The sequence below is a fragment of the Pseudomonas helvetica genome, from assembly GCF_039908645.1.
In the GTDB taxonomy this organism is placed as follows: domain Bacteria; phylum Pseudomonadota; class Gammaproteobacteria; order Pseudomonadales; family Pseudomonadaceae; genus Aquipseudomonas; species Aquipseudomonas helvetica.
The window spans coordinates 4618657-4849342 of record NZ_CP150917.1; the positions used below are offsets into that span (position 1 = coordinate 4618657).

Here is a 230686-nt window from a genome sequence, read left to right on the forward strand (position 1 = left end):
TGGGGACGACCCCGTCAATCGATGGAGGTCTGCATGCCTTGGATCATTCTGTTTTTCGCAGGTTTGTTTGAAGTCGGCTGGGCCGTTGGCCTGAAATACACCGACGGCTTCAGCCGCCCTCTTCCCACCGTCCTGACCGTCGGCGCCATGGTAATCAGCCTGGGTCTGCTGGGTCTGGCCATGAAGGATCTGCCGTTGGGCACGGCCTACGCCATCTGGACTGGCGTCGGCGCCGTGGGCACGGTTATCGCCGGGATCATCCTGTTTGGTGAATCCATGGCGCTGTTCCGCCTGGCCAGCGTCGCGCTGATCATCGTCGGGTTGGTCGGGCTCAAAGTCAGCGCCCAGGCCTAGATCGCCATCGCGGGCAAGCCTCGCTCCTACAGATATCTCGTACCTCTGTAGGAGCAAGGCTTGCCCGCGATGAGGCCAGCCAAAACACCCACTATCTAACGGTGCCACGCAATTCGCCGACCAGCGCTTGCAACTGCGCTGGCTGCGCGACTTCAACCGCCACCGCCGGCCCGGCCACCAGGGTCACCCGTGACCAGAGACGGTGGAACAAACCCTTGTTCGGATCGCGGCTGAAAAAGCTGCCCCACAACCCTTGCAAGGCCAAAGGAATCACTGGCACCGGTGTCTCTTCCAGTATCCGCGTCAGCCCGCCCTTGAACTCATTGATCTCACCATCAACGGTCAGCTTGCCTTCCGGGAAGATGCACACCAGCTCACCATCCTTCAGGTACTGGGCGATTCGCTTGAAGGCCTTTTCGTAAATCTGACTGTCCTCCTGGCGCCCGGCAATCGGAATGGTCCCCGCCGTACGGAAGATAAAGTTCAGCACCGGCAAGTTATAGATCTTGTAATACATCACAAAGCGAATCGGCCGACGCACTGCGCCACCAATCAGCAAAGCATCGACGAACGACACGTGGTTGCAGACCAGCAACGCCGCGCCCTCATCGGGAATCAGCTCAAGGTTGCGATGCTGCACGCGGTACATGGAATGGCTGAGCAGCCAGATCATGAAGCGCATGCTGAATTCGGGAACGATGCTGAAGATGTAGACGTTTACACCGATGTTCAGCAGCGACACCACCAGGAACAGCTGGGGAATCGACAGCTTGACGATGCTCAGCAGCACAATCGAGACAATCGCCGAAACCACCATGAACAGTGCATTGAGGATGTTGTTGGCCGCGATCACCCGCGCCCGCTCGTTTTCGGCAGTGCGCGACTGAATCAACGCGTACAGCGGCACGATGTAGAAACCGCCGAAAATCCCCAGCCCGAGAATATCGAACAGCACCCACCACGTCTGACCGAAGCCAAGCACTTCGATCCAGCCATGACCTTGAAGGCTTTGCGGGATGCCCCCGGAGCTCCACCACAGCAGCAAGCCAAACACTGTCAGCCCAAAGGAGCCAAACGGCACCAGACCGATCTCGACTTTGCGTCCGGAGAGTTTCTCGCAGAGCATCGAACCCAGCGCGATACCGACCGAGAACACCGTCAGAATCAGCGTCACCACCGTCTCGTCACCGTGCATCCACTCTTTGGCGTAGGCCGGGATTTGCGTCAGGTAAATCGCCCCGACAAACCAGAACCACGAGTTGCCGACAATCGAGCGCGACACCGCAGGCGTTTGCCCCAGCCCCAGACGCAGAGTCGCCCAGGACTGGCTGAAGATATTCCAGTTCAACCGTAGCTCAGGGGTCGACGCTGCAGCGCGCGGAATGCCGCGACTGGCCAGATAGCCCAGCACCGCGACACCGATGATCGCCGTGGAGACGATCGGTGCGTAATGACTGGACGACATCATGATCCCGGCGCCGATGGTCCCGGCCAGAATCGCCAGGAAGGTACCCATTTCCACCAGCCCGTTACCGCCCACCAGCTCTTCTTCATGCAGGGCCTGCGGCAGGATCGAATACTTAACCGGGCCAAACAACGCCGAGTGGGTACCCATGGCGAACAGCGCCACCAGCATCAGCGACAGGTGATCGAACAGGAAGCCGACTGCGCCGACCGCCATGATCGCGATTTCGCCGAGCTTGATCAGACGAATCAGCGCGTCCTTGGCGAACTTTTCGCCGAACTGTCCGGCCAGCGCCGAGAACAGAAAAAACGGCAGGATAAACAGCAGCGCACACAGGTTGACCCAGATCGAACGGTCACCCTCGATGGTCAGCTTGTACAAAATCGCGAGGATCAACGATTGCTTGAAGATGTTGTCGTTGAACGCCCCGAGGGACTGCGTAACAAAAAACGGCAGAAACCGCCGCTTGCGAAGCAAGGTGAACTGCGAAGGGTGGCTCATCTTCCATGTCCCTGTGTGGCTTGGATGCTCTTATTGGAATGTCGTACCGCGATCCAGGCCACAACCTTACCTAAACTTTGCGAATTATTTCGCTAATCCGGCAATGCACGGTGAAACAAACAACTCACCGCGCCAGGCGCCTTGAACGGTGCGCTTGGAAACGATCAGCCACATGATCGCCAACGCGACCACCAAGACACTGCCAAAGAAGCTGAAAAAAGCCAGGTTCAAGGTGCTTGCCAGCTTCAGCGTGGCCAGCGAGTAAACGCCCAGCGGGAAGGTAAAACCCCACCAGCCGAGGTTGAAGGGAATCCCGCCACGCAGGTAACGCAAGGTGATCAGTACCGCTATCAACATCCACCACAAGCCGAAGCCCCATAATGTAATCCCGGCGACCAGGCCCAGCCCGGCGGCAATTTCACCGATTCCCGGCAAGCCGTTGGCGGCGAAAATCGCCGGTGCATCGCTGCCCAGCAACAACATGCCCAACGCCCCGGTGCCGATCGGCCCCAGCGCCAGCCAGCTCGACGCGGCCATGTTTTCGTGCGGCAGTTTGTGCAGGGCCATACGCAGCAGCAGGATGGTCAGGATGCTGAACGCCACCGGCAGCGAGAACGCCCACAGCACGTAGCTGGTCACCAGTACCACCAGTTGCGAGTGAGCGTCTGCCAGGTGCGGCGCAAGCAAACCACCGCTGGCCGCCGCGACTTCCGCAGCCACCACCGGCAGCAGCCAGACAGCGGTCATCTGGTCGATGCTGTGTTCCTGGCGGGTGAACATCATGTACGGGATCAACACGCCGCAGGCCAGCGACATGGCGACATCCAGCCACCACAACACCTCGGCCAGGTGCACAACGCCCTCCCCCCAGCGCGGCAGACCGAACAGCAGGAAGCCATTGATGATGGTCGCCAGGCCCATGGGAATGGTGCCGAAAAACATCGAAACCGTGGAGTGGCCGAAAATCCGTCGCGCTTCATCGAAGAAAAACGCCCAGCGCGCGGCATACAACCCACTGAACAGCAGGAACAGGAAAATATTGAACATCCACAGGCCTTCGGCGAAGGCATGCAGGCCAGGGAAAGACACCGGCAATTGGGCGAGCGCCAGGGCCAGGACCCCAGTGCCCATGGTCGCGGCGAACCAGTTCGGGGTGAACTGCCGAATCGCTTCGCGAGGGTGCTGTAAATGGCTCAAAGGCCGGTTAGCGGTTTTGTTGCTGTTGGGGCATTGCATCGTGAACTCCTGTCCTCGGGTGAGGGAGAGCTCATGGTAGAACTGAATCGAATATCTATATAACGGGTAATTTCTCTAACTGTTATCTGCTTTACAGATATAGATATTAAACACTGCTGCTCGTATCACTCCGCCTGGGAACACCTCTGTCGCGTTAAGGATTATCCGCTACCCCACAGAACTTGGCCGGCCGCTGACGCATCAACCCCAGCAACGCCCCCAACGACAGCACGATCAATACCGCGCCATAGCCATCGGTGGTGGCGACCAGGCCAAAGGTCCGGGTCAGGTTGCCTGCCAACAGCGACGGCAGGCAGAACGCCAGGTAACTCAGCACGTAGAACGCCGACATCAACCCCGCGCGCTCATGGGGCAAGGCCAGCGGTACCACGCTGCGCAAGGCACCGAGAAAGCCGGCACCAAAACCACTGCCGGCCACCAGAGTGGCGAAGAAAAACAGCGGCAGGCTGGCGCTGTGTACGGCGGTCAGAATCAGCGCGATGCCGATCGCCAACAAGCTCGCGCCCAAGCGCAGGACTTTGTCTGCCGGGCGATTGCGCAACGTGAAGATCATCAACGCGCCACTGACCGTCAACACAGCTACCAGGCCGCCGCCGATCAGATTCGAGGTCGAACCGGTCGCCGTACGAACCAGCGATGGCGCCAGTGACAGGAAGAAGCCGCCCACCGCCCAGACCGCCACATTCACCGGCAGCGCCAGCCACAGCGCCCGTCGTGCCTGTGGCGGCACATGCAAGGTCGGGCATAGCGACTCCCAGGCGCCGGGTAGTCGACTGACACTTTCTGGCAGACGCCAGACGTACAGGGCTTGCAGCAGGAACAGTCCGAACAGAATCCAGTAGGCCAATTGCAATGGTTGCGGCGCGTACTCCGCCAGCAATCCACTGCCCAATGCGCCAAACGCCATGCCCAGAAGCGGCGCAACGCTATTCACCAGCGGACCTTGCTGCCGGTCAGTATCGAGCAACGCCGCACCGAGTACGCTGGTGGCCATGCCGGTGGCAAACCCCTGAAGCACCCGCGCAGCGATCAGCCAAGCCACACTGTCGGCATTGATAAACAGCAACATCGCCAGCATATCCAGCAGCAACGCAGCGAAAATTACCGGCTTGCGTCCCAGATGATCCGACAACGAGCCGACCGTCAGCAGCGCCGCCAGCAAGCTCAAGGCATACACCCCGAAAATCAGCGTCAGGGTCGCCGGAGAGAACTGCAGCACCTCCTGGTACAGGTGATAAAGCGGCGTTGGTGCACTGGAAGCGGCGAGAAAACTCAGTAAGGTGATCGCCAGGAACACCAGACTGGAACGGCTTGAGACTGAACTGGACATGAGCACACTCCGCAAAAGCTAATTTTTTGCTTTTGCGGAGTGTGCTACCGACTTCGGCTTAAAGCAAATTCTTTGTGTTAAGGTTCGACGCATGGCTATTAAAGAAGGTTTACGCCCGGGCGGTCGCAGTGCTCGGGTGCAGGAGTCGATTCATTCGGCAGTCCGCGAACTCCTCCAAGAGCAGGAGCGTTCAAGCGTAACCGTGCCGCAAATCGCTGCCCGTGCAGGCGTTACGCCGTCGACGATCTACCGACGTTGGGGCGACTTGTCGGCACTCTTGGCCGACGTCGCGCTGGTACGCATGCGTCCTGACAGTGAACCGGCCAACACCGGCAGCCTGCGTAGCGACCTGCGCGCCTGGGCCGAGCAGTATCTGGACGAAATGAGTTCGGAGCCCGGCCGCAACATGATGCGCGACGTGCAATCGAGCGCCACGCCGGGGTATTGCGTGAGCATTCTCAGTAGCCAGTTGCAGACGATACTGGACCGCTATCCGAATGAGCCGAAGCCCGGTGTCGACCGACTGATCAACATAGTGGTGGCACCGACAGTGTTCCGCATCCTGTTCGCGTCAGCGGCGCTAGAGGTTGAAGAGTTGCATCGGTTGATCGATATCGCGCTGGCCCCGTAGCTGCCGCGTAAACACGCTACGTATCCACCCTGCGACACCCCGCCGCGCCACGACCTTGGTCGACACTGACGAACCGAAGTGGTCGTGCGAAACTGTCAGACCGGGTTTGCGTCCCGGGTGTCTTTATGCCTGGAGTTACCATGTCGCTGTCCAGCGGGCTGATTGCCGCCGTCGCCCTGGCCTATATGGCCGTCATGTTCGCTATCGCCTTTTACGGTGACCGGCGCAGCACACCGCTGCCGCCGCGTATGCGTGCCTGGGTGTACAGCCTGTCGCTGGCGGTCTACTGCACCAGCTGGACGTTCTTTGGCGCCGTCGGTCAGGCCGCCGAACAACTCTGGTCGTTTTTGCCGATTTATCTGGGGCCGATCCTGCTGCTGGTGTTCGCGCCGTGGGTCCTGCAAAAAATGGTGATGATCAGCAAACAGGAAAACATCACCTCGATTGCCGACTTCATCGCCGCCCGCTATGGCAAGTCGCAATCGCTGGCGGTGGTGGTGGCGCTGATCTGTCTGGTGGGCGTATTGCCCTACATCGCCTTGCAGCTCAAAGGCATCGTCCTGGGGGTCAACCTGTTGATCGGTGCAGGCCCGGATGCCATGGGCACCCGGGCCCTGGACACAGCGCTGATTGTGTCGCTGGTTCTGGCGCTGTTCACCATCGTCTTCGGCACCCGCAACCTCGATGCCACGGAGCACCACCGTGGCATGGTGCTGGCGATTGCCTTCGAAGCACTGGTCAAGCTGCTCGCCTTCCTCGCCGTCGGCGCCTTCGTCACATATGGTTTGTACGATGGCTTCAACGACCTGTTCGATCAGGCCATGCTCGCACCACGCCTGGAGGAATACTGGAAAGAAACCGTGAATTGGCCATCGATGGTGGTGCAGACCGGCGTGGCGATGATGGCGATCATCTGCCTGCCCCGACAGTTCCATGTGACCGTGGTGGAGAACATCGAACCGCAGGATTTGCGCCTGGCGAAATGGGTATTCCCGGCTTATCTGGGATTGGCCGCACTGTTCGTGGTACCGATCGCGCTGGCCGGGCAAATGATGCTGCCAAGCTCGGTACTGCCCGACTCCTTCGTGATCAGCCTGCCACTGGCCCAGGCCCATCCGGCACTGGCGCTGCTGGCGTTTATCGGAGGTGCATCGGCCGCCACCGGCATGGTAATCGTTGCCAGCGTGGCGCTGTCGACCATGGTCTCCAACGACATGTTGCTGCCATGGCTGCTGCGCCGGAAAAATGCCGAACGGCCGTTCGAGGTGTTCCGCTACTGGATGCTCTCGGTGCGTCGGGTGAGCATCGTCGCCATTCTGCTGCTGGCCTATGTTTCCTATCGCCTGCTCGGTTCGACCGCCAGCCTGGCCACCATCGGGCAGATCGCATTTGCCGCCGTGACCCAACTAGCGCCAGCGATGCTCGGCGCGCTGTACTGGAAACAGGCCAACCGCCGCGGGGTATTCGCCGGTCTCGCCGCCGGGACTTTTCTCTGGTTCTACACGTTGATTCTGCCGATCGCCGCCAACAGCCTGGGCTGGTCGCTGCACAGTTTCCCAGGGCTGGGCTGGTTGCACGGCAATCCGCTGAACCTGCCGATTTCCCCACTGACTCAAGGCGTGGTGTTGTCGCTGGCCGGTAACTTCACCTTGTTCGCCTGGGTGTCGGTGTTGTCGCGCACACGGGTCTCGGAACACTGGCAGGCCGGTCGCTTCATTGGTCAGGAGATCAGCACACGGCCGAGCGCGCGCTCGATGCTGGCGGTGCAAATCGACGACCTGCTGCAACTCGCGGCACGTTTTGTCGGCGAAGAACGGGCACGCCAGAGCTTCATCCGCTTCGCCTACCGCCAAGGCAAAGGTTTCAACCCGAATCAGAATGCCGACGGTGAATGGATTGCCCACACCGAACGCTTGCTCGCCGGTGTACTCGGGGCTTCATCGACCCGCGCCGTCGTAAAAGCCGCTATTGAAGGTCGGGAAATGCAGCTCGAGGACGTGGTACGAATCGCCGACGAAGCCTCGGAAGTGCTGCAATTCAACCGTGCCTTGCTGCAAGGCGCGATCGAGAACATTACCCAAGGCATCAGCGTGGTCGACCAGTCGCTGAAGCTGGTGGCCTGGAATCGTCGATACCTTGAACTGTTCAACTACCCGGATGGCCTGATCAGCGTCGGCCGGCCGATTGCCGACATCATTCGCTATAACGCCGAACGCGGCCTGTGTGGCCCCGGCGAGGCGGAAGTCCACGTTGCCCGGCGCCTGCACTGGATGCGCCAGGGGCGCGCCCATACCTCGGAGCGCTTGTTCCCCAACGGTCGGGTGATCGAGCTGATCGGCAATCCAATGCCGGGCGGCGGGTTTGTCATGAGTTTCACCGACATCACCGCGTTTCGCGAAGCCGAGCAAGCGCTGACCGAGGCCAACGAAGGACTGGAGCGACGCGTCGCCGAGCGCACCCATGAACTGTCGCAGTTGAACATCGCGCTGACCGAAGCCAAAGGTACCGCCGAGTCGGCCAACCAGTCGAAAACCCGTTTCCTTGCAGCTGTCAGCCACGACCTGATGCAGCCATTGAACGCCGCACGGCTGTTCTCGGCCGCCCTCTCCCACCAGAATGACGATCTCTCCTGCGAGACCCGGCAACTGGTGCAGCATCTGGACAGTTCGCTACGCTCGGCCGAGGACTTGATCAGTGACCTGCTCGACATCTCGCGCCTGGAAAACGGCAAGATCAACCCGGATCGCAAGCCATTTGCGCTGAATGATTTGTTCGACACCCTCGGCGCCGAATTCAAGGCGCTGGCGCAGGAGCAAGGGCTGAAATTTCGCCTGCGCGGCAGCCGCCTACGGGTCGACAGCGATATCAAATTGCTGCGGCGGATTCTGCAAAACTTCCTGACCAACGCCTTCCGCTACGCCAAAGGCCCCGTGCTGCTGGGCGTGCGACACAAGGGCGATCAGCTGTGCCTGGAGGTCTGGGACCGTGGCCCGGGGATTCCCGAAGACAAACGCCAGGTTATCTTCGAGGAGTTCAAGCGCCTCGACAGCCACCAGACCCGCGCCGAAAAAGGTCTGGGCCTGGGTCTGGCGATTGCCGACGGCTTGTGCCGGGTGCTGGGTCATCAACTGCAAGTCCGCTCCTGGCCAGGCAAAGGCAGTGTGTTCAGCGTCAGCGTGCCTCTGGCCCATGCTCAAACCAGTGCGCCCGGTACACCTGCCAAACTCAATGGCCGGCTGCCAACAGGCGCGCAGGTGCTGTGTATCGATAACGAAGACAGCATTCTGATCGGCATGAACAGCCTGCTCTCGCGCTGGGGTTGCCAGGTATATACCGCGCGCAATCGCGATGAGTGCGTCGCCCTGCTCAGCGATGGCATGCGCCCGCAACTGGCGCTGGTGGATTACCACCTCGACCATGGCGAAACCGGTACCGAACTCATGGCCTGGCTACGCTCCCAACTCGGCGAGCCGGTACCTGGCGTGGTGATCAGCGCTGACGGGCGACCGGAGATGGTCGCCCAAGTGCATGCAGCAGGCCTGGAATACCTGCCGAAACCGGTGAAGCCGGCGGCGTTGCGGGCGTTGTTGAGTCGGCATTTGCCGTTGTGATGAAGACAATCTTTTAATTTATTCCGGCAACTCGGCCAACCCATCGACATCGGTCATCGCCCGCTCCAGCAGATCGGCCGGCAAGCTCTTGCTGGCCCGTGCGCCGAGCAATTTGAGCTGCTCGCTGCGGCTGACCAGATTGCCGCGGCCTTCCGTCAGTTTGTTGCGTGCGGCGCTGTAGGCTTTATCCAGTTGCTGCAAGCGATTGCCGACCTCGTCCAGATCCTGAATAAACAACACGAACTTGTCGTACAGCCAGCCCGCGCGCTCGGCAATTTCCCGGGCATTCTGACTCTGGCGCTCTTGCTTCCACAGGCTGTCGATGACGCGCAACGTCGCCAGCAAGGTGGTCGGGCTGACGATAACGATATGGCGATCGAACGCTTCCTGAAACAGATTTGGTTCAGCCTGCAATGCCGCGGAAAAAGCCGCCTCGATGGGCACGAAAAGTAATACGAAATCCAGGCTGTGCAGACCGTCCAGGCGCTTATAGTCCTTATCGGACAAGCCCTTGACGTGATTACGCAACGACAGCACATGCTGCTTCAGCGCCGCTTGGCCAATCGCGTCGTCGTCAGCCGCCACGTATTGCTGATAGGCCGTCAGGCTGACCTTCGAGTCGACCACCACCTGCTTGTCGCCCGGCAGATAAATCAGCACGTCGGGCTGGAAGCGCTCGCCATCCGGTCCCTTTAGGCTGACTTGAGTCTGGTACTCGCGGCCCTTCTCCAGGCCCGCGTGTTCCAGCACTCGTTCGAGAATCAACTCACCCCAGTTGCCTTGGGTTTTCTGTCCCTTGAGCGCTCGCGTGAGGTTGGTCGCCTCGTCGCTCAAGCGCAGGTTCAGTTGCTGCAGACGCTCCAGCTCCTTGGCAAGCGAGAAGCGCTCGCGGGCTTCCGCCTGATAACTTTCCTCGACGCGTTTTTCGAAGGATTGAATGCGCTCTTTCAGTGGGTCGAGCAATTGGCCCAAACGCTGCTGGCTGGTTTCGGCAAAGCGCTGTTCGCGCTCATCGAAGATTTTCCCGGCCAGCTCGGCGAACTGCGCCCGCAGCTCGTCCCGCGAGCCTTGCAGGTCGCTCAGGCGTTGTTGATGGCTTTCCTGCTGCTCACGCAACTCGGCATTTAACGAGGCGGCCTGCGCGTCCAGCCGCCGCAACTCGGCCTCTTTACTGCTGCGCTCGAGGTTCCAGGCATGGGCCGCGTCACGGGCGTTGTCACGCTCGATCTGCAACAGCTCGACTTCACGGCGCACGGCAGCCAGATCGGCTTGCTTGGCCGCATTGGCCTGACTCAGGTCGCTGATTTCATCACGGCAGGCATCGAGTTGCGCATTAAGCCCGTCCTGCGCCAGTTGTGCAGTCCCCAAGCGCTCTTCAAGCAGCGACAGCTCGGACTGCGCGGTGCTCAGGCGCCGCTGTAGCTGCCACGCCAGCATCAATAACGGTAGCGCAGCACCCGCCAGACCGAGCAACACACTGGTCACGTCCATAGCCATGACGACTCCTGCCGATGAATTAAAGCGCGAAGGTTAACCAAGCCGTCGGGGCTTGGACAGCTCAGTCTTCGATCTGACCGAGTTCCTGCCGGGCACGCCGGTCGCCGGCACGTGCGGCCTGACGCAGCAGGTCCTGGCCAATGCGCCGATCCCGGGCATTGCCGCATTCGCGGCACATCAATTGCCCCAGACGACTTTGCGCAGCCACCACCCCTTCACGGGCTGGAGCCTTGAGCAAACGTCCGGCGAAATGTTTGATGTTGGGGTTATCGCCCAGGCGTGGGCTGTCGAGCAACCATTCGGCGACTCGAATCGAAAAGCGCTTGGGTGGAGTGACACCTGAGGTGATGGAGGTAACGGAGGTTGGTACTGAGCGAAACTTCATAAAGCACTGCGGGACAAATCGGAAGGCGCGCCACTCTACTCTTTTTTTCGTACGGGTAAAGTCGAAAAAAGCCTGCACGCCCGTCCTAGAGCAAGCGCTTGGGACAATCCACAGAAGCTGTGGATAACTCAGTGGACAACCCACCCTGAACTCGCCAGAAGCCCTGTGGAATGGGGCTCGCAGTCAAACTGACGATTTTTTCACCAGTAAAAAAAAGCGATGTTTTTCATTGACTTAAATTTCCATTACAGGCACCCACTGCGCTTGAAGGTGAAATGACAACGGGGTGACAGCCCACGCAACTAATGTGCACAAGTCCCTTCGAGGTGGTTATATCACCGCCCTTTTTTCGTGCGTTTTGCAGTCAATCAGTCACAACGAGCCTCACTGTACCTGCGTTTCAAGCGAGGTGATGGCTCATGCCACTGGACGCCCGGTGACCCAATTGTGTGCTTTACTGTTGCCGCGACGTTTTACCCCCGACGGCAGATGCTCCAGGCACGGCAATTCCCCGCCAGCGAGCAGAGCGATTCAAGCATCAGTAAAAGTTTTTTGCCTAACACACTTCCTTTCTCGAATTCAATCCGTTACTATCCGCGGCGTTAGTACCAAGCTGAAAGTCAATTCTGGTCGAACAACTCCTGCGGTATACCTTCCCTAAAGAGAAGCCTCTACCGACATCACGGGACCGACCACCTCGATGGTTTCCAGGTAATGCTTGCGACAACACTGCCTTTGAATTGAAAGCAAAGGGTGTTGCGAAGCTCACTTACTCTGACCGAACCAACCTGCAAATTGATCAGGATCTTCACCCCGGGCCCAGAACCTTTGCCCTTGATGTGTTGCCTGCCCTCCTAAGTACCTACCTGCCGGCCCAAGCGCGCAAAAATCATAGCGCTTCAACTGGCTGCTTTGTTCCAGTCGGGTTCTTCGTTCGATCAATGGTGATCGTCGTTACTGGAACGTTTTAACGTTGCACGGTTCTTATCCGTGTCATTTGTAGGAACACCCAATAACCATGTCTACTCAAATCCACACTCAGGATGCCATCCGCACCCTAACCAACGCTTTTGCTCCAATGAACTGCCTGATCATGGCTGCTCGCAAAGGCTGCTTCAGCTTCACCCTGGTCAATGAACACGGCATCGCTCGTCACAGCGAACGCCTGTACCCCGATCAATACTCCAGCGCCGAGCCGCTGCAGGCCGTGATCGAGCGTACCCGTCAGGCACTGGTTGCCTGAAACACCAGAAAAGCTGAAAACATCAAAAGCCCTGCTTAAAAAGCAGGGCTTTTTATTGCCTGATATTTCTCCACACGCTGTATCGGCTTAAGTACCAAGCGATATAACGGTTATAACTCGGCACCGGAAATATTTTAAAAACAGGCCTTTACGGCACGAATATGACACTACACTTCAACTCAAGCGGCTTGATCCGCTTCCGGCGATCCTGAGTCGATCCACCGCTGCCAAGCCCCACCCGTCAGGAATCGCCGCCCACTTCACGTTTCGAGGGCTTTATGGGTATCGCCGCCAGCGAACTGTGCCGTTATGTGATCCGTCCGACGCTGATTTACCTCGGACGCCACAGCACGATTGCCGAATCCCTGCTACTGGGTGTTGCAGCCAGTCAGTCCGCTCTTGGTTCCGCCCTGCATGACCGCCGCGGGCATGGCCTGTACCGGATTGCCGAACCTCGTCACCAGGCGCTTTGGGATCACTATCTGGCGCTGGACCCGGAACGCGCCAGCCTGGTTCGCGGCCTCGCCAGCCAACATGCATTTCTCAGCGGTCCGCACCTCGAACTGACCGTCAACCTGCGTTATGCCACCGCCATCGCCTGGCTATTAATAGAAGAACAGAATACCCCGCTCCCCGGAGCCGATGACCTGCTGGGCATGGCCCGAATCTGGCGCCAGACCTTCCAGCCACAAGGTCGTCTGCGTGACTTCACCTGCGCCTGGCAAACCTGTGTATCACCGCTGAATCAGATCGCCTGTTAACCGGGCAATTTGCAAGATCGCGCATATAGACGCGATTTTGGTCTGATTGTCCTACAAAAGCGCTCTATCTCAAGCCATACAGCCTATAGCGCTGAAACGAAAATGTTGGTAATTTTCGCTCCGGTGATCACCAGGAGTTCTAATAATGAAAAAAGTAATGCTCAAAACCACCCTTAGCCTTGCCGTTGCCTTGGCATCCACCCAGATCTTTGCAAGTGGCTTTGCCCTCAACGAACAGAGCATCAGTGGGATGGGGACTGGTTTTGCGGGACGCTCTTCGTCCGCTGAGGACGCAAGTACTGTATTTGGCAACCCTGCCGGCATGTCGCGGATCAAGCGCCAGGAAGTCACTGGCGGGCTGGCAGCTATCGACGCTTCGAGCGATATCAAAGACGCCCACGGCGCCCATCCGGGTACCAACAAGGGCGACATGGTGCCATTCACAGCCGTTCCGATGGGCTATTACGTCAAACCGATCGATGATCACTGGGCATTTGGCCTCGGTGTCTATGCACCTTTTGGTCTGATTACCAACTATGAAAGTGGCTTCCAGGGCGGCGGCTTCGGCAGCAAGAGCGAAGTCAAGGTTGTGACCTTCCAACCTACCGTCAGCTATGCCTTCAACGACAGAGTATCGATCGGCTTCGGCCCGACCATTAACCGTATTGGCGGCACTCTCGAGTCGGATGTACCTCTTTTTGGCGATACCCACGTCAAGATCAAAGGCGACGATACCGCTCTGGGCTACAACTTCGGGGTTCTGGTACAAGCCACCGACACGACTCGCCTCGGCCTGACTTATCACTCGAAAGTGAATTACAAGCTCGAAGGTCATACCGATATCACCGCAGGCGCCAACGCTCCTTCCGCCTTCCTGCAAAGCAATCGATACGACGCTTCGCTGAAAATCGAAACGCCTGAATCGGTCGATTTCTCCGTGACGCAACAACTGACAGATGCGTGGACCCTGTATGCAGGTTCCACCTGGACCCGCTGGAGCCGCCTGAAAAACATCACCGTCAATAACGAAGGCGTCACTGCGGCACAGGGCGGTGTATTGTCCCCAGCCTTGTTCGGCACCATTACGGAAGAGCAGAACTGGCACAATACCTGGGCCTACGCCATCGGTACTTCCTACAAGCTGAACAAGCAGTGGGTATTGCGTACCGGCCTGACCTTTGACCAATCGCCGACCAACAATACTGACCGTTCACCACGCATTCCTACCGGTGACCGCACTATCTTCAGCCTTGGCGCTGGCTACAACGTCACCGATGATCTGACCATCGACGTCGCCTACTCCTACCTCAAGGAAGAAGCTGTCACGGTGAATCACTCCAACGCAGTAGACAGTTACAGCGCCAAATATGAAAACAGCTCCAATGGTTTTGGTGTCGGCGCGACCTACCGCTTCTGATTCACGGCGAGCCTGAACAGCTCATCGGCTGACTTGAAAAAGCCCCGCTCTCTTGCACAGAGGCGGGGCTTTTTAGTGGGCGCTGACTCAGCAAGCACCCATACCGAGTTGCATCAGCGCCAACCCTCCCTGATGCCAGCCCCACCAGGCCAGCGCCAACAACAGCGCGCCAGCACCGACAGCGGCGAACCAGGCGGCGATCCTGCTCATGCCGCACTCACCTGAGCTTGCAAGCGTGCCACGGTACGCTCGCGTACAGGCCAGTTCAAGACTGCCGCCAACAGACTGAGGAGAATCGCCACCTGCCAGATCAAGTCATAGTTGCCTGTTCGGTCATAAACCACCCCACCCAGCCAGCCGCCAAGGAACGAGCCCAACTGGTGAAAGAGGAAAACGATACCACCGAGCATAGAGAGGTTTCGTACACCAAATAGCGTCGCTACCGTGCCGTTGGTCAAAGGCACTGTCGACAACCAGAGAAACCCCATGGCCATACCGAACAGATAAGCACTGGTCTGCGTCACGGGAGCCCAGATGAACAAACTGATCACCACCGCACGCAACAGGTAGAGCCCCGTCAACAGACGCGGTTTGGACATGCGCCCGCCGAGCCAGCCGGCGGTGTAAGTACCGAAGATATTGAACAGGCCAATCAACGCCAGCACCGTGGTACCGACGCTGGCAGGCAGATGCTGGTCGACCAGATAGGCCGGCAAATGCACGCCGATAAACACCACCTGGAAACCACAGACAAAAAAGCCGAACGCCAACAGCCAGAAGCCCGAGTGCGAACACGCCTCGCGCAGGGCCTCGGACAGGGTTTGCTCATGACCGAGCACGGGCAGCGGTTTGTCCTTGAGCATGCTGACTAGTGGCACAATCAGTGCCACCAGCATTCCCAGCACCAGCAGCGCGGTTGACCAACCGAGCCAGCCGATCAACCCCAGCGTGCCCGGTAACATGGCGAACTGGCCGAAGGAACCGGCAGCACTGGCGATCCCCATGCCCATGCTGCGTTTCTCCGGCGGCAAGGCACGCCCTACCACGCCAAGAATCACCGAGAACGAGGTGCCGGACAGACCAAGACCGATCAACAAGCCAGCGCTCAACGACAGCGACAAGGCCGAATCGGACAAGCCCATGAACACCAAACCCACCGCGTACAGTACGCCACCGACCAGCACCACTTTCGCCGCGCCGAAACGGTCCGCCAAGGCCCCGGTGAATGGCTGCGCCAGCCCCCAGATCAGGTTCTGCAGGGCGATGGCAAAGGCGAACACTTCCCGCCCCCAGCCGAACTGCGCGCTCATCGGCGGCAAAAACAGCCCGAAGCCATGCCTCACGCCAAGCGACAGTGCAAGAATCAGTGCGCTTCCAAGTAGAACCCAACCGCTGGCACGCCACATCGATGTCATTCTTATTCTCCGGTAACGGGTATATACCCGCTTAAGTTCGCTCAAATTCGGGCTTACGCTTGAAAAGGCCCGCTGCCTCAGGCGAGCTCATCCAGTAAGGCCAGCAGGGTTGCGCGTTTCTCTGCGCCCAGACGATCAATCAGCCGCTGCTGCGCCGCTTCCCAGGCCGGCAAGGCCGCCGCCAGGCGTTCACGCCCGGTTTCGGTCAGTTGCACGATGCGATTGCGCTGATCTTCACCCTCGACCAGCATCACCAACCCCTCCCCCTCGAGCACCCGCAGATTACGCCCCAGCGTACTGCGATCCAGGCCCATGGCTTCCGCCAAGGTGGAAATGCTCGGTTGATCGAGGCGCTGCAAATTGCACAGCAAGGAATACTGCGCAACGTTGATTCCGAAGCCGTCGAGGGCGCCGTCGTAATGCCTGCTGACGCCACGGGCGGCGCGACGCAGGTTGGTGCATAAACATTGAGAGGCTAGCATGGTGCGTGTATATACCCGCGATAAAGTTAAAGCAAGTTCGATTATCAAACAGCCGTTAGGTCGTGCACGTTGACGGTGACTCTCAGACCAGCGCCAAACCCACCAGCACCGCTGTTTCCAGCAGCTCCAGCAACGCCCCGGCCGTATCGCCGGTGGTCCCGCCCAGACGCCGCAACATCACCTGGCGCAACCAGAAGAACATCAGAGCCGCCAGCACCAGTGCAACAACACCGCTCCAGCCGCCGATCAGCACGCACGCCAGCGCGCTGAGCAACAACACCTGCTGACCGGTCTTGCGCGGCAGATGATCGGCCAGCGCCTGTCCCAGGCCACCGGCGCGTACATACGGCGTGTTCAGGAACACCCCCAGCAAGGCACTGCGACCGATCAATGGTGCAAGGATCAACCCGGCCATAGAGTGCTGTTCAATCAACGCCAGTAACGCCGTGAACTTGAGCAACAGCACCAACACCAGCGTCACTACCGCGATCGGCCCACTGCGCGGGTCCTTCATGATGCTCAAGGTGCGTTCGCGATCACCAAAACCACCAAGCCAGGCATCGGCGCTGTCAGCCAGACCGTCGAGGTGCAAACCACCGCTGAGCATCACCCAGACACTCAACAGCAACGCCGCATGCAACAACGCCGGCGTACCGAGCAACAGCCCATTCAGCGCCCACAACAGCCCGCCAAACAGCAGCCCCACCAATGGATAAAACAGCAACGAGCGCCCAAGCTCCTGAGGCGTCGGCATGCCTGGCAGACGAATCGGCAAGCTGCTGAGAAACTGCAAGGCGATCCAGAACGGCAACATGTTCACCCCTCTTCCCTGAGCACGGCATCAGCCTCGACGCGCAACGAAAACAGCGCGCCATGACCGACTTCAACGTTGAGCAATTGCTCGCGCGGTAATCCGCGTGCGCGGGCCAGCAACAGGCGCATGACCCCACCGTGACTGATCAGCAACACCCGCTCGCCGGCATAGGCCTGATGCAAGCGCTCGACGGCCGCCAGCACCCGCGCGGAAAATGCAGTCACCGGCTCACCTTCCGGCGGCGTGAACCCGTAGGGATCGGCCCAAAACCTGCCTAACGCTTCGGCGTCGGTTTCCATCAACGCTGCCGCGCTCTGCCCTTCCCAGGCGCCGAAGTGCAGCTCTTGCAGATCCTTGTCCAGCACCACCGGCAAACCCAACCGCTCGGCCAACTCTTCGGCAAAACGTGCGCAACGTTGCAGCGGCGAGCAGACCAGGCGATCCCATGGGCCTTGATCAATCACCGCCGCGCGCATCTGCTCCCAACCTTTGGCGGTCAGCGCGTCATCCAGGCTGCCGCGTAAACCGCCACCGAGTTCGGTTTCACCGTGACGCAGCAGATCCAGACGCAACGTCATGCCGGGCGATCGGCCACAGCCGCTTCAGCGAAGGTCGCCATCTGCCCGTGCAGGTCGCAGGCCAGACGCAGCAATGGCACTGCCACTGCGGCACCGCTGCCCTCGCCCAGACGCAGGCCGAGATCCAGCAAAGGTTCAGCGTTCAGCGTTTCCAATACATGCCGATGGCCCGGTTCAGCCCCGCGATGACCAAACAGCAACCACTCGCGGCATGCCGGATTCAGGCGCACCGCGACCAATGCTGCAACGCTGCAAATAAAGCCATCGACCAGCACCGCCAAGCCTTCTTGAGCGCAGGCCAGATAAGCACCCACCAACGCAGCGATTTCAAAACCGCCGAGGTTGAACAATGTCTGCAATACGTCACCGCGCTGAGCAGCATGCAATGCCAGCGCGCGTTCAATCACCTGGGCTTTATGGCTGACACCCGCCGCGCTCAAACCGGTGCCTGGCCCAGTCAGATGAGCCACCGGACAATCGAGCAATGCACAGGCCACAGCGCTGGCGGCGGTGGTATTGCCGATGCCCATCTCGCCACCGATAAACAGCTCGGAGCCTTCAGCAATCGCCCGCAGCACGCTGTCACGGCCGGCCTGCAAGGCTTGCGCGCCCTGGATTTGCGTCATCGCCGGACCGTGCACGAAGTTCGCAGTGCCTGGACCGATGTGCAGATGACGCACGCCCAGCAAACTCAACGAAGGCGTGACAGTGCCGAGGTCGACCACTTCCAGCCGCGCCTCAAGCTGCCGCGCCAATACGCTGATCGCCGCGCCACCGCTGACGAAGTTGTGCAGCATCTGCCCGGTGACTTCCTGCGGGAACGCCGAAACACCTTCGGCGACCACGCCGTGGTCACCGGCAAAAATCGCAATCCACAGCTGATTCAGGCTTGGCTTGACCCGGCCCTGCAACCCGGCCAGTTGCACCGCCACTGACTCCAGCTGCCCGAGGGAGCCCGCCGGTTTGGTCAGTTGCTGCTGTCGGGCCGCCGCTTGCTCATGCGTTTGCGCATTGATCGGCTTGCACGGGTTCAACCACCAGGAATGAGTCATAACGCAGTACCTTTCAAAGTCAGGGGCAGGCCGGCGACGGTCAACACGACACGCTGACAGCGCTCAGCCAGGGCTTGATGCAACCAACCGGCTTCATCGACATAGCGGCGAGTCAATTCGCCCAGCGGTACGACACCCAGACCGGTCTCGTTGCTGACAAAAACAATTTCTCCCGGCAGCGATGCCAGACACTCCAGCAGGGCTTCACGCTCATGCGCCAAACGCTCGGGATCTTCAAGCATCAGCAGATTGGTCAGCCACAAGGTCAGGCAATCCACCAGTAAACAACGCTCGGCACTGGCGTTTTCGCGTAGCACCCGGGCCAGTTCCAGCGGCTCTTCAATCAGCGCCCATTCAGGCGGGCGGCGCTCGCGATGATGGGCCACGCGGGCATTCATTTCGCCATCCAGCGGCTGGCTGGTGGCAATGTACGTCACCGCCAGAGCGCTTTCGCTGGCGAGCTTTTCAGCCAGACGGCTTTTACCGGAGCGGGCGCCGCCGAGGATCAGTTGCAACATGATTGAAATCCCTTAGAGCCCACAAAGTTCGCGTAAATAGCCCGTATCAAGATGCTTTTCCACCAAATCCGCCAACCGCTCGATATCGCGCTCGCGCAAGGCGTGGTAATCGACTTCCTGTACGTCCTGCAAACCGGCCCAGCGCAACAGCGCGCTGCATGCCGCCGGGGACTCGAACAGGCCGTGCAAATACGTGCCGAGCACCTGTCCGTCAGCACTTCGGGCTCCATCGTTGCGACCGTCATCCAGCAACACCGCCGCCTGCTCCAAAGCACTACCGGTGGTAACCCCGGCGTGAATTTCATAACCGCTGACTTCAGCGTTTTCCAACGCCAGATGTCCGCGCACATTGCGCAGCTGCTTCTCTTCTTCGAGTACGGTTTCGAAAGCCAGCAAACCAAGACCAGTACTGGAGCCCGCCGCGCCTTCCAACCCCAGCGGGTCGTGCACGTGCTCGCCGAGCATTTGCAGGCCACCGCAAATACCGAGCAGCTTGCCGCCGTAACGCAAATGGCGGGTAATCGCCGCATCCCAGCCGTTGGCGCGCAAGTAGTGCAGGTCGCTGCGCACGCTCTTCGAGCCCGGCAGGATGATCAGGTCGGCAGGCGGAATCGGCTGACCTGGCCCGATGAATTGCAGATCGACCTGCGGATGCAGACGCAGTGGATCGAAGTCGGTGTGATTGCTGATTCGCGGTAACACCGGCACCACCACGTTGAGCACCTGCTCGGCCTTATCGGCCTGGCGCTGATCGATGCCGTCTTCGGCTTCCAGATGCAAATCCATGACATACGGCAGCACGCCGATCACCGGTTTGCCGGTGCGTTCTTCCAGCCAGTCGAGGCCTGGCTGCAGCAAGGCGATATCGCCGCGAAAACGGTTGATGATGAAGCCTTTGACCCGCGCCTGCTCAGTGGCTGACAGCAACTCCAGCGTGCCCACCAAATGCGCGAATACCCCGCCGCGATTGATGTCGGCGATCAGCACCACCGGACAATCCACCGCCTCGGCGAACCCCATGTTGGCAATGTCGCCGGCACGCAAATTGATCTCGGCGGGTGAACCGGCGCCTTCGACCATCACCACCGGATAGGCTGCACTCAAGCGTTGGTGAGAAGCGAGCACCGCTTGCATGGCGATGGCTTTGTAGTCGTGATAGGCGACTGCGTTCATGGTGGTCACGGCACGCCCGTGAATGATCACTTGCGCGCCGGTATCGCTATTGGGCTTGAGCAGCACCGGGTTCATGTCGGTGTGTGGCTCAAGGTTGGCCGCTTGGGCCTGCACGGCTTGAGCGCGGCCGATTTCGCCGCCGTCGGCGGTTACCGCACTGTTGAGCGCCATGTTCTGCGGCTTGAACGGCACCACGCGAACACCCTGGCGCGTCAGCCAGCGGCACAACGCGGTTACCAAGGTACTTTTTCCGGCGTCCGAAGTGGTGCCCTGCACCATCAACGTGGTCATGAGGTTTCCTCGGCGTAGGCTTCAAAAGCGTGCTCGAGGCGCTGCCAATCGGCTTCATCGGCCGGCAAGCCGAACCTCAGGCTGCTGTTGTGGGTGAACAGGCGCAGCAAGATGCCGCGTCGGGCCATGAATTCGTGCAGATGCTCTGCGTGATCGGTGATCAACCACTGAAACAACGCGCAACCACCGTGCGGCTTAAAGCCGTGACGTTCGAGGACTTCAGCCAGACGCTGACTCGCTTCTTCACTGCGCAGACGCTGGCGAGCATGACCTTGGGTGTCACGCAAACAGACCTGACCCAATACCCGGGTCGGCCCGCTGACCGCCCAAGGACCGACCTGCTCGGCGAGCAGTTTGAGCAACTTGCGCTCAGCCAGCACAAAACCCAATCGCACCCCGGCCAAGCCGAAAAACTTGCCGAACGAACGCAAGACGATCAAGCCAACCTGATCGGCATAAGACGACAGGCTCAACTGCGGGGTGTTGTCCATGAAGGCTTCGTCGACCACCAGCCAGCCACCGCGCTGCGCCAGCCGTGCATGCCAGTCGAGCAGACGTTCCGGGGTCAGGCTCAGGCCGGTGGGATTGTTCGGGTTAACCACTACCAGCACGTCGAGGCTATCGAGGAAAAAGTCGACTTCCTGCTCCAGCACTTCACGCACGACGTAGCCGTTGCGACGCCAGGCTTCGGCATGCTCGGCATAACAGGGCGAGAGCACGCCGACTTTGCCGGCGCGACGCAGGCGTGGCAGCAACTGGATCGCCGCCTGGGAGCCCGCGACCGGCAGCACCTGCGAGGCGCCATAGTACTCGCGTGCAGCCTGCTCCAGGCCGTCATCGGTTTCCGGCAAGCGTGCCCAGGCCCGTAACGGGATGTCCGGGATTGCCCACGGCCAAGGTGCCAGACCGCTGGACAAGTCGAGCCAATCGGCTTCGGCGATGCCGTACCGCAACGCCGCCTTGCGCAAGCGGCCACCGTGCTCAAGCATAAATCTCGGCTCCCACACAGAGGATCAGCAACCAAAGCCATACCCCACGCTGAACCAGCTGCCAGCCGCGATCGATGGAGTTGGCGTCTGCCGGCACACCTTCGCCCAGCTGTGGACGCTGATGCAGTTCACCGTGATAGATCGCCGCCCCGCCCAACTCGACGCCCAGAGCGCCCGCACCAGCAGCCATCACCGGCCCGGCGTTCGGGCTGTCCCAGGTCGGCCCCTGCGTGCGCCAGCATTTGAGTGCCAAACGGGTTTTACCCAGCAGTGCGTAGGTCAACGCCACCAGACGCGCCGGAATATAGTTGAGCACATCGTCGATTTTCGCCGCCGCCCAGCCGAAGCGTTCAAAGCGCTCGTTGCGATAACCCCACATGGCGTCCAGGGTATTGCTCAGTCGATAGAGCACCACGCCCGGCGCACCCGCGACGACAAACCAGAACAGCGCGGCGAATACCGCGTCGCTGCCATTTTCCAGAACCGATTCGGTGGCGGCACGGGCCACTTCGGTCGAGTCCAGCTCACTGGTCTGACGACTGACCAGATAACCGACACGCTTGCGTGCTTCATCCAGATCGTCGCTGCGCAGGGCCTGAGCCACCGGCTCGACATGCTCACCGAGGCTGCGCAGACCGAGAGCGCAATACAACGCGAGAATCTCGACGCCCCAGCCGATGTAAGGCAACCAGGACAATGCCGTGATCAACAGGGTCAGCGGCAGCACCGCCATCACCCAGGCTGTGACGCCATGACTGCGCCAGCCACGGCCGGCAGAGTTGAAACGCTGCTCGATACGATCGGCAAAACGGCCGAACGCCACCAGCGGATGCCAGCGCTTGGGTTCGCCCAGCAGCGCATCCAGCGCTACGCCGGCGACACTCAGCAACGCCACACTCATTGACTCACTCCCCAAAAATTCTCGTACAACATTTCACTTAGCGGACGCGCCTGCGCCCAGCCTTCAAGGACCAACATCGGCGCCGGGTAAAACTCCTTGACCGGTCCCAGGCACAACACCGCCAGCGGCTTGGCCCCCGGCGGCAGTCCGAGCAGATCCGCCAAGGCTTGCGGTTCGAACAACGAGACCCAGCCCATGCCCAGACCTTCGGCACGGGACGCCAGCCAAAGATTCTGGATCGCGCAGGACAACGACGCCATGTCCATTTCCGGCAAAGTCCGACGGCCAAAGATATGCCGCTCGCGATCATCCATCAGCGCGGCAACCAGCACTTCGGCGCAATCGTTGATGCCTTCGACTTTCAGCTTCATGAATTCGTCGGAGCGTTCGCCCAGCGCCTCTGCGGTGCGTACCCGCTCCTCTTCCACCAGTTGCTGGATCCTGCCGCGTAACGCTCGGTCGCTGATGCGGATGAACCGCCAGGGCTGCATCAAACCGACACTTGGCGCCCGATGCGCCGCTTCGAGCAACCGCCGAAGCAGTTCGGGCTCGACGCTGCCACCACTGAAGTGACGCATGTCGCGACGCTCGGCAATCGCGCGATACACCGCTTCGCGCTCGGCCTCGGAAAATGCGTTGTCGGTCATGGCCGCTTCGCGGGCGAGCCCGCCTCTACAAGATTCAGGTCTGGCGCAAACAGCGCGGCGATCGCCGATGGATTGGACGGGAAATAAAAGTGCACATAAGACGCCGTCATCCGCCCGTCACGGTAAACCGCCTCGGCACCGCGCCCGCCGTTAGGGCTCAGGCCGCGAGCGATCGGCTCAAGCTCGGTGCTGGTCAATGAATGATGGTAGGTGTGGCCACGCAACGCGCCTTCAGGTAACTCGACCGCTTGCAGGGCCAACGCGGCCAGACGCTTTTGCATCACCGCATCACCGGCCAGCAGCCCCAGCAACTCAGCGCGCGTGCCATCGACATCGGTCAGTGAGTCGAGCAAATAGAGCATGCCGCCGCATTCGGCCAGCAACGGCTTGCCAGCGGCGTGGTGTGCGCGAATCGCATCGAGCATTGTGCGGTTTTCAGCCAACGCCACGTGGTGCAATTCCGGATAACCACCGGGCAGATACAAGCTGTCCGCTTCAGGCAGTTCACGGTCATGGATCGGCGAGAAGAATCGCAACTCGGCGCCCATCGCCCGCAACAAGTCGAGGCTTGCGCCATACGTGAAGGCAAACGCTTCATCGCGAGCCACCGCGATTCGCACACCGGCCAACAATGGCTCGGCGGTAATCACGTCAGGCGCAGCGAACTCGACGGCAGGCGGCAATGCCACTTCGCAGCTGCTGGCCAACGCCTCGGCCGCAGCGTCGAGGCGCAGATCGAGGTCATTCAATTCACTGGCCTGGACCAGCCCCAAGTGACGGCTAGGCAATTCGATTCCGGTTTCCCGGGACAAGGCGCCGTACCAGCGCAAGCCTTCAGTGAGGCTGCCTTCGAGCAATTGCGCGTGACGCAAGGTGCCGACGCGGTTGGCCAAGACACCAGCAAACGGCAAGTCCGGCTGATAACGTGCGAGCCCCAACGCCAGCGCGCCGAAGGTCTGAGCCATGGCGGTGCCATCGATCACGCCCAGCACCGGCACACCGAAATGCCGCGCCAGATCGGCGCTGGACGGCGTGCCATCGAACAACCCCATCACGCCTTCGATCAAAATCAGATCAGCCTCAGCGGCGGCTTCCCACAACAGCCGACGACTTTCCTGCTCGCCGACCATCCACATGTCCAGTTGATACACCGGCGCACCGCTGGCGCGCTCGAGAATCATCGGATCGAGAAAGTCCGGACCGCATTTGAACACCCGGACCTTGCGCCCCTGATTGCGATGCAAACGGGCCAGCGCCGCGGTGACAGTGGTCTTGCCCTGACCGGAAGCCGGCGCGGCAATCAGTACCGCCGGGCAAAAACGCGGCTCACTCACAGCTCAACGCCTTTCTGCGCTTTGATCCCGGCCTGGAAAGCATGCTTGATCATGCCCATTTCGGTAACGGTGTCCGCCAGTTCGATCATTTCCGGCTTGGCACCACGACCCGTGACTACCACGTGTTGCATCGGCGGACGCGCCTGCAAGTCGCTGAGCACCTGATCAAGGTCCAGATAACCGTGCTTGAGGGCGATATTCAGTTCATCGAGCACCACCAGACCAATGGCCGGGTCACGCAGCAATTCGCGGGAGACGTCCCATGCGGCCTCGGCGGCGGCGATATCGCGCTGGCGATCCTGGGTTTCCCAGGTGAAACCTTCGCCCATCACGTGGAAGCGCACTTGTTCCGGGAACCGCCGGAAGAACAGCTCCTCGCCGGTACTGCTGCGCCCCTTGATGAACTGCACCACGCCGCACTGCATGCCGTGGCCCATCGCCCGGGCGAGCATGCCGAACGCAGAACTGCTTTTGCCCTTGCCGTTGCCGGACAGGACCAGCAGCAAGCCGCATTCATTCGGCGAGTTGGCAATGCGCTCATCGATCACGGCTTTCTTGCGCAGCATGCGTGCCAGATGGCGTTCGTCACGATCGGGGGAATCAGTCATGGGGGGAGCTCTCCGTTGAGGCTGGATAACGGCGGGCAGGCATAGAAATAGACGGCAAGAAGCCTGGCATCGCCCACCGTGATGCCGCTGGATGGATCAGGCCGGTCTCCGGGCTCATAAGCGGCTGACGCCTGACTGCGCGCCTTCCCATATCGACCTTCGACACAGTGGCTCAAAGCGCAGCTTTTACTCATTTACCGTTGCGGGGGCAGCGCCGGGATCGTCGCCCGCTCTGTCAAAGAACGCGCCCTCACCGGCTTCCCTGTTTCACTCGGTCGACCACAGGGTCACAGAGCACCTGAAACAAGTCGCGAAGGTTAGAGGGTTGGGGGTGGAGCGTCAATTAAAGCCGGGGGCTCATCAATGGATAGAAACCGATCCCGATCAATAAACTGGCGCCAATCTTGTGCCACACTGAAAGCGGTGATATCAAAGAGCCACAACCTTACATTACAAGAACAAAGAGGGGGCAACATGCAAGGCATGATCATCAGTAACCCGAAGCTGGAATTCCTGCGCCCGGTACTGGAACGCTGGTTCGAGTGCATCGACCGTTACAACGCGGTACGCGGCGATAACGAAAGCCCTTACTGGTTTGACGAACGCGCCAACCTGAGCCTGCTTTCAGCGGCGGCGTGGATGGCAGAAATGGTCACCCTTGAACAGACTCCGACAAAAAAGCAGATCGAGGAAGGCGAGCGTAATGGCCGCGCCGACCTGTTTATCGCCAGTGGAGAAGAACGCGCCTACCTTCAAGCCACGCAACGCTGGCCGCGAGTCAACAACCTGAATCTGACCCAGGCCTTGCTCGATGTCGTGAGCGATGCGAAAAAAATCAGCTACGCCAGCGACCTGAAGCTCGGCTGCCTGTTCGTCGCCCCACAAAAAGCCCAGCACAGCCCTACGCCGGAAGAACTCCAGGACATGGTCGACGATCTGCAAAAGGAACACACCTGCGCAGTGGCCTGGTACTTTCCCTACGCCTATCGCAAATTGCACAACGAAGCCGGCAACTACCATCCGGGCATCGCGGTATTGCTCAAAGAGGCCCGCGGCTGACAGGTTGAACCTTCCATCGATCAGGTTCCTCTATGATGAGGTGATGCATTCATAGGGAAATCAGCATGCTCAAGCCTCGATTCGTCCTTGTTATCGCCATCGCCGGAGGGCTCGCCGCCTGCGGGGAGTCCGCCACCTTGCCAGTGTCGGACGGCACGGGCCCATCGCCCAAGCTGCCGGAACCGCACAAGACGCTGATCCCGACAGTGAACATCGCACCGGCGGTCGGCTGGCCAACGGGCGCAAAGCCGATTGCCGCGCCAGGCACTCAGGTGGCGGCATTTGCCGAAGGACTTGATCATCCACGCTGGCTCTATGTACTGCCCAACGGCGACGTGTTGGTGGCTGAAACCAATGCGCCACCCAAGCCCGACGACAGCAAAGGCATTCGCGGCTGGGTCATGGGCAAAGTCATGGGCCGCGCCGGGGCTGGCGTACCAAGCGCGAACCGGATCACCCTGCTGCGTGACAAGGATCACAACGGCGTCGCTGAAACCCGCACGACCTTCATCGAGAACCTCAACTCGCCGTTCGGCATGACCCTGGTCGGCAACGACCTGTACGTCGCCGACACTGACCGCCTGCTGCGCTTTCACTATGAAAGCGGTGAAACGTCCATCACCGCCAAACCGGTGAACGTCATCGACCTGCCCGGCGGCACGCTGAATCATCACTGGACCAAAAACGTCATCGCCAGCAAGGACGGCAGCAAGCTCTACGTCACGGTCGGCTCCAACAGCAACGCTGGTGAAAATGGCCTGGAGCAGGAAGAAGGACGTGCAGCGATCTGGGAAGTCGATCGCGCTACCGGCAACCATCGGATTTTCGCCTCCGGCCTGCGCAATCCCAACGGCATGGACTGGGAACCGCGCAGTGGAAAACTCTGGACCGCCGTCAACGAACGGGACGAAATCGGCAGCGACCTGGTGCCGGACTACATCACCTCGGTCAAGGACGGCGGCTTCTACGGCTGGCCATTCAGTTACTACGGCCAGCACATCGACGCGCGCGTCACACCGCAAAACCCGGACCTCGTCGCCAGGGCCATCGCCCCGGACTACGCGGTTGGACCGCATACCGCTTCGCTGGGCCTGACCTTCGCCGAAGGCAGCAAGCTGCCAGCTCCGTTCACTGAAGGCGCATTTATCGGCCAGCATGGTTCCTGGAACCGCAAACCACATAGTGGCTACAAAGTCATCTTCGTGCCGTTCAGCGCTGGCAAGCCGGCAGCGCAACCGGTCGACGTGCTGACGGGGTTTCTCAACAAGAATGAAGAAGCCATGGGTCGCCCGGTGGGCGTAGTGATCGATAAACAGGGTGACTTGCTGGTGGCCGATGACGTGGGGAACAAGATCTGGCGCGTGTCAGCCGCCAAATAACAACACGGACTTGCAGGAGCCTGGCTTGCCAGCGATTACGGCTTACCTGACACACCGCCATCGCGAGCAAGCTCGGCTCCTACAGCTTGCGGCACAGCGTCAAACCATCGCCCAATGGCAACAACGACAGATCGACACGCGAGTCGTCCTTCAAGGCGCGATTGAGTGCCTGGATGGCTCGGGTGTCTTCGCTCGCGGGATTTTCTTCCAGTACTCGCCCACTCCACAGTGTGTTGTCGAATACCGCCAGCCCACCACTTCGCAGCAGCCGCAAAGCGCTTTCCAGATAAGCCGGATAGTTGGCCTTGTCGGCATCGATGAAGATCAGATCGAAGCAACCGCCCTGTCCTTGCTGCTCAAGTTGAGCCAGGGTTTGCAACGCGGGGGCCAAACGCAAATCGATGCGCCCAGCGAGCCCAGCCTCTTGCCAGTAACGGCGCGCAGTGGCGTTGTAGTCTCCGGGAATGTCACAGCAGATCAACGAACCGTCATCCGGCAAGGCGGCCGCCATGCACAAGGCGCTGTAACCGGTGAAGGTGCCGACTTCAAGCAAGCGCCTGGCGCCCGTCAGCTTGACCAGCAAGGCGAGGAACTGACCTTGCTCGGGCGCCACCTGCCAGCGCGCCATGGGCAGTGCCTGGGTTTCGTCACGCAAGCGGCGTTGCAGCGGCGTTTCGCGCAGGGAAACGTCGAGCAGGTAGTTATAAAGGGAATCGTCGAGATTGAGTGTGCGAGCGGTCATGACAACCTCTGCGAACTAGAAATTGTGCGCCAGATGCTCAGGCTCGATAACACGCTTGGCGCTCAGGTAGGCTCTCTGCCAATAGGCCTTGGACAAACTGTCGAGCTTCACCGTACCACCCGTGGCGGGTGCATGCACGAAGCGACCTTCACCGACGTAGATCCCGGCGTGACTGACTTGCGAGCCGCCATTGGTGGCGAAGAAGATCAGGTCACCGGTTTGCAGAGCCTCCAGGCCAACGTTCGGCGCCTGCATGCCGATCATCTCGCGAGTTGAACGTGGCAGGGAAATACCCGCTGCATCGCGGTAGACGTAACCGATCAGGCCGCTGCAATCGAAACCTGAATCCGGTGTATTGCCACCCCAACGATAAGGCGTGCCGACCAGACCCAGCGCGCGAATCAGCACGTCTTCAGCGGCAGGCGAGAACGATTGGGCGGGAGCGAAAACCGGGGCGCGAACGACTTTGACAGGCGGCGGAGTGCGGCTGGCGCAGGCGCTGAGCAGCGCTGCGAAGAAGATGAGTACAAGGCGGGCCGACATCGTCATATACAGAACATCCTGATCTGGCTGCGGCTTTCTCTGCCGAGAGGCTGAAAACAAAACCGCGTAAGCAGGGCTTACGCGGTTAGTTAGTCAACAATAGATCAGGATTCTAGCGGCTACGCGCCAAACTTCAAGTAAGACTTTAAGTTAGCCTTACAAAAAGTCCGTTTACTTGCGTGCCGTGACTGTCGTTGGTGCCATGGCGAGTGCTCGCTTGGCCTCAATGAAGGTCTTGCTCCAGTAGCTGTCGCCCAGGTTATCGACCCGAACACCACCGCTGCGGCGGCTGCTGGAATGGATGAACTGGTCATCACCCAGGTAGATCCCGGCGTGACTGACGCGACCGCGACGACCATTGGTGGCGAAGAACAGCAAGTCGCCAGGCTTCAGGTTGTTGCGCGAAACCAATGGCGCATTCACGTTGATCATTTCGCGAGTGGAGCGCGGCAGGTTCATGCCAGCCTCTTCACGAAACAGATAACCGATGAAACCGCTGCAATCGAAACCGGCTTCAGAGGTGCCGCCCATGCGGTAACGGGTACCGACCAGGGACAGGCCACGCTCAAGGATGCTGTCGGCCAGAACCGGAAGCTGGTAAGGCTTGCTGCTGGCAAAGTCAGCCAGTTCTTTTTCGGTAGCCAGCTCTTCCTGATAAATAACGGAAGACTGGGCAGTCGCTGAATTTTTAATCTGCTGATCGTTTTGTTGTTGCGAGACCGGGGAATGAACCGCGCAACCAAAAAGCAGGGTGACAAGTGCGAGAGGCACGAGGGGTGCGAAGCGATTTAGCATGGGCACGACCGTGGCTGAAGTTTTAAAGATGGCGAGACTATGCCTTCTATCGTCCTCATTTGCAAATTCAATCGATCCAAATGTGACTTATCGGTTTCTCGTTAACATCTAAGCGCTTAAGCCCATTTTAAATCTGCACGCGCCGCGAATACCCTTCCGGAAGCGGGTTTCCTGACGCCTGAAAGATGCCGAAACGCGCTACAGGCCGCGGTTTTACCAGCCCAGGGTTTCTTTGAGGAAGGGGATCGTCAGCTTGCGCTGAGCCTGCAAGGAGGCCTGATCGAGGCGCTCAAGGAGCTCGAACAACGCGCTCATGCTGCGTGTACCGCGCGTCAAAATAAAATGCCCGACTTCGTCGGTCAGGTGCAGGCCGCGACGTGACGCGCGCAATTGCAGCGCACGCAACTTGTCTTCATCAGACAGCGGCCGCATCTGAAAAATCAGTGCCAGGGTCAAGCGGGACTTGAGGTCAGCCAGTTTTACCGGCAACTCGCGTGGCGAGGTCGAAGCGGCGATCAGCAGACGCCGACCACTGTCTCGCAGGCGATTGAACAGATGGAACAACGCCTCTTCCCAGTCAGCCCGCCCTGCGACTGCCTGCAAGTCATCCAGGCAGACCAGCTCGTACTGTTCAAGGTTGTCGAGGATTTCGATACCGCGATCCAGCAACTCGGCCAACGGCAGGTACACCGCCGGCTCCCCCAACTGCTCGAAGCGCAAGCACGCGGCTTGCAGCAAGTGCGTACGCCCTACGCCGTCCTTGCCCCAGAGATAGATCAGGCTTTCGGTCCAGCCGGCGTCGGCTTCGCACAGCCGCTCGACATAGCCGAGTGCAGCGGCATTGGCGCCAGGGTAGTAGTTGATAAAGGTAGCGTCATCACGCAGACGCACACCTAGGGGCAGCTGAATCGGTTTCATGCTGACTGAACAGTTCAAACGAACCGTTAGTGGCCTCTGTGTAAAGTTTGCAAAGTTTATACCCGTGACGCCAGCCGCACAATGCAGCAGACCATAAGCAAAATCAAAGGTTTGCGTTAACTTGCGGGGATCGCCGGGGTTTGTTTGACGGCGTATGTGACAGCCAGGAGAGTTTTACAGGCTCGCCCGGCAATACACCGGGCGTCCTTGAGCACTTAATCGACAGGGCTGATCAATCCGAATCGTCCACACCGCTATACATGCCAGAATCTTTATATAAATCATGCAGATGGCGAACAAGCACCATGATCACCGCCGCCACTGGCAACGCCAGCAGGATCCCGGTGAAACCGAACAGTTCTCCGCCCGCCAGAATCGCAAAGATCACCGCCACCGGGTGCAGGCCAATCCGGTCCCCCACCAACAACGGCGTCAGCACCATGCCTTCCAGTGCCTGACCGACCATGAACACCGCGACAATCCCGATCATCGGATACAGATCGCCACCAAACTGAAACAACCCGGCGATCAACGCCGCTCCGATCCCGATCACAAAGCCCATGTACGGCACGATTGCTGCCAGACCGGCAATCAGACCGATCAACAGCCCCAACTCCAGTCCGACCAGCATCAGGCCCGCCGCGTAGATCACACCCAACGCCAGCATCACCAGCAACTGCCCACGAACAAATGCGCCGAGCACCTCGTGACACTCACCCGCCAGCGAGACTACACGCTCTTCACGATCACGCGGCAACAGGCTGCGGATCTTCGCCATCATCAGGTCCCAGTCGCGCAACAGGTAAAAACTCACCACCGGGATCAACACCAGATTGGCCAGCCAACCGATCAATGCCAAACCCGATGCGGTGGCCTGGCTCAGCACGATCCCGACGATGTCAGTAGCCTGCCCCATGTGCTCGGTGATCGCGGCCTTGACCTTGTCGAACTTCCAGAACCCATTCGCCAACCCGAATTTCGATTGCGCCCAGGGCATCGCCGTGTGCTGCAACCAATCAAGCATTTGTGGCGCCAGCTCATACAAACGGAACAGCTGTTTGGCCAGCATTGGCACCAACACCAGCAACAACGTCATGACGACCAGGGTGAACAGCGCAAATACCGCAACCACACCCCAGGTTCGCGACAGGCCAAATTTCTCCAGGCGATCCACCAGCGGGTCGAACAGATAGGCCAGTAACAGCGCCACCAGGAACGGTGTAAGGATCGGATGCAACAGGTACACAAATGCGCACAGCAGGGCTATCCCACCAAGCCACACCCAACGCCGTGTATCGGCCATGAATCACTCCAGCTTCTATATAAGGAAAGAAAAATCTACCAACGAAAACTCAACTGCGCTTTGGGCGCGGGTGCCGGGGCGACCGCGGGTGCCACACCGATGACCGCAGGCTGAACCGGTGCAGGCGCAACGCCCGCCGGCACTTCTTGCAACTTCGCCAGACTCAATTGCGCTCGCAACTGATCGGCACTGCCGTTGACGCGATACACGATCCGGTCGCCATCGACACTTTGCAGGTGCGCACCAAACGGTTCCAGCAAGCGCCCCAACACCGCGTAACGCTCCAGGTTCATGCCTTGCACCTCAAGCACCTGCTCGGTGGACGCTCCCGGCCTGGCAACGAAACGCGGTGCCAGGCGCTGACTCACCGCCAGCAGAACCGCATCGGCCACGGCCGCACTGTCGGCTCCTTGCACGCTGCCTTGCTCGCGCTGGTCACCCAGCCATAAATGCCACTTGGCCTGCCACTGACCACCCTCTTCCCGCGCATGCACCGCCAACAGAGCGTCCGCGCCATAACGTTCAGAGATGCCATGCAGCGGCGCCGGATCATTGCCTTCCAGATGCGGCGCGGTGGCGACGATCTGCTCGTTCAGATCACCCAGTGGCAGGTGCAATGGCAGCCCCCGATGCTGTGCAGCACGCCGCAGCGGCGCGGCACTGGCCTGACCGTCGCCCACCAGGCTTGAGCCTTCGGTCGAATCGTTCAGCCACCAGCCGAGAATCGACGGCCGATTGGCACCCCACAAGGCCAAGCCTGCCTGACGCAGTGCCCGATCGGTGCTGACCGGATCGAAATCGACTTGCAGGCTTTCCGGCGGTCCGGCGTCGTAGCCATATCGGCTGATGATCTGCTGCGGGTCCTTGCGAATCGCCGCCAGCCCGGGGCTCTGTGTTGCCTTGGCATCACCGGTCAGACGCAGCACCAGGGTATCCAGCGCACGCTGGGTGGCCTGATCGCGCTCCTCCGGGGTCTGACTGCTGACCGGCTCGCGCACTTGATAGAGACCGTTAACGGTTTGGGCATGACTCGCCAGGCTGACCAACGACAAACAGCCCACAAACAGTAATTTACACAAACGCATGGAGGATTCCCGACGACAAAAAGCGGCTGGAACAGACCGCATGAACAGACTTGAGCAAGGCTGTGACCGCCGGCCTGCGCAAAACATTCACGCAATCGATGGAAGTTTTCACTCTGTCATAACGATAGCCGGTTAACGGCTATACCTTATACAGCCACGAGCGAGGTCACCAGCACGGGCATTTTCGGTTTTTTTAACACGATATGCCTCTGCCCGTCGGCCCGAGGATGGCCGCTGCCCCTCAAGCCTGATAAAATCGCGCGCCTTCGTAGACCGGCAACGGCTGGGTACTCTGAAATACTTGCGCGGCAATCGTGCCAGACGTATTTCAGCGCACTCGCCGAACTCGGTCGTTACCCCTGAATCCCCCCTAAAGGCCTGGATCATGAGCAAGCAACCCTCCCTGAGCTACAAGGACGCCGGTGTAGACATCGACGCCGGTGAAGCATTGGTCGAACGCATCAAGAGCGTCGCCAAGCGCACTGCGCGCCCGGAAGTCATGGGCGGCCTGGGCGGTTTCGGCGCCCTCTGCGAAATCCCGGCTGGCTACAAGCAGCCCGTGCTGGTATCCGGCACCGACGGCGTCGGCACCAAGCTGCGCCTGGCTCTGAACCTGAACAAGCACGACAGCATCGGCATCGACCTGGTTGCCATGTGCGTCAACGACCTGGTGGTCTGCGGTGCCGAACCGCTGTTCTTCCTCGACTACTACGCCACCGGCAAACTGAACGTCGACACCGCCGCTCAAGTCGTCACCGGCATCGGTGCTGGCTGCGAACTGTCCGGCTGCTCGCTAGTGGGCGGTGAAACCGCTGAAATGCCTGGCATGTACGAAGGCGAAGACTACGACCTGGCCGGCTTCTGCGTGGGCGTGGTCGAGAAGTCGGAAATCATCGACGGTTCGAAAGTTGCCGCTGGCGATGCCCTGCTCGCCCTGCCGTCTTCCGGCCCGCACTCCAACGGCTACTCGCTGATCCGCAAGATCATCGAAGTGTCGGGTGCAGACATCGAAAACATCCAGCTCGACGGCAAGCCGCTGACCGACCTGCTGATGGCGCCAACCCGTATCTACGTCAAGCCGCTGCTCAAGCTGATCAAAGACACCGGCGCAGTCAAGGCCATGGCCCACATCACCGGTGGCGGCCTGCTCGACAACATCCCGCGCGTCCTGCCAAAAGGCGCTCAGGCGGTGGTTGACGTAGCGAGCTGGACCCGTCCGGCCGTGTTCGACTGGCTGCAAGAGAAAGGCAACGTCGACGAAACCGAAATGCACCGTGTGCTGAACTGCGGCGTCGGCATGGTGATCTGCGTTGCCCAGGAGCACGTTGAAACCGCCCTGAACGTACTGCGTGAAGCCGGCGAGCAGCCTTGGGTCATCGGTCAGATCGCTACCGCTGCCGAAGGCGCGGCTCAGGTTGAACTGAAGAACCTCAAGGCGCATTGATGCAAGAGCAGATGTCCGCCACCTGTGATGTTGTGGTGCTGTTGTCCGGCACCGGCAGTAACTTGCAGGCCTTGATCGACGACGCGCAGAACGCGGACAACCCTGTGCGCATTCGCGCCGTGATCTCGAACCGCGCTGATGCCTACGGCCTTCAGCGCGCCAGGGATGCGGGTATCGACACCCGCACCCTGGATCACAAGGCTTTCGAAGGTCGCGAGGCCTTCGATGCCGCCTTGATCGAATTGATCGACGCCTTCCAACCCAAGCTTGTGGTACTGGCCGGATTCATGCGTATTCTCAGCGCTGATTTCGTCCGTCACTATCAGGGTCGCCTGCTCAATATCCATCCTTCGCTGCTACCCAAATACAAAGGGTTACACACTCATCAGCGAGCGCTGGAAGCCGGCGACACCGAACATGGCTGCAGCGTGCACTTCGTCACCGAGGAACTCGATGGCGGACCACTGGTCGTACAGGCAGTAATACCGGTAGAGTTGCACGATTCGCCGCAAAGTCTGGCGCAACGGGTTCACGCCCGCGAACACCAGATTTACCCGATGGCCGTACGCTGGTTTGCCGAGGGCCGACTGAGCCTTGGCGAACAAGGTGCTTTACTGGATGGTCAGTTACTCGCGGCCAGCGGTCACTTGATTCGAAACTAGGAGATTTTATGCGTCGCGCCCTGCTCTTCGCTTGTGCTCTGCTCGCCCTGCCCCTTGCGCAGGCGGCAGACCTTCAACCGTTCTCCGCCAGCTACACCGCCGACTGGAAGCAGCTCCCGATGAGCGGTTCGGCCGAACGCAGCCTGTCGAAAAATGATAACGGCTCCTGGACCTTGAATTTCAAGGCCTCCATGCTGGTCGCCAGCCTGACCGAAGAAAGCACCCTGAAGCTGGACAAGGACGCCTTGCTGCCCCAGTCATATCGCTTCGAACGCGGCGGCCTGGGTAAAGCCAAGAAGGTCAATCTGGACTTCGACTGGACCACCAAGATGGTCACCGGCACTGATCGCGGCGATCCGGTCAAGGTACCGCTCAACACCGGCATGCTGGACAAGTCCACCTACCAACTGGCGCTGCAGCGCGATGTAGCCGCCGGCAAAAAAAGCATGAGCTACCAAGTGGTCGAAGGTGAAGACACCGACACCTACGACTTCCGCGTGATTGGCCAGGAAAAAGTCCAGACCAAAGCGGGCTCGGTCGATGCGATCAAGGTCGAACGTGTTCGCGACCCGACACAGAACAAACGCATCACCGAAATGTGGTTCGCCAAGGACTGGGGCTACATCCTGGTAGCCCTGCGCCAGGTCGAGACCGACGGCAAGGAGTACAACATCATGCTCCTCGACGGTACGGTTGACGGCAAGGCTGTCAAAGGCAGCTAAGCAAGCAGCTCGAAATGAAGAAGCCTCGCGATTGCGAGGCTTTTTTTCGCCTGTCGTTTTGTGTCCAAGCCCTTGGAAACATGAAACTTCTGTCATGAAACCCAACGCCCTGCGACCGAATGTCACGGCCTGCAAGGGCTGCGGGATTTTTTCAATTTCTGCAAAAGATCGTTACCGATCGCAGGCATTTACTTAGCAAGCTAACAAAACATATAACAAAGGCCTGCACACGCCTTGCTGCAGAACAATTGAGATTGGAGCCAGCAGATGACTGTAAAAGTAACTGAACGCGACGATTCACATAAATCCCACGAAGGCGTAGCCGCCGGCATCCGGATCTGGGACGTCTATCAACAAGACATGCTGGTGGGGATGTTCCACTCCGAGAGCGATGCCCACAGCTACAAGGCCGAACTGGAAAATCTGGAACAGCAACGAGACGCCCGTTCCGTGTAATGACCGCATTGAAAACAACAAACCCCGCCAATGAGCGTAATGCTGTTCACTTAAGCCGATGTTTCAGGCACAACCGCAGTTGTGGCGAGGGAGCTTGCTCCCGCTGGGGCGCGAAGCGGCCCTGAATTGGGCCTGCTACGCAGTCCAGCGGGAGCAAGCTCCCTCGCCACAGATACTTCTCAGGCCTCCAGACTTCCTTAAGTGAACAGCATTACGCCAATGAGCGGGGTTTGTCGTTGTTGCAACCTTTAAAGGCTTACCACATCAGATCGTCAGGGATCTGATAGGCCGCGTACGGATCGTCTTCGGCGCTGACTTCTTCTGTCTTCACATTCAGTTGCACGATACGTTGTGGATCGCGCTCCTGGATCTTCAGGGCCGCTTCACGCGGGATCACTTCGTAACCGCCGGCGTGATGCACGATCGCCAGGGAACCGCTGCTGAGCTTGTTGCGCATCAGGGTGTTGACGCAGATGCGCTTGACCTTCTTGTCGTCCACGAAGTTGTAGTAGTCCTCAGTGGTCAACTTCGGCAGGCGCGAGACTTCGATCAATTGCTTGACCTGTGCGGCACGGGCCTTCTGCTCGGCCTTTTCCTGCTGCTGGCGATTGAGTTCCTGGTCGCGCTTGACCTTCTCGGCCATGGCCTCCTGGGCCGCGCGCTGCTGGGAATCATCGAGTTCGATCTGACCTTTGTGGGCCAGACGTTGCTGCTTCTGTTTTTCTTTGCCGACCTGTTTGGCCTGCTTTTGGTTGACCAGCCCTGCTTTGAGCAACTGGTCGCGAAGGGAAAGGCTCATGGTGCTTACTCACTTAGGCAACAGCTCAGCCGCAGCTGGGCAAATTCTTTTCCTGACGTTTGGCTTCGCCCCACAAGGCGTCCAACTCTTCGAGGGTGCAATCTTCTATGGGACGGAGGGTGTCGCGCAATGCCTGTTCGATAAATCGGAAGCGTCTTTCAAACTTGCTGTTGGCGCCGCGCAATGCACTTTCGGGATCGACCTTGAGGTGACGCGCCAGGTTGACCACTGAAAACAGCAGATCGCCGACTTCGTCACTGATCGCTGTCGCGTCGTTATCCGCCATGGCTTCAAGCACTTCATCAAGCTCTTCGCGGACCTTATCGAGCACCGGCAATGCATCCGGCCAGTCGAAACCCACCTGCCCCGCGCGCTTCTGCAGCTTGGCCGAACGGGACAACGCCGGCAGCGCTGCCGGCACATCATCGAGCAAGGACAATTGTTCAGGGGCCAGGGACTTCTCGGCCCGCTCCTCGGCCTTGATCTCCTCCCAGCGCTGCTTGACCTGCTCCTCACTGAGGCGCGGGATATCCAGCGGTGCGTACAGATCACCTGTCGGGAATACATGGGGATGACGACGAATCAGTTTGCGGGTGATGCTGTCGACCACACCGTCGAACTCGAAACGCCCTTCTTCCCGCGCCAGTTGGCTGTAATACACCACCTGGAACAGCAGATCGCCCAGCTCACCCTGTAAATGATCGAAGTCGCCACGCTCGATGGCATCAGCCACCTCGTAGGCCTCTTCCAGGGTATGCGGGACGATGGTCTGGTACGTTTGCTTGATATCCCACGGACAGCCGAACTGCGGATCCCGCAGGCGGTTCATCAGGTGTAGCAAGTCTTGAAGTGAATACATCTATCAATCTCTTCACACTGTAGGAGCAAAGCTAGCTCGTGATGGCGGCACGCATGACACACCGCTATCGCGAGCACGCTCAGCTCCTGCAAGGTCGGCGCCGTGCCAGGCAAATCGCTTTCGCGAGCCCGCCCCCACATTGATCACCGTCACGGGGTGCGGTTGCGCCGGGTTTCGATGATGTTCGGCAATTGGGAAATACGCCCCAACAACCGCCCCAATGCGTCCAGCCCCGGAATCTCGATGGTCAGGGACATCAACGCGGTGTTGTCCTCTTTGTTCGAGCGAGTGTTGACCGCCAGCACGTTGATCCGCTCGTTGAGCAGCACTTGCGACACGTCACGCAGCAGACCGGAACGGTCGTAGGCACGAATGATGATGTCCACCGGATAGGTCAACACCGGCACCGGGCCCCAGCTGACCTGGATGATCCGCTCAGGCTCGCGCCCGGCCAGCTGCAGCACCGAGGCGCAGTCCTGGCGGTGAATGCTGACGCCACGACCCTGAGTGATGTAGCCGACGATCGCATCACCCGGCAACGGCTGGCAGCAGCCGGCCATTTGGGTCATCAGGTTGCCGACGCCCTGGATCTGGATGTCGCCGCGCTTGCCCGGCTTGTAGCCAGTGGCTTTGCGCGGAATCAGTTCCAGCTGTTCGTTGCCGCGTTCCGGCTCGACCAGTTGCTGCGCCAGGTTGACCAGTTGCGCCAGGCGCAAATCGCCGGCACCTAACGCTGCAAACATGTCCTCGGCGGTTTTCATGTTGGCCTTGTCGGCCAGCTTTTCGAAATCCACCTGCGGCAGACCGAGGCGATTGAGTTCGCGCTCGAACAGGGTTTTACCGGCCGCGACGTTCTGGTCACGCGCCTGCAACTTGAACCAGTGAACGATTTTTGCCCGCGCTCGCGAGGTGGTGATGTAACCCAGGTTCGGGTTCAGCCAGTCGCGGCTCGGCGTGCCGTGCTTGCTGGTGATGATCTCGACCTGCTCACCGGTCTGCAGGCTGTAGTTGAGCGGAACAATCCGCCCGTTGATCTTCGCGCCCCGGCAGTTATGACCGATTTCGGTGTGTACGCGGTAGGCGAAGTCCAGCGGTGTGGCGCCTTTTGGCAAGTCGATCGCGTGACCGTCGGGGGTAAAGATGTACACCCGATCCGGCTCGATATCGACCCGTAGCTGTTCCGCCAGACCACCGATATCGCCCAGCTCTTCGTGCCACTCGAGCACCTGACGCAGCCAGGAGATTTTCTCTTCGTAGTGATTGGAGCCGGATTTGACGTCGGTGCCCTTGTAGCGCCAGTGCGCGCAAACGCCCAGCTCGGCCTCTTCGTGCATCGCGTGGGTGCGGATCTGTACTTCCAGCACCTTGCCTTCAGGGCCGATGACCGCAGTGTGCAGCGAGCGGTAGCCGTTCTCTTTCGGGTTGGCGATGTAGTCGTCGAACTCTTTCGGGATGTGCCGCCACAAGGTGTGGACGATGCCCAGCGCGGTGTAGCAGTCGCGCATTTCCGGCACCAGCACGCGCACCGCACGCACGTCGTAGATCTGGCTGAATTCCAGACCCTTGCGCTGCATTTTGCGCCAGATCGAATAGATGTGTTTGGCCCGGCCGCTGATGTCGGCATCGACGCCGGTAGCCTGCAATTCGGCCTGCAACTGGTTCATCACATCACTGATGAACCGCTCGCGATCAAGGCGTCGCTCATGCAACAACTTGGCGATCTGCTTGTACTGGTCAGGCTCCAGGTAACGGAAGGACAAGTCCTCCAGCTCCCATTTGATATGACCGATGCCAAGACGGTGAGCCAGCGGCGCATAGATGTCGAAGACTTCCCGGGCGACCCGGTTGCGCTTTTCGTCATCGGCGGTTTTCACCGCACGGATCGCGCAGGTGCGCTCGGCCAGTTTGATCAGCGCGACGCGGACGTCGTCGACCATGGCCACGAGCATCTTGCGCAGGTTTTCCACCTGGCCCTGAGAGCCCAGCACCAACGATTGGCGCGGGCTCAGGCTAGCGCTGATCGCTGCCATGCGCTGCACGCCATCGATCAGTTTGGCGACCACCGGACCAAAGCGCTGGCTGACGGCCGGCAGCTGGATATGGCCTTCGCGTACGCCACGGTAAAGAATTGCCGCGACCAGCGAATCCTGATCGAGCTTGAGGTCGGCGAGGATCTCTGCGATCTCAAGGCCCGTACGAAAACTCGACGTGCCTTCGGCCCAGAGATTCTTCGCCGCTTTGTCTTGCTGTTCGGCCTGACGAGCGAACTCGCAGGCTTCTTTCAAGGCTTCGCGATCCAGTGCCGGATCGACACTGACCGCATGATCGAGCCAAGCCTCGAGATTGATACTGCCGTCGGTATTGATCGGCTGGTGTGCTCTCACCTGTACCATCTTGCTTACCTTCCCTACGACGCAGATTCAATGCGTCAAATCGCTGACCTTCGTTGCTCATGCGCCCTTGCCGGGCTGAATGGCTGATGCATGAGCGGTCTGGTCGGACCAGACGAGCCATCCTAGCTCGCTTCAAATAACGCCATGGCCTCGACATGTGCCGTCTGAGGAAACATATCGAGGATCCCGGCACGTTTTAACCGGTAGCCCTGCTTGATCAGTTCGACCGTGTCGCGGGCCAAAGTTGCCGGGTTGCACGACACATAAACCAAGCGCTTGGCACCCAGTGATGCGAGTGTGCGCACCACCTCGAAAGCACCGTCGCGCGGTGGGTCCAAGAGTACCGCAGAAAAGCCCTCGCTGGCCCATTTGGCATCAGCCAAAGGCTGGGATAAATCGGCCTGAAAAAACTTCGCGTTATGCAGATTGTTGCTAGCGGCATTCGCAGCGGCGCGCTCGACCATGGCCTGCACACCTTCCACCGCTACCACTTCACGGACTTTCTGCGCCAGCGGCAAGGCAAAGTTACCCAAGCCACAGAACAGATCGAGCACGCGTTCGTCAGCGGCAGGCTTCAGCCATTCCAGCGCCTGGGCGACCATCGCTTCATTGACCCCGGCATTCACCTGAATGAAGTCACCCGGGCGATACGCCAGTTCAAGATCCCATTGCTCAAGTCGGTAACCCAACGCCTGATCGGCATCGACCGGTTGCGGCTCTCCTTCTCCATGCAGCCACAATTGGGCGTCATGGAATGCGCAGAATTCCTTGAGAATGCTCAGGTCGTTTTCAGACAGTGGCGCCATGTGCCGCAACAACAAGGCCAGGGATGAACCGGCGAACAACTCCACATGACCCAACGCTTGAGGCTTGCTCAAACGCCTGAGCATTTCCGGCAAGCCACTCATGATCGGCTGCAAGGGCTGTACCAGCACCGGGCAATCGTTGATACCGACGATGTCCTGGCTGCCGGCGGCACGAAAACCGACTTCGAGTTTTTTCGTCTTCACGTCCCAACGCACCGCCACCCGGGCGCGACGTCGGTAGGCGAACTCAGGACCGCTCAAGGGCTCCGCCCACTGCTCGGGTTCGACACCCGCTACCCGCGACAACTGCTCGGCGAGCATGCGCTGTTTCAGGGCGAGTTGTTCGCTGTGGGGCAGATGCTGCACGCTGCAACCACCGCAGCGCCCGGCATGGGCGCACGGTGCCGGACGACGCAATTGATTGGCGACGAAAACGCGCTCGGTGCGTGCCTCGACAACTTTGCCGTGGGCACCCAGGACGCGCGCCTCGACTTCTTCACCAGCCAAAGCACCGATGACGAACCAGGTACGACCTTCGAAAAACGCGATACCGCGACCGTCATTGGCCAGACGCTCGATGCTCAAGCGCTGCTTTTTGCCGGTCGGGACTTGCGGGGCCTTGCTGCCGCCAGTGGGTTGGAAGCGCAGGCCTCTCTCTTGCTTGGCCATCAGTTGGGTGCGTCGAAAATGCCGGTCGACAAGTAACGGTCGCCACGGTCACAAATGATCGCGACCATCACCGCATTTTCGACTTCTTTGGACAGGCGCAGCATCGCGGCTACAGCACCACCCGAGGACACGCCACAGAAGATCCCTTCTTCGCGCGCCAGACGACGGGTCACGTCTTCGGCTTCGCTTTGGGCCATGTCGACGATCCGGTCAACCCGATCGGCTTGATAGATCTTCGGCAGGTATTCCTGCGGCCAGCGACGGATACCCGGAATCGCCGAGCCTTCCATCGGTTGCAGGCCGACGATCTGCACCGCCGGATTCTGTTCTTTCAGGTAACGCGAGACACCCATGATGGTGCCCGTGGTGCCCATGGAACTGATGAAATGAGTAATGGTGCCCTGGGTCTGGCGCCAGATTTCCGGGCCGGTACCGGTGTAATGCGCCTCGGGGTTGTCGCCGTTGGCGAACTGGTCGAGCACCTTGCCGCGACCCTCAGCCTGCATCCGCTCGGCGAGGTCGCGAGCACCTTCCATGCCCTCTTCCTGGCTGACCAGAATCAGCTCCGCGCCATAAGCGGTCATCGCAGCCTTGCGTTCAGCGCTGGAGTTGTCGGGCATGATCAGGATCATCTTGTAACCCTTGATCGCCGCGGCCATGGCCAGGGCAATCCCGGTGTTGCCGGAGGTCGCCTCGATCAGCGTATCGCCAGCATGGATCTGCCCACGCAACTCGGCACGGGTAATCATCGACAGCGCCGGACGGTCCTTGACCGAACCCGCCGGGTTATTACCCTCGAGCTTGAGCAGCAGGGTGTTGCTGGTGGCGCCGGGCAGGCGCTGCAAACGAACCAGCGGAGTGTTGCCGACGCAATCGGCGATGGTTGGGTACTGCAAGGTCATGGCGTATTCGCAATCCAGACTGCGGGGGCGACCATCATACCGGCAAACGTGCGCAGGCCATATCACGCAAAGTGTGGTGCTTATGGCTAATGGGAATAAGCGCTGGTATTGACTCAGATCGTTCCCACGCTCTGCGTGGGAATGCAGCCCGTGGCGCTCTGCGCTACATGCGCCCAGATGCGGGATGCAGAGCGTCCCTAGAGGCATTCCTTAATGAGCCAACAACCGCATATTCAGCCGCAACCCCTGCCCCGTGTTCTCCGCCCACAAGCGCCCGCCCTGACGCTGCACCGCGTTGCGCGCGATGCTTAGGCCCAAGCCAAAGCCGCCATTGCCGGGGCGTGAGCCGTCGAGTCGGGTGAACGGGTCGAACATACGCTCCAGATCGTCTTCGGCGACACCGCCGCCCTGATCTTCGAGCCACAGCAGCCAGTAATCGCCGTCGCGCTGCCCATCGAGGCGCACGCTGCCACCGACCGGAGAATGGCGGATGGCGTTGCGCAGGATGTTTTCCAGTGCCTGGGCCAAGGTATTCAGATGGCCGCGAACCCAGCATGAAGCCTCCACCGCGCAGTGCAATCGCTCGGCAGCCCAGTCGCTTTCATAGCAGGCGTTTTCCGTGAGCATTTCCCAAAGTGCCTGAATCTGGATCGCCTCGTCCGGTAATGGCGAGTGCTCCGCGTCGAGCCAGGCCAGTTGCAGAGTGTCTTCTACCAACCGTTGCATGCCATCGACTTCGCGACCGATGCGCTCGCGCAGTTGCAGCAGATCCTCTTCGCTTTCGCTGGCCACGCGCAGACGGCTCAATGGTGTGCGCAGTTCATGAGACAAGTCGCGCAGCAGTTGTTGCTGCCGGGCCCTGGACATTTGATCGCAAGCCCGGGCCTGTTGATCCTGGTTGCTCAAAGGCACCGCCCGCTCAGACCACTTCATCAACGGCACTCATTACATAACCCTTGCCCCAGACCGTGCGCACTTCGCGTTCGCCGTAGCCGATGGCCTTGAGTTTTCGGCGAATCTGGCTGATGTGCATGTCCAGGCTGCGGTCGTGGGGCGCGTAGCCGCGCTGCAACACCTGCTGATAAAGGAAGGCCTTGCCGAGCACTTCATCGCCATTGCGGTTCAGGGTTTCCAGCAGCCGGTATTCGCTGCGAGTCAGTCCGGCCCACTGCTCAGCATAATGAACATCACACTGTTCATCATCGAAACGCAGGTTGTGAACGTCGCCGTTGAACGCTGGCGACGTATGTCGCCGGTCCAGGGCCACCCGCCGCAGGATAGCTTCGATGCGTACCCGCAACTCGGCCATGCTGAAAGGCTTGGGCAGGTAGTCATCGGCCCCCAGACGAAAACCGCTGATGCGATCCGCTTCGGCGCCCAGTGCCGACATCAGCAGCACCGGGGTGGAATCGCGGGTCCGCAGGTCGGTCAATACCGCCAGGCCATCCATGCCTGGCAGCACAATATCCATCAGCACGATATCGAAGGTCTGCTTACGAGCAATCGCCAACCCGTCCTCGCCGTTCTGGCACCAGGTCACCTGAAAACCACAGCGCCCCAGATGTTCATGAACATGTGCCCCCACTACAAGGTCGTCTTCAATCGCCAGGACACGCGGGGGGACAACGGATACGGGAGTCATTAGCTTCTGCAAGTCATTCTCAATCACTGATTATTCTAGATTGCCCGGCAGTGAGCAACCCGTGACTCTCGTCGCGGCTCCCGGTAACGTTCAAACCGTCACAAAGCTCTGGATAATTTGCCGGGATTGCCTGCCAGCAAATCGCTACACTGCGCGGGTAGCGCGTGCCGGATGCACGCACGGTCATCTATAAACAGCGTGATAGCAGGAGAGTGACGTGCTGAAGAAACTGGGGATCAAAGGTCGCGTATTGTTGTTGACCTTGTTGCCGACCAGCCTGATGGCCTTGGTTCTGGGTGGCTACTTCACCTGGATGCAACAGTCCGACCTGCAAACCCAACTTCTGCAACGCGGCGAAATGATCGCCGAACAGCTGGCACCTCTGGTCGCCCCGGCCATGGGCCACAAGAATGACGACTTGCTGGAACGCATCGCGACCCAGTCGCTGGAGCAACCGGACGTGCGCGCCGTGTCGTTCCTGGCGCCGGACCGTACGCAACTGGCGCACGCCGGGCCGCTGATGCTCAACCAGCCGCCCACCGGCGAAAGCGCGCATATGCTGCAACGCACCGGCAACGACGCCACCCGTTACCTGCTGCCGGTGTTTGGCAGGCATCGCAACCTGGCCGGTGAGCTGATCCCCGATGAATCCGATCGCTTGCTGGGCTGGGTCGAGCTGGAACTCTCCCACAACGGCATGTTGCTGCGCGGTTACCGCAGCCTGTTCGCCAGCGTGCTGTTGATCGCCGCCGGCCTGGTCGGTACCGCGCTGCTGGCATTGCGTATGGGTCGCACCATCAATACACCGCTGAACCTGATCAAGCAGGCCGTGGCACAACTCAAGGAGGGTCATCTCGAAACCCGCCTGCCCCCGCTTGGCAGCCAGGAGCTGGATGAACTGGCCTCGGGTATCAACCGCATGGCCAGTACCCTGCAAAACGCCCGGGAAGAACTGCAGCACAGCATCGATCAGGCCACCGAAGACGTCCGGCAGAACCTCGAAACCATCGAGATCCAGAACATCGAGCTGGATCTGGCGCGCAAGGAAGCCCTGGAAGCGAGCCGGATCAAGTCCGAGTTCCTCGCCAACATGAGCCACGAGATTCGTACGCCGCTCAACGGCATCCTCGGTTTCACCCACTTGCTGCAAAAAAGCGAACTGACGCCGCGTCAGCTCGACTACCTGGGCACGATCGAAAAGTCCGCCGACAGCCTGCTGGGAATCATCAACGAGATTCTCGACTTCTCGAAAATCGAGGCCGGCAAACTGGTACTCGACAGCATTCCGTTCAACCTGCGCGATCTGCTCCAGGACACCCTGACCATCCTCGCCCCGGCCGCCCACGCCAAACAGCTCGAACTGGTCAGCCTGGTGTACCGCGACACCCCGCTGTCGCTGGTCGGTGACCCGCTGCGGCTCAAGCAGATCCTTACCAACCTTGTGAGTAACGCGATCAAGTTCACCCGCGAAGGCACCATCGTCGCCCGCGCCATGCTTGAAGAAGAACACGAAGACAGCGTGCAACTGCGCATCAGCATTCAGGACACTGGCATCGGCCTGTCGAATCAGGACGTACGCGCGTTGTTTCAGGCCTTCAGCCAGGCCGACAATTCATTGTCGCGGCAACCGGGCGGTACCGGTCTGGGGCTGGTGATTTCCAAGCGTCTGATCGAGCAGATGGGCGGCGAGATTGGGGTCGACAGCACGCCGGGCGAAGGCTCGGAATTCTGGGTCAGCCTGAGCCTGCCAAAAACCCGCGACGATGCCGAAGACCTGCCAGGACCACCGTTGCTCGGACGCCGCGTTGCAGTGCTGGAAAACCACGAACTGGCACGCCAGGCCTTGCAGCATCAGCTGGAAGACTGTGGCCTTGAAGTGACCCCGTTCAACACCCTCGAAAGCCTGACCAATGGCGTCACCGGCGCGCACCAGACCGAGCAGGCGATTGACCTTGCCGTGCTCGGCATCACCTCCAACGACATGCCGCCGGAGCGGCTGAATCAGCATATCTGGGACCTCGAGCACCTGGGTTGCAAAGTGCTGGTGCTGTGCCCGACCACCGAACAGACGCTGTTCCATCTCTCGGTGCCCAACCCTCACAGCCAATTGCAGGCCAAACCGGCCTGCACCCGCAAGTTGCGACGTGCGCTGTCGGATCTGGTCAACCCGCGTCAGTTACGCAATGAACCGGGCGAACCAATTTCCAGCCGCGCGCCCAAAGTACTCTGCGTTGACGATAACCCGGCCAACCTGCTGCTGGTACAGACGCTGCTCGAAGACATGGGTGCCAAGGTACTGGCAGTCGAAAGCGGTTACGCAGCGGTCAAGGCCGTGCAGACCGAAGCCTTCGATCTGGTGCTGATGGACGTGCAGATGCCGGGTATGGATGGACGCCAAAGCACCGAGGCGATTCGCCAATGGGAAAGCGAACGGCATTGCACGCCACTGCCGATTGTCGCCCTCACCGCACACGCGATGGCCAACGAAAAACGCGCCTTGCTGCAAAGCGGCATGGACGATTACCTGACCAAACCGATCAGCGAACGCCAACTGGCGCAGGTGGTGTTGAAGTGGACCGGGCTGGCCCTGCGTAACCACGGTCCGGAGCGGGCCGACGTTTATGGCAACAACAGCGACCTGCTGGTACTCGATCCCGATGAAGGCCTGCGCCTGGCGGCCGGCAAAGCCGATCTGGCGGCCGACATGCTGGCGATGTTGCTGGCCTCACTGGAAGCCGATCGCGAGGCGATTCGCGTCGCTCGTGAAAGCAATGACCAGAATGCCCTGATCGAACGGGTCCACCGCCTGCACGGGGCGACACGCTATTGCGGCGTTCCGCAGTTGCGTGCGGCCTGTCAGCGCAGTGAAACCCTGCTCAAGCAACAAGACCCCAAAGCGGTCGTGGCGCTGGAAGAGCTTGAGCGGGCGATCAACCGCCTGGCCTCGCAAGCGCGTATCGGCGCTTGACCCAGCGCAATGGCGCGGCGGGTGTTGAGGGGTAAACTCAGCGCACTCGAGCACAAGGATGACGCCATGCGTACGATTCTCTTCAGCAGCCAGACATACGACCGCGAGAGTTTTCTCGCAGCCAAAGTGCCCGCCGGTATCGAGTTGCACTTCCAGCCTGCACGCCTGAGTCTGGATACGGCGGCGCTGGCCGAGCGGCATGAAGTGGTCTGCGCCTTTATCAATGACGACCTGAGTGCGCCGGTACTTGAACGACTGGCCGCAGGCGGTACGCGCCTGATAGCCCTGCGCTCGGCCGGTTACAACCACGTTGACCTGGCGTGCGCGAAACGCCTGGGTTTGAGCATCGTCCGCGTGCCGGCCTACTCGCCCCACGCCGTGGCCGAGCACGCGGTGGCGTTGATCCTGGCCCTGAACCGACGCCTTTACCGCGCCTACAACCGGACCCGCGAAGGCGATTTCAGCCTGCACGGGCTGACCGGATTCGACCTGTTCGGCAAGACCGTCGGCGTGGTCGGCACCGGCCAGATCGGCGCCACCTTCGCGAAAATCATGACCGGGTTTGGCTGCAAGCTGCTGGCTTACGACCCCTTCCCCAATCCGCAAGTCCAGGCGCTCGGTGTCCGTTACCTGCCGTTACCTGAGCTGTTGGCCGAAGCGCAGATCATCAGCCTGCACTGCCCGCTGACCGCCGATAGCAAACACCTGATCAACAGCCAGTCGCTGGCACATCTGCAGCCCGGCGCCATGCTGATCAACACCGGGCGTGGCGGACTGGTGGACACACCCGCGCTGGTCGACGCACTGAAAAGCGGTCAATTGGGGTATCTGGGGCTGGACGTCTATGAAGAAGAAGCCCAACTGTTCTTCGAGGACCGCTCCGACCGGCCGCTGCAAGACGACGTGTTGGCGCGGCTATTGACCTTCCCTAACGTGATCATCACCGCACACCAGGCCTTCCTGACCCACGAAGCATTGGCCGCAATTGCCATGACCACCTTGCAGAACATCACCGATTGGGCCGCTGGCACACCTCACAATCAGGTCGAAAGCTGATTTGGTCTGATCGAAGGTCGCAACCATGGGCCATGCCCGATTCTTTCGCGTGCTAGCATACCGCGCATATTTGGAGGACCCATGGTCGAACACGATTTCCGCTACAGCCTGATGAACCCGCAACACACCCTGACCGAATGCCGCGCGCTGACGCCGGGGCGTTATCAAGTCACCGGCAACGGCGGCTCGATACGCGCCGATGACGTGTTGTTGGTCACCCTCAAAGGCAGCAAGGACTTGTCCATGCGCCTGACCGTTGAAAACGTTCGTCACCTGCTCAAACCCATGGGCCAGTGGGTTGCCGTGGCCAGTGGTCCGGTGTTTGGTGAACTGGCGATCCACAACTGGCAAGTGAACTGCGACAGCTGCGCCAAAGAACTGAAATTCGAGTTCGCGGTCGACGCCAAGCTGGGCAACAAGGCCGAAAAACCGGCCGCCACCGCACGGATTGCCGAACTGGGCTGGACCACCGCCAGCGAGAAGCACCTGTGCCCGAAATGCCAGGAGCCCGTGTAATGAAACACCTCGTTCTGGCCGCCATGGCAGGTGCCAGCCTGCTGGGTTGCGCCGCTGAGCCGGTGCAACTGCAGCAGGATCGCAGCTATGTGCTGGAGTGGATCGGCGAACGCCCGCTGATCGACTACAGCCACCTGACCATCACCCTGGGTGAAGACGGTCGCGCTTATGGCAATGGTGGCTGCAACCACTGGTTCGCGCCCTACACGCTGGACGGTGACAAACTGAGCTTCGGCAAAGTCGGCAGCACTCGCAAAATGTGCGCCCCGGCCTTGATGGAACAGGAAAAACGCTTCCTGCAAGCGCTGGAATCCGTGCAGCGCTGGGACATCTCGCCGATCGAGCAAATGCGCTTCTGGCCCGCCGAAGGCAAGCCGCTGCGCTGGTGGCTTGAAGAAGGCTAAACCCCTCGATTGCTCCTGTGGCGAGGGGGCTTGCCCCCGTTGGGCTGCGAAGCAGCCCCTAATCCTGCAACTGCGATACCGCATCGCAGTTTCTGCGACTGCTCCGCACTCGAACGGGGGCAAGCCCCCTCGCCACAAGTAGTCGTCACATCGCCTGCAACACCTTGAGCTTCGCCATCACCCCCGCCGCCGTCTGCTCTCCCATCAACTGCTCACGCACCTTGCCCTTGTCATCGATGATGTAAGTCACCGGCAGCGCCTCGCTGCGTGGCAATTCGAAGCGATCGGCCGGATCCTGGGCCAGCACGGTGAACGTAATCCCGAGCTTTTCACTGGCGCTCTTGAGTTCTTCGCCCTGCACATTGTCGAAATTGACCCCGAACACACTGATCTTCTGACCTTTGAGCTGTTCAGCCAACACGTTCAATTGCGGAATTTCGGTACGGCACGGGCTACACCACTCGGCCCAGTAATTAAGTACAAACCATCGGCCATCCAACCGCTCGGACGCTACTTTCTGTCCCAACTGATCGGTGCCGTAGTCATAGCCGCAGCCGCCAAGCAGCAAGGTTGCGAAGAGGGCCAATGCTGCTGTCAGTCGCCTTGTCATGGGATCATCCTTACTCAAAAAAAACAGGTTCTGCTGCGACCCATCGCCTCCCAAGGTTCAGGACTGCTCGCTGCACAGGTAGAATAGCCGCCACCTTACGCAAGATGCGAACCGCACATGACCGATCTGACGCTTTATCACAACCCGCGCTGCTCGAAATCCCGCGGTGCGCTGGAACTGCTGGAAGCCCGTGGCCTGACTCCAACCGTGGTCCGCTACCTGGAAACCCCGCTGAACGCCGCGCAGCTGCAAAGCTTGCTGGGCAAACTCGGCATCAGCGCCCGCCAATTGCTGCGCACCGGCGAAGACGAATTCAAAGCCCTGAACCTGGCCGACAGCAGCCTGAGCGAAGCGCAATTGATCGCCGCCATCGCCGAACATCCAAAACTCATGGAACGACCGATTCTCGAAGTCGGTGACAAAGCCGTCATCGGCCGTCCGATAGAGAACCTGCTGGAGATTCTGCCGTGAGTACGCCGTACATTCTGGTTCTGTATTACAGCCGCAGCGGCTCGACCAATGAAATGGCCCGACAGATTGCCCGTGGCGTGGAACAGGCCGGGATGGAAGCGCGCCTGCGCACGGTGCCGGCGATCTCCAGCGAATGCGAGGCGGTGTCGCCGGACATTCCCGACGAAGGCGCGCTGTACGCCAGCCTCGACGACCTGAAAAACTGCGCGGGCCTGGCCCTTGGCAGCCCGACCCGCTTCGGCAACATGGCGGCGCCGCTGAAGTACTTCCTCGACGGCACCAGCAACCTGTGGCTGACCGGCGCACTGGTGGGCAAACCGGCCGGGGTCTTCACCTCGACGGCCAGCCTGCATGGCGGCCAGGAAACCACCTTGCTGTCGATGATGTTGCCATTGCTGCACCACGGCATGCTGATCACCGGCCTGCCCTACAGCGAATCGGCATTGCTCGAGACCCGCGGTGGCGGCACGCCTTACGGCGCCAGCCATCACGCCGGTGCTGACGGCAAAAGCGGCTTGAACGAGCATGAAGTCGCCTTGTGCCGGGCCTTGGGTCTGCGCTTGGCGAAAACCGCCCTGAAACTGGAGCGCTAACGTGGCCAAAAAGCCGAAGGTTCTGCCCTCCATCGATTGGCTCGAACCGCGAGTTCGGGCGATGCGCGTCATCAGCCTGCTGTGCTACTTCGGCCTGGCGGGATTGCTCTGCGCCTATTACCTGCTGATCGCCGACCTGCATGGTGCACGGCCGTGGGTCATCCTGCTGATTGAACTGGTGCCCTTGTTGGTGCTGGCACCAGGCATGCTCAGCGGCAGCGCGCGCGGGCATTCATGGATGTGTTTTGTGGTGAACCTGTATTTCATCAAGGGCGCGACCGCCGCGTTCGACCCGAATCGACAGGTGTTTGGTCTGCTGGAAATGGCCGCGAGCCTGGCAGTGTTCTGCTCGGCACTGCTGTATGTGCGCTGGCGGTTCCAGTTGAACCGTAAGCTGGCCGGCGAAGGCGAGATCTCCGTCGCCTGACAGGACGCCATCGCGGGCAAGAGCTAGGCGCCCCCCTGCTCCTACGGTTTTGTGTCGTACCCACTAAAACCGTAGGAGCAGGGGGGCGCCTAGCTCTTGCTCGCGATGAAGGCGACACGGCCTCAATGATTGACGGTGTAAGCCAGCATCATCGATATCTGACACATTGGCCGGCCGCTCTCGGCGTGCCATTGGTTGAAGGCGTTCTGCACCGTCGCCAGATCGCGCAGGCTGGTCGGCACCTTGTCGATGATCTGTTGCGCATTCAACGCCGCGACCACGTCATAGCTCGGCACGAAGGTGTCCTTGCCGATCATCCGCAAAAACCGTGGTGCCGATAACCCGCCCAATTGATGCCCGTGTTTGGCCAGGTACTTCCACAGGCCAACGATGTCGGTCACCGGCCATTCGGCGATCAACTCGCCGAAGCTGCCCTTCTCTTTCGCCACGTCCAGGATGAACTGCGCATTGCGCGGCACGCTCTTGAGCTTGCCCAGGTGGCGGATGATCCGTGCGTCCTGCATCAGTCGCTCAAGGTGTTCGGCGCCCATCAGCACGACCTTTTCCGGATCGAACCCGAAGAATACTTCTTCGAATGCCGGCCACTTGGCGTCCACCAGGCTGTGCTTGAGGCCTGCGCGAAACACCCGCAACGCCAAGGTCGACAGGTAGCGATCATCGCTGATCTGGCGCAGCTGTGCCGGGGTCTTGGGCACGGGCAGATGGGCTTCCAGTTCGGCTGCCGAACCAAAACGGTTCAGACAGTATTCGTGCAGCCACTTGTAATCGCGCATGCCCTCTCCTGAGCAATGAAATAAAAACGGCGCCCGCGAGCGCCGTTAAGTCAGAACAGTCCAGCAATCAGAGATTCACCACGTTCACAAAACGCGACGCAGCGGTTTCGTCGATACGCAGGTTGGTGAAGTCGAACAGGTTACGGTCCGCCAACTGCGACGGAATGACGTTCTGCAAACCACGGAAAATGCTTTCGGTACGGCCCGGCGTCTTGCGCTCCCACTCCTGAAGCATTTCCTTGACCACCTGACGCTGCAGGTTTTCCTGGGAGCCGCAGAGGTTGCACGGGATGATCGGGAACTGCTTGAAGTCCGAGTAAGCCTGAATGTCTTTCTCGTTACAGTAGGCCAATGGGCGGATCACTACGTTACGGCCGTCGTCGGCACGCAACTTCGGCGGCATGGCCTTGAGCGAGCCGTTGTAGAACATGTTCAGGAAAAACGTCTCGACGATGTCGTCGCGGTGATGACCGAGGGCCATTTTGGTCGCGCCGATTTCGTCGGCGAAGGTGTAGAGCGTGCCGCGACGCAGGCGCGAGCACAACGAGCAAGTGGTCTTGCCTTCTGGCACCAGTTCCTTGACCACCGAGTAGGTGTCCTTTTCGACGATGTGGTATTCCACACCCAGCTCTTTCAGATAAGCCGGCAGCACATGCTCAGGGAAACCCGGCTGCTTCTGGTCCATGTTCACCGCGACGATCTCGAACTTGATCGGCGCCACCTTCTGCAGGTGCATCAGCACGTCGAGCATGGTGTAGCTGTCTTTTCCTTATAGCTCAAGGATATCCTAGAAAACAGTACACTCATGCTCGTAACCCTATAATTTTACTATGTTTTACGAATAAGATTATTTACAAAAAAAATCGATAATGTAAATTTCATGGTTTCGCAAGTTCCAGAACCTCCCTTTCCTCAAAAAAAGACGTTGAACCTTTACAAAACCTGGACGACATCTATCCAGTTTTCAACGCGGGAAGAAGAAACCGTTGCGTCATCAAACTTATAGGGTGGCCGGTCTTCCGATCTGTCAATAGACAGATTTACGAAGTCGAACAGACTGCGATCGGCCATCTGGGAAGGGTTTACGCTTTGTAAGCTGTGAAAAATATTTTCCACGCACCCGGGATTTACCGAGTCCCACTCCGCAATCATCGATTTAATTTTTTTCCTTTGGAGATTCTCTTGTGAGCCGCAGAGATTACATGGAATGATCGGATACGCACTATCAGCAGCGACCTTCGCTACATCTTTTTCTCGGCAATAGGCGAGCGGCCGAATAACGATATTCCTCTTATCGTCACTGAGAAGTTTAGGCGGCATCCCTTTCATCTGCGCTTGGAAAAACATGTTGAGAAATAAGGTCTCAACCATATCATCCATATGATGTCCAAGCGCCAATTTAGTAGCCCCTATTCCCTCGGCAAAACTATAAAGCGTACCCCTTCTGAGTCTTGAACAAAGAGAGCAGGTTGTTTTACCCTCAGGAATCTTTTGCTTGACGACTGAATAAGTATCTTTGTCAATTATATAATAATCAATCCCTTTACTCTCAAAAAACTCAGGCAAAATATGCTCAGGAAACCCAGGTTGCTTCTGATCAAGATTTACGGCTACAACGCTAAATTTTATGTGCGCAACGCGCTGGAGGTGTAGCAGCGCATCCAGCATTACAAATGAATCTTTGCCACCACTTACGCACACCATAACTTTATCGCCGTCGTCGATCATTGCGTAATCTACAACAGCCTTTCCGACATTACCACGCAGCTTTTTACGACGAAGCTCTGCCGCCTTATTTAATTGAGCTGTACTTTCATCTATCATCATAGCTTTAAGCTCCTACCAATAACTTAGAAGTTTAGAAATAACCCCAATGAAAAAAACACGCCACCTAAAACATCCACATTCTTGCAACGAGTTCAGATAGCTAATTAACGCAAAAACAAAGAACAGAAAGCCCATAACAAATAACATACATTAACACAGACACTTCACATCTTATCTAGACGCTTAAAACTCGAAAATGAGATAAAGCGAACGATATCTGACTTGGCTGCATCATAACAAGATTGTGTCTACGTTTTAAGTGCACCCTGACCAACGATCGTTTTCAGCTTCGCTAGGGCGCCTCAGTGATTGACTACATCGCGGAGTACTGCTGGTGACCAGGGTTGATTGGCCTCAAAGACACTCATGGCGACAGATCATCCTCTACCATTTGGGACGGCAGCAGACGCCATCAGTGCAGCTGGGATCATCAAGCGCACGTAACGTCGTTGGTGATTGCAGCGTTATCGGGACTGTGATTGGGCGCTGTCGAACAAGCCGGATGCGGATCTGGTCATCAAGGCGTTGGACATGGCTTACGAACAGTGTGGCAAGCCTCATCTGCCGAGAAAAGGATTAGTCCATATCGTCAATGAGCTCGCGTGTCGCGGCTTGTGTGATCCGCTTTTACCGGGTACGGACGATAGCGATGACCTGATCCGTGCCTTTCGGCTGAAAATAGGCCAAGCAGCGGATACTGTCCGTCGAGTAACGACTGATCGACAACTGATCATCTTGCTCGACGCGATCGATAACGCCGGCGAACAGGCGAAAGACCGAGGCGAACCGTCTTTTCCAGAACTGCTGCTTGCAAGCATAAGTCACGGCGGTGCGCTCACGGGAGTACAACTAGTCGTTAGTTCGCGCACTCATCGACGCGTAGCTGCGACCGGGGGGAGCTGCATGCGAAAAGTTCGAGTAAAAGCCGTTCACTATCCAAGAAACTGGCGAGTTTCTGCGCCAGCGTCTCGATGGGCACACTGAAGCCAGGACTCACGTGTACAGCCCCGATCACGAGGTAATCATCGGCTACAACGTGCAGAGCCATCAGCAGAGCCTTGGACTACAGCCTGAAACGCTGGACTGCGCTGTCGCGCTATCTCGAAGACGGGGCCTTGCCCAATGATTGGGCCGAGAACCAGATCCGGTCGTGGGCCGTGGGTCGTAAGAACTAGTTTTTGCAGGTTCGCTGCGCAGCGATAAACGGGCGGCGGCGATCATGAATTTGATCCAGTCAGCGCGACTCAACAGGCATGATCCGTATGCTTATTTGAAGGACGTCCTCACGCGCCTGCCGATGCAGCGGGCCAGTAATATGGCGCAGTAGCTGGCGCATAACTGGTAACCGATTTAGTCGCGCAAGACGGGGCGGCGCCAACAGCTGTCGCAGTATAAAAAATAGCCCGCGTAAAAAGGGTTGTATAAACCTTTCTGGATCTATCTATCTTCATAGCCGTTCAATATCCGGAGAAATAAATGAAGAAGATGACAGCTGAATTATCCGGTTGATATAAGAAGATTCTTAAAATCAGAAGCGTCGAGCTGACAGGGTTTAGTGCGCACTCGTAAAAGCGTCCGTCGCTGCAAGATACTGTAACAACTTAAATTTGGCATGGAATGCAATTGCAAGTCCAATAGCCCCTTTACAGGGAGACAGCCATGCTTACCACTCAACTGATTTTGTTGGTCGTTTTTGGAGTCGTCGTCACCGCTTGGGGTGCCAGACTAGATATAAATAATCACAGGAAGGAAAAAGAAGCTCAGCGAGCACAGAACAACGATCAGCACTAATCCCGCGTCATAAGCAACTAATAAAAGATCAGCGCTAGTTGAGTTCCCCTTTTTTAGCCTCGGCTGTTGGTGCCAGCTCATCCCGCAACCCAAGTAATAATGCCATCGGCACACGGTGCGCCCTTGTTGCTGACTACGCGCTGAAACGCACGCTTAAGGTTGACGGGTGCAACCACCCGCGCCATAAGCGTGTCCGACTCCGCGATCGTCCACGTCACGGACGCCGTCGATGCTTGACCCGTGTCAGAGTCTTCCTCGGATACCATCCGGGACTCGGAGTAACAGTTTTCTTTTGGAATATAATCTGCGTTTCACATGCTTCCTTCAGATTCGCAGTCACCCGCGACACCCGTACCTCTGGCTTCTTCCCCTTGCCGGGAGTACAGAGAGTTTCTCCACCAAGTCACCAGCGGGGCCACCACAGCCAAGCTGGTTGCGCTAACGAGCAACGCCCGTATTATCGCGCGCTAAATTAAACACCAAATCCAAGTTAGCCGAGTGTAAAAGAAGTGAATGTCGGGAACGGCTCGAATGATCAGATATCGGGCTGTTGCTTCTGTTCAATAGTGTCTGCTGCAGAAGAATCGTTGTATTTGGTCTGGGCTGCCAAGGCCTTTTGCGCGGCGTCAGTGTGGGCCTCCACCTGGCTGGCCTGGAACGCCTCCCAACGGGCGCGGGCCCGGTCAGAACCGTCTTCGGCAAAGGCAGCGGCAGAGATGACGGACAATAGGCCGGCCATGACAAGGGTGGACAGTTTCATAGAATTAATTTCCTGAGGTAATAACGGAGGGTGTCGCTTGGGCGATATGAAATTTATAAATGGCACTTTAGGAAGTGTCGTTATTAATTGACCGCAGTGATCATCAGTTTTCGTTCGGGCAACCTCCTTGAACCAGATAGTCCAAAACATGCTCCCGCCCCTGATGGTCCAGGTAATCGAGACGTGCGGGAATCACACCGCACTGGCCCGATGTATCAGTAACTGATATGACTTTTGCGATATCCATAGAAACATAGAAGCCAGTCTTATCGTGAATCACCGGTGAATTCTCAGTAGTATCGGCAAAAACTAAACCGCTGGTGAGCAAGGTAGCAAATCCAAGCATAAACAACTTCATTTAATTACCTCTATATTTTTGTAGTTTCTTGTTAGCTGATAATGAGCCTACAGCAACTAACCCGACAGAAATAATCTACGAACAGAACAATGACAAAGTTATAGTTCAATCTCGCCCCATCTTAAGATTCATGAGCTGTAACTGCATGAGATGTGTATAGGGCTAATGAGCCGAACACTCACAATTGAGATACCGCCTAGAAAAGTCTGATTCCCCATCGGGATGAAAGGAAGGAACGACCTCCTGAGACAAGTTCAGCGCGAAAAAAGGGACGACAAATGACCATGGTATTTCCATTAGCAAGTAATGCGGGATGAGTCGGTGATTAATTCGAATTTATTCTTCCACTTTCACCCGACATGCACGATGACATTTTTCGCATGTGCGCCATGCCCTATCGGCATGGCTTGCGTCCCCCTGCCCAACGAGAGTTTGAAATCTACCTATGCGGCAACATCGCCTTAATGCATACCAAAAAGGCATGCGACCTATCAAAAACAAGCAATGGTGCATATGTCAGCTATCGATAACGATGTGTCACACCTCATTGGTGCTGCTCGGCACCACTCGGTGACCCGCACATTCCACTTCAGTCCGCTTGGAGCTTCACTGTGAAAACAATCTTGCGAATCGCCACCGCTCTTAGTTTGGCGGCACTCTCCTGCGGTGCATCCGCCGCTACAACTAGCTGTGACACATCGCATTCCATGAGCATTCAACTGCTCGGTTCTGGTGGCCCAATCTCTGACGACGCTCGTGCATCATCGGGGGAGATAGTCTGGATTGATGGAAAGTCGCGACTGCTCATTGACGCTGGCGGTGGTACGTACCTGCGCTTTGGCCAGGCGCATGCCCGATTGGAAGACCTGAACTTCATCGGCATTTCGCATTTCCACACAGACCATAGCGTCGACTTACCCGCCATCTTGAAGGGCGCGTATTTTATGGCCTCGGGTCACACAACCGCACTGGTCGGTCCGGATGGATCTGACTCATTCCCGAGCATGACGGAATTCTTCCATGACACGTTTGCTGCCAAAACGGGCTCGTTTGCCTATCTCGAGGGTCTGCATGATGGTAGTGATGGGCTGAATCTAAAGATCAGCCCGATTATCAACGTGGATCGCCACGCCGAGAAAGCCTCCCTCGTCTATCAAGACGCCGAGGTTAAGGTTTATGCGTACGGCATTCCGCACGGTGATGTGCCGACCTTGGCATTTCGCATCGAAGGCAAGTGCGGCACGATCGTGATCTCCGCGGATCAGAACGGCAGCCGTGCCGGGTTCGTCGACTTTGCCAAGGGCGCTGACATTTTGGTTATGCCAGCTGCCATCGATGACGATGCCGACGACACCTCTAAATTCCTCCATGCAACACCCACGGTCGTTGGCAAGATTGCCGCAGCCGTCAATCCCAAAATGCTCATCCTCAATCACTTCATGGGTAAGTCTTTGAAGAATAAGGATAGCAACGTCGAAATTATCAAACGCTACTACCACGGCCCGGTTTACGCAGGTCGTGATCTGTCGCGCTTCGAAATGCCATGACTCAGGAGCATCCAATGAAACACACCTTCGCACTATCCATCGCCGTAGCTTCGCTCGCCTCGCTCGCCGTCATCAGCCAGCCGGCTCACGCCGGTGAAACCCCACCACCGGCCACTGCCAAGACCACCACGGGTGGTGGCAAGTGTGCCAGCGGTAAGTGCGGCACCGAGAAGATCTACGGCCAGGCCAAACTCAGTCAGGACCCACAGGGTCGCTTGGTCCGCACACGTGACGGTAAATGTGGCCTGACCGCTGAGGGTTACGACATCGCCGAAACGACCCAGAAGAAGCTCTCCGAAGGGGTTTGTGGCCAATGATCATCCAAGGACGAGGGCTTGGGCTCCGACGTGAGTTTGCCTCGTCTCTCGCCAACGGCCCCATCCGGAATGACTTCGACTTTTTGGAAGTCGTACCCGACAACTGGATGGGGTTGGGTGGAGAGAGCATGGAACAACTCGACGCCATCGCGGATAAATATCCAATGGTTGCACACAGCTTGAGCCTGTCCATCGGCGACGCACAACCGCTGGATATGAATTACTTGAGCGCAGTGAAGACCTTCCTGGACAACTACGACATTGCGATCTATAGCGATCACGTCAGCATGTCACGCGATAGCCGCGGCTACCTTTACGAGCTGATTCCGGTAAGTCGCACGCAGGCCAGCCTGCAGCTGATGGTCGATAAGATCAAGGCAGTGCAGGATTACCTGTCCCGGCGTATCGCGCTGGAGAACATCTCCTACTACTACGATGAGGAGGGGCAGATGGCCGAGACCGAATTCATCGCTCGGCTGATCGACGCCTCAAGCTGCGGACTGCTATTGGATGTCAACAATGCGTATGTGAACTCGCGCAATCACGGATTCGATCCGCACGCATTCATAGATGCATTACCAACGGATGCGGTGACTTACTTTCACGTTGCCGGCCATCTGGATAATGGTCCTCAAGAGCGGGTCCTGGATACCCATGGAACCGACGTTTCGGTCGCCGTGCTTAATCTGGGTGCCTATGCGGTTCATCGGTTCGGTGAGCAGCCCATTGTGCTGGAGCGCGACAACAATATACCCAGCCTTGACGAGCTATGTGAGGAACTGCGCGGCATCCATGAGGCCATGACCGGCTCGACCGGGAAACTGCAATGAACGTTCGCATCGCACCAGAGGTCACCAGCGAAGCAGAGCGTCGGTGTCAGGCCGTTCGCCGCGGTGATCTCGGCCCGTATGGAGAGTTGGTCCGGGTGAACGCGCAAGAGCTAGTCACCACGATGTTCCCACGGTTTACCCAACATCGCGGTGCCGAGCGCCTGCGCCAGGATATCGACGCATTTTACAAATGCTTTGGCGCAACGCGGGCCGAATTCATTCACCTTGCGACCGAGTTTGTCCGCTTCATGCAGCCGCGCCTGCCGCCAGGTATCGGGCGGCCCCTTATCGAGTACGAATGGATGCTGTTTGACGTAGAGGTCGATAAGACCCCAGTCCCCTATCCCGATGGACAGGAGGCGCGTCGCCCAACCCATGTTTACCTCAACCCCACCGTGCGATGGCTGGCCACTCCCTTTGATCTGCATACGGACGACCAACATGCGGCGCAGGCACTGCTAAACCACGATGCGCCTTATGCCTATGCCATCTTTCGCACATTCGACCATAGGGTCATGACGCGAAGGCTTTCAAATCACGACATCGCAGAACTGTCCTCCTTCACAGACGGCGAGCGGCTCATATCGCCACAAGAGTCAGCACACTGGTTCACCCACGCGCTTGCGCACGAACTCATTACTTCACACCACGAATAGTAAGGCATCACCATGGCTAAACTGATCGCACTTCTGAATCGCGGCCTCGAAAAGTCCAAAAAGTTGGATTTCGTAGCGCTCCTTTCCATCCGTTTGTATCTGCTGCCGACCCTCTACGAGGGCGCCCACGCCAAAGTTACCGGCTTCAGTGGACTGGTCGAGTGGTTCGCCACTCCAGCGGCTCAAGGCGGTCTCGGCATGCCTTTGCCCACGCTGATGGCCACGCTTGCTACGGGAACCGAAGTAGCAGGACTGATCTGCATTGCCCTGGGTCTGTTCACCCGCATCGTCACTATCCCATTGGCGATATTGATGACCGTCGCCGGTCTGGCTGTCCATTGGTCCCACGGCTGGGCCGCGATTGCCGACAAATCCACCGAAGCCAGTATGCGGCTCAGTGGTCTCATGACTTGGCTGCAACAATCCTTTCCGGGCCGCTTCAACTATGTAACGGAATTGGGTGACCCAATAATCCTCAACAACGGCATCGAATTCACGGTGACCTACGCCATCATGATTATGGTGCTGTTCTTCTATGGCGCAGGTCGCTATGTCAGCGCAGACCATTGGCTGGCCAAGATCTTCCCGCGCTGGCCGAAGTGACCATATAGCTAGCGTGGCGGTTCGATTCAGGACGCGCCAGGTAGCCCCTTGGTCAATGTCACCAGGCATTTTCATCAACGGCCGGCGACGGGTAACAGCTAAACCCAAGCCGGGCCCGTGGGTTCCGTTTAATTAGCTTTGGGCTGAGTTCGCTACTCAGCCCTTTTTTTGCCTCTTCACAAAGTTCCAAAAGACACAGAAACGAGAACGCCATTTGATTGATGATATTCGCGCGAGCACATACATCTGATAAGGCGCTCTCATCCGGCTCACCCGAGCAAGGAGAGTAATTCGCGCTCGGCCGGCCCATCAGGGACAGCCGCGCGACGCACAATACTCAACGTTCGGCGTAGCGTGAGCTGCGCGCAGGGTAGAGGGATGAGTACGTCATTGGCCACTTCATCGGTGATACTGATGGAGGGCAGCCAAGCGATACCGCCACCATGAATGGCAGCCTGTTTGATGGCCTCGGTGTTGCCAAACTCCATGATTGATCCTTGCTGCACACCCAGGTCTTCGAGTACTGCCGCCACCAATTCGCGGGTGCCCGATCCCACCTCGCGCATCAGCAATGGCTCGTCATCGATATCCCCGGGTTTAATGGCGGTAGCATCGGCCAACCGGTGCCACGCGGCGACCACTGGCAGCAAGTCGTCCTCGCGAAAACGGGTAGCGGTCAATCCTTTTATATGCAAAGGACCTTCAATAAAGCCCAGCGAATAGCGCATATCTGCAACGGCTTCAGAAACCTGTTCCGTGTTATTCACGAAAAGACTGACCTTTACACCTGGGTTGTTATTGCGAAAACGTGCAAGAACGCGCGGCAAGACATAGGTGCCGATAGTGCTGCTCGCCGCTATGGATAAGTGCCCAATCTTGGCGCTTTCGAGTTCCTTCATTGCTAGGTCAGCCGTTCTGGCAATATCAAAGAGCCGATCGGCATATCCGGCAAGAACGTCGCCGGCATGCGTCAAACGCATACCACGCGGTTGGCGTTCAAAAAGTGTTAGACCGAAGCGCTCCTCAAGTTTTCGCAATTCGCGAGACAACGCTGGTTGCGAAATGTGCAACGCCTTTGCACAGGCCGTGATGCTGCCGGTCTTGGTAATCGTATGAAAGATTAAGAGATGATGAAGGTTCATTTAAGGGAAATAATCATGGCTATAAGCGAATGCTGGCGGGTACTCAGACGTTCCAGGATCTGGACGATGCAGTCAGCGCTAATGAAACAGCACTCACTTGGCACCCAGGCTGAGTAAATAAAGAGAGGTCATGCAGGAGGTCAGGTTGGCCGCTGACCTCAGGCTCGCAAGCCTGAGGCCGCTATTGATGAGTTGACTATTTAGCCAAAGACGCCAGGCATGGCGAGACGAAAAGATGTCCTCGATACGCGCCAGCAATCGTCCTGGAAACCACGATCAACCACAGGACCGCCAACACCAACACCAAGCATCCGCCAAAAACATTGAAAAAGATGGAATGCAGAATAGCGCCCAACTTGAGAGTCGTGAGGGCATAGACGCCGATAGGAAAAGTAAACCCCCACCACCCCAGATTAAAAGGAACACCCGCCTTAAAGTAACGGACCGTGATGAGGGTGGCCATTGCCATCCACCACAACCCTAGGCCCCAGAAAAGAATGCCGGAAATCAGGCCAATGCCTTGAGCAACCTCGCCAATCCCTTGCAATCCCTGCACCGAAAAGATCGCGGGAGCGTCACTGCCTATGACCAGCATGCCCAACGCACCCGTACCGATAGGCCCCAGGGATAACCAGCTGGATGCAGCCATGCTTTCGTGGGGAAGTTTGTGCAACGCCATGCGCAACAGCAGGATGACCAGAATGCTCAGCGCGACAGGAACCGAATAGGCCCACAGTACATAGCTGGTAATCAACATAACAAATTGCGCGCCGGTATCGAGCAGGTGCGGAGCCAGCGCCCCACCACTTGCAGCCGCGACTTCCGCAGCGACAACTGGCAGCAACCAGACGGCCGTCATTTGATCGATGCTGTGCTCTTGACGGGTGAACATCATGTAAGGAATCAGCACACCGCAAGCGAGCGCCATGACCACATCAATCCACCATAGGGCCTCAGCCAACGGTATGACCGCTGAGCCCCAACGAGCACCGCCGAACACTATAAGACCATTGATAAGGGTCGCAAGCCCCATCGGAATAGTGCCGAAGAACATCGAGACCGTGGAGTGCCCGAAGATCTGCTTGGCCTCGTCAAAAAACATGATCCACCGAGCCATGTACATCGCACTGAAGGTACAGAACAGAAGGATATTGAACATCCAGAGCCCTTCAGCAATGGACCTCAAGCCAGGGATGGCTAGAGGAAACTGAGCCAGGGCCAAGGCAAGAATGCCGGTGCCCATGGTCGCTGCAAACCAGTTCGGCGTGAATTGGCGTATCGCATCGCGAGGTCGACTCAAATGGCTAAGGGGTTTGGCTCCCGCATTGATAGTTGCGAGATCTTTAAGCGACATGACAATCTTCCTGATGTATGTGTGGCTGAGCGTGCGCTCATTTTTTGGGTGAGTTGCTTATCGCAATTTCGCGGTTCGGCAAAGAACAGCCTCTTCGGGCAACTCTCGACTTTTTGAAGAGGCTGTATCCAGTATCAGAATGTTGGTCAGTGCGACTTCATCCCCGCCGCCTGCATGAACAGTCGGATCAGCATGGCAAACACACCTAGTGCCGCCACGCTGCCCACATAAATCACCAGCATCCAGCCCAACTTCTGCCGCAGTAGTGGCTTATGCTCGGCCGGTTCAACAATTGTCTTACTGTCCATTGGAGCAGCCCTCTGCTAGTGGTAACCGTCTTCGTGGGTAACCTTGCCGCGGAACACGTAGTAGCTCCAGAAGCTGTAACCCAGGATGAACGGGATAGTGAACAAGGTACCCAGCAGGAGAAAGCCCTGGCTTTGCGGTGGGGCAGCAGCCTCCCAAATTGAAATGGACGGAGGCACGATGTTCGGCCACAGACTGATGCCCAAACCGCTGTAGCCGAGGAATACCAGCAGCAGGGTCAGCAGGAACGGCGTGTAGTGCGCGTTGCGCGCCACCGCCTTGAGCAGGCACCAGGTTGTGATCAGCACCAGAATCGGCACCGGCAGGAACCAGAACAGGTTCGGCAGGATGAACCAGCGAGCGGCAATCTCGGGATGGGTGAGTGGCGTCCAGATACTGACGATAGCGATTACCGCCAGCAGCACGAGAACCAGCGGCCGAGCCAGGTTATGCATCCGTTCTTGCAACTTGCCTTCGGTTTTCATGATCAGCCAGGTACAACCCAGCAAGGCATACGCGACGATCAGGGCCAGGCCACAAAACAGGCTGAAGGGTGTCAACCAGTCCAGCTCACCACCAGCGAACTGCCGATTGACCACCGGTATACCATCGATGAACGCCCCCAGCGCCACGCCCTGGAAGAATGTGGCGACCAGCGAACCACCGATGAAGGCTTTGTCCCAGATATGACGCTTGTGTTCTTTGGCCTTGAAGCGGAACTCAAAGGCCACGCCCCGGAATATGAGCCCGAACAGCATCAGAATCAGCGGCAGATATAATGCCGATAATACCACCGAGTAAGCCAGCGGGAAGGCACCGAGCAGCGCCGCGCCACCCAGTACGAGCCAGGTCTCGTTACCGTCCCAGATGGGGGCGACGGTGTTCATCATCACGTCACGATCGGTCTTGCCCGGAATGAACGGAAAGAGAATGCCAATCCCCAGGTCGAAGCCGTCCATGATCACGTACATCATGATGCCGAAAATGATGACCACGGCCCAAATCAATGGAAGATCAATACCCATAACTCAGTTCCCCTTCTTGTTCGGGCTAAGGCGGTGATCGCCTTCAACGGTGTCGTCGGTAGCGGAAAGACCAGAACCTGCGTGTCTGATTTCTGCGCCTTCGTTGGTCTTCGGACCTTTGCGCACCAGGCGCATCATGTAGCCGAAACCGGTACCGAACAGCGCGAAATACACCACCACAAACAGCACCAGGGTAAGGCTCATCTGTGCCACGCTGTGGTTTGAGGAAGCATCGGCAGTACGCAACAGGCCATACACCACCCACGGTTGACGACCGATTTCGGTGGTGAGCCAACCGGCGAGAATCGCGATCAAACCGGACGGCCCCATGAACATCGCCAAGTACAGAAAGGGGCGGCACTGGTAAAGCGTTCCGCGTTTGCGCAACCACAAGCTCCACAATCCGGTGAAGAGCATCAACATGCCGAGGCCGGCCATCACCCGGAACGACCAGAACACGATGGTCGAGTTCGGGCGATCTTCAGGGGCAAACGATTTCAGGGCGGGAACCTGTTTCTCCAGGCTATGGGTCAGTATCAGACTGCCCAGGTATGGAATTTCGACGGTGAATCTAGTCTTCTCGGCTTTCATGTCCGGCCAGCCGAACAGAATCAGCGGTGTCGGTTCGTTACCACGGTTTTGCCAATGCCCTTCAATCGCAGCGATTTTTGCCGGCTGATGTTCCAGCGTATTCAGGCCGTGCATATCACCGACCATGATCTGAATGGGCATGACGATCAACGCCATCCACATGGCCATCGACAGCATGGTGCGGATCGCCGGGTTATCACGGCCGCGCAACAGATGCCAGGCAGCCGATGAACCGACAAAGAAGGCGGTGGCAACAAACGCAGCGATCGACATGTGTGCGAGGCGGTAGGGTAACGATGGGTTGAAAATGACCGCCAGCCAATCCGTCGGAATCACCTGCCCGTTAACGACTTCGAAGCCATTGGGGGTTTGCATCCAGCTATTGGACGCCAAAATCCAGAAGGTCGATATCAGCGTTCCAAGAGACACCATTACGGTCGAGAAAAAATGCAGTCCGCGCCCGACGCGGCCCCAGCCGAACAACATCACACCCAGAAAGCCCGCCTCAAGAAAGAAGGCGGTGAGCACCTCATAGGTAAGCAGCGTTCCGGTGACGGGACCGGCGAAGTCCGAAAAGCGACTCCAGTTGGTACCGAACTGATAGGCCATCACAATGCCGGACACCACGCCCATGCCGAAGTTGACCGCAAAAATCTTCGACCAGAAGTGGTACAGATCACGGTAGGTGTCGTTACGGGTCTTGAGCCACAACCCCTCAAGAACGGCCAGGTAACCCGCCAAACCGACGGTGATGGCCGGGAACAGGATATGGAACGACACCGTAAATGCAAACTGCATTCGCGCCAAGTCTAATGCCTGTAGGTTGAACATAACTGCCCTCTTATATGCAGATAAAGCATGACTGCAACAGTACTTTGAAGTAAGTGACTGCGCTCTACATTACCGATGTACTTTCTCTGCCGAGATGGCACGCGGAACCACGAAAGATAAGCCGGCTCAAGTCTTTTAAATCAGCAAAAGATCATAAACCAAACTTCAACCACCAGAATTGAATACAAAACGCAATTCATTGGAACACAGTGAGTCTTGACTTAAAGACTCCGTCTTTGAATGAGTGTTAAACCACGCGAAACTGACCCTCCATAAAACCCCACAGTTCGCTTTTTCCAGGAACTATAGAAATGGAGCTCAGCAAAGCCATTAAGAACAGCTACGACCTGTACGATGCTCATACTTCTTATGCGTGATAACGCGCTTTAGTAATCCTTCTGATGTGAAGCTGTGTAGTTTAAGTCATTTTCTTATCGGCTTTTTACCGTATTATCGGCAAGCCTTATCGATTTTTCCGATAAGGCTTTTAACGGGGCATCTCTGTCGTGAACATGACGCTTAACTCAACATTTAATCAAGGCGATGCTACAAGGCACAAACAGCTGTCGACAATCATGACCCATGAGGTGATTGAGGCTCGATTAACTCAGCAGTATGGCGAACGGAGTGCGTATAAAAAATCGAGGTTAAATCGCCGACAAGCGTAGACGCCCGAAACTATGACAAAGTTCAGGACATTTTTTCTTTCGTGTACGCCGGCATTAGGGTTCTTTAACGGAGGGAAGAGGTGCAGTTTCTCGGAAAAAACGACCTACCGATTTCATAAATTAAAGCCTGGCGCTACAGGTAAACGATCTCCATCATCAGGGTTGCGTTATAACTGCCAACCGCAGGTAACTCCTGTACGCCGAGTACCGGCTTGACCGAAAGCTTGAGATTCAGCGCTGTCGCCTCGACCAAGAACGTCAGTGGCTCGCCAAAATTGAGATCCACTTCGCGGACAGTGCCTGTCACGTCGCTCAGACGGGTTTTCAATCCCAGTTTGTCCAACGTGGTACGCAACGTAGAGGCGTCGTAGGCGCCGTTGCCGGCAGTGAAGCGCAATTGCACCTTACTGCCCTGCGTACATTGGAAACCCAGGGCAACGTCTGTCCACTCGTTAAGCCCCATTTTCAATGAGTTGAGACTCACGCTGGGAAGATCAACGCTTTGCGTCGCCCCAAAATTGGCGGTACAGGGCGGCTTGATAAGGCTGCCGCTGATGTCGAGACGAGTGGTATCGGCGGCTATGGTCTTGGTGGAGCAAAGCATGACCGCAGACAATAACGTCCCCCACAGCATCACCCTGATGACCGTTGACATATCACAGGTACTCGATATTGATCATCGTCGAAGCACTGAAATTACCTTCGGTAAGCGCACCCGTCGCAACGAGCTTTGCCTTCATGCTCAAGTCTACGGTGCCGCTTTGCTTGGTCAGCGTACGTTTTGCCCCTGTGATATCAACTTCCGAGCTGTCGCTGTTCAGCGTCAGCGTATACGCCAGATTGGCCTTGTCTGTTGCCGCCTGGGTGGTCGAGCCAGCCATGACGCCCGATGCCTTGACGCTGACACTCAAAGAAGAGTTCGCCGGGCAAGTCAGCGTAACGGGCACTGGGATCACCGGCGCGGAGGAAACCTGGTCATAACGCAGGCTGCCGAAATTCACACTCAACGTCTTGCTGCTGGTCACCGTGCAAGGCGGCCTGGTGAGCGTGCCAGATACATTAATGGTGACAGTATCGGTAATCGCGAGTGCAGACCGGCAGGTCAGCATCACGACAACTGCAGCGGTCAGCGAGAAAGGCAATTTCATGATCGAGTTCCTTTAGAAGATCAGGGATAGACAATGTTCAGTGTGTACTGGCTGGAAAAATCCCCGACAGGGGAACTGCCAGCATTGAGCTTGGGACGGAATCCAAGTTGGATGAGGTTGCTACCCTTGTTCATTGCAAAATTGCGCGGTGTGTTAAAGACAACGGCAGAGGTGCTGTCGACCCATGTGGCGGCCATGGATAAACCGTCAAGGGTAGTTGCGGATACACCAGGGGAACCATTGACCGCGCTTTGAGTCGGTACAAGCGTGACATTGACCTGCGTGGCTGCGCTGCAGCTCAAGCTGATTTCAGCCACCTGCTGCGACGAGGCGAAGTCGTTGCTCGTAAGCGCACCGAACCCAAGGGCAAGATGGGACGCTGAGCTGATGGAGCAAGTAGGTTGAACAACCGTGTAGGCGAAATTCACCACCCCGATGGCGACTTTACTCGCGAAAGCCACATCGGTTCCATATAAGGTCACCCCTCCAAAATAAAATCCTGGCGTGGTCCTAGTGGTCCCAGAGATGATGAAATCGTATGAAAGAGTATCACCGACGTCTAGGTACCCGTCACAATTGCCCGGTTCAAAACAAGCAGTATTTGCTGGAGCACTCTCATAGGGCACGTCATAACCAGTTGCCGCCGCCACTACCGTTAAGTCTCGCCCCGTGTTGGACTGCCCATGCTGGGCTTGGGTGTAGTATCCACCTAGCGCAATGATTGAGTTGACTTTGCAAGTTCCTGCAAAGCGGGTCTGGAAAGGACTAAGTGGAATGACCTCTTTTAGATTCACGGTCATCTCGGTGTTGCTGCAAGTTAAACTAAGCACCGGGTCCGCAGACATAGCGTATCGACTGGCCAGACTGCAAAAAACAATTAAAAAGCAGCACCGGATTTTTCTTATCCAGATAAATTTTCCCATTGTCAGATCACGCATAGGACCACCTCATTCGTTATGGTCAGCCATTATTTTTTTGGAGGGAGTGCAAGTGACCTTGAACTGACCAATACCCGTTGCCGGCAGGCTGTATTGTTTTAAGTCCAGGTCCTCGCTACACCAAAGTTTTTCGTTAACCTTGATGACCAGTCGGAATTTGTCCGGCACGCCGGTCAGGAACACCCTGCCCTTGTCTGCAATCATCGCGTCGCTGAGCAAGTTGTCTTCCAGATCGAATACTTGGGCTTGTGCTGCAAACGGCGCGGGCGTGCCCTGCTGTGTGGTGACACTGACCAGCAGGCGACGACCGTTATGGGTCTGAAAATTGGCCAACACGAAAGCGCCGCGGTTAGGCGTGACTTCCTGGACCAGTGCAGGAATATCGACATCATCGGATAACGAGTCAGTGTTGAGCGACACTCGGTTATTACGATAAGGTTGGGCCGACGAAATAATCGTGTAGCCACTGCTGTTGGTCTTGACGCCGCTTCGGGTCAACACGCCGACATCGGCGGCACCGGGTGTGGCCACGATAATGTTCGTTTCCCCCAGCGGCTGAGAAAACATCACTGTATCCCGCGTGGCGACGACAGCCCCTTCTACGCCAAAGTCCAATTGCCGATTGTTTTTATCGCTGTTGTACGAACCGTGCCAAATTCCATTGGCACCGTTGTAACGTGCGGCAACCGAACCTCCCACGACCCGTTCATCATTACTGACCTGCTGGTTGACGCCCAAGGTGTAGGACAGCGCATCGTCCTGGAACTTGGAGCCGCTGAAAGTGGCTGAGCGAGTGGCTCCGCCGTTGGAATCCTGGGTGCTGCTCAAACCAATACGGCTGCTGTTGCCAGGCTGTCCCAGAGGAATGCTCACACTCAAGGACAGGCTGCGAGTGTCATCACCGCTGCTGTTGTTCTGCGCCAGCCCCAGGTTGTAAGAGGCATAGCCCACGCTGAAACTGTAACCCAGCTGCAACGACGTGTTGCTCTGGGCCATATTCCAGTAATCGGTCTTGGTAAGGCTGGCGAACATGCCACCGTAATCGCCTAATTGCTGCGATACGCTGGCTGTAAAGCTGCTTTTCATATGGCCTTGCAGGTACGGCGAAAATGCCCGGCTGCTGTCCAGGGCATCATCGACATAGGGGGTTAACGAACGATTACTGCGCGCATTGACCGCCTCATTGAAGCTGTAATAACCGCTCGTGGAATAGCGATAGCCAATCAGGCTGAAGTTGGTATTAGTCAGGTCTAACGTCTTGGAATAGCGAAAACGATAGGACTGACCCGAAAGCGTTTTAGCCTCAGCCCCCATGTCATCGCTGACCGCATGGGTCACGTCGATGGAAATCGCACCGACGCCGGCAAAATCATAAGCAAAACCCAATAGCGATGATTTGTATTGATCACTGACTATGGCGCCGCCAAACAGCGTCGTGCCGTCGCTCAATCCGCGGCGCAACGTGCCCAGCACAAAGGCTGGTTTTTCCTGGCTGATCGCCCCATCAGCCGGTCGATACTGCCCTGCCGTCAACGAGTAGCTTTGCTGGCCTTCACGCATCATGTAGGGCACCGAAGAAAATGACTGGGTGTAGACCTGACGCTCGCCATTGGGGCCTTCAACACTCACCTCGATATCGCCATTACTGGAAGTTGAATAAAGATCCTTTAAGGCGAACGGACCGGAAGGCACCCATTGTTCACTGATCACGTAACCGCGCTGGCGTAACGTGACCAATGATCGACCGTTTGCCACGCCACGCACGACGGGCGCGAAGTTGCGCGAGTCTTCAGGCAGCATGTCCAGGTCCGACTCAATGCCGACACCGCGAAAGGAAATGGAGTCGAATAATTCGCTATCGGTAGAGCTCTCGCCGATTGTGGCAATGGCCATCATGTCGCCCAGATCGCGCTGGGCATAGGAATCTACCGATTTCCAATTGCCCTCGACGTTGGTGCTTTTCTGCCAGGTCGAAAAATTACGCAAGCGCCAGGCACCAGTATTGATACCGCTGCGCAAACTACCGAACTGTGACTGACGATTGCCGTACGGCGCTTCGTAATGGCTACCGGAAAAATTATAGTTGGAGAAGGCTACTTGCTCCCCGTCACTCCAGCTTTTACGCCTGACTGCAAACGGAACGCTGCCGATGTACGCCTGCGGAATCTGCAGATCCAGATGCTGCTTATGAAAGTCGTAGCTATAGGTGATATCAGCCAAATCACTGTTGAAGTAGACACATTGGTCGGCACTGATATCGGCCTGAGCAAGCCGACTCGATTCAACCCCCAACGCTGCCAGGTCATCAACACTGAAACAGGGGAACAATCCCGTGGGAGTCGGTTTCTGATTCGCTGCTTCCTGAACGAATCGTACGTCACGTTGCTCTACCTTCCGATTATCGACGGTCACATTGACACGGTACACGCCCGGCAATTGCCCCTTGCTCATGGTCTTGACTTGCTCAGCAACTTCGGTCGAAGTGCTACCTCCGCCAATTTCCAGAAATGAAGCATCGAAGCTGTAATCCGCGTAAACCACAGGGGTTGTCAATCCTGAAGTAATCAGGGCAAAGCAACTCCAATACTTGGGTAGGCGCGCATAGGCACACATGCGCAAACGAGGCATGAGAGAGTCCTTTCTTTAAGATTTAGAACCTTAATGCTCAGTGAACTGTGACGGGATCTACCTTGACGGTGCTGCCGTATTCATTTATGTAACTTAGTACAATTTTATCGCCCGATTTAAGTGCTTGTGCGGACTGCAGCGTACTAGCGGGCTTAATGACTTCAGGAAAATCTTTGTTAATGGTGTTATTAACCAATACCTCACTCACCACTACATTAAAACCTGAGCGATTACTAACACTCAGTTTGCCATCGTCAACGTTCCACTGCAGTTGATCGACAGCCTCCTTCAATGATCCCTTCAAGTGTTCCGGACGATAAAAAAGTTTGATCGTCGTTTTCAATGCAATCTGCAGTACGTTCTGACTGTGCTGCTCGGGGCCCACCGCCGGGATAGCCTTGACATTGATAAAGAACAAACTCTCCCTATCGTCGGGCAAGTGCTGTACGTTGGTTGCGATTATTCGCAGAATATTCTGACTTTTCGCATCGAGTCTAAACAACGGCGGAGTAATAATAAATTCATCGGCACTGGTGTCGCGATTATCATAAGGACTTACCCAAGACTGAACCAAATAAGGCGAATCATCATCGGTATTGGCCAGAGAGAGATTCGCCTCTTTGTCTTTACCTTGATAAACCACGCGTGTGGTGCCCACGTTGACGCCCGCCTGAAGCTGGGGCAACCAAAAACACGCCGCCAGAGCCGTAATGGCCGCAACTTTTAAGCGCATGATAAATAGTCCTCGGTTAACACCAGGGCTCGCTGCTGAATGCGACCCCTGGCGTTAATATCATGATTACTTGTAGGTCACATCGAAACTGGCCAGTGCATTCACCTGACCGGTGCCGATACCGCGAACACCAGGCTTGCCATCAGCACCCTCTGTGTCTGCAACCAGACGCACATAGGATGCGGTGAAATCAAAGGTATTGGACTGCGGGCGCAACACGTAATCCGTGCTGGCGGTGTTGAGGGATAGCTTGGCTCCGGTGCGGGCATCGTTGATTTGAATACCGACCCCCGCTACCTGATTGGCACCGGTCATGCCCAGGATCGTTGGATCGGAAGACGATTGCTGTCCGCGGAAGGTGATCGCCGCATTTTTCAACGTCGCACTGCTGCAGTTTTCCAGCGAGATGGAAAACGGAACGGATCCAGCGGTGGCGCCGACCGTGTTGGCAAAGTCACCCACGCGGACCTGCCCCAAATCGACCGACTTCTTCACGTTTTCGGTACTGATGGTACAAGCGTTGTCGTTGATCGAACCCGTGAATTCAACTTGGCCGTCCGATGCCTGCGCGCTGACGGCGGCCATCAGGATCAACAATGAGGAACCACACAGAGCGGTGCATTTACAGATACTCTTAACCATGAAAGTTACCCTTAGCTGTAGTAGATGTGCCATTACATCATTTAACGTCCCTGTTCCACGGCTTGCCGTAGCAGGTGATTCAATGATGTACTGGCACATGCACCCAGCCCATAAGACGATTCTTAAACGTCACTAATCTGCACGAATAAAAATGCGCGGCAAGGCAACAATGCTGTTCACTTACTTACTACCGGTAGTCGCATGCGCTCATGCACGCTCTCGTTTGTTCCCTAAGAAGATCAGGCAATCCACTTTCGATCTCCGGTAAAGCAGATGGTCAACCATCGTGTCGCGTCCGGCTTGCCAAGCTTGGCGGAAATCTGTTCCCTGAGTGCATCTAGCTTTCCCACATCCTGCAATTGATAGTCCATCGGCAACACTACATGAATTTCGATAAACCGCGCGCGTCCATGTTTCTGAACATACGAGACGTATTCGGAAAAACCCTGATTAGCTTTAACCTCGTCCATCACTCGGCGAACTTTTTCATCTAGCTGATCTGGGACGATCCCAAGTACATCGCGTAACGCTGGCCTTAAGATCTTATGCGCCGGTGCGAGCATGCTCAGCCCCAACAGGATCAGGATAGATGGATCGACGTAAGCGGCCCATGCGCCATAGCCTTGCGACTTGAGCACCAACGCGGTGAGAAAGCTAACCAGCAAGCCGATCGAAAGCATTGCATCCACCAGCCAACTGATATTGTCGAACTGGATCAGCGAAGATTTCAACGTACGATTGCGATAGCGGACGTAGAAGAAATAGCCCAAACAGACGATGCTAAGCAGTGCAGCAAAAGGGATCACTATGCTCAATTCGACTTCGCGACCACCATTGATTATGCCGAACATACCGCTGAGGAAGGCGTAAATTGCAATCAATAACAGAAAGCTGCCCTCGATGAGCAGTACCATCGGTTCCAGGTGCCAGAAGCCAAACTGGAAGCGCTGGTTGCTTTCCTTGGCAATCAACTTGGCGGTGATCAGCATTAGAACTTTGATGAAGGTTGCGACCAACGAAAAAAACCCATCGAACAAAATCGATTGGGAGCCAGAAAAAAAACCCGTGATGATAGCGGCAATTGCCACAGCAAACATCAGAGCGGTCGATTGTTTGAGCATTGCCTGCTCAACACGGTTACTCACATAGCCTCCTACGACATAATTCAACTCGCCGCATAGCGCAGCTAGTCTTGCGAAGCTTAGTCTACACCACAGCCTTTTACGCAGCCCCGAGAAATATACTAGCAAATGTATATAAGAATCGTCCTATATACGAACACACAATCCTTGTCCCGGAAAGCTGCCATAGGGCTACAAAGAAATAATTATTGATATTTAGGAATCGTCTTATGTTCCTATCGTTATAGCTGTGTAGTAGCGTGATCAATCAATGAAAATCGTCATATGAAAATACCAAAAGCCTGACCGAGCCAGACAGTCCTCTGCGGCTTATAAATTCTTACGACACTAAACTAAAGCGATGCGACCTCTACGTCAGCGAATAAACACAAAGAACGCCAGTTTTAGGAATCGCCTGATACCCGCTCAAATACCCTATCGATAGGGTAGTCAGATGAAACTGAAGAACTACCTTTACCAGATCAATCCCCTCCTCTCTACGCCAAATGCCGCAAGACGTTTGTTGCGTATTTTTGGCGTGGTTTTGCTCGTTGGCATACTAAGCGGCGTCTACAGTTTTCTGCTGCTGACGTTCAACGCCGAAGTGTCGCGCAGACGCAGCCACATGAGCAGTGCAATTGCTGAAGCCCATACCTTTTTCACCACCCGCGAAGCGCTGCTCGAAAGCCTTAGCCTGTCGGCGATTCGCAAGCCCGATGGCGTAAAGCCGCAAGTATCACCGGAAGAAATCCATTTACTACTGGGCAATACGCGCGGCAAGCAATGGAGCATTTGGCTGAGCGAGCGGATTCGGCAATATCTGAGGAGCAAGCAGGTCAACTTGCTGTACGTCAGCAGTGGCAACAATCTTCAGGTGAAAAGACTTTATACGGCGACACCGATCGTGGCCGACTTTCCCCAGGCAATGCTCGAACGCTTGCAAGCGTTGAAAGGTGAGAATTCCAGTGCGATGGACGAGTTGTGGCTGACCAATCAATCGTCCAGTCATTCTCAGTTATACATATTCATTCGCCTTGATGCGCACGACCTCGATTCCGGGTGGTTGGGACTTGAGATGGACGGCCGCGAAGTATCCCATGCGTTGGATGATCAAAGCGCTGGGCAGTTCATGATGTTCAACCCCGACGGCATGCTGGTGTTCAGCAACAGTCAACCTGCACAGATCTGTAAAAATCTCATGCAAATGCAGCGTCAGAATTTCTTTGGCTTTGTTGGAAAACATTTCCTGCCCGATAATCTGGTGATGCGCAAACAATTGAAGTCATCCGACTGGCAGTTGGTCTACTCCATCGATTTGCGTGATGTGCTCATCGCACTATGGCCACGACTTGGCGGCGCCCTACTGTTCTGCCTGTTCAGCATCAGCCTTGTGTGGATTGTGATTCGACGCCTCGAAGATCGGTTTATCATGCCCACCATCAGTCGGATCCAGGCACTGGTCGAAAGCGAACTATTCAGTAGCGACGTGATTCAGACCGCACCCGTTGCGCTGTGTGTACTGCGGCGCGCCAACGGCCAGGTGGTGCTGGAAAACACCTTGTCACAGCAATGGCTGGGCCAGAGTGGTGAGCGTGAACGGCTCAGTCCGCGCTGGATCTACCAGGCATTCGATGAGATGAACCCGCAAGTCACTGACTACTTCGAAGCCGCCGACGGCCGTCACCTGTACCTGAGTTGCGCGCCCACCCGTTACAAGGGCGAAGACGTCTTGCTCTGCGCCTTCAGTGACATCAGCACCCGCACTCAGATTGAAGATGCGCTGGATCAGGCGCGGCAACTGGCCGATGCAGCGAACGAAGCAAAAACCCTGTTCCTGGCCACCATGAGTCATGAAATCCGCACGCCTTTATATGGCGTGTTGGGCACCTTGGAATTGCTGGCCCGAACCGAATTGGATGCGCAACAAACCAACTATCTGCGCACCATCGAAGGATCATCTGCGACGCTGTTGCAATTGATCTGCGATGTACTCGATGTATCGAAGATCGAAGCCGGGCAACTGGCACTCGAACTCACAGAGTTCAGCGTACTCGAACTGATTCACGAAGTGATCCAGGGATACGCAGCAGCAGCCCACGGCAAGGGCCTTGATCTATACGCGGTGATTGATCCGAAATTGCCGGAACGGATGATCGGCGATGTGTCGCGCATCCGCCAAATTCTCTACAACCTGCTGAGCAACGCCGTCAAATTCACCGACGCGGGTCATATCGTCCTACGCGTGAGTCTGATTGGCCGCGACGGCGAGCGCGCCAACTTGTTCTGGCAAGTCTCGGACACTGGAAAAGGCATCACTCAGGAGGACCAGACACGAATTTTTGAGCCCTTCTACCAAACTCGCGGCCACGCCAACGTGATCGCCGGTACTGGCCTCGGTCTGCCCATCTGCCAGCGCCTCACTCACTTGATGAATGGCAGTATCCGCGTGGTCAGCGAACCCGGACTAGGTAGCAGTTTTTCGCTGACTCTCTCTTTGGAACAGCCCTCAAGCCCCGCGTTGAATGACAGTTTCACGCCGCTGTTGCCAAAAGTGGTGTTTGTGCTTTCACCCGTTCGCGAACTCGCGGAAGCCATGAGCGGCTGGTTGCGTCGATGGGGCGCACGCCCGCAACTCGATCGCCCTTCGCGCGGCGCCGATACGCCAGACAGCGTGCTGCTTGAGTTGCATCCCGGTTGCTACGAAGCGCGCGTGGCCCCTGAATGGACGGGGCAGCTGGTGATGGCCACCGGCGAGGGCTACAACGAACCCCAAGCAGGTTCCGGCGGCTGGGTCGTCAACATCAACTATCTGGAGGCCATTCATCAGGCCGTCAGCCGGGCCCAAGGGCTTTCGGCAATCAAACCGGAAAATGACAACCTGCAATGGCAGCTGAAAAAGTTGCATTTGCACATACTGGTGGCTGAAGACAACGTCATCAACCGGTTGATCCTGCATGACCAATTACAGGAACTAGGGTGTACGGCAGAACTGGCCGGCAATGGTGAGGAGGCACTGACGATGTGGCGCAGAGGTCGCTTCGACATGATTCTGAGCGACGTCAACATGCCGCGCAAAAATGGCTACGAACTTGCGCGAGAGTTGCGCCGCATGGGTTGCAACGTGCCGATCATCGGCGCAACCGCCAACGCCATGCGCGGCGAAGAAGCCCTGTGTCTGGCTGCTGGAATGAACCATTGTCTGGTCAAACCTTTCACGTTGCAGGCCTTACACAACCAACTGGCGCCTTACGAAAGAACTTCCAATGAAACCACTTAGTATCCTGATCGTTGAAGATCACCCGTTCCAGCAACTGTATTTACGGAATCTGTTCAGCGAGCTGGGAGACTTTGAGCTGAAGTTCGCTCAAGAAGGCAGCGTAGCGCTGGACTGCCTGAAAAGGCGCGACTTCGATCTGGTGCTGACTGATTTGCTGATGCCGGGGATGGACGGCGTCCAGTTCATTCAGGGTTTGGCAGAATCAGGTTCGAGGCCCGCGCTGGCGATCATGAGCGTCGCCTCCCGACGCATGCTGACCAGCGCCAGCCTCGCAGCGCGCAATCTAGGCGTCAGCGTCATCGGCCTGATTTCTAAACCGGTCAAGAGCGGTGCATTGCGTAAGCTAACCGAGCAGTTGAGAAAAACGCATCAAGCCACCCAGCCTCCGCCCGGCCCGAAAATTGATCACCTGGCGATACTCGCGGGTCTGGACAACGGTGAATTGCAAGCCTGGTTCCAGCCAAAAAAGTCGCTGACCAACGGCCGTATCGTCGCAGCAGAGGCGCTGGCACGCTGGATCCATCCCGAGCATGGGGTGCTTTTGCCGGGTATGTTTCTGCCCGCCTTCAAGGCGTTTGGCCTGGAGGAAAGCCTGCTCTGGTGTATTCTCGAGCAAGCGATGAAGGCACAGAAACTATGGGACGTTCAAGGCTACGCGATTCCCGTGTCAATCAACTTGCCCACCCACTTGCTTAACAGTCCAGACCTGCCGGACCGGATTCTGCAATTTGTCCTCAAGCACCATGGCGTCCCGGCGATGATCTGTTTTGAACTGATGGAGTGTTCGATGCCCGACGATATCAGCAACTTCTACGCTGGTGCGTGCCGATTGCGCATGAAGGGATTCGGGCTTTCGCAGGATGATTTCGGTCAGGGCTACAGTTCGTACATGAATCTGGTGTCGACGCCGTTCACCGAACTGAAGATTGACCGGGCGCTGGTGCACGGCTGCGGCGAAAATGAAGAGTTGACTCTGGCCCTGACCAGCATCGTCGCACTTGGACGTCAGTTGGGTCTCACGGTGGTGGCCGAAGGCGTGGAAACAGCACAGGAGCTGGCGCTATTGCGTAGAATCAACTGCACTCAGGTTCAGGGTTTTCTCATTTCCCATGCGGTGTCATCATCCGAATTTCAGCAACTGCTGACCCAGGACGGCCCGGCTGTAGTGGATTGAATCCCTGGCGCACAGATTCTGTTTGCATCAGAGGTAGCGGTGTCCAAGGCTTATACAAGCGTCTCCAACAGGCTGGTCCAATGACTCATCCCAATGTGCGATTGCACAAACTGGCCAGTAGCTCGCTGCGCATGAATAAAGGTGTCGTGGTGCTGTGCGGTCTGGCATCAGTGTTGGTTGGTCTCAGCGTCTGGGGCCTGAATCGTATGGTCGCCGAACAGCGTGATGCGGTGCGTTATCACTTCGCACGACTGATGGAGAACATTGGCGAACAAGACACTTTCCTCAGCGCTATCGCCAAGCAAAGTGCCAAGGGACTCACGCTGAATACGCAGCGGATGAGCATGTCTGTGCAAGAACCTATGCCCGAGCAAGGCAGCGGGATTTACCGGGCTCAAGAGCTGTCTTTTTCCCTGCCCTTCAGCGTCAAGATCAACCCGGCAGCGATTGAAACGGCTGAGCGCGCCAAGGTGTTCGCGTTGGGCGCGCACCTAGCCAGTTACTACAGCGCATTCTGGTCGGCCTCGCACTATCAGTCGCCCCAGGTGTTTCTATTCAACGTCCCGGACAACTTTGATATCGCCGTGCCCGCCGCCGGGCAATTACGCGGCGCCAGGCAGATCCAGGGGGTCAGCTTCCAGCAAGTACTGACGCACGTATTGCAGCGTCTGCAGGAGAAGAATCCGCAACCATTGGACAGCCGGGTTCACTGGGTTCGCTATGGTGCTGAAGTGGATAAAGACGTCGCTCCGAGGGTACTGGCTTACATCAATGTCGACCTGCCGGCAAGCCAACTGGACATTGGCGGTGCCAGTCCGTGGGTAGTCGTGGCATCGCTGTTGAACCTGAGCCAGATCAACGATATCGAGCGCATCATGAAATGGTCGATCTACGACCGCTTCAGTCTCACCGCGCCCAACGGCAATCTGTTGGTCGGCACCGAGCCGCCCGACCGGACGTTGAGCGAAGGGCTGAATGTTCGCCTCGACGGTCTGGTGTTCAAGATTTCCAATGAAGGCCCGCAACGCTGGACAGCGGTTTACGTAGTCGGCTTCAAGAGCTTTATCGATTACGCGTGGTGGCCACTGCTCGGCGTTTTGACGTTAATGATTGCCACCATTGGTGGTGGCCGGGCCTTCAACCGGTGGTACAAAACCCGCGTGGTGCTCCCCGCGCATCAAGCGCATCAGAGCATTGCCGAAAGCGAGGCATTCAGCCGCGCAGTCATCGACGCTGCGCCCACCGGGCTGTGTGTGGTGCATTGCAGTGATCATCAAGTATTGCTGGAAAACCAGCATATTCAAGAGTGGCATCAAAGCGACCGACTGATCGCGGTCCTCAACCAGAAGCGCCCGCTGACCAGCCCCGGGCAGACCGACCTCGAAATCGATGGGCGCCATCTGCACGCGGGGGTGGTAGGCGCTCGCTACCATGGCGAGGATGTCTGGATCTGCGCATTCCATGACGTGACCCGGCATATAAATGATGCCGCGGCACTGGAGCAGGCATTGCGTGCGGCCGATTCGGCGAACGAGGCGAAAACGCGCTTTCTGGCGACCATGAGTCATGAAATCCGCACGCCGTTGTACGGCGTTCTAGGCACGCTCGAACTGTTGGGCCTGACCGATCTCAAGCCGCGTCAACAGGAATACTTGCGCACCATTCATCGTTCGTCGGCCACCCTGTTTCAGCTGATCAGCGACGTACTCGATGTATCGAAAATCGAATCCGGGCAGATGACCATTGAAGCTCAGGACTTCTGCCCGCTGGAGCTTACCGAAGATACTTTGCGCGCCTACAGTGCGTGCGCCGAGGCCAAAGGCCTGCAGCTTTATGCGTGCATTGATTCGTCGGTCCCGGACCGGGTGCAAGGCGATCCGCTGCGCATCCGGCAGATTCTCAATAATCTGCTGAGCAATGCGATCAAGTTCACCGACAACGGCCGCGTGGTATTGCGACTACGGCTGCTGGATCAAAACACCGGTGGCGCCAACCTGCAATGGCAGGTCAGCGACTCCGGAATCGGCATTTCCCAAGCGCAGCAAACGCAGCTGTTCGACCCGTTCTATCAAGTGCGCGATACGTCCAGCGAAGCCGGCGCCGGCCTCGGCCTGGCGATCTGCTGGTGGCTGTGTGAACTGATGGCCGGACAATTGAAAGTGGTCAGCGAACCCGGACTGGGCAGTAGTTTCTCTCTGCATTTGCATGTCGCTTGCGCAGAAGGCCAACTGAGCGACTGCCCTGAGTTCGCCCCTGATGCGCCGCCGATTTACGTACAGGCACCGGCGCCCGAACTGGCACAGCATGTCTGCAACTGGTTCAACCGACTGGGCCAAGAAACCCGCATCCTCGGGCCGGACGCGAAACACTTGCCCGGCTCTTCAGCGCTGCTGCTCGATGTGCTGCCGTCCTCGCAACCTGCCTGGGCCGGCCCGCGCGTCATCGCCACGACCGCGGGGGCAAACCCGGCGGAATACACCGCCGAAGGTTGGTCGGTCGATGCGCATGACATCCGGGCGATGGCTTGGGCGGTCAGTTTCGCGCAACAAGGTGCGGGTAAACGAAGCCGAACGGCGCTCACGGAGCAGGTCCGACGCCTGGATCTGAACATTCTGATTGCCGAAGACAACCCGATCAATCGGGCGATCATCAAAGAGCAACTGGAGGCGCTGGGCTGCACAGTGGTCGCCACGGCCGACGGCGAACAAGCGCTGCACCAATGGCTGCCAGGCTTGTTCGACATGGTGCTGACCGACGTCAACATGCCCGTCATGAATGGCTATGAACTGGCCAGGGCACTGCGCAGGAACGATGCTGATTTGCCGATCATCGGCGTCACAGCCAATGCCTTGCGCGATGAAGGCGAACATTGTGCGGCGGTGGGCATGAACGCTTGGCTCGTCAAGCCGTTGAACCTGCACATGCTGCGCACGCAATTGCTCAAACATTGCAAAGTCGCCGATCCATTGCTTGCCGTTGATCCCGACCAGCGTGCACCTGATGTTCCTCGCCCTGATCAGCCGCAGTTTTCGCCGAAAATGCGTGCGTTGTTCTTCAGCACCATGCAACAGGACATTGACAAGGTCACCGCCTCACTTCAAGACAACGACGCGGCTGCACTTGGTCGTCATCTGCACAGCATGGCCGGAGCTTTGGGCGCCGTGCGGGCCGACAGTTTGGCGGACGCTTGTGTCAGCCTCGAGAGTCGCCTGGATGGTCGGCCTCTCACTCCGGCTTTGGCCACCGAGATCGGCGCTATGCTGGGGCGACTGGAAGCAATGCTCGACGCGCTGGCGTAATCAGTATGCATTCAACAATAAGTCAGGGAAAGCCGAACATGGCAAAACTCAACGTCGTGATCGCCGATGATCACCCCATCGTGTTATTGGGTGTACGTGAGCTGATAGAGCGCGATGACCGCTATCGCGTCGTGGGTGAGGCTGTGTGCTCGAACGAACTGATCGAGCTGCTCAAGCGTGAATCCGTCGATCTTGTGATCACCGACTTCAACATGCCCGCTGATTCACCTTACGGAGATGGCCTGAAGCTGGTGGAATACCTGCTCAGGCATTTTGCCGATGTGAAAGTCCTGGTACTGACCATGATCTCCAGCCCGTTGATCCTGACGCGACTACATGAATTGGGCGTCGTCGGGGTCATTCAGAAAAGCCAGCTGCATGAGGAGATTCAATTGGCATTGATGGCCGTGGCGCAAGGTCGCTCGTTCAACAGCGCCAAGCCGGCGCCGACGTGCGTAAAGGAGCCCAATGTAGCGCTGGATGAAAGGATCTCTCGGCTGTCGCCCAAGGAGTTCGAAATCTTGCGCATGTTTGTCGCCGGGCAGAGCGTAACCACGATTGCCCGCAACCTTTCCCGTAGTGCAAAAACCATCAGCACGCAAAAGATTGCGGCCATGCGCAAGCTGGAGGTTTCCAGTGATCAGGATCTGCTAACGTATTGCCTGGAAAGTAACGTGTTTAACTAAGGCTGATCTGTCAGCCGAATTCTATCGAAAAAAAAAGCGTTCACCTGGATAAGCGTGAACGCCGACATCGGACTATCAGATCGCAATCAATCTATTCAAACAGTCGCTTTCTTCGCAGCGCTTTCGCAACCGAGTAAGGCGACGTCACGCCGTTGCGCCCGTTCGTACGTCTGCTCTCGCTTGAGCATCTGGTATTTGGACCCCTCCGACCAATTCCTCATTGCCTTGCTGGACAGCCAGGCGATTGTGCAGGCAAAGACGATCAACGTCATGGTGATGACCATAAAAGCGAACATGGGTTATTCCTGAGCAGAAGGTTGATAAAGAGAACGCAAGTAACGCACCAGACTGTGGCGTTGTTGATCGGTCAAGACTTCCTCCCACGGTGGCATGGCGGTGCCGGGGATGCCGTTGCGCAGGACCATTTCCAGATAGTCAGGGTTGCCTTGCTTGAGCTGAAAGTTAGCCGGGCGCGGAGCCAGGCTGCGAGCTGCCGGGCCATCGCCCTGCCCAGTTGCGCCGTGACAGCTGCTGCAGTTTTTCTCGAAGAGTGCGGTGGTCTGCACAGTGCTTTCGCCGGTAGCGGTCTCTGGCAAAGCTTGCAAGGTGTGCAGGCTCTGAACGTACACCGTCAACGCGGCGAGCGTTGAGTTGTCGAGATCGCGCCACGCCGGCATGGAACTGCCATAGCGACCATTCCACAGTGCATCTGCTATGCGCCCCGAGGTGAAGCTGGCGGCGCGCAAATCTGCCGGTCGCGGAAGAAGCGATGCGGCTCCTGGTCCGTCACCGGCCCCCGTCGCACCGTGACACGCCGTACAATTTTGCTCAAAGGCAGTTTTCCCGGCGGCCAGAGCGACTGAGTAATCTTCCGGATTGTCTGGCAGAGAGAATTGCGGCACCGCTGCGTCTAGCCGTGCTTGTGCCGAGATCGCCTGGCGCCGCGCCGCGAGCGTGGATGTGTCCATGCTGTCGGCATGTCCCGCGGCCATTGGCGAAGGCGCTGGCGCTGTTTCATCGTCGTAACCGGAGACAATCCGTGGCCGCCCCAACGCTTGTAGATAAGCCACCAGACTCACCGCATCGGCTGTGGGTTTTGCAGCATCGCCGTCAAACAACCATGGATACCCCGGCATCACCGAGTCGCCTACGACGAAGCGCGGGTTGAACAAGTGGGTAAGCTGCCAATCGTTACTGCGCACACCCGACTCGCGCGCCAGATCCGGGCCGATGCGCCGCGTACCCCACAGCTGCGGATAATCAAAACGGGTTTCCCAGGCCTGCGTTGGCGCGCCCCAACGGGCAACGTCTTCAGCAACAAAACGGACCTGTTGAGTATGGCAATAACCGCAACCCTCACGGCCATATATAGTTCTACCCCGCTCTTCCTGTGCCGTGTAATCGGCCATGTCAGCGGGTGCGCGCGCGTCAATTTCCTTTTGCAGTTCCTGACCGGGCAAGATCCCCAGTAAGTAGAACGACAACGCAAAAAAACCAATGCCGGCAACAAAAATGATCAGGTAAACGCTGTTGAAAACACGGTGTCTATTAGCCGTTTTCATGGATCAGGCTCCTGCCATTGCACTGTGGAAGCGAGGGGCTGCGACGTTGCACGAAGCCGATCGCGGCCCCGTGGTCAGCCCGAAGAAAAACAATACAAAACCTGCCAGCAGCGGTACTGCCGATATGTCTCGCAGCCACCAGTAGGCAAGTGATGCGCGAACCGAATCCATCCACGGCGCGGGGCTCGCCCAAAGGTGCGCCTGTACCAGCCCTCCGGCCGTCAACGTGACGAACATCAGCAACAGGCCAACGGTAATCAGCCAGAAGGCCCAGTTCATGGCGGCGTCGTTGTAGCGCGCATGCGGTATCCGCTGCCACGCATGGGCAATGCCGCCGGCAGCGATGAAGGTAGCGAAACCGAGCATCGCAAGATGCGAGTGGCCGATGACCCAATCCGAGAAATGCGTCAAGCGATTGACTGGCATCAAAGCCTGGAATGCGCCTTGCAGGCTGACCAGCAGGTAGAAAATGATGCCGGTCCAGACGAACCGCAACGGCACGTCACTGGCGACTTTCGCCGCCTGCCCACGCAGCGACATCAACAGATTGAATACCACAAGGATTACGTCCATCCCCAGGTACACCGAGGCAATGATCGCCGCCTTCTGCGCATCCATCGGCACTGCCGAATAGACGTAATGGTGGGTGCCATTCAAGGGATAGAAGAAAAACAGAAACCAGAATCCGATCATCGACAGAAAATGGCTGTAGATCGGCCGCTGGGTGGTCGCCGGGATAATGTAATAGGCAATCGCCAACACGAATGGCGTGACAAACAGCCCGACCGCATCGTGAATCCACAGTCCGCTGAAGGCCGCTCCCTGCGCCCCCGGTATAAAAGCCGGGACGAAGTTGCCGACTGGATAGGCCAGCAAACTGAAGACTGCGCCGCCCACCAGGTACCAAACGGAAATATACACCCCCCCGGACTGACGCTTGAGCACAAAAGGTCCGGCGAACTGCACGCAGATCAGCAGCAAGCCGAGCACCGCGAGCAGATCGATGAGCATCGGGAACTCTGCCCATTCCAGCGACTGCACCGCGAGCCACTGGTTATCCAGGCCCAGCGAAATCAACGCCCATCCCGGCAAGAGCACACCGAAGTTCCAGAGCAGGAAAATTCCCCAGCCGAGCTTGCGGCTGTACACCGGACGATCAGCCAGACGAGGCACCATGTGGTAGCAGAACGCGAAAAACGCATTACCCAACCAGCCGAAGAAGATGCCTTGGGTGTGATCGAATCGCAGTCTGCCCCACGATAATGCCGCGTGGTTACCCAGCAACTCCGGCAGGGTCAGTTTGAGCGCGACCAGCAGGCCGGCTATGGCGGACAGAAATAGCGTGATGACCGCCGCGTAACTGTGCGCCTTGATCAGGTCGTAGTCGGTGCGCGGTAGATATTCCAGCTGTCGTTGAGCAATTCCGGTCGATGCCGAATCAAGGCTTCTCATTTAATTTCTTCTCGTGCATGACTCAATATCCAGGCGGCCACGCCCAGTTGTGCATCGGGTGTCAGAGCAATGGCTGAAGGTCCCGGGGTGTATCCGTCCCATCCCGGACGCGGGTGGCTAATGGCGGTATTCATCAGCGCCAAGGCATCGGCACCCATGGGATCTGCGCCAACATGTTGCTGGTAGCGCGCCACAATCGCTTGCCAGGACGGCCCTTCCAGACGTTGCTGCGCGTCATGACAACCGGCACAACGCTGGCGAACCACCACTTTGCCGGTTTGGATCAGGGCAGACGCTCGGCCCTGGTCGAACGTCGTCCCTTGGGGCACGCCGGGCAAGTTGTCGCCACGCGGGCTAATGGTCGAACTCGCGGGCATGCGCACCACGCTCCAGGCAATAACGGTACCCAGACTCAACACGCCGACCAGCATGACCAGCGCCGCGCGTGAGATGCTCGAATGTCTGGCGTTTGTTTCAACATCACTCATGGCGCGGGCTTACCTTGCAGGAACATCAGGTAATCGAGGATCGGCTCAACCGCCGCATCGGGAATCGGCGCGCCGTACTCGTCGCGCATCTTCGCCACTTCGGCCGCCCAGGTTTTGCGGGGGTAGGTAGGCTGAATGACGACGTAGCGTGGCGAATGACAAATCACGCATTGCTGAAGAAATTCTGCACGTCCCGGCCCGTCCAGCAGGTACGGCTCGTTGTGCGGCACGGTGATGCTGTGTACCGCCTGGCCGAAATTCACATCCGGCGACTCTTGCGCGTGGAGCGTCGGACTGAGTGCGCATGCCAATAGGCACGGCAGATAATCGCGGGCCATGTCAGACCACCATTCCGCTGGTGCTCTCGATCATGCGACGCGCAAAGCCGCCACGATTCCACTGCGTGACCGGTTGCCCCTCGCCTGCGCGATTGGTCGCGCGAACCAGAAAGGTGTAACGACCCTTCTCGCGTGGCGTCCAAAGGTAACGCCAGCGCCGCCAGGAAAAGCGCCCGATCTCAGGATCCAGTAGTGCGTCGACCCAAGTGCGGCCGTTGTCCAACGACACCTCGACGCGGGCTATGCCGTCGCCGCCGTCATTGGCCAATCCTTCGAGCATCATCGGATGATTGAGCAACAACTGCTCTTCTGGCTCGGGACGCACGAAAATCGAATGGGTAGCAAAGCGATTGATCGGAACGGTTTTCTTCGCCAGATTGCCCGGCTCTTCGTTGATTTCCGGGTTATCGGGAATGCGGTAGGCCACATCCATCCAGATATTGCTCAAAGGCTTTTCGAGCACCTCGATGTGTGCCAGCGATTTGATCCAGTACGTCGCGTACCAGCCCGGCACCACTAGGCGTAGCGGGAAGCCGTTGAGCATAGGTAACGGCTCACCATTCATGGCGTAAGCGATCATCACGTCACCGTCGACGGAATGATCGAACTTCAACGATTTGACTACTTTGGGCAGCCCTGGCATGGGCGACTCGTCCAGCCCGGAAAACGCCACTTCCACTGCCCCGGATTTGACCCCGGCACGCGCCAGCACATCTTTGAGCCGTACGCCTGTCCATTGCGCATTACCCATCGCGCCGAATTGCCATTGGCTGCCAGGCGGTTGCGGACTGAACAAACTACGTGCGTTACCGGAGCATTGATTCATCGCCACCAACGTGACCGGATCGAAACCCTTGACCAGTTCTTCGAGAGTGAACGATTGCGGTTTGTCGACAAGGCCGTCGAGACGTAAACGGAAGGTTCGCGTATCTACTTCAGTCGGGTAACCAGACAAGTGCCAGCGCACAAAATGTGCCGAATTTGGCGTCAGATCCTGACGAAAGAAATGCAGCGGGGTTTCCAGTTGCGGCGGTCGATCGGTGATCAGAATCATCCCGGTCTTTTCCGGGTAGCGCACCTGTTCCCTCGATGCAGTCTGGCCTGCAATGGCCGAGTCCGGCGAGCCCGAAAGCGCCTGCCTGGGCAGAAGGCCAACCAAACCGGCTCCGGTTGCAAGTCCGAGCAAGCGCCTGCGGTTGATTTTCAAAAAAGTGTCGTCTGTATTCATGTTTACTCACTGTGGCCGGCAGAGTGCCCACAGGGGGGTTCGCATTTAAAATAAAATAGCGCTTACCATTAAAACGGAACCTTCCCTCCACTAAATAGTTTAAGTTGACACTCCGGCCAGCCACCATCAGACGATTCTGAAATAACTTCACACATGAGAAACAACATCAAACGCAACTTTTATCTTGTTTCGCGCTCACCCCGCTACGCCGATCAATAAGATTCGTCCATCCCCATCCCCGTCCCTCTTTACATTTTAACTCGTGCATCACGACACAACTTACTTCGATCATGGATACATAAATAAATGCTTTCGAAGCATTGTTGACACTTTCGACGGCGACTCGTTAGCAGCACATCGCTAATATCTAAGGGTACTCATTATTTCCTCGACCACCGGCTTCGTGTATTTCTCACTGGGGGTCATTCTCCGGTGGGTCGTTACTGCGGAACCATTCACCTTGATCGAATGCCTGGTAAAGCGAGAAAGCGGGCTGAGGCATGTCGTTAGTCATGCCTACTTCAACCACGGCTCTGCAGTGCAACGCCGAACCTTTCGCAAATAGGGACAAGATTATTCAGCGTTAACCTCTGCTTCCGCTTTCACCGACAGCTCATTGAGTTCGATCTTCAGTAACACCATGATCATGAGCTTCATCCGGTTACCGATAAATTTGCGTGACGTGCTCATCGTTGAGTTCTGCTCGCACGTCGCCCCAGCTTTTGCCGCTGTCCAATCCAAGGACGTTTTTCACCTTACCGACGAACATTAGGTTCCGCTCTCGAATGCTTGCAACAGACCAGGCAGGCCGATGCGCTTCAGTAATATCCTTACAACACGCTGTAAACGAATACCCGCTACCGCAACCGCATTCGGCTTCACCATCAATGAAATCCGAGGGCGGCGATTTCTTCAGATACTCATTACTGCCTGAAGTACGCCCGTACGGGTCCTGGTAGAGGGTCGAGCCATCCTCGTAACCAACGAACATTTCCCCGCCGAAATGCCAAAGCTCGTCAGCTGGCGGGAGAAGCACTTCCCCAATCTGGCCCCAATCACCGGCGTATTCTCGTTCCGGGTAGAGCCAATCCTCTACAGGCGCCGCCACATGTTTGCAGGCGCGAGATTTTAGAAGGTAATTGATTGCCAGCACTTGGTCTCGGGACAGTGCCCTGGAACGGATCCATGCATCCGTTCGAGCCAAGCTTTTTCCGAAGTTGCGGGCATTCTGTCTCTCGGCTAACAGGTCGACACCCTCTGTCTGCTTCGCGTAATCGAGGTGGCTAAGGATTAGGCAATGCTCGGCATCTAGAGGGAAAATCGTTTGCGTCCCGTTCCATTGCACGGACGGTTCATTTGGGTAGCGACACGTCGGCACCTCTGGAGGGCAGGCCGCATTGTAGAGGGTGACAGAATTGTCAGTAATGATGAATTTAACGTCCGACTTTTTCGCGGAGACGATCTCACGACCCCCTTCACTCCAGATGGTCAAGTTCAGTGTCAATAGGTGCTGCATTTCTCTCATTAGCCCGGACTGATCAAGCTACGAGTAGTGCGCGTTGATCCAATCTAGACCTTTTGGTGTGCGTAACTTCTGTGCGCCGAGGTACTTGAAAAAAGGCGTAAACGCTTCATGAACTTCCTCTGGCTGACCACCGGCCGGTTGACGAATCGCAACAGCCCCAAAATTGTCGATTTCTCCAAAAATCAAGCGCTCTATTTCATCATTGGGCTGTCAGCCAGGCTAGGTAGTGTAGAGATCAGTTTTTTTGAAGCTGCTCTTGGGGACACGTTTGGAGAGCGATTTTCCTTCCGATAGATGGTGGGTGACAGGTCAAGATAGAAAAACTGGGCACCAGCCGCAGGAAGGAAACGCTTCTGGTACCAGATTGGTACGTAGTGGTTTTCGTGGGTCTGTAGGTCCATTGATAGAGGTTTCCAGAGGCTAGGGTTGATACATGACCAGCTTCACATCGTCAGGTGGGCGCTAAACATCACGGCGCCTTACGGGCAGCCTCCTTTAAAATGAATGATAACTATCGACGATAGCTAGCCCCCATACTCCCATCCACGGTTGAACACTCACGCATGTATTTTCCCTGTGCTTCGCAGCCATCGGACTCTGAGTTATCTCCGACGATCGATATCCCATTCAGAAATCGACTCGCGCGAGCTGAACGCCTTTCAAGCAATTGACGTGCTTCTTGATTGATTTTGATGGCCATCAACGCTTTGATGAATTGCACTTTCTTACGTCTGTTTTTCTGTTTTCGCACAAAGAGGTTTCTCGCATTGGCACCAACGCAGTGCTGCCACTACCAAAATTAACTTTGGGGAACCGGCATTTTGTGTCCGCTGGGTCGGTGAACTGTGAAGCCGAAGCTGAACCTTTCCAACCACAGTCATGCTAATGAGTTCATGCTCTCAATACACGCTCAGAAGCTGAGTTCGGTAGTGCTGTGAAAAGTTGAGTTCATACAATGCAGGCTCAGATGAGCCGAGAATCGAAATTGCGTGATCGCTCCCCATTCGGGAAAAGGCTCCGCCCATTGAACCTCCTAAAATGGAGATCTCAATGCCGCTAGGATCTTCTGGATGGTCGTTAATCTGGTCGTCGCACTCAAACTGCGAAGCTCGTACGACACTCAATACGGCATGATCATCGGGCAAATCATCGGCCAAACGCTCCGAGTACTGCTGGAGCGCTGGTTCCGCGAGAACATATAGCCAAGCTTTTCCATCCGCATCACTTGAGCGCCTAAGAATTCTGCCCAAGACCTGGCGATAGTGCAGTTCGGTACGTATACGACTTAGATGACAGCAAACCTGCAGCCTCGGTATGTCCGTCCCCTCGCTGATCATGCCAACCGCAATAATCCAAGTGCAGCCACCATGTCGATAATCATTGATGACCTGCTGCGCGTTTGGCGTCTTATTGGTCACGACCTGACAAACCTCCCCCTGAGCACGCATAAGGTCAGCTATGCGGTGAGCGTGCTCAATGTTTGTCGCAACCACCAGCCCCCCGGCTTCCGGATGTCGTTCACGGATTTCGCGAAGCTTTGTGCACCCTAAAAACAGAATCTGCCGCAGGATATCGTCATGAAAAAGCAGATCTTCATAAGACACGGGTGACTCAGAAAGTAGCCTGGCAATACTCGGATACGTCGTGACGGTGCCTTCTGTGGATAGCGTTTCAGTTAATCTCACCATGTTGTTATCCAATACGACGATACGCGGTGACCGACATACGCCGTCAGCGATTGCCTCCTGCAGGCCATATCGGTAATCACAGATCAGCACCCCGTCTGGTTGAGAATATCGAGCAAGCGCTATTGCCTTCTGGTCAGACCTCCAGGGTGTCCCCGAGAGCGCAAGAGTGAAGGTGGCGCGATCTTGAATCCTTTGCACAATCTGCTGACCCCATGCATTGCTTAACAGCAAGTCATGGCCGGCGCAGTGATGGATTTCATCGAAAACTGCGAACACCCTATAGTCGTCGAACAGCTTCCAGAACGCTGCGTCTCGATATTCCATCCCTTGATACGTGCAAACAGCTCCGACGGCACCTATCAATCCATCCAGGCGCTTCCCTAGAGCGGCGGAGAATGTTCTCTGAAATCCATCCATTGTTTGCCGTGACGGAGCAAAGCAGAGAATCAGATCTATCTTATCTTGCTGAAGCAATTGCCTGGCCAACTCCGCTGCCATTTTCGTCTTGCCAGCACCGGGAGTTGCTTGGCAAAAAAAATGAGGTTGCTGGGTGAAGTGCTGCATAGCCAACGTAATGCAGTCGTGCTGCCATACCCTGAGAGTGGAGTTCATGTGGCAGAAATCGCCTTAAGCGTATTCTCGATTGCACGAACGTGACCAAGTAGCTTTGAACTCCTGTCACGGACTTCTATATATACCCCTTCAAGACGCCCCTTCAGATGTGGGATCTCCTCAAACAACTGCTTGTAGCGCTCGGTCTCGCCCAAGGATGAGAGCAGATCAAGCCGGGTCTCCTTCAGCATCACTTGAAGGCGGGCTTGGTCGTCTTGCTCTTCCCTTGGGTTAGACGAAGGGCATGGTCTTTCTCTTCCCTCATCTGCGAGAACATCCAGCGAATCGACGCTCTTGGAGAAGTTCCCATCTACCAGTACGAGCTGCAGCCGTTGCGGCATATCCAACAAACGAAACACTTGCCCCCGCTTCTGGCGCTGCTCTGCCGTCTCCGCCCAGCCAACGCGAACTAGCCTGCGGATTTGTTCATAAACATAGACGCGCACATCCGCGAGCCGAAAGCTTGAGGGAGGAAGGAGAGCTGCATACGCGTCTCTCAACTGGCGGGTCGTGAATTCCTCAGAAAAATGCTCGCAAAGCAGAGAATGGAGCTGCCTGTCGAATTCGAATAAATCTTGTTTCATGCAGGCGCCTCAATGATCTTTAACAAAAATACGGATTATAGTCCGTGGCCGATTCGTCCGCAAACGCTCGATAGTCTTTCCTCATGTGTGTCGAGGCGGCTATGGGGAATCTGGCGAAAGAATTGGGGAAAAAGATCAGGCAAGCGAGAAAAGCAAAAGGTCTATCGCAAGACGTCTTCGCTCTGATTTGCCAAGTTGACCGAAGCTACATGGGCCGAATTGAGCGGGGCGAAGTCAATATTACGGTCGAAAAGTTATACCAAATTGCCGAAAGCCTGGAATGTGGCCCAGCAGACCTATTACCGTAGAAAATATTTAAAAGATCATATTAGACAACACAACACTTAACCGCTGCATAAAATTGAATCACCCTGGTTGTCTAGGACTTCTTAAACACTTGTATTTCCTCAGGCCTCTTCTTAACTAAAGCATAGAGATCTAGATTTGGAATATCATTCGCGTTCAAAAGCATTCTTTCAATCATTCGTAATTGCTCCGCATTATTTTTTTTCAGCACCTCAACCTCAGCCTTTAAGTGCTCTATCTGTTTATCCAACTTCACATCAGAAGCCGTAATTTTTGTATAGAGCGAAGGTGATACACCTCGAAGTTGCGCTTTTTTGTTTTTGTACGATGTACTTATACCCACATAAGTGCATAGAGTTTGTCTTGTAGTTTTTATTGCGAGTTCAAGCTCAACCTTTGTCACTAGCGCATCCCAAGTAAGCTTACCTTTCCACTTGATCAGCATAATCTCTATCTTACGTTGCGCCTGGGCAGATATTTTTGGTTCCACCACGTCATACCTCCTTATCAGACAGTCCGAAAGACGAAAAAAGAGAGCGTAGCTGAGGATTGGTATCTGCCGTAGCGTTCATACCTTCATCTTCAATCAAACTTTTCAGGCGTGCCTCAAAATTTGGGAGGGCACACGCAACCCTTTTTATGGCCATCGTATCTAAATCGATCAATTTGAATTCAGAGTCTTTGTTCGAGTAACGAATTGTCGTACCTGCGGAACAACTTCTCATCAAATCAATCAACATTGAAAGGACATGAACATTTCGAGAATGTATAACATACCATTTTTTCATTGCTTGAGATGAGGATAGACGAAGATCCTCTGCCACGGACTCTAGCCTCACAACTTGAAACGATAGATCTTTCTCAAACAACTCTATAGCATTTACATCGCCGGCAATGTGACAAGTCTCTGGACATAGAAAGCACTGGGAGACGAAATCATTCAAATAATTGCATGGAGTCACATTTAGATTTTGAGTACAAAGCCCCGTGGAAGTAAGCGACGCCGGTAGGTTTGTAGCTTTAGTAAGCTGCTCTTGAGAGACCACCCTAATATAACGATTGTCGATATCGGGCGGATTCATTATCGCACTCACCCGGCCTGCCTTCTCGTCGTCGCCCGTATGGATATAAGTATGAGTTTGCTCAGAATTTTTTCTACCAGACCAAGCAGTTATTATTTCTACCGGGATACGACTTAAATCCGCAAGGGTATTGGATAAGTGTCGCAAACTATGCGGGGACAGCGTTAAATCTGAGGAAAATCCGTAACTTTGAAAAATTGACCTTATGTTTCGATTAAGGCCAATTCGAGATGACACCGAGCTCCCTAGAGATGCGAGAGGTACTACTGAATACTTCGACTTTTGAAATATTTTCCCACCGGTGCCTCCTTTCGATGATTTCCCATAAAGCCAGCTTCCCAAGCAGCAAAACATTGCATTTTTTATATTGATACTTGACTCGCCGCTAGAAAATGAAAGTGGAAACTCTGGAAGAATATTTTCCTTGTAAAAAGAAATCCACCAATTTTGAACCTCTCCTACTGTGACAGTGATTTTATCGATAAATACCCTAGGCATATTAGAGTATCCGAATAATAGCGGTAGCGCGGACAAAGAGGCAGAATCAGTATATGATACAGATAACCGATCATCAGGTCGCAAAGACCAAATTTGTTTCATTTCAAAGCACTGACTTCTTTTAGTCCGGTTAATGGAAGTCAGATCAACACCTTCTTTCAGCACCGGAACGCATTGATTAATTCCATAAAATCCTAACGCATAACCCAACGTGAAAAGATTGGGTTGCTGGGTCAAAGACAAATTGTGCTTTAGTTCTGGCGCAACTTCGAACTCTCCGAGCAGTCGGCTCAAGCTTTGGTTAGGCTTTTCGTAATACCTACATAACACTCTTGCCGGTTCACATGCCTTAAAAAAGTAATTCGTAGCTTTCGTGATTGGTTCAGCTAGCGCCGAAAGCACATGATTTTTATTGTTCCTATATCCTTTGCTTCCAATCCAATCGAGATAGTAGACTGGTACCCCATCTCCTTCGGAGTGGCAGTTAAGCTTTTGTTTAGGAAGGAGCGGTATTTCCGCAGAAGTGCGATTAGGTGACGCCAGAGATAAGGTGGTAAACGTAACAACCAAGGCATCATGCATTTTAATGCTCTCACCAGGGAGAAGCGATCCACATTCACCCACATGTTCAAACACACATGAGAATATATTGCCCAGAGCGAGAACTGTCGTGATATCCGGTAATTTCTCCAACGCGTGATCTAAAGAAGCATGCCCAGTTCTATCTCTATTATCACTTCCCTTTAAGTCAATTTTTCGCATTACTCCCTTCCTAGTGCAAAAATCAAAAAACGGGCGTAGACGGTCGGCAGATCTTATTCCTAAATTAAGTTCTCGAATTGTAGACTCTGATTGGGTATAGAGATCCCCCACCATAAATGACAATAGCTTTCTAGCTGCGGACGTTTGAGCTTTTTTTTCGCTGGCAGATAAATGCGTATTTGCCACTTCGATTATCCACACTTTTATCAGATGACTATAGGGGTAAGGAAGCGCATCTGTGGGTAGGTTACCGGCGTTACCCTTTCCCTTACGCCCATGTACTCCGCAAAGATACCTAGTTCGGCGTCCGGTATTAGGGTCAATGTGGTACCAAATCAGATCATCAAATATTGCATTACCACCAGGCCCTTCAAATTGTTTTAGTTCGGTGTCACGATATGAATCGATTAACGACTCTAATCGATCAAAGTACTTGTTAATCTTCAATTGCGCTCTGCCTTGGAAGGTTTTCATCGCAAACGGCTATTGTCAGTTTAACCCAAGCAATTTGTCGCTCCAATTTTTCAATGCTTCGGGCGTGAAGAGGATTGATTAAGGAACTGAGATTTACCGCAAGCTTATTCTCCGCGAGCTCTAACACCGACCTGTGATCAGCCTCAAGTATTGGGCGAAAATTTGGGCACCCATAGCACCCCAATGGTCTCCCCATTATTGTTGAGCAAGTAGTACATGAACGCTTGTTTCTAGGGTTGCCAATAGGATTGAATTGATTGTCAAATATAGTTTCGTCATCTGCCGAACCTACCGTTACATTACTGCTGAATGCCTTCTTCAGAAACTCATTGCCGATATATTTGGAGTCAATTTCCCGCCTGGATTTGTAGTCCAAGTCTATATAGTGCCTTGCAGCTGGCACAGTAACACCGGTTATTTTTGCCAACTGAGCAGCGGACAAACCATCTTGAGCGCCACGAGTTAATACGGTATGACGAATCCTATTGGAAGTGACCATGCAATCTGCAGTTCGATCAGAGGTTACCGATACCCATCTCATTGCGTTCGTCACAGCCCCCTCCGAAACGTGGTAGGCCGTAGAACGTGATGTGAAAAGACTTTTCAAAAAATCGATAGACTTAAAACGTATTTCAAAAAGGCTAGTATGAGGAAACATAGGCATATCAGTCATTAAATTCAATAGCTCGGACTTGTCCACTTTGACTTCCAATGACTGCATTAACATCACGAGCCCTTCCAACATTACTCTCTTATATTCTATAAGCATTTTTGAAAGATCATCAGAAACATAGATAGGATAGCGCTCGGGACACTCCCTCGAGAAGCTCATTCCTGTAGACTTTGCAATGAATACTCTTAACTGCAATGCTTGTCCGCCCATAGCACCAATTTCATCCGCAGCACGAATCCCTGCATCATTAAAACTTGCACCTAAGGGAATCAAGTCGGACCATTTCAAAAGAGCAATTTGAATCGGCCTCCGTACAATCGAAAGCAATAATTTGTTAGTCACTAAATTTCTAAGGCGACCATAGAGCCTTGATGACTGATAAAAGAGAAGTTCTCGATCATCGTCCCATTTAAACTCTTGAAGGCCAAGATTAATTTCCTTAGCCAACGAATCAAACTCACTATCACTTAACGCCCCACTGGAAGAATCGAGTGCATTTACACGCAGTTTATCCAAGTGCGTGGAAGTAAACGAATGAAATCCCTTAAACCTCTTATAGCCTTGTTTGGAGAGTGTTCCAAAAAATTGATTAAGCCCTTTCTTTTGGTTTGTTTTAAGCCCACTCCAAAGTGCCTTTATTCTGTCTAACGAAGGAATTCCACCTGACATAAATGGCTTCACATTAGTATTTATGCCGGACGCTGTGCTGGCAGCCTTGGTTCGGACGTAATATACAAAAACATCCAAAATCAAATTTTTTTCATCATCTGGCATACCCGATGAGTGTACCCATCCTACGTAAAGGTTATGTCCTTTTCCATTATTTGGGAGTATTACCCATACGTCATCTGCTGTATTTACCACCAGGCCAGATTTAGCCGTAACCAAACAAGCTTTTTGTTTGCTAGCTTTTGCTCCTTCCTGTTTTTTGTATCGAATCATTTTTTTTGATCTACTTTATGCTGGTGTGCTAGTGATAACTCCCTCGCTTTCAATGCAAGTCGCTTGTCATTATAAACATTATTCATGGTTGTATTTTGCGACCAACCCATAGCATATTTTCTAATATCCTCAAGAAGAACTGGATTGATGCCACGCCGCTCTCCCTTTTCATCGAATATTTCATTCCACTTGTGACGCAACATATGAGGATGCACACGAACCCCCAATGCTGTAGAAATTTTCTGAAAGATTGAATTGATTGATTTCAGAGAAAGCGGTTGACCCGCGGTACCTTTTGAATCATTTTCGCTGATAAGCAAAAAGTCATGATATTTAGCGCGAGGAAATATTGTACGAATGTGATTAATATAAAACTCAACTTCATGCATTACATTTTTTTTAACCGTAGCCAAGTGCGCTTTTGTTTTTTGATTGGGTTTTTCAGCGCGTGGATCTGTTGAATCGTTTCCAGACCTATAGATAGATATCTGATCGTAAGTACCATAGAAATTGAAATCTGAAATTTTTAACTTTCCCAACGCGCCTCTTCTGATGCCGCTTTGTACTAGCAAATTGACGATCAGATAATTTCTGACCCTTGATGCTTTGAATGGATTATTAGGAGAAGAAGGCATTATCAATTCGAGCAACTTCAGGAAAATCTCATCCGGAAGGACCGACTCCTCAGCACCACTTACTTGTTGGCTTCCATTTCTTCGAAGCCCTTCTTCATCCAGTTTAATTTTAGTAATCAGCTTAGCAAATTGTTCGCTTATTACTTCGTCAACCTCATGCACTTCGTGAAACTGTTCAAATAGCCAGTCAAGAAAACACCTAAGACGCCTGACGCGACCTTGCAAAGTCTCGCTAGATACCTTTGCCATACCTTTCTGATTGGCGACTATGATATTTCTCAGGTGCTTATCATTTACTCTAAAGTGCTTCACATTTGAAGCTGCATCAAATGCGCCTTTGTGCAAACAACAACTATCATAAAACTGCATATACTCTTTCAGCGAAATAAACTTTCCCGATGCAACCCGTGCTGGCAAGTCGATATTCTTTTCTGAAAAGTACTGCAGCACGAACAACAGTTCATTTGCGTATCTAAATCTCGTATTAGCCGACTTAGAAGACAACGGACCATTGAGATAACACGAAACATATGGATCGATAGGGCAATCCGCGTCATCCACTAGGGTCACGAATGGCAACGAGTTGAATTGGTATCGCCTGAGCTTCATGATTGACAAAATAGTTAGTCCAATAACTAGTTCAGAAAAGACTAGTCTGGAAACGAGCTTTGTCAAACGAAAAGGATATATGAGTGTTACACAGCGGGGCTTAAAGAGACGGCTTCCAGCTTTCTTTGCTTTACAAAATATTTGTCGCTTATATTTTGCCGCCGGACAGGCAGACCATGACCTTGTCGCCGTCTTCGATCATGTTGTAATCGGCGACGGCTTCACCGGCCTGTCGACGTAGACGTTTCTGCAGTTTGTTCTGGTTGACCGAAAGAGTGCCCATGGCGCTTGAAATCCGCGAGGTGTGACGAAAGGCCGACATTTTACGCAAAAACCCTTCGGGGGCGAAGAGCCTGGAGTCCGCGCTTTGTCTGACTTGAGCATACCCCTGTGGCGAGGGAGCTTGCTCCCGTTCGACTGCGCAGCAGTCGTAAAACCTGCTGCTACGGTTGCGCTGAAAAAAACGAAGTGTCTGTATTGGGGCCGCTTCGCGCCCCAGCGGGAGCAAGCTCCCTCGCCACAGGGGCGATACCCAGATCGAGCAGCAATTAACCCCGGCTTTTACAGCGCGATTTGCTCTAAAGCCCCCCACCTGTGACAGCCAGTACTTTCTATACTGCGTCATAAGGTCGCGCGCATTTCAGACCTCTACTTACTTGGCCGCTGGCCCGTAGGCGCTCCGCTGGGGGGCGATAGCAATCACGAAGGAGTGACTGACTATGATCCATCACGTCGTGGGGCTTTTCACCCACCCTGATCAAGAATGGAAAGAAATCCGTGGCGACCAAGAGGAAAGTATCAGCCACATGTACCTCACCCACACGCTGATTCTGGCGGCAATACCGGCTATTTCGGCGTTTATCGGTACCACCAAGGTCGGCTGGGTCATCGGTAGCCGCGCGCCGGTCATGCTGACCCAGGAAAGCGCGCTCTGGATGACCATCATGTCGTACCTGGCGATGCTCGGCGGGGTTGCGGTGATGGGTGCGTTCATTCACTGGATGGCTCGCACCTATGACGCCAGCCCGAGCCTGGCGCGCTGTGTCGCGTTTGCCACCTACACCGCCACGCCACTGTTCATCGGCGGTCTGGCGGCGCTGTATCCGCACATGTGGCTGGGCATGGTCGTTGGCACTGCAGCCATCTGCTACACCGTGTACCTGCTGTACGTGGGGCTACCGACCTTCATGAACATTCCGTCGGACGAAGGTTTTCTGTTCTCAAGTTCAGTGCTTGCCGTAGGGTTGGTGGTGCTGGTGGCGATCATGGCATTCACCGTGATTGTCTGGGGCCTGGGCGTTGGCCCGGTCTATACCAACTAGAATCGGCAACTTAAACGGGCAAATGAAGCGGGCGAAGGACGCTGCCTATAAAACAAACAGGGATCTGCCAACACAGGCCGCCGCAAGGCGGCCTTCTCTATTGCGCGACGACCATTCGGCGCCTGGGCGATTCGCAATGAGCACGGTTTGCAGCATACTCGACGCCTCTGGAGATCCGCCAAGCATGCCCGAGCAACTCAATTCCCGCGTCGAAGACTGTTTCCAACAAGCCGAATCTTTTTTCAAGCGACCTTTCAAACGCCCGGTGGTCAGCCTCAAGTTGCGTGGCCAGAAGGCCGGCGTAGCGCACCTGCATGAAAACCTGCTGCGTTTTAATCCGCAGCTGTACCGGGAAAACGCCGAAGACTTCCTCAAACAGACCGTGGCTCACGAAGTCGCGCACCTGATCGCCCATCAACTGTTCGGTGACTGCATACAACCGCATGGCGAAGAATGGCAATTGATCATGCGCGGGGTGTACGAACTGCCACCCAACCGCTGCCACACCTACGCCATCAAACGCCGCAGCGTGACCCGCTACATCTACCGCTGCCCCTGCGCCAACAGCGATTTCCCGTTCTCGGCCCAGCGCCATAGCCTGGTGCGACAAGGGCGGCGATATTTGTGCCGACGTTGCCGGCAGACGCTGGTATTTACCGGTGAGTCGCGGGTCGAATGACCGCGTGGGAACGATCACAGCACTACCTTCGCTGTACGCAATTCTTTGATTTGTTCAGCGCTATACCCCAACTCACCCAACACCTGATCGGTATGCTCGCCCAATGCCGCGCCGATATGTCGAGGCTCGGGTAACCCGCCTGAAAACTTCAACGGACAAGCCATCTGCGCCTGCGCGGTGCCGTCGTTGCGTGGCACCTGGGTGACCAGATCCCGAGCCTTCAACTGCGGGTGCTCGACCGCCTCAGCCAGGCTCAGCACCGGCTCAACGCAAGCATCGAGCCCGGCAAACAGCGTGCAGAGTTCGGCAAAGTCATGTTTTTCGAATTCGATCTGAAACGCCAGCTTGAGCGTCTTCTGCTGCTCGGGGACGGGCGACAAACCCAGTACCGCCAGATCCGGCTGCCCCAGCGCCGTGCACAGCTGCTGCATGAAATCCGGTTCCAGGCTGCCGACAGACATCCAGCGACCATCGCGAGTGCGGTAATAGTCGTAGAAGCTGCCGCCATTGAGCATCTGATCTTCACGCCCCGGTGTGACACCACAGGCCAGATACCCCGCGCCCGCCATGGCGTTCAGACTGAATGCGCAATCGGTCATGCTCACGTCCAGGTGTTGCCCCAGGCCACTGTGCTGACGGGCAATCACCGCCGCCAGCAGGCCGATCACCCCATGCAGCGAACCACCGGCAATGTCCGCGACCTGAACGCCCAACGGCAACGGCCCACTATCCTCGTGCCCCGTATAGCTGGACACGCCGGCCAGTGACAGATAGTTGATGTCGTGACCGGCGCGGTCCTTGTAGGGGCCCGTCTGGCCGTAACCGCTGATCGAGACGTAAATCAGCCGCGGATTGATCGCCTTCAAAGCCTCGTACCCCAACCCCAAACGCTCCATCACCCCGGGTCGAAACTGCTCGAGGAGGATGTCGTGGTCTTGCAGCAGTTGCTTGACCACCTCCAGCGCTGCGGGCTGCTTGAGGTCCAGCGCCAGGCTGCGCTTGTTGCGATTGAGGTAGGCGTGGCTGGCAGAAGTGCCTTGGTCGTGGGGCGGTAAAACCCGCAACAGGTCCATCCGGGTCGGTGATTCGATCCGCAGCACTTCGGCGCCCATGTCCGCCAGCAACAACGAGGCGAATGGCCCCGGCAACAGCGTCGAAAAATCCAGAACCTTGAGTGATGCCAGTGGCCCGTGCATGTGCGTTCTCCTAAGCGATACCTCAAGCCTAGGCAGCCGATGACCTGGCAGCAATCACCTTAACCATCACCCGGGCTGACCTTTGCGCTCAAACCTGCGGCAATAAAAAACCCGCCGAAGCGGGTTTTTCATCAACTCAATGAATTACTTCACCGAAGTCGGGGCTGGGCTTTCAGCCACATGCGCATCGTCTTCGCCATGCGTATTGGTGATTGCGCGACCACCGGAAGCCAGTTCCTCATGCATCTGGTCGACATCCAGCTCTTTGACCCACTTGGCCACGACCAGGGTAGCAACCGCGTTACCCACCAGGTTAGTCAGGGCGCGGGCTTCGGACATGAAGCGGTCGATCCCGAGGATCAGCGCCAGGCCGGCAACCGGCAGGTGACCGACCGCCGACAGGGTGGCGGCCAGCACGATGAAGCCGCTACCGGTCACACCGGCGGCGCCTTTGGAGGACAGCAGCAACACAACCAGCAAGGTGATCTGGTGAGTGATGTCCATGTGGGTGTCGGTCGCCTGAGCGATGAACACCGCGGCCATGGTCAGGTAGATGGCAGTCCCGTCGAGGTTGAACGAGTAACCGGTCGGGATCACCAGACCCACGACGGATTTCTTCGCGCCCAGGCGCTCCATCTTGATCAGCATGCGTGGCAGTACCGATTCCGAAGAGGAAGTACCCAGTACGATCAGCAGCTCTTCACGGATGTAGCGAATCACTTTCAGCACGCTGAAACCGTGAGCGCGCGCGATGCCGCCGAGCACGACCAGAATGAACAACAGGCAGGTGATGTAGAAGCACGCCATCAACTGACCCAGTTGCACCAGCGAGCCGACGCCATAAGCACCAATGGTGAAGGCCATGGCGCCTAGGGCACCGATTGGCGCGAGCTTCATGATCATGTTGATGATGTTGAACATCACGTGGGCGAAGCGATCGATGAAGTCCAGGATCGGCTTGCCGTAGGCACCCAGGCGATGCAGGGCGAAACCGAAGATCACCGAGAACATCAGCACTTGCAGGATGTCGCCGTTGGCGAACGCGCCGACGATGGTGGCCGGGATGATGTTCAGGATGAAGCCAACGACGCTTTGATCCGCACCGGCAGCGACATAAGCAGCCACTTTGGAAGCATCCAGGGTGCTGACATCGATGTGCATGCCGTTACCTGGCTGCACGATGTTGACCACTACCAGACCCACCAGCAATGCGATGGTCGAAACGATTTCGAAGTACAGCAGCGCGTAACCGCCGGTCTTGCCGACCGATTTCATGTTCTGCATGCCCGCGATACCGCTGACCACGGTGCAGAAGATGATCGGAGCGATGACCATTTTGATCAGTTTGATGAACCCGTCACCCAGTGGCTTGAGTGCCACGGCGGTTTGCGGGTAGTAGTGACCGAGCGCGATGCCGATAGCGATGGCAATGATCACCTGGAAATACAGGGATTTGTACAGTGGCTGACGAGTCGTCATTACAAAGTTCCTCAAGAGCACCGCGCTGCAATCAATCATCTGAGGCAGGCGACACCTAAAGTGCGAACCCTCCTGCACCGGAGGGATTTGTTTTGTCGAGCTGCGCGCTGGCAGACCTCTCACCCTTATCGCAAAGCCCGTGCCACCTTGCCAAAATCGTCCAAAAGCCTTTTGCCATCAGGGTTGCCGGGGTTCCTTCATCCCTTGACCACCCGACCGGGGTGGCGGATTTCCGCCCACCAACCGGCTCTCGTCCTACAATTTGGCGGATATCCGCCTTGTCCCGCCACCAGGCCGTGGCTAAGATCCGCCACTCAATGGACGGATCAGACCCCAATGCGCGAACGTACCATCGCCAGTCATTTTGCTCGTGCGGCCCTCGGTGGCGCGCGCCGACGCGGCTATGACTATTCGGGTCTGTTGCAACAGCTGGGGATCAGCGTCGAATTGCTCGACGAACCTCGCGCCAGGATCGCGCCCGAACAGTTCACCAGCCTGCTGCAAGGGCTCTGGCAAGCGCTGGATGACGAATACCTGGGCTTTGCCCGCGGCCCAAGCAAACGTGGCACCTTCGCCATGATGTGCCATGCCTTGATTCACTGCCGCACGCTCGAGAAAGCACTCAGTCGCGGCTTATTATTTTATAGCCTATTCCCCGACGCTCCGCGCCTGACCCTGACCCGCGAAGGTGAAATGGTGCGTTTGAGCCTGGATGATTCTCAGCTGTGGGACCCGGATCACTTTTTCAGCGAATGTCAGCTGGTGATCTGGCATCGACTGGGCAGTTGGCTGATCGGTCAGCGCATTCGCCTGGAACAGGCCTGTTTCAGCTACCCGAAACCCGAGCACGCTGCCGAGTACGACCTGTTGTTCCCCTGCCCGATGGTGTTTTCGGCCGAGCAAAGCAGCCTGTTGTTCCACAGCCGTTACCTGCAGATGCCGTTGTTGCAGGACGAACGTACCCTCAAGCATTTCCTCGAACGCTCGCCCGCCGATCTGCTATCGCGCCCGGATGACGGCGATAGCCTCAGCAGCCAGTTACGCCGCCTGCTCAGCCGCGACAGTGCGCGCTGGCCAGACCTGGAAGCGGTTGCCGCACACCTGCACATCAGCCCGCAGACCTTGCGTCGGCACTTGCGTGAAGAGGGTACGAGTTTTCAGGAATTGAAAGACCAACTGCGCCGCGACATCGCGATTTATCACCTCAGCCGTGCCGACCTGTCGTTGCAACAGATTGCCGAACAGCTGGGATTCTCCGAGCCGTCGGCGTTTCACCGGGCGTTCAAGAAGTGGACCGGGTTGACGCCTGGCGCTTATCGCGCACAAGAGAATTAAGATCAAAAGATCGCAGCCACACCGCCATTTTCACACCACCGGAAAATGAATCCGGAATGCCGCGCCGCCCAAAGCTGAATCCCCCAGGGTCAACTGTGCGCCGTAGCTCTCGATGATGTCCTTGACCACCGCAAGGCCGATACCCTGCCCCGGGTGCTGGCGGTCCAGCCGTTCGCCGCGCTGAAGAATCCGCGCACGTTGATCCGGCGGTACGCCCGGGCCGTCATCTTCGATGCACAACTCCACACCATTCATGGTTTGCCGCAGGCTGACGCGCACTTCGCCCAGGCACAGGCGATAGGCGTTTTCCAGCAGGTTACCGAGCATTTCCAGCAAGGCGCCCTGCTCGATCGGCACGTAGCACGGGTTCGGCAGGTCGAACGAGGTCCGTACCTGCTTGTCGCGATAGACCTTGTCCAGAGTGTCGCAAAGGCTTTGCAGTACCGGCCGCAACCGCACCTGGTGACGCACCAGACCGCTTTTACGCAAGCTCGCGCGCTGCAACTGATAGCTGATCTGTTGGCTCATGCGCTCGATCTGCGATTGCAGCACCCACGCCTGCTCCCGATCTTCCGGCCGCTGGGCCATGTCTTCACTGACCCCTTGCAACACCGCCAACGGGGTTTTCAGGCTGTGGGCCAGATCATCCAGAGAGTCGCGGTAGCGACTGCGCTGCTCACGCTCGCTGCGCAGCAAACGGTTCAGCGAGCCGGTCAGGCGCAACAATTCGCGGGGGTGTTCTTCGCTGAGGCTTTCAAGGGCACCGTTCTCGATCTGGTCGAGTTCCTGGCTCAAGCGTTTCAAGGCCTGCAAGCCCCAGGTCAGGCCGATCCACAGTAGCGACAGCAACACCAGCAACGCGGCGCCAAACCCCAGGTAGAGATTTTCCCGCAGGCCGTCGAGCGTCTGCTCGTACTCACGCACCGGCTGCAGCGCGACGATACTGAACGCTGCGCTTTTACCGCCGAGCAACTTGACCTCGACGTCATAGACGAAGAATTCCTGGCCGTTGGCCTCACGAATCCGCGCGAATTGATCGCCGTGTCCGTCGTAACGCGGTCGGTAACTGATGCCCTCATCATGAGTCGCCCGCGAGCGCCAGACCAGATGACCGTCGCGATCATAGATGTAGCCCAACAGGCGACTGTCGGTGAGGTTGAGGAGCTCATCCGGCAACTGCGTGGGCATCACCAATCGGTTGTTTTCAACCCGCGCAGCAGATATCAGTGTGGTGACATCCGAGGCCAGGCGCTGCTTGATCGAATCTTGCAGCGCCAGGCTGAACGCGCCCTGCATGGCCGGCAACAAGGCCAGCATGAACAGCACCGCCAGTGTCGTGGCGGCCAGCATCAAGCGCAGACGCAGCGATCGAATCACCGGCAGCGCTCGTTGAACAGGTAGCCCAGGCCACGCACGGTATCGATCGGCTTGAAGCCGGTCGGCCCTTCCAGCTTGCGCCGCAGACGGCCGACCAGCACTTCGATCACGTTTGGATCACGCTCGTCGTCGTCCGGATAGAGCTGTTCCATCAAACGGTCCTTGGCGACCACCTGCTGGTGATGACGCATCAGGTATTCGAGAATCCGGTACTCGTAGGCGGTCAATGCCAACGGCTGCTCGTCGAGGGTCGCCTGCTTGCGATTGAGGTCCAGCACCAGCGGCCCGGCAATGATGGTTGACTGGGTAAAACCGCTGGAGCGGCGCAGCAAGGCGTTCAGGCGCGCGTCCAGCTCTTCGAACTGGAACGGCTTGACCACGTAATCGTCGGCACCGGCGGCCAGGCCTTCGACCTTGTCCTGCCAGTTGCCGCGCGCGGTCAGGATCAGGATCGGAAAGGTCTTGCCTTGTGCACGCAGTTGGCGAATCAGGTCCAGCCCGCCCATGCCCGGCAAACCGAGGTCGATCACCGCCAGGTCATGGTTGAATTGCCCGGTCTGGTACAAGGCCTCTTCGGCATTGGCCACGGACTCGACCACGTGGCCATTGTCGGTCAGGCGGGTTTGCAGGTGATGACGCAACAGCGCTTCGTCTTCGACGACCAGCAGTTTCATAACGCTCTCCCAGGCAAAATCAACATCTCCACAGGTACCTCGCACCTCGATTGCTAATACGCCAGTAACGGTAACCTGATTCAACCAAGGTGTTTGGCAAAACCTGCTGCATCATCCCGGACAACCCTGACGAAGTAACCGATACCACAGTTGTGACTGTAGGTTAACCACAACCCGCTGAACTCGGACTGAACAGGATCGACTAGGCTGTCTGGACGTCTTTTAAAGGAGCATCAACCATGCGCGTATTGATCGCACTCGTTTTATTCGCCCTGAGCAGCCTCAGCCAAGCGGCAATCAAGACTCAGGAGATTCCTTACAAGAGTGCCGACGGGACTGAAATGATCGGCTATTACGCCTACGACGACAGCATTCAGGGGGCTCGCCCGGGCGTGGTGGTGGTCCATGAGTTCTGGGGGCTCAACGACTACGCCAAGCGCCGGGCCCGCGACCTCGCCGGGCTGGGCTACAGCGCGCTGGCGATCGATATGTATGGCAAAGGCAAAAACACCGAGCACCCGAATGACGCCATGGCATTCATGAATGAAGCGCTGAAAAACAGCGCAACGGCCAGTGCCCGCTTCAATGCCGGGCTTGATCTGCTGAAAAAACAACCGCAGACCGACCCGAAAAAACTCGCGGCGATCGGTTACTGCTTCGGCGGCGGGATTGTCCTCGATGCCGCCCGCCAAGGGGCTCCGCTGGCGGGTGTGGTGAGTTTCCACGGCGTATTGGCGACCAACACCCCGGCGACGCCTGGCAGCATCAAGGCCAAGCTACTGGTAGAGCACGGTGCTCTGGACAGCATGATCACCGCGAATCAAGTGGTAGCGTTCAAAACCGAAATGGACAAGGCCGGCGCCGACTATAAGTTCGTCAGCCTGAAAGATGCCAAGCATGGTTTCAGCAATCCGGACGCTGATCGCCTGAGCCACGGCGATCACGGCGGCCCGGACATCGGCTACAACAAAGCCGCCGATGAAAGCTCGTGGGCGGACATGAAGGCGTTCTTCAAAAAAATCTTTGGCTAATCGCTGACTGCGCCCACCTTGTGGCGAGGGAGCTTGCTCCCGCTGGGTCGCAAAGCGGCCCCCAAAACCTGCACATGCATTCACTCGAATGTACCAAGTACGCAGGGTTTGCGATGGCTACGCCATCGAGCGGGAGCAAGCTCCCTCGCCACAACAGCGCTGCGCGCCAGATGATTACTACGCGGCCACTACCCAGCGCCAGGTCAACCCGGCAAAATGCCGGGATGAACCCGCTCCCCGCTCTCCCCGCCTGCTGCAAACCGCTCGACGCCCACTGGCCGTTGCCTGATGCGCTGCCCGATACGGTGCTGCTCAGCACTCGTTTCGATCCGTCATTGCTGGTATTCGACGACTTCCGGCGCAGCATCATCGAAGCGCCCCCCAGCATCCAGCGCTCGGTCGCCAAACGTCAGGCCGAGTTTCTCGCAGGGCGGGTGTGCGCCCGGGCCGCCTTGCAGCAACTGGAGGGTCTGGACTGCATTCCGGCGATTGGCGAGGACCGCGCGCCCGTGTGGCCGGCGCATATCTGCGGCTCGATCACCCACAGCACCGGCCGGGCCGCCGCTATTGTTGCGCGCAAGACGCATTGGCGCAGTTTGGGCATGGACCTGGAAAACCTGCTGAACGCCGAACGTGCCGAGCGTCTGGCCGCCGAGATCCTCACTCCACCCGAGCTCGAACGCATGGCTGCGGGCCGTCAAGATCAGCTGGCGCTGTGGGTGACCCTGACCTTCTCGGTCAAGGAGAGCCTGTTCAAGGCGCTCTACCCTATCGTGCAGAAGCGTTTCTATTTCGAACATGCCGAAGTGCTGGAATGGGCCGAGAGCGGGCATGTGCGCCTGCGCTTGTTGACCGACCTCTCCAGCGAATGGCATTACGGCACAGAACTGGATGCGCAATTTGGCGTGCACGATGGGCAGTTGTTGAGCCTGGTCAGTATCAAGGCCTGAAGAACTTCAGTGCCTGTTCGACCGTCATCGCGGGCAAGCCTTGCTCCTACAGGTGTTGAGTCAAATGCGACTAACACAAATCCGTAGGAGCAAAGCTTGCTCGCGATGAGGCCCTTACAGACGGCAAAGATCTCAAGGTTTTTCCTGATTACGTGGCCAGCTCAGACTAAAACACGCGCCACCCAGGCTTTTACTCTTGCTGATCAGCGCACGACCGCCATGCCAGTGAACGATCCGGCGTACGATTGAAAGCCCCAGGCCGTGCCCGCCGGACGCTCGGGTGCGGCTGTCATCCAGACGTAAAAATGGCGTGAAGATCTTTTCCCAGGCACTTTCCGGCACGCCCGGCCCATCGTCTTCGACATCGACGCGACAACGCTGCTGCCCCACCTGATAACTGATCGACACCTGGGACTGGGCATGACGCATCGCGTTGCTCACCAGATTCTGCAACGCCCGGTGCAGGTAGCGCGGCTCAGCCTCGACCCAGGCGCCATCGCAATCGGCAGCCGACAGGCACAGGCCGCGATGCACCGTCACATCGGCGCGCAATGGCGCCAGTTCACCGATCACCTGATTGACCAAGGCATCGAGGTCGACGCGCTGGAAGTTCAGCGCTGGCGAACCCTGCTCCAATCGCGCATACGTGAGCATCTCGTCCACCAGGCCATCGAGGTCCTGGATATCGTGATCCATTCCCTCCAGGTATTTCTCCCGCGCTTGTGGCGTGCTCGCCGTGCTGATCATCTCCAGTCCAAAACGCAACCGCGCAACAGGTGTGCGCAGCTCATGGGACACCGCGCGCACCAGTTCACGCTGAATCGCCAACAGTTGCTGAAGGTGCTCGGCCATGCCGTTGAACGCCGCCGCCAATCGCCCCACCGAATCCGCACCGCGTGCCGGCACGCGGGTTTCCAGGCTGCCTTTGGCGATCCGTGTGGCGGCCGACTCCAGACCTCGCAAGCGGCGCTCCAACTGGCGCACCAGCAAATAGACGATCAACCCGATCAGGCTCAGGCCCAATGCAGCGATCAGTACCAGCCACTCCGGCGGGTACGGGTTCATCTGGTACAGCGGGCCGATTTCCAGCACCCAAGGCGTACCGACCATCCCGGCAAACACCCGGATCGAATCGCCGCCCTTGCCCAGCGCCATCACCGTGTCGCCTTCAGAGACCCGACGGCTCTGGTCCTCGTCCATGTCGGCCTGATCGACCGTAATCAGTTGCAGCTCGAAGCCAAAGCCCTTGTCCTTCTTCAACGCCTCAAGACGCTTGGGCTGCTCGGCCACCGGGTAACGCACCAATTCATCGGCCAACAGGTAAATGGTCGCCCGCGCCAGTTGCTCGCTGATCTGTTGCACTTCTCCCGTCAGCACCAGTTGCTCTTTATCGCTGACCAAACGGTAGACTTTTGCCGCGTGCGGGCCGGTCTGCTCCACCAATGCCTGGCCGTGCAGCACCCGCGTGCGCTGGCTCAAGTCGAGGTCGGTCTGGGCGAACGTCTGCAAGCTCAAGGGAATGCCCAGCAAACGCTCCCACACCAGCAACGCTCGATGACGCTCGGTCTCGTTCATCGGTTGCAGATTGTCGGCCATCAAGGAAAACGTGCCGTGGGCCAGGCGTTCACGGTATTGCTCGCTGCGCACCTGGTTGAGCAGGTGCAAGGCCAGTACACCAAGCACCGCCACCAGAATCAGCGCGGCGCACATGCCGCCATAAATGCGCAGGAAGATCGAGTTCACAAGGGTTGATCTACACAGGCTTCAGGAACGAACAGATACCCCTTGCTGCGAATGGTCTTGATCAGTCGCGGATGGTCCGGGTCATCGCCGATCTTCGGCCGGATCCGCGAAATGCGCACATCGATCGAGCGATCCTGACCGTCGTAGCCAATGCCTCGCAGCGCCGTGAAAATTTCCTCGCGGGACAGAATCCGCCCGGCGTTGGCCACCAGCAACCAGAGCAGATCGAACTCGGCACTGGTCAACTCGATGCCAGTGTCCTGCAGCCACGCCTCACGCAGCGCGTTGTCGACCACCAGCGGGCCAAACTGCAAACGACGGAGTTTTTCCGGCGCCGCAGGCTCGGGTGCTTCACTACGTCGCAGCAAGGCCTGGACACGCGCCAGCAACAAACGCGGGCGCACCGGTTTGCACACGTAGTCATCGGCGCCCATGTCCAGGCCCTGGATCTGGTCCATGTCGTCAGTGCGCGCCGTGAGCATCAGGATTGGTCCGTCGTAGTGATCACGAACCTTGCGGCAAATCGTCAGGCCGTCTTCGCCGGGGAGCATCAGGTCGAGGATCACCAGGTCCGGTTGCTCGGCGATAATCCGCGCCGCCGCCAGCGCTCCATTGCCTTCGAGGGTGACCCGCAGACCGTGGCTTTCGAGATACTCACGAGTCAACTCAGCCAAGCGCTGGTCATCCTCGACAATCAATACCTGCCAGGCTTCTTGCTCCACGGGTGACCTCTTTGCCGAACGCTATTAAGGAAGGCTCCACTCGTCTTTTTGTAATGATTGGAGTGGATAAGTCTGCGTATGCAGTGACCGATTGTAGCAACGCCTTCCCTTGAGAACACAAGCTGGCAAATGCTCTCGGTAACTGCGTTTTTTTGTGATAGGGTTCGCGCCCTCAAAAATACGCCCAAGGCTATTTTTCAGGGCAAAATTCCATGACAAACGGTCCACCCCAGCAGGGTTGCGGCCTACACGCCGATTGACAGTTTCATACACATTTTACGCACAGCTTTATCCACAGGTAGTACGTTGCAATCACCCCCCAAAACGCATTATCTTGTAGCTCGCGCTAAAAAAACCCCTACATGTAGGGGTTTACGCAAAAAACCAAACACAAATCAGACACCAAATTCAAGCGCTTTTATTGCCTCTGTCTGGTTGAACCAAACGTATTTTCAGAAGCCCAAACCGCACCTGCGGATGGCGACTGTTTTTTAGCCGCCAACGGCGAAAACGGTACGGGTGTTGCAGTCAATTACTGTCACCCAAACGGAATTCGGTTTTCGGCCCCAGGCTTGAGACCAAAGACTTCGGCAAGGAAGCGGCGCTCAACAGCCCCTTCCTGACTGTCCCGAAGTTGTTATGCCCGGCGCTTGCCGGTTGTAGTGCTTCAGGACGGAACGGTGGGCGCCTTCATGGTGCCCAAACAAACATAGAGAACGTGGAGACACCCATGCAAACCGACACAACTCGCGAGAACCCGCAGGGCACCGCGCCGATGGCCACTGATTCGAATTCGGATCTGTCCGCCACCGCGCCAGGCCAACTGCGCGTGATCAAGCGTAACGGCACTGTCGTTCCTTACACCGATGACAAAATCACCGTCGCCATCACCAAAGCGTTTCTCGCAGTTGAGGGCGGCACTGCTGCTGCCTCGTCGCGAATCCACGACACCGTTGCCCGCCTGACCGAACAAGTCACCGCGACCTTCAAGCGTCGCATGCCATCGGGCGGCACCATCCACATCGAAGAAATCCAGGACCAGGTCGAACTGGCCCTGATGCGTGCCGGCGAGCAGAAAGTCGCTCGTGACTACGTGATCTACCGTGACGCCCGCTCCAAAGAGCGCGCAGTACGCGCGCCTGCCGAGGAAGCAGTACAAGCTCACCCGTCGATCCGCATCACCCGTGCCGACGGCACTTTTGCCCCCCTGGACATGGGCCGCCTGAACACCATCGTCACCGAGGCCTGCGAAGGTCTGGAAGAAGTCGACGGCGACCTGATCCAGCGCGAAACCCTGAAGAACCTCTACGACGGCGTGGCCCTGACCGACGTCAACACCGCGCTGGTGATGACCGCTCGTACGCTGGTCGAGCGTGAGCCGAACTACTCGTTCGTGACCGCGCGCCTGCTGATGGACACCCTGCGTGCCGAAGGCCTGAGCTTCCTGGAAGTTGCTGAAAGCGCAACTCACCACGAAATGGTCGACCTGTACGCCAAGGCCCTGCCTGCCTACATCGCCAAGGGTATCGAATTCGAATTGCTGAACCCGGTCCTGGCGACCTTCGACCTGGAAAAACTCGGCAAGGCGATCAACCACGAGCGCGACCAGCAGTTCACCTACCTGGGCCTGCAAACCCTGTACGACCGTTACTTCATCCACAAGGATGGCGTGCGTTTCGAACTGCCGCAGATTTTCTTCATGCGCGTGGCCATGGGCCTGGCGATCGAAGAGAAGAACAAGGAAGACCGTGCGATCGAGTTCTACAACCTGTTGTCGTCCTTCGACTACATGTCCTCGACCCCGACCCTGTTCAACGCCGGCACCCTGCGTCCTCAGCTGTCCAGCTGCTACCTGACCACCGTGCCGGATGACCTGTCGGGCATCTACCACGCGATCCACGACAACGCCATGCTGTCGAAATTCGCTGGCGGCCTGGGCAACGACTGGACCCCGGTTCGCGCATTGGGCTCGTACATCAAGGGCACCAACGGCAAATCCCAGGGCGTTGTTCCGTTCCTGAAAGTAGTGAACGACACCGCTGTCGCCGTCAACCAGGGTGGCAAGCGCAAAGGCGCTGTCTGCGCTTACCTGGAAACCTGGCACATGGACATCGAGGAGTTCATCGAACTCCGCAAGAACACCGGTGATGACCGTCGTCGTACCCACGACATGAACACTGCCAACTGGATCCCTGACCTGTTCATGAAGCGCGTCTTCGATGACGGCAAATGGACCCTGTTCTCGCCGTCCGAAGTTCCGGACCTGCACGACCTGACCGGCAAGGCCTTCGAAGAACGCTACGAGTACTACGAAGCCCTGACCGAGTACCCAGGCAAGGTCAAGCTGTTCAAGACCATCCAGGCCAAAGACCTGTGGCGCAAAATGCTCTCCATGCTGTTTGAAACCGGCCACCCATGGCTGACCTTCAAAGACCCATGCAACCTGCGCAGCCCACAGCAGCACGTTGGCGTGGTTCACAGCTCGAACCTGTGCACCGAGATCACCTTGAACACCAACAAGGACGAGATCGCCGTTTGCAACCTGGGCTCGATCAACCTGCCGAACCACATCGTCAACGGCAAGCTGGACACCGCCAAGCTGGAACGTACCGTGAACACCGCCGTTCGCATGCTCGATAACGTTATCGACATCAACTACTACTCGGTGCCACAAGCGAAGAACTCCAACTTCAAGCACCGTCCGGTCGGCCTGGGCATCATGGGCTTCCAGGACGCTTTGTACCTGCAGCACATCCCTTACGGTTCCGACGCGGCTGTCGAGTTCGCCGACAAGTCGATGGAAGCGGTCAGCTACTACGCGATCCAGGCTTCCTGTGACCTGGCTGACGAGCGTGGCGCTTACGAGACGTTCCAGGGTTCGCTGTGGTCCAAAGGCATCCTGCCGCTGGATTCGCAACAGATCCTGATCGATCAGCGTGGCCAGAAGTACATCGACGTTGACCTGAACGAAACCCTGGACTGGGCGCCGGTGCGTGCTCGCGTACAGAAAGGTATTCGTAACTCCAACATCATGGCCATCGCACCGACCGCAACCATCGCCAACATCACTGGCGTCTCGCAGTCGATCGAACCGACCTACCAGAACCTCTATGTGAAATCGAACCTGTCGGGCGAATTCACCGTGATCAACCCGTACCTGGTTCGCGACCTCAAGGCTCGCGGTCTGTGGGACTCGGTCATGATCAACGACCTGAAGTACTACGACGGTTCCGTGCAGCAGATCGAACGCATCCCGCAAGAACTCAAAGAGCTCTACGCGACTGCCTTCGAAGTCGACACCAAGTGGATCGTTGACGCGGCCAGCCGTCGTCAGAAGTGGATCGACCAGGCTCAGTCGCTGAACCTGTACATCGCCGGCGCATCGGGCAAGAAGCTCGACGTGACCTACCGCATGGCCTGGTACCGTGGCCTGAAAACCACTTACTACCTCCGTGCCCTGGCCGCGACCAGCACCGAGAAGTCGACCATCAACACCGGCAAGCTGAACGCTGTTTCCAGCGGCGGCAACCACGGTGACGACTCGGTCCTGGCAGCTCCAGCCGGTCCTGCTCCAGTACCGAAGGCGTGCGCCATCGACGAGCCGGATTGCGAAGCCTGCCAATAAGCTGAGCCGGTAAGCGCCACAAGGTGCTTACCTGAAACCCCCGATCAGTCTTCTGGACTGGTCGGGGGTTTTCTTTTGCGTAGGAGCTGGGGGGCGCCTAGCTCCTACAGGTTTGCCTCAGGCACAAAAAAGCCCCTCTTGCGAGGGGCTTCTTGTGTAGCGCTATCAACCAACCAGCATCAGGTCATCTGAATGATGGTCTGCATGATAGTGCTCTGGGTGGAGATGGTTTTGGCGTTGGCCTGGTAGTTGCTCTGCGCCTTGATCAGGTTGACCAGTTCGTTGGTCAGGTTGACGTTGGACTCTTCCAGGGAGTTGGACTGAATCGAACCCAGGGACCCGGTTTCCGGAGCATCGTAGCCAGGGATACCCGAGGCGAACGTTTCTTTCCAGCTGGTGCCACCTACGGCTTGCAGGCCTTGTTCGTTGGTGAAGCTGGCCAGCGCAACCTGGCCGATGGCCTTGCTCTGGTTGTTACTGAAGTTGGCGAACAGGGTGCCGGTGCCGTCAATGGTCAGGTTGGTGATCTGGCCGGTGGCATAACCGTCCTGAGCCGGGATAGAGCGGGCAGAGTCGGCATTGAACTGCGTAGTGTTGGTCATCGAAATGGTCAATTTGCTAGCGCTTGGTGCCGCGCCGTTGGCCGCCCACACACCGTTGGTGACCTTACCCGGCACCCAGTTGGCCAACGTCACGGTATTGGCTGCGTTAGGGGCCGCAGGCGTCGCCGGTGGTGTTGCCACCGAGACCAGTTTGCCAGCGGTATCAAACGTGATGGTCGTAGCAATCGGGGCGGTGACTTTCGGGTCGCTGCCGGTGGCATCCGGGTTGCGACCGTCTACCAGGGTGTAGGTCTTCCACGTGTTGGCGCCGGTCTTCACCATGTATTGATCCATGACGTGCGAGTTGCCCTGGCTATCATAGATCGGCGTACTGAACGATTTGGTGTAGGTGGCGAGGGTGTTTGGGTCGAATGGAGTACCGGTGGCTACCGTGTCGTCAATCACCGGAGCAGTCGAATCCAGGTTGATCGTCGAGGACACGGTCGACGTCGGTTTTGGCGCCAGATTCGAAGTGTCGATCTTAAGGTCAGTCAACACGCCGTTGATGACCTTGCCATTGGCGTCCACACCGTAACCCTGCAAACGGGCAGTTTGATTGGTATTGGTGATGAAGCCATCCTTGTCGACCTTGAACGTACCGGCACGGGTGTAGGTCGTCGAACCGTTATTGCTCAGGGTGAAGAAACCCGAGCCATTGATGCCCATGTCCAGCACGTTGCCGGTGTTGTTGATATCACCCTGGGTGAACTGCTGGGATACGTTGGCCAGGTTTACACCGCTACCGACAACTTTAGAGCCGTTGCCCAGCTTGGTTGCCGAGTAGACATCGGCGAACTCGGCGCGCGAAGACTTGAAACCGGCGGTCGCAACGTTGGCGATGTTGTTGCCGGTCACGTCCAGTTGTTTGTTGGCTGCATAGAGACCGCTAAGGCCGATATTGAAAGACATATTCCACTCCTTTATGCCGCGTTAGCCGGCTCTATAGACCAATGGTTTGAACTTTGGACAGGGCGATAGGGCCCAGACCTGCAAGATTGAGCATCAACTCGCCGCCGGTTTGGCTCAGCGTCACGCTGTTGACCGTTGCTGGCAGGTAGGTGGCCAGATCGGTCGCCGTGCCGTTGATCGGCGCATTGGCCTTGACGGTATAAGTGCCCGCAGCGACTGCGGCGCCGCTATTGTCGTTGCCGTCCCAAGTGAAGCTGGCGCTGCCTGCAGGCTGAGTGCCCAGGTTAAGGGTTCTCACAACCTTTCCGCTGGCATCGCTGATAGTCACCGTTCCATCGGTGATGGACGATGTCAGGTTCACCGTACCGGTCAGACCCTTGCTCGGGTCGCTGATCTGAGCGGTGCTGGTTTGCGCAATCACCGAACGACCCACCAGAGAAGAAGCCTGCAAGGCCTGGGAAGAGCTGAAATTACTGGCGAGAGAACTCACAGTCGTATTGAGGGAAGTGATCCCTTCAAGACTGCTGAACTGCGCCAGTTGAGCCACGAATGCGCCGTTGTCCTGCGGCGAAAGCGGGTTCTGGTTCTTCAACTGCGTCACCAGCAACTGCAGGAACGCGTCCTTGCCCAGCGCCTTGCCACCGGTCGCGCTACTGGTTGCTGCGGAAAGGCCATTCGCGGCCGTACCGGTGCCCTTGACCGAGGAGTTCGCCAGCAGGTCGGTCATGCTCAGGCCGCCGGTGGAATCGGTAACGCTCATAAAAATCGCCCCTTATCACTGACCGAGGGTCAGGACCTTCTGCATCATGGTTTTGGCGGTGTTCATCATTTCCGCGTTGGTCTGGAACGAACGACTGGCAGAAATCATGTCGGCCATTTCCTCCACCACGTTGACGTTGGGGTAATACACGTAACCCTTGGCGTCAGCCGCCGGATGGTTCGGCTCGTAGCGTGCTTCGAGGTTGCTTTGATCTTCGACTACGCCGAGTACCTGCACGCCCTGGCCTGCGGCATCCTGATTCTGGAACAGCGAATTGCTGCCACCGGACTGACCGCCCTGGAACATGGTGGCAAACACCGGGTGACGGGCACGGTAGGTCTGATCGATGCTCGAAGAGACGGTCTCGGCGTTGGCGATGTTACTGGCGACGGTGTTCAAGCGAGTGGTTTGAGCACTCATGCCGCTACCGGCAATGTTGAATACACTGGACAGAGACATGGATTACTCCCCGCGCAGGGCTGATACCAGCCCTTTGAATTTGCTGTTGAGCAGCGTGAAGCTGGCCTGGAAGTTGACCGCGTTTTGCGCGTAGTTCGACTGTTCCAGTTGGGCATCCACGGTGTTTTGGTCAATCGACGGTTGCATCGGCGTGCGATACAGCAGCGACTCCTCACCACTGCTCATACCCTGGGCTTCGATATGACGGCTATTGGTCATGTTCAAAGCAAAGGTGCCGTTCTTGTTCTTGTCGTTCTGGGCGGCCAGCACCGACGAGAAGTCCAGATCCCGAGCCTTGTAGTTCGGGGTATCGGCGTTGGCAATGTTGTTGGCCAGGACTTCGGCACGCTGAGCGCGGAAGCCCAGGGCTTGTTCGTGGATACCGAGCGCTTTATCGAAGCTGATGCTCATGTCGGAAACCTTTGGGTGACCTGATTTTTCGTAACAGGGTTATAGCAAGCCCCGTGCCAGCTTCTAAAACCCCATAAACCGGGGCTTTGCGAGCGGCGGCAAAGCGGCAATGCCAGAAAAGCGGCAACGGATTTCCGGCGCCTGCCGCTTTTCTGCCGCCTGCCCTCCCAAAGTTCCTACAAAGAAGACAAAAAAAACGGGAGCCCCTGAGGACTCCCGTTATTTTTTTCAGTACCGACGACCGGCCAATCACTTCGCCTGATAGATGATCCCCGGGCTGCACTGAACCATCTGATAATGATCCGGCAAACCGTTCAACGCTTCGGAAGCCCCCAGGAACAGATAACCGCCCGGCTTCAGCGTGCTGTGAATCCGCAGCAGAATGTCTTTCTTCACTTCGGCAGAGAAGTAGATCAATACGTTGCGGCAGAACACGATGTCGAACTTGCCGAGACTGGCGTAGCTGTCCAGCAGGTTGAACGAGCGGAACTCCACCCGACTCTTGATCGGTGCCTTGATCGCCCAACGTCCCGGCCCTTTCGGATCGAAGTAGCGTTGCAGACGCTCCGGTGAAAGACCTCGACCAATCGCCAGGCTGTCGTACTCACCGGTCTTGCAGTTGGTCAACATGGTCCCGGACAGGTCGGTGGCCACGATCTGCACCCCCATCTTCAACTGCCCCATATTGACCCGCTCGAACTCGTCGATCGACATCGACAGCGAATACGGTTCCTGCCCGGACGAGCACGCCGCCGACCAGATCCGCAGGCGCTGCCCGGGACTGGCCTTGATGGACTCAGGCAGCACTTTGTTCTTCAAGACTTCAAACGGATAGGTGTCACGAAACCAGAGGGTTTCGTTCGTCGTCATCGCGTCCACCACCATCTCGCGCAAACCACTGCGCGGTTGGGTCTGCATCCGCTGCACCAACTCACCCAAGGACTTGATGCCTTGCTGTTCCATCAGTTTGTTGAGACGGCTCGACACCAGATACTGCTTGTTCTCACCGAGCAAAATGCCACAGGCTTTTTCCAGGAAGACCCGGAACTGTTCGAAATCCAAATTACCCGTAGACAATGATGCCGCCTCTTAAATCGTATTGACCGCCAGGAGCGAAGGCCACTAGCTGATATCTGCTGCTTTGATCCGGTCGACTACCCGGGATGCCAGGTCATCAGGACGGAATTTGGCAAGGAAGTCATCGGCACCGACTTTCTTCACCATCGCCTGATTGAATACACCTGACAACGAAGTATGCAGGATGATATGGAGCTTTTGCATGCGAGGGTCGCTGCGGATCTCGCTCGTAAGGGTGTAACCGTCCATTTCGGGCATTTCGATGTCGGAAATCATCATCAGAAACTCTTCTTCCGGCTTCTTGCCCTCATCGACCAGTTTGCGCAGGTAATCCAGCGCTTGCCGGCCGTCGTTCAACGCAACGACTTCAACCCCCACCGTCTGCAGGCAACGCGAGACCTGCTTGCGCGCCACCGACGAGTCATCGACAGTGAGCACTCGCAACGAAATCGCCTTGTGCTGGGTCTCGGCATCGATCACGCCCACCGAAATCACATCCGACGTCGGCGCAACTTCCGCCAGGACCTTTTCCACGTCGATGATTTCAACCAACTGATTGTCGACTCGAGTCACTGCGGTCAGGTAATGATCGCGACCCGTGCCCTTGGGCGGCGGATGGATTTCTTCCCAATTCATGTTGACGATCCGCTCGACCGACCTCACCAAAAAACCCTGGGTCTTGGTGTTGTACTCCGTGATGATCACGAAGGGATTGCTTTGATCCTGCAACCCGCCTGAGCCGGTCGCCATTGCCAGATCCAGAATCGGAATGGTTGCCCCACGAATATTCGCCACACCGCACACGACAGGACTGGACTTGGGCATCAGGGTCAGTTTGGGGCATTGCAGCACCTCCCGAACCTTGAACACGTTGATCCCGTAAAGCTGCTGGCCGTCGAGACGGAACAACAACAGCTCCAGGCGATTCTGCCCTACCAGTTGCGTGCGCTGGTTAACCGAATCCATTACACCAGCCATGCCCAGACTCCTACACCAACGCTAAGTGTGTTGCGACGCACATTCATCACTAAACGGCACGGCGCTTGCTTTTTAACTGCCATGAACACAAAAACGACATTTTCCCGACGCCTGACATCAATGTGCCGTAAATTCCTCGGCGCCCTGTCAGCCGTATGCCTGTTGAACGTTGGCAGCCCTGCCTTTGCTGACCCGGTTACCTTGCCTGATCTACTTATCGGCGTCACTCAGGGCTTTCTTGAATTCACCGTAGAAGACTATCTGGCCACCAGCCAAACCGCAGGGCGCTACGAAATCGAAGTCAACAAGCTCGACCCGCGCATGCACATGCCGGCGTGCGACAGGGAATTGACAGCGACATTGGAGAGCCCCGCGATACCTCTGGGCCGGGTTACGGTGAAAGTCCGTTGCGATGGCGTCTCCCCCTGGACAGTCTTCGTACCCGCTCAAGTCCGCCTGTTTCGCGAGGTCGTCACGACCACCCGCCCCCTCAAACGAGCCGGAATCATCGACCCTTCGGATGTCATGTTGCGTGAGCGCGATATCAGCCTGATCAATCAGGGATATCTGACAAACGTCGATCAAGCCATCGGACAAAAACTTGTCCGACCAATGGTCAGCGATCAAGTGATTACGCTTGTTCATCTGGAGCAGGCAGAAGTCGTGCGCAAGGGTGATCAGGTGGTCATCACCGCCCGCAGCGGCACGCTCAGCGTGCGGATGCCGGGTGAGGCGCTGTCCAATGGCGGCCTTAACGAACAGATCAGAGTCAAAAACCTCAACTCCCAACGGGTCATCAAGGCGCAAGTCATGGCCCCGGGGCAGGTGGAAGTCTCCATGTAGATAACTGGCGCACAACCGTCCTGTTCCCTAAACTGTGCCTCACGCAGGGCAAATACCGACGCGCCCGGGCTCATCGACTATTGAGCCTAAAGTTTTCCCGGGCATGGCCGAAAACATGGCAAGCGTCCAAATTCCCAGAGGTTTTTTTATCATGGTCATCGATTTCAGCCGTTTAAACAGCTCTCCCACGCTCGCAAGCAGCACGCGGACCAGCGTCAGCAAGGACACCGGCGATGCCGGCAAATCCGCGCCGCTGAGCACCTCGACCGAACAGGTCGGTGCCACCCAAAGCGGGGAATCGGTACACCTCAGCAATGAGGCTCAACAGTTGCAGAAGATCACTGACAAGCTGCACGATCAGCCTGCCGTCGACAACGCCCGCGTGGCCGAGTTGAAAGCAGCGATTGCCGATGGCAGCTATAAGGTCGACAGCAACCGTGTAGCCAGCAAACTGCTTAATTTCGAAGCCCAGCGCTAGCCAAAGGCCTGCGCCAGGCTTTTGGACGCTTAAAACCCAAGGCCAGCCATGCACGACACTCATTTACTGCAACTGATCACCGATGACCTCGCTCCAGCGCAACAGTTGCTGGAGCTGCTGAAGACCGAATCCCTCGCCCTGCACGGCCGTGACATGCCGCTGCTCGAAGAGATTCTGGCGCAGAAACAGGGGTTGATCATTCTGCTGGAACAGCATGGCCGCAAACGCAGCGAACTTCTCGCGAGCCTGAACCTGCCTGCCAACCGCGCAGGCCTGGAGCAGTTCGCCGCCCACTCAAGTATCGGCGATCAGTTGCTGACCCAAAGCGACGCCCTGACCCAACTGCTTGCAGATTGCCAAACCGCCAACGAGCTCAACGGCCGCTCGATCCAGGTGCAACAAGCCACCACCGCCAATCAGTTGAAAATCCTCAACGGTGGCGAGTCTCCGACCCTTTATGACGCTCGCGGATCAACCGCAATGCTGGTGAAACCCCGCGCGCTCAGTCAGGCTTGAACTCATAAATAAGCGTGCTCTATCAAGGCACGAAACATGCTGGCAGAATGCTAGCTCTTGCGTGTGATCGTATTCTGTCTGGAGATTGATAAACCGTGTTCAACGCCTCAAGCGCGGAAGATGCTCCGCAGCCACCCAAGGTGCTCAGCACCCCGCTGGAAATCACCGGCAACCTGCGGATGCTGCAAGAGAGCCATGATCCCCTGATCATCACGTTCCATGAACGCAGCCAGCGATTTCAGAGCTACCTGATCGATATCGATCGCGACAGCAACATGATCGCCCTGGACGAAATGATCCCCCGCGATGGTGAACGCTTCCTGCTTGCCGGCGAAGCTTTTCGGGTTGAAGGCTTTCATGAAGGCGTACGTATTGCTTGGGAAAGCAACGGCACATTGACCATCGACGAGTCCAACGGTGGCCGCTGCTACCGTGGCACGCTGCCCGATGAAGTGGTTTACCACCAGCGTCGCAATGCGTTTCGCGCAGCCTTGAAACTGGCACAACTGGTAAACATCGAACTCGGTGGCGAAAAGCTCAAGACGCCTGTCAGCGGTAAACTGCTGGATATCTCGGCGACGGGTTGCAAGCTGCGCTTTGATGGCGACATCACCAGCGGACTTCAATTGGGTCAGGTCTATGAACGCTTCATCGCCGCCCTGCCCTTCGGCAGCATGACCGCACCGGTCGAGCTGCGTTATCTGCATCACGAAGAGAAAATCGACACCACTTTCGCCGGCGTACGCTTTCACAACATGAGCGGGCTGGTGCAGCGTCAGGTCGAGCGCTTCGTCTATCAGTTGCAACGCGAAGCGCGCCGCTTCGACAAAGACGACATCTGATCCAGACGCTTGAAAAAACGGGCAGTCCCTTGCGGTGACTGCCCGTTTTTTTTGCCCTAAGGCCTGGCCTCGGTAAAGCTTTTCGGGCGCTCCGCCCCCGGATCATCAGTCTGTTCATCAGCGCTGTCGGTGTCCTGAGCTTCGGACTTTGCATCCTGCTCAGGATCCGGATCAGGGCTCGCGCCATTTTGCATCTGGTCATGCACGACCTGCTCATCGACCCGCGGGTCGAGAGCTGCCACCAGTGGCGAACTCGACATGCTGTCCGGCATCGCCACGTGATGCAGCGGCGCGTCTTCCACCTGATGCAGATTGGTCACCGCTTTCGGCCGGATGCGCCATACCAGCACCACTGCGAAAAAACTGAAGAACGCGTACAGCATCTGACTGCCGAACAACTTCATCAGCACACCCGCCACCAGCGGACCGATGCTCGCCCCCACACCGTAGGTCACCAGCAACATGGCGGTCAGCGATACCCGCCGATCACCCTCGACGTGGTCGTTGGAAAACGCCACCGCCAACGGGTACAGACAGAACTGCACCAGCGAGCAGGCGAAGCCAGCGATAAACAGCACCTCAAGCGGCACCTGCGGCATGATCGCCAACGGCAACGCTGCCAGCGCCAGGCAAAAGGCAAAACTGCGAATCAGCAGCGCCCGATCATAACGATCCGACAACCAGCCCAGTGGCCACTGCACCAGCAACCCGGCAAAAATGCAGCTACCCATGAACAGACCGACCTGCTCAGTGGAAAGCCCTTGCTGGGACGCGTACAACGGCGCCAGACCATAGAACGAACCGACGATCAGGCCAGCGCCGAGCACCGTACTGAGAGACTGCGGAACCCGCTTCATGAAAAAGCGCGGCTCCATCGGCGCCGGGTGCAAGGGCGCCGGGTGAATCCGCCGCGTCAGCGCGACCGGCACCAGGCACAGCGCAAAACACAACGCCACCAGCATCAGCAATTCCAGCCCCAGGGACGGGTGCATGACCAGAATCAACTGGCCCAGCACCAGCCCCAGGTACGAAGCGATCATGTAGCCGCTGAACACCAGCCCGCGCTGCTTGGCTTCGGCCTGCTCGTTCAGCCAGCTCTCGATGACCATGTATTGGCACATCATGCCCAGACCAACGACCATCCGCAGCACCAGCCAGGCCGGTAGCCAATCGATCAGACCGTGCCCCAGCACCGCCGCACCGACGATCCCGGCACAGGCCGAGTAGGCCCGGATATGACCGACCCGTGCGATCAACCGGTGACCGATTTTTCCGCCCAGCACCAGGCCGAAATAGTTGGCCGCCATCAGCGCCCCGACCCACAGACTGTCGACATGGTCCGCTGCCAGACGCAAGCCCAGGTAAGTACTGAGGAGGCCCGAGCCGATCAACATCATCAGCGAGGCAAAATAAAGCGCTCGAAAGGATTTCAGGATTTGGCGCATCGGCGTTCCGAGCGGCTCCTTGCAGTGAGTACCGGGCTACCGACAACGATAGCCCGACAGCGACGAATCGGTTAGGCCTGGGCGGCCAAAACACGCCGCTCCCAGGGAGTGATTTCATCAAGAAAACTGCTCAACTCCATGGTCTTCGAAGCGATGTAGCCTTCGATGAACTCCTTGCCAAACAGTTCCTTCGCCAATTGGCTACGTGTCAGACGCTCAAGAGCAGCATGCAAGGTACACGGCAACGACAAACTGTCCGGCACTTCAAACTGGCCTTGAATGGCCGGCGTCGGCTCCAGTTCGTTTTCAATGCCATACAACCCGGCCGCCAGACTGGCGGCAATCGCCAGATACGGGTTGGCATCGGCGCCCGGTAGACGATTCTCGACCCGACGCGCTTCTGGCGAGCTGGCCGGAATCCGTAACCCCGCCGCCCGATTGTCATAAGACCAGCAGGCATTATTCGGCGATGCGTAAGGATGGCACAGACGCTGGTAAGAGTTCACGTTCGGCGCAAACAACGCCGTGAAATCTGCCATCCCTGCCTGCTGGCCACCGATGAAATGACGGAAGATTGCAGTCGGCTGTCCAGCGTCATCGCTGAACACATTTCGGTCCGTGCCCACCTCGACGATGCTCTGGTGAATGTGCATCGAACTGCCCGGCGTATGCGCCAGTGGCTTGGCCATGCAGACCACGGTCAGGTGGTGCTTGAGCGCGACTTCCTTGAGTAGATGCTTGAACAGGAATGTCTGGTCGGCCAGCAGCAGCGGATCACCGTGCAGCAGATTGATTTCAAACTGGCTGACGCCCATCTCGTGCATGAAGGTATCGCGCGGCAAACCCAGGGCTGCCATGCATTCGTAGACGTCATTGAAGAACGGGCGCAAACCGTTGTTGGAGCTGACACTGAATGCCGAATGACCTTCCTCGCGACGTCCGTCCAGTCCAACCGGCGGCTGGAAAGGTTGGGTCGGGTCGGTGTTCGCTGCAAAAACAAAGAACTCCATCTCGGTTGCCACCACGGGCGCCAAACCGCGAGCGGCATAACGGGCGATCACCGCTTTCAACTGACCGCGAGTCGAGAGACGCGAGCTTTCCCCGCTCAACTCATCGGCATCGCAAATGGCCAACGCGCGGGGCTGCTTGCTCCAGGGCAAACGGTGAATTTGTTTCGGATCGGCATTGAGCGCCAAGTCGCCGTCGTCACTGCCGTAAAATCGTGCCGACGGATAACCGCCCATGATGCATTGCAGCAGCACGCCACGCGCCATTTGCAAACGCCGTCCCTCAAGGAATCCTTCTGCGGTCATGACCTTGCCACGCGGCACGCCATTGAGATCCGGGGTGACGCATTCAATCTCATCAATACCCGTCAATCGTTGTGCGAGTGAACGCTGACCATCGGTCGTCATGACTCTATCCTTGAAGTTGTGCAAGCCGCGAACGGCGACATGTACAAAATAGGCACCAGCTGTTCGGAATATCAAGCACCGGGACATAAAAATGTCCTACAAAAATGCTGCGTGCCGTGGCGGATATCAGGGCAGGTAGAGATTGAACAACCCGCCTCCCAACGGGCCGCCATTACGGATTTCAGTGCGCCCGTGCACGCCACTGCGCTGGTGCAGTTGTGCAATACGCGCAGCGAAGTACAGACCCAGGCCGGTGCTGCCACTGGCCGGATTGATGCCCTGTACGTAATCCGCCTGACGCTCGATCATCTGGTCCGGGAAACCCTCGCCGTCGTCATTGATCGACAACAGCAACTGCCCGGTTTCCTCACCGATGCTGATCAATAGCGAATGCCTGGCATGACGAATGGCATTGTTGATCGCATTGGCCAATACCGTTCCAATCAGCTCCCGGTCGAAGAATCCGAGAGGGCTCAAGGGATCGATCTCATAAGTCACGACAATGCCGCGACTCTTGAACACGTCCTGATGAGCCGCCAGCTGCGCTTCGATGAAATCGTCCAGTTCGTGATAGTCCGGACGCAACGGCAACTGGTTGACGCCGAGCTTGTAGAGCCCCAGCAACTGCACCAGCATGCCGTTCAGATGAGCGAACTCATAGTCGATCACGCCCTGCTCGGCAGTGTGCTGCTGAGCCGCAGGCAAGCGCGCAAGCCACTGTCCGTGGGCCTGCATCAGCAACGCCAGGGAGTTCTTCATGTCGTGTACGGTGGAGGCGATCACCGTGGAAAAGTCGAGCCCCTCGTCAACATCATTCATTCGCCAAACGCCTTGCTTCGCAGCTTCTGATAACGCGGATAACGCGCATCGCTCTCGGGCATCATGCCCACCATTTTCAGGCATGTACGGCACTCTTCCAGCAGCGCTGAATCGAGGCTTGCATCAGCCCCATGCAACAGCGATTGCGCCATGTTGAGGGCAATACTGATGTTCTTCGGTTGCAACAACAGTGCACCGCGGAAAAGCTCCCGCGCCTCGGGCAACGCGCCCGCCTTGTAACTGCGCACGCCCTGGCGGTTGAGATCTGCCGCCGCGTTGCCGGAGTTGAGAATCGCCGGGTCGTCGGTCTGCTGGGCAATGCCTTGCATCACCACCGGGTCGTCGCCGTAAATCTCGGCGCAGTTTTTCAACATCGAATTACCGGCGTCAGTCTGCCCCAACATCTTCAACTGCTTGGCGACCAGCAACGCCGCTTCGGCGCTCATGAACTGCTCCATGCCATCCAGACGGGCCAGTGCTTGCTCCGTCAGCTTCTCAGCAGTTTCGGCATCGTTGAGCAGCAGGCTGGTGGCTTTCATCAAGCGCGCCCGGATCTGCAGCCCCGGATCGTTGATGTTTTCCTTGGCGACGGCGCTCAGGGTCTGGTTGATCTCCAGTCGAGTGCGGGTATCCAGGCCTTTTTCACTGCCTTTACTGATGAGCGCATGAGCCAGGCCAAGATTGCTTTCTGGGTCCTTGAAACGTGACTGCGCCCCCTGGGAGACCGCTTGACGATAGGCTTTCGCCGCACCTTCGAAGTCTTCGTTGGTCATCGCCAACTTGCCCAACAACGATTGCCTGCGCACCGCCAATGGCGACAGGCGAACAGCCTCTTCCAGCACATTCTGCGCAGCCTTGGTGTCGCCTTCAGCAACCAGCACATCGGCCAGTCCGTCATACAACGCCGGCATCATCGGGAAAGCCTTTAGCGCCTTTTCGTAGACAGCTTTTGCCTGAGCGATCTGGCCACGCTTGAACATCAATCGCCCCAGACCGACATAGGCCCAAGGCAATGGACGATCCGCCAGAATGCTGTTGTACAAGCGCTCCAGCGCCTCATTCTGATTCATGTCGCGCAACGCATCGGCACGGTAACGCAGGCACAGCGGCGAATAGCGCGGGTCCTGCTTGCACAGCTCAATGCAGGCATTCAGGACTTCAACCGGCTTACCCCGATCCAGCGCCTGCAGAATTGGCTTGAGCAACGTCTTGCGCTGCTCCAGTCGCTCCAGCCGCTGGGCCAGGCCAGCGCGGTTGAAAGGCTTGGTCAGATACGCATCCGGCTCATGCTCGAGCGCACTAAGCACCATCGCCTGACTGCTCTCGGCGGTGACCATCAGAAACACGCTTTCATGGCTGATCAGCTTCTCGACCATCAGGTCTTCAAGCACCTGCTGACCGTTCTTCTTGCCATCGCCAAGGTGATAATCCTGCAAGATGAAGTCGTAGCGCTTCTGCGCACACATGCGCAGCGCCACCTCACCCGTGTCGGCAGTGTCGACATCCTTGACACCCAGCTCACGCAACATCGACCTGACCGAACTACGGAAATCCGAGAAATCATCGACGATCAAAAAGCTTTTTTGGTGGTACGCCAGCATCGAAGATTCCAGGCAATTAAGAAGATGAACCCAAAGACAAATGCAGGGACCAGCTCAACTTCGCCGCCCATAGGGGCGTCGCGCAGGACAACGGCCCATCGGGTTATCGGCCAGTTGTGGCGTTCCCTTATAGGTGTTGGCAAACAATTGTGGGGTTAGGTGGATGGACTGCAAACACATGTCAAAAAAAGCCCCGCCAGGTAATCCCGAGCGGGGCTTTTCGATGTTGTTTTCGGCTACGTCGCGGTCGCGATGATGTACAGAGGTCGGAGCGCGTGCAGAAACATCCTGTGTTAGTGGTGTCCCAGGGCAGGTTCGAACTGCCAACCTTCCCCTTAGGAGGGGGATGCTCTATCCAATTGAGCTACTGAGACACATGCCGGCCGCAAGGACATGCGGCGCGATGGACGGCGTGCATGTTAACGGGCAGGCCCGGTTTTGTCATGTCGTCTGTAAGGCTTATTAAGTGTAGGCAAACACCAGCTTCGATCACGGGCTTAGATTCGATCGGCTTTTGCGCTGATACCCTCTTGCACCAATAGAGCCAGCAAATTGTCGACGGCAGTGGAAAGCTCGCCAGAATTGTCCAACCGAAAGATCCCTTCCGGATCTTCCTGAGCGGCGTCCATTAAAAACAGAGCATTGCGCTCAAGTCGGGCTTCGATTTCCTCAGCGCTCTCGCGCCCTCGCCGCTCAAGACGCTTGCGCAGGGCATCGGTTTTTACCGTCAGCACTATGGGCAACAACGACGGATAACGTGCCATGGCTTCAGACAAATGCCCTCTTGAGCCGTTGATCAGTACATGGCGACCGTCACTTAACCAGCTATCGATCTCTGCCGGAATGCCGTAATCCAGCCCATTGGCCCGCCAGCACAGTGCAAAACCGCCTTCGTGCCTCATTTGAGCGAATTGCTCCCTGGAAACACTCAAAGCGTCTTCGCCGACCGATTCAGCCGACCGGGTAATCACCCTGCGCACCACAACGCAATCAAGGCCAAGCAAAGAGTCGCGGGCCGCATCGATCAGGCTGTCTTTGCCGGAGCCGGACGGCCCCATCAAATAAATAAGTCTGCCGTGCATCCCTATATCACCCCCATTGCGTGCTCGCCCTAGTAAATCGGCCATTTGCCACTATTCTGTATCTTGTAAGGAACGAAGATCGTATCCGCATAGCATGCACGCTCAGGGGCGCCCAAGCACGCACCTGTCGGGCAAAGAGGACGCGGTCAGATGTACGGGCCCGGTAAGTGTTTTCAAACCAGTCCGCATTTCTGATAATTGGTGCTGGCATAACGCCTGCTTCCAGTTCAATATTTGTCACAGAATTGACGCCAATGATCTGGCAATTTTGAGGCATGATGCGGGCCTCATATCAATTCAGGTTGAACATTTGGCGACGAGGCTTGTCCTACATGACATCCTGCGGCCAATTCCGAGAACCGCTCCCCTGAACTAACCGGTTAAATATATGCGCCCATTGAAACAGGCAATTTATTCCAGCCGTACGGCTGACAAGTTCGTCGTACGTCTGCCAGACGGGATGCGTGAACGCATTGCCGAGGTGGCTCGCAATCATCACCGCAGCATGAATTCCGAGATCATCGCCCGTCTTGAGCAGAGTCTTATTCAGGAAGGCGCGCTGGGCGAAGAATTGAGCATGCGCCTGGACAGCCCCGAGCTGTCATTGCACGAACGCGAACTGCTTCAACGTTTCCGTCAACTCTCCCACCGCCAGCAAAACGCATTGGTTTCGCTGATTGCCCATGACGCTGAAATGGCCGCAGACGCCTCCTGATTGCATCCCGTAAGCTCTAGCCAGCCATGTGCTGGCTTTTTTTTTGCCTGAAATTCAGCCAATCACCTACTCAACGGCAAGCTCAATTGCCATCGACATAACGCTAATAGATTGAAAAATGAAGGTGCGCGGCCTGCTGGCTTGAGCAAGACCGCACACTAGAAACTCAGAGCAGGAAGATTGTCGCCAGCCCGAGGAAGATGAAGAAGCCACCGCTGTCGGTCATGGCCGTGATCATGACACTCGCGCCCATCGCCGGGTCGCGCCCAAAGCGCGCCAGGGTCATCGGAATCAAAACCCCCATCAACGCCGCCAGCAACAGGTTCAAGGTCATGGCCGCAGTCATCACCACGCCCAGCGACCAACTACCATACAGCAGGTAGGCCACCACGCCGATTACCCCACCCCAGACCAGGCCATTGATCAAGCCAACCGCCAGCTCCTTGCGCATGAGACGCGAGGTATTACCGGTACTGACCTGATCAAGCGCCATCGCACGAACGATCATGGTAATCGTCTGATTACCGGAGTTACCGCCAATACCGGCAACGATCGGCATCAACGCTGCCAGAGCCACCAGCTTCTCGATAGAACCTTCGAACAAACCGATTACCCGCGATGCAACAAACGCGGTAATCAGGTTGATCGCCAGCCAGGCCCAGCGGTTGCGCAAGGATTTCCAGACTGAAGCGAAAATGTCTTCTTCTTCACGCAGACCCGCCATGTTGAGAACTTCGCTTTCGCTCTCTTCACGAATCAGGTCGACCATCTCGTCGATGGTCAGACGACCAATGAGTTTGTCGTTCTTGTCGACCACCGGGGCCGAAATCAAGTCGTAACGTTCAAAAGCCTGTGCGGCATCGTAGGCGTCTTCATCCGGGTGAAAACTCACCGGATCGCTGGCCATGACTTCCGAAACCTGCTTGTCTGGATCGTTGACCAGCAGTCGCTTGATTGGCAGCACACCCTTGAGCACGCCATCGTAGTCAACCACGAACAGCTTGTCGGTATGGCCTGGCAGCTCTTTGAGGCGACGCAAGTAACGCAGAACCACTTCAAGACTGACATCCTCGCGGATCGTCACCATCTCGAAGTCCATCAATGCACCGACCTGTTCCTCGTCATAGGACAACGCGGAGCGAACGCGCTCACGCTGTTGGCTATCAAGGGTTTCCATCAGCTCGTGGACGACGTCTCGCGGCAGCTCGGGGGCCAGGTCAGCAAGTTCGTCGGCGTCCATCTCCTTGGCCGCCGCCAGGAGCTCGTGATCGTCCATGTCGGCGATCAGGGTTTCACGAACCGAGTCGGATACTTCAAGCAGAATGTCGCCGTCGCGCTCGGCCTTGACCAACTGCCAGACAGTCAGACGCTCGGCAAGCGGCAAGGCTTCAAGAATGTAGGCAACGTCGGCGGAGTGCAGATCATCGAGCTTGCGTTGCAACTCGACGAGGTTTTGCCGGTGGACCAGGTTCTCGACCAGGTCGTGATGATGACCTTCCTGGCGATGAGTCAGGTCTTCGACCACTCGCTGGCGATGCAGCAGCTCAACGACTTGAGCAAGGCGGTCTTGCAGGCTTTCTTGCGTTTTCTTTACTTCAACTTCGGTCATAGGCGAACTCCACTCCCAGCAGCGGGGCACGCCGGAAGGATCAATCAGTCAATTCATGATTGGTAAAACGGGGTACTGAGCAACTACTGGGTAAGTCCATGGAGGTATTCCACAAGCCCCGGCGGGGCTGACGGGCGCAATCATACACCGCATGAGGGTTTTAAACGTTAAAAAAACCAGCCTGAAACAAGCGCTTGCGAGATAAACCCGAGCGCTGTCCGCGTCCCTGAAACTGCGACGACTCATCCTGAAAAGAAAACACACCCCCACCGAGAAATGTACTGACTACCCTTGATCGTGACCGTCATGGAGGACGCCCAATGCCCAGGAAAACACTCACAACCCTGTTGATCACCCTGCTCTGCCCGCCTCTACAGGCCACTGCAATGACTGTGCATCGATGTGAAGACGCTGAGGGCCGCATCACTTACACGACGCTGAGCTGCCCTCCTGGAGAGGCACTGTCGCGACAGAATATTTACAACCCAAGCGTTTTCAAATTCGAGGCAATACTCCCCAGCGCCAACCACCAGGAAACATCAGGAATTAAAAGCACACCGAGAGATCCGGTCGTTATCGGCCAAATGAATGACAAATGCGCAAACGTGCTCAGCGCCAAGGAGCGTCGCGAAGCGATCATCAATCAGCGGATCGTTCCCGGCATGAGCCAGCAGGACGTTGAAAGTGCGCTAGGTAAACCTGACAAGGTCAGCATTCGAAACGCGACGACGAATTATCGCTACGACAGCAAGAAAGGTCGAAGCGCGCAAATCGTGTTCGATGAGAAGGGATGCGTAAAAGGCAAATCCCAGACAGCAAAAAGCCCGCGTTAGACGCAGGCTTTTTGGTGTTTGGTGCACTCGACAGGATTCGAACCTGTGACCGCTCGGTTCGTAGCCGAGTACTCTATCCAGCTGAGCTACGAGTGCAATTTGTGTTTTTAGACCAGATCACAACTGGTTGAAGCCAGGTTACTTGCATTACTGCAAACAACCCTTAAATGGTGCACTCGACAGGATTCGAACCTGTGACCGCTCGGTTCGTAGCCGAGTACTCTATCCAGCTGAGCTACGAGTGCATTTGTTGCCGCGCATTATAGGCCGTTAAATCTTTTTGTAAAGCACTTTTTCTAGTAATTTCAACAACTTACCGAAGAAGCCAGATTACAACGTACTAAATAAATAATGGCGGAGAACGGGGGATTCGAACCCCCGACACCCTTTTGAGGTGTACTCCCTTAGCAGGGGAGCGCCTTCGGCCACTCGGCCAGCTCTCCGCAACACGGGGCGTATCTTAACCAACCTTTTCCCCGTTTGCAAACATAAAAAACGATAAAAATTAATGGCTTGGTTCGTCGTCCTTCTCTTTCTTGATCCGCAGGTAGATTTCCTCACGGTGAACAGCCACCTCTTTAGGCGCGTTAACGCCAATACGCACTTGATTTCCTTTGACGCCGAGCACGGTCACAGTGATTTCGCCATCACCAATAATCAGGCTTTCTGCGCACCGACGAGTCAGAATCAGCATACCTTTCTCCTCACGCATTTCATTTCAGGGACAACAGTCTGCAAAAAAAAGGCGTTCGACCTACAACCGGAACGATCGTAGCCCTACACGCCTAAGTATTGACCAGCACGAGCAAAAGAACAGATTTCAGTCGCGCCACTCAAAAAACAAAGGGCGCGGTCAGACCGCGCCCTTAGCGGAGCATCACTCGCCCTGGCGGGCCGGTGCGTCCAGTTCGAAAGCTGTGTGCAGAGCGCGCACAGCCAATTCCAGGTACTTCTCTTCGATCACTACGGAAACCTTGATTTCCGAAGTCGAGATCATCTGGATGTTGATGGTTTCTTTAGCCAGAGCCTCGAACATGCGGCTGGCAACGCCTGCGTGAGAACGCATGCCAACGCCGACGATCGACACCTTGGCGATCTTGGTGTCGCCAACGACTTCACGGGCACCGATCTCGCGAGCGGTGTTCTCCAGCACGGTCTGCGCCGCCTGGTAGTCGTTGCGGTGCACAGTGAAGGTGAAGTCGGTGGTGTTATCGTGCGCAACGTTCTGCACGATCATGTCGACTTCGATGTTCGCGGCGCTGATCGGGCCGAGAATCTTGAAGGCCACGCCCGGGGTGTCTGGCACGCCACGGATGGTCAGCTTGGCTTCATCGCGGTTAAAAGCGATGCCGGAAATGATCGGCTGTTCCATGGATTCCTCTTCATCAATAGTAATGAGGGTACCCGGACCCTCCTTGAAGCTGTGCAGTACGCGCAGCGGAACGTTGTACTTACCGGCGAATTCGACCGCGCGGATCTGCAACACCTTGGAGCCGAGGCTGGCCATTTCCAGCATCTCTTCAAAGGTGATCTTGTCCAGGCGCTGAGCCACGGACACCACGCGCGGGTCGGTGGTGTAGACGCCGTCGACATCCGTGTAGATCTGGCATTCATCAGCCTTCAGGGCCGCTGCCAGCGCCACGCCGGTGGTGTCGGAACCGCCACGACCAAGAGTGGTGATGTTGCCGTGCTCGTCGACGCCCTGGAAACCGGCAACGACAACCACGCGACCGGCCTTCAGGTCACCGCGAATCTTCTGGTCATCAATCTGCAAGATACGCGCTTTATTGTGCGCGCTATCCGTCAGAATCCGTACCTGGTTGCCGGTGTACGACACCGCCGGTACGCCGCGCTTGATCAGCGCCATGGCCAGCAGTGCAATCGTCACCTGCTCACCGGTGGAGACGATGACATCCAGCTCACGCGGAACCGGTTGATCGCCGCCACTGATTTGCTTGGCCAGATCGATCAGACGGTTGGTCTCGCCGCTCATTGCAGACAGCACGACCACCAGGTCATCGCCGGCCTCGCGGAATTTCTTAACCTTGTCGGCGACCTGCTCGATTCTCTCGACAGTGCCGACTGAGGTGCCTCCAAATTTCTGTACGATCAAAGCCATTTCAAAGCCGCCTCAGCCCATGAAGGGCGCCCATTAATCACTCAAACAGCTGCGAAGCCCGCCACTAGACGACGGGCTCGGCACGCAGCCTTAAATACCCTGCTCTACAAACGGCACGGTCAGGGCCAATGCAGCATCCAGTGCGCCAGCGTCGGTACCGCCGCCTTGCGCCATGTCTGGACGACCACCGCCCTTCCCGCCCACTGCTGCAGCGGCTTGCTTCATCAAATCACCGGCTTTGAGTTGGCCAGTCAGGTCCTTGGTTACACCCGCAACCAGCACGACCTTTTCCTCATGGACACTGCCGAGCAGGATCACTGCGCGGCCGAGTTTGTTCTTCAGTTGATCGACCAGCGCCAGCAGCGCCTTGCCGTCCTGACCGTCGAGACGCACGGCCAGGACTTTCACGCCTTTGACGTCCTGGGCAGAAGCCGACAGGTCGTCGCCCGCCGCACTGGCGGCCTTGGCTTGCAACTGCTCGAGTTGCTTTTCCAGCAGACGGTTGCGCTCAAGCACAGCCGACAGCTTGTCGATCAGGTTGTCGCGGCTGCCCTTGACCAGGTTGGCCGCTTCCTTGAGTTGCTCTTCCGCAGCGTTCAGGTAAGCCAGTGCCGCAGCGCCTGTCACCGCTTCGATACGACGCACGCCAGAAGCCACGCCGCCTTCGCTGATGATTTTCAGCAGGCCGATGTCGCCGGTACGATTGGCATGGATACCACCGCACAGCTCGACGGAGAAGTCGCCCATGCTCAGTACGCGCACGCTGTCGCCGTACTTCTCGCCGAACAGCGCCATGGCGCCTTTCTGCTTGGCGGTGTCGATATCGGTTTCTTCGGTTTCAACTTCGGAGTTCTTGCGAATTTCGGCGTTGACGATTTCTTCCAGCGCTTTCAGCTGTTCAGGCTTGATCGCTTCAAAGTGGCTGAAGTCAAAGCGTAGACGCTGACTGTCGACCAGGGAGCCTTTTTGCTGAACGTGCTCGCCCAGCACCTGACGCAATGCCGCGTGCAGCAAGTGCGTGGCGGAGTGGTTCAGCGAAGTGGCGTGACGCACCTCGGCATCCACCTGGGCCTGAACCGGCGAGCCAATGGTCAGGCTGCCCGAATCCAGCACACCGTGGTGCAGGAATGCACCGCCAGTCTTGGTGGTGTCGCGCACGTCGAAACGCGCAGCGCCTGCCTGCAGGTAACCGCAGTCACCGATCTGACCGCCGGATTCCGCATAGAACGGCGTCTGATCGAGAACGACCACGCCCTCTTCGCCTTCGCTCAATACGTCGACCGATTGCCCGTCTTTATACAGAGCAACGATTTTTGCCGAACCGCTGTGAGCGGTGTAACCGGTGAACTCGGTGGCCACATCAACCTTGACCAGGCTGTTGTAGTCCATGCCGAAGGAACTGGCCGAACGGGCACGGACGCGCTGGGCTTCCATTTCGCGCTCAAAGCCCTCTTCGTCGATGGTCAGGTTGCGCTCACGCGCGATGTCGCCGGTCAGGTCCATCGGGAAACCGTAGGTGTCGTACAGCTTGAACACCACGTCGCCTGGCACCACGTTGCCTTTGAGTTCGGCCAGATCCTGCTCGAGGATCTTCAGGCCCTGCTCCAGGGTTTTGGCGAACTGCTCTTCTTCGGCTTTCAGCACGCGCTCGATGTGCGCCTGCTGGGATTTCAGCTCAGGGAAGGCTTCGCCCATCTCGGCAACCAGTGCGCCGACGATCTGATAGAAGAAACTGCCCTTGGCGCCCAGCTTGTTGCCGTGACGGCAAGCGCGACGAATGATCCGGCGCAGCACGTAGCCACGACCTTCGTTGGACGGCAGCACGCCGTCGGCGATCAGGAAACCGCAGGAACGAATGTGGTCAGCCACAACTTTCAGCGAAGCCTGGTTGTCATTGGTGCAACCGATGGCCTTGGCCGAAGCGCTCAGCAGGCTCTGGAACAGGTCGATTTCATAGTTCGAGTGAACGTGCTGCAGCACGGCACTGATCCGCTCCAGACCCATACCGGTATCCACCGACGGTGCTGGCAACGGGTGCAACACGCCATCGGCGGTGCGGTTGAACTGCATGAAGACGTTGTTCCAGATTTCGATGTAACGGTCGCCGTCTTCCTCTGGCGAACCCGGTGGGCCACCCCAGATGTCGGCGCCGTGATCGTAGAAAATCTCGGTGCAAGGACCGCACGGGCCGGTATCGCCCATGGTCCAGAAGTTGTCGGAGGCGTACGGTGCGCCTTTGTTGTCGCCGATGCGAACCATACGCTCGGCCGGAACCCCGACTTCCTTGGTCCAGATGTCGTAGGCCTCGTCATCGCTGGCGTAGACCGTGACCCAGAGCTTTTCCTTCGGCAGGTTCAGCCACTTGTCGGAGGTCAGGAAGGTCCAGGCGTAGGTGATCGCATCACGCTTGAAGTAGTCACCGAAGCTGAAGTTACCCAGCATTTCGAAGAAGGTGTGGTGACGAGCGGTATAACCGACGTTTTCCAGGTCGTTGTGCTTGCCACCGGCGCGAACGCACTTCTGGCTGCTGACGGCGCGGGTATAGGCGCGCTTTTCCTGGCCCAGAAAGCAGTCCTTGAACTGGTTCATCCCCGCGTTAGTGAACAGCAGGGTTGGGTCGTTGCCCGGAATCAAAGAGCTGGAGGCTACACGGGTGTGGCCTTGCTCTTCGAAGAAGCGAAGGAAGGCTTCACGGATTTCTGCGCTTTTCATTAGGTTCTTCCACGGAGGCTGCGGCCAAAGGCCTGTGCGAATCGTCAACAGACGAAGCGACGGCAAAGGGCCGCATTATATCGGCGTTAGTGTGCAGGTACAGTGTGTTTGTACGATACAGGCAGTCAATTGGACGGCTAACACCTTCAGTTTTGAGAAAACTCGACGAAAGTCGCGATTACCTGCTCGATCTGCGCCCGGTTGACGTCCATGTGAGTGACCATGCGCAAACGTGAGGCGGCGCTGAGTTTGATCCCGCGCTCACCGGCAAACGCTTTGAGCGCCTCGCACTTATCACCCATCTGCACGTAAACCATGTTGGTCTGTACAGGTTCGACTGTATACCCCGCCGCGCTCAGACCTTCAGCCAGAAACTGCGCGTTGGAGTGGTCGTCCGCCAGGCGTTGCACGTTGTGATCCAGTGCATACAAGCCGGCCGCCGCAAGAATGCCGGCCTGACGCATGCCACCACCGACCATCTTGCGCAGGCGCCGGGCCTTGCCGATCAACTCGGCCGAACCACAGAGCACCGAACCTATCGGCGCGCCGAGGCCTTTGGACAGGCACACCGACACCGAATCGAAGTGCCGGGTGATTTCCAGTGCATCGACGCCCAGCTTGACCGCTGCGTTGTACAACCGCGCGCCATCCAGGTGCAGCGACAGACCGTGTTCATGGGTAAAGCGGCGAGCCCGCGCCAGATATTCCAGCGGCAATACCTTGCCTTGCATGGTGTTTTCCAGCGCCAGCAGCCGGGTCCGGGCGAAGTGAAAATCGTCCGGCTTGATCGCCGCAGCCACCTGAGCCAGGTCCAGCGAACCATCGGCTTGAACTTCCAGCGGTTGCGGCTGGATCGAGCCCAGCACCGCGGCCCCGCCACCTTCGTACTTATACGTGTGCGCCTGCTGGCCGACGATGTACTCGTCACCGCGCTCACAGTGGGCCATCAGTCCCAGCAAGTTGCTCATGGTGCCCGTCGGCACGAACAGCGCCGCTGCAAAGCCCAGACGCCTGGCCAGTTCGGCCTCAAGCTGATTGACCGTCGGATCTTCGCCGTAGACGTCATCCCCGGTGGCCGCCCTGGCCATCGCGTCGAGCATCCCTGCGGTCGGTTGGGTGACGGTGTCGCTACGAAGATCGATAACGCTCATGAATCAGGCCTCGGAATAGGACGCTAACGTCGCTGCTGATAAGGGAAATCTCTTTCGAAGGGGATTACTGCGGCCAACGCCGCGATTAATCAAGGCCCGGACCGGAAAAGCCGGTTCAAGCCAACGGAAAAACCGATGTATATCATCAGAAAGCAGCCATGCGCAGCCCACAAATATGTGTTAAAAACTCTCCGCCGCCAGAAAATCTGGCAGCAAAACGTTCTCAGGGCGGGGTGCAACTCCCCACCGGCGGTAATTGCGCGCAATGCGCATAGCCCGCGAGCGCTTGGTGTCACTGATGCTTCGGCAGCAGATGACGGCAAGGTCAGCAGACCCGGTGTGATCCCGGGGCCGACGGTCATAGTCCGGATGAAGAGAGAACGGGATTGGCACCAAAGGGCCGTCCGTGGGCAACGCGCATACTCTGCACGGCTGACCTGCACGTACCCTTAAATCCCATTCGATTCATAACGCCCTGTTTTTCACACAAACAGGAGTCAGAACAGATGCAACCCACCGCAATCGATAGCAAAAGCAAAAACCATCAGGGCGAGCGCGTAGCGTTTATCCAGGCGTGCTGGCACAAGGAAATCGTTGATCAGAGCCGTAAGGGCTTCGTCAGCGAGATGATCGCTCAGGGTTATCAGGAATCGGATATCGACTTTTTTGAAGTCGGCGGCGCCTTTGAAATCCCACTGCACGCCAAGCTGCTGGCCAAGTCTGGCCGCTATGCCGGCATCGTTGCCGCAGGCTTAGTGGTTGACGGCGGCATTTACCGCCACGAGTTCGTTGCCCAGTCGGTGATCAGCGGCCTGATGCAGGTTCAGCTGGAAACTGAAGTGCCGGTGTTCTCGGTCGTGCTGACCCCGCACCACTTCCATGCCGGCGAAGAGCACCAGAAGTTCTTCTTTGAGCACTTCGTGCACAAGGGCCAGGAAGCGGCAAAGACCTGCGCCGACACGCTGCACAAGATGCGCGCCTTGCGTCGTAGCGAGCACCGCGCAGTAGCCGTCTAAAACGCAGCATCGCCCTTGTAGGAGTAAGGCTTGCCCGCGATGCAGGCGCCGCGGTCTATCGACCAGACCGCGTTATCGTTCATCGCGGGCAAGCCTTGCTCCTACAGGGGCATCAGCGGCTATCAGGCCAGGTTTTCGGCAGTGGTTGGGACAATCAGAATGCCGGCGCGCAGGCCGTTCTTGACCTTCGGGTTCGGGAAGATGATTCGCGCACCCTCCTCCTCGACGATCCAGCGGGTCTGGGCGATGTCTTCGGCCAGCAGATAACCCTTTTTCAGTTCCGAGAAGTTCTCGATGTCCGCCGGCAGGTTCAAGTGGAAGCTGTCGCTGTGCTTGATGATTTCCCGCGCCACGCTGAACAGTTGCAAACCATCCAGGCTCTGTTCTGCTGACTCCGGCTCGGTGCCTTCGATGATCTGCTTCAAAAGGGTTTCAAGGCGCGAGACGTTGACCCCGTCGTTCTGCCCGAACGGCCGGGCCTTACCCAGCTCAAGGGTGAAAGACTCGGCATCGAGCTTGTCGTAGGTGTACGAACTGAAAACGATGGACGGCTTGTTCTGCAGCAGCACCGCCTCCATGCCGGCAGCGCGCAGGCGAGCCAGTTCATGACGGGAATGCTGACGGCCTTCTTTCCAGGGATACAACGCGAACTGCTCGATCTTCGAGCCGCGGATCGCGGTGTGCAGGTCGTAGTGCAAGCGGGCGCGGTCGGGCAGATTGAAGAAACTCGCTGCCAGACGCTCCAGTTCACAGGCTCGCAGTGCTTCAGAGCCACTGCTGAGTTCGTGACGGCCGTTGAACAGCCGATTGACGTCCTGCTCGATAAACCGCTCGCCGCGACGCATGGCGTCAGGGTTGCCGAACAGGAACAGAATACGTGCGCGCGGCTTCAACTCTCCGCGGGCGATGTCATGCAACAGGCGATCGAGTAACTCGATCGGCGCTGTTTCGTTACCGTGGATGCCGGCCGACAACAGCAAGTCCAGGCCATTGTCACGAGCCTCGGGAGGCCGGACTTCCAGCGCTCCTTCGCTCAGCCAGCGCATCCGCACGCCTTCGACAGTCAGTTGAGTCTTCTCCGCCGGTTCACGGCCGGCGAGGGTCAGTTCAAGCAGTTTGCCGAGGGCGAGCATAGAGCGAATTCCTTAGTGATCGTGTTTGCAATCCGGGCCGTGCACGTGGTCTTCGTCACCGATTTCAGCCGGTTCCATTTCCAGTTGCAGACTTACCAGATTAGTCGCCAATGGGCGCAGCAGCAGGTTCGCGTATTCGGCATCGCCTTCTTCGACGTCAACGCCGATCAGCAGCTGGCCACGGCCGTCGTGCTGGATCCACAACTCTTTGCCCTGCCACATTACCGCAACGCGGGTGCAAGAGGTTTCCAGCTGAGTGCCGTCGGTGTCTTCAAGAATCAGCTGCAGGGTATCGCTCATTTTTACGTTCTCATCGGGAGATAAAGCAACGCGTCCGACTCTTCATGAGCAGGACGCGGGCTTTCAATTGATCTGGAATGGATAAACCGCGCCCAGTTTAAGGATTTGCGTCAGTTCATCCAGTGCCGTCCGGCACTCAAGCAACAATTGTGGGTCCGCCAGATCGCTTTCGGTCATGCGGTCACGGTAGTGCTTGTCGACCCATTGGGTCAGCGTGCCATACAACGGCGGGGTCATGATAACCCCTGGGTTGACCGCCGCCAGCTCGGTTTCATTCAGTGCGACACGTAACCGCAGGCAAGCCGGGCCACCGCCGTTCTGCATGCTTTGCTTGAGATCGAAGACTTTCACTTCGCGAATCAGGCCGCCAGAGCTGGTCAGCTCTTGCAGGTACTGCCAGACGCGCGGGTTGTTCTGGCACTCTTGCGGCACGATCAGCAGCATCGAACCGTCAGCGCGCGAGAGCAACTGGCTGTTGAACAGGTAAGAACGCACGGCGTCTTCGACCGACACCTGGGAACGTGGAACACAGATCGCCTTGAACTGACCGCCACGCTTGGCCAGCTTGGCCGACAGTTCAGCCAGCATTTGCTCGGTGTCGAGGAATGCGTCCTCGTGATAGAACAGCGCTTCGCCGTTACCCACCGCGATCACGTCGTTGTGGAACACGCCCTGGTCGATCACCGAAGGATTCTGCTGGGCGAACACCACACCGTCTTCGCTCAAGCCATGCAGACGGGCAACCGCTTGCGACGCTTCGAGGGTCTGACGCGCCGGGTACTTCTGCGGTGCCGGGTAGCGGGTATCGAACGCGCTACGACCGAACACGAAGAACTCGACACCGGCTTCGCCGTATTCACGGCAGAAGCGTGTGTGGTTGGCTGCGCCTTCATCACCGAACTGCGCCACGGCAGGCAACGCTGCGTGGTGGGCGAAGTGTTTCTGGTCGGCGAACATGGCTCCCAGCACGCGGCTGGTGGTCGGGTGCTCGATGCTGCGGTGGTATTTGCAGTTGAGGTTGGCGGCGGTGAAATGCACGCGACCGTCGGCGGTATCAGCGCTCGGGCTGACGGTGGCGGCGTTGGCCACCCACATGCTCGACGCCGAGCAGCTGGCAACCAGCAACGGCATCGCCTGTTTGGCCGCCTGCTCGATTACTTGAGCGTCGGTGCCGCTGAAACCCAGGCTACGCAGCGCGCCGACATCCGGACGTTCTTGCGGCGCGAGAACGCCTTGCTGAAAGCCCATTTCCATCAGCGCTTTCATTTTCGCCAGGCCTTGCAGCGCTGCTTCCTTCGGATTGGAAGACTGCTGGCTGTTGCTCTGGGACGCGACGTTGCCGTAGGACAGACCGCCGTAGTTATGGGTCGGCCCCACTAGACCGTCAAAATTGACTTCATAGGATTTCATCAGCGAGGCTCCACGAATCTGGTTTTTATAGGCATCAAGTAGCTAAAAGTCAGGCCACATTCCCGTAGCAGTTGCCGAAGGCTACGTTCGGCCGCGAAGCGGTCGTAAAACGGCACACCGTGTTCCTGGATCAGAACCCCGATCGCCTGAATTGCGACCGCTTCGCGGCCGAACGCAGCCTGCGGCAGCTGCTACAAAAAGCGTCTTACGACATCCGCACGCCTGGGGTCAGGGCGGCCGGCAAGGTCAGGCTTGGGGTTTCCAGCGAGGCCACCGGGTACGCGCAGTAATCCGCGGCGTAATAGGCACTGGCGCGATGGTTGCCCGAGGCACCCACACCGCCGAACGGTGCGCTGCTCGCGGCGCCGGTCAGCTGTTTGTTCCAGTTGACGATACCGGCGCGGCTTTCCAGCCAGAACTGCTGATAACGCGCTTCGGAATCCGACAGCAAACCTGCCGCCAGACCGTATTGGGTGTTGTTGGCTTCCGCGATCGCCGCCTCGAAATCAGCGTAACGGATCACTTGCAGCAACGGGCCGAACAGCTCTTCGTCAGGACGATTGGCAACCGCGCTCACGTCAAGAATGCCCGGGGTCAGCAACGCGGCGTTGGCCTGTGGCTGGGTCATTTTCAGCAGCGGCACGGCGCCGTTGGCGAGCAAGTGTTCTTGCGCATCCATCAGTGCCTTGGCAGCGGCCAGCGAAACCACCGAGCCCATGAACGGTGCCGGTTGCTGATCAAATGCGCCGACGTCAATGGTCGCGCTGACCGCCACCAGACGCGCCAGCAGCGTGTCGCCCCAGGCGCCTTGCGGTACCAGCAAGCGACGGGCGCAGGTGCAACGCTGACCGGCAGAAATGAACGCCGACTGAATAATGGTGTACACCGCAGCGTCGAGGTCTGCGACCTGATCGACCACCAGCGGGTTGTTGCCGCCCATCTCCAGCGCGAGGATCTTGTCCGGACGACCGGAGAACTGCGCATGCAGGTGGTTGCCGGTACGGCTGGAGCCGGTAAAGAACAGACCGTCGATACCCGGATTGGCCGCCAGGGCGATCCCGGTTTCACGCGCGCCTTGCAGCAGGTTCAGCACGCCAGCAGGCAGGCCGGCTTCGATCCAGCACTTGACCGTCAGCTCGGCGACTTTCGGGGTCAGCTCGCTTGGCTTGAACAGCACACTGTTACCGGCCAGCAGCGCCGGAACAATGTGACCGTTCGGCAAATGCCCAGGGAAGTTGTAAGGACCAAACACCGCCACCACGCCGTGAGGCTTGTGGCGCAGCACGGCAGTGGCGTCGCCCAGCGGACCGCTCTTCTCGCCGGTACGCTCGCGGTAGCTCTGCACCGAAATAGCAATCTTGTTGACCATGCTGGTCACTTCAGTCGCGGCTTCCCACAGCGGCTTACCGGTTTCTTCACCGATGCAGTGAGCCAGTTCGTCAGCGTGTTTTTTCAGGCTGGCGGCAAAGGCTTCCAGCACACCGATGCGATCTTCCAGGGAACGTTTGGCCCAGGCCGGGAAGGCCTGCCGTGCGGCTTGCACGGCGCTTTCGACCTGAGCAGCGCTGGCGCCCTGCCCCGACCACAGCACTTGCTGGGTGACCGGGTTCAGCGATTCGAACATGTCACCCTGGCCCGCCAGCCATTCACCGGCGATGTATAGCGAATTCATTATTTCGACTCCCGAGCAGCAGACAACGGCACGGCACGTACTTGATCGCCGGCATTGAGTTGAAGACGTTTGGCGGTCAACGGGTCGACCACCAGGGTACCGGCGGCAAAGCGTGCGGGAGCGGCAGTGATCCGGCAGTCTTCGCGTTTACGGTTGTGAATCAAAAATGGTGTCGCGTCATCACCCGGAGTGCCGATGGCCAGTACCAGCGCCTGGCTGTCGCGGACCGCGCGGATCTTGCCGGTTTCGCATTCAACGGCGGGACCTGCGTCGAAGATGTCGACGTAACCCTGGTAGCTGAAGCCTTCGCTCTTGAGCATCGCCAGCGCCGGCTCGGTGTCAGGGTGAACCTTGCCGATCACATTGCGCGCGTCTTCAGAGAGGAAGCAGGTGTACAACGGGAATTTCGGCATCAGCTCGGCGATGAACGCCTTGTTGCCCACGCCCGTCAGGTAATCGGCCTGGCTGAATTCCATTTTGAAGAAGTGCCGACCCAGGCTTTCCCAGAACGGCGAGCGGCCGGCCTCATCGGACACACCGCGCATTTCGGCGATGATCTTGTTGCCGAACAGCTGCGGGAATTCGGCGATGAACAGCATCCGCGCCTTGGCCAGCATGCGGCCATTGAGGCCGGAACGGTAATCGGCGTGCAGGAACAACGAGCACAACTCGGAATTACCGGTCAGGTCGTTGGCCAGGAACAGCGTCGGGATTTCCCGGTAGATGTTCAGCTCTTGCGACGCGCTGACGGTCAGACCGACCCGAAAGTTGTACCAAGGCTCACGCAGGCCGACAGCGCCGGCAATCGCGGAAATTCCCACCACGCGACCGTTATCGTCTTCGAGCACGAACAGGTAGTCCGCGTCGCCGCGCCCCGCTTCGCCGCGAAAGGTCTTTTCGGCCCAGCCAACCCGATGAGCCAGACGCTCTTCGTTGGCCGGCAAGGTGGTCAGGCCGGTGCCGGTGCTGCGGGCCAGGTCGATCAGCGCGGGTAAATCGCTGCTGCGTACGGGACGAACGATCATGCTATCTCCTCAAACGGGTCGCTCAGGCCACCCGTAAAACTCTCTGCTCTTAAGCCTGAAATCGGCCCTTAAACTGCCACCAGGCGCACGCTGGCACCTTCACCGACACCCAAGGCCTCGGCGGCTTCAAGATCCAGGGTTACCGGTTTGCCCGGCGCATAATCCAGCTCGAGCAATACCGCGCGGTAATCCTGCAACTGAGCATTGGCCACCAGGTACTGACGACCGGCACCTTTGACCGGCTCACCGATTTTCACCGGCACCACACGGCTCTGGGCGATCGAACGGATCCCCGAGACACGTGCGTGCAGGGTCGGGCCGCCGTCGAAAATGTCGATGTAGTGATCAGTCTCGAAGCCTTCGCGCATCAGGATGTCGAAGGTGATCTGCGCCCGTGGGTGCACCTGGCCCATCGCCTCTTGGGCGGCGTCCGGCAGCAGCGGCACGTAGATCGGGTAATGCGGCATCAGTTCAGCGAGAAAGGTCCGGCTCTTGAGCCCGCACAGACGCTCGGCTTCAGCGTAGTTGAGGTCGAAGAAGTTGCGACCGATGGCATCCCAGAACGGCGAATCGCCATTTTCGTCGCTGTAGCCGACGATCTCGGTGACCACTGAGTCCGCGAAACGCTCCGGATGGCTGGCGACGAACAGCAGGCGACCGCGAGAGTTGAGTTCCGCCCAAGGCGAACCGACCAGCTCCGGCAGCACGTAGAAACTGGTCAGCAGGCTGTTGCCGGTCAGGTCGTGGCACTGGGAGAGCACATGAATCTTGTTATGAATCTTCAGCTCGCGAGAGGCGTGCACGAAGGTTTCATTACGGAAGCTGTAGAACGGCTCCGAATAGCCGGCCGACGCGACGATGGCCGAGCAGCCCACCAGTTTGCCGGTGGCGGTGTCTTCGAGGACGAAGAAATAGCTTTCTTCACCGTTGAAGCTGACCTCGGCAGCGAACGACGCTTCGCTTGCGGCGATCTTGTCGCTCAAGCGTTCGACATCATCCGGCAAGGAGGTGACACCAATCGGGCTGTCCGCAGCCAGACGCTGTACCTCGCCCAGATCAGCCATTTGCGCGGGGCGCATCACCAGCATGGTGTCACTCCTTTCTCGAAAAACTCTTTGAGGAAAATAAACCGGGCCGGCCTTGAGTCACTCCGACTCAAGTGTGGGAGCAAACTTGTGTGGCGAGGGGGCTTGCCCCCGTTCGATTGCGAAGCAATCGTAAACCGGTCTCCACTTTCTGATTCAAGAGTGTGGTGACTGGTTTTAGGGGAGCTTCGCACCCCAACGGGGGCAAGCCCCCTCGCCACACAGGCTCGCTCCCACATAAGAACCGGCCCGGCATAAGAATTTGGTTCGACGCCTGAATGATCAGGCGTCGAAGGGACTATCAGGCTTGAGTCAATTTGGCCACGGCGCGTTCGAAGCGCTCCAGGCCCTCTTCGATGTCCGCGTCTTCAACCACCAGGCTTGGCGCGAAGCGAATCACGTCCGGGCCGGCTTGCAGAATCATCAAGCCTTCACGTTCAGCCGCGTTGAACACGTCCTTGGCCTTGCCTTTCCAGGCCTCGCTCAAGACGCAACCGAGCAACAGGCCCAGGCCACGCACTTGAGTGAACAGGCCGTACTTGGCGCCGATCTGCTCCAGGCGAGTCTTGAACAGGTCGTGCTTGGCTTTGACGCCATTCAGCACTTCAGGTGTGTTGACCACGTCGATCACCGCTTCAGCGACGGCGCACGCCAGCGGGTTGCCGCCGTAAGTGGTGCCGTGAGTGCCGACGACCAGGTGTTTGGCCAGGTCTTCGGTGGTCAGCATCGCCGCGATCGGGAAACCGCCGCCCAGGCTCTTGGCGCTGGTCAGGATGTCCGGCGTCACGCCGTAATGCTGGTAGGCGAACAGCTCGCCGCTGCGGCCCATACCGGTTTGTACTTCGTCGAAAATCAGCAGTGCGTTGTGTTGGGTGCACAGCTCGCGGGCGCCTTGCAGGTACGCAAGGTCAGCCGGCAATACGCCGCCTTCGCCCTGGATCGGCTCCAGCACTACCGCGCAGGTCTTGTCGGAAATGGCCGCTTTGAGCGCGTCCAGATCGTTGAACTTGACGTGAGTGATGCCGGTGATTTTCGGACCGAAACCGTCGGAGTACTTCGACTGGCCACCGACGTTCACGGTGAACAGGGTGCGACCGTGGAAGCTGTTGAGCGCGGCGATGATTTCGTATTTCTCTGAACCGAAACGATCGTGGGCAACACGACGGGCCAGCTTGAAGGCGGCCTCGTTGGCTTCGGCGCCAGAGTTGCAGAAGAACACGCGCTCGGCAAAGGTCGCGTCGATCAGCTTATGGGCCAGGCGCAAGGCCGGCTCATTGGTGAACACGTTGGACACGTGCCACAGCTTGTTCGCTTGCTCGGTCAAGGCACCGACCAGTGCCGGGTGGGCGTGACCCAATACGTTAACCGCAATCCCGCCGGCGAAGTCGATCAGCTCGCGGCCAGACTGGTCCCAAACGCGGGAACCGGCGCCACGTACCGGAATGAAAGCGGCTGGCGCGTAGTTGGGAACCATTACCTGGTCAAAATCGGCGCGTTGTACCGCAGCGTGCTCAACGGACATCGGAGTCTCCTGATGAGAAACACCCGCCTGAAACTGGCGAGCGATGAGGGGGATTGTAAGGACAGTTTTCAGCCCGGCCTTGCCGCCAAGCGACAACTTCTTATAGCGCAAACACAGGTTTGACCCGGGTTTACGGCAATGCGACAAATAGCGTCGCAAAGGCGCAGTTTAAACTGCCGGAGTACGTTATAGGCAGGCTTGTCCAGCCGGACGGTAATTATGTACTGCACGGAGCACATCGCCGTTTGTTTTCCTTGCGTCTACTTCAAACGCCAAGGAATCGGCCCATGACTCAACACGACGACGAGCTTGCCGCTCATCCGGACAGCCACTACCAACACCTTTCCACACTCCTCCCGACCTGGGTCTTACAAGCGTCGCCCGAGACACGCAACGCGCTGAAAAACGCCAGGCTCGAAACGCCTCACCGGTATCGCAATGCGACCCGCCTGCAACTGCAGACACTGAACGCACTCAACACCGAACACTGGTCCCATCGAAACCCGCTGGAGCAGATGCTGAGCAAACTGCAAAACGCTCGCGCCTTCGCCGAGCCGCTGCTGAGCGAAGCGTTGAAAACCCGCTTCGGCCTGGAGCTGGACGTCAAGAGCACCTTCCTGCGCCTGTACATCCCCCAGACCATCCCCTGGCTCCCGGTCAAATCCGGTGCCGCGCGCACCTGGACAGTGTCATTGCTCGACGCTGCCCTGCACAATTTCCAGGCATCGGAGACTGAGGTGGACGCCTATGAACCGGCCTCGGCCTTCATCACCGAACCCTCCGCCACGGGACAGTTCGACACGCTGCCAGCGATCAAGCAGCACATCTCCATCGCCGGGTTTACCCGGCTGTGCCGAGAACTGGATATCGGCGGCCAGTACAGCGCCTACCTAAACGACAACCTGGGCGTGACCAATCCACTGGTCGACGCCGTTTTAAAGCCAAGCGTCAGGAACGCGCAGCACGCCGCACTCAAGTCGGCACTGCACCAGGGACTGCTTCGACAGAATATTGAAAACGCTACCTGCGACGCGATTCTCGGCTTCCTGGAGGGACGCCCGGGCATGAAGCTGGACGGCGAGCCGTTGCACTGCCATGACCTGACGATGATGTCTTCGGCGTTGACCGGCATTGTCATTTTCGCTCCCAACCTTGAGCACTCTCGCCAGGCAACGCGAATCGTGGCCTATATCCCGGAAGACCCCGAGCATCCCGTCAAGCAGTATCCCGACACGCTGGCGTTCATGACGGAGCTGACCCGCAAGCTGCGCTCACCCGCCTACCAGCGCTTTTTCAGCCAGTTCGTCGACCATCAGGAGAGGGGGCATTTTTTCGCCGACCTTAACCGCCGCCTCAGCGCCGTGACCTGGCACCAGCATCGACACGGCGACCCGCTGCCCAGCTGGCGAGAGACGCCGATCGACAAACCCGACTTGCGATTTTCACTGAGCACGATCAGAACCGACCTGTGGTCCCACCTCTATCAACGACAACTGAACAAGATCCTCAATGATGCGCAAACTATCGCCGTCTCCACCGCCAGCGCCGACCAAGACGCACGATGGGCGCTGTGGGACGCCTTCAGCAAAGTCGCCTCAACGATCCTTGAAGTGGCCGCGTTCGTTGCCCTGCCCTTTGTTCCATTCCTCGGTGAACTGGCGCTGGCCTACATGGCCTACCAACTGCTCGACGAGGCTTTTGAAGGCATCGTCGACTGGGCCGAAGGCCTGCAAAAGGAGGCGTTCGGGCACCTGATGGGCGTCGTCGAATCGCTCGTTCAACTGGGGACATTCGCGGTGGGTGGTGTCATTGCCGTTGGAGAGATCAAACCCCTGCTGCCCCGCGACACACTGGCGCTGTTCGACCGACTCATCCCCGCCAAGGCTGCCGACGGCAAAACACGTTACTGGAAGCCAGACCTGACACCTTACGAGCACTCCGTAAACTTGCCGACCGAGGTCAAACCCGATCACCTCGGCCTGTATCAACATCAGGGCCAGACCCTTCTGCCCCTTGAAGACAAGCTCTATGCCGTGCGCTTGAATAGCGAGACCGGGCAGTTTGCACTTCAGCATCCGAGTCGGGCCGACGCTTATCAGCCGCCCCTGCGGCATAACAACCACGGCGCCTGGCAAACCGGACTCGAACAACCGCTGGGCTGGGACCGGGAAACCGTCATGCGTCGCCTCGGCCATAGCGTCGAGTCGTTCAGCAGCGCCGAGCGCGAACAGATCCTGCGGATCAGCGGCTTTCACGACAACGTATTGCGCGAAACGCATGTCGAAAATTATCGCCCGCCGTCGCTGCTGACCGACACCATCAAGCGCTTCAAGATCGATCGGGACATCCGGGCCTTGATCGAGCAGACCAGCAGCGACCAACCCGAGCATTATCAGGCCCTGAACCAGCGCAAATCGCTGTTCGAATCTCGCTACCGCGAACTTGAAAAAACCGATGATCAGCAGGTTCAGCTACTGCTCGGTACAGTTCAGAACTTACCGACCGACATCGCGCAAGAACTGCTGAGCAATGCAACAGGCAGCGAGTTGATGAGCCTGCACAACGGTCGAGTGCCGCAGCGACTCAAGGACGTGGCGCTAAAAGCCATGGAGGCCGTGCGTGTCGCCAGAGCCTATGAAGGGTTTTATCTTGAAGACATGGAGTCGGCAGATACCCACCGACTGGCTTTGCATAGTCTCGAATCATTGCCCGGCTGGCCCGAGCGCCTGCGCATCGAGGTGAGGGATTATTCGCACGACGGCACCTTGCGCGACAGCATTGGCCAGGCCGACGCGCCGATCCTGAGAACGCTGGTGCTTGCTGATGACTTCACCTACCAGGTGCACGAGAACAAAAAACCATCCGGCGACTTTTATCACGCCATCCTTCTGGCGTTGCCGGATGCAGATCGCACGGCATTGGGCTTCACCCTCGAAGACCGTGAGGCCCTCAAGCAGCGCATCGCCGAACACGCTGCGGACCAACCGACGTTACGCACACTGCTCGCAAAACACCCTCATCGAAAACCGTTCTACGACCCGACAACCATGCGCCTGCCGGGTGGCACGCAGGGTTACAGTCGCAACAACCGCACGACGCCGACCCTCAACGACAGGGTTCGCGAGGTTTACCCCAGCCTTTCAGCGGAAGAACTCGAGCCCATGGTCCTGGCACTACAGCGTCATCCCGACGGCGCTCGCGTAGAGCTCTCACGCCTGGCCAACGAGCTCGAACAACTGCATCGGGACCTGGGAACCTGGGTAACCGATACGCCCACCGTCCACCCCGAAACCAGGGTTGCGCTCAGCGATCTGGAGCAACAGGTCGCGCACCACAATCGCCGCTTACTGGCCCAGGAAATCCAGCGTAGCTGGCGCCGACAATCCGATCGGGACTTTGACGCCCCGGATGGCACCGGCCGGTATGTGCTCAGGTTCGCAGAACCATTACTCGGTGATCTGCCGACACTGACTGCCGATTTCAGTCATGTGTCACTGCTGTCTCTGGAAGGCAGCCGTGCGGCACATGGCGTCCACGGTTTTCTGCAGAACTTCAAAGGTCTGCACCGTCTCGATTTGCGCCGTTTCTCCCTGACCACCCTCCCCGACGCCATTACCCGAATGCCCAACCTCGACGCGCTGGTGCTCAGTGATTGCGGCATCCAGCTCGACGCTGTCACTTGGTCGAAACTGTCTTTATTGAACAAACTGGTCATGCTGGATCTGTTCAACAATCCGTTCAGTGCGGTGCCCAGCGTCGAATCGATGCCCGAACTCGTTCACCTTGACCTGAGCCATACCGGCCTGACCGACATTCCCGCCGGCATCATGCACCACCCCAAGCTCGACACCGCCAGACTTTCCGGCAACAGCATCAGCGAACTGCCTCGCGAATTATTCGACAGTCCGGCGTACCAAAAACACAGCGTGTTTCTTACGCATAACCCACTCTCCGAGAATGCGCGACAACGGATCAAGCGCCACTACGTCGACTCCCTCTTTGACCTGGGGGTCTCTGCCCCTGAGGCGGATATCGAACGAGTCAGGGCGCTGTACCCGAACCTGGAGGTCGAGCAGGCGAGCGACTTTGTGTACGAGTTGCCCGGCACACTGAAAGACGGTCGACTTGAACTGGCAAGCCTGGAAGCAGAGCTCAGTCGGCTCAGCACTGACTTGTCTGCCTGGACGGCCGATCTGCCGGCCCGACACCCGCTGACCGGTGAACCTTTCGATGCACAGCAACAACTCATCGAGCACTCGAGTCGCGACGAGTTCAAGCAATTGCTGGAACAGTGCTGGCGACATGAAACCGATCTGGATGATTTTAATGAGGCGCTTGAGCCCACGTTTGAACTCGTCATCCCCCTCCTCATCAATGGAGAGCTGCCGACCCTGAGCGCCGACTTCAGCCATGTGACGTCACTGGAGATACTGAGCGCCGATGGCATAACCCGCATCGGAGGTTTTCTGGAGTCCTTTCCCAAGCTCAAAAGTCTCAGGCTTCGCGACTGCAACCTGGGCAACATTCCCGATGCAGTGTTCAAGATGGGGCAACTGCGGTCGTTGTCGTTTCCGGAATGCCGCATCAGTCTGTCAGCGGAATCGGTAAGCGCGCTGGCGGGCATGGAACAGCTCGATTATCTCGACCTGGCCCGCAATCCTCTGGGGCGAACGCCTGACCTCAGCCAGATGACAGGGCTGGCGACCGTGCTGCTGAATGAAACCGGCATCACCGAAATTCCGCACGGCCTGCTGCAAATGACAGAGCTGGACTGGGCCGACCTCAGTGACAACGCCATCACCGAAGTTCCCAGCGATGTATTGGAACTGCCGGTGGAGCTCGCTGAAAACATCACGCTTAGAGGCAATCGGTTTTCCGAGGAGAGCCTGTTACGGCTGATCGGTTTCTTCGAACGGACGGGCACCGACTTCGGCGTGCAAGAGGTGATCGATCGAGGTGAAATGGAGATTTCGTCCACTGACGGCACCGAGATCGACGAGTAAAGCAGCCTTCAGCTCAGGGCGTGGCGTGCCTGATCACCCACGCTCCGACGGCACCGAAGACAATTCGAACGGGCTGCTGCTGCGCCGCTGGTTACGATCTTCCCGCGGCGTGGCGCCGAAGAAGTTGCGGTAGGCGCTGGAGAAATGCGGTCCCGAAGAGAAGCCACACGACAGGCCGATCTGGATGATCGACTTGCTGGTTTGCATCAACATCTGCCGGGCCTTGTTCAGGCGCAATTCCAGGTAGTACTGGCTCGGCACGCGGTTGAGGTACTGCTTGAAAATCCGCTCCAACTGCCGACGGGACACGCACACATGCTGGGCGATTTCGTCGGTGGTCAGCGGCTCTTCGATATTGGCTTCCATCAGCAACACGGCTTGCGTGAGCTTCGGATGGCTGGAGCCAAGGCGATTCTGCAACGGAATGCGCTGACGCTCACCACCTTCACGAATGCGCTCGACCACCAACTCTTCGGACACCGCACCGGCCAGTTCAGCGCCGTGGTCACGGGCCAGCACCGCCAACAACAGATCGAGCACCGACATCCCGCCGCACGCGGTCAAGCGATCGCGATCCCAATCGAACAGATGGCTGGTAGCGATGACCTTGGGAAAACGCTCGGCGAAATCATCCTGCCAGCGCCAGTGCACCGCCGCACGATAGCCATCGAGCAAACCGAGCTGGGCCAACGGATAAACACCGGCCGACAGACCGCCAATCACACAACCGGCACGCACCAATTGCTTGAGCGCGCTGCTGAGCGCTGGTGCCAACGTCGTCGGCGGCTCATCAGCCAGCAGAAACAGCTTCTGGAAGTTTTCCAGCTTGCCGGTCCACGCCTCACCCGGTAATTGCCAGGCCCCTTCGGCAGGCGTTTCGGCCTGCAGGAACGAGAGTTCGTAAACAACCTCCGGATGCACGCGCTGAGCAACACGCAAGGCCTCCTCGGCCAGCGCCAGCGTCAAGGCTTTAGTGCTGGGCCAAATCAGGAAACCAATTCGATGGGCAGTCATGGCGGGCAGTCCGAAACGAAAACAGTGTTAAAGCCAAAGGCGGCTGCAACCAAATTAGACCATCTGGCGCGCGGTGCGCAGCATGACCTAATTTGGTGCGTAACGGGAGCGATTACTTCAGGCTACCCGAGAGGAATTGTTGCAGACGTTCGGACTGTGGATTGACCAGCACTTCACGCGGGTTACCGCTTTCTTCAACCACGCCTTTGTGCAGGAACACCAACTGGTTCGACACTTCACGGGCAAAGCCCATTTCGTGCGTCACCACGACCATGGTCCGACCTTCCTGGGCCAGCGCCTGCATCACTTTCAGCACGTCGCCCACCAGCTCCGGGTCGAGTGCCGAGGTCGGTTCGTCGAACAGCATCACCTCAGGTTCCATCGCCAACGCACGGGCAATCGCCACACGCTGCTGCTCACCGCCGGACATATGGCCAGGGTAGGCATCCTTACGATGGGACACGCCGACCTTGGCCAGATACAGCTCGGCCTTTTCACGGGCTTCGGCCTTGGACATGCCGAGGACGTGAACCGGCGCTTCCATGATGTTTTCCATCGCGGTCATGTGCGACCACAGATTGAAATGCTGGAACACCATCGACAGCCGCGAACGCATGCGTTGCAGTTGTTTCGGGTCGGCGGCTTTCAGCGCGCCGTCCTTGTTCGCCACCAGTTTCAGCTCTTCGTTGTTGAGCAGAATCTTGCCAGCGTGTGGTTGCTCAAGCAGGTTGATGCAACGCAGGAAAGTACTTTTGCCGGAGCCACTGGAACCGATGATGCTGATCACATCGCCGGCCGCCGCTTTCAGGGACACGCCCTTGAGCACTTCGTGACTGCCATAGCGTTTATGCAGGTCTTGGACTTCAAGTTTGTACATGCTGTCGGTTCTCACAAAAACAGTCAGTCAGTGGTTTCAGTGCTTGCGCGGGGCGAGGTAGCCCAGCCAGCGGTGCTCGGCCATCTTGAACAGGCGCACCAGAATGAACGTCATGCACAGGTAGAACACGCCTGCGGTGATGTAGGCTTCGAACGGCAAGTAGTACTGAGCGTTCACGGTACGCGCGGCACCGGTGATGTCGATCAAGGTCACGATGGACGCCAGACTGGTGGTCTGCAGCATCATGATCACTTCGTTGCTGTACTGCGGCAGCGCCCGGCGCAGGGCCGACGGCAGCAGGATGCGCTTGTACATCTTGAAGCGCGACATGCCCATGGCCTTGGCCGCTTCGATCTCACCGTTCGGCGTAGCGCGCAGGCTGCCGGCGATGATTTCAGCGGTGTAGGCGCTGGTGTTGATCGCGAAGGCCAGGCACGCACAGAACGTCGCGCTGGACAGCCACGGCCAGAGGAAGCTTTCACGTACTGCTTCGAATTGCGCCAGACCGTAGTAGATCAAGAACAGCTGCACCAGCATCGGCGTGCCGCGGATCACGTAGGTATAAAGCCAAGCCGACATGTTGACGATCGGCTGCTTGGAAACCCGCATCAAGCCCAGCGGCAACGCGGCCAGCAAACCGAACAGCAGCGACAGCGCGAGCAGTTTGAGGGTGGTGACCAGGCCGCCGAAGTACAGCGGCAAGGCCTCCCAAATGACGTTGTAGTCGAAGATCATAGATCAGCCGCCCTTACGCCTACCGAGTAGCGCTTCTCAAGGTGACGCAATGCCAGCAACGAGACACTGGTAATCACCAGGTACATCGCGGCCACTGCGAGGAAGAAGGTGAAAGGCTCACGGGTGGCATCTGCCGCCTGCTTGGCCTTGAACATCATGTCTTGCAGACCGACCACCGAAATCAGCGCAGTCGCCTTGGTCAACACCAGCCAGTTATTGGTAAAGCCCGGAATCGCCAGACGAATCATCTGTGGCACCAATACCCGGAAAAACACCTGAAAACTGCTCATGCCGTACGCCGCACCGGCTTCTGCCTGGCCTTTGGGGATCGCCATGAAGGCCCCACGGAAGGTTTCCGACAGGTACGCACCGAAGATGAAACCCAGGGTGCCGATACCGGCGACCAACGGGTTCAGGTCGATGTAGTCGTCATAGCCGAGCAATGGCGCAACACGGTTGAGCAAGTCCTGACCGCCGTAGAAAATCAGCAGGATCAGCACCAGATCGGGAATCCCGCGGATCACCGTGGAATACAGATCGCCCAGCCTGGCCAGCCAGCGTATCGGCGACAGGCGCAATGCGACCCCGATCAGACCCAGAACAATGGCCAAGGCCATGGACGACAAGGCGAGCTGAAGCGTCAGCCATGCGCCATCGAGGATGACAGCCCCGTAGCCTTTCAACATGATTCAGGTCCTCGAAAGTTGGGATGAAAAAATGGCGCAAACCTCAGAGATCCTGTTGCTTGCGCCATTTCGGACTGACAGCTGCGACTATTTACTTACCGTAAATATCGAAGTTGAAGTACTTGTCCTGGATTTGCTTGTACTTGCCATTCGCACGAATGGCGACGATGGCGGCGTTGATCTTGTCCAGCTCAGCCTTGTCGCCTTTACGCACGGCAATACCAATGCCGTCGCCGAAGTATTTCTCGTCGGTGAAGGCCGGGCCGACAAACGCGAAGCCCTTGCCCGAGTCGGTTTTCAGGAAGCCGTCATCCAGCAGGGTAGCGTCGGCCACGGTGCCATCGAGGCGACCGGCGGCCACGTCCAGGTAAATTTCGTTCTGCGAGCCGTACGGCTTGATTTCAGCACCCAGCGGTTTCAGGACTTCTTCGGCGAAACGGTTGTGGATCGAACCGCGTTGCACGCCGATTTTCTTGCCCTTGAGCTCGGCCAGGTTGTCGCTGACCTGCGTTCCGGCCTTCATCACCAGACGTGCCGGGGTGTTGTAGTACTTGTTGGTGAAGTCCACGGACTTCTTGCGGTCGTCAGTGATCGACATGGACGACAGGATCGCGTCGATCTTGCGCACTTTGAGTGCCGGGATCAGACCGTCAAACTCTTGCTCGACCCAAACGCACTTGACCTTCATCTCTTCGCACAGGGCGTTGCCGATGTCGTAGTCGAAACCGACGATGCTGCCGTCCGGTGCTTTGGATGCGAACGGAGGGTATGCCGCCTCGATACCAATTTTCAGAGGCTTTTCATCGGCGAACGTCGGCAGGGACAGCACGGACAGTGCCAGGGCGCCAAGAAGCACGAGTTTCTTCATCTTAGGACTCCATCGGTATAGGGCGAAAACGGCAGAGTGAGCGACAGCCCAATATGCGAATGGGTGGAAATTGAAAGCGGCGCTGCGTCGTAGGATTGTTGCGTTGAGTTCAGCTCTGATTTCAACGCAGGCAACGGCGAGCGAGTGATCGGCATTCTAACGACAGGCCCGAAGCCGATATTTCTTCAATGCGACAACAAATTACAGAAGCACTGAGAAACCCGACCGAGCGCATTGACAGCCCTGCAAATTCATGCAAGAGCAAAAGACAGTGAACCGATCTATGTTGCAAATTGCGGGCCTATTATTCGCAAAGCCTTCTAATCCGGCAAGCGCAGCGTTGTGTCTTATTTTTTAGGTGGCCTGAGGAGGCCCTGGAATGGGGCTTGGCGTTTCCCAACGCCTCGAAAGCGGGCGGGCGGTTACACATTTAGTTACTTGAGGCGGGGCGGGTAACAGTGGGAAGACTCCTACGAAAGAAGCCGATAAATATTGGTTGCTGATTACACCGTTGTTGATGTGGTGCCCGACAGACCGCCATCGCGGGCAAGCCTTGCTCCTACAGGCTTGAGTCGATCAAAAAGTTGCGAACGACACCAATTTGCAGGAGCAAGGCTTGCCCGAGAAGAGGCCCGCACAGCCACCGACGATCCCAATCCGATCACCACAAAAAAGCCCCGCCAGGCTCAACACCTGGCGGGGCTTTCGATGACTCAAGAACGGCTGTTACGCGACGTTCATGGTCTTGTGCGTATCAATCAAATGCTGCACCACACCCGGATCGGCCAGGGTGGAGATATCACCCAGCCCGTCGTATTCACCCGTGGCGATCTTGCGCAGGATACGCCGCATGATTTTCCCCGAACGGGTTTTCGGCAGGCCTGGCGCCCACTGGATGACATCCGGCGAGGCAATCGGACCGATCTCTTTGCGCACCCAGTTTTTCAGTTCCAGGCGCAGCGCTTCGCTCGGTTCTTCGCCACCGTTGAGGGTGACGTAGACATAAATGCCCTGCCCTTTGATGTCATGCGGCACACCGACCACCGCCGCTTCGGCGACTTTCGGGTGAGCGACCATCGCACTTTCAATCTCGGCCGTGCCCATGCGGTGACCGGAAACGTTGAGCACGTCATCCACGCGCCCAGTGATCCACCAGTAGCCATCGGCATCGCGACGCGCGCCGTCACCGGTGAAGTACATGCCACGGAAGGTCTTGAAGTAGGTGTCGACGAAGCGGTCGTGATCGCCATACAGCGTACGCGCCTGACCTGGCCACGAATCGAGAATCACCAGGTTACCCTCGGCAACACCCTCGATGATGTTACCCAGGTTGTCGACCAACGCCGGCACCACCCCGAAGAACGGCCGCGCCGCAGAACCCGGCTTGAGCGCATGAGCGCCCGGCAGCGGGCTCATCAAGGTTGCGCCGGTTTCGGTCTGCCACCAGGTATCGACGATCGGGCAGCGGGATTGGCCGACGTTCTTGTAGTACCACTCCCACGCTTCCGGGTTGATCGGCTCACCGACCGAACCCAGCAGACGCAGGCTACTGCCATCCGCACCTTCAACGGCCGCGGTGCCCTGCGCCATCATGGCGCGAATCGCGGTCGGTGCGGTGTAGAGGATGTTGACCTTGTGCTTGTCGACGATCTTCGCCACCCGGGTAATGTCCGGGTAGTTCGGTACACCCTCGAACAGCAAGGTGGTCGCGCCGTTGGCCAGCGGGCCATAGACAATATAGGTGTGGCCGGTGACCCAGCCGACGTCGGCGGTGCACCAGTAGATTTCGCCCGGACGGTAGTCGAACACGCGCTCGTGGGTCAGCGCGGCGTACAACAGATAACCGCCAGTGGTGTGCTGCACGCCCTTCGGCTTGCCGGTGGAGCCCGAGGTATACAGGATGAACAGCGCTTCTTCAGCGCCCATCTCTTTCGGCGCACACACGGTGCCCGCGACTTTCATCAGGTCTTCGTACCAGATGTCGCGATGCTGGTTCCACTTGATGTTGCCACCGGTGCGCTTGCACACGATGACCTTCTGAATGCTGCTGGTTTCCGGGTTGGTCAGCGCGTCATCGACGTTGGCCTTGAGCGAGATCTTTTTGCCGGCACGCAGGCCTTCGTCAGCGGTGATCACCACTTTCGATTTGCAGTCGATGATCCGACCGGCCAGGGCTTCCGGCGAGAAGCCGCCGAACACCACCGAGTGAATCGCACCGATCCGGGTACAGGCCAACATGGCGACCACGGCTTCGGGAATCATCGGCATATAGATAGTCACCACGTCGCCGCGGTGCACATCCTGGCCGCGCAAGGCGTTGGCAAACTTGCAGACTTGTTCGTGCAACTCGCGGTAGGTGATGTTGCGGCTCTCGGCCGGGTCATCGCCCTCCCAGATGATCGCGATCTGATCGCCACGCTCGGCGAGATGGCGGTCCAGGCAGTTGTAGGAAACGTTCAGGGTGCCATCGGCGAACCACTTGATATCAACATGGTGATCGTCGAAGGACGTCTGCTTCACCGTGGTGAAAGGCTTGATCCAGTCGAGGCGCTTGGCTTGCTCGCGCCAGAAACCGTCCGGGTTGACGACCGACTGCTGGTACATGGCCTTGTAGGTCGCCTCGTCAGTCAGCGTGTTGGCTGCAACCTCGGGACGAACGGGATACAGAGAAGCCGCACTCATCTTTCTTACCTCGGTGGAATAGTTGTTTTTGTATGGCCCCGTTGTAGCCCGAGGCGGGCCTATAGAACCATTCGACGATGGTAGTAACAAGCCCCTACAAAACGTCGTGTTTACCGAGCGAACCGCTCAGACACCGCGGTTTCATTGGCTTTCAGCCATTTCGAGAAAGGCGGCCCTGAAGCATACGAGGTCGTTTTTAAGGGATTGTTACAGGATATGCCAAAAGTCTTTATCAAAAGCACACCTATATGCGTGCAACTCGGGCGCCTAAAATCAGCCTCGCCAACACGGCAAACGTGATTAACCCAGTTGCAGCCCCCACGAAGGCAGTTAATCCAACACTTAGTTATCAAGTTCCACACGCAACCCCAAAAAGGTTGCGTGACCCCACTCGACCTTAGAAAGGTAAAATTGAAATGAAAGCTTTATTGGTTCTGGCCCTCAGCAGTCTGTGCGCAACCGCCATGGCAGACGAGATCCCGACTGATGTTGCCAGCAACACCGTACCGGTTGAGGAATACACTTACTCGACTCACCTGGACATCGCCAAAGTTATCTCCATGAGCGAAGTTCCCAGCGTTTGCGAAGTTGTACCGGCCCGCATGGAATATGAAGACTCGAAAGGTCAACGGCATATTCTGCGCTACAGCGTAATGGGTAACGGCTGCTCCAACGGCTGATCATCAACGCTGAGGTTTGGCTGATTGCCGAACCCGACATCACCGCCCGACCCTCGTCGGGCGTCGTTGTGTCTGAAGACACAGAAATCCTGACCAAAACACTACATGTAGTGTAAAAAGCCATTTTTGGTTGTTTTTTGAACAGATCATCCGATCAACAATTGCCAGCCGAAACTGCACACAATCGCGCCCCGAAAAACACCCCATCTCCCCTGTAAGTCCCATCCCATCGGGCTTGCGGCGTTTTGACAGCAAACACCGACGTCATCAGCGCTGTCGAGTCGCCAAAAACCGCTAAAAAAAATCTTCATCGGCCAAAGCCCTGTAAACCCTTGCTCCGCCTTGATTACGCGCCCTGCCAAGGGTTCTCTGAGCCACTTCGTCGCACCACAACCGTGAAAAAACACCTATAATGCGCCCGTAAATCGGGCCTGCAACATCCCCTTACAGGAGGATGCAGGACGCTGAGGCCACCGCAGGAGCTGACGACGTTATCTCCGCCCTTAGCGACTTCAGGACACCCGTACACATTTCTGTTTTTTGCCTGCGTACTGCTGCAACAAACGATTCCTTTTAGAGACAACGCGGCCAGCGGGCCGTGTGAAAAACCGACCATCAGTGTTTTCACACGGGCGACTGGCCCTCACGCAGGAGACGACACGTCATGCTGAGCTGGGACGAATTCGACAAAGAAGACGGCGAAGTTGTCGCCAAAGGCGCCAATGCTGGCCACGCTACTGAAGCCAACATGGACCGCCTCGACAGCGCCGGTGGTGCCGCAGCCCTTGAAGCTCGCGCCGTAACCGCCACCGACTCGGCTGCGATCGTTCGCGCCAAGGCCGCCCTCGACAAACTCGACGTCGCCGAAGGCCTGGCCGAACTCGAAGGCGCTTCCGCCCGCGTTGCGGTCGACGAAAAGCGCATGATCAACTGCCGCGCCGACCTCAACCAACTCGTCCCGTTCAAATACGACTGGGCCTGGCAGAAGTACCTGGACGGCTGCGCAAACCACTGGATGCCGCAAGAAGTCAACATGACCGCCGACATCGCCCTCTGGAAAAACCCGGAAGGCCTGACCGACGACGAGCGCCGCATCGTGATGCGCAACCTCGGCTTCTTCTCCACCGCCGACTCCCTGGTTGCCAACAACCTGGTGCTGGCCGTGTACCGCCTGATCACCAACCCGGAATGCCGCCAGTACATCCTGCGCCAGGCGTTCGAAGAGGCGATCCACACCCACGCCTACCAGTACTGCATCGAATCGTTGGCCATGGATGAAGGCGAGATCTTCAACATGTACCACGAGATCCCATCGGTCGCGAAAAAAGCCACCTGGGGCCTGAAGTACACCCGTTCGATCTCCGATCCGAAGTTCGAAACCGGCACCGTCGAAACCGACAAAGAACTGCTGCGCAACCTGATCGCCTACTACTGCGTTCTGGAAGGCATCTTCTTCTATTGCGGCTTCACCCAGATCCTCTCCATGGGCCGCCGCAACAAAATGACCGGCGTCGCCGAGCAGTTCCAGTACATCCTGCGCGACGAATCCATGCACCTGAACTTCGGCATCGACGTGATCAACCAGATCAAAATCGAAAACCCACACCTGTGGGATGCTGAAATGAAGGAAGAAGCTTCGCAGATGATTCTGCAGGGCACTCAGCTGGAAATCGAATACGCTCGCGACACCATGCCTCGCGGCGTGCTGGGCATGAACGCGGCGATGATGGAGGATTACCTGAAGTTCATCGCTAACCGTCGTTTGTCGCAGATCGGTTTGAAAGAAGAGTATCCAGGGACGACTAACCCGTTCCCTTGGATGAGCGAGATCATGGACTTGAAGAAAGAGAAGAATTTCTTTGAGACAAGAGTGATTGAGTATCAGACTGGTGGGGCTTTGAGCTGGGATTGATTTCCCTTTAGTGGAGTCGCATCAAAACCTGAACCCGCCTCATCAAAAATGAATCGGGTTCTGTAAAAAGGGTTGCCAACTGGCAGCCTTTTTTTGTTTTGCTTCGGTGGAAACGTGAGGCTTCACGCAATTGATTCGGGAAGCATGGTGCCTATACCTCGTATGATGGGTGAGTCAGTGAGGCCGTTCGGTGAGTTTATCGAGCAAAACGCAGACCCAAGAGCAATCTAGCAGCCTGACGGTGGCTGTAGCTGGGCAAAGTTATTTGCCCTTTCGGCCAGAGTTAAACGTATCGACCAAAGTTAGTGGCTAGAAGAAATCCCAGTAGACCATGTGTCTCCTGGGATTTTCTTTAGGTAGGCTGAGCTAGGGATCACTTTTTAGGCTGAAGAGCACGGCGTGTATCAGGAATCACTCTAACAACTTGCTATCCCTCCCCCTTACCCTGTCCTACCATCTGCAGATGCTCAGTTTGGAGTCAACGCGCCTACCCCCCCCCAGTGCTTGCAGTGAACTTTGTCTGGTTTACCCCAGGAGGCCAAGCAAGGCTTTAGCAAGGTTCAATACAACGGCAGTCCTCCAGCCCTCCTGTCTATTTCTGTCCTGTCTCTAATTCATCGATGAATATTCACATTAATGTGAACAACTCGAATTAGTTCTTGGCTCTCATGTCGGTGATCGCTGATATACGCCCATCTCATCCGGTGATCGCATGTCGTTCCTTGTTGATGCACCGGCAAATCCAGATCAGCCTTGGCGCGCAGTTTAACAACGATGTCGGAGATACCTGGCTTCTTTACGTACTCGACAACATACCCACGTCTTTGCCGCCCAGTTGAGTAGCGGGTAACCAGTTGCTGGATAGCTTGTGCATGATAAGCAGGCCCCGCATAAATCTTTGCTTCAGCCAGACGTCGCTCAGGGAACTGCATGCTCTCCGATTTGATCGTCAGGTCAACGCGACCGTTGCTGTAACCCTCACGCACTACAGAAAGGCCCGGCATGCTCAATGCTGCCGCCAAGAACGCGGACAGTTTTTCTTCGTCATCTACCTTCAAGTGTTGTGCCTCAGCCTCCATGCGCTGCACACACTCTTCGAAGTGACGATCCAGAAATTCATCAAACTCTTTCTCCGTTTTTACCTGAAACAGCTTCCGCAAAACCGGAAACCAGTTGAACAATGTTTTCAGGCTATCACCCATGCATATTTCCCCCAGCATCCCGAAGAGTCCATCGGATTGACAAACGCTCTGCCCAATCGCCTTCCTCTTGGTGTGCGGACGCCATGCGTCTCACCTCGTCGAAATCCATCGATAGGCTGCTGGCAGAGGCGTCCAATTGAAGAAACTCGCGACGAAAAAGACCCACGTCGTTGGTAGACAGCAAGTTCAAGACTGGGAACAAGATGTTGCTGACCGACAGACCACTGAACTCCTCTATTGCCACCAGATCAGAAAGACCCAAGCTGTCACAACTGCTCTCTAAACGCTCAAAAAGTGTATCAACCGCTCGCGACCAGATGTCTGCAACACCGAACCTTTCCTGTATCACCTTTAGGGCTCGCGCCCTAATCTGCCCACCGCTGCGCGCTCCATCAGCATTTTGGGGTTGATAAGTCACATCAAACACCATGTCCGTCAGCCAGCGTTTGAAGTTCAGGTTGTCGCTGAATTGCTTGAATAGCTCAGTGTGGTCAGACAGCAGTTCTAGCACGACGCGATTGAGCGCCTTGTCGTGTTCCAATCTAGCGTTTTGCTTGTCGGAGTTCGCCTGCGCGTTCTTGTAGGCCTTGTCCTGGGCCACGCGCACGGGAATCTCCTTGGTGATGACCTTGCGGATTTTGTCCTCGTCCTTCCACCCGATGTTGCCGAACAAATCGTTGAAGGTCTTGATGATGTTCGACAGCCTGTCGATTTCGGGCCCACCCTTGCCGCCGCCAGCGCTCGGAGGAACGGGATCAACCGTTGCATCGGTATCGTCCATCGCCATCTTGAGAGCTGCTTGGGCCTCTACGCGATAGCTGTCCATGTCGACCGATTCCAGTACGCCTTTGGAGAGGTCTTCTTCCTTGGGGGCGGGCAACTTCGGAATGAGGAAGTTCAGGAAGATCGACAGCTTCTCCCACGCGGGGTGGCCGTAGTTCAGGATCGCAGCAAGGAAGCCGTAACTACGCACAAAAGCCTTGGCTTTGCCCTTGAAATTCACCTGCCCGTCTTCGTCCAAGTTCCCCTGGTACTCCTCCACGCAAGTGTCGAGAATTGGGTCGAGCTTGTCCCGATCTGCGCCGCCTAGGTAAAGCGCGACCAAGTCCTCGACCTGTTGCCAGCTATACACCTGCTGCCCGTCAAGTTCGGCTTTCAGGTCGTGCAGCTTGTTGGCGTCGGTTTGCCCTGTCTGAATCGTGGCGCGATAGTAATCCTGGAATGCTGCCTTCACTGCCTCAGCGTTGTCCGCGAAGTCGAGCACGAAAGTGTCATGCTTTTGCGGATGCGCTCTGTTGAGGCGTGACAGGGTCTGCACTGCCAGCACGCCAGCTAAGGGCTTGTCCACGTACATCGTGTGCAGTAGGGGCTCATCAAAGCCAGTGACAAACTTGTTCGCGACAATCAGGAAACGATACGGGTCATGCTTGAGATTGACCGGGATGTCCTTGCTCGGAAAGCCGTTGAGGTCTGCCTCAGTCTTCTTTTTGCCGCCGATCTCGAAGTCACCCGAGTACGCCACGATGGCCTTGTAGGGGCTCTTAATATGGGCGAGGTAATCCGACACCTCACGGAAGTAGTCGATGGCCCGCGCGATGCCGTTACACACAATCATCGCTCGCGCCTTGCCGCCAATCTTTTGCTTACCCGTCACCTGCGCAACGAAGTGATCGACCATGATCTCAGCTTTGAGACGGATAGCCTTATCGTGCGACTCGACGTAGTGGCGGATCTTCTTCAGCGCCTTCACCTTGTCGAATTCGGGATCGTCTTCGACTGTCTTGGCAACCTGGTAGAAGCTGTCGTAGCTGGTGTAGTTCTCTACCACATCCAGGATGAACTTCTCCTGGATCGCCTGTTTGGTGGTGTAAGTCAGTTCCTCCGGTGAACGGAACTGCACGTTGTCGCCGACGACGATCTTCTCACCGAACAACTCCAGCGTCTTGTTCTTGGGCGTGGCGGTGAATGCAAAGTAGCTGGCGTTCGATAGCAGCTTCCGCGACTGGATGCGCTTCTCGATCTCTGCATTCACTGCATCTTGGGTGGCGTCCTCTTCAAAATCTTCCTCTACGATTTTTCCGCCCAGTGCCTCGTGCATGCGCGCAGTGGTCTTGCCACCTTGACTGGAATGCGCCTCGTCGATCAGCAGCGCGAACTTTTTGCCGGAGAGATCACCCAGTTCATCGAGAATGAACGGGAACTTCTGCACCGTGGTGACGATAATCTTCTTTCCCCGACGCAGGTATTCGCGCAGTTCCTGCGCGTTGTCGGAGTGGCCGAAGATGGATGCTACGTGGTCATACCCTTTAATGGTGCGGGCAATCTGCGTATCCAGTGCGCGCCGGTCGGTGATGACGATGATTGAGTCGAATTGCGCTGTGAGTGGGTCTGCTGCGGTACGCAGCTCCACCAACTGGTGCGCCAGCCAGGCAATCGTATTACTCTTGCCGCTGCCCGCCGAATGCTGGACCAGATAACGCTTGCCCACCCCGTCAGCACGGGCACGGCGCAGCAGGGCGCGTACGGTGCGAAGTTGATGAAAGCGTGGGAATATCTGTTTTCTCTTCTTGCGTTTCTTACCGGTGGCATCCGCTTCTTCTTCCTCCACCACCTGAGCGAAGCTCTCGATGATGTTGGCCAGCGATTCGCGGGTCAAAACCGACTTCCACAAATAGTCGGTCTTCAGGCCATTCGGGTTGGGCGGGTTGCCCGCGCCACTGTTCCAGCCCTGGTTGAACGGCAGAAACCACGACGCCTTACCCTTAAACTCGGAGCAGAAGGCTGCCTCTGCATCGTCGACCGCGATATGGGCCATGCAGCGGCCCAACTGGAACAGCAGTTCCTGTGGGCTGCGCGTGGTCTGGTACTGGACGATAGCGTCGGCCAGAGTCTGTTTTGTCAGTGAGTTCTTCAACTCGAAGGTCAGCACCGGTAAGCCGTTGATGAAGATCACCATGTCCAGCTCGTTTCCGGAGTCGTTGCTGTAACGCACCTGCCGGGTGACGCTGAAGATGTTCTTTGCGAAAACCTTCGCTGACGTCGCGTTGCCAGGAGTGGGCAGCAGCTTGTAAAGGTCGACATGAACCGGCCCGTGGCTCACGCCTTTGCGCAACACGTCGACCACACCGCGCTTGGTGATCTCACCTTGCAAGCGGTGTAGGAACTGGGTGCGCTTAATGCCCTCGGCTGCCAGTTCCAGTGTTTCTACTGCCTTGGGCTGGGTGGCCTGAAGAAAGGCAAGCAACTGCAGGACGTCCAACGCGACATCGCGGTTGTAGTCCGTGGGTTTGCCCTGCACGTAACCGTTATGGGTGGCGGCGAAGTCCGTGGGGGCCAGCTCATGGCTGTACTCCGGCTGCGGAGCGCCTGTCAGGCCACGCACGATGCGCGCCTCGAACCAACGCTCGCTGGTGTCAGTCTTTGACATCGCCATCCTCCTCTTCGTTCACGCTGTCATCCTCATCCCCCAGGGCGACTAACTCCTCGTCGCTCACTATGTCGTCTGGGCCGGGCCGCCATCCACGTACGTCCACCTTACCGGTAACAACGTCAGCAATCTGCCGGTCGCGGTACTCGCGGATCAGCTTAATTTCAGTGAGTGCCTGATCGATGGCTTGATCTAGGGGCGCACTTTTGGCCTTGATGTATGCAAGGATCACCTGCTGCTCTTCTAATGTCGAAGGCATCGCAACAGGGAACCTGCCTAGCACGGTCTCTGCAATCGCTGGATAGGCAATTCCGATTGAATTGGCAGTGACCTGATTGACGAAGCTAGTGCTTTGAATCACATAGCCGAGATATTCGGGTTCAACCTCCCGTCCGGGCGTCAACACCGCGAAACCAGTTGAAGCGATTAGATCGTCGGCTTCTTCGCTGACGTACCAGATGGCTTTCAGGTATGTGCGAACGGTCGAGATGATTGTGTCGCCGCGACGCAGCACCCTGCGCGCTCGCGACGGGGCATTGTCAAAACGGAGTCGCTCCGGTTCCTTTGCTAGCCGGCCAGTCTTTACTGCCCCGATGTCGACGTAGCGGAACTCAAAATCCGGATTCGTCTTTTCTCCCAATGTGCTCGCATTCAAGCGAACCCATCGCTTTAGGGGTTTGATTGACCAATGCTCGGGCACATTCCCCTGCCACTCGATGCCGGACGGCCTCAAGACGACCGAGGCATCAAGCCCTCGCGTCACGGCACGATCGATGATGCGCAGCTTCTGCTCGGTCAGCAGCGCGATAAGGTCGCGCTTGGCCTTGATGAAACGGGCAATGTGAGCATCCTCAGCACGCAGGTAGACGACGATCTGGTCTTGCTCTGGACGCGGCGGTACAGGCGACGGCATCTGTTTGAAGGATTCCCAATACAGACGATTGCGGTCAGCCACGATGCCACGTGAGAACTTGTTGACCTCATGCATGTAAGCGGCTGTGCGAAACAAATAGCTGAAATAGTGGCTGTTGGCCTCCGGGTAAGGCTTGACCACCACGTATGCAGGGCTGACCAGCCCATCTACTGGCGCGGGGCCGACCGCGCCTTGCCACATGCGCATCATATTGTAGGCGAGGTCATCCTTAACCGCCCGCTTGTACTTTTCCTTCTGGCTCATCACCTGCTTGCGCTTCAAGTTTTCCATGTCCCGCACGCATACGCCGGTACGCAGGGACACTTCTAGAATGGGAAGGTCAGGGAAACCCGTTTCCACGCGATGGCCGAACAGACGACCGTTGCGCAGCACTTGCCAGTCTTCTGGCACTTTGGGCATCCAAGGCAGGCCCGATTCTCTGTATCTCGGGTAGGAACTCGCCATCACCATTACGCGCCTCCCACAATCTTGTGCAGTAAGCCCTCTGTCTGCTGCTCTAGCTTGAGGATGTCAGCGCGAATCTGATCCAGCGTGCGCAGCGGGATCGGCTCATAAAAGTAGCGGGCAAACGAAATTTCATAGCCGATCTGAGTCTTGTCCATCGCAATCCAGGCATCAGGTGCGTGCGGTAGCACCTCCCGCGCGAAGAACGCACCGATGCCGCCTAGCTCCTTGAGAGGCACCTGCTCGGTATCGCGCAAGTCGGTGTCGGACTCGTATTCGACAACCTCGCGGTACTTGTCTTCCCCTACCAGGTAACGGCCATCATTATTCGCCACAACGACATCAGTAGCTTTTAGTTTTGTGCGTCTGGCAATAACAGGAGGTGCGGTTTCGTCTCGCCAGCTCACAGCCTTGTAAATAGCTTTTTTCTCAGGCGCGCCCAGCTTCTTGCTGTGCGCTTTCATTACGGCTTCGAAGCGGGTGCGGAACTCGTTGTGATCATCGAATACGGCCTGCCCGATTTCGTTTTGCGCCAGCAAGGCCAGCTCGATTAGCCCCTTGTCACGCAACCAGGTCGCCGAGTCGAGCAATTTCTTGCGGCGCTTTGACGGTACAGCCTTCTTGGCTACTTTGCTTTCACTGTCATCATCTTCGCTGTCGTCGTCTTCTTCGTTTTCGTCTTCTCCTTTCAACCACGCCTCGATGGCTGGCTTGAGCTTGCCGAATTCGGTGTAAAGTTTGTCGCCATGCGTGGTGTAGATTTCGGCGCGAAGGGCTTCATCACCCGATGCAAAGCGCAGGGTTTCTATGCTGTCTGAACGGAGTTGGCTCTTGAGGCGCAGCGGGCGTTCAACCGTGATCTTCCAGTAGCCGAAGTCGGTATTGTCAAACCACCTGCAATCCGGGGTGTCCTGAGGCTCGCCGAGATACAAGCCCAGGATGCGCTGGATGTCGGTATTGGAGAGTTCGCAATTCTTCTTGCCAAGATTGCGGCGCAGCGGCTCGAACCACTTGCTGGCGTCAATCAGCTGCACACGGCCCTTACGATGCTCGGTTTTCTTGTTGGCCAACACCCAGATATAGGTGGCGATGCCAGTGTTGTAGAAAATGTTGAGGGGTAGCGCGATGATGGCTTCCAGCCAATCTTTTTCCAGCATCCAGCGGCGGATATTGCTTTCGCCCTGACCTGCATCGCCCGTGAACAGTGCAGACCCATTGTGGACAAGGGCGATACGGCTGCCCAATGGCGTGTTGTGCTTCATCTTCTGTAGCTTGTTCACCAAGAACATGAGCTGGCCGTCGCTCGATCGGGTGATGAGCTTGAACTCAGGATCTCCGCTATGGTTGACGATGAAGCGCGGGTCGTTGAATTCCTTCTTGCCACCCATCCGCTCTAGGTCAGTCTTCCAACTCTTGCCATACGGCGGGTTGGAGATCATGAAGTCGAACTCGCGACTGCGGAACTGGTCGGCGGACAGGGTGGATTTGTCCGCGCCACCGACGATGTTCTCGGCCTCTGCGCCCTCACCTTTCAGAAGCAAGTCGGCCTTGCAGATAGCGTAGGTTTCGTCGCTGATTTCCTGACCAAATAGGTGAATAGACACTTCCTTGCCGTATTCCTCTGCCAGCTCCTGCAAAGCTTCTTCGGCAACGGTCAACATACCGCCTGTACCGCAGCTGCCATCGTAAAGTGAGTAGGTGCTGGATTCGATATGGTCGGCCACCGGCAGAAACAGCAGCTTCGCCATGAGTTGCACCACGTCGCGTGGTGTGTAGTGCTCACCGGCTTCAAGATTGTTGTCTTCGTTGAAGCGGCGGATCAACTCCTCAAACACAGTACCCATGCCGTGGTTGTCCAACGCCGGGAGCTTGAAGCGCCCATCAGCATCTTTGACTGGTAATGGCGAAAGGTTGACCTCGGGATCAAGGAAGTCCTCGATCAAATAGCCGAGCACGTGAGAGTCCACGAGCTTTTGGATCTGATTGCGGAAGTTGAACTTGGCGAGGATCTCCTGCACGTTGGGCGAGAACCCGTCCAGGTAATCGATGAAGTCATCGCGAAGCCGCTGCCCTGCCGCGCTAGCTTTCAACTTGGCCAGCGTGAACTCGGAGACGTTGTAGAAAGCCTGCCCGGCTGCCATGCGCAGCGCGCCGTCTTGCTCGGCGACGTTGTGGATGTCGAGGAATTTCTTTTGCTTAAGAACTGCGTCCTTGGTGAAAGCCAGCACGGCATCTAGTCGCCGCAGTACTGTGAATGGGAGGATGACGTCGCGATATTTGCCGCGCACGTACACATCGCGCAGTCGATCATCGGCGATATTCCAGATGAAGTCGGAAATCCATTTGACTTGGCTTTGGTCTTGAATTTTTGCGGGGCTCATGGGTAGGCCTTAATGCGTGACTAACAGCTTTCGGTCGGCAGTATAGGCTTTTCGAGAGCTATTTAACTTATTGATGTGGTGTGCCTATCGGGGCTGGGATAGTCCATTCCCTTACGGCCTGATAGAGGGCGCATATTCCGTTGCAGTGAGGAAGTCAGTTGGGCTCAGTAGCCTCTTCTGAAGGGAAGTTTGACCATTTTCTGGATTGACGTACACCCGTACCTAACATTGATGTTAACTATCGATATGAGACAAAGCCATATCGACGTAGTGGTGATGGATTGACAGCCACTACAACCAGTGAAGGGGGGCGATTTATGAAGCTGGTTCGAGACTCACGCACCTTAAAAACCAAGGCACTTAGTTCTCTTCGTACAGGGATGCAGGCGTTCAATAGCTTCGATGACGATGGGCGTATCACTACGGTGCTGCTGCATCTCCAACATGCCTGTGAGATGTTGCTAAAGGCCGTATTGGTGCAGAACCAGGCCAAAGTCTTCGACAAAGAGGCGGGGCGCTCGATCACCTTTGAGAAGTGCCTCGGGCTCTGTACAGCACACTTTGGCCTGACAGCAGAGGAAGCGGGCGTTATGCGCGCTGTTGACAGCCTGCGCGATGCGGCCCAGCACTGGATCATTTTGGTTGCGGAGGATCTGCTCTATCTCAATACGCGAGCACTGATCACGGCTTTTGATGCCTATCTTCAGCGAGCCTTGCAGGATGCCCTGATTGAGCATATCCCGGCTCGGGTTCTGCCGGTCTCGACTATGCCTCCGGGTGATTTCGAGTTCCTGGTAGATCGGGAATATCGTTTGATCCGAGAGTTGCTGGAGCCTGGGCGTCGACATCGGGATGAAGCCCGTGCGCGGATTCGTTCCCTGCTTGCGATGGAATCGATTGCCGTGGAAGAGGTGGTCATATCTGAGCGTGACATCGACCGTATCGAGAAGGCCGTGCGTGCAGGGCATGACCTCCTTGAGGTCTTTCCCCGTCTGTCTACGGTGGGTACGCACACGGATGGTGAGGGAGTGAACCTGGTCGTTCATTTCACCAAGAAGGAGGGTGCACCTGTCCGTTATATTGGAGGGGATGACCCTGCCGACGCAGCGGCGGTTCGCGAGCTAGATCTTCAGAAGAAGTTCTATCTCGGGGCAGCAGACCTGGCTCAGAAGCTTGGGCTAACCCAGCCTAAGGCGCGGGCGCTACGAGCGCATCTGGGGATAGACGCGGATGTGACCTGCCGCCACGTCTTCGAGTTCGGATCGACGAAAATTCCGCGCTTTTCGGATAATGCTTTCCGTCGTATGCGCGAAGCTTTGGACGATCTCGATATTGAGGAGCTTTGGCGGGCACGTGAGCGGTAGCGCAGCTGGCTCAACGCTCGACCGTCAAGGGCTTTATAATCCCTACCCCTTCGCAAAACCGCCCTACTGCTGTCAGCGAGCGCCACAGTCAAACCAGATCCCGCAGCGAGCGTACCGGCAGCCATTTCACCCCAAGGTGTAACTCCAGGCGCCAGGCCTCGCCTTCTCGCAACACGCGAAACTCCTGCGCCGTGCCGGTCTCGACCAGCGCCTGCAACGTCTCCTGCTTGACCGCTCCTTTCAATTCCCCTGCTCTCCCACTCAGCCAGTTCCATGGCATTTGGTATAGCGCAGAGTGTTATTCCGGTAGCCGCAGCGCATCGAGCGATCACTGCCCCCCCCCCCCCCCGCTTCGGGTGTGGGGCCTGATTGACCATAACGTCCAATTACGTGCAGTCCGCATTCCTCCCGACCGCTCAGCGGACTGGCCGCCAATCCACCGGTCAGCATGTGTGCCAAGTGACACCATAGGAATCACACGCCAGAATGCGGCGACTACCAAAAGGGGAGGCCATGAAATCCGAAACACTCACCGTGCGCCAAATTTTCCAAGACCGGCGCCAATACTGTGTTCCCTTCTACCAGCGAGCATATGTGTGGACTCAGCGGAACCAATGGGCCGCCCTGTGGCAGGACATTCAAGAGAAAGCCAATGCCCGCGTGCTGGGAATGAACATCACGCCGCATTTTTTGGGTGCCGTTGTCCTGGAGCCTCAAGCTAAACATGGGCTGATGGGGGTCGACACCTTGCACATCATCGACGGCCAACAACGCTTGACGACGCTCCAATACATTCTGGCCTCCCTGCTGCTCGCCCTGCGCGCAACCGACATGCAAGTTTTTGAGCCAAGCGTCATCGCCTGCATGCAAAACACCAACGAAGAAACCATGCGCAATCCGCAGATGGAGCGCTTCAAGCTGTGGCCCACATTTCGGGATCGCCCACACTTCGAAAAGAGCCTAGCAATCAAGCGCCTAGAAGATTTCCGCGAAGAGTTTTCAGCGCACTTCACTCAGCATGGCACCCTGCGTAAACACTATGATCATCCGCCATCACTGGCTGCCATCTGGTTCTTTACCACGGAGTTCAGCCAGTGGATCCGTTCTGGAGACGGTCAAGAACCGAGTTACGCCGAAGCACTCATCATGGCAGTCCTGCAAGATCTAAAACTGGTCAGCATTTCACTGGAAGCCGAGGACGACGCCCAGGTTATCTTTGAGACCCTCAACGGCCGAGGGGCCGAATTGCACGCGACCGATTTAATCCGCAACTATATCTTCATGCGTGCAGATCACGACGGCGTGGATGCAGGGGCGCTCTACAACACTCAATGGTTGCCCTTCGAATCAGACTACTGGTCGACCAAACAGCGACGCGGCCGCATCAATAAGCCACGGCTGGAATGGTTGATTCACTCGACCCTTCAGGCCGAGATGGGTAGCGAGATTGACCTGTCCCGTTTGTACAACGAATACAGACGTTACGCTGCCGCTAGCACTCCACCCAAAACGGCAGATCGGCAGCTGGTGACCTTAAACCAATATGCTGAGCACTATCGCGATTTGATAGGCATGTCAGGCTCTTCACCTATCGCTCGTCTAGGCTGCCGAATTGCTGCCTATGATGTCACCACGCTACACCCACTGACTTTGCTAATTTCAATAGCTGAGATCACCGATTCAGAAAAGACACGAATGTTCAATGACCTAGTGTCCTACGTTGTGCGCCGGGCGGTATGCGGCCTTACCCCGAAGAACTACAACAACGTGTTTTTGGCTGTTCTACGTCATTTGACGAAGGCGGGCATATCGAGCGAGGAGCTAAGAAATTACCTTTGTACACTCAAAGGAGATGCTTCCCGCTGGCCCGAAAACTCAGAATTTCGCAATGCGTGCATCTGCTCCCCACTTTACCCCGGCCGACTTGATGCGGCCAAAACGCGCTCGTTACTGACCGAGCTAGAGGGAGCGTTACGACTATCTGTCAAGAGTGAGGAGCCCGGGCTCCCTGATCTATCAAACCTCGATATCGATCACATAATGCCACGAAGCTGGCACTCCAACTGGCCCCTAAATGACGGCAGTACAGCTGCGAATAACGATGAAGCAGATATTGAAATTATCTTGCGCTCTGGAGGCTCACTGAGCCTCAGGCAGCAACTTATTCGTGAGCGTTACGACACTATTCCAACCTTGGGCAACCTAACCCTACTGAATCTGAGTGTGAATCGGTCAGCGCAACACTGCGACTTTCTAGTTAAGCGTGACAAGCTAATTGCGAACACGAGCCTTCGTCTCAACATCCCGTTGATTGCGAAACTGAAGTGGGACGAACTAGAAATTTCAGCGCGAGGCGAATTGCTCGCCGATGTTGCACTGAGGATTTGGCCGAAAGATGAATGACTTCTAGCTAGAAATTCAGACTTTATTGAGACTCCACGGGCGCTTGCCGCGATTTACCGCTCTGTATCTGAACCGGTAGATCGAAAAACCAAAAAGCCCTGATTTGATCAGGGCTTTTTTATTGCCCACAGAAAACACTTAATTCCTACACAAAGTAGGGAGCATGCCGCATGGATGCTCAGCGATAGCACTTCTAAACTCCATGACAGGTGCCTAAGAAACACCCAACGTAGAAAGCAAGCCCATCACACAGACTTGAAAATGATAGCCCCTGGGTGCTCGTCATTTGATATCGGTGGAAGGCCTAGCTCGTTGGGATTTCTTAAGCCCGCTCTACGTTGGGTTCTGGCCCTGCCCAATTCATACGTAGAGGTCACGGAATATGACGACTCGAGTCTTACCCCATGTTTTTCCCTCGTTAACAGATGACGTAGCGGAGCCCATCACCTCCACCCTCTTCACCCGCCACAACATCCACCTCCATGCCCTGCTCTTGGAAAACCAAGCCTGGTTTTACGCACGCGATATTGGGCGGTTGATGGGCAAATACCTGGACGAACGCATGTCCCGAAAGCTCGATGCGGATCAACGGCGAATGCTGCTTGTGCAAGCCCATGGCACTGCAGAAGAGCGGTTGATGCTCAGTGAGTCCGGTGTGTATGCGTTGCTGGTCTATCACTATTGCCCGGAGTACCGTTCGCTACGCGAATGGCTGACCCATCAGGTGGTGCCGACGTTAAGGGATGCGCGGCCGTTGCGGGCGGTGGAGCGGCCGACGTTAAGCGTGTTGGATTGGCCGCAGATGCAGTTGAGTCTGTTGCATTGGCAGGATGAACCGTGGATTCGGTTGCGGGATATGCCTTGCATCCTACTGACTCAGCAGCAAACGTCTTGGTGGCGGAAGGCTTCGCGGGTGTTCAAAGTTTTTTAGTCGACCATCGACGTGATGCTTGTGGGATTTCCTTAGTCAATTTGAGAGTTACTTCGGATCATGCCGTAGGAAATTTCGTAGACGCCGTAATGGCCACTCAGTATCGTCCGAGGGTTTTCAACCCTCGGCGATTGTATGGACACTGGAAAGAAACAACCTGGTTGGACTGACGAGGAGCTAACAGCCTCGGTCGATGCCTACCTTAAAATTCTCGCACTCGAAGATGATGGGCAAACCATCAACAAATCGCTCGAACACCAAATTTTGCAGAACGGTGCACTGATCAACCGCAGTACCAAAGCCGTTGATTATCGGCTGCAGAACATATCGTTTTTGTTTGTTGAGCTTGGCCTGAAACCTACTAATTGCTACCCATCCAAGCCAAATATCGGCTCAGGGATTGCCGCACGCGTTGAAAAGATTCTTGCTTCAAAAGGCTTAATCAACCTCGATGACTATTTGCCTACAGATGACGAAGAGACCCTGAACCGTCGTACTGCAAAGCTTCGAGAACAAAACCTCATAGGCGAGCCAGAAGGCATTGAGAAGCCAAAAAAGATGGTGAGCACTACCACCTCGTATGCGCGCTCCCCTCGGATAAAAGCGTGGATTTTGGATAACGCAAAAGGCATTTGTGAAGGCTGCGACCAGCCAGGGCCATTCGTACAGACAGACGGAACTCGCTTTCTTGAAGTCCACCATGTAAAGCATTTGGCCAATCGAGGATCGGATCGTCGGAGTAATGCCGTTGCTCTTTGCCCTAATTGCCATAAGCGTTGCCACCACTCCGCCGAGAAGGATGACTTCACCTCGATGCTGTACGACAAAGTGAATCGGTTAAAGCGGGAGGACTGATCCAAGTAACTGGGCTAAACACTATCCGTGGCGAGGGAGCTTGCTCCCGTTCGACTACGTAGTAGTCGCCAACCGAATAACGCGCTATGCCTGACGCACCGCGTTTTCCTGTTTTAGGGTCGCTGCGCGCCCCAGCGGGAGCAAGCTCCCTCGCCACAAATCGGTGCTTAGGTTGGTAACTGAGTTGAATGGAACTCCGCCCAGTCAGGCTTCCATAGGTTTAGTGCAGTGATGAAAACAGTGAGTGCAGTCCGCGAAGCGGCCCTGAATCCAAATATCGCGGACGTTCAGGTAGAACGCATTTGCAGGTTTTGCGGCTGCTACGCAGCCGAACGGGGGCAAGCCCCCTCGCCACAGTAGTGCTCACCAGATTCAGCGTCACTTTCCAAGCCCACTAATCTTCCACGGGCACACCGCTTCCCTCACCCCGCTCGGCCCGACAATCTCCGGTGTCTGCCCCAACGACCTCGCGCTCAGCACTTTGCCGACCTGCTCGATCAACTTATCAAACCCCAACGTCACATTTTCCTGGTGCAACTTGCGCAGTTGCTCGACCACGGCGTAGGTGAAGGCGCCGTAGCTGGTGGAGCCGACTTCGTATTCGTTGGCCTTTTCGTTTTCTCGGGCGGCGTAGAGCATCAGGGGCATGTAGGGGCCGTGGTGGCCGTAGAGTTTGCCTTGGCGTTGCAGTTGGGCTTTTTTCTCGGGGCGTAGGCCGGTGGCGGCGCCTTGGGTGCTGCGGGTGCGGGTGAGTCCGCGGGAGGTGTGGTCGTGTTCGCTGAAGTCGCGGCCGTCGCTGTCGGTGGCGTACACCCGGCGGTCCCAGTCGCCGGCGTAGGGGTCCCAGCGCAGCATGCGGTGGCGGATGTCGCTGGGTGGGGTGATGCCGCGCACGCGGCCGTTGCCGCGGGTCATGCCGCCGGCGTAGCAGCAGTCGAACATGACGGTCAGTTTGGCGCCGTGGCCGTTCGGGTCGAATGGCAGGTGGCTATAGAACTGGCGGAACAGTTTGTCGGTGAAGTGGGTGTTTTCGTCGTCCCAGTCGAAGTCGTAGAGCACCAGGGTTTCGTCCATGCGGTCGGCTTCGCCGCTGCTGCTGTAGGCCGGCAGTTGGGTGCCGTGGCCGGAATAGAACAGCACGCGCTCGTCGCTGGCGCGGGCGCCTTCCACCAGCCATTCGAGGCGCTCGACGAAGTTCGCCCTCGTCGCTCGGGCGTCGTGCAGCAAGCGAATATCGCCGGCGTCGTAGCCGCTTTCCTGGAGCATGCGGCTGATCAGGTAGGTGTCGTTGATGCAGCCGTCGAGGCGTGCGCCCGGTTCCGGGTAGTCGTTGATGCCGACCACCAGGGCGCGGCGTTTGCGTTGGCCGCTGCGGGACAGGAACGCCGGCACTTCCAGAGCGCTTGCCGCCACCACATCGCGAGCCAGTTGTGGCCAGAGGCCGGTCTGGCTGGTAGCGGATGACAAGTAGGCTTGCGCTGCGTGATTGAGGTCGAGCAGGTCATCACGCAGCGGCACGCTGAACTCGGTTTGCAGGTCGACCCGTGCCGAGTCTGGCGAGGTGATCGGCCGGGTCAGCAAGCCGTCGTTGGGGTTGTAGAGGTGGAACCAACGGCGAATGCCTCGTCCGTTTTCACTCAGGCGCATCACCCGCCCGCCCCACACTTCGCGCATCACCAATGGCAGTGCGATGGGCGAGCCGAAGCTGACGAATACCCGGCCATCGACGAGTTTCAGCGCCGAACCTTTCTTGGCCACCGAACGGCGCAAGGCGTCGTAACCGATCAGGCTGCCCAGCCCTTGGGCGAAGATGATCTGCGGGTTGAACGCGTCGATTTTTTCCAGCAGATGTTGGGTCAGTGCGGTGCGCAATTCGGCGTCTTCGATCCATTGCACGATGGCGCCGACGGTGGTGCGCAGCATCTGATTGACCGGCAGGCCCCAACTGCCGAAATCCTCGTCGGCCTTGCCCCTGGCATCGTCCCGCAGCATGGCCAGGCCGCGGGTGATCTGGGCGAAGTCCGGTCCATCCTTGAGTTGGTCATCGAAGGGCAGAAAGTCGATGTCCTGGTCGTCGATAACGCGACCGTTCTGCGCCAGTTGGCTGCGGATCAGCGTGCGCCATTGTTCCTGCCAGTTCGCGTCGGTACTGCCCTGCCCATTGGCGGGCGGCGTGAATCCCACACCCGGCAGGCACAGGACTCGCAGTTGCGCGGGCACAACAGCCGGCGCCGCCCCTGCTTGCAAGGTTTTGACGGCGGGCGCACCAACGGCAGCCACCGTTTGACCGTGGGCGGTGGCCATCAAATCCTGCAGGCGCCGCAGTTTCGCTTCCAGGCTGTCGGCACTGGGCGCGGCGGACGTGAGGGCAGCCTGGCCGGGCTCAGCCAGTGCACGGGTGCGGCTGTCGAGGAAACGGCTGACACCTTGGGCACTGTTTTTCCAGATCTGCTCCGGATCCAGACCATCGAGGTAACCGGTGGCGCTGTCCACCACCTGCCGGCTTTGGGTCGCCAGTTGGGACTCGATCAAGGGCAGCCCGGCGCGGCTTGGCACGGCGGTGGCTGCCAGTTTCGGCGCAGGTGCAGTGCTTGCGGCTGTGCGCCAGATCGGCGCGTTGCCGAAGTGCTGGGCCGCGACCACCCTTGCACCTAGGGCACTGCGCGGCAGTTGGAAATGATCGCAGAGAAAGGCCAGCAAACTGGTGTGGTCGTAATGCTGCGCCTGGAGGTTGTCGGCCCACGGAATCAGACCCGGATTGAGCCAAGGTGAAGCGAGGATCGCCGGTACGCGGATACCCAGCCGAGTGAAGGGATTGGGCCAGTCAACATCAACCGTCGACCCCGTCGCCACGCAAGTCGGCGGCACCACATGGTCATGGAAGCCGCCGTGCTCGTCGTACAGCAGCACGAACAGGGTTTTGCTCCAGAGGTCGGTATTGGCCGACAAGGCATTGAACACCTCGCCGACAAACTGATCGCCAAAGCGCAGGTCTTCCGGTGGATGATGCGACACATTAGGCCCGAGCTTACCGTTGAGCAGGCCATAGCTCGGCTCGATCCACGACAGTTCGGGGAGCTTGTTGCCGGAGACATCTGACTTGAAGTCGTCGATGCTCATGTGTTGCAAGCCACCTTTGACCAGCGCCGCCAGCGGGATCGCGCCGTCGGAATAAATGCGCACGTCGTGACCCTTGTCGCGCAGCAGCGAAAAAATGCTGTCGCCACCAAATTGCGCGATCAAGCTCTTGATACCGGCCAGCACGGTGCCCGTGGAGGGCATCAGCAAGTGGCCGTTGCAACTGCCGAGCATGGCGAAAAAACGGTTCGGCCAGGTCGGGCCCGGAACCGAGGCGAACCAGCGGTCGCACACGGTGAAATTGCGCGCCAGCCCCTGGATTGCCGGCAGTGGATCGGCGGCGGGCGTGGAGCCAAACGGGATGTAGTTCATCGCCCGCTGGGCCATGGATTGCGAGTAAGTTTTGTACACCTTCAGATCGTTGCGGGCCTTGTCGTAGGCGTCCTGCGCAAAGCCATCGAGCTTGGGTGCAGTCAGGCTGGTCTTGAGTGACACATCCAGTTGCTTCACCACATCGACGAACTCGTGACCGAGGTCGAAACCTTCGCTGTCCTTGGCCGGTAGCGCCGGTGGCGAAGGCGCGGGCGGCGCCCACAGGGCAAAGTAGTCAGGTGTTTCCGCCGTTTGAGTGATCACCGCCGTGTTGCCACTGGCATCCTTCAGCGGGTTGGTGCTGGGCGCTTTACGGTTGATGCCGTCGCACGCACGGTTGATGCTGGTGTAATCCCCCAGCAGATGATCGAACGAGCGGTTTTCCATCATCAGCACAACGACGTGCTTGATCTCGTCGGGCCAGTTGTTCGCCATGCTGCTCTCCCTGAGTTGATGTACCCGATCGCGCTCAGGGCTTGGGCTGTGGGACTGTTTTGCTGCCCGTCAGGCGAATCATCTGGCTCAACATCTTGAACCAGAAGTCGCCGCCCAACGAGGCAGCCAACGCCGCCGTCATGACCCCAAGCAACCAGTAGCCGAACCAGGCGATTTTGTTTGTCTGATCGTTGTGTAAAAAAGCCGGCGGGTTGTTCCAGCCGATAGCGCCCTGAGGCAGCGCCTGCAAACTGCTCAATGCCGAATCGAACTGACACTGGGCCTTGTCGTCCCGATTCGCGCAGGCTTGATCGAGTGCTGCGGATGCGCTGTTCGTCACCAGATTGTTGGCCATCTGCATGCCTGCTGCGTGCAACGTGTCATTGCGCACCATGCCTTGCATGAGGTCGAACGCGTTGACGTTGAGCACCAGGCAAATCACCAGCGAGCAGGCCAGCGAGACAACTTTGGCATTACGCCGCATCCAGCCTTCGGCGCGGTCCATCACCGCATTGATCCAGTGCTCCAGCCGGGTCTTGAACGCGCATAGCAGCTCCTGGGCCGTGGTGACTTTGGCCTGGGCCGCCGCAAGCATCGTCGACAGTGCACGGCGCAAGTGCTCGGACGGGACCTGCGCAATGCCCTTGGTCAGGGCTGCATTAAGTTCGTCGAGGGGAATATCGAGGGTCGTGGTGTCGTCTTTGTGCAGCAGCAGCGTGATCACCACCTGCGCCAGCATCGCCGGGTCCAGGTAACTGGGGCGATTGCCCGGCGGCGCCATGGACTGGATCATCGGGTGATCGAGCACCTGCTGGAAGAACGCCAGGTCGCTGTCGTTCAGCCCCTTCAATTTGCCGGTGAACAACAGCTTCAGGGCGTTATAAAGGTACTTCGCCCGGACCTTCTGGAAGAACGATTGAATGATTTCAGTGAGGGTGGTGACGAAAATACCCAGCAGCGTGAACAGCGCCAACATCCCGAGAATCGCGTCCAGAACGACCGACCCAAACATCCTTACCTCCTTGTAGATGCAACAGATAGTCAGCCCGCAACGGCGCCTCAGTCTGAGGCATGGAGCCCTACGCTCCATCTGACAACGCTAGTCAGGCTATGGGGTCTTGTCCAATTGCAGAGGGCGTTGATGCGACAAACGTGAATCAACAGGTGCGCCATCACGCGCCACCCGCTATTAATACGCCACCTACCTCTCAAGGACCCGAGCGCGCATGAAATTCGACACCGCCTACTGCATCAGCCTCGACGACAAGCTGTCGATCTATGACGTGCGCGATCTGAACTTCGACGAGACCATGGACTTCGACTCGGCCAAGGAGCGCTTTCAGTGCCCCAACGACGACTGTCGCACGGCGTTCGACGAGGCGAATGGGCTGGGGACGTTCAACGCGAAAAACGTCAATTACATCCGCACGCCGCACTTCAAGAACCTGCCCGGCACCCGGCATATCGAAGGCTGCCCTTATGTCAGCCTCAGAGCACCGGCGTCAGAAGGTGCAGAAACGGACGACGGGCCGGAGGAGCACTTTCCGTCAGAGCTGCTGCTGACCCGGCGTCAGTATGTGCGCAAACCGTCCACCCCAATGCCGGATGTCGATGCGCCTCGGGAACAGCCGAAACCTTCTGCCACGACCAGTGCCAGCGAGCACCCGACTCGCGAGTCGGCACCGGACAAAACCAGCGTCTTCGCTCACCCGGTGGAGTGCTTCGTATCGAATTTCGATAACAAGGACCTGCTCAAACGCATGCCGCTGAAGATTGGCGAGCACACTGCGTCCTACAGCGCATTCTTCAAGAAAATCGAATACCTGCAAGACAACAAGGGGCTGATTTACTGGGGCAAGATCAAGGCGATCAAGGACTACAACACCAGCTTCCGCATCGATTTCGAGAAGAAGGTCTGGCTCGACAAAAAGCCCTACTCGGTGAACGTCTACCTGAGCAAAAAACTGATCGAGAACTACCGCAAGCGCAAAGCCTTCCTCGAGGAAATCAAGGGTGCCATCGGCAGTGAGCGGGAGCTTTATTGCTTCTTCTATGGTGTGACCCCGGAGTTGAAGCAGGTGCCGAGCAAGAAAAACCCCGAGCAGACGTTCGGGGTGTTCAGTGGTGACATCGAGAATCTGGATCACTTCATTATTCGCGAGGTGCCGGGGTTGGAGGCGACGTAGAACCAATCAAAAAATTGAGTTTGATCCGGGTCGAAAACAACTGTACAAAAACACAGTACTCATTGAATAACCCATTTCGAACCCGGAGAAAACCATGGCCTCTCTTGCGATGAAAATCACCCTGGAACGTATCGCCCTTTTCCAATTCACCCCCGCACACAGCGCACAAGCCCGTGCGATGCTGGGCTGGTCGCTGGAGGAGTTTTCCAGGGAATCCGGGGTTACCGTTGAAGCTATCCGCCGGTTTGAAGCGGGCGGTGAAGTGCTCGACGTCACCCGTCTGGCCCTCGCCTACCGGTTTGAAGCCGAAGGCCTGGTGTTCTTCCCAGGCTTTGCACCGGGCCGAGGCATGAGCGTCAGAGGCTCTACGCCTGATCCGGTGGGGCGGGCGGATTACGCGATGATTGAGTGATATCCAATCATCCGCTGGGGCCCCTTCCCCCAACACTGGCAGAGTCTGCTGTACCAGCATCTGCGCAGAACAATCCGTGGAATAGGCGTACGTCCCTAGCTATTAACGATCAACTGAACGGTCGTCTCTTCAACTTCCAGCCACCAGGCCTCCCCACGCTGCGGCTGGCCAAGGCTGAACGCTTCGCCCATTTGTGGTGTGGTGATCGAGACACTGCGTTCCCAGGCCAAAGCCAAGATGCGGTCGAAGGGTTCATGCCAGGCGTGCATTGACAGGTCGAAGGTGCCGTTGTGAATCGGTAGCAGCCAACGACCCTTGAGGTCGATGTGGGCTTGCAGGGTTTCTTCTGGTTGCATGTGAATGTGCGGCCAGTCGACGTTGTACGCGCCGGTTTCCATCAGGGTCAGATCAAAGGGGCCGAACTGTTCGCCGATCGCTTTGAAACCGTCGAAGTAACCGGTATCGCCACTGAAGAAAATCCGTTTGCCGCCATCGATCATCACCCACGAGGCCCAGAGCGTGCTGTTGCCATCGAACAGCCCGCGACCGGAAAAATGCTGCGAAGGCGTGGCAATGAAATGAATGCCCTCGATCTGAGTGCCTTCCCACCAATCCAGTTGACGCACTTTGCTCGCATCGACGCCCCATTTGATCAGCGTCTCACCCACGCCCAGCGGCGCAAGAAAGTGCCTGGTTTTGTCCGCCAGCTTGAGAATCGACTGACGATCGAGGTGATCGTAATGGTCATGGGACAGAATCACCGCTTCGATCGGTGGCAACGCCTCGAGGCTGATCGGTGGTTGATGGAAGCGCTTGGGGCCGGCCCACTGCACCGGTGATGCGCGCTCAGCGAAGACCGGGTCGGTCAGCCAGAACTTGTCGCGCAGTTTCAGCAGCACGGTGGAATGCCCCAGGCGGAATACGCTGTGGTTCGGTGCGTCGAGAAGCTGTTCGAGTGTCAGCGCTTGAACCGGAATAACACCGGTCGGTCGCGTGTTACTCGGCTTGTGGAAAATCATGTTCCAGAAAATTCGCAGGGTCTTGCGAAAGCCTTGCCCCGGTACGGCCGCATGGTTTTGGTATTGCCCCTGCTCTTGCCGGGACGTTTTCAGTTCAGTGGCGCTATCCGCCTGGTAAGAGAAAGTGGCCATGTTTAAGTGACTCCAGAAAAACCGACGAGGTGCGGCGTTTCTTTTTCGGACGATAAATGGCCAATGCACGCACGCGTCAGCCGCAAACTCTATTTTTCAACCGTTCAACTACACTGCACAGTGTAGTTTCAAGATTGCAACAAAGCCGTGAGCAAGTAAACTGCCGAGTGTAATTCTCCCTTTTTTCTACCGACGCGTATTTATGACAGCTCCGCAGCGCCTCACCGACCGTAAACGCGAAGCCATTGTTCAGGCGGCGATTGCCGAATTCCGTGCCAACGGTTTCGACATCACCAGCATGGACAAGATCGCCGCCACCGCGGGCGTGTCGAAGCGCACGGTGTACAACCACTTCCCCAGCAAAGAAGAGCTGTGGACTGAAATCCTGCAACGATTGTGGACCAACGTCACCGCTCAGCAGGACAACTGTTATCGCACAGACCTGCCGCTTCGCGAGCAGTTGGGCCAACTGCTGCACTGCAAATTGCAGTTGCTGGGGGACACCAATTTCCTTGATCTGGCACGAGTTGCCATCGCCGCCACCATCCATTCGCCAGAACGGGTCCAGGACATGGTGGAGCGCATTGGCGAACGTGAAGAAGGGCTGACCACCTGGATTCGCGCGGCTCAGGCTGACGGTCGGCTCAAGCCTGTAGACCCGGCCTTTGCTGCCCAGCAGGTGCAGGGAATGCTCAAGGCATTTGCCTTCTGGCCGCAGATCTCTCTGAACTGTCCACCACTGTCACCCGAGATGCAGACAACGGTTGTAGAGTCGACGCTGGACATGTTTCTGGCCTGCTATCAACGGCAGGCATGAAGGGCACGCAAAAGGACACATGGAACAAATGACACTATTCACGTGTTTATCCGCTGGACCGAAGCGCTGAATAAAACACTACAAAGTGTTTCAAAGCGACTCGGGCGCTGGAAGCTGTGGGGGTTATAGTGAGCCTCAGTCCCATGGCATTGCAGAGAGCATCATGAATTCAGCCAAGCCCGAAGAAAAAGATCCCGCCGCCCCCATCGATCACTTGCGCTTCCACCGGCCGCACGCTCATCTGGCATCGACGTTCGGCAATGACACTTTCGCATTGAAGGCCGAAGCCTTTGCACGCTTCTTCGGCACCCCGACCTTCCTCGGCGCGCAAACCCTCATCGTCGTGGTCTGGATTGCCCTGAACGTCACGGGGTTAACGACCTTCGACGTCTACCCGTTCATCCTCCTCAACCTCGCGTTCAGTCTGCAAGCGGCCTATGCCGCGCCGTTGATTCTGCTGGCGCAAACCCGTCAGGCCGCTCGCGACAAAGCCCAGTCCGAAGCCGACGCGCTACACCGCGAGACGTTGGCGATTGCCAACAGCGAACGGCAAGCGCAAGCCGCGAAGACCTCCGCACAGTTACTGACGTTGCTTGAGCAAAACACCCGACTGACCGAGATGACCAAAGAGCTGACCGAACGCATCGAGAACCTGACATCAGAGATGCATCAACACATTTTGAAAGATCAGCAACGCTCCTGATCGGGCAATTGCACCCAGCGTGATAACTCGTCGAACAGCGTCACCACCGAGCGCAATGCTCGACAGTCCGGGCGAGTCAGCAACCACAGACTGGTGTCGTAACCGAGCAGGGGTTCGCTCAAAGGGCGCAGCCCCTGCGCGGGGTCGATCAGAAAGTCCGGCAACGCGGCGACCCCAAGCCCGGCGCGTACCAACTCGGTGACCGAGTGCATGCTGTTACAGCGATAGCTCGGCAACACACCGGGAAATTGCTGACGACGCCAGATCACGGTTGGATGGTCGGGCAGAAAGTCATCCGGAGCGATCCAGCTCAACCGTGTCAGATCACTCGGCTCGACCGATTTCAGATACGCCGCACTCGCGCACACCCGATACGACACAGCGCCCAATCGCCGCCCAACCAGATGCTCCGGAGGTGAGCGGGTCAGGCGCAAGGCGATATCGGCATCGCGGCGGCTGAGGTTGGCGAAATCGTTGGAGGTGCTCAGTTCCAGGGTCAGCGCCGGGTACGCCGGCATGAATTGCGTCAGTGCCGGCAACAGTAACGCGTGCAACACCGAATCGGTGCAGGTCAGGCGCACGGTGCCGCTGATCACGTCACCGCCCTGCTCCACGCCAATACGCGCCGCTTCCAGCGCCTGCTCGGCGCGTTCGGCCTGCTCGGAGAGTGTTCGGGCCAGGGCGGTCGGCAAATAACCTGCACGACTTTTCTCGAACAGCGCTTGGCCCAATGCCGCTTCCAGGCGCCTGACCGCACGAAACACCGTCGAAACGTCGACCTTCAATAGCGCCGCCGCCCGTGCCAGAGAGCCGCCGCGCACCAACGCAAGAATCAAGGCGAGGTCCGGGTAATCCAACTGATAGTGCGTTGCTGCATTGAACACTTGGCTAAACGCCTCTATTGATTGCGTGAACGCCACTCTATAGTCGGCTCCAGCAATCAACAAGTCTTGGGAGACACCATGCAAGAGAGCCCTCAACTGCGTATTGCACTGATCGGTGACTACGACCCACAGGTCACTGCCCATCAGGCAATTCCCCTGGCGCTGAACATGGCCGCACAACACGCTGACGTCGATGTGCAGTTTGAGTGGCTGGCCACTGACCACATTGACGCAAACACCCCGCTGGCTGACTTCGACGGCTTCTGGTGCGTGCCTGCCAGCACTTACCGCAACATGGACGGTGCGCTATTGGCGATCCGCTTTGCCCGAGAACAACAGCAGCCGTTCCTCGGCACTTGCGGTGGTTTTCAACACGCGGTGCTTGAATACGCACGCAACGTTCTGGGATGGACCGATGCCGAGCATGGTGAAACTTCGCCAGACGCCGCGCGCGCCGTGCTCACGCCGCTCACCTGCTCGCTGGTGGAGATCGTCGACAGCATCCGGTTGGTTAAAGGCTCGCTGATTGCCAACGCCTACGAGTCCACAGAGATTCATGAAGGCTATCACTGCCGCTACGGCGTCAATCCAGCGTTCGAAGAGCAATTGCTGACACACAACCTGAGAGCCACCGGCCACGATTCGGCGGGTGATCTACGGGCCGTGGAACTCAGCAATCATCCATTCTTCGTTGCGACCTTGTTTCAACCAGAACGCGCAGCGCTAACCGGCACCCGTCCACCCTTGGTCGATGCCTTTATCCAGGCCTGCGCAAGGAACGTCAGATGATCGCCAACACGCCTTCGCCGCCCTACTACGCGGTAATTTTCACTTCACTGCGCATCGCCACCGACCAGGGTTACGAGCAAGCAGCACAGCGCATGGTCGAACTCGCCCGCGACCAACCAGGGTTTCTCGGGGTGGAGTCGGCCCGGGGTGAGGACGGGCTCGGCATCACCGTTTCCTACTGGTCCAGCGAAGAAGCGATTCTCGCCTGGAAACAACACGCTGAGCACAGTGCAACCCGCGAACGCGGACGCTCGACCTGGTATGAAGCGTTTCACACGCGGGTCTGCAAGGTCGAACGCGCTTATGCCTTCGAGCGTCAACCGGCCTGAACCAGACGACGCAGCGCACTAATTTCCGGTAAGTCCTCGCGCCGCATATAAACCCGCAGCGGTTCAGTGATGTTGATCCGGTCGTCGATGTTCTGCTCCAGCAGCAAGCGGATCAGCTCGCGCTTGAGGGTCATGGCTTGACCGTCCTCAGGCGCCCAGACGAACTCGCTGGCGGGGATGATCGCGTCGTCTGCGACGTCCATGCCAAAGGCGTCTTCGCTGAAGCGGACGATGTATCGGGCGGTCTTGCGATTGAAACCGACGAAGCCGTTGAGTTGGTCGGCGGCCTGGCAGATAAGTTCGGACGTGATGCGCATGGTAAACCTCACGGATGCGTCCCGAAGGACGGCTGAACGATGGTTTACACGCAGAGGGCGGGATAACGGATGTTTCGGGATTTCCCTCTGGAGGGGAATTTGCCGAAGTGGATCGTACTGCAAAGGGCTGCACAAAAGCGCAGAAAAATCGCCCCTCACACACGTTAATGTCGGTTTGGCGATAGCGCATCCGGCGCTCAATTGTTAAAAGATAGGTCTTTGAAATCGCTTCTTACGAAAGGACCTCGACAATGCCTGTTACCTACACCAAAAGCGCCCTGTTGCTGAGTCTGATGCTCGGCCTTGGCCAGGCACAGGCGACCAGCCAGCAGAGCCCGACCGCTCTGTCCACCGCCAGCGGGATCCCGCACCCGGCAGTGATCGCCCACCGTGGCGCCTCGTTCGATGCACCGGAATCCACTGCCGCCTCCTACAAACTGGCGCGCGACCTGGGCGCCGATTACCTGGAAATGGACCTGCAACGCAGCAAGGACGGCGTGCTGTTCGCCTTGCATGACAACAACCTGCAACGCACCACCGACGTTGCCACCAAGTTTCCTGAACGCAAGGACAGCCCGGCCAACGCGTTCACCATCGCCGAACTTAAAACCCTGGATGCCGGCAGCTGGTTCAATACCGCTCACCCGGATCGCGCACGTGCCAGTTACGCCGGTCTGAAAATCCTGACCCTCGACGAAATCATCGATATTGCCGAAGGCAACCCGCTGCACAAGCCAGGGCTTTACATCGAAACCAAAGAGCCAAAGCAGTTTCCCGGCATCGAGCGCGACCTCAAGGACAAGCTTCAAGACCGTGGCTGGTTGAGCCCGGCGGGTTCAAAACTGGCTAAAAGTGAACTGAGCGTCGGCCAGGGTAAAGGCAAAGTGATCCTGCAAACCTTCGAGAAGAGCAGCCTTGAACTGCTGCAAAAAGAAATGCCGCAAGTGCCGAAAATTCTCCTGCTGTGGGTGGGCGAAGGCAGCATCGAGCCCAAGTCGAAGGTGACCTTCGCCGAATCCGGCGACAAGGATAAAGCCACCTACTACGCCAAACAGGAACCCAAGGACAAAGCCGAGTTCGAGCAATGGGTCGACTACGCCAAGTCTCAGGGCGCCATTGGCACGGGCCCTTCGGCAGCGCTGACCAACGGCGGCGATCAAAGCTATTCGGACCTGGTGCAACCATGGATGAACCAGTACACCCACGACAAAGGCATGTTGGTGCACGTCTACACCATCGACGATGCGGTGGATTACAAGAAGGTCATGGACGCCGGCGTCGATGGCATCTTCACCAACCGCGCCAGCGAACTGCTCAAGTACTACAAGCGCCCGGCAGCAGGCAGCGTTGCGCAGTTGCTTGAGAACAACGGCTTCTGAGTGGCCACCCGCTATTGATCGCTCCCGAGAGGGAGCGTCACGGGTGGTACGGCAAACCCGAGGGGCCACGCAATTCCCGCAGGCTGCGCCAGCTGCTACAGGTTCGGCAGCACGCAGTCTCGTGATGATTTGCGCGGGAACGACCAGGCTCAGGCGATGTTAAGGATGAATTAAGTTGCGCTGGTTAACCTGACGCCACTTAAACAGTTCACCCAAGGAATGCCCCATGAAGACGTTGACTGCCCTGTTCACCGCCGCTGCCCTGACCCTGACAGCCGGTTTCGCCATGGCCGATGTGCGCCCGGACCTGATCCCGGGTCTGCTCAAGGACGGCACTGTGATGGACATGCAGAAACTCAATCAGGCGGCGCTCGCTGAGCATCCTGGCAGCACGGCCGCAAACATCACCGACACCGAGCTGGAGCACAATGCCAAAACCAGTGTTTATGAGTACAAGGTTGAAATCCGCGACGCGAAGAACGTTGAGTGGGATGTGAAGCTGGACGCAAAAACCGGCAAAGTACTGAGCAACACGCAAGACAAGTAAATCGCCCCGGGAAAAAGCCGCGTGACCTTCGGGTTTCGCGGCTTTTTTGCGCTTTGAGCATGAGAGAGGTGGCCGGGTCTAGTGGATAGCGACGCAAGCACTACGCATCCGGAATAGCCGGATTAACCTTAAGATGCAATTCATGTGAGTCGGTGATTTCTCCATCCACATGACTGATGATGAAGTATTTAAGCGTGGCATCACCCGCTACAACGTATCTTTTTTCTATTTCAACCTCCACGCCAGCTTCAACTTCCGCGCTTTTGATATCTTGCCGAAACACGGTTGTGCCATTCCAGCGCACCTGAAGATGATCCTCTGCTTCATAGCCTTGCCCGCCCAAGACCAAAGCGTCCAGATGCACGCCAATCAACTGTTCATCGATTTGTCCATCGTAACCGACCGCCGGCTTCATGCTTGGAACATCCAACTTCTCCCATTTTTTTTCCGATTGTTCCGACTTTCCCCGTTTTTCCAACTTTTCCAACATTTCCAACTTGCTCAAAGACATGGGATCGCTCCTGACAGAAAAGTAGCGCAGGCTGCGCTGACCGTTCCATACAATCCTCAGGGCACCACCCCGTCTACTGTCAGAACTAACAGGTAGGCGGTAAATCAAGGCCTTTTCTGCCCCTGAATCCGACCGGTGGCACGAGCTTCATGGGACATGGGATATCAAAGGCGCAGCCAGGCAGGCCGAAACATTACGCCGTTGTACTGACCAACGATCCCGACGTGCTGCTGCCTGACTCTTGCAGCGCTTGCGTCAACGCCGCCGTAGCGGTTTCCAATGAACCCGAGGTGGTTGCGATCTGCGATTGGGCGGCGGCGACTTTCACCGCTTTGGCATCCGCACTTTCCTGACTGGCCTGAGCGGCCTGCAGTTGTTGCAGTTGCTCCTGCAATTGTTTTTGCAATTCGGCGATCTGCTTGCGCAGCTCTTTCACCGTATCCGACTCACTGCTACTGCTGCTCGAACTGCTGCCACCCGACGCAGGTGCACCACCGGCCGCGACTTTGCCACTGTCGGTGGTCGAACTGCCCGTCGTGGTTGTGCTTTGCGTGGTGTCGGTATCGGTGCTGCCGCTGATGGCAGTCTTGCTGGTGGAAGTGGACAGAGTCTGATTGATCGAGACCGATGTGAGGCTGACCATGGGCGTTTCCTTCGATGAGGTTAGGGATAACCGAATCATCGACGTGCAACACCCACACTTGAGATCAATCGTGTACCGACACGGTTAGCGTGCCGATACACATTTCAGTTGGCTAGGCGCCGAGACGCGCCGTCACCGCGCTCAATTGCCCCGACAACCCGTGCAGGTTGTTGCTCGCCGCTTCAGTGCGCTGCACGTTGTCCAGGTTGGTACTGGCGATGCTGGTGATCTCGGTCAGGTTGCGCGAAATGTCTTCGGCCACCGAGGTCTGTTCTTCAGCAGCGGTGGCGATCTGGCGGTTCATGTCGCGAATCGCCTCCACCGATGCAGTAATGCGCTCAAGCATGGCCCCGGCCTGAGTGACCTGCTCGACGCTTTCTTCGCTGCGCGACTGGCCACTTTCAATGGCCTGCGCCGCATCTACCGCACCGGTCTGCACGCTCTGGATGATCTGGTTGATTTCGATGATCGACGCCGCCGTGCGCTGGGCCAGGCTGCGTACTTCATCGGCCACCACAGCAAACCCGCGTCCGGCTTCTCCGGCCCGAGCGGCTTCGATAGCGGCGTTCAATGCCAGCAAGTTGGTTTGCTCGGCGATGCCGCGAATCACTTCCAGCACCTTGCCGATACGCCCGCTATCGGTTTCCAGTTGGCGGATGACCGTCGCGGTGTTGGCGATTTCGCCGCGCATCTGAGTGATGGTGTGAATCGTGCCTTGCATGACCTTCTCGCCCTGTTGTGCCGACTGATCGGCATCATCGGCGGCCCGTGCCGCGTCGGCCGCATGACGAGCGACTTCCTGGGCAGTGGCGGACATTTCGTTCATCGCCGTGGCGACTTGATCCGTGCGGTTGAACTGTTCGCTGGTGCCATGGGCCATCAAGGTCGCAATCGAGTTCAGCTCACCGCTGGCGCTGTCCAGATCCGAGGCGCTGCGCTGCAAGCGACTGAAGGTCTCGGCAAGGAAATCGCGCAGCGTGTTGGCAGCCACCGCCAGCTTGCCCAGCTCATCCTGACGATCACTCGCCACCCGCTCGGCAAACCGGCCCTGGCTCAAGTGCGCGACGTATTCGATCAGCTTGCGGATCGGTTCCACCAGATTGCGGTTGACCAGCCACAGGCTGAGCAAGCCAATCAACAGGCCCGAAGCCAGCATCACCAGGATACCCAGCAACACCGTGCGATCGGCGCTGGCGCTGATCAGCGTCGATTGTTCGCGGCCCTGTTTACGCAACTCGTCGACCAGTTCGCTCATCTGCTCGCTCGTGGCGCGGTCCACACCTTTGACCGCGTTATCACCTGCCGAAGGATCACCACCGGCTGCCAGATAAGCCTCTCGACCTTTTTGATACGCGCCGCCAAGCACCCGGTGCGCATCACGCAGGCTTTCAAGGCGGGTTTTAAGTGAGGCGTCGATGCCCGGTTGGCGGGTCAATTCACCGAGGATGTTCTGTACGTCGCCCTGACGGTCCTCGAATTGCTTCCAGTATTTGTCCAGCTCAGCCGGTTGCTTGCCGCGCAACAGGACGTTTTTCCATTCCTGGACCTGAGCCTTGAATTGCAGGTTGGCTTCGTCAATCAGTTGCGAGGTACGTAACGGGCCTTCGATGAGGTTGCGGTAGTTCTGCACCCCGCTGGAGAGTAAGTGAAAACAGGCCAGGGCAATCAGCAACATCGCGATCAGACTGCCGCTCAGCAGTGCCAGGATTTGCGCTCGCAGGGATTTTTGCAAAAACATCGAGTGATACTCATGACAGGGATAAGACTCGCATCGGTAGGGCATGCGAGATGTCCGGACCTCCCTGTCGACAACATGCGGGCCGGACACCAAAGTGCCTGAGCCAACTTAGGCGTCATCGGCGTGTGCCGCGTTTTCTTGAAGCCAATCCGACCACTGGTAAAGGCTCTATTACGCGAGCCACCAAACCGTCACAAAACTGTCAAACCGCGTTGCCATGATGCCGCTCATGTGAGCCTGTGAAACGTACGACAGGCGCCTCCCTTCAGCGAGACTCCATGAACCACAGCATCGATCAACGCCACCGCGATTCTGACCTGTTCGGCCTGCTCTACGGTTTCAGCTTTCGTCCCGGCGAACGCGGTCGCGAGATCGATTCGGCCAAGGCGCTGCAGCTGCTGCAACAACCGGGCGCCGAGGACGAGTTCCTCTGGCTGCACCTGAACCTCGCCCACGCCGCGTGCGAGCGCTGGATGAAAACGCACCTGGAGTTGCCGGAAGAATTTTTCGAAGCCTTGCATGAAGGCTCTCGCTCGACGCGCATCGAGCACGTCGATTCGGCGCTGCTGGCAGTGGTCAACGACGTGGTGTTCAACCTCAGCAGCATGGTGTCGTCAGACGTCTCGACCCTTTGGGTCTGCGCCCGCAGTCGGTTGATCATCAGCGCACGCCTGCAACCCCTGCACTCGGTGGACAAGCTGCGCTCCTCGGTCAAGGCCGGCGAATGCTTTCGTTCGCCACTGGAACTGCTCGTGCATTTGCTCCGCGACCAGGGCGAAGTGCTGACGCAGATCGTGCGCAAGACCAGCCAGAGTGTCGACCAGATCGAAGACGAGTTGCTGTCATCGCGACTGTCCACCAACCGTGCCGAACTGGGCGCCAATCGTCGAGTGCTGGTGCGTTTGCAACGGCTGCTGGCACTGGAGCCGGGCTCGCTGCTGCGCCTGCTCAACCGTCCGCCGCAATGGTTGCAAAAGGACGACGTCAAGGAGCTGCGCAAATCCACCGAGGAGTTCGCGCTGATCATCAACGACCTCACGGCGCTCGGCGAACGGATCAAACTGTTGCAGGAAGAGATCGCCGCCAACCTCAACGAGCAAAGCAACCGAACGCTGTTCACCCTGACCGTGGTCACGGTGTTGGCGCTGCCAATCAACATCATTGCCGGTTTCTTCGGCATGAACGTCGGCGGGATTCCCCTTGCCGGCGACCCGGAAGGATTCTGGATTCTGGTGGCACTGGTCGCGACGTTCACGGTACTGGCCGGGCGTTGGGCGTTTCGCAAGCGGGCGGATTATTGATCCAGCTTTCCAGGATTCACAGCCCCATTGTGGCGAGGGGGCTTGCCCCCGCTGGGTTGCGAAGCAACCCTGAAACCTGCCACCTGTTTTCCCCAGACACACCCCATTTACCCAATTTACGGCTGCTTCGCAGCCGAACGGGGCGGTGCGGCGTTCCGACAAGCCCCCTCGCCACAGGTTCTCAAGCGAAGCAACAGTTCGGCAATTAACCAAACACTGATCCAAAGCAGTCTCGCTGTAACATTCGGCAACGATCATGACCGGCACTCCTCCCTGACACAGGATTGTCCGGCCATGGCTACGCCTTCCTTGACCGCCGCCTCCAACGCCCCCACCAGCAGTGCCGGCCCGCAACTCGATAAAAAACCCGGCGTATTGACCGCCGTGGTGTTTTTCGCGGTGCTGGCCATGGGGCTGCTGTTCACCGCCTACAGCCTGATGCACGACATGCATGACCTCGGCACCACGGTGACCACCTGGACGCCGTTTCTGCTGCTGGGTGTGGCGCTGTTGATTGCCTTGGGTTTTGAGTTCGTCAACGGCTTCCACGACACCGCCAACGCCGTGGCAACGGTGATTTACACCCATTCGCTACCGCCGCATTTCGCGGTGGTCTGGTCGGGGATCTTCAACTTTCTCGGGGTGTTGCTGTCCAGCGGCGCCGTAGCCTTCGGCATCATCGCCTTGCTGCCGGTGGAGCTGATTCTGCAAGTCGGTTCAACCGCCGGTTTCTCGATGATCTTCGCCCTGCTGATCGCGGCAATCCTGTGGAACCTCGGCACGTGGTGGTTGGGCTTGCCGGCCTCGTCATCCCACACCTTGATCGGCTCGATCATCGGCGTCGGCGTCGCCAATGCGCTGATGCACGGACGCGACGGCACCAGCGGTGTCGACTGGGCGCAAGCCACCAAGGTCGGTTACGCGTTGCTGCTGTCACCACTGATCGGCTTCGCATTTGCCGCGCTGTTGCTGCTGGCGTTGCGCATCTTCGTCAAACATCGCGCGCTGTACAAAGCCCCCAAAGGCAACACTCCACCACCGTGGTGGATTCGCGGGATGTTGATCCTGACCTGCACCGGCGTGTCCTTCGCCCACGGCTCCAACGATGGCCAAAAAGGCATGGGCCTGATCATGCTGATTCTGGTCGGCACCCTGCCGATGGCCTATGCGCTGAACCGCACCATGCCAGCCGACCAGGCGTTGCAATTCGCCGCCGTGGCCGAAGTGACCCAGCAAGCGTTGGTCAGAAGTGCTCCGCTACCGGCCCCGGCCGACCCGCGCCCCGTGCTGTCCGAATACGTGCGCAGCAAGGAAGCGACACCGCAACTGATCCCTGCCCTCGCCGCCCTGGCGGGCAACATCGGCAACGAAGTGAAAGGTTATGGCTCGCTCGCCAAAGTCCCGGCGCAAGCCATGGGCAACGTGCGTAACGACATGTACCTGACCAGCGAAACCATTCGCCTGATGGACAAGAACAAGGTCGGCGACTTCGATGCCGACACCACGGGCAAACTGCAATTGTTCAAACAGCAGATCGACAACGCCACGCGCTTCATTCCGCTGTGGGTGAAAATCGCCGTCGCGATTGCGCTGGGCCTGGGCACCATGGTCGGCTGGAAGCGCATTGTGGTCACGGTCGGTGAAAAGATCGGCAAGACCCACATGACCTACGCCCAGGGCGCCTCGGCAGAAACCGTGGCGATGCTGACCATTGGCGCGGCGGACATGTTCGGCCTGCCGGTATCGACCACTCACGTGCTGTCCAGCGGCGTGGCCGGGACCATGGTGGCCAACGGCGGCGGCTTGCAGATGAAGACCATCCGCAACCTGCTGATGGCCTGGGTGCTGACCTTGCCGGCGGCGATTCTGCTGTCCGGTAGTCTGTACTGGTTGTTCACCCAACTGTTCTGAACCCGACAACACGTAAAAAACTCCCGAACCGGGCAATCGGTTCGGGAGTTTTTTTATAAGAGCCATCAGCGGCGTGCTCACTCGACAGGCATTTCGTCGCAAAATCAGTGGATTAAGCACTAATTGGTTCAGCACCCGCTGGATCGGGCTTCAGTTTGTTACCTTGGTGCCGACTCTTAAGAGACCCGATGCATTCAGGAGGGGGAACCGTGAATCTGTACATCAATCAGCTGCAGAAGAAAGCTGACTTCAAAAGCGCCATCTACGCTGGCGATATCTTCCTGAACACCCAGCTCAACGCAGCGAAAGAACTCTGTGCTTTCGCTCAGGAAAGCATCACCGCCGCATTTGACGGCGAGACTGACCACCAGGCCCTGCACCGCCTGATGCCGGTGGAAGAGTTCGTGGTGCTGGTGACCCGCCTCAAAGGCCAGTTCACCAATAGCCTGCGGGCCAAAGAGTTGATCCGTGGTTTCACCGAAGAAATCGGTGCAGCCCCCGAAGAGTTCATCTTCGACGTGCCGCGGATTCGCGTCGTGCCCAACTACGATTACCTGCACGCCGGCGTCAGCTACGCCTACAAACCCCATCGCGACACCTGGTACGGTGGCGTCGACTGCCAGATCAACACCTGGATGCCGGTTTATACGATCCAGCCGGACCAGACCATGATGATCAACCCGGCGTACTTCGATAAGCCGGTGAAGAACACCTCGGCGCAGTGGAGCCTCTCCGACTGGATCGACGTGCAACGCCAGCGCGCCAAGGACAACGTCAAGGAAGAGGCCCGTCAGCACCCGGTGCCAACCGAGGACATCGACGCGGCGTCCGAGATCCGCATTGCCGGCAACACCGCCGACATGCTGATTTTCTCGGGTTCACACCTGCACGGCACGGTTCCCAATTACACCGAACAAACCCGCTTCAGCGTGGATTTCCGCCTGATGCACCTCGATGACCTGAAGCACAAGCGCGGCGCGATCAACGTCGACAGCGCCTGCCCGGATGTCGGCGCCGGCTTCAAAGACTATTTCCACGCCCACGACTTCTCGAATTTCCAAGGAATCCAATCATGACCAAGCGTCGCATTACGCCTGCCGAGGCCCAATACAACGAAACCCGCGCAGGCGTTCTCAAGCGGGTCGACGCCGAGTACGTGGCCGACGCCCCATACGTGTTCGCCAACCGCATCGGCGTGACCGCTGCGCTGTCGCGCATGGAGCTGTTCAAGAAGGTCGCCGAAATCCCGGGCGCGATCATCGAGTGCGGCGTGTACAAGGGCAACTCGCTGATGCTTTACATGCACCTGTCGATGATCCTGGAACCCTACGCGATCAACCGTTCGATCGTTGGCTTCGACACCTTCGAAGGCTTCCAGAGCATCAACAAGGACGAAGACCCGGCCGACGTCAACGAGAGCATGTTCTCCGATACCGACCAGTCGCTGATCCAGGACATGATCGACGCCAACGACCTGTTGCGTCCGGTCAACCGCATCCCGCGTTGCGAACTGGTCAAGGGCGATATCTGCAAGACCGCGCCGGAGTGGGTCAAGACCCGTCCGGACCTGGTCGTGGCGATGCTGATCCTCGACACCGACCTGTATGAGTCGACCAAAGTCGCGCTGGAAACCTTCCTGCCGTACATGCCAAAAGGCGCCATCGTGGTATTGGACGAAGTCGCTTATCGCAACTTCCCAGGCGAAACCAAAGCCCTGCGCGAAGTGTTCGACCTGAACAAGATCGAGCTCAAGCGCCTGCCGTTCGACTCCTGCGTGGGTTACTTCCACATCTGACGCATGACCTTGTAGGAGCGGGGGGGGGCCTAGCTCTTGCCCGCGATAGCGATTTCACAGTCAACCGTTGCGTTGAATGTGAAATCGCTATCGTGGGCAAGCTCGGCTCCTGCAAGTCAGTGGGTTGCCTGGATCACCTGCCCCAGCCAGTCCATGAATGCCCGCACGCGTAATGGCAAATGCCGTTGCCGGGCATAGAGCAGCGAAACCTCCATCGACGGTGCGTTGAACTGCGGCAAGACCGCTACCAATTCACCGCTAAGCAGGTACGACTGCATCCCCATCAGCGGCACCTGGATCAACCCGAAACCACCCAGACACGCGGACTCGTAAGCGTCGGTACTATTGACCGTCACACTGCCGCTCATCGGCATTCGATGCAGCGTGCCCTCCTCCTCGTACACAAAACCCTCCGAGCGCGCCCCCAGTACGCCGACGTAATGAACCAGCCGATGCTGCGCCAGGTCTTCGAGCCGCTGCGGCACACCATAGCGCTGCAGATAGGCCGGGCTGGCGCAGTTGACCATGGCAAAGTCGCACAGGTGACGAGCGACCACCGTTTGATCCGGTTGCGCGCCGACCCGCAGCACGCAATCAAACCCTTCGCCGAGCAAATCGACCCGGCGGTCGGTGCTGCTGATTTCCAGTTCCAGATGAGGGTGCCGAGCCATGAACTCCGGCAGGCGCGGCATCACCACCCGACGGGCCAGAATGTTCGGCATATCGATGCGAATCCGCCCGGTCAGCGAGGCTTCGTCCTGGCGAAACAGCCCTTCGATTTCATCCATGTGCGACAGCAAATCCTTGCTGCGCTCGTACAAGACCAGCCCGTCCTGAGTTGCCTGAACCTTGCGCGTGGTGCGTTGCAGCAGGCGTGTACCGAGCAGGGCTTCCAGGGCCTGGACGTGTTCGGAAACAGTAGAACGGGGCAAGCCGAGGCTTTCGCCCGCGAGGGTGAAACTCGACATTTCGCTGACCCGGACGAAGGTGCGCAACAGTTCCAGTTTGTTCATGGGGGGGCCACTCTTTATTGTTCGGTTATTCCGACCAGTGATTCCGATTACAGCCTGTTTATCACCACAATACGGATAAATAAACTTTCTCCCATCATCACTCACTGCTCTGGAGAACGTCCCATGAACCGCAAAATCGCATTGATCACCGGCGCCAGCCGTGGCCTTGGCAAAAGCACCGCCCTGCATCTGGTGACTCAGGGCATCGACATTATCGGCACCTACAACAGCCGCGCCGATGAAGCCCAGGCGCTGGTCGCGCAGATCGAAAGCCTTGGTGGTCGCGCCGCCATGCTGCAACTCGACGTCGGCCAGAGTGAAGGTTTCGGTGCCTTCACCACAGAGGTCGGGAAGGTTCTGAAAAATCACTTCGATTGCCAGCACTTCGACTTTCTGATCAACAACGCCGGGGTCGGCGTGCACGCGAACTTCGCCGACACCACCGTCGAGCAGTTCGATCTGCTGATGAACATTCACCTGAAGGGGCCGTTTTTCCTGACCCAAAACCTGCTGCCGCTGCTGAATGACGGTGGCCGGATCATCAATATTTCCAGTGGCCTGACCCGCTTCAGCCTGCCGGGTTACGGCGCCTATGCAGCGATGAAAGGGGCGATGGAAGTGCTGACGCGTTACCAGGCCAAGGAACTCGGCGCGCGCAACATTGCGGTGAACATCCTGGCACCGGGCGCCATCGAAACCGACTTCGGCGGCGGTGCGGTGCGCGATAACGCGGACATCAATCAACTGGTGGCCAGCAATACGGCGCTGGGTCGCGCCGGCAAACCTGACGACATTGGCGCCGCCATTGCCCTACTGCTGGCGCCGGGTGGCCAATGGATCAATGGGCAGCGGGTCGAAGCGTCGGGCGGGATGTTTTTGTAATCAGGATTAAAAGATCGTCCGGACGCGGTTCGGACGATCCTGGCTTTTATCCCTCGCAAGACTCGCGCATTACCAGTCGCTCACGCACCACGTCATACGCCCAGTGGTAGAGGTAGGTGTACGGCAGGAAAAACAGCAACACGCCGATGTCCAGAATCAACGCCTGCAACAGGCTGACGTTCAGCCACCAGGCAATCAGCGGCACGCTGACCGCCACCAGCCCCCCTTCGAACAGCAAAGCGTGCACGACTCGGGTAGCGGCGCTGTGGGTAAGCGCCAGATGCTTGAGCAGACGGTCGAACAAACCGTTGAACAACACGTTCCAGGCCAAGGCGATCAGACCGATAGCAATGGTCACGGCGCCCATCTCGACCATCGGCTTGTCCATCAGCCACGCCAGCAATGGTGTACACAGCATGACCGCCAGCAGCTCGAAGCCAATGGCCTGAAAAACACGTTCGGTAAAGGATTTGTTGGTGCTCATCATCAAGCTCCCTGGGTGAATGTGGTTGCCATCATCTACCACCACACCGATACTTCATAACTAGTAACCATCGATCAAGGCGATAGTTCATGGCCTCACATGAAGTGCTGCTGGCGTTTGTCCAGGCAGCGACCCAAGGCTCGTTTTCTGCGGCGGCGCGAAAACTCGGCAAGAGCCAGTCGACCATCAGCGCGGCGGTTGCCAGCCTGGAAATCGACCTGAACGTGACACTCTTCGATCGCAGCAGCCGCAAGCCCAGACTGACCTCGGCCGGGCATGTCATGCTGCAACGCGCCGAAGACATTCTGGCCGCCACCAGCCGCCTGGAAATGACCGCCGCGCAACTGTCCCAAGGCGTTGAGGCGAAGCTGACGGTGGCGATTTCCGACACCTACCAGTCCGATCGTTTTGAAGCCGCGTTGAGTGACTTCGAGCAGCGCTACCCGGACCTGGAACTCGAATGCCTGATTGCCGAGTGCGACGATTTGATCGCCCTGGTGCAACGCGGGCGCGCGCATATCGCCTTCGCCGAAATGCAGTCCGACTACCCGGCCGACCTGAACAGTGCGACGGTCGACGAGCGCACGGAAATTGCCTTGTTCGTGTCGACCGAACATCCGCTGGCGGCGCTGCAAAAAGTCGATAAGGAAACGTTGCAGCAGCACCGTGAATTGCGCCTGGCAACCATCATCAATCCCTACGAAACCCGTGCCCAAGGCCGAGTCTGGTCGGCGCCCAGTTACCTGATGCTGCTGGAAATGGCCCAAGGCGGTTTTGGTTGGGCGCCCTTGCCACGTTGGTTGGTCGGGCGTTTTGGAGCGGGCTCGTTACAGGAACTCAAGGTCCGCGGCTGGCCGAAACCGGTGTCGGTCGACGCCCTTTGGTCACGCCTGCATCCGCCTGGGCCGGCGGGGAGCTGGTTGCTGGCAAAGATGCTGGAGTGAAACAGGGTGTTGGGCGCCCCCGTACCCGAATCCTCATCCATATCCGTAACCTGCATCCCGTATCCGTAATCTGCATCCCGTATCCGTAGCAGCTGCCGAGCCCGCGAGGCTGCGTTCGAGGACGAAGTCCTCGCAAATCCTGCGCACGCGGTTTGCCTGGAAGAACGCGTTGCCTGATTCACGACCGCTTCGCGGCCGAACGCAGCCTCGCGGGCTCGGCAGCTGCTACGGATACGGGATACGGATGCGGATGCGGATGCCGATGCGAATGCCGATGCGGGATACGAATACGGATGCGGGATCGGATACAGATACGGATGAGGTGTGCGGTGCGGCCATCATTTGAGTTCAGTCAAACGCCGCTCGATAAACCGTCGCTCCGGTTCTTGCCGGGTCAGTTCAAGGGCGCGCAAATAAGCCGCCCTTGCCTCTTCAACACGTCCCAGTTGCCGACAGAACTCGGCGCGCGCCGAATGGGCCAGGTGATAGTCAAGCAGCTCGCCTCGCTGCAGAATCCCTTCGACCAGCGTCAACCCCGCCAGCGGCCCATCGCGCCGGGACAGCGCCGCCGCGCGATTGAGTTCAATCACCGGCGAAGGCTGCACTCGCAGCAACACGTCATACAGCCCGACAATCTGCGGCCAATCGGTTTGCTCGGCCGTTACGGCTTCGGCATGCACTGCCGAGATCGCGGCTTGCAGGCAATAAGGTCCAAAGCCACGCGTGCTCAACGCGCGCTCGATCAAGGCACAGCCTTCGGCAATCATCTGGGTATTCCACAGCGAACGATCCTGCTCATCGAGCACGATCAACTCACCCGACGCCGAGGTTCTGGCCGGGCGTCGCGATTCATTGAGCAGCATCAGCGCCAGCAGCCCCATCACTTCTGCTTCCGGTAACAGCTCCATCAACAAGCGGCCGAGACGGATTGCTTCGCGGGTCAGGTCTTCACGGGTCAGCTCACTGCCGACCGACGCCGAATACCCTTCGTTGAACACCAGGTAAATCACCCGCAATACGCTGTCGAGGCGCTCGGGCAATTCGGCAACGGAAGGCACTTGATAGGGGATTTTCGCGTCACGGATTTTGCTTTTGGCACGCACGATGCGCTGAGCGATGGTGGACGGTGCAACGAGAAACGCCCGGGCGATTTCCTCAGTGGTCAGGTCGCAGACTTCGCGCAGCGTCAACGGCACCTGCGAATCCGCCGCAAGGGCCGGGTGGCAGCAGGTGAAGATCAGCCGCAAGCGATCGTCTTCCACATCCTCAGCACTCCAGTCGGTCTCTTCGAGCTCTTCCAGCTGCGCCACCAACGCCGCTTGGGAGGCGGCAAATCGTGCCCGACGACGCAAACCGTCAATGGCCTTGAAACGCCCGGTCGACACCAGCCAGGCGCGTGGATTATCGGGCACGCCATCGCGCTGCCAGCGTTCGACTGCGACAAAGAAGGCTTCATGCAAAGCCTCTTCGGCAAGGTCGAAATCCCCCAGCAAGCGAATCAACGTGGCGAGGATGCGCCGCGATTCGTTGCGATAAACCGCCTCGACCAGCGCCTTGACCGACTCGCCCGGCATCAGTTTGCCATGCCTGTAATCATCCTAGGTTCAACTCACGGACGGGTCGTACTTCAACGCTGCCGACCCGAGCTGCCGGGATGTTGCCGGCGACCTGAATGGCCTCGTTCAGGTCCTTCGCATCGATCAGGTAAAAACCGGCCAGTTGCTCCTTGGTTTCGGCGAACGGGCCATCGGTGATCGACAGCTTGCCGCCGCGCATACGCACCGTGGTGGCGGTCTGAACGGATTCCAGCGCCTCGGCGGCGAGCATCCGGCCGCTGCCCTGAACCGACTCGGCATAGGCTATGCACTCGGCGTCATGGGGACTGTCGGGCGAGGTATGCAGGAGCTGTTCGTCGCTGTAGACCAGGCATAGGTATTTCATAAGACTCTCCGTCATCAGGCTGATCAACTATGGCTGCAGATTGAGCATTTGGCGAAAATCCCGACGATCAGGGTGGCCGCTTGAACAGCGTCTGAACATCAGTGTGCTTTTTGTGTGAAGACACTCTTAGTCGTCTGGCGACGAGCCAAATCGACCGCTCAAATAAAATAAATGTCGAAGAGACAAACTGGCTAAAATCCGCAGTTCACCTTTGTCGGACCACGGACACCGCCAGTGACGACCCAACTCGTTCCCTACGAACAGCTGACACCCTTTCAATGCCAGCAACTGGAAGCCATTGAGATCCCTGACCGGCAGAAGCAATTCTCCGGCGATATCGACATGGCCCTGCACACCCTGTTGTCAGCACCGCGTGACGGCATCAAGGGCTTTGCCCTGCTCGTCGATGAGACTCCGGTAGCGTTCCTGCTGCTCAAGCGTCCACCGTTCCTGCCGCACTGGGCTCATGAAGACACTGCGACCCTGCACGCGCTACAGGTCGATCACCGTCACCAGGGCAAGGGTTATGGCAGCGCACTCCTGCAGGCCCTGCCACTCGCTGCGCGCCAGGCCTGGCCGGAAATCAAGGGGCTGGAGCTGTCGGTGGATGCGCACAACGAATCGGCGCTCGGGCTCTACCTCAAGCAAGGCTGGGTCGACAGCGGCAACGCCTACAAAGGCCGGATCGGCTATGAACGGCGCATGGCCCTGGCGTTCTGAACACCCGATAACCTTTCATGGATGAAGTGCACAATGCTGACCACTATCGAACAACTTGAAGCGATTTACGGCCGCCCTCACGACCGCGCCGTGCGCAAGGAAATCCCCTTTCTCAACCTCGATTACCAGGCGATGGTGCGCGCCTCGCCGCTGGTCATCCTGAGCTCGGTCGGCCCCGATGGCATGGACGGTTCACCGCGTGGCGATACACCCGGTTTTGTGCGGATCATCGATGAACGAACCCTGGCGATTCCCGACCGTCCGGGTAATAACCGCATCGACACCTTGCGCAATATCGTCCTCGATTCGCGGATCTCGTTGCTGTTCATCATTCCGGGAATTGGCGAGACATTGCGGGTCAATGGCCGCGCGCGGATCAGCGCCGAGCCCGCTCTGCTGGAAAGCTTTGCGGTGAACGGCAAACCGCCGCGCACGGTGATTCTGGTGGAGGTCGAAGCCGCCTATTTCCACTGCTCCAAGGCTATCGTCCGCTCTGATTTGTGGAACCCGGAAAAGTACCTGGAGCGCTCGGCCCTGCCCACCGCAGGCGCCTTTCACAAGCGCCTGAATGACGGCCAGTTCGATGCCGAGGCGTATGATCGAGAAGCCCCTGTCAGGCTGCACGACAGCCTTTATTGAGAATCGCCATCTCCAACGTCGAGGCACAAAACCTGTAGGAGCCTGGCTTGCCAGCGATGGCGTCCGAGAGACCGCCATCGCCGGCAAGCCGTGCTCCTACAGGGGATATGAGGCGTTGGCAGAACGGGCGCTCGGCGCAAAATCTGTAGTGGACGTTACAGATCCAGCGCCATTTCATGCCAGGCCATGCCGCCGTGGTCGGATGCGGACACGTTGAGGTAGGCGAAACCAAACCCGGCATACAGCGGTATGTGCCGCTCCTTGCACATCAGGTTGATACGGGTTTTGCCCAAATCCCGCATGCGGACAATGAACTCGCTCATCAAGCGCTTCGCCAATCCCAGTCCTTGAAAGTCCGGGTGTACCACCACCGACATGATCACCACCTGCGGGCCATCCGGGTCATGGCCGATCATTTCCTTGAAGGCCTCATCCGCCATTTCCACCTGATACGCCGCCCCCGAATTGATAAACCCGGCGACGACACCGTCGACCTCGGCCACGATAAAACCTTGCGGCCAGGTGGCAATGCGCGTGGCGATTTTCTCGCGAGTGGCCGCTTCATCACCTTCATACGCTTCGATTTCGATGGCGAAACAGCGATCCAGATCAGCCGGCGTGACCTGGCGAATGACAGTCGTGGGGGAGTTCATGGCGTGGCCCGATCAGCGAAAAAGAGGGAGCGAATCATAAATTAATAAGGTCTGCATATCGATCATCGGCACGCCCGTAAAGCCTTCGTATAGCGGCTTTCTTTCGCGCAAGGTTCGGGCTATTGCTTGTCCCTGTCTTTCGCCATGAAGAGGGAAACTCACCATGACTAGCGTTCAGGTCGGTCTTCTTATGCTGTTCACTATCAGTGCTTTTGGCTTTATCACGCTGACGATCGATGTGTTGCGAGCGCGGCGAATCAGCAAAGATAAATAGTGCAGATGCCGAGTGGCGGCGGCGCTTGAGTGCGCCGCCTCTCAACCCGTTCAGGCCGTTTTGAGCGGGACCCAGATTTCCAGCACGCCGGTATTGAGCTTCGGGTTGAAGTCGTCACTGTAGCGCTCGAACTCCGGGGCATCGGCGGCCTCGTAACCCGACGTTGGCAACCAGGTTTTCCAGATGTACTGAAAGGTTTGCGGCAGGGTGTCCAGCGCACCTTCGTGCTTGAACACCGCATAGTGCTGAGGCTGTATTTCGATCCAGCGGTAGAGTTCTGGCAGGTCATCGAGCTTGCTGATTTCGACACCGGCGATGTACTCAAATCCACCTTTACCGTCCGGATTGCAGCAGACGCCGTAGGTTACCTCCCCAATCTGCCCAGGAACGTTACCGATGTGCGGTACGAATTTCTCCCAGAGCTTGGGAATGCCTTCGGTGGTGTCCGCGCTAAACCGCCCACCAAGTCCTGCGATCAGCAGAAAATGCCCCGCTTCGAAGCGCGGCTCAGCGACTGCGCCCTTTTTTGGATCATCCATGAATCAACTCCTGCAACTGAAGGTGGGTTCGGCTGCAAGTATAGAAGCCAAACCGGATTCCCCCAGTCAAAGGCCCGGAAGTTCTGCAACAGCCGCCGGAAGGATAAACTCCTGATAGCCAGAAACGATCACGTAGACCGCGAAATAGCAGAAGATCGCTGCAGATGCGAGGTAAGAGTAGCGCAGCAGCTTGTCACCCAAGAGTTTGCCGCCCTGGGTCGCCGCCAGGCACAGGGCAACGCACCACAGCAGCCCGGCGCAAAAGAACCCTGCCAGAAACAGTGCGGCATTGCTCAGGCTACCGCCCCCGGAACGGGCAATCAGCGTACCGCCGACCGCGGCGAACCAGAGAATCGCGCTAGGTGACGACATTGCCAGAAAAATCCCACGGAAAAACTCCCGCCGATGGGAACCGGCACTGACCTCACCGGCCTCTGCCAATACGGCGCTGTGATAAATCGCCGAGTGAATCATCTTCGCCGCGAAGTACAGCAGCAATGCCGAACCACCGACCCACAGTACCCAGCGCACTGCCGAGTACTGCAACAGCACCGTCATGCCCGCCAGCGCCAGCACCGCGTATACCAGGTCGCCGACACAGGTGCCGAGCCCCAACGCAAAACCCTGAAAATACCCGCGCTGCATGGCCAGTGTGATCATCGCAATATTGGCCACACCGATGTCCAGGCACAAAGAAAGGCTCAGTAAAAAGCCGCTGGAAAACTCCATTTTTCATCTCGTTTATAAGGTGGTAGTTGAGTAAATTCAAACTTCTGCAAGAAGCATGCGCGCGCGGGTTGAGAGTGAAAACTTGCGCATGCGATCAACCGCGTGGTGAAAAATAGTTGAACCTCACCACTAGACAATCGGCCATCAGCGCCCTTATCTTCCGCCACAGGCCACCGCAGTGGCCAGCGTCGCTCGGACGGTTCCGGGCGCTTACGTTACTCGAGGCAACAATGGCCGAACAAGGTTCGCCGCGCCGCTTTGCGCGCATAGATCGACTCCCCCCTTACGTATTCAATATCACTGCCGAGCTGAAGATGGCCGCCCGTCGTCGTGGCGAAGACATCATCGACTTGAGCATGGGTAACCCTGACGGCCCGACTCCACCGCACATCGTCGAAAAACTGGTGACCGTTGCCCAGCGCGAAGACACCCACGGCTACTCCACCTCCAAGGGTATTCCGCGTCTGCGCCGGGCGATTTCCAATTGGTACAAGGATCGCTACCAAGTTGATATCGACCCGGAAAGCGAAGCCATTGTCACCATCGGCTCGAAGGAAGGCCTCGCGCACTTGATGCTCGCCACCCTCGACCAGGGCGACACGGTGTTGGTGCCGAACCCGAGCTACCCGATCCACATCTACGGCGCAGTGATTGCCGGCGCACAAGTGCGCTCGGTGCCGCTGATCCCCGGCGTGGACTTTTTCGCCGAGCTGGAGCGGGCCATTCGCGGCTCGATTCCGAAGCCGAAGATGATGATTCTCGGCTTCCCGTCCAACCCGACCGCGCAGTGCGTCGAACTGGATTTCTTCGAGCGGGTGATCGCCCTCGCCAAGCAGTACGACGTGCTGGTGGTGCATGACCTGGCCTACGCCGACATTGTCTACGACGGCTGGAAAGCCCCGTCGATCATGCAGGTGCCGGGCGCCAAGGACATCGCGGTGGAGTTTTTCACCCTGTCCAAGAGCTACAACATGGCCGGCTGGCGGATCGGTTTCATGGTCGGCAACCCGGAACTGGTCAACGCTCTGGCACGGATCAAGAGTTACCACGACTACGGCACCTTCACCCCGCTGCAAGTGGCGGCCATCGCCGCGCTGGAAGGTGATCAGCAGTGCGTCAAAGACATCGCCGAGCAGTATCGGCAACGGCGCAACGTGCTGGTCAAAGGCCTGCATGAACTGGGCTGGATGGTCGAAAACCCGAAAGCCTCGATGTACGTCTGGGCCAAGATTCCAGAAGCCTATGCGCATATGGGTTCGCTGGAGTTCGCCAAGAAACTGCTGGCCGAAGCCAAGGTCTGCGTATCGCCGGGCGTGGGCTTTGGTGAATACGGGGATGATCATGTGCGCTTTGCCCTGATCGAAAACCAGGACCGGATTCGTCAGGCGGTCCGCGGGATTCGCGGGATGTTCCGGGCGGATGCGGCGGCGGGTTGATCCCTGCGTTTAAGCCAGTAGAACGAAGAATGCCCCTGTGAGTGTATTGCGCTCACAGGGGCATTTTCGTATCGGGAAGTTGATCGCTAGCGTTATGGCTGTAACGTAGTCGCGCCTTTGTAGTAGAAAGGTTTCATGTCGATAACCTCCTCCAGTAACGTACAGCCGACCCCTTCACGCGCAGCGTTGTTCATCAGACCTGGGTCATGATCAATCATCCAGCTGAATAGCCCCCCAAGCTTATGCTCCACCACGTATTCACCTTTCAATTTTACGGTTCGAGGCGTATCCAGTGACATAAATACTTTGGTTGTTCGATTATAGAGAAAGTCTGCGTTTGCTCTTTCATCGGTATACAAGATAAAGCCATTCCGGGGTTCGCGCGTCTCCAGATCAAGATAGTGTTTCAACATACCAGGCATTTCTGTCACGCCAGGCTCAAAACATCCAGGTGTCGAATTAGAAACATCGTCGCTTCCCGGGCGTTGCTCGTATTTCCCCACCAGTGGTGACACGCTTGTCAGTTCAGCTTGCTGAGCATTTCGACTGTAGTTGGCGTACCCGACATAAATCATATTGGAGGGCACGCCAAGTCCCAATAGGTACTGCACCGCCGCATCAACAGAGTTCTCGTTAATGTCATCAGGGTCACTGCGATATAGATTGCAATGGTGCTGAAGCTGTGTCGCCCAAGGCGTACCAAAAAAGTCATAAGCCATGACGTTAACACCATCAAGGCCTGCCTTAATAAGCGCCGGAATACTGGATTTGGCCAATTTGGCCGGGGCAGCAATCGAAGCAATGCTTATTTTTACCGCAGGCAACCTGGCCTTCAACTCTCGTATCAATTCAGCAAAGTAAGCCGCATCATCGTCATCGTAGGGATTACCCAACCAAGTGTCACTCGGCCCAGGTTTATTACCTTCCACCCCTGGATATTCCCAATCGATATCAATGCTTGTGAACATGGGAAATGTTGTGAAAATAGTCGCAATTGAATCAATAAAAATCTTTCTTTTTGCAGGGTCTCGCTCGCGCGCGACGGCATAAAAGGCATAGCTCATAGACCAACCGCCAAGGCTCAGGGAAAGCTCCAGGCCAGGATTAGACTGATAAATTTGAAGCAAAGCCCCCAGCACACCTTGCGCTTTTTCGGGTCGATAAAGATCTGAATAGTCTTCGCTGGCATACCCTGGGAAATTGCAGTTGATATAGGCTGCCAGATCATTCCAGGGATCAATAAACCTCACATGCCCACTCCATTGTGCTTCGGCTGCCTCCAATTCAGCATCCGTCGGCCTCTCGGGGTCTGCTGGCGGACTCACAAGCCCCCAGAGGACTAGAGAGTTGTAGATCGGAATCCGATTAACACCTTTGTCCCCCACAATGGCTAAAAAACCGAGAATCAATTTGTGGAAGGTCCCGGTTTTGCCCAGGAATCTCGTCAAGTTGGTTCCACGTCCTCCCCTGGCGTAGCTCGGGTCAGGTTCACCAGGTCCATTGCCATAACGGGTATCGCCAATCAACCAATCGCCACTATAACCAAAACACTTAAAGCCATTGTCTGCGTACTTATTGAACACATATTTTGTCGTACGATCTGGCCCCGGGGCATAGGACAACTGATCGTCTCGCGTGGCGGGATCAAATTTATTGACCGCATAGGTTTTTTCGGCCGCGCCCTCCGCCCATACAACACCGTTGACTAAAGTGCCTGGATCGGTGTCATTGATAAGCTCGCTCACTGTGACTTTTCGGTTTGCCTGCGTTGCACCTGGTTCTTTAGCGGTCATAAGTTTTTCTCCCTACGCACGTAGATAAGTCACGAACTCATGAGCAACTTTTACGCGCGGCACAATACAGCGCCTACCTGTCAAAGTTGACAGTGCCGACGAGTGGTATTCAGGGATTGAGGATCGCAAAGAAGAAAGCCGCGACAAGGATTGAATATCCTCTCGCGGCTCAGATGACTCTGTAAGTCCGGCACCCGCATAAGGCGCAGGCACCGTAATAAATCAAACCACCAACGACAGCAACATGATGAAGCCCAGAGCAACGACGGACAGGATGGTTTCCATCGCGGTCCAGGTCTTGAAGGTTTCGGCCACGGTCATGTTGAAGTACTGCTTGACCAGCCAGAAGCCTGCGTCGTTGACGTGCGACAGGATCAACGAACCCGCGCCGGTGGCCAGCACCAGCAATTCGCGGTTCACGCCCGGAATCATCCCCACCACCGGCACCACAATGCCTGCACCGGTAATGGTCGCCACGGTCGCGGAACCGGTCGCCACGCGGATCACCGCCGCGACCAGCCAGGCCAGCAGGATCGGCGAAATCTGCGCGCTCACCGCCATGTGGCCAATCACATCGCCCACACCACTGGTCACCAGCATCTGCTTGAAGCCACCGCCGGCACCGATGATCAGAATGATCGCCGCGGTCGGCGCCAGGCTGGCGTCGAGCAGTTTTAGGATCTGTTTGGAACCGATGCCCTGACGATGCCCGAAGGTGTACAGCGACAGCAGCAGCGCCAGCAGCAACGCCGAGATCGGGTGACCAATCATGTCCATCCAGGTGCGGAAGAAATGCCCGTCCGGCAGTGCGATGTCGGCAAAGGTTTTCAGCAGCATCAGAAACACCGGCAACAGCACGGTGATCAGCGTGATGCTGAAGCTCGGCAAGGTGCTGGAGTGCGGCTCGCGAGCCAGTTGATCCACCAGTTCCTGGTTAGGATGGCCGGGGATGTACTTGGCGATGAACGTGCCGTAGATCGGACCGGCAATGATCGCGGTCGGCAGGGCAACGATCAGACCGTAGAGAATGGTTTTACCGATGTCCGCACCGAACACCCCGATGGCCAGCAATGGCCCCGGATGCGGCGGAACCAGACCGTGCACGGCAGACAGACCGGCCAGCAACGGGATACCGATCTTGATGATTGAAACGCCGGTGCGCCGGGCAACGATGAACACCAGCGGGATCAGCAGTACAAAGCCGATTTCGAAGAACAACGGGATACCGACCAGGAAGGCCGCAAACATCATGGCCCATTGCACGCGCTCTTTGCCGAACGCGCGAATCAGGGTCTGGGCGATCTGATCCGCCCCACCCGACTCGGCCATCATTTTGCCAAGCATGGTGCCCAACGCAAGGATGATCCCGACAAACCCGAGTACCCCACCAAAACCGTCCTGGAACGCCTTGATGATGGTGCCAATCGGCATGCCCGAGGTCAGCCCGAGAAAAGCCGCAGCGATGATTAATGCAATGAAAGGATGAAGCTTGAACTTGGTGATCAGGACGATTAATCCAATCACGGTGATCACTGCATCAAGCAGCAAAAACGACTCGTGGGACATGCCAAACATGGGGGGTATCTCCTGTTTGTTGTTGTTATTGAAGCGGGTTATTCAGAAGCCGTCAGGACAGCGCTATCTCTTGCAACAACACTCAGCCGGCGAGTTTCAAACCATGACTGAGCCACCAGGCGTGGGCCTGCCGGGCGAGTTCATCGACGTTGTGCTTCGAGGCATCGAGCGCTAGGGTCAGTGGCTCGCCAACGGGGGATTCAAGGGTCGCGAACTGGCTGGCGATCAAGGTCGAAGGCATGAAATGCCCCGGACGATGAGCCACGCGATCGGCGGCGACTTCAGGGGTCAACTCGAGGAACACAAAACCCAGGCCCGGCAAGGCGCTGCGCAAGCGTTCACGGTAACTGTGTTTGAGCGCCGAGCAGGTCAACACCGGGCGTGCGCCCGAGGCATCGACGCGACGCAACTCCTCGCACAGGCTGTCGAGCCAGCCGGCACGATCGTCGTCGTTGAGGGGAATACCCGCGCTCATCTTTTCGATATTGGCGGCAGGGTGAAAGGTATCGCCTTCAATGCCGGTTGCACCGCTCAGCTGGCACAGGGCCTCGCTGACGCTGGACTTGCCGCAGCCGGCCACGCCCATGATGACCAGGGCGGTGATGGGTTGACTCATGTAACACCTCAGCGCGCAGACAGCGCTACCTTTGCTACGTGAAACTCTAGTGCAAAAGCAGGCATTGCCGACGCCTTCTTGTCATTTTTATGGGTTGCAGCACGTTCTTTCCCAACGCCAAACAACAGGGATCAGGCAATCCCTGCTCAAGCATTTGCAGCCGCATCGAGACAGCGCTACCTTAGTGCCTTGAATTTTGTTTGGCAAGCTGCCCGATGACCTCCACTAAAAACGATAAAAATACTCGCACCACCGGCCGCCCTACCCTCAATGAAGTCGCCCGTCTGGCGGGTGTGAGTCCGATCACCGCGTCCAGGGCCTTGCGCGGCATCAGCACCGTCGCCACCGAGCTGGTGGAAAAGGTCCAGCAGGCCGCGCTCGAACTGAACTACGTGGTCAACCCCGCCGCCCGCGCCCTGGCCTCGGCCCAGAGCCATTCGGTGGTGGTGCTGGTGCCGTCGCTGTCGAACCTGCTGTTCATCGAAACCCTTGAAGCCATCCATCAGGTGCTGCGTCCCAAAGGCTTCGAAGTGCTGATCGGCAACTATCACTATTCCCGTGATGAAGAAGAAAACCTGCTGCGCAACTACATGGCCTATCAGCCAAGAGGGTTGCTGCTGACCGGTTTCGATCGCACCGAAAGTGCCCGCCGGATGATCGAAACCAGCAATATCCCCTGCGTCTACATGATGGACCTGGACCCGGGCGCCGGCCTGAACTGCGTCGGCTTCTCGCAATTGAGTGCCGGCGAAACCGCCGCACAACACTTGATCTCCCGCGGTCGGCGACACCTGGCCTACATTGGCGCACAGCTCGACCAACGCACCTTGCTGCGCGGCGAAGGCTTCCGGCGCGCCTTGCAGCAAGCCGGCCTGTACGACCCGGACCTTGAGTTGCTGACACCGCGTCCCTCTTCGGTGGGCCTTGGTGGCGAATTATTCCTGCAGCTGATGGCCAGCCATCCGCAGGTTGACGCGATTTTCTTCGGCAACGACGACCTGGCCCATGGAGCCCTGCTCGAAGCCATGCGTCACGGGATCAAGATCCCCGAACAAGTCGCCGTCCTCGGCTTCAACGACCTGCCGGCCTCGGCGCACATGGTGCCGCGCCTGAGCAGCATCAGCACCCCGCGTGAAGCCATCGGCCGGCGCGCCGCCGAACACATGCTGACCTTGATGGCCGGCAACTCGGTGGCCAATCCGGTGGTCGATATGGGGTTTGAATTAAAGGTTCGCGAGAGTACCTGAGCCCGACAGCTCTACGTGCAAATGTGAGCGTTGCCCTTGACCCCGCTGCGTCGAGGGCAGCCGGCCAAACGTTGAAACATCATTATCCGGCACACCCGCGATCCACGCTTGATGCCGGCGATCAAAAACTGCCTTGCCGCCCATCCAAAAGGAGACGGTCCGGCGCTTGTGATGAATGCAGGGCACGCCAACCTCGATGAAGTGTGGGTAATGACCACCGACCTCACTATCGAGTATTTAAGATCGCCCAATCCAGGGTGGGCTGATAGATTCCAGACGCTCGCCTCCTCCCCAGAAAGAGACAGACATGAACGGACTCAAGGTACTGCTGACCGGCGCCTGCGGCAGAATTGGCAAAACTTTTTTCGAGGCGTCGAAGGACCGCTACACCTTCACCCTCACCGACCGGGTCGAGCCCGGCTTCACGGTCAACGCGCCACATCGGTTTTTCTGCCTCGACCTGAGTGACGCGGCAGCCGTCAGTGCCGCGCTCGAAGGCATCGACGTCATCGTGCACCTGGCCGGCATTCCTCACGCCACGGCATCGTTCGACGAGTTGTTACCCAACAACATCCTGGCCACCACGTATCTGTTTGAGGCCTCGGTGGCGGCCGGTTGCAAGCGGTTGGTGTTCGCCAGCAGTGCGCAAACCATCGAAGGTTACCCGGTGGACCGGCAGATCACACCGGGCATGCCCGTCATGCCGGCCAATCTCTACGGTGTCAGCAAATGTTATGGCGAAGCCCTGTGTGCTTTCTATTCGGCCAAGCGTGGTCTGTCGACTATCGCGCTGCGCATTGGCGCATTCGAGTTCCCGGATCGTCATGAACTGACCAATGCCCGGGACCTGAGTGCATGGCTCAGCCCCCGCGACGCGGTGCAGTTACTCCAGCGCTCGGTGGAGGTTGAAGGTGTGCAGTACCTGATCGGCCACGGGATTTCCAATAATCGCTTCAAGCGTCTGGACCTGAGCGAAACCACGCGGGTGCTTGGCTATGAACCAGTAGATGATGCATTCCAGCTGTTTGACATCCCCATCGCGCCCCTCTGAGTACCTCGCCCGACAATCAGCGAAATGCCTCGCGCAAACCGCTCTCGGACCTTCCCGCCAACAGCATCGGATGCGTCCCACAGATTTGTCGGAAACGCTTGCCATCGTTTTTTTTACGCGTGCCGTAGCCTGTTTGGAGCTGCTTTTAACCGCCCCAAGGAGTCTTATGTCATGCACACGGACCCGCAAAAACAGCAAGGGTTACTCTCACGCTGGAGCGAAGCCCTGGCGACCGAGGCGTTCACGTCTCGCCGGATAAGCCTCGGCCATCTGTCCGATACACTCGAGTTCAGCACCCGCGCAAGCTTTCAGCGCTTATTGCAGGCGCTGCTGCGCGAAGGCCTGCTGAATCCAAAAAGCCTGAAAGCCGAAGGCTCAGTGCATTGGCTTACACTGCTCGATGGTGCCCGGTTGTGTTTCGAAGGGCTTATCCCGGCGCGGATGAACAGTTGGGACCTACAGGGCGACATCACGCTGCATCGCTCTGAATGCCCAGCACAAAAACTGCTGTTTCCTTCACAGTTGCTAAACCTGCTCTGCACGCAACTTGAGCCTTTACCGTCACCCGAAGTCCTCGTTCGCCTGTGCGAGGAGCTTGATGACAGCTTCTGCAACGCCACCTTGTGCCAGGCCTTTCACCACGGCTGGAGCCGGCAACTGCGTGAACAGTTCAAGCTCGCCGATGACGATAATCTGCTGACCTGGCTCAAGAGCAACACCGCCCACCCGAACCCGACATCGGTGCTTGAACAGTGGGGCACGCTGGGTCATCCCTGGCACCCGAACTACAAGACCAAGCTTGGCTTGGGCACCACGGAGGTCATTGCTCTATCACCGGAATTCGAAGCCTGCGTGCCAGTCGTCCTGTGCGCCTTGCATCGGCAATGGGCTCACGTCGAATCGTTGATCGGACCTGAGCATTACCGCGGCTGGTGGCAAGGGCATTTCCCGCTCGCGGCCGAACAATTGATCCAGCACCTTCTAACCCAAGGTCTCGACCCGGATGACTACCTGCCCATCCCCGTCCATCCGTGGCAAGCCGCAGAGGAACTACCGCGCTCGTTTGCTCGCGAAATTGCCGACCGCGTGCTGGTCGTGACCACCATCATTGCGTTCAACGGTCAGCCGACCATGTCGTTTCGCACCCTGGCGCCCAACGCAAACCGCTGTTCACCGATGGTCAAGCTTCCGGTGGCGCTACGACTGACCAGCGTGCAGCGCACCCTTTCGCCACGCTCTGCGCGGATGGGGCCAAGGGTTAGCGGATTGTTGCTGCAAATACTCAAGCAGGAGCCGCAGATTCGAGCTGTGTTGAACATCGTGCCGGAACGTATCGGCGTGCATTACTCGCCGCAACCGGCAGATGATCAACGCTCCCGGCACCTGGCGGTACTTTACCGGGACAACCCGTCGAGCGTGTTGCAACCGGGTGAAATGGCCGTTCCCGTTGGCAGCCTGTTCGCCCTGGATGAACGCGGACAACCGTTACTGCGCCAGTGGGTCCGGTTGGCCCAAGGAGGCGACGGCAGACCGGAACTGCTGCGTTTTTGCCGTGACTATCTATCGATCGCCGTTCCCGGATTGCTCGGTCTGTACCTGATCTACGGGGTCGCCTTTGAGGCGCACCAGCAGAACAGCTTCATGGTCATGAGTGCCGAGGGACAGTTAAGCCGACTGCTGGTACGTGACTTCGGCGACATTCGGATTCACCGCCAGACTTTGCACCGGCAAGGCCTAGACCTTCAGTTGCATGACCCGCAGATGACGCTGTATGACGATGCGGACTTCGTGCGCGACAAACTCTTGCACACCACCTTCATGTGCCATCTCGGTGAGCTGGTTCTGCTCTGCGCCCGGCATTGGAAGATGCCGGAAGATGCACTTTGGAATGAGTTGGCCATTCAGATCAGCGACTGCTTTGACCACCTGCGCGAACGGGTCGAGCCTCAACGCTGGGCAATCGAGCGTCTGGCCTTGCTGAAACAGGACTGGCCGGCCAAATCGTTCATGCGCATGCGCTTGCTCGACAGTGCGCTCGATATCGTCGGTCGCCTGAGCAACCCGCTTCGCGTGCACTCTTAAATAGTCGCTGGAACGACAAAAAGGATTCTCGATCAAGTAATGACACTTGATCGAAATCCTTTTAGTTGCATGACGTTTTAACCAAGTTGCAATGTCGAGTTGAATTGACTGATGGCGTCCACCACATGCCGTGAACCCTGTTGAATTTCCAGGATCACCTCGCCCGCTTCATTGGCCAGTTCCACACCAAGTCCAGTACGACTCAAACTTGATTGCATGCTCGACACTGCACTCAAGGACAAGTCGTGGTTCTTGCGCACTACTTCCACAATTTCCACGGTTGCGTGGCTGGTTCGTGCCGCCAGGCTACGCACCTCGTCGGCAACCACCGCAAATCCTCGCCCATGTTCGCCGGCCCGCGCAGCCTCGATTGCGGCGTTGAGTGCCAGCAGATTGGTCTGATCGGCGATACCGCGAATGGTCTGAACAATGGTGCCGATGATGTCGGACTGTTTGCTCACCGCATCGATGCTGAGGGCCGCTTCGTTGAGATCCCTGGAGATCTCTTCGATGATCTGCACGGTTTGCTGCACCACCTGCGAACCTTTCTGGGCGCACGCGTCGTTTTGCACCGAGGTTGAATGGGCCGACTCGGCGGCAGTCTGCAACGTGGTCATTTGCCGGGTGATGTCGCTGGCGAACTTGACCACTTTGTACAAGCGGCCCTTGGTGTCGAAGATCGGGTTGTACGAAGCTTCGAGATAGACCATGCGACCGTGTTTGTCGACCCGTTCAAACCGACGCGAATGGAATTCGCCCCGGTTGAGCGAAGCCCAGAATGCCTTGTAGGCCGCCGACTCGCTCTCCGAGCGATGACAGAACAGGCTGTGGTGCTGACCCACTACTTCGTTAAGTGAATAGTGCATGGTCTGCAAAAAGTTATCGTTGGCAGTAATCACCCTGCCATCGGGGGAGAATTCGATCACCGCCATGGCACGGCCCAAGGCATTCACTACGCTCTGGTTTTCATGCTCTTTATTGATTCGGGCCGTGATGTCCGAGGCCACCTTGATCACGCTTCGTACGTGCCGGTCAGTCCCGATCACCGGCATATAACTGGCCTCAAGCCAGACTTCCTTGCCACTCTTGTTCATGCGCAAGAAGGTGCCACTGTTTGATTCGCCACGACCCAATTCACGCCAGAAGCGCTGGTAATCTTCGCTTTTGGCGTAATCCTCTTCACAAAAAATCCGGTGATGCTTGCCGCGCAACTCCTCGATGGAATAGCCGACGGCCTTACAAAAGTTTTCGTTGGCCTCGAGGATCACACCGGTGGGGTCAAACTCGATCATTGCCATGCAGCGGCTGATTGCCGCCAACTTGGCATTGGCCTCGGTCAATGCGCAGCTAAATCGCTCTATCTCAAGCAAGTCAGACTTGTGGTGTCGATTGAACATGGTGGTATCACCTTCAGCGCTGTCTTTTGATGAACGGAAGTTCCTAGTCTTTCACTGGACTTACGACGACTTTCCACAGAACAGGCAAACGCATCCTCAGACGAAGGATAAGAGTCAGGTGATCAATGATGATTAATCGGAGTGTCCATAACGCAACGCTCTTATCAAGCCATCCTTTTCTTGATACCCCGTGCAGGGGCCAACCCAACATTCACAAGTAATTCCCTCTATGAAACACTCCTTTTCACCGCAGTGCCTTGAGTTGCACACTCTTATCGATCATTCAATTTACAGCCGGCCGCAGAACACTGACTCAAGCACAATCAGGCTGAGGCATCGAGACTTTCACGCTTTATAAATTGACCGGCATCAGTAGCTACGAGTGAGCATAGACAGCAACGCCACGGATGCAAGGCCATCAATAGGCCATCTTTTTATCGATGGTCAGAGCGCCGCAGTCTGGAGCATCGCCAGCAGCGCCTGCACCGCCGCAGAGGGTTCCCTCAACGGTGTCGCGACCAACGCAAACTCTCGATGAACAGGCACCGCCAACGGCAGCACGCGCAACCCCTTGCGATTGGCTGGCAAGGTCATTTCCGGAACCAGTGTCACCCCGACGTTTTCTCGAACCAGCGTGAACGCACTGCCCCACTCTCGAACTTCAACCCGGACATCCAGCAGCGCAAGACCTGCATCCGCTGCCAGGCTGCGGGCATTGACGCTGCATCCACCAGTGGCCAGCACGAATGGTTGCCCGACCAAGGTCTCCAACCTCAATCCGTGCTCGTGGTTTCCTCGAGCCAATGGGTGCGCCATCGGCAGCACCGCAACCCAGGTATCTCGCCCCAACATTCCGGCATTGCGTTCAGGTGGAGGATTGAGCACCACGCCCAGATCAACCAGGCCAGCGCCGAGTAACGCTTCGACTTCGTTGTCGCTGACCTCCAGCGCCACCACCTGAATACCGGGATAAAGTTGCTTGAACTGGCGCAACAGCGGCGGCAGAAACGTTGCAAGCACCATCGGAAAACTGGCCAGGCGAATCGTGCCACGCTGAATATCCCGCGCCGCGTCGGCAGTAGCCCGGATGGTCTCAAGGGCCTGAAGCATCACCCGCGCCTGTTCGATCACGTGCACTCCGACCGCGGTCGGCAAGGTCTGACGGTTTTCCCGGACAAACAGTTGAATACCGAGCACGTCCTCAAGCAAGGCCAGCGCCTGACTGGCCCCCGACTGAGTCATGCCGACACGCTCGGCAGCGCGAGTAATGTTGCCCGTGTCGGCGATAGCCACCAGCATCCGCCAATGCATCAGGTTCATCATGGCAGTAGCTATCCTTATGGCTGATGTCTGAAAGATTAATTTTACGACATGCGCGGGCGACTATGACACTGATCAAAATCCTCACCTGGAACCCTGATCATGAAGTTGTATTTTTCGCCCCAAGCCTGTTCCCTTGCGCCGCACATTGTTCTGCGTGAACTGCAGCTGCCATTCGAGCTGGTCCGCGTCGACAACCGAACGAAGAAGACCGGCGACGGTGCCGACTTTCTTGCGATCAATCCGAAAGGTTATGTCGCGGCGCTGCAACTGGATAACGGCGATGTGCTGACCGAGGGACCGGCCATCCTGCAATACCTGGCGGATCTTCGCCCGCTTGCCGGCCTTGCACCGACATGCGGATCCTGGGAAAGAGTGCGTTTGCAGGAGGTCCTGAACTTTATTTCGAGTGAGATTCACGGCGGCCTGGGACTGCTGTTCAACGTGCAGTTTCCTGATCAGGTGAAAGCGCTCTTCAAGGAGAAACTGTTCAAGCGGTTTGCCGTGCTGACCCAGACACTGGAACAACAGGATTATCTGCTGGGCGAACGCTTCAGCATCGCTGATGCCTATCTGTTCAGCGTACTGCGGTGGACTTCCTTGTTTGATATCGACCTGAAGCAATGGCCGCCGCTGGAGCGTTTTCAGGTACGGATTGGCTCACGGCCTGCGGTAAGCGAGGCGCTGGCGGCGGAAGTGGCGCACGACTGAAGATTGATCGCTGGCAAGCCCTGCTCCTACGGTGATGTGATGTGCTCGAGATCAAGGGCTCACGCAAAACCTGTAGGAGCACGGCTTGCCGGCGATGGCGACTTCATGAGCGCCATCACCGGTGAATGCCACACCTACAGACTACTGCTGACTTTCGTCGCGACCTGCGTCGGTACCCAGCCTTGCCACACCTGCGGTTGTTCACGCAGGAAGGCCTGTGCGGCTTCACGCGGTTTTTGGCGTTTTTCGCTCATCTGGCCGAGGGTCTGGTTCAGCAGATCGATCGGTAAATCGACTTTCTCGAAGAACGCCACCAGGTCCGGGTATTGGGCCTTGAACGGTGCCGAGACGCCAATGGCCAGGTTGGCCGGCATCGAGCGCGTACCTTTGGGGTGTGGGTTGTTGGCGTCGGCCAGGGTTTTCCAGGCATCGGCATCGAAGGCCGGTTCGTCGAGCTTCACCAATTTGAAACGCCCCAACAGCGGTGTCGGCGACCAGTAGTAGAAAAGTACCGGCTTGCCGCGCCGAATCGACGAACTGACCTCGGCATCCAGCGCCGCCCCCGAGCCGGTGCGGAAGTTGACGAAGCTCTCGTTCAACGCATAGGCCTTGAGCTTCTGGCTGTTGACGATCTCCGAGGTCCAGCCGGTCGGGCTGTTGAGAAAGCGCCCGCGAGTCGGGTCTTCCGGATCCCGGAACACGTCCTTGTAGCGCGCCAGATCGGCGACCGATTTCAGCTCCGGCGCCAGCGGTTTGATCCCGCGCTCGGGGTCGCCCTTGATCACATATTCCGGCACCCACCAACCTTCGGTAGCGCCTTTGACGGTATCGCCCAGGCCAAACACTTTGCCCTCGGCCTGAGCCTTGATCCAGGCTGGACTACGCCCCGCCCACTCCTCGCCGATGACCTGAATATCATCCTTGGCCAGCGCGGCTTCAAGGCTGACGGTGCTGCCCGGCAGCGTGTCAGTCGGGTAGCCATAACCTTTCTCGACGATCAAACGCAGGATCTCGGTGATCAGGCTGCCGCTTTCCCAGGTGATGTCGCCGAAGTGAATGGGTGCGACTTTTTCCGCCGCGGGGGCCTGTGTCGCCACAAGGCTGAAGACCAGCAGCGAACTGCCGAGCCAGGTTTTGATTGATCTCATGCGGACCTCAGGGTGGGGGGTGAGAACAATGGTTGATTGGCGCTGCGCTGGCAAAGCGTCTGACAGCGGGTCATGTAGACGCTGACCGAACGCTGGGAGATGCCCAGTTCGGCGGCGATTTGCGGGTAAGTCAGGCCCTCGAGCCGTGACAGCAGGAACGTCGCCCTGACCTTGCCCGGCAAGCGGTCAAGCGCCTGATCGAGAACACTCAAGGTCTGCAACTGCTGCGTCAGGTCTTCCGGCGACGGCCCTTGGCAGGGCTGAATGTGCCGCAACTGATCAAGGTGTTCACGCTCGCGGTCCCGTCGGTGCCAGAGACGATAAATCACCCGCTGAGCAAGAGTGGTCAGCAAGGCACGAGGCTGTTGGATCGACGTCAGGTTCGGCGAGTCGAGGAGCTGCGCAAAGGCCTCGGCGGCGACATCTTCGGCGCTGATGCCAGCATCGAGGTAGCCGCGCAAGCGATTGCACAACCAAACATAATGACAGCGGAACAATCCGCCGACGTATTCGCTGTGAGAAAGGTCGGTGCCGGACATGGAGGCTCCAATCGATAGGGTTGCGCTGGATGTCCGGTGGTCCGGTGCAGCGATCCTAGCAAGGAGCCTTATTCTTTAATAATACTTAAAAACTATTTTTATATATTTTTTAGAAATAAATAAATCACATCGTCCACCAATCGCGTCAATCCTCAACGCAGTCGTCCATACCCCAGCTCTTCGGCTTCCTGCCGGTAATCCAGGAGGATCCGGTAGTCGCTTTCAGTAGCCGGCAACACCTCGTGGAGCCCCAGGACTTCAACCACATCAGGCAGTTCATTCAACGCCTGGTTCATCACCTCGCGAAGGTGCCCGATTTGCCCGTCCGTCAGGCTGGCGACCCCGATATACGGCAAGGTTGGGCTGAACGCACTGCGCGCCATCACCCGCAGACCTTCGACCTCCTGCGGCGCATGGCGTGCCAGATAGGCGAAGGTCACGCTGTCGATGGACGCCAGATCCGCGCGCCCGTCACGCAGCCAGCGCAGGCTTTCCCGGTGACTGCCGCTGACCGAGACGCTGGAAAAAAACTGACCATTGCGTTGCAACGCAGCGATGCGGTGACGCAACAGATTCATCCCGCTGTTGGAGTCCTCGCCATTGATCACCGCTCGGCACTCCAGCAGCGCCGGCAAGGTTCGGCGCGGGTCGTCGGCCCGGGTCAGCAGCAGGCTGCAATGGTTGCCAGCGCTGCTGTCCGGTAGCTCATAACGCGGCCGACCGATCACCCGCACCTGCCCGCGCAGTGTCGTCATCAGCGGATAGCCACAGGTCTGCGTGAGCAGTAATTGCGGGGCCAGCCAAAGCTCCATCAACGACAGGCCTTCAGCGTTCAAACGGGTCGCGCCGAGCCGCTCGACGATACGCGCCAGCCAGTGTTCATTGGCCTGACGTATCGGCTCGGGGGCGACGTACATCAGTAATTCTGCAAAACCTGAAATCATGCCGCTTCTCAACTGAAGGGATGCTGCGGACTGTCGACGGGACTGAGCCCGTGCCGACGCAACAGCTCACCATAGCCGCGCACCAGAAACCCGCCACTGCGCACCTGCCATTGTTCACGTCGCGCGCGATAAACCTGCGGCAAATAGAACCACGGCAAACCCGGCAGATCGTGATGCACCAGGTGCAGGTTCAGGTTCAGGAACAACCAGCGCCAAGGCCAGGCAGCCTCGTTGAGCACGGTGCGTTTTTGCGATTCGCGGTGCGGACGATGTTCATAGTAGGAACGGATCGCCCCGACCGACAACGCCGGCACGCTGATCAAGAACAGGTAATGCCAGACGGGAACAGCACTGTAACCCGCGATGAAGGTCAGCATCAGCACGGTCAACGCGCCGTGGGTCAGCCACATCAACCAGGCCTGGCGATCTCCGTGGCGCAAGCGCTGGAATTCTTCCTTGGCCAGCGCCAGTAACGCCAATGGCGCACCGACGGCGAAGCGCCCCAACACGGTTTTGTTCAGCCAGTGCAGGCTGCGCTCGAACACTGAACTGCCCTGCCACTGCTGCGCGCTCACATAGCGACTTTCCGGATCGCGGCCGGGTAACGTCAGGTCCTCGTCGCGGTGATGCAAAAGGTGGCTGTCGCGGTACAGGGTGTACGGGTACCAGACGGCAAATGGCGCGTAACCGAGGAGTTTGTTCAGCGAGGTAAAGCGCGTCGGATGCCCATGCAACAGTTCATGCTGGACCGACATCCACAGCACCACGATCGGTATCAGCAGCAGCGTGCTCAACCACAGTCCCAGCCAGGCGCTGGCCAGCAGTACGCCAAACCAGGACGCGTAGACGCCGATCAACAACAGCCAGGTCGGCCATTCGCTGCGACCGGCAAACGTTCGGCGCAGGGTTTTAATTTCTTCACGCAGGTTTTGATCAAGGTAATAGGACATGGCTCGGCTCAGAACAGGACAAGCCAACAGACAAATGTCGGCCTTATCCCCTTCTGTGCAACGACACGGGGAAATCTTGCAGCTCAATGGCTGATTTACCTGGAAGTGAACACTTGAGAATGAACGCGGAGCCCGATTGCCGGGCTCCGTCAAAGCGGGCTCAGTGCCCGAACACACCGACCTTTTTGGCCTTCTTGTCAGCGCGTTTTTCAACGGCTGTCTTGGTCGGTTTCTTTTTCGCCGCTTTCTTCGAATCCATGCCTTTGCTCATAATGCACGCTCCACCAACTGGGAATATGAGATCAGGTATACACCTATCTCGCAGCGTTGGTTCTTTTATAATAGGCGCATTTTTCGCAGTGACCCTCTCGCACATGCCCAACACCCAGTACACCCAGCTTGCCGAGCCACTGTGGCCTTTGCTGAACAAGTTTTACCGCAGTCACCAGTCATCGATGAAAGCGGTTCGCGACGCTCAACTGTGGGTAGGCAAGCGCGACGAGATCATCGCCGGGCTCTGTTTGCGGCCGATGGCGGAGGGGTTTTGGCTGACGGGGTTATTTGTCGACCCGGCCCTTCGGGGACAAGGTATTGCGGGGGCGTTGATGGCCCAGGCGCTGGTGCAGATCAAGGCGCCGGTATGGCTGTTCTGCCACCCGGACTTGCGCAGTTTTTATGAGTGCAATGGCTTCACTGCGGACCCGTTGTTGCCCTATGCACTGGCCGAGCGCCTGGCTCGCTATAAACGCAACAAGCCGATGATCGCCATGGGCCTGGAGCCGGGCAGGTAAACAGCGATCTTTTAGCGCCTTTAGTCATCAGCCGTCGGGTCGAGATCCGGGAACATCACCTCGGTAAACCCGAACTTGCGAAAGTCGGTGATCCGCGACGGGTACAACCGGCCGATCAGGTGATCGCATTCGTGCTGCACCACTCGGGCGTGAAACCCCGAGGCGATTCGCACAACCGGCTCGCCCTTGGGATCGAAGCCTTCATAACGAATGTGCTGATAACGCTCAACCGCCCCCCGCAGCCCCGGCACTGACAGGCAACCTTCGAAGCCCTCTTCCAGCGTCGGATCAAGCGGCGTAATCAACGGGTTGATCAAGATCGTCTGCGGTACGGCGTCAGCGTCCGGGTAACGTTCACTGTGCTCGAAGCCGAAGATCACCAGTTGCAGGTCGACGCCGATCTGCGGGGCAGCCAGGCCAACGCCACCGACACTTTCCATGGTCTGGAACATGTCATCGATCAACTGCCACAGTTCCGGGCTGTCGAACATTTCGGCCGGTACAGGCGGAGCGATACGCAGCAGGCGCTCATCGCCCATTTTCAGAATTTCACGGATCATCGTCAGGCTTCGTCAGTGGTTGGGTTGAGCGAGTGGTCCCGGCCCAGTCCCGAAACATGGTGTTTTTCGTCGTGTTCGCCGAAGTCCTTGGCACCGGGATGCTTGCCTTCGCTCGACATGTGATCGATCACCGCATTCATTTCCGCGCCGAGCAACAGCACCGCGGCGGAAATATAGAAGTACAGCAACAGCACGATGATCGCGCCGATACTGCCATACATGGCATTGTAGTTGGCGAAGGTCTTGACGTAATAACCAAAACCCAGCGAAGCGATGATCCACACCACCACCGCCAGCACCGAGCCCGGCGTGATAAAGCGGAACTTCTGCTTCACATCAGGCATCACGTAATAAATCAACGCAACCGCAACCATCAGCAAAATGACGATCACCGGCCAGCGCAGTATCGTCCACAGCGTGACGATGAACTCTTCCATGCCGATCTGCGACGCAATCCATTCCATCACCTGCGGGCCGAGCACCATCAAGGCGGCAGCGACCAGCAGCATGCCGGCGATACCCACGGTGTAGAAGACCGACAGCGGAAAGCGCTTCCAGATCGGCCGGCCTTCGACCACATCGTAGGCTGCGTTCATCGCGCTCATCATCAGCCGCACACCCGCCGAGGCGGTCCACAGGGCGATGACGATACCCACCGAGAGCAATCCACCCTTGGATTGCTGGAGCTGGTCAATCACCGGGTTCACTTGTTCCAGCGCTTGCGGCGGCAATACCAGCTCTGTCTGAAGGCGCAGCCAGGAAAAGAAATCCGGCAGGTGCAGGAAACCGATCAGGGCAATCAGGAACAGAATGAAGGGAAACAGCGAGAACAGCATCTGATAGGCCAGCGCCGAGGCATACGTCGACATCTCGTCATTAATAAACTCGGTGACGGTGCGCATCATCACGCGGTGCAAGGGCAAGCCTTTCAACTCGGGGAACATCATAGCGTCTCCTTTCGCCGCAAAAAGGTTGAAGTCGGGGGCGACTCAGGGGGCCGTTTTCTACATCAAAGTAACCTACTTGGCGACTTTGGAACAATTTCGGGGGGGATTCATAACAATAAGCCACAGAAAAACGGCCATCCTCGGATGGCCGTCACACTGCACTAAAACAGGTTATCGGGTCAGATTTTATCGATGGTTTTCTTGATCGCGTCTTTAGCCTTGCCGAGCGCTTGCTGGGCTTCGCCTTTCTTCTCCTGAAGCTTGCCTTCGGCTCGCAACTTGGGATTGTCGGTGGCTTTACCCACACCTTGCTTGACGTTGCCGACCGCTTCGTTGGCCAGGCCTTTAACTTTATCGCCAGTGCTGCTCATGGTATTTCTCCTGTGAACACTCAAAGGTCAGTGACTACGTAGAGGTTGACCTGAGGACGTTGCACAGAGTTTCATTTATTTACACCCGGTCATTTCATCAGCACATGCAGGTTGGGCTTTATGTTTGCGGGCTTTGCCCCGAGAATGCGCAACGTATTCAGGCCGTGGCGCTGAAGATCCAATCCCGTAGGAACGTTATGAAACTCGATAAAAAGCAGGCCATTGCCCGCAGAAACCAGGAACTCGGCGGTGCAGTGCTTGGCGTCAACAACTGCCATTTCACCGAATTGAACCGCAACCGCAATATCTGGTGGTTTGATATCCCGGTTGCGCGCCTGGCCATTGGTCAGTACGAATGGGTTCACCTGCTGATGTACACGCCGGCCACCGACGAACTGCTGCACCTGAAAGTGCCGACGGTGTTCCTGCGCGAGAAGCTCGAAGGCCTGGTGGTGCGCAATGAAGGCAAGCGCAAGGCGGCCCTGAGCCTGGAACTGAGCGCTGACAAGGACTCGTACCTTCAGGACATGCGCCCGGCCGGTACCAACGTCAACTTCGCGCAGTTCCGCCTCTAACAGCAAAAGATCTGAAGAAACAAAAAGCCCCGCAAATGCGGCAATGCTGTTCACTTAAGGAAGTCTGGAGGCCTGAGAAGTATCTGTGGCGAGGGAGCTTGCTCCCGCTGGACTGCGTAGCAGGCCCAATTCAGGGTCGCTTCGCGCCCCAACGGGGGCAAGCCCCCTCGCCACAAAAAACGATCCAGGTATCTGAAAAAAAGCCCCGCATCTGCGGGGCTTTTGTTTTAGGCGCTGACCTTCTTCAAGCCGAGTTTCTTCAGCTCTTCGTCGCGCAGTTCGCGACGCAGGATCTTGCCGACGTTGGTGGTCGGCAGCGCATCGCGGAACTCGATGGCTCTCGGCACTTTGTAGCCGGTGACGTTGGCACGCATGTGCGTCATCACCTGCTCTTTGGTCAGGGTTACCCCCGGTTTGGCGACGATGAAAATCTTGATCGCCTCGCCCGACTTCTCGTCCGGTACACCAATGGCTGCGCATTGCAGTACGCCCGGCAAGGTGGCCAGTACGTCTTCGAGCTCGTTCGGATAGACGTTGAAACCGGAGACCAGAATCATGTCTTTCTTGCGATCGACAATGCGCATGTAGCCGTCTGGCTGGATCAGCGCGATGTCACCGGTCTTCAACCAGCCTTCGCTGTCGAGGATTTCATCGGTGGCTTCCTGGCGCTGCCAGTAGCCTTTCATCACTTGCGGACCTTTCACGCACAGTTCGCCGATTTCGCCCAACGGCTGTTCAACCCCGGCGTCATCGATGACTTTGCACAGGGTCGACGGCACCGGAATACCGATCGTGCCTATCTGAATGTTCTGGTTTGGATTGACGGTGGCCACCGGGCTGGTTTCGGTCATGCCGTAACCTTCGCAGATGGCGCATCCGGTGACGGCTTTCCAGCGTTCGGCAGCGGCCAGTTGCAGGGCCATGCCACCGGACAAGGTGATTTTCAGGCCTGAGAAATCCAGTTTGCGGAACGCTTCGTTGTTGCACAGCGCCACGAACAAGGTGTTCAGGCCGACGAAACCACTGAACTTCCACTTCGACAGTTCCTTGACCATCGCCGGCAGGTCACGCGGGTTGCTGATCAGGATGTTGTGGTTGCCGATCAGCATCATCGCCATGCAATGAAAGGTGAAGGCATAGATGTGGTACAGCGGCAGCGGCGTGATGAGGATTTCGCAACCTTCATTCAGGTTGGAACCCATCAGCGCCCGGCACTGCATCATGTTCGCCACCAGGTTGCGGTGGGTCAGCATTGCACCCTTGGCCACGCCGGTGGTGCCGCCGGTGTATTGCAGCACGGCAACGTCGCTGCTGGCCGGGTTGGCTTCGGTTACGGGCTGGCCATGGCCTTTGCTCAACACGTCATTGAACTTGACGGCCTTGGGCAAGTGATAGGCCGGAACCATCTTCTTCACGTACTTGATGACGCTGTTGATCAGCAAGCGCTTGAGCGGTGGCAGCAGGTCGGCCACTTCGGTGACGATGACGTGCTTGACGCCTGTCTTGGGCACCACGGCCTCGGCCAGGTGCGCCATGTTCGCCAGGCACACCAGCGCTTTGGCGCCGGAGTCGTTGAATTGGTGTTCCATTTCCCGCGCGGTGTACAGCGGGTTGGTGTTGACCACGATCAAGCCAGCGCGGATGGCACCGAATACGGCGATCGGGTATTGCAACAGGTTTGGCAGTTGTACGGCAATTCGATCGCCCGGCTGCAAATCGGTATGCTGTTGCAGGTAAGCGGCAAAAGCACCGGACAATTCGTACAGCTCACCGTAGGTGAGTGTCTTGCCGAGGTTACTAAAGGCCGGTTTGTTGGCGAAGCGTTGGCAGGATTGCTTTAACACTGCCTGAATATTCGGATACTCGTCTGGATTGATCTCGGCAGCAATTCCAGCTGGGTACTTATCCTTCCAAAAGTCTTCGATCATGGAAGCCCACTCCTCAGCAACGCGAATTCTTCACCGCATTTTGCGATTATTATTGGTGTCTTTTTGTTGGTGAATCTGGCCTTTACCTAGGCCGAGAAGTCACAAAGCGCGCCGAGAGTAGCAGCTTTGCCAAGGCCCTACTAGAGCCAAAAGAAGCCCCTACAGTCACTTTAATGACTCAAGACCTGCAAATGGTCTGTTTTAGAGCAAAAAATCTATACCCCCTTGAAACGCCCTGAAATTGGCGTTTTACCCCGCTGAAAAGCATCGCGGGCAAGCCTTGCTCCTACGGATTTGTGTCGTGCCACAATTGGCTGATCGACACTAAACCTGTAGGAGCAAGGCTTGCCCGCGATCGTGCGAAGCGCGGCCTTTAACGATTACGCGATATCGCGCAGCTCCCGTCGCAGGATCTTGCCCACAGGCGTCATCGGCAGCGACTCGCGCAGCACGATGTGCTTGGGCACCTTGTAGGCGGTGAAGTTTTCCTTGCAGTAGGCCTTCAGCTCTTCAAGGCTGATCCCCGCTTCACGCGCTACCACGAAGAGCTTCACCGCTTCCCCGGAACGTTCGTCCGGCACACCGATCACCGCGCAGTTGGCGACTTTCGGGTGCGCCATGACCACATCCTCGATTTCGTTCGGGTAAACGTTGAAACCCGAAACGATGATCATGTCTTTCTTGCGATCGACAATCCGTACGAATCCGTCCGGGTCGATCACCGCGATGTCGCCGGACTTGAACCAGCCGTCGGCATCCAGCACTTCGGCGGTGGCTTCGGGTTTCTGCCAGTAGCCTTTCATGATTTGCGGGCCCTTGATGCACAGCTCGCCGCGCTCGCCCAGGGGCTGTTCGACACCGTCATCATTGATGACTTTTAACGTGGTACCCGGCACCGGCAGGCCGACCGTGCCGATACGCGACTTGTCGCCATACGGATTGGTGCAGGCCACTGGCGAGGTTTCGGTCAAGCCGTAGCCTTCGGTGATCCGGCAACCGGTTATCTGCTCCCAGCGTTCGGCGGTGGCCTTGACCAGTGCGGTGCCGCCGGAGTTGGTGAGTTTGAGGCTCGAGAAGTCCAGGGTCTTGAAGTCCGGATGATCCATCAACGCGACGAACAGCGTGTTGAGCCCCAGCAGCGCCGAGAACCGCCAGTTTTTCAGTTCTTTGATGAAACCGGCGATGTCCCGTGGATTGGTGATCAACACGTTGTGGTTGCCGGTCACCATCATGCACATGCAGTTCGCCGTGAAGGCATAGATGTGGTACAGCGGCAGCGGCGCGATCATCACTTCCTGACCTTCACGCAGCAGCGGTTTGCCATCGCTGCCGAACTGGCCAAGACAGGCGCGGGCCTGCTGCATGTTGGCGACCAGATTGCCGTGGGTCAGCATCGCACCCTTGGCCAGCCCGGTAGTGCCGCCGGTGTATTGCAGCACGGCGACATCATCGAGGCTGACGTTCAGCGGCTTGATGCTTTGACCTCGGCCCAGGCGCAGCGCGCTCTTGAAGGAAATCGCCTGCGGCAGGTCGTAGGTCGGGACCATCTTCTTGACCTTATCGACCACGGTGTTGATCAGCCAGCCCTTGGCGGTCGGCATCAGGTCGCCCATCTTCGCTTCGATCAGGTACTGAATCTCGGTGTCGGGCAGTACTTCCTGGACCTTCTGCCCGAACATGTTCAGGTACACCAGCGCCCGGGCACCGGAGTCCTTGAACTGGTGACGCATCTCACGCGCGGTGTACAGCGGGTTGGTGTTGACCACAATCAGCCCGGCTCGCAACGCACCGAACACGGCGATCGGGTAATGCAGGACATTGGGCATCTGCACCGCGATGCGATCACCGGGCAACAGGTCGGTCTGTGTTTGCAGGTAGCCAGCGAACGCCGCGCTATAGCGCTCAAGCTCGGCATAGGTGAGCGTCACACCCATGTTGCTGAACGCCGGACGGTCAGCGAATTTCTTGCAGGAACGCTCGAACACCTCGATCACCGACTTGTAGGCACCCGGTTCGATATCATTGGGTACGCCGGCCGGGCGTTTGTCATTCCAGAAATCAGGTTGCATTGTACTTGTCCTCTTTTTACCTGAGCGAATCCGGGCCGCTCTCTGTGACGCTGAAAAGCGGGGCTTCTGGGACACTAGCAGCTATGGTGATTCAGGCAAATATACGCACCAGCTTCATTGACAGTGTGAATCTTGCTGCTGAGGGACACCCACATCGCACGTCCTGCGGTTGATGAGCTATACAATGCAACGACGCCGCACCTAAACAAAACCGTGCAAAGGAATCGCCATGATCCACGACACTTTCTGGTTGACCGCGAGCGATCACAGTCGACTTTTCGTCAACCAGTGGTTGCCTGAAGGCCCGCTGAAGGCGGTGATTCTGCTGTCCCACGGTATGGCTGAACACAGCGGTCGTTATGCGCGGCTGGCGCAGGTTTTATGTGCCGAGGGTTACGGCGTCTATGCGCTGGACCAGCGCGGTCATGGCAAAACCGCCGAATACGGCCTGCTCGGGCATTTCGCCGATCAGGACGGCTGGTGCAAAGTGGTCGGTGATCTGGCCAGCCTCAATCAGCACATCGGTCAGCACCATCCGGGCGTACCGATCGTACTGCTCGGTCACAGCATGGGCAGCTACATCGCCCAGGCGTACTTGCTGCACCACAGCGCCAGCCTGCACGCTGCCGTGCTCAGTGGCTCGAACTTCCAGCCCGTCGCGCTCTACCGAGTAGCGCGCCTGATTGCGCGTTTCGAACGCTGGCGCCAGGGGCCTACCGGTCGCAGTGCACTGATCGAGTGGTTGTCGTTCGGTTCATTCAACAAGCCCTTCAAGCCTCATCGCACTCGATTCGACTGGCTCAGCCGCGACCCGGACGAAGTCGACAAGTACGTCCACGACCCGCTCTGCGGCTACCGTTGCACCAACCAGCTGTGGATCGACCTGCTCGGCGGCTTGCAGCAAATCAGCAAAGCGTCCAATCTCGCGGAGATCGATCCGGGCCTGCCGTTGCTGGTGATCGGTGGTGAATGTGATCCAGTGAGCGAAGGCAAACGTCTCAAGGCTCTGGCCGACGCACTGCGCGGCGCCGGCAACCAGTGCATGCAGCTGAATATCTACCCGCAAGCCCGGCACGAACTGTTCAACGAGAGCAACCGCGATGAAGTGACCGCGGACCTGCTCAAATGGCTGGCTGAGGCATTGAGCCATCGCCGGCCACCCCGAACCGAATAATGTTTGGTTATTACACTTAACTCGTCACAGGATTCAAGACACATGACCCAGGTTACCAATACCCCGTACGAAGCCCTCGAAGTCGGCCAGACCGCCAGCTACAGCAAGACCGTCGAGGAGCGTGACATTCAGCTGTTCGCAGCGATGTCCGGAGACCACAACCCGGTGCACCTGGACCCCGAGTTTGCGGCAGCGAGCATGTTCAAGGAGCGCATCGCCCACGGCATGTTCAGCGGTGCGCTGATCAGCGCCGCCGTCGCCTGCGAGCTGCCTGGGCCGGGGACTATCTATATCG

203 protein-coding genes, 4 tRNA genes, 6 pseudogenes and 2 riboswitches (1 of these 215 cut by a window edge) are annotated in these 230686 nt (G+C 57.4%); of the genes and pseudogenes, 75 read left to right on the plus strand and 138 right to left on the minus strand.

The genetic code is table 11. The annotated features are described in order from the left end of the window. The first annotated feature begins 33 nt into the window (after positions 1 to 33). Complete coding sequence (gene sugE / locus AABM55_RS21505; RefSeq protein WP_347927727.1) at positions 34 to 354, plus strand: quaternary ammonium compound efflux SMR transporter SugE; 321 nt, start codon at positions 34 to 36, stop codon at positions 352 to 354. Positions 355 to 445: 91 nt separating this feature from the next. On the opposite strand, the gene AABM55_RS21510 is transcribed toward sugE, so the two are convergent. The 3 genes from AABM55_RS21510 to AABM55_RS21520 form a co-directional block, all read right to left on the minus strand. After that, positions 446 to 2320: an MFS transporter gene (locus AABM55_RS21510; RefSeq protein ID WP_054593536.1), complete on the minus strand. Its 1875-nt coding sequence runs from the start codon at positions 2318 to 2320 to the stop codon at positions 446 to 448. 84 nt (positions 2321 to 2404) lie between these two features. After that, on the minus strand, positions 2405 to 3556 hold the full coding sequence (locus AABM55_RS21515; protein WP_347927728.1) for a TDT family transporter: 1152 nt from the start codon (positions 3554 to 3556) through the stop codon (positions 2405 to 2407). 154 nt (positions 3557 to 3710) lie between these two features. Then, on the minus strand, positions 3711 to 4907 hold the full coding sequence (locus AABM55_RS21520) for an MFS transporter (RefSeq protein WP_347927729.1): 1197 nt from the start codon (positions 4905 to 4907) through the stop codon (positions 3711 to 3713). Between the two features lie 91 nt (positions 4908 to 4998). Here AABM55_RS21520 and AABM55_RS21525 point away from each other — a divergent pair, with 91 nt between their 5' ends. Then, a complete protein-coding gene (locus AABM55_RS21525) occupies positions 4999 to 5538 on the plus strand; it encodes a TetR/AcrR family transcriptional regulator (RefSeq protein ID WP_347927730.1) in 540 nt (179 codons plus the stop codon). Positions 5539 to 5678: 140 nt separating this feature from the next. After that, a complete protein-coding gene (locus AABM55_RS21530; RefSeq protein ID WP_103319536.1) occupies positions 5679 to 9149 on the plus strand; it encodes a hybrid sensor histidine kinase/response regulator in 3471 nt (1156 codons plus the stop codon). Positions 9150 to 9167: 18 nt separating this feature from the next. Here the strand turns inward: AABM55_RS21530 and rmuC are convergent, their stop codons facing one another. Both rmuC and AABM55_RS21540 read right to left on the minus strand, forming a co-directional pair. Next, on the minus strand, positions 9168 to 10532 hold the full coding sequence (rmuC, locus tag AABM55_RS21535) for a DNA recombination protein RmuC (protein ID WP_162491276.1): 1365 nt from the start codon (positions 10530 to 10532) through the stop codon (positions 9168 to 9170). 175 nt (positions 10533 to 10707) lie between these two features. Beyond that, complete coding sequence (locus tag AABM55_RS21540) at positions 10708 to 11031, minus strand: sel1 repeat family protein (protein ID WP_347927731.1); 324 nt, start codon at positions 11029 to 11031, stop codon at positions 10708 to 10710. Between the two features lie 1018 nt (positions 11032 to 12049). Here AABM55_RS21540 and AABM55_RS21545 point away from each other — a divergent pair. The 3 genes from AABM55_RS21545 to AABM55_RS21555 all read left to right on the plus strand — a co-directional run bounded on the left by AABM55_RS21545 (position 12050) and on the right by AABM55_RS21555 (position 14452). Beyond that, positions 12050 to 12274 carry a hypothetical protein gene (locus tag AABM55_RS21545; RefSeq protein WP_007898912.1) on the plus strand — a complete coding sequence of 75 codons (225 nt, stop codon included), beginning with the start codon at positions 12050 to 12052 and terminating at the stop codon, positions 12272 to 12274. A 278-nt stretch (positions 12275 to 12552) separates the two neighbouring features. Continuing rightward, complete coding sequence (locus tag AABM55_RS21550; RefSeq protein ID WP_347927732.1) at positions 12553 to 13035, plus strand: hypothetical protein; 483 nt, start codon at positions 12553 to 12555, stop codon at positions 13033 to 13035. Positions 13036 to 13180: 145 nt separating this feature from the next. Beyond that, a complete protein-coding gene (locus AABM55_RS21555; RefSeq protein WP_054593544.1) occupies positions 13181 to 14452 on the plus strand; it encodes an OmpP1/FadL family transporter in 1272 nt (423 codons plus the stop codon). A gap of 87 nt (positions 14453 to 14539) precedes the next feature. Here AABM55_RS21555 and AABM55_RS21560 read toward each other — a convergent pair whose 3' ends face one another. The 13 genes from AABM55_RS21560 to cobO all read right to left on the minus strand — a co-directional run bounded on the left by AABM55_RS21560 (position 14540) and on the right by cobO (position 25254). Further along, positions 14540 to 14662 (minus strand): hypothetical protein, encoded by a 123-nt coding sequence (locus AABM55_RS21560; protein WP_256585315.1) that lies wholly within the window; start codon positions 14660 to 14662, stop codon positions 14540 to 14542. Further along, positions 14659 to 15858 carry an MFS transporter gene (locus AABM55_RS21565; RefSeq protein WP_347930077.1) on the minus strand — a complete coding sequence of 400 codons (1200 nt, stop codon included), beginning with the start codon at positions 15856 to 15858 and terminating at the stop codon, positions 14659 to 14661. Before AABM55_RS21565 ends, AABM55_RS21560 begins: the two co-directional genes overlap by 4 nt. Positions 15859 to 15944: 86 nt before the next feature. Beyond that, complete coding sequence (locus tag AABM55_RS21570) at positions 15945 to 16349, minus strand: MarR family winged helix-turn-helix transcriptional regulator (protein ID WP_054593546.1); 405 nt, start codon at positions 16347 to 16349, stop codon at positions 15945 to 15947. Between the two features lie 82 nt (positions 16350 to 16431). Then, complete coding sequence (locus tag AABM55_RS21575; RefSeq protein WP_347927733.1) at positions 16432 to 17163, minus strand: adenosylcobinamide-GDP ribazoletransferase; 732 nt, start codon at positions 17161 to 17163, stop codon at positions 16432 to 16434. A 2-nt stretch (positions 17164 to 17165) separates the two neighbouring features. Beyond that, the gene (gene cobC / locus AABM55_RS21580) at positions 17166 to 17741 is read right to left on the minus strand and encodes an alpha-ribazole phosphatase family protein (RefSeq protein WP_054593548.1); all 576 of its coding nucleotides are present in this window, start codon (positions 17739 to 17741) and stop codon (positions 17166 to 17168) included. After that, positions 17738 to 18793, minus strand: coding sequence for a nicotinate-nucleotide--dimethylbenzimidazole phosphoribosyltransferase (cobT, locus tag AABM55_RS21585; RefSeq protein ID WP_347927734.1), 1056 nt, complete (start codon positions 18791 to 18793; stop codon positions 17738 to 17740). Before cobT ends, cobC begins: the two co-directional genes overlap by 4 nt. After that, entirely contained in the window at positions 18790 to 19311 is a 522-nt protein-coding gene (cobU, locus tag AABM55_RS21590; RefSeq protein ID WP_054593550.1) for a bifunctional adenosylcobinamide kinase/adenosylcobinamide-phosphate guanylyltransferase, read from the minus strand. Before cobU ends, cobT begins: the two co-directional genes overlap by 4 nt. A gap of 12 nt (positions 19312 to 19323) precedes the next feature. Beyond that, positions 19324 to 20775 carry a cobyric acid synthase gene (locus tag AABM55_RS21595; RefSeq protein WP_054593551.1) on the minus strand — a complete coding sequence of 484 codons (1452 nt, stop codon included), beginning with the start codon at positions 20773 to 20775 and terminating at the stop codon, positions 19324 to 19326. Then, positions 20772 to 21764 (minus strand): threonine-phosphate decarboxylase CobD, encoded by a 993-nt coding sequence (gene cobD, locus AABM55_RS21600; protein WP_347927735.1) that lies wholly within the window; start codon positions 21762 to 21764, stop codon positions 20772 to 20774. The genes AABM55_RS21595 and cobD overlap by 4 nt, the downstream gene beginning before the upstream one ends. Continuing rightward, positions 21757 to 22665, minus strand: a complete 909-nt coding sequence (gene cbiB / locus AABM55_RS21605) for an adenosylcobinamide-phosphate synthase CbiB (protein ID WP_347927736.1) — start codon at positions 22663 to 22665, stop codon at positions 21757 to 21759. Before cbiB ends, cobD begins: the two co-directional genes overlap by 8 nt. Then, entirely contained in the window at positions 22662 to 23312 is a 651-nt protein-coding gene (bluB, locus tag AABM55_RS21610; protein WP_347927737.1) for a 5,6-dimethylbenzimidazole synthase, read from the minus strand. Before bluB ends, cbiB begins: the two co-directional genes overlap by 4 nt. Further along, on the minus strand, positions 23309 to 24646 hold the full coding sequence (locus tag AABM55_RS21615; RefSeq protein WP_347927738.1) for a cobyrinate a,c-diamide synthase: 1338 nt from the start codon (positions 24644 to 24646) through the stop codon (positions 23309 to 23311). The genes bluB and AABM55_RS21615 overlap by 4 nt, the downstream gene beginning before the upstream one ends. Continuing rightward, entirely contained in the window at positions 24643 to 25254 is a 612-nt protein-coding gene (gene cobO, locus AABM55_RS21620) for a cob(I)yrinic acid a,c-diamide adenosyltransferase (protein WP_054593556.1), read from the minus strand. Before cobO ends, AABM55_RS21615 begins: the two co-directional genes overlap by 4 nt. An 81-nt stretch (positions 25255 to 25335) precedes the next feature. Further along, positions 25336 to 25571, minus strand: a riboswitch (cobalamin riboswitch). A 157-nt stretch (positions 25572 to 25728) separates the two neighbouring features. Here cobO and AABM55_RS21625 point away from each other — a divergent pair. Both AABM55_RS21625 and AABM55_RS21630 read left to right on the plus strand, forming a co-directional pair. Beyond that, the gene (locus AABM55_RS21625) at positions 25729 to 26313 is read left to right on the plus strand and encodes a hypothetical protein (protein ID WP_054593557.1); all 585 of its coding nucleotides are present in this window, start codon (positions 25729 to 25731) and stop codon (positions 26311 to 26313) included. Positions 26314 to 26378: 65 nt separating this feature from the next. Continuing rightward, the gene (locus AABM55_RS21630; RefSeq protein ID WP_347927739.1) at positions 26379 to 27692 is read left to right on the plus strand and encodes a sorbosone dehydrogenase family protein; all 1314 of its coding nucleotides are present in this window, start codon (positions 26379 to 26381) and stop codon (positions 27690 to 27692) included. Between the two features lie 79 nt (positions 27693 to 27771). Here the strand turns inward: AABM55_RS21630 and AABM55_RS21635 are convergent, their stop codons facing one another. The 6 genes from AABM55_RS21635 to AABM55_RS21660 form a co-directional block, all read right to left on the minus strand. After that, positions 27772 to 28434 carry a class I SAM-dependent methyltransferase gene (locus AABM55_RS21635; protein WP_347927740.1) on the minus strand — a complete coding sequence of 221 codons (663 nt, stop codon included), beginning with the start codon at positions 28432 to 28434 and terminating at the stop codon, positions 27772 to 27774. A 15-nt stretch (positions 28435 to 28449) separates the two neighbouring features. Next, entirely contained in the window at positions 28450 to 28983 is a 534-nt protein-coding gene (locus AABM55_RS21640) for a C40 family peptidase (RefSeq protein ID WP_054593559.1), read from the minus strand. 165 nt (positions 28984 to 29148) lie between these two features. Next, complete coding sequence (locus AABM55_RS21645; protein ID WP_054593560.1) at positions 29149 to 29772, minus strand: C40 family peptidase; 624 nt, start codon at positions 29770 to 29772, stop codon at positions 29149 to 29151. A gap of 213 nt (positions 29773 to 29985) precedes the next feature. Continuing rightward, entirely contained in the window at positions 29986 to 30690 is a 705-nt protein-coding gene (hda, locus tag AABM55_RS21650) for a DnaA regulatory inactivator Hda (protein ID WP_008033543.1), read from the minus strand. 232 nt (positions 30691 to 30922) lie between these two features. Further along, positions 30923 to 31993 (minus strand): AI-2E family transporter, encoded by a 1071-nt coding sequence (locus AABM55_RS21655; protein ID WP_347927741.1) that lies wholly within the window; start codon positions 31991 to 31993, stop codon positions 30923 to 30925. A 35-nt stretch (positions 31994 to 32028) separates the two neighbouring features. Continuing rightward, the gene (locus AABM55_RS21660; protein WP_347927742.1) at positions 32029 to 33078 is read right to left on the minus strand and encodes a DUF2066 domain-containing protein; all 1050 of its coding nucleotides are present in this window, start codon (positions 33076 to 33078) and stop codon (positions 32029 to 32031) included. A gap of 385 nt (positions 33079 to 33463) precedes the next feature. On the opposite strand from AABM55_RS21660, the gene purM reads away from it, so the two are divergent. From purM to AABM55_RS21680, 4 genes are all read left to right on the plus strand, one after another. Beyond that, entirely contained in the window at positions 33464 to 34522 is a 1059-nt protein-coding gene (purM, locus tag AABM55_RS21665; RefSeq protein ID WP_145020505.1) for a phosphoribosylformylglycinamidine cyclo-ligase, read from the plus strand. Positions 34523 to 34533: 11 nt separating this feature from the next. Next, positions 34534 to 35184, plus strand: coding sequence for a phosphoribosylglycinamide formyltransferase (purN, locus tag AABM55_RS21670; protein ID WP_103319498.1), 651 nt, complete (start codon positions 34534 to 34536; stop codon positions 35182 to 35184). A gap of 8 nt (positions 35185 to 35192) precedes the next feature. Beyond that, complete coding sequence (locus tag AABM55_RS21675; protein ID WP_054593564.1) at positions 35193 to 35906, plus strand: DUF3108 domain-containing protein; 714 nt, start codon at positions 35193 to 35195, stop codon at positions 35904 to 35906. Positions 35907 to 36173: 267 nt separating this feature from the next. After that, positions 36174 to 36362 (plus strand): hypothetical protein, encoded by a 189-nt coding sequence (locus AABM55_RS21680; protein WP_054593565.1) that lies wholly within the window; start codon positions 36174 to 36176, stop codon positions 36360 to 36362. Positions 36363 to 36618: 256 nt separating this feature from the next. Here AABM55_RS21680 and AABM55_RS21685 read toward each other — a convergent pair whose 3' ends face one another. From AABM55_RS21685 to AABM55_RS21715, 7 genes and pseudogenes are all read right to left on the minus strand, one after another. After that, positions 36619 to 37161, minus strand: coding sequence for a DUF2058 domain-containing protein (locus AABM55_RS21685; RefSeq protein ID WP_054593566.1), 543 nt, complete (start codon positions 37159 to 37161; stop codon positions 36619 to 36621). Positions 37162 to 37186: 25 nt separating this feature from the next. Next, a complete protein-coding gene (gene mazG / locus AABM55_RS21690) occupies positions 37187 to 38020 on the minus strand; it encodes a nucleoside triphosphate pyrophosphohydrolase (protein WP_347927743.1) in 834 nt (277 codons plus the stop codon). A 149-nt stretch (positions 38021 to 38169) separates the two neighbouring features. Continuing rightward, positions 38170 to 40413 carry a GTP diphosphokinase gene (gene relA, locus AABM55_RS21695; RefSeq protein WP_054593568.1) on the minus strand — a complete coding sequence of 748 codons (2244 nt, stop codon included), beginning with the start codon at positions 40411 to 40413 and terminating at the stop codon, positions 38170 to 38172. A gap of 122 nt (positions 40414 to 40535) precedes the next feature. Next, positions 40536 to 41888 (minus strand): 23S rRNA (uracil(1939)-C(5))-methyltransferase RlmD, encoded by a 1353-nt coding sequence (gene rlmD / locus AABM55_RS21700; protein WP_347927744.1) that lies wholly within the window; start codon positions 41886 to 41888, stop codon positions 40536 to 40538. Then, on the minus strand, positions 41888 to 42790 hold the full coding sequence (gene cysM / locus AABM55_RS21705) for a cysteine synthase CysM (protein ID WP_054593570.1): 903 nt from the start codon (positions 42788 to 42790) through the stop codon (positions 41888 to 41890). The genes rlmD and cysM overlap by 1 nt, the downstream gene beginning before the upstream one ends. 210 nt (positions 42791 to 43000) lie before the next feature. Further along, positions 43001 to 43642 (minus strand): annotated as a pseudogene (locus tag AABM55_RS21710) (sensor histidine kinase); the annotation flags it as partial. 67 nt (positions 43643 to 43709) lie between these two features. Then, positions 43710 to 44432: a response regulator transcription factor gene (locus tag AABM55_RS21715; protein WP_347927745.1), complete on the minus strand. Its 723-nt coding sequence runs from the start codon at positions 44430 to 44432 to the stop codon at positions 43710 to 43712. Between the two features lie 217 nt (positions 44433 to 44649). On the opposite strand from AABM55_RS21715, the gene AABM55_RS21720 reads away from it, so the two are divergent. The 4 genes from AABM55_RS21720 (at position 44650) to AABM55_RS21735 (ending at position 49376) form a co-directional block, all read left to right on the plus strand. Next, a complete protein-coding gene (locus tag AABM55_RS21720) occupies positions 44650 to 47400 on the plus strand; it encodes a response regulator (protein ID WP_347927746.1) in 2751 nt (916 codons plus the stop codon). Positions 47401 to 47466: 66 nt separating this feature from the next. Next, entirely contained in the window at positions 47467 to 48456 is a 990-nt protein-coding gene (locus AABM55_RS21725; RefSeq protein WP_347927747.1) for a 2-hydroxyacid dehydrogenase, read from the plus strand. An 81-nt stretch (positions 48457 to 48537) separates the two neighbouring features. Next, entirely contained in the window at positions 48538 to 48972 is a 435-nt protein-coding gene (locus AABM55_RS21730) for a hypothetical protein (protein WP_054593574.1), read from the plus strand. Beyond that, complete coding sequence (locus AABM55_RS21735; RefSeq protein ID WP_103318744.1) at positions 48972 to 49376, plus strand: META domain-containing protein; 405 nt, start codon at positions 48972 to 48974, stop codon at positions 49374 to 49376. The genes AABM55_RS21730 and AABM55_RS21735 overlap by 1 nt, the downstream gene beginning before the upstream one ends. 145 nt (positions 49377 to 49521) lie before the next feature. On the opposite strand, the gene AABM55_RS21740 is transcribed toward AABM55_RS21735, so the two are convergent. Continuing rightward, a complete protein-coding gene (locus AABM55_RS21740; RefSeq protein WP_347927748.1) occupies positions 49522 to 49986 on the minus strand; it encodes a TlpA disulfide reductase family protein in 465 nt (154 codons plus the stop codon). Between the two features lie 117 nt (positions 49987 to 50103). Here AABM55_RS21740 and arsC point away from each other — a divergent pair, with 117 nt between their 5' ends. The 3 genes from arsC to AABM55_RS21755 are packed head-to-tail and all read left to right on the plus strand — an operon-like array spanning position 50104 to position 51477. Next, the gene (gene arsC, locus AABM55_RS21745; protein ID WP_054593577.1) at positions 50104 to 50457 is read left to right on the plus strand and encodes an arsenate reductase (glutaredoxin); all 354 of its coding nucleotides are present in this window, start codon (positions 50104 to 50106) and stop codon (positions 50455 to 50457) included. Next, entirely contained in the window at positions 50454 to 51050 is a 597-nt protein-coding gene (wrbA, locus tag AABM55_RS21750) for an NAD(P)H:quinone oxidoreductase (RefSeq protein WP_103318739.1), read from the plus strand. Before arsC ends, wrbA begins: the two co-directional genes overlap by 4 nt. Position 51051: 1 nt before the next feature. After that, a complete protein-coding gene (locus AABM55_RS21755; RefSeq protein WP_054593579.1) occupies positions 51052 to 51477 on the plus strand; it encodes a DUF2069 domain-containing protein in 426 nt (141 codons plus the stop codon). 122 nt (positions 51478 to 51599) lie between these two features. On the opposite strand, the gene AABM55_RS21760 is transcribed toward AABM55_RS21755, so the two are convergent. The 4 genes and pseudogenes from AABM55_RS21760 to AABM55_RS21775 form a co-directional block, all read right to left on the minus strand. Then, positions 51600 to 52271: a DNA-3-methyladenine glycosylase I gene (locus AABM55_RS21760; protein ID WP_054593580.1), complete on the minus strand. Its 672-nt coding sequence runs from the start codon at positions 52269 to 52271 to the stop codon at positions 51600 to 51602. A gap of 67 nt (positions 52272 to 52338) precedes the next feature. Then, positions 52339 to 53040 (minus strand): annotated as a pseudogene (ttcA, locus tag AABM55_RS21765) (tRNA 2-thiocytidine(32) synthetase TtcA); the annotation flags it as partial. A gap of 164 nt (positions 53041 to 53204) precedes the next feature. Then, entirely contained in the window at positions 53205 to 54098 is an 894-nt protein-coding gene (ttcA, locus tag AABM55_RS21770; protein WP_127929377.1) for a tRNA 2-thiocytidine(32) synthetase TtcA, read from the minus strand. 627 nt (positions 54099 to 54725) lie between these two features. Beyond that, on the minus strand, positions 54726 to 54923 hold the full coding sequence (locus AABM55_RS21775; protein ID WP_177413843.1) for a hypothetical protein: 198 nt from the start codon (positions 54921 to 54923) through the stop codon (positions 54726 to 54728). Positions 54924 to 55141: 218 nt separating this feature from the next. On the opposite strand from AABM55_RS21775, the pseudogene AABM55_RS21780 reads away from it, so the two are divergent. After that, positions 55142 to 55425 (plus strand): annotated as a pseudogene (locus AABM55_RS21780) (transposase domain-containing protein); the annotation flags it as partial. Between the two features lie 562 nt (positions 55426 to 55987). On the opposite strand, the pseudogene AABM55_RS21785 reads toward AABM55_RS21780, so the two are convergent. The 3 genes and pseudogenes from AABM55_RS21785 to AABM55_RS21795 form a co-directional block, all read right to left on the minus strand. Beyond that, a pseudogene (locus AABM55_RS21785) lies at positions 55988 to 56193 on the minus strand (group II intron reverse transcriptase/maturase); the annotation flags it as partial. A 231-nt stretch (positions 56194 to 56424) separates the two neighbouring features. Continuing rightward, complete coding sequence (locus AABM55_RS21790) at positions 56425 to 56649, minus strand: hypothetical protein (RefSeq protein ID WP_127929378.1); 225 nt, start codon at positions 56647 to 56649, stop codon at positions 56425 to 56427. A gap of 103 nt (positions 56650 to 56752) precedes the next feature. Beyond that, positions 56753 to 57007: a DUF2790 domain-containing protein gene (locus tag AABM55_RS21795; RefSeq protein WP_127929379.1), complete on the minus strand. Its 255-nt coding sequence runs from the start codon at positions 57005 to 57007 to the stop codon at positions 56753 to 56755. Positions 57008 to 57714: 707 nt separating this feature from the next. Here AABM55_RS21795 and AABM55_RS21800 point away from each other — a divergent pair. The 5 genes from AABM55_RS21800 to AABM55_RS21820 are packed head-to-tail and all read left to right on the plus strand — an operon-like array spanning position 57715 to position 60960. After that, entirely contained in the window at positions 57715 to 58554 is an 840-nt protein-coding gene (locus tag AABM55_RS21800; protein ID WP_260688136.1) for an MBL fold metallo-hydrolase, read from the plus strand. Positions 58555 to 58568: 14 nt separating this feature from the next. After that, the gene (locus tag AABM55_RS21805; protein WP_008041665.1) at positions 58569 to 58871 is read left to right on the plus strand and encodes a hypothetical protein; all 303 of its coding nucleotides are present in this window, start codon (positions 58569 to 58571) and stop codon (positions 58869 to 58871) included. Further along, positions 58868 to 59701 (plus strand): DUF692 domain-containing protein, encoded by an 834-nt coding sequence (locus AABM55_RS21810; RefSeq protein ID WP_008041667.1) that lies wholly within the window; start codon positions 58868 to 58870, stop codon positions 59699 to 59701. Before AABM55_RS21805 ends, AABM55_RS21810 begins: the two co-directional genes overlap by 4 nt. Further along, complete coding sequence (locus AABM55_RS21815; RefSeq protein WP_347927749.1) at positions 59698 to 60357, plus strand: hypothetical protein; 660 nt, start codon at positions 59698 to 59700, stop codon at positions 60355 to 60357. Before AABM55_RS21810 ends, AABM55_RS21815 begins: the two co-directional genes overlap by 4 nt. A 12-nt stretch (positions 60358 to 60369) precedes the next feature. Then, positions 60370 to 60960 carry a DoxX family protein gene (locus AABM55_RS21820; protein ID WP_008041676.1) on the plus strand — a complete coding sequence of 197 codons (591 nt, stop codon included), beginning with the start codon at positions 60370 to 60372 and terminating at the stop codon, positions 60958 to 60960. 269 nt (positions 60961 to 61229) lie between these two features. Here the strand turns inward: AABM55_RS21820 and AABM55_RS21825 are convergent, their stop codons facing one another. The 12 genes from AABM55_RS21825 to AABM55_RS21880 all read right to left on the minus strand — a co-directional run bounded on the left by AABM55_RS21825 (position 61230) and on the right by AABM55_RS21880 (position 74111). Beyond that, positions 61230 to 62102 carry a LysR family transcriptional regulator gene (locus AABM55_RS21825; RefSeq protein ID WP_032832643.1) on the minus strand — a complete coding sequence of 291 codons (873 nt, stop codon included), beginning with the start codon at positions 62100 to 62102 and terminating at the stop codon, positions 61230 to 61232. A gap of 196 nt (positions 62103 to 62298) precedes the next feature. Continuing rightward, positions 62299 to 63456 carry a TDT family transporter gene (locus AABM55_RS21830; RefSeq protein ID WP_127929381.1) on the minus strand — a complete coding sequence of 386 codons (1158 nt, stop codon included), beginning with the start codon at positions 63454 to 63456 and terminating at the stop codon, positions 62299 to 62301. Positions 63457 to 63602: 146 nt separating this feature from the next. After that, a complete protein-coding gene (locus AABM55_RS21835) occupies positions 63603 to 63764 on the minus strand; it encodes a DUF2474 domain-containing protein (RefSeq protein WP_008041684.1) in 162 nt (53 codons plus the stop codon). Between the two features lie 15 nt (positions 63765 to 63779). Then, positions 63780 to 64787: a cytochrome d ubiquinol oxidase subunit II gene (gene cydB / locus AABM55_RS21840; protein WP_127929382.1), complete on the minus strand. Its 1008-nt coding sequence runs from the start codon at positions 64785 to 64787 to the stop codon at positions 63780 to 63782. A gap of 3 nt (positions 64788 to 64790) precedes the next feature. Further along, entirely contained in the window at positions 64791 to 66209 is a 1419-nt protein-coding gene (locus AABM55_RS21845; protein WP_154946628.1) for a cytochrome ubiquinol oxidase subunit I, read from the minus strand. A gap of 801 nt (positions 66210 to 67010) precedes the next feature. Next, positions 67011 to 67532 carry a fimbrial protein gene (locus AABM55_RS21850; RefSeq protein ID WP_154946629.1) on the minus strand — a complete coding sequence of 174 codons (522 nt, stop codon included), beginning with the start codon at positions 67530 to 67532 and terminating at the stop codon, positions 67011 to 67013. 1 nt (position 67533) lies between these two features. Continuing rightward, complete coding sequence (locus AABM55_RS21855; RefSeq protein WP_127929385.1) at positions 67534 to 68025, minus strand: fimbrial protein; 492 nt, start codon at positions 68023 to 68025, stop codon at positions 67534 to 67536. 20 nt (positions 68026 to 68045) lie between these two features. Then, positions 68046 to 68963: a fimbrial protein gene (locus AABM55_RS21860; RefSeq protein ID WP_127929386.1), complete on the minus strand. Its 918-nt coding sequence runs from the start codon at positions 68961 to 68963 to the stop codon at positions 68046 to 68048. Between the two features lie 9 nt (positions 68964 to 68972). Then, positions 68973 to 71591, minus strand: coding sequence for a fimbria/pilus outer membrane usher protein (locus AABM55_RS21865; protein ID WP_347927750.1), 2619 nt, complete (start codon positions 71589 to 71591; stop codon positions 68973 to 68975). 37 nt (positions 71592 to 71628) lie between these two features. Further along, on the minus strand, positions 71629 to 72324 hold the full coding sequence (locus AABM55_RS21870; protein ID WP_127929388.1) for a molecular chaperone: 696 nt from the start codon (positions 72322 to 72324) through the stop codon (positions 71629 to 71631). Positions 72325 to 72390: 66 nt separating this feature from the next. Beyond that, positions 72391 to 72966, minus strand: a complete 576-nt coding sequence (locus AABM55_RS21875) for a fimbrial protein (protein ID WP_127929389.1) — start codon at positions 72964 to 72966, stop codon at positions 72391 to 72393. 239 nt (positions 72967 to 73205) lie between these two features. Beyond that, positions 73206 to 74111, minus strand: a complete 906-nt coding sequence (locus AABM55_RS21880) for a cation diffusion facilitator family transporter (RefSeq protein ID WP_154946630.1) — start codon at positions 74109 to 74111, stop codon at positions 73206 to 73208. Between the two features lie 430 nt (positions 74112 to 74541). On the opposite strand from AABM55_RS21880, the gene AABM55_RS21885 reads away from it, so the two are divergent. The 4 genes from AABM55_RS21885 (at position 74542) to AABM55_RS21900 (ending at position 82523) form a co-directional block, all read left to right on the plus strand. After that, positions 74542 to 77364 (plus strand): ATP-binding protein, encoded by a 2823-nt coding sequence (locus tag AABM55_RS21885; RefSeq protein ID WP_127929391.1) that lies wholly within the window; start codon positions 74542 to 74544, stop codon positions 77362 to 77364. Continuing rightward, a complete protein-coding gene (locus AABM55_RS21890; protein WP_008041712.1) occupies positions 77351 to 78538 on the plus strand; it encodes an EAL domain-containing protein in 1188 nt (395 codons plus the stop codon). Before AABM55_RS21885 ends, AABM55_RS21890 begins: the two co-directional genes overlap by 14 nt. Before the next feature lie 80 nt (positions 78539 to 78618). After that, positions 78619 to 81837: a hybrid sensor histidine kinase/response regulator gene (locus AABM55_RS21895; protein ID WP_008041713.1), complete on the plus strand. Its 3219-nt coding sequence runs from the start codon at positions 78619 to 78621 to the stop codon at positions 81835 to 81837. A gap of 38 nt (positions 81838 to 81875) precedes the next feature. Continuing rightward, complete coding sequence (locus AABM55_RS21900) at positions 81876 to 82523, plus strand: response regulator (protein WP_127929393.1); 648 nt, start codon at positions 81876 to 81878, stop codon at positions 82521 to 82523. A gap of 95 nt (positions 82524 to 82618) precedes the next feature. Here AABM55_RS21900 and AABM55_RS21905 read toward each other — a convergent pair whose 3' ends face one another. The 9 genes from AABM55_RS21905 to AABM55_RS21945 form a co-directional block, all read right to left on the minus strand. Beyond that, positions 82619 to 82819: a hypothetical protein gene (locus tag AABM55_RS21905; RefSeq protein ID WP_347927751.1), complete on the minus strand. Its 201-nt coding sequence runs from the start codon at positions 82817 to 82819 to the stop codon at positions 82619 to 82621. Between the two features lie 3 nt (positions 82820 to 82822). Continuing rightward, complete coding sequence (locus tag AABM55_RS21910; protein ID WP_154946632.1) at positions 82823 to 84085, minus strand: cbb3-type cytochrome c oxidase subunit II; 1263 nt, start codon at positions 84083 to 84085, stop codon at positions 82823 to 82825. 3 nt (positions 84086 to 84088) lie between these two features. Then, complete coding sequence (locus tag AABM55_RS21915; protein WP_154946633.1) at positions 84089 to 85537, minus strand: cbb3-type cytochrome c oxidase subunit I; 1449 nt, start codon at positions 85535 to 85537, stop codon at positions 84089 to 84091. Beyond that, positions 85534 to 86025, minus strand: a complete 492-nt coding sequence (locus AABM55_RS21920) for a cytochrome c (protein WP_154946634.1) — start codon at positions 86023 to 86025, stop codon at positions 85534 to 85536. Before AABM55_RS21920 ends, AABM55_RS21915 begins: the two co-directional genes overlap by 4 nt. Further along, a complete protein-coding gene (locus AABM55_RS21925) occupies positions 86022 to 86363 on the minus strand; it encodes a hypothetical protein (RefSeq protein WP_154946635.1) in 342 nt (113 codons plus the stop codon). Before AABM55_RS21925 ends, AABM55_RS21920 begins: the two co-directional genes overlap by 4 nt. Before the next feature lies 1 nt (position 86364). Beyond that, entirely contained in the window at positions 86365 to 87591 is a 1227-nt protein-coding gene (locus tag AABM55_RS21930; RefSeq protein WP_154946636.1) for a molybdopterin-dependent oxidoreductase, read from the minus strand. 661 nt (positions 87592 to 88252) lie between these two features. Next, positions 88253 to 89107 carry a hypothetical protein gene (locus AABM55_RS21935; RefSeq protein ID WP_347927752.1) on the minus strand — a complete coding sequence of 285 codons (855 nt, stop codon included), beginning with the start codon at positions 89105 to 89107 and terminating at the stop codon, positions 88253 to 88255. 908 nt (positions 89108 to 90015) lie between these two features. Continuing rightward, positions 90016 to 91416, minus strand: a complete 1401-nt coding sequence (locus AABM55_RS21940; RefSeq protein WP_127929399.1) for a DEAD/DEAH box helicase — start codon at positions 91414 to 91416, stop codon at positions 90016 to 90018. Further along, complete coding sequence (locus AABM55_RS21945; RefSeq protein ID WP_127929400.1) at positions 91413 to 92000, minus strand: hypothetical protein; 588 nt, start codon at positions 91998 to 92000, stop codon at positions 91413 to 91415. The genes AABM55_RS21940 and AABM55_RS21945 overlap by 4 nt, the downstream gene beginning before the upstream one ends. Before the next feature lie 101 nt (positions 92001 to 92101). Between AABM55_RS21945 and AABM55_RS21950 the strand changes: the two genes are divergently transcribed. Then, positions 92102 to 92308 (plus strand): helix-turn-helix domain-containing protein, encoded by a 207-nt coding sequence (locus AABM55_RS21950; RefSeq protein ID WP_127929401.1) that lies wholly within the window; start codon positions 92102 to 92104, stop codon positions 92306 to 92308. A 71-nt stretch (positions 92309 to 92379) separates the two neighbouring features. Here AABM55_RS21950 and AABM55_RS21955 read toward each other — a convergent pair whose 3' ends face one another. The 5 genes and pseudogenes from AABM55_RS21955 to AABM55_RS21975 all read right to left on the minus strand — a co-directional run. Further along, positions 92380 to 92799, minus strand: coding sequence for a hypothetical protein (locus tag AABM55_RS21955; RefSeq protein ID WP_347927753.1), 420 nt, complete (start codon positions 92797 to 92799; stop codon positions 92380 to 92382). Position 92800: 1 nt separating this feature from the next. After that, positions 92801 to 95095, minus strand: coding sequence for a hypothetical protein (locus AABM55_RS21960; protein ID WP_347927754.1), 2295 nt, complete (start codon positions 95093 to 95095; stop codon positions 92801 to 92803). Next, the gene (locus tag AABM55_RS21965; protein ID WP_347927755.1) at positions 95085 to 96737 is read right to left on the minus strand and encodes a hypothetical protein; all 1653 of its coding nucleotides are present in this window, start codon (positions 96735 to 96737) and stop codon (positions 95085 to 95087) included. The genes AABM55_RS21960 and AABM55_RS21965 overlap by 11 nt, the downstream gene beginning before the upstream one ends. Continuing rightward, positions 96734 to 97822 (minus strand): site-specific integrase, encoded by a 1089-nt coding sequence (locus AABM55_RS21970; RefSeq protein ID WP_347927756.1) that lies wholly within the window; start codon positions 97820 to 97822, stop codon positions 96734 to 96736. The genes AABM55_RS21965 and AABM55_RS21970 overlap by 4 nt, the downstream gene beginning before the upstream one ends. A 313-nt stretch (positions 97823 to 98135) precedes the next feature. Next, positions 98136 to 98264 (minus strand): annotated as a pseudogene (locus tag AABM55_RS21975) (tRNA 2-thiocytidine(32) synthetase TtcA); the annotation flags it as partial. A gap of 436 nt (positions 98265 to 98700) precedes the next feature. On the opposite strand from AABM55_RS21975, the gene AABM55_RS21980 reads away from it, so the two are divergent. Together AABM55_RS21980 and AABM55_RS21985 are read left to right on the plus strand one after the other, a co-directional pair. Further along, a complete protein-coding gene (locus AABM55_RS21980; RefSeq protein WP_054593582.1) occupies positions 98701 to 99303 on the plus strand; it encodes a Yip1 family protein in 603 nt (200 codons plus the stop codon). Between the two features lie 184 nt (positions 99304 to 99487). Continuing rightward, positions 99488 to 99982 carry a SprT family zinc-dependent metalloprotease gene (locus AABM55_RS21985; protein ID WP_347927757.1) on the plus strand — a complete coding sequence of 165 codons (495 nt, stop codon included), beginning with the start codon at positions 99488 to 99490 and terminating at the stop codon, positions 99980 to 99982. A gap of 14 nt (positions 99983 to 99996) precedes the next feature. Here AABM55_RS21985 and AABM55_RS21990 read toward each other — a convergent pair whose 3' ends face one another. Together AABM55_RS21990 and AABM55_RS21995 are read right to left on the minus strand one after the other, a co-directional pair. Next, positions 99997 to 101178 carry a CaiB/BaiF CoA-transferase family protein gene (locus AABM55_RS21990; RefSeq protein WP_347927758.1) on the minus strand — a complete coding sequence of 394 codons (1182 nt, stop codon included), beginning with the start codon at positions 101176 to 101178 and terminating at the stop codon, positions 99997 to 99999. 144 nt (positions 101179 to 101322) lie between these two features. Beyond that, positions 101323 to 102657, minus strand: a complete 1335-nt coding sequence (locus AABM55_RS21995) for a dicarboxylate/amino acid:cation symporter (protein WP_347927759.1) — start codon at positions 102655 to 102657, stop codon at positions 101323 to 101325. Between the two features lie 336 nt (positions 102658 to 102993). Here AABM55_RS21995 and AABM55_RS22000 point away from each other — a divergent pair, with 336 nt between their 5' ends. Beyond that, a complete protein-coding gene (locus AABM55_RS22000) occupies positions 102994 to 103992 on the plus strand; it encodes an AraC family transcriptional regulator (RefSeq protein WP_103318724.1) in 999 nt (332 codons plus the stop codon). A 30-nt stretch (positions 103993 to 104022) separates the two neighbouring features. On the opposite strand, the gene AABM55_RS22005 is transcribed toward AABM55_RS22000, so the two are convergent. After that, complete coding sequence (locus tag AABM55_RS22005) at positions 104023 to 105369, minus strand: ATP-binding protein (RefSeq protein ID WP_347927760.1); 1347 nt, start codon at positions 105367 to 105369, stop codon at positions 104023 to 104025. Then, entirely contained in the window at positions 105366 to 106043 is a 678-nt protein-coding gene (locus AABM55_RS22010) for a response regulator transcription factor (RefSeq protein WP_054593588.1), read from the minus strand. The genes AABM55_RS22005 and AABM55_RS22010 overlap by 4 nt, the downstream gene beginning before the upstream one ends. A gap of 239 nt (positions 106044 to 106282) precedes the next feature. Between AABM55_RS22010 and AABM55_RS22015 the strand changes: the two genes are divergently transcribed. Together AABM55_RS22015 and AABM55_RS22020 are read left to right on the plus strand one after the other, a co-directional pair. Next, positions 106283 to 107074 carry a dienelactone hydrolase family protein gene (locus AABM55_RS22015; protein ID WP_347927761.1) on the plus strand — a complete coding sequence of 264 codons (792 nt, stop codon included), beginning with the start codon at positions 106283 to 106285 and terminating at the stop codon, positions 107072 to 107074. 224 nt (positions 107075 to 107298) lie between these two features. After that, positions 107299 to 108024 (plus strand): 4'-phosphopantetheinyl transferase, encoded by a 726-nt coding sequence (locus tag AABM55_RS22020; protein WP_103318715.1) that lies wholly within the window; start codon positions 107299 to 107301, stop codon positions 108022 to 108024. 132 nt (positions 108025 to 108156) lie between these two features. Here the strand turns inward: AABM55_RS22020 and AABM55_RS22025 are convergent, their stop codons facing one another. Further along, complete coding sequence (locus AABM55_RS22025; protein WP_054593591.1) at positions 108157 to 109767, minus strand: ATP-binding protein; 1611 nt, start codon at positions 109765 to 109767, stop codon at positions 108157 to 108159. After that, on the minus strand, positions 109764 to 110489 hold the full coding sequence (locus AABM55_RS22030; protein WP_054593592.1) for a response regulator: 726 nt from the start codon (positions 110487 to 110489) through the stop codon (positions 109764 to 109766). The genes AABM55_RS22025 and AABM55_RS22030 overlap by 4 nt, the downstream gene beginning before the upstream one ends. A gap of 730 nt (positions 110490 to 111219) precedes the next feature. On the opposite strand from AABM55_RS22030, the gene AABM55_RS22035 reads away from it, so the two are divergent. Continuing rightward, positions 111220 to 114114 (plus strand): ribonucleoside-diphosphate reductase subunit alpha, encoded by a 2895-nt coding sequence (locus AABM55_RS22035; protein ID WP_054593593.1) that lies wholly within the window; start codon positions 111220 to 111222, stop codon positions 114112 to 114114. 179 nt (positions 114115 to 114293) lie between these two features. On the opposite strand, the gene flgE is transcribed toward AABM55_RS22035, so the two are convergent. The 6 genes from flgE to AABM55_RS22065 form a co-directional block, all read right to left on the minus strand. Then, a complete protein-coding gene (flgE, locus tag AABM55_RS22040) occupies positions 114294 to 115625 on the minus strand; it encodes a flagellar hook protein FlgE (RefSeq protein WP_103318708.1) in 1332 nt (443 codons plus the stop codon). 31 nt (positions 115626 to 115656) lie between these two features. Beyond that, the gene (gene flgD / locus AABM55_RS22045) at positions 115657 to 116385 is read right to left on the minus strand and encodes a flagellar hook assembly protein FlgD (protein WP_347927762.1); all 729 of its coding nucleotides are present in this window, start codon (positions 116383 to 116385) and stop codon (positions 115657 to 115659) included. Between the two features lie 15 nt (positions 116386 to 116400). Beyond that, positions 116401 to 116844: a flagellar basal body rod protein FlgC gene (flgC, locus tag AABM55_RS22050; protein ID WP_054593596.1), complete on the minus strand. Its 444-nt coding sequence runs from the start codon at positions 116842 to 116844 to the stop codon at positions 116401 to 116403. A 3-nt stretch (positions 116845 to 116847) separates the two neighbouring features. After that, complete coding sequence (gene flgB / locus AABM55_RS22055; RefSeq protein ID WP_054593597.1) at positions 116848 to 117255, minus strand: flagellar basal body rod protein FlgB; 408 nt, start codon at positions 117253 to 117255, stop codon at positions 116848 to 116850. A gap of 249 nt (positions 117256 to 117504) precedes the next feature. Continuing rightward, positions 117505 to 118332: a protein-glutamate O-methyltransferase CheR gene (gene cheR, locus AABM55_RS22060; RefSeq protein WP_054593598.1), complete on the minus strand. Its 828-nt coding sequence runs from the start codon at positions 118330 to 118332 to the stop codon at positions 117505 to 117507. A 45-nt stretch (positions 118333 to 118377) separates the two neighbouring features. Beyond that, entirely contained in the window at positions 118378 to 119310 is a 933-nt protein-coding gene (locus AABM55_RS22065; RefSeq protein ID WP_054593599.1) for a chemotaxis protein CheV, read from the minus strand. An 81-nt stretch (positions 119311 to 119391) separates the two neighbouring features. Here AABM55_RS22065 and flgA point away from each other — a divergent pair, with 81 nt between their 5' ends. The 4 genes from flgA (at position 119392) to AABM55_RS22085 (ending at position 121989) form a co-directional block, all read left to right on the plus strand. Further along, positions 119392 to 120153: a flagellar basal body P-ring formation chaperone FlgA gene (flgA, locus tag AABM55_RS22070; RefSeq protein WP_054593600.1), complete on the plus strand. Its 762-nt coding sequence runs from the start codon at positions 119392 to 119394 to the stop codon at positions 120151 to 120153. Positions 120154 to 120304: 151 nt separating this feature from the next. Continuing rightward, the gene (flgM, locus tag AABM55_RS22075) at positions 120305 to 120631 is read left to right on the plus strand and encodes a flagellar biosynthesis anti-sigma factor FlgM (protein ID WP_347927763.1); all 327 of its coding nucleotides are present in this window, start codon (positions 120305 to 120307) and stop codon (positions 120629 to 120631) included. A gap of 48 nt (positions 120632 to 120679) precedes the next feature. Continuing rightward, entirely contained in the window at positions 120680 to 121147 is a 468-nt protein-coding gene (locus AABM55_RS22080; RefSeq protein WP_054593601.1) for a flagella synthesis protein FlgN, read from the plus strand. Between the two features lie 95 nt (positions 121148 to 121242). Then, positions 121243 to 121989 carry a flagellar brake protein gene (locus tag AABM55_RS22085; RefSeq protein WP_054593602.1) on the plus strand — a complete coding sequence of 249 codons (747 nt, stop codon included), beginning with the start codon at positions 121243 to 121245 and terminating at the stop codon, positions 121987 to 121989. 56 nt (positions 121990 to 122045) lie between these two features. On the opposite strand, the gene AABM55_RS22090 is transcribed toward AABM55_RS22085, so the two are convergent. From AABM55_RS22090 to phnN, 6 genes are all read right to left on the minus strand, one after another. After that, positions 122046 to 123434, minus strand: a complete 1389-nt coding sequence (locus AABM55_RS22090; protein WP_103318694.1) for an MFS transporter — start codon at positions 123432 to 123434, stop codon at positions 122046 to 122048. 71 nt (positions 123435 to 123505) lie between these two features. Then, positions 123506 to 124747, minus strand: a complete 1242-nt coding sequence (locus AABM55_RS22095) for a glutamine synthetase family protein (RefSeq protein WP_347930078.1) — start codon at positions 124745 to 124747, stop codon at positions 123506 to 123508. 228 nt (positions 124748 to 124975) lie between these two features. Then, positions 124976 to 125668, minus strand: coding sequence for a sensor histidine kinase KdpD (locus AABM55_RS22100; protein ID WP_054593605.1), 693 nt, complete (start codon positions 125666 to 125668; stop codon positions 124976 to 124978). Continuing rightward, positions 125665 to 127269, minus strand: coding sequence for a tetratricopeptide repeat-containing response regulator (locus AABM55_RS22105; protein WP_054593606.1), 1605 nt, complete (start codon positions 127267 to 127269; stop codon positions 125665 to 125667). Before AABM55_RS22105 ends, AABM55_RS22100 begins: the two co-directional genes overlap by 4 nt. 297 nt (positions 127270 to 127566) lie before the next feature. Then, positions 127567 to 127643: transfer RNA gene (locus AABM55_RS22110), tRNA-Arg, on the minus strand. A gap of 123 nt (positions 127644 to 127766) precedes the next feature. Continuing rightward, entirely contained in the window at positions 127767 to 128351 is a 585-nt protein-coding gene (phnN, locus tag AABM55_RS22115; RefSeq protein ID WP_054593609.1) for a phosphonate metabolism protein/1,5-bisphosphokinase (PRPP-forming) PhnN, read from the minus strand. A gap of 388 nt (positions 128352 to 128739) precedes the next feature. Here phnN and AABM55_RS22120 point away from each other — a divergent pair, with 388 nt between their 5' ends. After that, on the plus strand, positions 128740 to 129066 hold the full coding sequence (locus AABM55_RS22120) for an Arc family DNA-binding protein (protein ID WP_003178899.1): 327 nt from the start codon (positions 128740 to 128742) through the stop codon (positions 129064 to 129066). Positions 129067 to 129232: 166 nt separating this feature from the next. Here the strand turns inward: AABM55_RS22120 and mgtE are convergent, their stop codons facing one another. Next, positions 129233 to 130675: a magnesium transporter gene (gene mgtE / locus AABM55_RS22125; RefSeq protein WP_347927764.1), complete on the minus strand. Its 1443-nt coding sequence runs from the start codon at positions 130673 to 130675 to the stop codon at positions 129233 to 129235. Between the two features lie 320 nt (positions 130676 to 130995). Here mgtE and AABM55_RS22130 point away from each other — a divergent pair, with 320 nt between their 5' ends. Further along, a complete protein-coding gene (locus tag AABM55_RS22130) occupies positions 130996 to 131508 on the plus strand; it encodes a cell envelope protein SmpA (protein WP_347927765.1) in 513 nt (170 codons plus the stop codon). A gap of 19 nt (positions 131509 to 131527) precedes the next feature. Here the strand turns inward: AABM55_RS22130 and AABM55_RS22135 are convergent. From AABM55_RS22135 to ltaE, 7 genes are all read right to left on the minus strand, one after another. Continuing rightward, positions 131528 to 131604, minus strand: a tRNA-Arg gene (locus tag AABM55_RS22135). 72 nt (positions 131605 to 131676) lie between these two features. Continuing rightward, positions 131677 to 131753 (minus strand) — tRNA-Arg (locus AABM55_RS22140). Between the two features lie 107 nt (positions 131754 to 131860). Next, positions 131861 to 131951 (minus strand) — tRNA-Ser (locus AABM55_RS22145). A 62-nt stretch (positions 131952 to 132013) separates the two neighbouring features. Then, on the minus strand, positions 132014 to 132202 hold the full coding sequence (csrA, locus tag AABM55_RS22150) for a carbon storage regulator CsrA (RefSeq protein ID WP_003178872.1): 189 nt from the start codon (positions 132200 to 132202) through the stop codon (positions 132014 to 132016). Between the two features lie 183 nt (positions 132203 to 132385). Then, on the minus strand, positions 132386 to 133627 hold the full coding sequence (locus AABM55_RS22155; protein WP_054593612.1) for an aspartate kinase: 1242 nt from the start codon (positions 133625 to 133627) through the stop codon (positions 132386 to 132388). A gap of 90 nt (positions 133628 to 133717) precedes the next feature. Then, positions 133718 to 136339 carry an alanine--tRNA ligase gene (gene alaS, locus AABM55_RS22160; protein WP_054593613.1) on the minus strand — a complete coding sequence of 874 codons (2622 nt, stop codon included), beginning with the start codon at positions 136337 to 136339 and terminating at the stop codon, positions 133718 to 133720. A 146-nt stretch (positions 136340 to 136485) separates the two neighbouring features. Next, the gene (gene ltaE, locus AABM55_RS22165) at positions 136486 to 137490 is read right to left on the minus strand and encodes a low-specificity L-threonine aldolase (RefSeq protein WP_347927766.1); all 1005 of its coding nucleotides are present in this window, start codon (positions 137488 to 137490) and stop codon (positions 136486 to 136488) included. Between the two features lie 215 nt (positions 137491 to 137705). Next, a riboswitch (FMN riboswitch) is annotated at positions 137706 to 137876 on the plus strand. A gap of 120 nt (positions 137877 to 137996) precedes the next feature. Between ltaE and AABM55_RS22170 the strand changes: the two genes are divergently transcribed. After that, positions 137997 to 138506, plus strand: coding sequence for a 6,7-dimethyl-8-ribityllumazine synthase (locus AABM55_RS22170; RefSeq protein ID WP_054593615.1), 510 nt, complete (start codon positions 137997 to 137999; stop codon positions 138504 to 138506). Between the two features lie 122 nt (positions 138507 to 138628). On the opposite strand, the gene astE is transcribed toward AABM55_RS22170, so the two are convergent. The 7 genes from astE to AABM55_RS22205 form a co-directional block, all read right to left on the minus strand. After that, positions 138629 to 139639, minus strand: a complete 1011-nt coding sequence (astE, locus tag AABM55_RS22175; protein ID WP_347927767.1) for a succinylglutamate desuccinylase — start codon at positions 139637 to 139639, stop codon at positions 138629 to 138631. Between the two features lie 12 nt (positions 139640 to 139651). Next, entirely contained in the window at positions 139652 to 139939 is a 288-nt protein-coding gene (locus tag AABM55_RS22180) for a hypothetical protein (protein ID WP_019693158.1), read from the minus strand. 63 nt (positions 139940 to 140002) lie between these two features. Further along, the gene (gene astB / locus AABM55_RS22185) at positions 140003 to 141349 is read right to left on the minus strand and encodes an N-succinylarginine dihydrolase (protein ID WP_054593617.1); all 1347 of its coding nucleotides are present in this window, start codon (positions 141347 to 141349) and stop codon (positions 140003 to 140005) included. Positions 141350 to 141554: 205 nt separating this feature from the next. Continuing rightward, a complete protein-coding gene (astD, locus tag AABM55_RS22190; protein ID WP_347930079.1) occupies positions 141555 to 143024 on the minus strand; it encodes a succinylglutamate-semialdehyde dehydrogenase in 1470 nt (489 codons plus the stop codon). After that, positions 143021 to 144046: an arginine N-succinyltransferase gene (gene astA / locus AABM55_RS22195; RefSeq protein ID WP_054593619.1), complete on the minus strand. Its 1026-nt coding sequence runs from the start codon at positions 144044 to 144046 to the stop codon at positions 143021 to 143023. The genes astD and astA overlap by 4 nt, the downstream gene beginning before the upstream one ends. 68 nt (positions 144047 to 144114) lie before the next feature. Continuing rightward, positions 144115 to 145134: an arginine/ornithine succinyltransferase subunit alpha gene (gene aruF, locus AABM55_RS22200; protein ID WP_347927768.1), complete on the minus strand. Its 1020-nt coding sequence runs from the start codon at positions 145132 to 145134 to the stop codon at positions 144115 to 144117. 298 nt (positions 145135 to 145432) lie between these two features. Next, positions 145433 to 146653, minus strand: a complete 1221-nt coding sequence (locus tag AABM55_RS22205) for an aspartate aminotransferase family protein (RefSeq protein WP_347927769.1) — start codon at positions 146651 to 146653, stop codon at positions 145433 to 145435. Between the two features lie 287 nt (positions 146654 to 146940). On the opposite strand from AABM55_RS22205, the gene AABM55_RS22210 reads away from it, so the two are divergent. Then, positions 146941 to 151656, plus strand: coding sequence for a DUF6543 domain-containing protein (locus AABM55_RS22210; protein WP_347927770.1), 4716 nt, complete (start codon positions 146941 to 146943; stop codon positions 151654 to 151656). Between the two features lie 33 nt (positions 151657 to 151689). Here the strand turns inward: AABM55_RS22210 and argR are convergent, their stop codons facing one another. The 6 genes from argR to acs all read right to left on the minus strand — a co-directional run bounded on the left by argR (position 151690) and on the right by acs (position 158518). After that, positions 151690 to 152670 carry a transcriptional regulator ArgR gene (gene argR, locus AABM55_RS22215; protein ID WP_054593622.1) on the minus strand — a complete coding sequence of 327 codons (981 nt, stop codon included), beginning with the start codon at positions 152668 to 152670 and terminating at the stop codon, positions 151690 to 151692. A 112-nt stretch (positions 152671 to 152782) separates the two neighbouring features. After that, the gene (locus AABM55_RS22220; RefSeq protein WP_019693166.1) at positions 152783 to 153547 is read right to left on the minus strand and encodes an ABC transporter ATP-binding protein; all 765 of its coding nucleotides are present in this window, start codon (positions 153545 to 153547) and stop codon (positions 152783 to 152785) included. 36 nt (positions 153548 to 153583) lie between these two features. After that, positions 153584 to 154282 carry an ABC transporter permease gene (locus AABM55_RS22225; protein ID WP_019693167.1) on the minus strand — a complete coding sequence of 233 codons (699 nt, stop codon included), beginning with the start codon at positions 154280 to 154282 and terminating at the stop codon, positions 153584 to 153586. Continuing rightward, the gene (locus AABM55_RS22230) at positions 154279 to 154968 is read right to left on the minus strand and encodes an ABC transporter permease (protein ID WP_019693168.1); all 690 of its coding nucleotides are present in this window, start codon (positions 154966 to 154968) and stop codon (positions 154279 to 154281) included. Before AABM55_RS22230 ends, AABM55_RS22225 begins: the two co-directional genes overlap by 4 nt. 91 nt (positions 154969 to 155059) lie before the next feature. Continuing rightward, on the minus strand, positions 155060 to 155836 hold the full coding sequence (locus AABM55_RS22235) for an ABC transporter substrate-binding protein (RefSeq protein ID WP_054593623.1): 777 nt from the start codon (positions 155834 to 155836) through the stop codon (positions 155060 to 155062). A gap of 726 nt (positions 155837 to 156562) precedes the next feature. After that, complete coding sequence (gene acs / locus AABM55_RS22240; protein ID WP_347927771.1) at positions 156563 to 158518, minus strand: acetate--CoA ligase; 1956 nt, start codon at positions 158516 to 158518, stop codon at positions 156563 to 156565. 416 nt (positions 158519 to 158934) lie between these two features. Here acs and AABM55_RS22245 point away from each other — a divergent pair, with 416 nt between their 5' ends. Further along, positions 158935 to 159198: a DUF2790 domain-containing protein gene (locus AABM55_RS22245; RefSeq protein WP_054593625.1), complete on the plus strand. Its 264-nt coding sequence runs from the start codon at positions 158935 to 158937 to the stop codon at positions 159196 to 159198. Between the two features lie 664 nt (positions 159199 to 159862). After that, entirely contained in the window at positions 159863 to 161110 is a 1248-nt protein-coding gene (locus tag AABM55_RS22250) for a ribonucleotide-diphosphate reductase subunit beta (protein ID WP_054593626.1), read from the plus strand. A 614-nt stretch (positions 161111 to 161724) separates the two neighbouring features. Here AABM55_RS22250 and AABM55_RS22255 read toward each other — a convergent pair. The 4 genes from AABM55_RS22255 to AABM55_RS22270 are packed head-to-tail and all read right to left on the minus strand — an operon-like array spanning position 161725 to position 169498. Continuing rightward, the gene (locus AABM55_RS22255; protein WP_347927772.1) at positions 161725 to 162312 is read right to left on the minus strand and encodes a hypothetical protein; all 588 of its coding nucleotides are present in this window, start codon (positions 162310 to 162312) and stop codon (positions 161725 to 161727) included. After that, positions 162305 to 165739, minus strand: coding sequence for a type I restriction endonuclease subunit R (locus AABM55_RS22260; RefSeq protein WP_347927773.1), 3435 nt, complete (start codon positions 165737 to 165739; stop codon positions 162305 to 162307). The genes AABM55_RS22255 and AABM55_RS22260 overlap by 8 nt, the downstream gene beginning before the upstream one ends. Next, complete coding sequence (locus AABM55_RS22265; protein WP_347927774.1) at positions 165726 to 167072, minus strand: restriction endonuclease subunit S; 1347 nt, start codon at positions 167070 to 167072, stop codon at positions 165726 to 165728. The genes AABM55_RS22260 and AABM55_RS22265 overlap by 14 nt, the downstream gene beginning before the upstream one ends. A 50-nt stretch (positions 167073 to 167122) precedes the next feature. Continuing rightward, positions 167123 to 169498, minus strand: coding sequence for a class I SAM-dependent DNA methyltransferase (locus AABM55_RS22270; protein ID WP_347927775.1), 2376 nt, complete (start codon positions 169496 to 169498; stop codon positions 167123 to 167125). 317 nt (positions 169499 to 169815) lie between these two features. Between AABM55_RS22270 and AABM55_RS22275 the strand changes: the two genes are divergently transcribed. After that, positions 169816 to 170862 carry a hypothetical protein gene (locus AABM55_RS22275; protein ID WP_347927776.1) on the plus strand — a complete coding sequence of 349 codons (1047 nt, stop codon included), beginning with the start codon at positions 169816 to 169818 and terminating at the stop codon, positions 170860 to 170862. Between the two features lie 10 nt (positions 170863 to 170872). Here AABM55_RS22275 and AABM55_RS22280 read toward each other — a convergent pair. Next, positions 170873 to 171142 (minus strand): annotated as a pseudogene (locus AABM55_RS22280) (hypothetical protein). Between the two features lie 233 nt (positions 171143 to 171375). On the opposite strand from AABM55_RS22280, the gene AABM55_RS22285 reads away from it, so the two are divergent. From AABM55_RS22285 to AABM55_RS22295, 3 genes are all read left to right on the plus strand, one after another. After that, a complete protein-coding gene (locus tag AABM55_RS22285; RefSeq protein WP_347927777.1) occupies positions 171376 to 173265 on the plus strand; it encodes a DUF262 domain-containing HNH endonuclease family protein in 1890 nt (629 codons plus the stop codon). Between the two features lie 382 nt (positions 173266 to 173647). Further along, positions 173648 to 174196, plus strand: coding sequence for a Bro-N domain-containing protein (locus tag AABM55_RS22290; protein ID WP_347927778.1), 549 nt, complete (start codon positions 173648 to 173650; stop codon positions 174194 to 174196). Between the two features lie 135 nt (positions 174197 to 174331). Next, the gene (locus tag AABM55_RS22295) at positions 174332 to 175051 is read left to right on the plus strand and encodes an HNH endonuclease (RefSeq protein WP_347927779.1); all 720 of its coding nucleotides are present in this window, start codon (positions 174332 to 174334) and stop codon (positions 175049 to 175051) included. Between the two features lie 378 nt (positions 175052 to 175429). Here the strand turns inward: AABM55_RS22295 and AABM55_RS22300 are convergent, their stop codons facing one another. Together AABM55_RS22300 and AABM55_RS22305 are read right to left on the minus strand one after the other, a co-directional pair. Then, complete coding sequence (locus AABM55_RS22300) at positions 175430 to 178936, minus strand: alkaline phosphatase family protein (protein WP_347927780.1); 3507 nt, start codon at positions 178934 to 178936, stop codon at positions 175430 to 175432. A 34-nt stretch (positions 178937 to 178970) separates the two neighbouring features. Continuing rightward, positions 178971 to 179948, minus strand: a complete 978-nt coding sequence (locus AABM55_RS22305; RefSeq protein ID WP_347927781.1) for a hypothetical protein — start codon at positions 179946 to 179948, stop codon at positions 178971 to 178973. 214 nt (positions 179949 to 180162) lie between these two features. Between AABM55_RS22305 and AABM55_RS22310 the strand changes: the two genes are divergently transcribed. Both AABM55_RS22310 and AABM55_RS22315 read left to right on the plus strand, forming a co-directional pair. Beyond that, positions 180163 to 181122, plus strand: coding sequence for a hypothetical protein (locus AABM55_RS22310; protein ID WP_347927782.1), 960 nt, complete (start codon positions 180163 to 180165; stop codon positions 181120 to 181122). Between the two features lie 94 nt (positions 181123 to 181216). Continuing rightward, positions 181217 to 181534: a helix-turn-helix transcriptional regulator gene (locus AABM55_RS22315; protein ID WP_054593632.1), complete on the plus strand. Its 318-nt coding sequence runs from the start codon at positions 181217 to 181219 to the stop codon at positions 181532 to 181534. 95 nt (positions 181535 to 181629) lie between these two features. Here AABM55_RS22315 and AABM55_RS22320 read toward each other — a convergent pair whose 3' ends face one another. Further along, positions 181630 to 182685, minus strand: coding sequence for an MBL fold metallo-hydrolase (locus tag AABM55_RS22320; protein WP_054593634.1), 1056 nt, complete (start codon positions 182683 to 182685; stop codon positions 181630 to 181632). Between the two features lie 202 nt (positions 182686 to 182887). Here AABM55_RS22320 and AABM55_RS22325 point away from each other — a divergent pair, with 202 nt between their 5' ends. Then, positions 182888 to 183502, plus strand: a complete 615-nt coding sequence (locus AABM55_RS22325; RefSeq protein WP_054593635.1) for a TetR/AcrR family transcriptional regulator — start codon at positions 182888 to 182890, stop codon at positions 183500 to 183502. Positions 183503 to 183665: 163 nt separating this feature from the next. Next, positions 183666 to 184205, plus strand: coding sequence for a DUF1003 domain-containing protein (locus AABM55_RS22330; protein WP_347927783.1), 540 nt, complete (start codon positions 183666 to 183668; stop codon positions 184203 to 184205). Here AABM55_RS22330 and AABM55_RS22335 read toward each other — a convergent pair. Then, positions 184190 to 185152, minus strand: a complete 963-nt coding sequence (locus AABM55_RS22335) for a LysR family transcriptional regulator (protein WP_081013851.1) — start codon at positions 185150 to 185152, stop codon at positions 184190 to 184192. The genes AABM55_RS22330 and AABM55_RS22335 overlap by 16 nt on opposite strands. Positions 185153 to 185167: 15 nt before the next feature. Here AABM55_RS22335 and AABM55_RS22340 point away from each other — a divergent pair, with 15 nt between their 5' ends. Further along, positions 185168 to 185878: a CTP synthase gene (locus AABM55_RS22340; RefSeq protein ID WP_347927784.1), complete on the plus strand. Its 711-nt coding sequence runs from the start codon at positions 185168 to 185170 to the stop codon at positions 185876 to 185878. Further along, positions 185875 to 186207: an antibiotic biosynthesis monooxygenase gene (locus AABM55_RS22345; RefSeq protein ID WP_216741971.1), complete on the plus strand. Its 333-nt coding sequence runs from the start codon at positions 185875 to 185877 to the stop codon at positions 186205 to 186207. The genes AABM55_RS22340 and AABM55_RS22345 overlap by 4 nt, the downstream gene beginning before the upstream one ends. Here AABM55_RS22345 and AABM55_RS22350 read toward each other — a convergent pair. Further along, positions 186195 to 186524, minus strand: coding sequence for a DUF2025 family protein (locus tag AABM55_RS22350; RefSeq protein WP_347927785.1), 330 nt, complete (start codon positions 186522 to 186524; stop codon positions 186195 to 186197). The two genes, AABM55_RS22345 and AABM55_RS22350, sit on opposite strands and share 13 nt — an antisense overlap. 251 nt (positions 186525 to 186775) lie before the next feature. Here AABM55_RS22350 and AABM55_RS22355 point away from each other — a divergent pair, with 251 nt between their 5' ends. Further along, the gene (locus AABM55_RS22355) at positions 186776 to 187903 is read left to right on the plus strand and encodes a glycerophosphodiester phosphodiesterase (protein WP_347927786.1); all 1128 of its coding nucleotides are present in this window, start codon (positions 186776 to 186778) and stop codon (positions 187901 to 187903) included. A gap of 226 nt (positions 187904 to 188129) precedes the next feature. Then, the gene (locus AABM55_RS22360) at positions 188130 to 188450 is read left to right on the plus strand and encodes a PepSY domain-containing protein (RefSeq protein WP_103314954.1); all 321 of its coding nucleotides are present in this window, start codon (positions 188130 to 188132) and stop codon (positions 188448 to 188450) included. Between the two features lie 100 nt (positions 188451 to 188550). On the opposite strand, the gene AABM55_RS22365 is transcribed toward AABM55_RS22360, so the two are convergent. From AABM55_RS22365 to AABM55_RS22375, 3 genes are all read right to left on the minus strand, one after another. Next, the gene (locus AABM55_RS22365) at positions 188551 to 188961 is read right to left on the minus strand and encodes a hypothetical protein (RefSeq protein ID WP_347927787.1); all 411 of its coding nucleotides are present in this window, start codon (positions 188959 to 188961) and stop codon (positions 188551 to 188553) included. 193 nt (positions 188962 to 189154) lie between these two features. After that, positions 189155 to 189604, minus strand: a complete 450-nt coding sequence (locus AABM55_RS22370) for a hypothetical protein (RefSeq protein WP_347927788.1) — start codon at positions 189602 to 189604, stop codon at positions 189155 to 189157. A gap of 112 nt (positions 189605 to 189716) precedes the next feature. Next, complete coding sequence (locus AABM55_RS22375) at positions 189717 to 191342, minus strand: methyl-accepting chemotaxis protein (protein WP_347927789.1); 1626 nt, start codon at positions 191340 to 191342, stop codon at positions 189717 to 189719. 278 nt (positions 191343 to 191620) lie between these two features. Here AABM55_RS22375 and AABM55_RS22380 point away from each other — a divergent pair, with 278 nt between their 5' ends. The 4 genes from AABM55_RS22380 to AABM55_RS22395 all read left to right on the plus strand — a co-directional run bounded on the left by AABM55_RS22380 (position 191621) and on the right by AABM55_RS22395 (position 196349). After that, positions 191621 to 192643: a transporter gene (locus AABM55_RS22380; protein ID WP_347927790.1), complete on the plus strand. Its 1023-nt coding sequence runs from the start codon at positions 191621 to 191623 to the stop codon at positions 192641 to 192643. 294 nt (positions 192644 to 192937) lie between these two features. Beyond that, positions 192938 to 194554, plus strand: coding sequence for an inorganic phosphate transporter (locus AABM55_RS22385; protein WP_347927791.1), 1617 nt, complete (start codon positions 192938 to 192940; stop codon positions 194552 to 194554). 209 nt (positions 194555 to 194763) lie between these two features. Continuing rightward, positions 194764 to 195630, plus strand: coding sequence for a hypothetical protein (locus AABM55_RS22390; RefSeq protein WP_347927792.1), 867 nt, complete (start codon positions 194764 to 194766; stop codon positions 195628 to 195630). After that, positions 195627 to 196349, plus strand: a complete 723-nt coding sequence (locus AABM55_RS22395) for a TylF/MycF/NovP-related O-methyltransferase (protein WP_347927793.1) — start codon at positions 195627 to 195629, stop codon at positions 196347 to 196349. The genes AABM55_RS22390 and AABM55_RS22395 overlap by 4 nt, the downstream gene beginning before the upstream one ends. 116 nt (positions 196350 to 196465) lie before the next feature. Here the strand turns inward: AABM55_RS22395 and AABM55_RS22400 are convergent, their stop codons facing one another. Continuing rightward, positions 196466 to 197362 (minus strand): LysR family transcriptional regulator, encoded by an 897-nt coding sequence (locus AABM55_RS22400; protein WP_347927794.1) that lies wholly within the window; start codon positions 197360 to 197362, stop codon positions 196466 to 196468. Between the two features lie 123 nt (positions 197363 to 197485). On the opposite strand from AABM55_RS22400, the gene AABM55_RS22405 reads away from it, so the two are divergent. Further along, positions 197486 to 198244 (plus strand): SDR family oxidoreductase, encoded by a 759-nt coding sequence (locus tag AABM55_RS22405; RefSeq protein WP_347927795.1) that lies wholly within the window; start codon positions 197486 to 197488, stop codon positions 198242 to 198244. A 46-nt stretch (positions 198245 to 198290) separates the two neighbouring features. Here AABM55_RS22405 and AABM55_RS22410 read toward each other — a convergent pair whose 3' ends face one another. Next, positions 198291 to 198728 (minus strand): multidrug/biocide efflux PACE transporter, encoded by a 438-nt coding sequence (locus AABM55_RS22410; RefSeq protein ID WP_347927796.1) that lies wholly within the window; start codon positions 198726 to 198728, stop codon positions 198291 to 198293. A gap of 89 nt (positions 198729 to 198817) precedes the next feature. Here AABM55_RS22410 and AABM55_RS22415 point away from each other — a divergent pair, with 89 nt between their 5' ends. Continuing rightward, positions 198818 to 199672: a LysR family transcriptional regulator gene (locus tag AABM55_RS22415; RefSeq protein ID WP_347927797.1), complete on the plus strand. Its 855-nt coding sequence runs from the start codon at positions 198818 to 198820 to the stop codon at positions 199670 to 199672. Between the two features lie 338 nt (positions 199673 to 200010). Here AABM55_RS22415 and AABM55_RS22420 read toward each other — a convergent pair whose 3' ends face one another. Together AABM55_RS22420 and AABM55_RS22425 are read right to left on the minus strand one after the other, a co-directional pair. Beyond that, on the minus strand, positions 200011 to 201246 hold the full coding sequence (locus tag AABM55_RS22420) for an RNA polymerase sigma factor (protein WP_347927798.1): 1236 nt from the start codon (positions 201244 to 201246) through the stop codon (positions 200011 to 200013). A 19-nt stretch (positions 201247 to 201265) separates the two neighbouring features. Then, positions 201266 to 201613 (minus strand): YciI family protein, encoded by a 348-nt coding sequence (locus AABM55_RS22425; RefSeq protein ID WP_347927799.1) that lies wholly within the window; start codon positions 201611 to 201613, stop codon positions 201266 to 201268. A 234-nt stretch (positions 201614 to 201847) separates the two neighbouring features. Between AABM55_RS22425 and AABM55_RS22430 the strand changes: the two genes are divergently transcribed. Both AABM55_RS22430 and AABM55_RS22435 read left to right on the plus strand, forming a co-directional pair. Next, complete coding sequence (locus AABM55_RS22430) at positions 201848 to 202333, plus strand: GNAT family N-acetyltransferase (protein ID WP_347927800.1); 486 nt, start codon at positions 201848 to 201850, stop codon at positions 202331 to 202333. A 33-nt stretch (positions 202334 to 202366) separates the two neighbouring features. Next, positions 202367 to 202972, plus strand: a complete 606-nt coding sequence (locus tag AABM55_RS22435; protein ID WP_347927801.1) for a pyridoxamine 5'-phosphate oxidase family protein — start codon at positions 202367 to 202369, stop codon at positions 202970 to 202972. A gap of 155 nt (positions 202973 to 203127) precedes the next feature. On the opposite strand, the gene AABM55_RS22440 is transcribed toward AABM55_RS22435, so the two are convergent. From AABM55_RS22440 to AABM55_RS22450, 3 genes are all read right to left on the minus strand, one after another. Then, entirely contained in the window at positions 203128 to 203625 is a 498-nt protein-coding gene (locus AABM55_RS22440) for an N-acetyltransferase (RefSeq protein WP_347927802.1), read from the minus strand. 324 nt (positions 203626 to 203949) lie between these two features. Beyond that, entirely contained in the window at positions 203950 to 204438 is a 489-nt protein-coding gene (locus AABM55_RS22445; RefSeq protein WP_054593655.1) for a GyrI-like domain-containing protein, read from the minus strand. A gap of 66 nt (positions 204439 to 204504) precedes the next feature. Continuing rightward, positions 204505 to 205167 (minus strand): LysE family transporter, encoded by a 663-nt coding sequence (locus AABM55_RS22450; RefSeq protein WP_347927803.1) that lies wholly within the window; start codon positions 205165 to 205167, stop codon positions 204505 to 204507. A gap of 230 nt (positions 205168 to 205397) precedes the next feature. Between AABM55_RS22450 and alaC the strand changes: the two genes are divergently transcribed. After that, positions 205398 to 206603, plus strand: coding sequence for an alanine transaminase (alaC, locus tag AABM55_RS22455; protein WP_103314971.1), 1206 nt, complete (start codon positions 205398 to 205400; stop codon positions 206601 to 206603). 92 nt (positions 206604 to 206695) lie between these two features. Here the strand turns inward: alaC and AABM55_RS22460 are convergent, their stop codons facing one another. The 3 genes from AABM55_RS22460 to AABM55_RS22470 all read right to left on the minus strand — a co-directional run bounded on the left by AABM55_RS22460 (position 206696) and on the right by AABM55_RS22470 (position 210587). After that, positions 206696 to 208396 (minus strand): glycosyl hydrolase family 18 protein, encoded by a 1701-nt coding sequence (locus AABM55_RS22460; RefSeq protein WP_347927804.1) that lies wholly within the window; start codon positions 208394 to 208396, stop codon positions 206696 to 206698. 222 nt (positions 208397 to 208618) lie between these two features. Continuing rightward, positions 208619 to 209971 (minus strand): GntP family permease, encoded by a 1353-nt coding sequence (locus AABM55_RS22465; RefSeq protein WP_103314973.1) that lies wholly within the window; start codon positions 209969 to 209971, stop codon positions 208619 to 208621. Positions 209972 to 210053: 82 nt separating this feature from the next. Beyond that, positions 210054 to 210587 (minus strand): gluconokinase, encoded by a 534-nt coding sequence (locus tag AABM55_RS22470; protein ID WP_054593660.1) that lies wholly within the window; start codon positions 210585 to 210587, stop codon positions 210054 to 210056. Positions 210588 to 210802: 215 nt separating this feature from the next. Here AABM55_RS22470 and AABM55_RS22475 point away from each other — a divergent pair, with 215 nt between their 5' ends. The 3 genes from AABM55_RS22475 to AABM55_RS22485 all read left to right on the plus strand — a co-directional run bounded on the left by AABM55_RS22475 (position 210803) and on the right by AABM55_RS22485 (position 214967). Further along, positions 210803 to 211834, plus strand: coding sequence for a LacI family DNA-binding transcriptional regulator (locus AABM55_RS22475; RefSeq protein WP_054593661.1), 1032 nt, complete (start codon positions 210803 to 210805; stop codon positions 211832 to 211834). Between the two features lie 307 nt (positions 211835 to 212141). Then, complete coding sequence (locus tag AABM55_RS22480) at positions 212142 to 212885, plus strand: NAD(P)-dependent oxidoreductase (RefSeq protein WP_054593662.1); 744 nt, start codon at positions 212142 to 212144, stop codon at positions 212883 to 212885. 171 nt (positions 212886 to 213056) lie between these two features. Continuing rightward, a complete protein-coding gene (locus tag AABM55_RS22485; RefSeq protein ID WP_347927805.1) occupies positions 213057 to 214967 on the plus strand; it encodes an IucA/IucC family protein in 1911 nt (636 codons plus the stop codon). Between the two features lie 77 nt (positions 214968 to 215044). Here the strand turns inward: AABM55_RS22485 and AABM55_RS22490 are convergent, their stop codons facing one another. Together AABM55_RS22490 and AABM55_RS22495 are read right to left on the minus strand one after the other, a co-directional pair. Then, on the minus strand, positions 215045 to 216364 hold the full coding sequence (locus AABM55_RS22490) for a PAS domain-containing methyl-accepting chemotaxis protein (protein ID WP_054593664.1): 1320 nt from the start codon (positions 216362 to 216364) through the stop codon (positions 215045 to 215047). 444 nt (positions 216365 to 216808) lie between these two features. Next, on the minus strand, positions 216809 to 217687 hold the full coding sequence (locus tag AABM55_RS22495) for a LysR family transcriptional regulator (RefSeq protein ID WP_347927806.1): 879 nt from the start codon (positions 217685 to 217687) through the stop codon (positions 216809 to 216811). Between the two features lie 99 nt (positions 217688 to 217786). Between AABM55_RS22495 and gstA the strand changes: the two genes are divergently transcribed. After that, complete coding sequence (gene gstA, locus AABM55_RS22500) at positions 217787 to 218395, plus strand: glutathione transferase GstA (protein ID WP_347927807.1); 609 nt, start codon at positions 217787 to 217789, stop codon at positions 218393 to 218395. Between the two features lie 134 nt (positions 218396 to 218529). Here gstA and AABM55_RS22505 read toward each other — a convergent pair whose 3' ends face one another. The 4 genes from AABM55_RS22505 to AABM55_RS22520 all read right to left on the minus strand — a co-directional run bounded on the left by AABM55_RS22505 (position 218530) and on the right by AABM55_RS22520 (position 221976). Further along, entirely contained in the window at positions 218530 to 219543 is a 1014-nt protein-coding gene (locus AABM55_RS22505) for an ABC transporter substrate-binding protein (protein ID WP_347927808.1), read from the minus strand. Further along, complete coding sequence (locus AABM55_RS22510) at positions 219540 to 220082, minus strand: sigma-70 family RNA polymerase sigma factor (RefSeq protein ID WP_103314980.1); 543 nt, start codon at positions 220080 to 220082, stop codon at positions 219540 to 219542. The genes AABM55_RS22505 and AABM55_RS22510 overlap by 4 nt, the downstream gene beginning before the upstream one ends. Before the next feature lie 152 nt (positions 220083 to 220234). Continuing rightward, complete coding sequence (locus tag AABM55_RS22515) at positions 220235 to 221026, minus strand: PhnD/SsuA/transferrin family substrate-binding protein (protein ID WP_347927809.1); 792 nt, start codon at positions 221024 to 221026, stop codon at positions 220235 to 220237. Positions 221027 to 221034: 8 nt separating this feature from the next. Next, on the minus strand, positions 221035 to 221976 hold the full coding sequence (locus AABM55_RS22520; RefSeq protein WP_347927810.1) for a fatty acid desaturase: 942 nt from the start codon (positions 221974 to 221976) through the stop codon (positions 221035 to 221037). A gap of 374 nt (positions 221977 to 222350) precedes the next feature. Between AABM55_RS22520 and AABM55_RS22525 the strand changes: the two genes are divergently transcribed. Then, positions 222351 to 222767 carry a GNAT family N-acetyltransferase gene (locus tag AABM55_RS22525; protein ID WP_054593667.1) on the plus strand — a complete coding sequence of 139 codons (417 nt, stop codon included), beginning with the start codon at positions 222351 to 222353 and terminating at the stop codon, positions 222765 to 222767. A 20-nt stretch (positions 222768 to 222787) separates the two neighbouring features. On the opposite strand, the gene def is transcribed toward AABM55_RS22525, so the two are convergent. From def to AABM55_RS22540, 3 genes are all read right to left on the minus strand, one after another. Continuing rightward, complete coding sequence (gene def, locus AABM55_RS22530; protein ID WP_054593668.1) at positions 222788 to 223327, minus strand: peptide deformylase; 540 nt, start codon at positions 223325 to 223327, stop codon at positions 222788 to 222790. 2 nt (positions 223328 to 223329) lie between these two features. Beyond that, positions 223330 to 224274, minus strand: coding sequence for a YihY/virulence factor BrkB family protein (locus AABM55_RS22535; protein ID WP_347927811.1), 945 nt, complete (start codon positions 224272 to 224274; stop codon positions 223330 to 223332). 179 nt (positions 224275 to 224453) lie between these two features. Continuing rightward, positions 224454 to 224645: a CsbD family protein gene (locus AABM55_RS22540; RefSeq protein WP_054593670.1), complete on the minus strand. Its 192-nt coding sequence runs from the start codon at positions 224643 to 224645 to the stop codon at positions 224454 to 224456. A gap of 197 nt (positions 224646 to 224842) precedes the next feature. On the opposite strand from AABM55_RS22540, the gene AABM55_RS22545 reads away from it, so the two are divergent. Further along, a complete protein-coding gene (locus AABM55_RS22545; RefSeq protein WP_054593671.1) occupies positions 224843 to 225220 on the plus strand; it encodes a hypothetical protein in 378 nt (125 codons plus the stop codon). A gap of 227 nt (positions 225221 to 225447) precedes the next feature. On the opposite strand, the gene fadD1 is transcribed toward AABM55_RS22545, so the two are convergent. Further along, positions 225448 to 227148, minus strand: coding sequence for a long-chain-fatty-acid--CoA ligase FadD1 (gene fadD1, locus AABM55_RS22550; RefSeq protein ID WP_054593672.1), 1701 nt, complete (start codon positions 227146 to 227148; stop codon positions 225448 to 225450). 380 nt (positions 227149 to 227528) lie between these two features. Further along, complete coding sequence (gene fadD2, locus AABM55_RS22555; protein ID WP_347927812.1) at positions 227529 to 229217, minus strand: long-chain-fatty-acid--CoA ligase FadD2; 1689 nt, start codon at positions 229215 to 229217, stop codon at positions 227529 to 227531. Positions 229218 to 229446: 229 nt separating this feature from the next. Between fadD2 and AABM55_RS22560 the strand changes: the two genes are divergently transcribed. Both AABM55_RS22560 and AABM55_RS22565 read left to right on the plus strand, forming a co-directional pair. Beyond that, positions 229447 to 230391, plus strand: coding sequence for an alpha/beta hydrolase (locus AABM55_RS22560; protein WP_054593674.1), 945 nt, complete (start codon positions 229447 to 229449; stop codon positions 230389 to 230391). 42 nt (positions 230392 to 230433) lie between these two features. Next, positions 230434 to 230686, plus strand: partial view of a MaoC family dehydratase gene (locus AABM55_RS22565; protein ID WP_054593675.1) — the 5' portion only. Its footprint extends 218 nt past the window's final position; the window shows 253 of its 471 coding nt (coding positions 1-253); it begins with the start codon at positions 230434 to 230436; its stop codon lies off the right edge, out of view.

Coding starts and splice junctions, on each gene's coding strand:
- AABM55_RS22330 (WP_347927783.1), top strand. CDS start 183,666: ATGAATTCAGCCAAGCCCGAAGAAAAAGATCCCGCCGCCCCCATCGAT.
- relA (WP_054593568.1), bottom strand. CDS start 40,413: ATGGTACAGGTGAGAGCACACCAGCCGATCAATACCGACGGCAGTATC.
- ttcA (WP_127929377.1), bottom strand. CDS start 54,098: ATGATGATAGATGAAAGTACAGCTCAATTAAATAAGGCGGCAGAGCTT.
- AABM55_RS22540 (WP_054593670.1), bottom strand. CDS start 224,645: ATGAGCAGCACTGGCGATAAAGTTAAAGGCCTGGCCAACGAAGCGGTC.
- AABM55_RS21555 (WP_054593544.1), top strand. CDS start 13,181: ATGAAAAAAGTAATGCTCAAAACCACCCTTAGCCTTGCCGTTGCCTTG.
- AABM55_RS22510 (WP_103314980.1), bottom strand. CDS start 220,082: ATGTCCGGCACCGACCTTTCTCACAGCGAATACGTCGGCGGATTGTTC.
- gstA (WP_347927807.1), top strand. CDS start 217,787: ATGAAGTTGTATTTTTCGCCCCAAGCCTGTTCCCTTGCGCCGCACATT.
- acs (WP_347927771.1), bottom strand. CDS start 158,518: ATGAGTGCGGCTTCTCTGTATCCCGTTCGTCCCGAGGTTGCAGCCAAC.
- mazG (WP_347927743.1), bottom strand. CDS start 38,020: ATGTATTCACTTCAAGACTTGCTACACCTGATGAACCGCCTGCGGGAT.
- purN (WP_103319498.1), top strand. CDS start 34,534: ATGTCCGCCACCTGTGATGTTGTGGTGCTGTTGTCCGGCACCGGCAGT.
- flgC (WP_054593596.1), bottom strand. CDS start 116,844: ATGTCTCTGTCCAGTGTATTCAACATTGCCGGTAGCGGCATGAGTGCT.
- AABM55_RS22285 (WP_347927777.1), top strand. CDS start 171,376: ATGAAATCCGAAACACTCACCGTGCGCCAAATTTTCCAAGACCGGCGC.
- fadD2 (WP_347927812.1), bottom strand. CDS start 229,217: ATGCAACCTGATTTCTGGAATGACAAACGCCCGGCCGGCGTACCCAAT.
- AABM55_RS21655 (WP_347927741.1), bottom strand. CDS start 31,993: ATGGCCGATACACGGCGTTGGGTGTGGCTTGGTGGGATAGCCCTGCTG.
- flgB (WP_054593597.1), bottom strand. CDS start 117,255: ATGAGCATCAGCTTCGATAAAGCGCTCGGTATCCACGAACAAGCCCTG.
- AABM55_RS21965 (WP_347927755.1), bottom strand. CDS start 96,737: ATGATTCGATACAAAAAACAGGAAGGAGCAAAAGCTAGCAAACAAAAA.
- AABM55_RS21795 (WP_127929379.1), bottom strand. CDS start 57,007: ATGAAGTTGTTTATGCTTGGATTTGCTACCTTGCTCACCAGCGGTTTA.
- AABM55_RS21850 (WP_154946629.1), bottom strand. CDS start 67,532: ATGTCAACGGTCATCAGGGTGATGCTGTGGGGGACGTTATTGTCTGCG.
- bluB (WP_347927737.1), bottom strand. CDS start 23,312: ATGACCGACAACGCATTTTCCGAGGCCGAGCGCGAAGCGGTGTATCGC.
- AABM55_RS21635 (WP_347927740.1), bottom strand. CDS start 28,434: ATGACCGCTCGCACACTCAATCTCGACGATTCCCTTTATAACTACCTG.
- AABM55_RS21625 (WP_054593557.1), top strand. CDS start 25,729: ATGCAAGGCATGATCATCAGTAACCCGAAGCTGGAATTCCTGCGCCCG.
- AABM55_RS21930 (WP_154946636.1), bottom strand. CDS start 87,591: ATGAATACAGACGACACTTTTTTGAAAATCAACCGCAGGCGCTTGCTC.
- AABM55_RS22520 (WP_347927810.1), bottom strand. CDS start 221,976: ATGTCCTATTACCTTGATCAAAACCTGCGTGAAGAAATTAAAACCCTG.
- AABM55_RS22295 (WP_347927779.1), top strand. CDS start 174,332: ATGGACACTGGAAAGAAACAACCTGGTTGGACTGACGAGGAGCTAACA.
- AABM55_RS21870 (WP_127929388.1), bottom strand. CDS start 72,324: ATGCGCTTAAAAGTTGCGGCCATTACGGCTCTGGCGGCGTGTTTTTGG.
- AABM55_RS21835 (WP_008041684.1), bottom strand. CDS start 63,764: ATGGACAGTAAGACAATTGTTGAACCGGCCGAGCATAAGCCACTACTG.
- AABM55_RS22305 (WP_347927781.1), bottom strand. CDS start 179,948: ATGTTTGGGTCGGTCGTTCTGGACGCGATTCTCGGGATGTTGGCGCTG.
- AABM55_RS21520 (WP_347927729.1), bottom strand. CDS start 4,907: ATGTCCAGTTCAGTCTCAAGCCGTTCCAGTCTGGTGTTCCTGGCGATC.
- cydB (WP_127929382.1), bottom strand. CDS start 64,787: ATGGGTATTGATCTTCCATTGATTTGGGCCGTGGTCATCATTTTCGGC.
- csrA (WP_003178872.1), bottom strand. CDS start 132,202: ATGCTGATTCTGACTCGTCGGTGCGCAGAAAGCCTGATTATTGGTGAT.
- AABM55_RS21525 (WP_347927730.1), top strand. CDS start 4,999: ATGGCTATTAAAGAAGGTTTACGCCCGGGCGGTCGCAGTGCTCGGGTG.
- AABM55_RS22395 (WP_347927793.1), top strand. CDS start 195,627: ATGACCAAGCGTCGCATTACGCCTGCCGAGGCCCAATACAACGAAACC.
- phnN (WP_054593609.1), bottom strand. CDS start 128,351: ATGCACGGCAGACTTATTTATTTGATGGGGCCGTCCGGCTCCGGCAAA.
- AABM55_RS21925 (WP_154946635.1), bottom strand. CDS start 86,363: ATGGCCCGCGATTATCTGCCGTGCCTATTGGCATGCGCACTCAGTCCG.
- AABM55_RS22170 (WP_054593615.1), top strand. CDS start 137,997: ATGCAACCCACCGCAATCGATAGCAAAAGCAAAAACCATCAGGGCGAG.
- astA (WP_054593619.1), bottom strand. CDS start 144,046: ATGATCGTTCGTCCCGTACGCAGCAGCGATTTACCCGCGCTGATCGAC.
- ltaE (WP_347927766.1), bottom strand. CDS start 137,490: ATGAGCGTTATCGATCTTCGTAGCGACACCGTCACCCAACCGACCGCA.
- AABM55_RS21905 (WP_347927751.1), bottom strand. CDS start 82,819: ATGTTCGCTTTTATGGTCATCACCATGACGTTGATCGTCTTTGCCTGC.
- AABM55_RS21860 (WP_127929386.1), bottom strand. CDS start 68,963: ATGCGTGATCTGACAATGGGAAAATTTATCTGGATAAGAAAAATCCGG.
- AABM55_RS21595 (WP_054593551.1), bottom strand. CDS start 20,775: ATGACCACGTTGATGGTGCAGGGCACCACTTCGGACGCCGGAAAAAGT.
- AABM55_RS21545 (WP_007898912.1), top strand. CDS start 12,050: ATGTCTACTCAAATCCACACTCAGGATGCCATCCGCACCCTAACCAAC.
- AABM55_RS21735 (WP_103318744.1), top strand. CDS start 48,972: ATGAAACACCTCGTTCTGGCCGCCATGGCAGGTGCCAGCCTGCTGGGT.
- AABM55_RS22080 (WP_054593601.1), top strand. CDS start 120,680: ATGCACGACACTCATTTACTGCAACTGATCACCGATGACCTCGCTCCA.
- AABM55_RS22505 (WP_347927808.1), bottom strand. CDS start 219,543: ATGAGATCAATCAAAACCTGGCTCGGCAGTTCGCTGCTGGTCTTCAGC.
- mgtE (WP_347927764.1), bottom strand. CDS start 130,675: ATGACCGAAGTTGAAGTAAAGAAAACGCAAGAAAGCCTGCAAGACCGC.
- cobO (WP_054593556.1), bottom strand. CDS start 25,254: ATGACTGATTCCCCCGATCGTGACGAACGCCATCTGGCACGCATGCTG.
- AABM55_RS22230 (WP_019693168.1), bottom strand. CDS start 154,968: ATGTTGAAAGGCTACGGGGCTGTCATCCTCGATGGCGCATGGCTGACG.
- AABM55_RS21825 (WP_032832643.1), bottom strand. CDS start 62,102: ATGAACCTTCATCATCTCTTAATCTTTCATACGATTACCAAGACCGGC.
- AABM55_RS22465 (WP_103314973.1), bottom strand. CDS start 209,971: ATGTTTGGCATGTCCCACGAGTCGTTTTTGCTGCTTGATGCAGTGATC.
- cobT (WP_347927734.1), bottom strand. CDS start 18,793: ATGACTCATTCCTGGTGGTTGAACCCGTGCAAGCCGATCAATGCGCAA.
- AABM55_RS22225 (WP_019693167.1), bottom strand. CDS start 154,282: ATGATCTTCGACTACAACGTCATTTGGGAGGCCTTGCCGCTGTACTTC.
- AABM55_RS22235 (WP_054593623.1), bottom strand. CDS start 155,836: ATGAAGAAACTCGTGCTTCTTGGCGCCCTGGCACTGTCCGTGCTGTCC.
- AABM55_RS22325 (WP_054593635.1), top strand. CDS start 182,888: ATGACAGCTCCGCAGCGCCTCACCGACCGTAAACGCGAAGCCATTGTT.
- AABM55_RS22000 (WP_103318724.1), top strand. CDS start 102,994: ATGCGCGAACGTACCATCGCCAGTCATTTTGCTCGTGCGGCCCTCGGT.
- AABM55_RS22290 (WP_347927778.1), top strand. CDS start 173,648: ATGACGACTCGAGTCTTACCCCATGTTTTTCCCTCGTTAACAGATGAC.
- flgM (WP_347927763.1), top strand. CDS start 120,305: ATGGTCATCGATTTCAGCCGTTTAAACAGCTCTCCCACGCTCGCAAGC.
- AABM55_RS22485 (WP_347927805.1), top strand. CDS start 213,057: ATGCACACGGACCCGCAAAAACAGCAAGGGTTACTCTCACGCTGGAGC.
- AABM55_RS22300 (WP_347927780.1), bottom strand. CDS start 178,936: ATGGCGAACAACTGGCCCGACGAGATCAAGCACGTCGTTGTGCTGATG.
- AABM55_RS22380 (WP_347927790.1), top strand. CDS start 191,621: ATGAACCACAGCATCGATCAACGCCACCGCGATTCTGACCTGTTCGGC.
- argR (WP_054593622.1), bottom strand. CDS start 152,670: ATGACTGCCCATCGAATTGGTTTCCTGATTTGGCCCAGCACTAAAGCC.
- AABM55_RS22090 (WP_103318694.1), bottom strand. CDS start 123,434: ATGCGCCAAATCCTGAAATCCTTTCGAGCGCTTTATTTTGCCTCGCTG.
- AABM55_RS21800 (WP_260688136.1), top strand. CDS start 57,715: ATGAGCATTCAACTGCTCGGTTCTGGTGGCCCAATCTCTGACGACGCT.
- AABM55_RS22560 (WP_054593674.1), top strand. CDS start 229,447: ATGATCCACGACACTTTCTGGTTGACCGCGAGCGATCACAGTCGACTT.
- AABM55_RS21645 (WP_054593560.1), bottom strand. CDS start 29,772: ATGCTAAATCGCTTCGCACCCCTCGTGCCTCTCGCACTTGTCACCCTG.
- AABM55_RS22065 (WP_054593599.1), bottom strand. CDS start 119,310: ATGGCTGGTGTAATGGATTCGGTTAACCAGCGCACGCAACTGGTAGGG.
- AABM55_RS22095 (WP_347930078.1), bottom strand. CDS start 124,747: ATGACCGCAGAAGGATTCCTTGAGGGACGGCGTTTGCAAATGGCGCGT.
- cobC (WP_054593548.1), bottom strand. CDS start 17,741: ATGACGTTGCGTCTGGATCTGCTGCGTCACGGTGAAACCGAACTCGGT.
- AABM55_RS22375 (WP_347927789.1), bottom strand. CDS start 191,342: ATGTTTTTGCAAAAATCCCTGCGAGCGCAAATCCTGGCACTGCTGAGC.
- AABM55_RS22105 (WP_054593606.1), bottom strand. CDS start 127,269: ATGCTGGCGTACCACCAAAAAAGCTTTTTGATCGTCGATGATTTCTCG.
- AABM55_RS22475 (WP_054593661.1), top strand. CDS start 210,803: ATGACCTCCACTAAAAACGATAAAAATACTCGCACCACCGGCCGCCCT.
- AABM55_RS22440 (WP_347927802.1), bottom strand. CDS start 203,625: ATGAACTCCCCCACGACTGTCATTCGCCAGGTCACGCCGGCTGATCTG.
- flgA (WP_054593600.1), top strand. CDS start 119,392: ATGAACACAAAAACGACATTTTCCCGACGCCTGACATCAATGTGCCGT.
- AABM55_RS22310 (WP_347927782.1), top strand. CDS start 180,163: ATGAAATTCGACACCGCCTACTGCATCAGCCTCGACGACAAGCTGTCG.
- AABM55_RS22250 (WP_054593626.1), top strand. CDS start 159,863: ATGCTGAGCTGGGACGAATTCGACAAAGAAGACGGCGAAGTTGTCGCC.
- AABM55_RS22450 (WP_347927803.1), bottom strand. CDS start 205,167: ATGGAGTTTTCCAGCGGCTTTTTACTGAGCCTTTCTTTGTGCCTGGAC.
- AABM55_RS22210 (WP_347927770.1), top strand. CDS start 146,941: ATGACTCAACACGACGACGAGCTTGCCGCTCATCCGGACAGCCACTAC.
- AABM55_RS22255 (WP_347927772.1), bottom strand. CDS start 162,312: ATGGGTGATAGCCTGAAAACATTGTTCAACTGGTTTCCGGTTTTGCGG.
- AABM55_RS21910 (WP_154946632.1), bottom strand. CDS start 84,085: ATGAAAACGGCTAATAGACACCGTGTTTTCAACAGCGTTTACCTGATC.
- AABM55_RS22350 (WP_347927785.1), bottom strand. CDS start 186,524: ATGCGCATCACGTCCGAACTTATCTGCCAGGCCGCCGACCAACTCAAC.
- AABM55_RS21895 (WP_008041713.1), top strand. CDS start 78,619: ATGACTCATCCCAATGTGCGATTGCACAAACTGGCCAGTAGCTCGCTG.
- AABM55_RS22425 (WP_347927799.1), bottom strand. CDS start 201,613: ATGAAATACCTATGCCTGGTCTACAGCGACGAACAGCTCCTGCATACC.
- AABM55_RS21680 (WP_054593565.1), top strand. CDS start 36,174: ATGACTGTAAAAGTAACTGAACGCGACGATTCACATAAATCCCACGAA.
- flgD (WP_347927762.1), bottom strand. CDS start 116,385: ATGAGCGTTACCGATTCCACCGGCGGCCTGAGCATGACCGACCTGCTG.
- AABM55_RS22120 (WP_003178899.1), top strand. CDS start 128,740: ATGCGCCCATTGAAACAGGCAATTTATTCCAGCCGTACGGCTGACAAG.
- AABM55_RS22360 (WP_103314954.1), top strand. CDS start 188,130: ATGAAGACGTTGACTGCCCTGTTCACCGCCGCTGCCCTGACCCTGACA.
- AABM55_RS21560 (WP_256585315.1), bottom strand. CDS start 14,662: ATGAGCAGGATCGCCGCCTGGTTCGCCGCTGTCGGTGCTGGCGCGCTG.
- AABM55_RS21990 (WP_347927758.1), bottom strand. CDS start 101,178: ATGCACGGGCCACTGGCATCACTCAAGGTTCTGGATTTTTCGACGCTG.
- AABM55_RS21995 (WP_347927759.1), bottom strand. CDS start 102,657: ATGACGACTCGTCAGCCACTGTACAAATCCCTGTATTTCCAGGTGATC.
- AABM55_RS21855 (WP_127929385.1), bottom strand. CDS start 68,025: ATGAAATTGCCTTTCTCGCTGACCGCTGCAGTTGTCGTGATGCTGACC.
- AABM55_RS22400 (WP_347927794.1), bottom strand. CDS start 197,362: ATGAACAAACTGGAACTGTTGCGCACCTTCGTCCGGGTCAGCGAAATG.
- AABM55_RS21730 (WP_054593574.1), top strand. CDS start 48,538: ATGGTCGAACACGATTTCCGCTACAGCCTGATGAACCCGCAACACACC.
- sugE (WP_347927727.1), top strand. CDS start 34: ATGCCTTGGATCATTCTGTTTTTCGCAGGTTTGTTTGAAGTCGGCTGG.
- AABM55_RS21945 (WP_127929400.1), bottom strand. CDS start 92,000: ATGAAACAAGATTTATTCGAATTCGACAGGCAGCTCCATTCTCTGCTT.
- AABM55_RS22410 (WP_347927796.1), bottom strand. CDS start 198,728: ATGAGCACCAACAAATCCTTTACCGAACGTGTTTTTCAGGCCATTGGC.
- AABM55_RS21790 (WP_127929378.1), bottom strand. CDS start 56,649: ATGAAACTGTCCACCCTTGTCATGGCCGGCCTATTGTCCGTCATCTCT.
- AABM55_RS21715 (WP_347927745.1), bottom strand. CDS start 44,432: ATGACTCCCGTATCCGTTGTCCCCCCGCGTGTCCTGGCGATTGAAGAC.
- AABM55_RS21900 (WP_127929393.1), top strand. CDS start 81,876: ATGGCAAAACTCAACGTCGTGATCGCCGATGATCACCCCATCGTGTTA.
- AABM55_RS22405 (WP_347927795.1), top strand. CDS start 197,486: ATGAACCGCAAAATCGCATTGATCACCGGCGCCAGCCGTGGCCTTGGC.
- rlmD (WP_347927744.1), bottom strand. CDS start 41,888: ATGGCCAAGCAAGAGAGAGGCCTGCGCTTCCAACCCACTGGCGGCAGC.
- AABM55_RS22130 (WP_347927765.1), top strand. CDS start 130,996: ATGCCCAGGAAAACACTCACAACCCTGTTGATCACCCTGCTCTGCCCG.
- AABM55_RS22340 (WP_347927784.1), top strand. CDS start 185,168: ATGCAAGAGAGCCCTCAACTGCGTATTGCACTGATCGGTGACTACGAC.
- cobU (WP_054593550.1), bottom strand. CDS start 19,311: ATGTTGCAACTGATCCTCGGCGGCGCCCGCTCCGGTAAAAGCCGTCTG.
- purM (WP_145020505.1), top strand. CDS start 33,464: ATGAGCAAGCAACCCTCCCTGAGCTACAAGGACGCCGGTGTAGACATC.
- arsC (WP_054593577.1), top strand. CDS start 50,104: ATGACCGATCTGACGCTTTATCACAACCCGCGCTGCTCGAAATCCCGC.
- AABM55_RS22535 (WP_347927811.1), bottom strand. CDS start 224,274: ATGATGTTCCCCGAGTTGAAAGGCTTGCCCTTGCACCGCGTGATGATG.
- cobD (WP_347927735.1), bottom strand. CDS start 21,764: ATGCTTGAGCACGGTGGCCGCTTGCGCAAGGCGGCGTTGCGGTACGGC.
- AABM55_RS21725 (WP_347927747.1), top strand. CDS start 47,467: ATGCGTACGATTCTCTTCAGCAGCCAGACATACGACCGCGAGAGTTTT.
- AABM55_RS21570 (WP_054593546.1), bottom strand. CDS start 16,349: ATGCTAGCCTCTCAATGTTTATGCACCAACCTGCGTCGCGCCGCCCGT.
- AABM55_RS22435 (WP_347927801.1), top strand. CDS start 202,367: ATGCTGACCACTATCGAACAACTTGAAGCGATTTACGGCCGCCCTCAC.
- astE (WP_347927767.1), bottom strand. CDS start 139,639: ATGCTCGCCCTCGGCAAACTGCTTGAACTGACCCTCGCCGGCCGTGAA.
- AABM55_RS21935 (WP_347927752.1), bottom strand. CDS start 89,107: ATGCAGCACCTATTGACACTGAACTTGACCATCTGGAGTGAAGGGGGT.
- AABM55_RS21980 (WP_054593582.1), top strand. CDS start 98,701: ATGATCCATCACGTCGTGGGGCTTTTCACCCACCCTGATCAAGAATGG.
- AABM55_RS22265 (WP_347927774.1), bottom strand. CDS start 167,072: ATGCCCAAAGTGCCAGAAGACTGGCAAGTGCTGCGCAACGGTCGTCTG.
- def (WP_054593668.1), bottom strand. CDS start 223,327: ATGATCCGTGAAATTCTGAAAATGGGCGATGAGCGCCTGCTGCGTATC.
- AABM55_RS22525 (WP_054593667.1), top strand. CDS start 222,351: ATGCCCAACACCCAGTACACCCAGCTTGCCGAGCCACTGTGGCCTTTG.
- AABM55_RS22385 (WP_347927791.1), top strand. CDS start 192,938: ATGGCTACGCCTTCCTTGACCGCCGCCTCCAACGCCCCCACCAGCAGT.
- AABM55_RS21875 (WP_127929389.1), bottom strand. CDS start 72,966: ATGGTTAAGAGTATCTGTAAATGCACCGCTCTGTGTGGTTCCTCATTG.
- AABM55_RS21540 (WP_347927731.1), bottom strand. CDS start 11,031: ATGAAGTTTCGCTCAGTACCAACCTCCGTTACCTCCATCACCTCAGGT.
- AABM55_RS21950 (WP_127929401.1), top strand. CDS start 92,102: ATGGGGAATCTGGCGAAAGAATTGGGGAAAAAGATCAGGCAAGCGAGA.
- AABM55_RS21660 (WP_347927742.1), bottom strand. CDS start 33,078: ATGCGTTTGTGTAAATTACTGTTTGTGGGCTGTTTGTCGTTGGTCAGC.
- AABM55_RS21890 (WP_008041712.1), top strand. CDS start 77,351: ATGAAACCACTTAGTATCCTGATCGTTGAAGATCACCCGTTCCAGCAA.
- AABM55_RS22420 (WP_347927798.1), bottom strand. CDS start 201,246: ATGCCGGGCGAGTCGGTCAAGGCGCTGGTCGAGGCGGTTTATCGCAAC.
- alaS (WP_054593613.1), bottom strand. CDS start 136,339: ATGAAAAGCGCAGAAATCCGTGAAGCCTTCCTTCGCTTCTTCGAAGAG.
- AABM55_RS22020 (WP_103318715.1), top strand. CDS start 107,299: ATGAACCCGCTCCCCGCTCTCCCCGCCTGCTGCAAACCGCTCGACGCC.
- AABM55_RS21530 (WP_103319536.1), top strand. CDS start 5,679: ATGTCGCTGTCCAGCGGGCTGATTGCCGCCGTCGCCCTGGCCTATATG.
- AABM55_RS21885 (WP_127929391.1), top strand. CDS start 74,542: ATGAAACTGAAGAACTACCTTTACCAGATCAATCCCCTCCTCTCTACG.
- aruF (WP_347927768.1), bottom strand. CDS start 145,134: ATGCTGGTGATGCGCCCCGCGCAAATGGCTGATCTGGGCGAGGTACAG.
- AABM55_RS21805 (WP_008041665.1), top strand. CDS start 58,569: ATGAAACACACCTTCGCACTATCCATCGCCGTAGCTTCGCTCGCCTCG.
- AABM55_RS21740 (WP_347927748.1), bottom strand. CDS start 49,986: ATGACAAGGCGACTGACAGCAGCATTGGCCCTCTTCGCAACCTTGCTG.
- AABM55_RS22515 (WP_347927809.1), bottom strand. CDS start 221,026: ATGATTTCAGGTTTTGCAGAATTACTGATGTACGTCGCCCCCGAGCCG.
- AABM55_RS21940 (WP_127929399.1), bottom strand. CDS start 91,416: ATGAACTCCACTCTCAGGGTATGGCAGCACGACTGCATTACGTTGGCT.
- AABM55_RS22365 (WP_347927787.1), bottom strand. CDS start 188,961: ATGTCTTTGAGCAAGTTGGAAATGTTGGAAAAGTTGGAAAAACGGGGA.
- AABM55_RS22155 (WP_054593612.1), bottom strand. CDS start 133,627: ATGGCTTTGATCGTACAGAAATTTGGAGGCACCTCAGTCGGCACTGTC.
- cysM (WP_054593570.1), bottom strand. CDS start 42,790: ATGACCTTGCAGTACCCAACCATCGCCGATTGCGTCGGCAACACTCCG.
- AABM55_RS22490 (WP_054593664.1), bottom strand. CDS start 216,364: ATGTTCAATCGACACCACAAGTCTGACTTGCTTGAGATAGAGCGATTT.
- AABM55_RS22180 (WP_019693158.1), bottom strand. CDS start 139,939: ATGAGCGATACCCTGCAGCTGATTCTTGAAGACACCGACGGCACTCAG.
- AABM55_RS21820 (WP_008041676.1), top strand. CDS start 60,370: ATGGCTAAACTGATCGCACTTCTGAATCGCGGCCTCGAAAAGTCCAAA.
- AABM55_RS21985 (WP_347927757.1), top strand. CDS start 99,488: ATGCCCGAGCAACTCAATTCCCGCGTCGAAGACTGTTTCCAACAAGCC.
- AABM55_RS21865 (WP_347927750.1), bottom strand. CDS start 71,591: ATGCCTCGTTTGCGCATGTGTGCCTATGCGCGCCTACCCAAGTATTGG.
- AABM55_RS22205 (WP_347927769.1), bottom strand. CDS start 146,653: ATGTCCGTTGAGCACGCTGCGGTACAACGCGCCGATTTTGACCAGGTA.
- AABM55_RS22320 (WP_054593634.1), bottom strand. CDS start 182,685: ATGGCCACTTTCTCTTACCAGGCGGATAGCGCCACTGAACTGAAAACG.
- hda (WP_008033543.1), bottom strand. CDS start 30,690: ATGAAACCGATTCAGCTGCCCCTAGGTGTGCGTCTGCGTGATGACGCT.
- AABM55_RS21515 (WP_347927728.1), bottom strand. CDS start 3,556: ATGCAATGCCCCAACAGCAACAAAACCGCTAACCGGCCTTTGAGCCAT.
- AABM55_RS22370 (WP_347927788.1), bottom strand. CDS start 189,604: ATGGTCAGCCTCACATCGGTCTCGATCAATCAGACTCTGTCCACTTCC.
- AABM55_RS22010 (WP_054593588.1), bottom strand. CDS start 106,043: ATGAAACTGCTGGTCGTCGAAGACGAAGCGCTGTTGCGTCATCACCTG.
- AABM55_RS21575 (WP_347927733.1), bottom strand. CDS start 17,163: ATGTTGCCGTTCTGGATCGCCTTGCAGTTTCTCAGCAGCTTGCCGATT.
- AABM55_RS21810 (WP_008041667.1), top strand. CDS start 58,868: ATGATCATCCAAGGACGAGGGCTTGGGCTCCGACGTGAGTTTGCCTCG.
- AABM55_RS22355 (WP_347927786.1), top strand. CDS start 186,776: ATGCCTGTTACCTACACCAAAAGCGCCCTGTTGCTGAGTCTGATGCTC.
- AABM55_RS22275 (WP_347927776.1), top strand. CDS start 169,816: ATGAAGCTGGTTCGAGACTCACGCACCTTAAAAACCAAGGCACTTAGT.
- AABM55_RS21630 (WP_347927739.1), top strand. CDS start 26,379: ATGCTCAAGCCTCGATTCGTCCTTGTTATCGCCATCGCCGGAGGGCTC.
- AABM55_RS21565 (WP_347930077.1), bottom strand. CDS start 15,858: ATGTGGCGTGCCAGCGGTTGGGTTCTACTTGGAAGCGCACTGATTCTT.
- AABM55_RS22470 (WP_054593660.1), bottom strand. CDS start 210,587: ATGAGTCAACCCATCACCGCCCTGGTCATCATGGGCGTGGCCGGCTGC.
- AABM55_RS22100 (WP_054593605.1), bottom strand. CDS start 125,668: ATGAATGATGTTGACGAGGGGCTCGACTTTTCCACGGTGATCGCCTCC.
- AABM55_RS22345 (WP_216741971.1), top strand. CDS start 185,875: ATGATCGCCAACACGCCTTCGCCGCCCTACTACGCGGTAATTTTCACT.
- AABM55_RS22270 (WP_347927775.1), bottom strand. CDS start 169,498: ATGAGCCCCGCAAAAATTCAAGACCAAAGCCAAGTCAAATGGATTTCC.
- flgE (WP_103318708.1), bottom strand. CDS start 115,625: ATGTCTTTCAATATCGGCCTTAGCGGTCTCTATGCAGCCAACAAACAA.
- alaC (WP_103314971.1), top strand. CDS start 205,398: ATGGCCGAACAAGGTTCGCCGCGCCGCTTTGCGCGCATAGATCGACTC.
- AABM55_RS22015 (WP_347927761.1), top strand. CDS start 106,283: ATGCGCGTATTGATCGCACTCGTTTTATTCGCCCTGAGCAGCCTCAGC.
- AABM55_RS21845 (WP_154946628.1), bottom strand. CDS start 66,209: ATGTTCAACCTACAGGCATTAGACTTGGCGCGAATGCAGTTTGCATTT.
- AABM55_RS21510 (WP_054593536.1), bottom strand. CDS start 2,320: ATGAGCCACCCTTCGCAGTTCACCTTGCTTCGCAAGCGGCGGTTTCTG.
- AABM55_RS22220 (WP_019693166.1), bottom strand. CDS start 153,547: ATGTACAAACTTGAAGTCCAAGACCTGCATAAACGCTATGGCAGTCAC.
- AABM55_RS21550 (WP_347927732.1), top strand. CDS start 12,553: ATGGGTATCGCCGCCAGCGAACTGTGCCGTTATGTGATCCGTCCGACG.
- AABM55_RS22315 (WP_054593632.1), top strand. CDS start 181,217: ATGGCCTCTCTTGCGATGAAAATCACCCTGGAACGTATCGCCCTTTTC.
- fadD1 (WP_054593672.1), bottom strand. CDS start 227,148: ATGATCGAAGACTTTTGGAAGGATAAGTACCCAGCTGGAATTGCTGCC.
- AABM55_RS22260 (WP_347927773.1), bottom strand. CDS start 165,739: ATGTCAAAGACTGACACCAGCGAGCGTTGGTTCGAGGCGCGCATCGTG.
- AABM55_RS22445 (WP_054593655.1), bottom strand. CDS start 204,438: ATGGATGATCCAAAAAAGGGCGCAGTCGCTGAGCCGCGCTTCGAAGCG.
- AABM55_RS22480 (WP_054593662.1), top strand. CDS start 212,142: ATGAACGGACTCAAGGTACTGCTGACCGGCGCCTGCGGCAGAATTGGC.
- AABM55_RS22245 (WP_054593625.1), top strand. CDS start 158,935: ATGAAAGCTTTATTGGTTCTGGCCCTCAGCAGTCTGTGCGCAACCGCC.
- cbiB (WP_347927736.1), bottom strand. CDS start 22,665: ATGAGTGTGGCGTTGCTGAGTGTCGCCGGCGTAGCGCTGGATGCGCTG.
- AABM55_RS22460 (WP_347927804.1), bottom strand. CDS start 208,396: ATGACCGCTAAAGAACCAGGTGCAACGCAGGCAAACCGAAAAGTCACA.
- AABM55_RS21685 (WP_054593566.1), bottom strand. CDS start 37,161: ATGAGCCTTTCCCTTCGCGACCAGTTGCTCAAAGCAGGGCTGGTCAAC.
- AABM55_RS21760 (WP_054593580.1), bottom strand. CDS start 52,271: ATGCGCGATTACAAGTGGCTGCACGAATACTGTCTGAACCGTTTTGGT.
- astB (WP_054593617.1), bottom strand. CDS start 141,349: ATGAAATCCTATGAAGTCAATTTTGACGGTCTAGTGGGGCCGACCCAT.
- AABM55_RS21915 (WP_154946633.1), bottom strand. CDS start 85,537: ATGAGAAGCCTTGATTCGGCATCGACCGGAATTGCTCAACGACAGCTG.
- AABM55_RS22545 (WP_054593671.1), top strand. CDS start 224,843: ATGAAACTCGATAAAAAGCAGGCCATTGCCCGCAGAAACCAGGAACTC.
- AABM55_RS21920 (WP_154946634.1), bottom strand. CDS start 86,025: ATGAGTGATGTTGAAACAAACGCCAGACATTCGAGCATCTCACGCGCG.
- AABM55_RS21675 (WP_054593564.1), top strand. CDS start 35,193: ATGCGTCGCGCCCTGCTCTTCGCTTGTGCTCTGCTCGCCCTGCCCCTT.
- AABM55_RS22495 (WP_347927806.1), bottom strand. CDS start 217,687: ATGATGAACCTGATGCATTGGCGGATGCTGGTGGCTATCGCCGACACG.
- AABM55_RS22415 (WP_347927797.1), top strand. CDS start 198,818: ATGGCCTCACATGAAGTGCTGCTGGCGTTTGTCCAGGCAGCGACCCAA.
- AABM55_RS21815 (WP_347927749.1), top strand. CDS start 59,698: ATGAACGTTCGCATCGCACCAGAGGTCACCAGCGAAGCAGAGCGTCGG.
- AABM55_RS21640 (WP_054593559.1), bottom strand. CDS start 28,983: ATGACGATGTCGGCCCGCCTTGTACTCATCTTCTTCGCAGCGCTGCTC.
- AABM55_RS21830 (WP_127929381.1), bottom strand. CDS start 63,456: ATGTCGCTTAAAGATCTCGCAACTATCAATGCGGGAGCCAAACCCCTT.
- AABM55_RS22035 (WP_054593593.1), top strand. CDS start 111,220: ATGCAAACCGACACAACTCGCGAGAACCCGCAGGGCACCGCGCCGATG.